This is a genomic window from Pseudonocardia nantongensis (genome assembly GCF_046546495.1).
GTDB classification, from domain to species: domain Bacteria; phylum Actinomycetota; class Actinomycetes; order Mycobacteriales; family Pseudonocardiaceae; genus Pseudonocardia; species Pseudonocardia nantongensis.
This window is the reverse complement of record NZ_JBKGXT010000005.1, coordinates 1-230,686: the sequence shown is the minus strand read 5'-3', so window position 1 is coordinate 230,686 and position 230,686 is coordinate 1. Positions and strand designations below refer to the sequence as shown.

Sequence of the window (230,686 nt, the reverse complement as noted above, 5' to 3'; positions counted from 1 at the left end):
TCCGTGCCGCGCAGGCCGGACGTCATCACCAGCGTCTTCTTGAAGCCCAGGTTGAGGGCCTCGGGCCCGATCATCTCGTGCGCGCCGGGGCCCATCAGCGCCCGGGGGAAGGGGTGGAACTCCTTGATGGGGAACGGCTTGAGCAGCTCGTCTACCTGCATGTCAGCCCTCTCTGCGGCAGGCGGATGGGTCGGGTCCGCACGCTAGGGGTGCTGTGGCCGGGAGCACAGGGGTGATCGCGATTACCCCTCGGGCGTCCGGGCAGGAGACCCCTACGAACGGAGGGGGCGGGGTGAGGTCGCCTCCCCCGGGCACGCCGACCGCCCGAAACTCACGGTCCAGCTACATCCGTCGCCCTACGCTCAGCGCCGTTCGGACGACGGCGGGAGCCGGGATGCGCGATGGCCGGTACAGGACGACGGTCGTCGCGGTCGGGTGTGCGCTGGTAGTTCTCCTCAGCGGATGCGGTGCCGGCCAGCTGGCGCAGACCGCGGCACAGGTGACGATGACCAACGGTGCCGAGGGCCGGGTCGGCGGCATCGCGATCCGTGACGCCCAGTTCGGGGCGGACGACCGCTCGGTGGCCGGGGACGCCCTCTACCGGCCAGGACAGGACGTGTCGTTGCAGCTCACGATCGTCCACGACGCGGCAGGGGCGGTCCCCGGCGTCCCGGAGCCGGACCGGTTGATCGAGGTGCAGAGCCCGATCGCCCGGTCGGCCCGCGTCGCCGGGGATACCCGGGTCGCGGCCGGGGAGGTGCTGGTCGCCGGGTACGACCGGGCGGTCGCCTCGGTGACCGTCCCCGGGGCACGCGCGATCGAGATCTCGCTGCTGGGCCTCACCGAGCCGTTGCGGGCGGCCATGACCTATCCGGTGGAGTTCACCTTCGCCCGGGCCGGATCGTTGGTGCTGGAGCTTCCGGTGGAGAACCCGCAGCTCCTCCCGCCGCGGGCCGAGGAATCGGCGGTCTACCCGCTGCCGGAGGTCGGCGACCTCTCGGGCACTCCGGCGGACCCGCGGGCGCCGCGATGAGCGCGTGGCGCGGCACGGCGGCGGTCGCGGCCGGGCAGTTGCTCGCCGACGGCACCGCCACCCACCCCTATCTCGGCGTCCGCCTGGCTCGTCTGACCCCGGAGATCCGTCGCGGCCTCGGGGTCGCCGCCGAGTCCGGCGCCCTGGTGACCGCGGTCGTCCCCGGCGAGCCGGCAGCCGCTGCCGGCGTCCGCCGGGGATGTCGTGGTCGCGCTCGGGGACCGACCGGTGACCTCGGTGGAGGACCTGATCGGTGCGCTGCGCGAGACCGAACCGCAGCAGGCCACCTCGATCGGCGTGCAGCGCGCCGGGCAGCGGGTCGACCTGCCGATCGCCATCGGTGCCCAAACCGGTCCGTGACGACCGCCCGGGGTCCAGGGGCCGGCACCGGCCGGTGATCACCGCGAACGCGCGAGCGTGTCGGGCCCGCGGGGCGCGATACCGTGGGGTGACGTGCCGGAACGACACCGGAACGGCTCGGGTGGCCTGTCCCGGATCTCTGGCCTAGGGTCGGTCCCGCCGACGGTTCGCCGGCGCGGCCCCGCGAGGGGACGTCGTGGGCGAGGCAAGAGGGAACCCGGTGCGAGTCCGGGACTGCCCCGCAGCGGTGAACGGGAACGACCACCGTCACGAGCACTGGGAGCGCCATCCCCGGGAAGCGACGGCCAGTAGGCATGTGAGTACTTGTCGCGGTCCGGACCGCGATAAGTACTCACGGGCGGCTCCGCCGCCCGTGCCCGTGAGTCCGAAGACCTGCCATCGGTGCGCGCGCCGACCGGCGCGCCGATCCGTGGCCTCGCGGGAGGGCCGAGCGGAGTGATCGGGCACGGCCGTGCCCGCCGGCGCATCGTGTGCCCGGCGGACGGACCGCCCGGCCGCGCCCTCGTCTCCTCCCCGCGCCACGGACCGCCACACGCGCTCGCGAGGAGAGAGGGTTGTGACGATCACATCAGAGTCGGGTACCGCAAGCACCGTTCTGGGATACCCGCGCATCGGGCCGAACCGGGAGCTGAAGCGCGCCACCGAGTCGTTCTGGGCCGGTCGCACCGACGCTTCCGCACTGCACGAGGTCGCGGCCGGGCTGCGCCGGGACACCTGGGCCGGGCTCCGCGACGCCGGGCTGGACCAGATCCCGGGCAACACGTTCTCGTTCTACGACCACGTGCTCGACACCGCGCTCGCCGTCGGGGCGGTGCCGCAGCGGTTCGCCGGGATCACCGAGAGGAGCGGAGCGGGAACGAGCATCGGCGCCGACCCGCTCGAGCGGTTGTTCGCGATGGCCCGGGGCCGGACCGGTGCCCCGGCCTGCGAGATGACCAAGTGGTTCGACACGAACTACCACTACCTGGTTCCCGAGATCGGGCCGGACACCCGGCTCGCCCCGGAGAGCCGCAAGGCGCTCGACGAGTTCACGGAGGCCCTGCGCTCCGACGTGCTCACCCGTCCGGTCCTGGTCGGGCCGGTGACCTTCCTGCTGCTGTCCAAGCCGGCGGAGGGGGCACCGGAGGGCTTCCGCCCGCTGGACCTGCTCGGTCCGCTGGTCGAGGTCTACCGCGACCTGCTGACCGAGCTCGCCGACGCCGGCGCGGAGTGGGTCCAGCTCGACGAGCCGGCCTTCGCCGCGGACCGGACCGACGAGGAGATCGCGGCCCTGCGCAAGGCCTACGACCGCATCGCCGCGGGGCCGCGGCGGCCGAAGGTGCTGGTCGCCTCGTACTTCGGTGAGCTGGGCCGGGCGCTGCCGGTGCTGGCCTCGACCGGCGTCGAGGGCCTGGCCCTGGACCTGGTCGCCGGGCGCTCCGACCTCGACGGCATCGAGTCGGTCGAGGGGATCGGGCGTAAGCGGGTGCTGGCCGGCGTCGTCGACGGGCGCAACGTCTGGCGCACCGACCTGGACGCCGCGCTGGCCACCGCGTCCCGGCTCGTCGATGTCGCGGGCCGGGTGGAGATCTCGACGTCGTGCTCGCTGCTGCACGTCCCCTACGACCTGTCGGTGGAGACCGCGCTGCCCGCGGACGTCGTCGACATGCTGGCCTTCGCCCGGCAGAAGGTCGACGAGGTGGTGCTGCTGGGCCGTGCGCTGCACGAGGGCCGCGCCGCGGTCGCCGCGGAGTTCGATGCGGCGAAGGCCACCCGGGAACGGGTGGCCGCGGCGTCGCGGCGGAACGAGGCCGTGCGGTCCCGGCTCGTGGAGCTGGGCGCCGACCACTACCGGCGCGGCGCGGGCGACGTCCGGGCCAAGGCCCAGCGCGCGGCGCTCGGCCTGCCGGACGTGCCGACGACGACGATCGGCTCCTTCCCGCAGACGTCCGAGATCCGCAAGGACCGGCAGGCGCACCGCACCGGGAAGATCACCGAGGACGAGTACGCCGACCGGATGCGCCGGGAGATCGCCCGCGTGGTGCGGCTCCAGGAGGAGATCGGCCTGGACGTGCTCGTGCACGGCGAGCCCGAGCGCAACGACATGGTCCAGTACTTCGCGGAGAACCTGGACGGGTTCGCGACCACCGAGCTGGGCTGGGTGCAGTCCTACGGCTCGCGCTGCGTGCGCCCGCCGATCCTGCACTCGGACGTGTCCCGCCCGGCGCCGATCACGGTCGGCTGGGCGACGTACGCGCAGTCGCTGTCGACGTCCTACGTCAAGGGCATGCTGACCGGCCCGGTCACCATCCTGGCCTGGTCGTTCGTGCGCGACGACCAGCCGCTCGGCGACACCGCGCGGCAGGTCGGGCTGGCACTGCGCGACGAGGTGGTCGACCTGGAGTCCGCCGGCATCCGGATCATCCAGGTGGACGAGCCGGCGCTGCGCGAGCTGCTGCCGCTGCACGAGCGGGACCGGCAGCCGTACCTGGACTGGGCGGTGGACTCGTTCCGGATGGCGGTCGGCGGAGTCACCGACAGCACCCAGATCCACACCCACCTCTGCTACTCGGAGTTCGGAGAGGTCGTCGGGGCGATCGACGGCCTGGATGCCGACGTCACCACAGTGGAGGCGGCCCGGTCCCGGATGGAGGTGCTCGGCGACCTGGGCCCGGGCGTCCCGCGCGGGCTGGGACCGGGCGTCTACGACGTCCACTCGCCGGAGGTGCCGGACGTCGACGAGCTCGCCGGCCAGCTCACCGCGGCGCTGCGGCACATCGGGTCGGAGCGGCTCTGGGCGAACCCGGACTGCGGGCTCAAGACGAGGGGTGAGCCCGAGACCGTCGAGGCGCTGACCCACCTGGTCGCCGCCGCCCGGCGGGTGCGCGCGACCGCGCAGACCACCGGCTGACGCCGGTGCGTTCCCGCGACGTCCGCCGGACCGGCTGTCACGGCGGACGTCGTGGGGGCATCCCTCACGTTCTATTGCCTGAACAATTGCTCAGATGTAGTTGTATGTCGTGATCGTGACGAGTTCCGGGGCGCGCGTGCTCGCCGCCCTGACGACGGCCGCGGCGTTGCTGCTGGCGGGCTGCGGTACCGGCGGCGGCGGTGCCCCCACCCCGGAGGGCGAGCTGGCGGTGGCGGTGGCGTTCCCGCCGCGCTCCGGCTACGCCTTCGACGCCGACGACGGCGCCCTGCTCAAGACCCTCGGCGTCGCGGAGACCCTGACCACCGTCGACGACCGGGTCCGTCCGGCGCCGGCGCTGGCCACCAGCTGGGAGCAGCAGGGCAACACCTGGCGGTTCACGCTGCGCCCGGATGTCACCTTCCACGACGGCACCCCGCTCACACCGGACGCCGTCGTCACCGCGCTGAGCTACGTCGCGGGTGTCGAGGCGCCGCCGCGGGCGATCCGCGGGATCGGTTTCGCGGTCGCCCCGGACGGCCCCGACGCCGTCCGGATCACCACGGCCGAGCCGGACCCCGTGATGCCGGTGCGCCTGTCCAGCGGGAACCTCGGGATCCTCGCCCCGGCCGCCTACGCCGGCGGCGGCGCCCCGGACGTGCTGCGCTCGGCGACCGGGCCGCTGGTGCTCGAGGAGGTCAACGGCTCCGATTCCGCGGTGCTGGTCCGCAACGACGGCTACTGGGGCGAGCCGGCCGGGTCCGCCCGGGTCACCGTGCGTTACGTCGAGGACCCACAGGCCCGCGCGCTCGCGGTGCAGGCCGGGGACGTCCAGTTCGCCGAGGGGCTGCCGCAGGCCCAGCTGGAGCAGGTCCGCTCGGCCGGCGCCGAGGTCGTCGAGTACCCGGTGGCGCGCACGGTGCCACTGCAGCTCAACCAGTCCGCACCGCCGTTCGACGACGTCCGGGTGCGGCAGGCGGTGACCGCCGCGATCGACCGGCCGGTGCTCGCCGAGCAGGTGCTCGCCGGCGGGGCCGCGCCCGCATCGGACCTGTTCGGGGCCGCGGTGCCGTGGGGCGCGACCACCCCGCCGCCGGGTGCGGACGTCGAGCGGGCGACGCAGCTGCTCGCCGAGGCCGGGTACGGCCCGCAGAACCCGCTGACCGTGCGGTTGTGGACGTTCCCGAACCGCCCCGAGCTGCCCGTGCTGGCGAACGCCATCCAGGCGATGCTCGGCGCGGCCGGGGTCCGGGTCGAGATCACGGTGGGCAACTACGAGGCGCAGGAGCCCGAGGTGCTCGCCGGCCGCTACGACATGTTCCTGAACTCGCGCAGCTACCTCTCCGACTTCCCGGACGCGGCCAGCACGCTCGGGTCGGACTACACCTGCGACGGCAGCTACGCCATCGACCAGTACTGCAACCCCGCCTACGACGCTCTGATCGACCGGCTGGACGGCACCGTCGACCCCGAGCAGCGGCAGCGGCTGTTCACCGAGGCCGCCGAGCTGCTGAGCCGGGGCGCCGTCGGCGTGATGGTGGTGCACCCGCTCAACACGGCGGTGCTGCGCGGGGCGACCGGATTCGTCCCGGACCCGCTGCAGACCGACCCGGTGCTGCCGCAGCTCACGCCGGTGAGCTGAGCCGAGCTGCGTTCGCGAACGACTCGACGGTGGAGCGCCGAGCCCTGACCGCCCTGCTGCTGCGCCGGCTCGTCCCGGTGCCGTTCGTGCTGCTGCTGGCGTCGGTCCCGATCTTCGCACTGCCGCGGCTGGTCGGGACCGACCCGGCGCGGGCGGTGCTGCGCGCCCGGTCCGCCGACGCGGTGCCGGACCCGGCGACCGAGGCCCGGATCCGGGCCTCGGTCGGCCTGGACGCGCCGCTGTCGGAGCAGTACCTGCGCTGGCTCGGCACGCTGCTGCGCGGTGACCTCGGGTTCGGCTACGTGTCCCGGGCGCCGGTCGCCGCACAGGTCGGTGACGCGGCCGCGGTCTCCGGGCTGCTCGCGGTGCTCGCGCTGGCGGTCGCCGCGGCGGTCGGCATCCCGGCCGGGGCGTACGCGGCCCGGCGGCCGGGCGGCCCGCTGGACCGGCTCCTGGGGGCCGGCACGATCGCCGGGGTGGCGGTGCCGGAGTTCGTGCTCGCGCCGTGCCTGGTGCTGCTGTTCGCCGTGTACGCCGGGGCGCTGCCCGCGGTCGGCTGGGGCGGCCCGCAGTACCTGGTGCTGCCGGTGCTGACGCTGGCGGCCTACCCGGGGGCGCTGGCCGCGCAGCTGGTCCGGGCCGAGACGGCGGCCGTGCTGGGCCGCCCGCACGTCGCCGTCGCGCGGGCGAAGGGGCTCGGGTCGCACGCGGTGCTCTGGCGGCACGGCGCCCGGCTGGCGACGACGTCGGTGACCGCGCTGTCCGGGATGTTCGTGGCCGGGCTGCTCGGGGGCTCGGTGGTGGTCGAGGTGGTGTTCGGCATCCCCGGGCTGGGCCGGTTGCTGCACGCCGCGGTGCTGGCCCAGGACCTGCCGGTGCTGCAGGCCGGGACGATGCTGGTCGTCGCGGTGGCGGTGACGGCCGGGGTGCTGGTCGAGGTGCTGGCGGTCGCGACCGACCCGGTGCTGCGTTCCGCGGAACGCGCCCGATGAGGCCCGGAACGTTCCGCGGAACGCGGTCGGCGAGCTCCGGGACTCGTCAGCCGGACCACGCCGGGCGGCGTACGGGTCCACGGGGGCCGGTTGTCGTCGCCGGGCTGGTGGGGTTCGTGCTCCTGGTGGCCCCGGCCGTGCTGCCGGCCCCGGACGAGGTGGACTTCGGCGCGCTGCTGGCCGGGCCGTCGCTCGCCCACCCGCTGGGCACCGACCAGCTCGGCCGGGACCTGCTGTCCCGGCTCGTCGCGGGCGGCCGGCTCACGATCGGGATCAGCGTGCTGACGGTGCTGGTCACCGGCGTGGTCGGGGTCGCGGTCGGGCTGGCCGCCGCGGCGACCGGAGCGCTCGGCCGCGCGGCGATGCGGCTGGTCGACGTGCTCGCCGCGCTGCCCGTCGTGCTGTTCGGGCTGCTCGCCGCCGTCGCGCTCGGCCCCGGCGCCGGGTCGTTGATGATCGCGATCGGGCTGATCGGCTGGACCCCGTTCGCCCGGCAGACCTTCCTGCTGGCGCTCGTCGAGTCCGGTCGCGAGTACGTGGGCGCGGCGGTGGCGCTGGGTGCCGGTCCGGTGCGGGTGCTGGTGGGACACGTCGGTCGCAACGTGGTCCCGCCGCTGCTCGCGCACGCCTGCGTCCGGTTCGCCGGGACGCTGCTGACGGTGTCCGGGCTGTCGTTCCTCGGGCTCGGCGTGCAGCCGCCGACCGCCGAGTGGGGTGCGATGGTGGCCGAGGGCCGGGAGTACCTGTTCGCGGCCCCGCAGGTGGTGCTGGTGCCCTCGGTCGCGGTGGTGCTGACCGCCGGGACGGTGCTGTGGTGGGGACGCCGCTGGGACCGGGTGGGTGCGCGGTGAGGATGCAACCGAGGTCCGGAGGCGTCGACCCCTCCGGCGGGAGAGGCAGGGTGTGGGAATGAACGCCGTCGCGGAGCTGCTGGCCGATCATCTGGCCGACCCGGACGCGGGCTGGAGCATGGGCGCGCCGGGGGCGATCGCGGAGTTCGTCCGGCTCCCGGACGAGCCGGTGCGGACCGGTGGCGGGGCCGTCGTCACCGACCGGGGCGGGATCCGGCTCGACGCGCCGCCGGCGACCCGCGCGCTCGCCTACCGCACCCCGGTCGGCCCGGAGGACCACTGGAACCACGCCGTCGCGCTGTGCCTGCCGGCCGACGCCGCGCAGGGCGCGGCGCGCACCGTGGTGACCGGGCTCGGGCCTGACCGGGGCGCGCTGCGTGCCGCCGACCGCGACGCGGTGCTCGTCGATCTCGGGATGGGCACGCCCACGGTGGACGTCTGCATCCGTACCGCCGATCCGGAGCTGCTCGCCGTCCTGCGCGCGGCCGAGGGGCGCCCGCACGGCGCGGAGGTGAACGCCGCCGTGGTCGCCGCCGGCCCGCACCGGGTGTTCACGACGGCGCTCGGCCGGACCGAGGTGTACGCCCCGATCCCGCCGCCGGACGGGCGCTCGCCGGACGGCCCGCACACCCACCTGCTCCCGCACATCCTGCGGGCCGACCGCACGCACGCGGCGACGGTCCCGGTGCCGGAGGGGTTCCTGCCCTGCGCGCACCTGTACCCGGCGCACCCGCTGACCGACCTGACCGGCCACCCCCGCCCGTTCGACGCCGGGCGCTCGGCCGCCTTCGACCGGCTGCTCGACCGGTTCGGCGACCCGGTGCAGCAGGCGGTGACCGCCGAGGTCGTCCGGGCCGTCGCGGCCGGGGAGGAGCCGGGCCCCCGCCCGGTGGACCCGCCGGACCGGGCCGCCCGGGCGGTGGCGCTGCGGGTGCTGGCACACGCCGGCGCCGACCCCGCGGTACTCGCCCGCTGGCGTGGCCGGGACGCGCCCGACCCGGACCTGCTCGACCCGGACGGTGACCGCAACGCGGGCTGAGTGCACCCGTCGTCCGTCACGCGTACAGGGCAGGCGGATCACTCCGGACAACGACAGGACGACACCCTTCGGCGTGACGTCACGCCACGTGCTCTCCGACGGCTGGTCGGCCCCCCGCGGATCCTCACCGAGCTGTTCGCGCTCTACACCGCCCGGAAGATCGGCGCCTCGGCCAGCCGCCGGGCGTCAGCGCCGCGTTCCGCGGAACGCCGATCCGGTGCGCCTGCCCTCCGCCGTGGCGGCCCGGAGGCCACCGGGCCCGACGACGGCCGGGTGCGGGTCCCGCCGGTAGCCGTGATCGTCTCCCGAGTGCCGATCGGTGCCATCCTCGGCACCGATCGACACCCGTGCGGCGATCACGTGTCGCGCCGTGGCGGACGGGGCGCTACCGGTCGTGCGGTCAGTCCCACTCCAGCGAGCCGCCGCTGCGGTACTCGGTCACCCGCGTCTCGAAGAAGTTCTTCTCCTTGCGCAGGTCCATCGCTTCGCTCATCCACGGGAACGGGTTGTCGGCCTGCCCGAACAGCGGGGCCAGCCCGATCTGCTCGGCCCGGCGGTCGGTGATGAACCGCAGGTACTGCTCGCAGGTCTGCGCGGTCAGGCCGAGCATCCCGCGGGGCATGGTGTCGTGGGCGTAGGCGACCTCCAGCTCGCACGCCTCGTGCAGCATGGCCCGGATCTCGGCGACGAACTCCGCCGTCCACAGGTGTGGATTCTCGATCTTGATCTGGTTGATGCAGTCGATGCCGAAGTTCAGGTGGATCGACTCGTCGCGCAGGATGTACTGGTACTGCTCGGCGACGCCGACCATCTTGTTCCGCCGGCCCAGCGCCAGGATCTGGGCGAACCCGGTGTAGAACCACATGCCCTCGAAGACCACGTAGAACGCGATCAGGTCGCGCAGGAACGCCCGGTCGTTCTCCTGCGTGCCGGTGACGAAGTCCGGATCGGACAGCGCCTGGGTCCAGCGCAGCGCCCAGGAGTCCTTCTCGGTGATCGACGGGACCGTGCGGTACGCGTTGAACAGCTCGCCCTCGTCCAGGCCGAGGCTCTCGCAGACGTACTGGAAGGTGTGCGTGTGCACGGCCTCCTCGAACGACTGGCGCAGGAGGTACTGACGGCACTCGGGGTTGGTGAGGTGCCGGTAGACGGCGAGCACGATGTTGTTGGCGACCAGCGACTCCGCGGTGGCGAAGAAGCCGAGGTTGCGGGTGAGCATCAGCCGCTCGTCGTCGGTCAGGCCGCCCGGGGTGCGCCACAGCGCGATGTCGGCCTGCATCGCGACCTCGGTCGGCATCCAATGGTTGGCGCAGCCGGCCAGGTACTTGTCCCAGGCCCAGTGGTACTTGAGCGGCAGGAGCTGGTTGACGTCCGACCGGGCGTTGATCATGCGCTTGTCGTCGGCGTCGATCGGGGCGGCGCCGCGGTCGATCTCACCCAGGCCGGTGGTGTCGGCGTTGTTCTCCACAGTGGTCACTGGCAGGCCTCGCAGTCGGGGTCGTCGATCGAGCAGGCGGCGGCGGGCACGGACGCGGCCGGGGAGCTCGGCACGCCGGTGAGCCGGCCGTCGGTGCCCTTGAGCGTGGACTTCTCCACCGACGTCGCGGCCCGGGTCCGCAGGTAGTAGGTGGTCTTCAGGCCGCTGCGCCAGGCCAGCCGGTACAGCTCGTCGAGCTTCCGGCCGCTCGGCCCGGCCAGGTACAGGTTCAGCGACTGCGCCTGGTCGAGCCACTTCTGCCGCCGCGACGCGGCGGCGATCAGCCACCGCGGCTCGATCTCGAAGGCGGTCGCGTACAGCTCCTTGAGGTCCGTCGGCACCCGGTCGATCTCGGCCAGGCTGCCGTCGAAGTACTTCAGGTCCGCGACCATCACCTCGTCCCACAGCCCGCGTTCCTTGAGGTCGCGGACCAGGTGCGGGTTCACCACGGTGAAGTCGCCGGACATGTTGGACTTCACGTACAGGTTCAGGTGGATCGGCTCGATCGACTGCCCGACGCCGCAGATGTTGGAGATCGTCGCGGTCGGCGCGATCGCCAGCACGTTGGAGTTGCGCATCCCCTGGGTGCGCACCGTCTCCCGGAGGCCGCCCCAGTCCAGCGTGGACGACCGGTCGAGGGTCAGCTCGCCGTCGCCGCGGGCCTGGGCGAGCAGTTCCAGGGAGTCGATCGGCAGCACCCCGCGGCTCCACAGCGACCCGTCGAAGCTGGCGTAGCGGCCGCGCTCGACCGCGAGGTCCGACGACGCCGCGATCGCGTGGTAGCTCAGCGCCTCGGCACTCGAGTCGGCGAACTCGACGGCCGCGTCGCTGCCCGGGGCGATCCGCTGGGTGAACAGGGCGTCGGAGAAGCCCATCATCCCGAGCCCGACGGGGCGGTGCCGCAGGTTGGACCGGCGGGCCTCCGGGATCGTGTAGAAGTTGATGTCGACGACGTCGTCCAGCATGCGGACCGCGGTGGTCACCGTGCGGCGCAGCTTGCCGGCGTCGAGCCCGTCACGCGTCACGTGCGCGGCCAGGTTCACCGAGCCGAGGTTGCAGACCGCCACCTCACCGTCGTCGTCCCCGGCGCGGGTGTTCAGCGTGATCTCGGTGCACAGGTTCGACGAGTGCACCACCCCGGCGTGCTGCTGCGGGCTGCGCAGGTTGCACGGGTCCTTGAACGTGATCCACGGGTGTCCGGTCTCGAACAGCACGGTCAGCATCCGCCGCCACAGGTCCACCGCACCGACGGTCCGGTGCACCCGGATCTCGCCCCGCAGTGCCGCGGCCTCGTACTCCCGGTACCGCTGCGCGAACGCGGCGCCGTAGAGGTCGTGCAGGTCGGGCACCTCGTCCGGGGAGAACAGCGTCCACTCGCCGTCCGCGTCGACCCGGCGCAGGAACTCGTCCGGCACCCAGTTCGCGGTGTTCATGTCGTGCGTGCGCCGGCGGTCGTCGCCGGTGTTCTTGCGCAGGTCGAGGAACTCCTCGACGTCGATGTGCCAGGTCTCCAGGTACGCGCACGCCGCGCCCTTGCGCTTGCCGCCCTGGTTGACCGCGACCGCGGTGTCCCCGGCGATCTTGAGGAACGGCACGACGCCCTGCGAGACGCCGTTGGTGCCGCGGATGTGCGCGCCGAGGCCGCGGACCGGGGTCCAGTCGTTGCCCAGCCCGCCGGAGTACTTCGCGAGCAGCGCGTTGTTCCGGTAGCCGCCGAAGATCGACTCGAGGTCGTCGTCGACCGTGGTGAGGAAGCACGACGACAGCTGCGCCCGGGTGGTTCCGGAGTTGAACAGGGTCGGGGTGGAGGCCATGAAGTCGAAGCTCGACAGCAGCTCGTAGAACTCGATCGCCCGAGCCTCGCGGTCGTCCTCCCGGATCGCCAGGCCCATCGCGACCCGCAGGAAGAACGCCTGCGGCAGCTCGAACCGGGTGCCGCGCTCGTGCAGCAGGTAGCGGTCGTAGAGGGTCTGCAGCCCGAGGAAGCCGATCTCCAGGTCCCGCTCCGGGCGCAGCGCGGCGGTGACCCGGCCCAGGTCGAACGTCGCGAGCTCGGGGTCGACCAGTCCGATCCCGATGGCGTGTCGCAGGTAGTCCCGGAAGTAGGACGCGTAGTCCCGGGCCATCGTGGCCTGGTCCGGGGTCGCGGGCGAGCCGACCAGGTGCGAGACCGCCTCGGCGCGCAGCCGGTCGGCCAGCAGCCGGGACGCGACCAGCGAGTAGTCCGGCTCCCGCTCCACCAGCGTGCGGGCCGCCATCACCAGCCCCTGGGCGAGTTCGTCGGCGGTGATGCCGTCGTAGACGGTGCGGTCCAGCTCGGCCAGCACCGGTGCGGCCTCGACGTCGTCGATCCCGTCGAGGGCCTCAGCCAGCACGGTCTCGACGCGGTCGCGGTCCAGCGGGGTCCGGGTGCCGTCCGGCTGCGTGACGTGCACGACCGGTGCGGTGGCGGTGGCGGTGGCGGCGTGGGCGGGGGCGTCACTGTCGCTGCCGCCGCGGGCCTGCGCGTGCTGCTCCCGGTAGAGCACGTAGGAGCGCGCGACCTTGTGGTGCCCGCCGCGCATCAGGGCCAGCTCCACCTGGTCCTGGATCTGCTCGACGTGCACGACCGGGGCCGGGTGGCGGTGCAGCGCCGTGACGACCTGGTCGGTCAGCTCACCGACGAGGTGGTGGCGCCGGGACGAGTGCGCGGTGTCCCCCGCGGTGTCCTCGGCGGCGAGGAACGCCTTGGTCATCGCCACCGTGATCTTGGAGGCGTCGAACGTGGTCTCGGTGCCATCGCGCCGGATCACGCGCAGGCCGGTCGCGGCCACGCCGTGCGCCGGCGCGGGGGGAGCGGTGGATGCGGTCACGGGTCTCTCTCCTCGCGAGTCGCCGTCGGTCCGTGACCCGGCGCGCGGGAGGAGGCAGGGGCCGGCGACGCGACCCACCACACCCTGGCGCCCGCCCGCGGGGCCCCGGAGCTGCACGCACCGGTCGGTGCGCGCACCGGTGGCAGGTCTTCGGACTCACGGGCGTGGGCGGCGGAGCCGCCCCGTGAGTGGAAATCGCGGTCAGGACCTCGATAACCACTCACGGGCCTACTGGCCGTCGCTTCCCGGGAGGCGGGCTCCCAGTGCTCGTGACGGCGATCGTTCCCGTTCACCGCTGCGGGGCAGTCCCGGAGTCGCACCGGGTTCCCTCTTGCCTCACCGGCCCGTGCGGACCGGTGAACCACCAGCACGGCGAACACTACATGTTGGGCCACCACACGTTCGATACCCCTATAAGGCGGGCCCCGAGGCACGCCCCCGCCCCGGCGCCGAGGATCCGCACGGTTTTGCTGCGTTCACACGGGACCCGACCTCGTGTGAACGCAGCAAACCCGTGCGGATCGTGGTGGTGCGACCGGTCGGTGGTCGAACGGCGACCGGAGCCAGCCGGGCGCCTCGGCGCGGAACCGCGCGGGATCGAGCCGACCCGCTCCGTCCGGCACGGCGCCGAGCAGGCCGCCGGAGGCGGGGCCGGGCAGATCGCCGGAGACGCGGTCGAGCCCTGCGCCGGAGGCGTGGTCGAGTACCGCCCGGTTCGAGCGCTCGATCTCCGACGGCGCGGCCGGCCAGGAACCGATCACCAGCCCGGCGACCGCGATCTGCCGGCGGGTCAGGGCCTCCACGGTGAGCGCGGTGTGGTTGAGCGTGCCCAACCCGCTGCGGCAGACCACGACCGCCGAGGCCGACAGGGCGGTGGAGAGGTCGGCGAGCGTGCGACCGTGCCCGTCCAGCTCGACGAGCAGCCCGCCCGCGCCCTCGACCAGGACGTGGTCGTGGTCGGCGGCGAGATCCTCGACGGCCGCCACGTGCTCGGCGAGGTCGGGCAGGGTGGTCCCGGCGCGCCGTGCGGCCGCGACCGGGGCCATCGGGTGCGCCAGCCGGATCCCCTCCACCGCGGTCGCGACACCCGCCAGCTCGCGGACCACGTCGACGTCACCCCGGCCGTCCTCGGTCCCGGCCTGGGTGGGCTTGTACACCGCCACCGTCTCCCCGCGCGCGGCCGGGCCGGCCGCCAGTGCCGCTGTGACGATCGTCTTGCCGACCCCGGTGTCGGTGCCGGTCACCGCCAGGATGCTCACCCGGGGGCTCCGGTGAGGGCGGAGGAGGACGCGGCGGCGAGGGTGGCGGCCCGGTGGGCGGTCTCGGCGGCCCGGTCCGGGTCGAGGGTCGCCCGGGCGACGAGCCGCAGCCGGGACACGCCGTCGGGCACGCTCGGCGGCCGGAAGCACCCGACGACCACGCCGTCGTCGAACAGCCGGGCGGCGGCGTCGAGGGCGGCCTCCGGAGCCCCCACCGGCAACGACTGCACCGCTCCCGGGGCGTGCTCGACGCCCGCCGCGCCGGCGATCGCCCGGGCGATCCGGTGCAGTGCCGCGACCCGCTCCGGCTCGCGGCGGACGATCCGGCAGGCCTGTGCGGCCGCCGCAGCGGCGGCCGGGGCCAGCGCGGTGTCGAACAGGAACGTCCGGGCCGTGTCGACCAGGTGCGCGCGCAGCCCCGGCGGGCCCAGCACCGCCCCGCCCTGCGCGCCGAGGGCCTTCGACAGCGTCGCGGTCAGCACGACGTGCTCGGCGCCGGCGAGCCCGGCGGCGTGGACCGCGCCCCGGCCGTGCCCGGCGACGCCCACGCCGTGGGCCTCGTCGACGACCAGCAGCGCGTCGTGCTCGGCGCACAGGGCGGCGATCCGGCCGAGGTCGGCGGCGTCGCCGAGCACCGAGTACAGCGACTCGACCACCACGACGGCGCGCGGCTCAGCGCGCTCGCGCAGCAGCCGCTCGAGTGCGGCGAGGTCGGCGTGCGGGCAGATCGCCACCGGTGACCGCGCGAGCCGGGCGCCGTCGACCAGCGAGGCGTGCGCGTGGGCGTCGGACACGAACAGGGTCTCCGGGTCGCCGAGCGCGGTGAGCAGGCCGACGTTCGCGGTGTACCCGCTGGAGAAGGTCAGGCAGGACGGCTGCCCGGTCAGGCGGGCGAGCTCGTGCTCCAGCTCGGCGTGCCCGGCGGTGGTCCCGGTGACGACCCGTGAGGCCCGGGCGCCGGTGCCGAACCGTCCGACCGCCGCGACGGCGGCCTCCCGCACCCGCGGGTCGTCGGCCAGGCCCAGGTAGTCGTTCGAGGCCAGGTCGAGCAGGCCCGGCCGGGACTGCGGGTTGCGCCGCACGTCGGTGGCCCGGACGACGCCGGCGCGGGCCCGGCCCTGCGCGGCCCGGGTCAGCCAGTCGGTCATGGCGGTCATCGGTGCACCTGCGCGATCGCGCCCGTGACGGCCGCCCCGATCGCGGCGATCTCGTCCGGACCGGTGACGTAGGGCGGCATCGTGTAGACGAGGTTGCGGAACGGGCGCACCCAGACGCTCCGCTCCAGGGCGGCCCGGGTCACCGCGCCGACGTCGACCGGGCCGGCCAGCTCCACCACGCCGACGGCTCCCAGTACCCGGACCTCGCGCACCGCGGGCAGCTCCGCGGCCGGGGCGAGCGCCGCGGACAGCTCGCGGCCGATCTCCGCGACCCGGTCGGTGACCGCCGGGGTGAGCAGCGACAGCGAGGCGGCGGCGACCGCACACGCGAGCGGGTTGGCCATGAACGTCGGGCCGTGCAGCAGGGCCCGCTGCGGGGAGCGGGTGACCGCCTCGGCGACCCGCCCGCTGCACAGCACCGCGGCGAGGGTGAGGTAGCCGCCGGTCAGCGCCTTGCCCAGGCACAGCACGTCCGGTTCGACACCGGCGTGCTCGACCGCGAACCGCGCCCCGGTCCGCCCGAAGCCGGTGGCGATCTCGTCGGCGACCAGCAGCACACCGTGCCGGTCGGCGATGCGGCGCAGCGCCGCGAGGCAGCGCGGCGGGTAGACGTGCATCCCGCCCGCCCCCTGCAGGACCGGTTCGACGACGATCGCCGCCACCGTGTCCGCGTGCGCCGCGACGAGCTCCTCGGCCTCGGCGATCCAGGCGTCGACCGCCGCGTCCGCCTCCGGGAGGAGCTTCCCGTGGTCGGTCCGCGCGGCGGGTGGGCGCGGCAGGAACAGCTGGTCGGAGACGAGCCCGGGGAACAGCGCGTGCATCCCGTCGACCGAGTCGCACACGCCCATCGCGCCGGTGGTGTCGCCGTGATAGCCGCCGCGCACCGCGACGAACCGGCGGCGGCCGGGGTGTCCGGTCGCGGCCTGGTACTGGACGGCGAGCTTCAGCGCGACCTCCACCGACACCGAGCCGGAATCGGCCAGGAACACGTGCTGCAGCCGCGCGGGGGTGACCCGGACCAGCTCCTCGGCGAGCCGGATCGCCGGTTCGTGGGTCAGCCCGCCGAACATGACGTGGCTGAACCGGTCCGCCTGGTCGTGGATCGCGGCGTCGAGGACCGGGTGCCGGTAGCCGTGGACCGCGCACCACCACGAGCTCATCGCGTCGATCGCCGAGAAGCGGGTGCCGTCGGCCGCCTCCAGGTCCAGCCGGGTCCCGGACGCGTCGTGGACGGCGTAGGGGGCGGGGCCGTCGAGCGGGGCGTAGGGGTGCCAGAGCAGGCCGCGGTCGCGCTCGGTGAGCCCGGTCATGCGTTGGGGGCCTGTGCCGTCCCGGCGCCGCGCAACCGGAGCGCGGTCGTGGACCGGTCGGCCGCGGGGGCGGTGCCGGAGCCGTCGGCGGGGGCCGTCCCGGACCCGGCATCGGCGCCGAGCACGGTGAACCCGGCGTCGGCGATCATCTGCAGGTCCTGCTCGGCGGCCTGGCCCTCGCTGGTGAGGTAGTCGCCGAGGAACAGCGAGTTCACCACGTGCAGCGCCAGCGGCTGCAGCGACCGCAGGTGCTGCTCGCGCCCACCGGCCATCCGGACCTCGCTCGCCGGGGCGACCATCCGGGCCAGCGCCAGGATGCGCAGGCAGCGCAGCGGGTCCAGCAGCCAGGTGTCGGCCAGCGGGGTGCCCTCGAACGGCATCAGGAAGTTGACCGGGATCGAGTCGCTGCCCACCTCGCGCAGCGCGAACAGGGCATCGACCAGCTCGTCGTCGGACTCGCCCATGCCCACGATCAGCCCGGAACAGGGTGACAGACCGGCGTTGCGGGCCTTGGCGACCGTGTCGACGCGGTCGTCGAAAGTGTGGGTGGAGCAGATCTCGGCGTAGCGGGACTCGGCGGTGTTCAGGTTGTGGTTGTAGGCGTCGACGCCGGCCGCGTGCAGCCGCTGCGCCTGCCCGTCGCGCAGCAGCCCAAGGCAGGCGCAGACCTCGATCCCGGGGTGCTCGGTCCGCAGCTCCTCGACGATCGTCGCGACCCGCTCCACGTCCCGGTCGCCGGGCCCGCGCCCGCTCGCGACCAGGCAGACCCGCGACGCGCCGCCGCGGATCCCGGCGCTCGCCTCGCGGACGGCGTCGGCGGCCGGCAGCCAGGAGTAGGAGAGGATCTCCGCGGTCGAGCCCAGCCGCTGCGAGCAGTAGCCGCAGTCCTCCGGGCACATGCCCGACCGGAGGTTCACCAGATAGTTGACCTTGACCTGGTCGCCGAAGTTCGCCCGGCGCAGCCGGCTCGCGGCGGCGACCAGGTGCAGGACCTCGGCGTCGGGCGTGGCGAGGACGTCGAGGGCCTCACCGCGGTCGAGCGAGGCGCCGTCGAGCAGCCGGTCCACGAGCACGTCATAGGTTTTGAACACCGTTCAAACGGTAGGCGGGCGACGATCGTCCCGGCAAGCCCCCCGATCGGATCGGCGCTGCCGGGATCGGCGCTGCGACACTGATCGGCGCTGCGACACTGATCGGGTGGGGCTCACCCGGGACCGGATCGTCGACGCCGCCTACACCGTGCTGGACGAGCAGGGTCTGAGCGGGCTCTCGATGCGCCGGGTCGCCCAGGACCTCGACGTCCGGCCGGGTGCGCTCTACTACCACGTGGCGAACAAGCAGGAGCTGCTCGCCGAGGTCGCGACCCGGATCCTCGGCGACGGAGGCGACGGCCCCACCGCGCCCGACGCCCGCAGCGCCGCCGGCGAGCTGCGCGACGCGCTGCGGCGGGTCCGCGACGGCGCGGAGGTCGTCTCCTTCGTGCTGGCGTTCCGGCCGGAGGGGCTGGCGCCGAGCCGGACGTTCCCGGGCCTGTTCGCCGACCGGCTCGGGCCGCGGCAGGCGCGGTGGGCCGCCCGCACCCTGGTGCACTACGTCCTGGGTGCGGTCGCGGAGGAGCAGAACCGGGCCGAGCTGGTCCGCACCGGGATCGTGGCCGACGAGCCGGGGCACGCCGCCGAGGCGGAGGGGGCCTTCCGGTTCGGGCTCGACGCCGTGCTGGGGGGCCTGGAGGGCGTGCCGGCGCTCCGGCACGGCGGTTAGGGTCGCGGCGCAGGTGCACATCGGACGCAGGGGGAATCCGTGGTTGTCGGCTCCGATCTCGATGCCGGGCAGTGGCTGCGCCGCTGGGACGCGCAGCAGGAGCGCTACATCCCGGACCGCGAGGAGCTGTTCGGGCTGGTGCTCGACGTCGTGGCGGGGCTCGACGCCGCCCCCGGACGGCTGCTCGACCTCGCCTGCGGGCCGGGATCGCTGGCGTCGCGCGCCGCGCAGCGGTTCCCCGGCGCCGAGATCGTGGGCGTCGACGTCGACCCGGTGATGCTCGAGCTCGCCCGTCGCACCACCGGGGACCGCGTCCACTGGGTGGACGCCGACCTGTCGCGTCCGGAGTGGACGGCGTCGGTGCCCGGCCCGTTCGACGCCGCGGTGTCGGCGACCGCGCTGCACTGGCTGCAGGAGTCCGCGCTGCCCGCGCTCGCGGAGCAGGTCGCCGCCGTGCTGCGGCCGGGCGGCGTGTTCGTGAACGTCGACACCCTGCTCGCCGACCCGGCCGCGCCGCGCCTGACCGCCCTGACCCGGCGACTGCGCGAGGATCGCACCGCCCGCGGCCTCGCCACCGGCGAGGGTTTCCGCAGCTGGTGGGACGCGCTGGGCGCTGAGCCCGACCTGGCCGACGGGTTCGCCGAGCGGACGCGCCGGTTCGCCGATCACGTGCCCGGCGGGTCGACGCTCCCGGCCTGGGAGGCCGCGCTGCGCGGTGCCGGGTTCAGCGAGGTCGGGACGCTCACCCAGACCTTCGACCGGCGGATGCTGGTGGCGATCCGCTGACGCTGACGCCAGCGACGCACAGCTTCAGATTATCTGAACCCGAGGATCGCTTCCCTCTGCAGGCCGTTCCGGGACTGTGTCGCGGGTGCTCAGCCCAGCCCTGCCCGGGCGAAGTTCGCCCAGGCGAACGTGTTGGGCCGGGCCGGCTCGAGCCCGGACACGCCCGCGGCGACCCCGACGTTCCAGTCCCGCACACCCCAGACGAGCCCGCCGGAGTCGGCGCGCAGGCGCTGCAGGATCTGGCGGAACGACTCCGCGCGGGCCGCCTCGTCGGCGGTGCCGGTGGCGGCGTAGTAGAGCCGGTCGATCTCCGGGTTGCGGTAGCCGGTGAAGTCGTAGGTCGGGGTGGAGGTCAGCATCCGCCGTCCGATGTAGTCCGGGATCGGCAGCGAACCGGTGCTGTTCTGGGAGAACACGCCCTGTTGGCGGATGGCCTTGAAGTAGTTCTCCGACGGCAGTGTCCGCGGGCTCACCCGGATCCCGACCTCGCCGAGCTGCCGGGCGACGACGGTGGTGGCGGCATCGAAGTTCGGGTCGGCCCCGCTGGTCTGCAGCTCGACGGCCACGTCCTGCGCGCCGGCCGCACGGACCAGCTCCCGGGCCCGCCCGACGTCCCGGGTGACCTGGTCGACCTCGGGGTAGTACTGCAGGCCCAGGCCGAACATGTCGTTGCCGACCCGGCCGCGGTCGAGCAGCGCGATCCGCACCAGCTCCTCGCGGTCGATGCCGAGCCGGACGGCCTCACGCAGTCGGGGATCGTCGAACGGCGGGCGGTCCACTCGCATGACGAGGAACTGGTTCGCCGAGGCCGGCGCGGCCATCGCCGCGGCCCGGTCGTCGCCGTCGAGCCGGGCGGCCCCGGCCGGGGTGAGGTCGTGGGCGTAGGCGACCTGGCCGGACAGCAGCGCGCCGATCCGGGCCTCCTCGTCGTCCACCGGCAGGAACTCCAGCTCCCGGACGGCCGGGGGCCCGTCCCAGTGGCCGTCGAAGGCGGTGTAGAGGGCCGGGCCTCCGGGTTCGAAGGAGGTGAAGCGGAACGGTCCGGTGCCGACCGGTCTGGTGAAGTCGGTCGCGTTCTGCGGCACGATCTCGGTCCCGGGCGCGCCCCAGGCCAGCGGGAACAGGAAGTTCGGCCGGTTCAGCACGAGGTCCAGCTCGGTGGCCGAGGTCGCCCGCGACGCGGTGAGGTCCAGATCGCGGAACAGTGCCGCCGCGATCCCGTCGGTGCCCGGGTCGGTGATCCGGCGCAGGGAGTACAGGACGTCGTCGGCGGTCACGTTCCGCCCGTCGTGGAACGGGGCGGCGCGCAGCCGGATCCGCCAGCGCCGGCCGCTGTCGTCGCTCTCCCAGGACTCGGCGAGCCGCGGCTGCGCGGTCATGTCCTGCGACCACCCGGTGAGCGTGTCGAAGCAGGCCTTCGCCCGGGCCTGGTCGACGTAGAGCGGCAGGACGTGCGGGTCGAGCGACTCCCGGGAGCCGCCCGCCGCGAAGGCGACACGCAGCCGGTCGGTGCCGGCTCCGGACCCGGCGCCGCAACCGGTCAGCACCAGCCCGGCGACGCCGAGGCCCGCGGCCAGGAACCCGCGGCGGTTGAGGACGGGGGTCATCCGGCGGGCCGGGACAACAGGGAGCGCGACATGGCGCGACCCTACGTCACATCTGAAGAGGTGTTCAGTCGTATGGCTCGGTGGCGGTGACCACCGGTCACCGTCCGGCCCGGTCGATCATTCCTCGACCTTGAACCCCACCTTGAGGCTGACCTGGAAGTGCTCGATCGCGCCCTCGTCGAGGTGCAGGCGGATGTCGCTCACCTGGGCCCAGTCGAGGTTGCGGAGCGTCCTGGAGGCGTCGTTGATGCCGCTGCGGATGGCCGCGTCGACGCCGTCCGGAGAGGTGCCGACGATCTCGGTCACCCGGTATGTGTTCGTCATGCCGGGGACGTGCCCGGCTACCGGACGGGTGAAACACGCCGGGGTGCGCTGTCGACGTCTGCTCCCGGCCCGCGGGTCGCGGTCGCGGCCCGCCCGTCGACCAGGGTGAGTACCTGGTCGGCCGCGACCACCATCGCCGGGTCGTGGCTGATCAGAACCAGTGCGACACCGTCCTCACGGCGGGCCCGGTGCAGCTCGGCGAGCAGCAACCGCCGGTGCTCGGCGTCCAGCGCCGCGGTCACCTCGTCGGCGACGAGCACCGACGGCCCCGCGAGCAGCGCTCGGGCCGCCGCCGCGCGCTGCAGCTGACCGCCGGACAGGCCGTCCGGCCGTCGCGCCGCGGCTTCCGGGTCCACCCCCAGCCGTCCGAGCAGCGCTCTCGCCGCTTCCGCGGCCTCGGCCGGGGAGTGCCCGCGCAGCAGCACCGCGGGCCGCGCGACCTGATCGAGCACCGGACGGTGGTCGAGGAACGCCGTACGGGAGTCCTGATGCACGTACTGCACGGCGCGCCGGTCCTGCACCCCGCAGCCGTCGACGAGGATCTCGCCGGTGCTCGGCGTCAGCCCGGCGAGCGCCCGGCCGAGCGTGGTCTTGCCCGCGCCGGAGGGCCCGACGACGGCGAGGTGCCCGCCCCGCTCCACCGTCAGGTCCACCTCGGACAGCAGGGGCACGCCCGCCGGGGTGCGGACGCCGAGCCCGGTCACCTCCAGCACCGGCGGCCCGCCGGGCCGGTCGTCCGGGCGGTGCACCGGCGGGGCCGGCCCGAGCAGCTCCGCGGCGGGCCCGCGGCGGGTGACCCGGCCGCCGTCGAGCACGAGCACCCCGGACGAGGGAGTGCCGGCGCCGAGCCGGCGCGCGGTGTCCAGGTCGTGGGTGAGCAGCACCAGGGCGGTCCCGGTGCGCGCCAGCGCGGCCAGCCGGTCGACGACGGCGTCGGTCGTCACCGGGTCGAGGCCGGTGGTCGGTTCGTCGAGTACGACGACGTCCGGCCCCGTGACCAGGGTCTGGGCCAGGGCCATCCGCTGTTGCTGCCCGCCGGAGAGCTGGTGGCCGAACCGGCGGGCGAGCCCCGGTTCGGCGTCCAGGCCGGCTCGTTCCAGCGCCGCGGCGACCGCCGCGGCCCGGGCGGCCCGGTGTGCCCGCCCGCGACCGTGCACGGCGGCGGCGAGCTCGTCGAGCACCGGCCCGGTGCGGCGCACCGGGTCCAGCACGACACCGGGGTGCTGGGGGAGATGCCCCACCCGTCCGGCCCGCGCCCGGCGCAGGGCCGCCGGGTCGAGCCCGAGCAGCTCCGTGTCGCCGACCCGGACCGACCCCGCCAGCCCGCTGCCGGTCGCGCACTCACCAAGCAGGGCGAGCCCGAGGGTGGACTTGCCGGCCCCGGACGGCCCCGTCACCACGAGCACCGTCCCGGCCTCGAGGGTGAGGTCCACGCCGTCGACCAGCACGGTCCCGTCGGCGGCCCGCGCGGTGAGCCCGGACGCGCGCAGCGCCGCGGTCACGACACCGCTCCGGTGCGGTCGGCGACCCGGTCGACCAGCAGGTTCGTCCCCGCCGCGAGGGAGATCAGCAGCGCCGCCGGGACCAGCAGCGCGGCCGGGGCCAGGAACAGCGACGCCGTGTTCTGCTCGATCACCACGGCCCAGTCCACGGTGTCCGGTGCCAGCCCGACCCCCAGGAAGTTCGCGCTCGCCAGCAGGGTCAGCACGAGCACCGCCCGGGTGCCGGCGTCGACCAGGACGGCGCCGGAGACGAACCGGCCGGTCTCGAGCAGGTGGATCCGCCACCACGGTTCGCCGGACAGCGCCATCGTCTCCAGCGCGACCCGTCGCACCGGTGCGGCCGCCGCGCCTCGGACCAGCCGCACCACCGCCGGGAGCTGGACCAGCGCCGCGGCGGCCAGCAGCCAGCCGACGCCCCGGCGTCCGGTCCCGGCCAGCACCATCAGCACGAGCAGCGACGGCAGGATCAGCAGCAGGTCCAGCATCCGCTGGGTCAGCGACGCCAGCCAACGCCGCGGGGTGGCGGCGAGCGCGAGCCCGAGCGGCACCCCGGCCAGGTAGGCCAGGGCGAGGGCGCCGGCGGTCAGCAGGACCACGGTCGTCCCCCCGGTGAGCGCCAGCGTGAGCACGTCCCGGCCGAGCGCGTCGGTGCCCAGCAGGTGCCCGGGACCCGGCGGCAGCAGGGCCGCGGGCCGGGCGTCGGTGCCGAGCAGCGGTGCGACCAGCGGACCGAGCAGCGCAAGCGTCAGTGGGACGCCGACGAGCAGGACGGCGAGCGCGGTCACCGGGTCTCCTCCCGGACCGGGGCCAGCCGGGCGGCGCACAGGTCCACGGCCAGGTTGACCAGGATCGTGGTCGTGGCGAACAGCAGCGCGTAGCCCTGCATCAGCGGCAGGTCGCGCTGCTGGACCGCCTCGACGAATCCGGCACCGAGGCCGGGTAACGCGAACAGCGCCTCCACCACCACGACGCCGCCGAGCAGACCGTCGACGATCCGGCCGAGCTGCTGCAACGACGGCGCGACCCCGCCGGGCAACACGTGCCGGGCCAGCACGACGGACTCGGGGAGGCCGAGCCGGCGCAGGTGCTCCACGGGAGGGGACCGGTCGGCCTGTACGACGCCGAGCCGAACCTGCCGCGACAGCCGCCCCAGCTGCGACGACACCAGCACCAGTACCGGCAGTACCAGCACCGCGGGGGTGAGCAGGCTGCCGCCGCCCGCCGTCGCCGGCAGCCAGCCCAGCTGCAGCGAGAACACCCCGACCAACAGCAGGCCGAGCGCGAACTCCGGCGCCGCCTGCAGCGCCGCGACAATCCCGGTCGACGCCCGGTCCGCCGGCCGTCCGGGACGTCGCCCGGCGAGCACGCCGACCGCGACCGCGAGCGGAATCGTGACCAGCAGTGCGAGACCGCCGAGCAGTACGGTCGAGCCGAGCCGGTCGCCGAGTTCGTCGACCACCGGACGCCCGGTGACCAGGGACGAACCCAGGTTTCCCCGGACGAGTCCGGCGGCCCACTCCCCGAACCGTTCTGACGGCGGGCGGTGCAGCCCGAGCTCGATGCGCAGGCGGTCGACCTGGGCGTCGGTGGCGTCGGGGCCGAGCACGATCTCGGCGGTGTCCCCGGGCAGCAGCGTGCTGAGTGCGAAGACCAGGATCGACGTCGCGGCGAGCTGCACCGCCGCGACCCCGGCCCGGCGCAGCACCGGGTGCCGCCTGCGGATCGGGCTGGACGGGCGGACGCGGGCGAGGGTGCTCACCCGGCGGAGGCCTTGTCGAAACGGGCCCACAGGTGACTGTTCGGCTTGGCCGGCTCGATCCCGGTGATCCCCGCAGCGACGCCGACGTTCCAGTTGCTCGTCGCCCACACCAGTGCCCCGGAGGCCTCCCGCAGCCGGGTCTGGATCTGCTCCAGATCGCGGGCCCGGGCACCGTCGTCCGGGGTCGCGATCGCGGCGGCGAAGAGTCGGTCGATCTCGGAGTCCCGATAGCCGGTGTAGTTGCTGTTGTCCGAGGTGCTGAGCCGGCGGCGACCGATGAAGTCCGGGATCGGCAGGGTTCCGGTGCGGGTGAACGACGAGACCCCGCTCTCCCGGACGGCGGAGAAGTACGTCTGCGAGTCCAGCACCCGGGGGGTGGCACGGAGCCCGATCTCGGCCAGCTGCTCGGCCACCAGCGTCGCGGCCGGCTGGAAGTTCGGATCGCTGCCGGAGGTCTGCAGCTCGAACGCGACGTCCGTCGCTCCGGCCTCGCGGACCAGCGCGCGGGCCCGCTCGACGTCCCGGGGGACCTGCGGGACGTCGGCCGGGTAGTACTGGAGGCCCGGGCCGCCGAACAGGTCGTTGCCGACCTGCCCGGTGCCCAGCAGCACGACCCGCACCAGTGCCTCGCGGTCGATGCCGATCCGCACGGCCTCCCGGACCCGCGGGTCGGCGAACGGCGGCCGGTCGACACGCAGGTTGAGGAACTGCGAGGTCGACTGCGGCGCGGACAGCAGTGTCGTTCGCCCGGCCTGCTGCTCGACCTGCCGGGCGCTCGTCGGGCGCAGGTCGTGGGCGTAGCCGACCTGCCCGGAGAGCAGCGCCCCGAGCCGGGCCTGCTCGTCGTCGATCGGGACGAACTCCAGCTCGGGGGACGGAGGTGCGCCGTCCCAGTATGCGTCGTTGCGGGCGTAGACGGCGGGTCCGCCGGGTTCGAAGGACACGAACCGGAACGGCCCGGTACCGACCGGGCGTGCGTGGTCCGTGCTGCCGGCGGGCACGACCTCGGTGCCCGGGGCGCCGAGCCAGAGCGGGAACAGGAAGTCCGGGGCGGTGAGCGCGACCTCGACGTCACGGCCGTTCGCCCGGCTCGCGGTCAGGTCGACGCCCCCGAACAGCGACGCCGCCGACGCCGACGTGGCCGGGTCGGCGATCCGGCGCAGCGTGAACAGCACGTCGTCGCCGGTCAGCGGCCGTCCGTCGTGCCAGCTCGTCTCGCGCAACCGGATCCGCCAGCGGGTCCCGGTCGCGTCCGGCTCGATCGACTCGGCGAGCCGCGGCTGCGCCGTCATCTCCTGGGTCCAGCCGGTGAGGGCGTCGAAGCACGCCTTCGCGCGGGCCTGGTCGACGAACTGCGGGACGGCGTGCGGGTCCAGCGACTCCCGGGACCCGCCGCCGGGGAACGCGACCCGCAGCCGCTCGCCGCCCCCGCCGGATCCACCACCGCAGGCGGCGAGTGCGGGCACGGCGGCGAGCGCGGCGGCACCGCCCAGGAAGGCACGACGGCTCAGGGGCACGGCAGCTCCTCGGTGTCGGACGGGATCAGGTGGCGGGCACGGGACGCGGATCCAGCCGTCCGGTACGGGCCATCCAGGCGATGACGGCGCCGCCGGCCGCACCGACGGCGGCCAGGACGGCGAAGGGCAGCCAGCGGCCGGAGCCGTCCCCGGCGCGGTCGAGCAGGTCGCCGACGGCGGTGTTGACGATCGCGACGACGACCGCGGAGACCAGGTAGTACCAGCCGTAGTAGGTGCCGGCGAGGCGTTCGCTACCGACCCGCGGCAGCAGCGACAGCGAGAACGGGTTCGTCATCGCCATCCCGACCGTGAACACCGCGGTGCCGAGCAGGACCGGGGTCGTGGCGAGCAGCCCGGCGGCGGTCCACTGGCCGGCGGGCGCGGTCGGCACGAGCGGAGCGGCGACCGCGAGTGGCACGAACCCGGCTCCCATCAGGACCAGGCCGACCGCCATCGAGCGACCCTCGGTCCACCGGGCCCGGCAGAACGCGGTGATCCGGACCTGGCCGACGATGCCGATCACGGTGGACACCACGAACACCGCGCTCACCGCACCCGCCACCCCGGAGACCCGCTGCGCCTCGACCGGGAGCGCCAGGTAGAGCTGGTTGAACAGCGCGAAGTAGCCGGCGCCGCCGAGCGCGAACAGCAGGAACCGCCGGTTGCCGATCACCTCGCCCCAGCTCCGCAGGACGCCGCGGTCCTGCGGCTGCACCGGCCGGGCGGGAAGCACGAACAGCTGCGCGACGGTGAGCACGGTGAACACCGCGCAGGCGACGCCGGCGACCAGCCGGAAGTCGACCGCCAGCAGCGCCGCGCCCAGCAGCGGGCCGAGCAGCGCCCCGGCGTGGCCGAACACGTTGAACACCGAGAACACCTCGGCGCGGCGCTCCCCGGCCTCGTGCATCAGGTACGCCCGCACGGCCGGGTTGAAGAACGCCCCGGCCAGCCCGGTGAGCACCGCGGCGACGATCAGCCCGGGCAGCGCGTCGACCACGGTGAACAGCCCGAACGCGACGATCCGCAGCGCGCAGCCGAGGATGATCATCGGTCGGCAGCCGAGCCGGTCGGCGGCCGAGCCGCCGATCAGGAACATCCCCTGCTGGGAGAGGTTCCGGAGAGCCAGCACCACGCCGACCGTCGCGGCGGCGTACCCGAGGCCGCCCATGTAGGTGGCCAGGAACGGGAGCACGAGGTAGAAGCCCAGGTTGATGCCGAACTGGTTCACCACCAGCATCCGGCTCGGCACCGTCAGCTCGCGGAACGACCGCAGCACTGCCCCACACCCCCGATGTCACCTGACGACCTGAACGGGACCACAGATGCCATGGCCTTTCAAGCGCAACCTGATCGTTGCTGCAGGTGAGTGGCAGCGCGCTCGGCAGGGACCCCGGAGCTCAGCCGAGCCGGGCGCGGTCGAACCGGGCCCAGCGGTCGGTGTCCGGCCTGGCCGCCGTCGCCCCGGTCAGATCCGCCGCGGCCCCGGTGAGCTCGTCCCCGACCGCCCACACCGTCGTCGAGCCGCGCAGGATGACCTGGGCCCGACGCAACGCGTCCGAGCGGACGTCCGGGTCGGCGCTGCGCTTCGCCCCGGCGAGCAGCGCCGCGACCTCGGGCGACGGCGCGGTGGCGGGGGTGCCGGCGGCGGAGACGGCCAGATACAGCGGCACCGGCACCGAGTCCACCCGCCGGAACGCCATCGCGGGCGTGTCGGTCGTCGGGCGCAGCGACATCCCGGCCCCGGCTCCGACGCCGGACGCGGCCCCGCTGCCGGGACCGGTGCGGTCCTTCGCGTCGTCCGGCGGGTTCGGGTCGCGCGGGAGGGCCCGCAGCCCGATCGCGTCCAGCTGCTCCACCAGCAACGGCATCGCCGGCCGGCTCAGCGGGTCCTCGAACCACACCTCGAACTCGGTGTCGCGGGCACCGGCGGCGTCGACCAGCTCGCGCGCCCGTTCCGGGTCCCGCAGCACGGCCGCGCCGCCGACGTGCTCGCGCAGGCCGGGTCCGTAGAAGTCGTCGCCGGGCGAGCCCAGGTCGAGCAGCACCCGGCGGACCAGCTCGTCGCGGTTCACGGTGATCCGGACGGCCTCGCGCAGCCGCGGGTCGTCGAACGGCGGCCGGTCCGTCCGCAGGTCGAGCAGCCGGTTCACCGAGCCGGGCGCCCGCAGCAGCGACACCGCGACCCGCGAGGCGATCCGGCGTGCGCTGTGCGGGAACAGGTCGTGCGCCCAGGCGATCCGGCCCGCGATGAGGTCCTGGTAGCGCTGCTCCTCGTCGTCCTGGGCGACGAACTCCAGCTCCGACGACGGCGGCGGGCCGCCCCGGTACCCGTCGTGCCGGGCCAGCACGTCCGGCGTGCCGGGCACGACCCGGAACGGGCCGGTCCCCACCGGCGCGGCGCCGCGGCCGTCCCGGACGATCCCGGTGCCGGGGGCGCCCAGGGCCAGCGGGAACAGGAAGTCCGGCGCGGTCAGCCCGATCTCCAGCTCGGACGCCGACAGCGCCCGGGTGCGCGCCGGGTCGACCCCGGCCAGGAACGGCGCCGCGGTGCCCCCGGCGACGATCCGGCCCAGCGAGGCCAGCACGTCGTCCGCGGTGATCGGCCGGCCGTCGTGGCAGGTCGCGGGCGCCAGCCGGACCCGCCAGCGGGTGCCGGTGGCGTCCGGCTCGACGGTCTCGGCCAGCCCCGGCCCGACGCCCATCTCCGCGGTCCACACGGTGAGCGTCTCGGCGACCGCGACCGCTCGGGCCCGGTCGATCACCTGCGGGACGACGTGCGCGTCCGGCACGCCGAGCGGCCCGCGGCCCGGGAACGCGACCCGCAGCCGGGGCGCCCCCGCGTCGGCGGGCGCCCCGCACGCGGCGAGCGCCGGGACCGCGGCCAGCGCGGCGGCCGCGCCGGTGGCGCGCAGGAAGGTCCGTCGGCTCGGCGGCACGCGTTCTCCTCTGCGGTGCTCGGGCGGGGGCGGCGTCCAGGGTGCCGCCCGATGTGCGAGGGTCGCCGACCAGGGGTCGGAATCGAGGAAGAGGTGGGCCGGTGGACGTGCTCGGGATCTCGGGCAGCCCGTCGTCGCCGTCGAAGACGGTGCTGGCCGTCGAGATCGCGCTGCGGCGCGCGGCGGAGCACGACGGCGTGACCGCGGAGCTGCTCGACCTGCGCGATCGCGACCTGGTGTTCAGCGACGGACGCGACCCCGGTGACTACACCGGCGACACCCGCGCCGCGATCGACCGGGTGGTCGCGGCGGACGCGCTCGTCGTCGGGACGCCGATGTACCGGGGCGGCTACACCGGACGGCTGAAGAACCTCTTCGACCTGCTCCCGAACGACGCGCTGGCCGGCAAGCCGGTCGGGCTGGTCGCCACCGGCGGTACCGACCACCACTACCTGGCCCTCGAGCACGAGCTCAAGCCGATCGTCGGCTTCTTCCGGGCGTGGGCGGTGCCCGGCGCGGTGTACGCGAACAACACGCACTTCTCGGCCGGCGAGCTGGTCGACGACGGCGTCCGGGCCCGGCTGGTGGACCTGGCCGACACCGTGGTCACCTTCGCCCGCCGGATGCCCCGCGGCGCCGCCGGTGCCGCGGCCCCGGACATCCCGCGCAAGTCCGCCGGCGAGGCCTGACCTGCGCCCCCGGCGCGATGTCCCGAGCGGCACCCTCGTCCCTTCCCGGGCCCCGGGGATGCCACTCGGAGCGCAAGGCCGGGGCACGGGGAATGCGGGTCAGGGGAGCTCGGGACGTCCGAAACCGTCCGGGCCCGGCCGGTACTCGACGACGTCGACGACGGCCGCGGCGGGCACCGCGCCGTAGGCGTGCGGGAAGCGCATCGACTCCGGGTCGCCCGGGACGCCCGGTTCCCACCGGACCTCGACGCCGGCCCGCTCCAGCGCCGCCGGGTCGAGCACGAGCAACTGCATGTCGTCGCGGCCGCCGAACAGCCGCTGCGCGGGCAGCGCCACCTGCTCGGGTGTGGAGAGGTGGACGAACCCCACCTCGTCCAGGGACGCCGGGGCGATCTCGCCGGCGAGCTCGTAGGACACCCGCTCCGGGGGCGTGCACAGGTGCAGCAGCACGTGGTCGGTCGTCATGGGGGCCAGCATGCACGCCCGTCCGAACGGACGGGCGTGCACGGCGATCCTTGCTTTCCGGCACCCGGTGCCAATACCTTCGATGCGCTGCCCACGCCGGCCGGCGGGGGCGGTCACACCTCTCTCGTCGAGAGTGAACCTGCGGAGGTAGCCCATGAGCGAGAACGTGAACGAGGACGCCCTGGTCGAGGAGACCCTCGTCGAGGAGGTCTCCATCGACGGTATGTGCGGTGTCTACTAAGCCGGTCGACACCGCGGTGCCTGCCGCGAGCTCGGACGGGGCTGCGGGGTCGTTCGACCCCGCGGCGCCGTACCGCGTCAGCGAGAGCGTCTCGCTGCGGCCCGAGCCGTTCGGCGCCCTGGTGTACGACTTCACGACCCGCAAGCTGTCGTTCCTCAAGACCCCCGAACTCGTCGAGGTCGTCAAGGGCCTCGAACACCACCCGGACGCGCGGTCCGCGGTCGAGGCCGCCGGTGTGCCCGCGTCCCGGCACGAGGCCTACCTGAAGGCCCTCGCCGGGCTGCTGCAGTCCGGCACGATCACCGCCCGCTAGGGCCGTCACCGCCGACGTCCACCACCACAGTGAGGTGCCCGTGAAGCTGGTCGACCACTTCCAGTACGGCCTGAACTCGCCCATCTGCCTGACCTGGGAGCTCACCTACGCGTGCAACCTCGCGTGCGTGCACTGCCTGTCGAGCTCCGGGCGGCGCGACCCGCGTGAGCTGACCACCGCCGAGGCCAAGGCGGTGATCGACGAGCTGCAGCGGATGCAGGTCTTCTACATCAACATCGGCGGTGGCGAGCCGACCGTGCGCCCGGACTTCTGGGAGCTGCTCGACTACGCCATCGCGCACGACGTCGGGGTCAAGTTCTCCACCAACGGCGTCAAGCTCGACAAGGCCCGCGCGGCGCAGCTCGCGGCGACCGACTACGTCGACATCCAGATCTCGATGGACGGCGCCACGCCCGAGGTCAACGACCACGTCCGCGGCCCCGGTTCGTTCGACACCGCGATCACCGCCCTGGAGAACCTGGCCGAGGCCGGCTTCGGCCAGCCCAAGATCTCGGTCGTCATGACCCGGGAGAACGTCGACCAGCTCGACGAGTTCAAGGCGATCGCCGACAAGTACGGTGCCCAGCTGCGGATCACCCGGCTGCGCCCGTCCGGTCGCGGCGCCGACGTCTGGGACGAGCTGCACCCGACCCAGGCTCAGCAGCGCCAGCTCTACGACTGGCTGGTCGCGCACGGCGACCAGGTGCTGACCGGCGACTCGTTCTTCCACCTGTCGGCCTACGGCGACGCCCTGCCCGGGCTGAACCTGTGCGGCGCGGGCCGGGTGGTCTGCCTGATCGACCCGGTCGGCGACGTCTACGCCTGCCCGTTCGCGATCCACGAGAACTTCCTGGCCGGAAACGTCCGCGACACCGGCGGCTTCAAGGAGGTCTGGGAGCACTCGGAGCTGTTCACCGAGCTGCGCTCGCCACAGACCGGTGGTGCCTGCGCGTCCTGCGACTTCTACGACTCCTGCCAGGGCGGGTGCATGGCGGCGAAGTTCTTCACCGGCCTGCCCCTCGACGGCCCGGACCCGGAGTGTGTGCGGGGCTTCGGCGAGCAGATGCTGGCCGACCGCAACGACGAGACCCTGATCCCGAAGTCGGACGTGGATCACTCGCGGTCGGCGCCGCGGAACTCCCGCACGCCGAAGCAGCCGACGATGCTCTCGCTGGCCCCGCCGCCGCGCCGGCCGGACCGGGCCTGCGACGAGAACCCGCTCGCCGGGTTCGCGCCGGAGCCCGAGGCCGTGCCCGCGTCGGTGCCCGTCGCGGGGAGCTGACACGGACCTGCTGACGGGGCCCGTCGACCTGCGCGGTCGGCGGGCCCCGTCGCGTGTGGTGTTCGGGCCGCACGAGACGAACCTGGGGAACACCGCGCGGGAGATCACGGCCGAACACGTGGCGTACTACGCCGAACGGGCCGCCGGTGGGGCCGGACTGGTCGTCGTCGAGCCGGCCTCGGTGCACCCGTCGGACCACCCCTACGCCTACGCACCCGCCGCCTTCCCCACCACGCCCCTCGCCGCCCCGCACCTCGCTCCGCACCCCGCCCCGCCCCCCGGTCCCGCCGAGATGCAGCACAGCGGGAATTGTGGATCTCCCCGGCCCGCTGGGACGCATCTCGACGAGGTCGGTCCGGGCACGGACGATCGGGCGCCAGCCGGGGTGCCGGCCGCCGCGGGGTGGGCGGCCGTGGCCGGGGCGTGCCGGCCCCACGGGACGCTGGTGCTGGCCGGGCTCGCGCACGCCGGCGGGCAGGGCAGCTCTGCGCACTCCGGGTACCCGCTGTGGGCGCCGTCCGCGGTCCCCGACGTGGTGTCCCGGGAGACCCCGGTCGAGATGGGGCGCGCGGAGGTCGACGCGGTCGTGCACGGCTTCGCCGACGCCGCACGGTCGGCTGTGGACAGCGGTGTGGACGGGGTGGAGATCTCCGCCGGGCAGCACTCGCTGCTGCGGCAGTTCTGTTCCGGGCTGACCAACCACCGCACCGACCGGTACGGCACCGATCGGACGGCGCTGCTGCGCGAGGTGCTCGCCGCGGTCCGGGACGCGATCGGTCCGGACGCGCTGCTGGGCGTGCGGCTCTGCGTGGACGAGCTGGCGCCGTGGGCCGGGATCATCCCGGCCGACGGCATCGCCCTGGCCCGGACGATCGCCGGGGACGTGGATCTGCTCGTCCCGGTCGTCGGCAGCGGGTTGTCGGTGTCGGCGACCCGGCCGGACCTGCACACCCCCGAGGCGTTCCTGCGCGGGCGTTGCGCCGAGGTACGCAGAGCGGTGGCCGGCGCGACCCGCGTCGTGCTGGCCGGCAGCGTCGCCGCGCCGGAACTCGCACAGGCGGCGCTGACCTGCGGTGACGCCGATCTCGTCGAGATGACGAGAGCCCAGATCGCCGACCCGGAGCTGGTCGCGCTGGCCCGTGCCGGGACGCCGGAGCGAATCCGGCCGTGCACGCTGTCGAACGCGCTGGCCGCGGCCCGGGATCCGCGCAACCCCGTCGTGTCCGACGAGCTGGAGCCGCGGGCGGGCCACGAGCGCACCGAGCCGCCGGTCGCCCCGCCGGCCACGGTGATCGACGATCCGGCGGCCGGGGCGGCCACCGATGGCCGGATCCACCGCCCGATCGGTGATCACCGCGAGGAGCCGGGGACGGTGCTCGTCGTCGGCGGGGGACCGGCCGGGCTGGAGGCGGCGCGGACGCACGCCCTGCGCGGGCACGCGGTGGCGGTGCACGAGCGTGCGGACCGGCTCGGCGGGCTGCTGCACGCCGCGGCGGCACTGCCCGGCCGGTCCCGGATGGCGCTGCCGGTCGCCTGGTGGGAACGCGAGCTGGACCGGCTCGGTGTACGGGTCGAGCTGGGATCCGAGCTCGACGCCGAGGCGGTCGCGGCGGCCGAGGCCGACGGTGCGACGGTGGTGCTGGCCACCGGGTCGCGGCCGTCGGCCGTGCCGTACCCGGCGGACGTGCCGGTGTGGCCTGCGGCGGCAGCCGCCCGCCCGGACCGGGAGGTGCGGGAGATGCTCGCCGCGGCCGGCGTGCCGGACGGAGCCCCGGTGCTGGTCCGCGACCCGCTGGGGGACTGGACCGGCCCGGGGCTCGCCGAGCTGCTGGCGTCGGCCGGGTACGCGGTCACCCTCGCCACTCCGGACGCCATCGCCGGTCACCAGCTCGGACGCTGTGGAGACCTGGCCCCGGCCAACGCGCGGCTGGAGCGGGCCGGCGTCGGCCGGGCGCTGTTCAGCGAACTGCGCGGGGTCAGCGGCGGGATCACCGGCGGCGTCGCCGAGCTGCACGACGTGCACACCGGCGCCGTGACCAGGCCGGCGTGCGCCGCGGTCGTCGACTGCGGGCCGCGGCGCCCGGACCGGACGATCCCGGACGGGCCCGGCCGGAGCGTCGCCGGCGACCGGGTGGCCCCGCGCACCATGGCCGACGCCGTCCGGGAGGGCCGCCGTGTCGCCCGACCGTCCCACGACCCCGGCCGTCCCACCTTCCCCGCGGCGGTCCCCGCCCGGCGAGTGTCACGTTCGCGCCCCTCGGAGGACGGAGAGGTGACACCCGGGACACCGCTGCGGCTCGGGCGCCGCGAGCTGCGGAACCGGATCGTGTTCACCGCGCATCTCACCGGGTTCGCCGAGGGCGGCCTGCCCACCGAGCGGCACGCCGCCTACTACGCGGCGCGGGCGGCGGGCGGTGCCGGACTCGTGATCACCGAGGAGCACGCCGTGCACCCGCACGACCGGCCCTACGAACGGCTGATCCGCGGCCACGACCCGGCGGTCCTGCCCGGATACCGGCTGATCACCGAAGCGGTGCGGCGACACGGCGCGGTCGTGCTCGCCCAGCTCAACCACAACGGCGCGCAGGGCTCCGGCCTGTACTCGCGCGAACCCGTCGTCGGGCCGTCGGCCCTGCCCGATCCGATGTTCCGGGAGGTCCCCGCCGAGCTTGACGCCGCCGGGATCGCGGGGATCGTCGCCGGGTTCGCCGACGTCGCCGCCCGCTGTGTCGAGGGCGGGTTCGACGGCGTCGAGCTGCAGTGCTCGCACGCCTCCCTGCTGCGGCTGTTCCTCTCCCCGGCCACCAACCGGCGGACCGACGCCTGGGGCGGCGACCGGGCCCGCCGGGCGAAGCTGGTGCTCGACGTCGTGGCCGCCGTCCGCGAGACGATCGGGCCGGGCCCGGTGCTGGGCCTGCGGATCGGCGCCGACGAGCGGGTTCCCGGCGGCATCACCCCCGACGACGGCGCCGACCTCGCCCGCCGGCTCGCCGGCACCGGCCTGGTCGACCACCTCAACACCTCGATCGGGGTCGCCACGTCGACGCTGCACCTCGTCGAACCGTCGATGCACACCCCCTCCGGGTACGCCGGTCACCTCGCCGCGACGCTGCGCCGGGCCGTGCGGGACGCCGGATCGGACATCCCGGTGATCGGCGTCGGACGGTTCACCACGCCCGGGCAGGCCGCCGCGGCGCTGGGGCGCGAGGAGTGCGACCTGGTCGGCGTCGCCCGCGGGCAGATCGCCGACCCGGACTTCGCGGCGAAGGCCCTGGCCGGACGGCCGGTGCGCCGCTGCGTGGGCTGCAACCAGGACTGCATCGGCCGGGTCGGTCTCAACCTGCCGCTGTGGTGCGCGGTCAACCCCGATGCCGGCCGGGAACGGCTGCTGCTCGCGAGCCCGGACGTTCCGCTGCGCGGGGGCTCTGCTCCGCGTACCCCGGCGCACCTCCGGAGACCGTCGGCCACGAACCGGGACCGGGACCGGATCCTCGTCGTCGGTGCCGGGCCGGCCGGGTTGTCCGCGGCCGCGTCGCTGGCTGCCCGCGGTGACCGGGTGCTGCTCGCCGAGCGTGCCGGAGCCCCCGGCGGTCGGCTCGCCGCGGCGGCGACCGCTCCCGGCCGGGCCGAGCTCGGGTACGTGGTCACCGACCTGCTGCGCGAGGTGCGCGAGGCGGGGGCCGCGATCCGGTACCGGACCACCGTGGACCGAGCCTTCGTCGCCGGGCACCGCCCGGACGCCGTCGTCCTCGCCACCGGATCGGTGCCCGCCCCGCCGCACTGGGACCCGGACCGGCTGACCGTCCCTGTCGACGACGTGCTGGCCGGCGTCCGCCTGCCGGACGGCCCGGTCCTCGTCGTCGACGAGCTCGGGTTCCACCAGGCCACCTCGACCGCGGAGCTGCTCGCCGCCCGCGGGCACGAGGTCGAGATCCTCACCCCGGCCCTGGTCGTCGGCCAGGACCTCGGACTCACCCTGGACCGCGAGGGCTTCCGGCGCCGGGCGCACGCGGCCGGGATCCGGTGCCGCACCGACCGGGCCGTGCTGGAGGTGACGCGTATCGGTACCCAGAGCAGGGCGGTCGAGGTGCTGCACCACCCGACCGGGCGCACCGAGCGGCGTGAGGTCGCGGCGGTCGTCGTGGACGGTCCATCCACAGTGGCCGGGGCGGGGCTGTGGACGGAGCTCTCCGGGGGACCCTGGGCGGTGCACCGGATCGGCGACGCGCTGGCGCCGCGCCGGATGGACTCCGCGATCCGCGAGGGAGCACGGGTGACGCGCGAGGACCCCGTGCGGGGCAGGATGTCCACGTGCTGCTCGCGGACCTGACCTGGACCGACCTCACGGAAGGGCCGTACACGCTGCTCGTACCGGTCGGCTCGACCGAGCAGCACGGCCCGCACCTGCCGCTGGGCACCGACACCGCCGTCGCGACCGCGGTCGCGACCGCGCTGCACGACACCGCGCTGCACGACACCGCGCTGCACGACACGGAGCCGTCGTTCGTGCTGGCCCCGTCGCTGCCCTACGGCGCTGCCGGGGAGCACGAGGGCTTCCCCGGCACCGTGTCGATCGGCGAGGAGGCGCTGCGCACCGTGCTGGTCGAGTACGGCCGGTCGGCCTGCCGGTGGGCGTCCCGGCTGGCGCTGCTCAACGGGCACGGCGGCAACGTCGCGGCACTGTCGTCTGCGGTGACCCGGCTGCGGTACGAGGGCCGCGACGCCGGCTGGCTGCCCTGCGCCGCCACGGTGCCGGGGGTGCCGCTGGACGCCCACGCCGGGCGGTACGAGACCTCGCTGCTCGCCCACCTGGGTCCGGAGCTGGTCCGCACCGACCGGGCGGCCGCGGGCGAGACCCGGCCGCTGCGCGGGATCATCGACGCGATGCGGGCGGGCGGGATCGCGGCCGTCAGCCCGAACGGGGTCCTGGGCGACCCGGCCGGGGCGTCCGCCGAGGAGGGACGGGTCCTGCTCGACGCGATCGTCCGTCGGGCCGCGGCGCGGATCGCCGCCTGGGACCCGGACCCGGAGACCGGACGGCTGCGCGCACCGTCCGAGTGATCAGGTCCGAGTGATCAGGAGTGCACGAGCAGCGGGACGAGCTGCTCGGCCGGCGTCAACGAGCCGTGCTGCCCCGGGAACGACGACAGGTACGGCTCCGCCTCGCGGCGCACCACCGCGGCGCTCCCGCGCAGCGCGACGACGACGTCGCCGATCCGGTCCCGCACCCGGTCCCCGACCGGTCCGAACCAGCCGTCGGCGACCGCCTCGGCGCGGGACACGACCCACGCGTCGTCGCCCAGGGTGGCCCGCCAGGCGGCCAGCACGTCGTCGGTGGCGCCCGGCCGGGTGTAGACGTGCCGGGCCCTGGGGTCGCCGCCGAGCAGCGCGACGCCGTCCTGCAGCGCCGGGTCGGCATCGGCGTCGGTGAGCCGGTCGACCGTGACCATCCCGTGATCGCCGGTGACGGCCAGCAGCGTCCCGGCGGGCAGCGCCTCGAGGAGCATCGCGAGCAGCGCGTCGATCTGCCGCAGCTGCCAGCGCCAGGCCGGCGTGCCGGGGCCGTACATGTGGCCGATCTTGTCCAGGTCGGCGTGGTAGGCGTAGACCAGCCGCGGCCCGGCACCGTCCACCCCGTCCAGGATCTGGACGGCGAGGTCGCCCAGTGCCGCGACCCCGCGGTACTCGCCGCCACGCAGGCCGGACCGGGTGAGACCGGAGGTCCGGAACTCCAGCGGGGACACCGCCCGCACCGCGACGCCGGCGTCGGCGGCCCGCTCCAGCACGGTCGGTTCCGGCTGCACCCGCTCCGGGACGAGCTTGTCCCGCAGGTCCTTGCGCCCGGCCGACCAGCTGAGCGCGTCGAGCAGCTCGCCGTCCACCCGGAACGTCAGCCCCAGCGTGCCGTGCGCGCCCGGCGGCAACCCGGTGCCCAGCGAGGTGAGGCTGATCGGGGTGGTCGAGGGGAACCCGACCGTCAGCGGACCGGCGTCGGCGAGCCCGGCCAGCACCGGGGCGTCCGCGGCGTGCGCGGCCAGCAGCTCGTGGCCGAGGCCGTCGACCAGCAGGAGCACCGCCGCGCGGGCCCGCGGCAGCGCGAACGCGGGCGGGCGGTCGTCGAGCGGGGCGCCGATCGCGTGCAGCAGGGAGGGCAGGACGTCGGCCAGGGTCGCGGTGTCGTACCGGGGGAGGAGATCGGGCACGACGACGAGTGTGCGGGCCCGGGCCGGGGCTCCGCAGCCGCTGTGGCAGCGGCTGCGGCGTGGACCGGGCTCCGCACCGCCCGGTCGGGCGCGGGCGGCCCGGACCACGGTCCCGGCGCGGGAGCAGGCCCGCGGTTGCCGGGCGGAGTCGACCCGCGGCCGCCCCGGATGGAACGCTCGGGCGGTGACCGCCGCCGACACCCGCTCCGACCTCTCGAGCTCCGGCGCGGGCGCGTCCACCGGCCCGTCGGACCGGCGACTCCCGGACGGGTTCCGGGTGCTGCCCGACCGGCGCACCCGGCGGATCGACGGTGGCGCGGCGCTGCTCGGCGGCGCGCCGCCCCGGCTGGTGCACCTCTCGGCGCGGGCCAGGGCGCTGCTGCCTCCGCCCGGCCGGCCGCTGGTCGTCGAGACGCCCACCCACCGGGCGCTGGCCCGCACGCTGCTCGACGCCGGCCTCGTGCACCCCGTCCCGGACCCGCCCGCGGCGCAGGTGCGCCCCGCGGAGGTGACCGTCGTCGTCCCGGTGAAGGACCGGTCGCTGGACCGGCTGCTCGCCGCGCTGGGGCCGGTCGCCGCGCCGGGGCCGGTCGCGGCGCGCCCGCCGGCGGACGCGGGCGGGCCGCGGGATCCGGCCGGCCCGTGCGAGCCGCGGGAGCTGGGCGGGCTGATCGTCGTCGACGACGGGTCGACCGAGCCGGAACCGTTGCGCCGCAGCGTCGAGGCGGCCGGCGGCACGGTGCTGCGGCACGACACCCCGCACGGACCGGCGGCCGCCCGCAACGCGGGACTCGCCGCCGCCGGCACGCCCTACGTCCTGTTCCTCGACTCCGACGTGGTCCCGGAACCCGGCTGGCTGCCGCCCCTGCTCGGGCACCTGGCCGACCCGGCCGTCGGCCTGGTCGCCCCACGGATCGTCGCGCTCGACCCCGGGCACGGGACCGGGCTCCGCGGGGCGGTCGGGCGCTACGAGGCCGTCCGGTCCTCCCTGGACCTCGGCCCGGACCCGGCCCTGATCGTCCCGCGCTCCCGGGTGGCCTACGTGCCCAGCGCGGCGCTGCTGGTGCGGGTGGCCGCTGTCGGCGAGGCCCCGTTCGACCCGGCCATGCACGTCGCCGAGGACGTCGACCTGGTGCTGCGGCTGCACGCGGCCGGCTGGGCGATGCGCTTCGAACCGGTGTCGCGGGTGGCGCACGACCACCGCACGGCACCTGCGGAGTGGTTGCGTCGCAAGGCGTTCTACGGCACCGGGGCGGCCCCGCTCGCGCTCCGGCACCCGGGCGCGGTGCCGCCGGTGGTGCTCTCGCCGTGGACCGCCGCGGTCTGCCTGCTGCTGCTCGCCCAGCGCCGCGGCGCCACCGCCGCCGCGGCCGCGATCACCGTGGCGGCCACCGAGCGGCTCTCCCGCAGGCTGCACCGGCTCGACCACCCCCGGCGCACCGCGGCCCGGCTGACCGCGCTCGGCCTGTCCGGCGCGCTGTGGCAGCTGGCGTCCGCGCTGACCCGGCACTTCTGGCCGGTCGCCGCGCTCGCCCTGCCCTTCTCCGCCCGGGCCCGGCGGGCGGTCGCCGTGGCCGGGGTGGCCGAGGGGCTCGCCGACTGGTGGATCCACCGGGACCGGGACCCGAAGGTGCGGATGGACCCGCTGCGTCACCTGCTCGCGCACCGGTTGGACGATCTGGGCTACGGCGCCGGGCTCTGGTGGGGTGCCCGGGTGCACCGGACGGCGGCACCGCTGCGCCCGGTGGGGCCTGGAAACGCCGGTCACGCAGGTTAGGCTGACCTGTCCGTCCGACCGCTGACCACCCCATCCGGGCTGGTCTGAACGGGTGATTCGTGTTGTGTCACGGATCCGTTTCTGCGGTCTGATGTTCCCAGCTGCTCCGCGGCTGCGGGCAGGAATCCGACGATCCCCCGGTCACTCCCGGCACGGCGCGGCTGTCGCGCGCGTCGTCCCGTCGCGTCGTGCCTTGCCTCCCAGGAAGATCGGGAGTGTGATGTGGGCGCCGCCACACCCATCGTGGCGGCACTCCAGGCGCGCCGGCGCGGTCGCGACCGCGCACGGCGTTCCTCGAACGATGTCCCCGGTAGATCCCGTGCGACTCGAGTGCGTGATCGCGTACGAGGAGTGAGAGTTCATGACAGAGGTCCGGGTCACCGTCGACGGCGTGAACTACGCCGACGACGTCGAGCCCCGCATGTTGCTCGCGCAGTACCTGAGGGAGACGCTGGGCAAGACGGGGACGCTGATCGGCTGCGACACCAGCAACTGCGGTGCCTGCACCGTGCACCTGAACGGGCAGAGCGTGAAGTCCTGTTCGGTCCTCGCGGTCCAGGCCGACGGCAGCGAGGTCACCACCATCGAGGGGCTGGCCCGGGAGGGGAACCTGCACCCGGTGCAGGAGGCCTTCCGCGAGTGCCACGGCCTGCAGTGCGGCTACTGCACGCCGGGAATGATCATGGCCGCGGTCGACCTGCTGGGCGACAACCCCGACCCGAACGAGCAGGAGGTCCGGGAGGGCATCGAGGGCAACCTCTGCCGCTGCACGGGCTACCAGAACATCGTTCGGGCGGTGCAGAGCGCGGCGCAGAACATGAAGCCGGGGCAGTCCGTGTCCCCCGCCCCGGTCGCCGGAGGGAACTGAGTTGACGACGACCGCCGAGCCCACCACGACAGAGATCGGCAGGTCGCGGGTCCGCAAGGAGGACCAGCGCCTGATCACCGGTCGTACCAGCTACACCGACTCGATCGCCTTACCGGGCACCGTGCACGTCGCGGTGGTCCGCTCCACGCTGGCCCGGGCGACGATCAACTCGATCGACAAGGCCGAGGCCGAGAAGGCCCCGGGGGTGTTCGGCGTCTACACCGCCGCCGACCTGGGCGCCGAGGAGGTCGGCCTGCCCAACGCGTGGCCGATCACCCCGGACCAGAAGGCCCCGCAGCGCCCGGTGCTCGCCACCGGCCGGGTCAACTTCTCCGGTGAGGGCGTCGCCGTCGTCGTCGCGCGGTCCGCCGCGGCGGCCCGGGACGCCGCTGACCTGGTCGACGTCGACTACGAGCCGCTCGACCCGATCCTGGACATGGAGGCCGCCGCCCAGGACGGTGCCGACCTGGTGCACCCGGACCTGGGCAGCAACGTCTCGGCGACCTGGGTCTTCGACTCCGGCGCGGCCGGCTCCGGCGGTGACGTCGCCGAGGCGATCAAGACGGCCGAGGCCGACGACGACCAGATCGTCGTCCGCCGCCGGTTCCGCCAGCAGCGGCTGATCCCGGCGTTCATGGAGCCCCGTTCCTGCGTCGTGGACCCGACCGGCGAGCAGCTCACCATCTGGTCCGCCACCCAGGTGCCGCACATCCTGCGCACGATGACCACGGTGACCCTCGGGGTGCCGGAGTCCAAGCTGCGGGTGATCGCCCCGGACGTGGGCGGCGGCTTCGGCGGCAAGCTCGCGGTGCTGCCCGAGGAGATGCTCTGCGTGCTGCTCGCGCAGAAGCTCGGCAAGCCGGTCAAGTGGACCGAGACGCGCAGCGAGTCGATGCTCGCCGCGCACCACGGCCGGGATCAGATCCAGGACCTGGTGATGACCGCCCGCAAGGACGGCACGATCACCGGCTTCGACGTGCACCTCTACGCCGACATGGGCTCGTACCTGGCACTGATCGGCGGGGGCGTGCCGGTACTCGGCGCGTTCATGTTCAACGCCATCTACAAGATCCCCGCGTACAGGTTCACCTGCTCGACCGTCTTCACCAACAAGACGCTCACCGACGCCTACCGCGGCGCGGGCCGCCCCGAGGCCACCTTCGGGATCGAGCGGATGATGGACGAGCTCGCGCACGAGCTCGGCCGGGACCCGATGGAGCTGCGCGAGCAGAACTGGATCGCCCACGACGAGTTCCCGTACACCACGGTCTCCACGCTGACCTACGACTCCGGTAACTACGAGCAGGCCACGCAGCGCGCGATGGAGCTGTTCGACTACGCCGGGCTGCGCCGCGAGCAGGAGGAGCGGCGGCGCTCGGGCGACCCGGTGCAGCTGGGCATCGGCATCTCGACCTTCACCGAGATGTGCGGCCTCGCGCCGTCCCGGGTGCTCGGCTCGCTGGACTACGGCGCAGGCGGCTGGGAGGCCGCGAGCGTGCGGATGCTTGCCACCGGCAAGGTCGAGGTGACCACCGGCATCTCGCCGCACGGCCAGGGCCACGTGACCGGGTTCTCGCAGATCGTCGCGGATCGGCTGGGCGTGCCGTTCGACGACGTCGAGATCCTGCACGGTGACACCCAGGTGGCGCCGAAGGGCCTGGACACCTACGGGTCCCGGTCGCTGGCCGTCGGCGGCATCGCCGTCGTCAACGCGGCCGACAAGGTGATCGAGAAGGCGAGGAAGATCGCCGCGCACCTGCTCGAGGCATCCGAGGACGACCTCGAGTTCTCGGGCGGCGCGTTCACCGTCAAGGGCACCGACAAGGGCAAGTCCATCCAGGAGATCGCGTTCGCCGCGTTCATGGCGCACGACTACCCGGAGGGGATGGAGCCCTCGCTGGACTCGGACGCGGTGTTCGATCCGGAGAACTTCTCCTTCCCGCACGGCACCCACCTGTGTGCCATGGAGGTCGACACCGAGACCGGCCGGGTGAACCTGCGCAACTACGTCTGCGTGGACGACATCGGCACCGTGATCAACCCGCTGCTCGTCGAGGGCCAGGTGCACGGCGGCCTCGCCCAGGGCATCGCGCAGGCACTGTTCGAGGAGGCCAACTACGACGACCAGGGAACCCTGGTCAACGCCACGTTCGTCGACTACACGATCCCGTCCGCGGCCGACCTGCCCGGCTTCACCAGCGAGACGGTGTCGACCCCGTCGACGACGAACCCGCTCGGGGTGAAGGGTGTCGGCGAGGCCGGCACCATCGCCTCCACCCCGGCGATCGTCAACGGCGTGCTGGACGCGGTCCGGCACCTCGGCGTCACCGAGATCGAGATGCCGACGACGTCGCAGCGGGTCTGGCGGGCCCTGCAGAAGGCCCGGGGCCACGCGGCCCAGCAGACGCCGAGCGACGTCCACGCGCCCGGCGCCGGCCTCGGCTCGATCGACCCGAACAACCCCAAGGGAGAGGTCCAGTGATCCCGGCGAAGTTCGACTACGTCCGGCCGTCCTCGGTCGAGGAGGCCGTGCAGGCGCTGCAGCAGGGCGGCGAGGACGCCAAGATCCTCGCCGGCGGCCAGAGCCTGCTCCCGGTGCTGCGGCTGCGGATGGCCGCACCGTCCGTCGTCATCGACCTGGGCGGGATCCCCGAGCTCAAGCGGATCGGCGAGGACGAGAACTACGTCATGGTCGGCGCCATGGCCACCCACCACGACGTGATGCGCAACGACCTGGTGAACTCCCACGTCGAGCTGGTCGCGCAGGCCACCGAGACGGTCGCCGACCCGCAGGTCCGGCACCGCGGCACCCTGGGCGGCGCGCTGGCGCACGCCGACCCGGCCGGTGACCTGGGAGCGGCCGCGCTCGCCCTGGACGCGGAGTTCGTGATCCTGGGCCAGGGCGGGACCCGCCTGGTCACCGCGGCGGACTTCTTCCAGGACTACTTCACGACCGCCATCGGCGAGGGCGAGATCCTCACCATGATCCGGTTCCCGAAGTACACCGGCTGGAAGGTGCACTACGAGAAGTTCAACCGGGTCGCCCAGGCGTGGTCGATGGTGGCCGTCGCCGTCGCGCTGAAGGTGGACGCGGGGAAGATCGCCGAGGCCCGCGTCGGTCTGACCAACATGGGCAACGTGCCGATCCGGGCGACCGGCGTCGAGCGGGCCCTGGTCGGTCAGGCGGCCGGACCGGACGTGGCCAAGGCGGCGGCCGAGCACGCGACCGAGGGCACCTCGGCTCCGAGTGACGCCGACGCCGCGGCCGACTACCGTGAGCACCTGGCGAAGGTGCTCACCGGACGCGCGGTGCTGACCGCGGCCGGCTGAGTGGGCTGAAGCGAGTACGAGGCACGGGGCGCCTGTCCGCCGACCTGCGGGCAGGCGCCCCGTGCTGTTCGCCCCGGACGAGGAGGCAGTGAGAGATGCAGCTGGAGAACAAGTTCACGATCGAGGCGCCGATCGAGGACGCCTGGAAGGCCCTCAACGACCCGGAGCTCATCGCGCCGTGCTTCCCCGGGGCGACCCTGAGCGACTACGAGGACGACTCGTTCACCGGGACGGTGAAGGTCAAGCTCGGCCCGATCTCCCTGACCTACAAGGGCAAGGGCACTTACATCGAGCGCGACGACGCCAACCACAAGGTCGTCATCGACGCCAGCGGCCGGGACGCCCGGGGTAACGGCACCGCCAAGGCCACCGTCACCGGCACGATGGTCGCCGACGGCCCGGACAAGACCTCGGTCACGATGGTCACCGACATGACCGTCACCGGCCGGCCGGCCCAGTTCGGCCGCGGCGTCATCGCCGACGTCGCCGACAAGATCATCGGTCAGTTCTCGTCCTGCGTGGCGGACAAGCTGACCGGGCCGGGCGCTGCCGGGTCCGCCGGGTCGAACGGTGCCGGCCCGAAGCACGCGGCCGACGAGACGAGCCCGATCCCGACCGTCCCGCCGGCTCCGGGCGAGCGCGCCGAGACCGCGACCCCGGCCCCGGCGGCGTCGACACCCCGGCAGCCGCAGAGCAACCCGGTCGAGGCCATCGACCTGCTCGACTCCGCGGGTGCCCCGGTGTTCAAGCGGCTGGCTCCGGTGCTGGGCGGCTTCGGCGCGCTGCTGCTGATCTTCCTCGTGGTGAAGCGCCTGCGCGGCGGCAAGCAGGACGCCCAGGACGCGCAGGACGACTGAACCCGAGTGCGCGGCGTGGAGCCGTGATGCGGTTTCCGGGGCGGCCCAGGCGCATCACGGCTCCACGCCGTGGGTTCCAGGTGGGGGAGGAGACTGGGTGCCGTGCGGGCGGGGCAACGGAACGGGCTGACCGACGTCGCGGGGCTGCGGGTGGGGCACGCCGCGGTGACCGGGGCGGGGGCCCGTAGCGGCAGCACCGTCGTGCTGGCTCCGCCCGGCGGGGCCGTGGCCGGGGCGGACGTCCGGGGCGCCGCGCCGGGGACGCGGGAGACCGACCTGCTGGACCCGCAGGCCACCGTGCAGCGGGTGCACGCGATCACGCTGTCCGGGGGGAGCGCGTTCGGCCTGGACGCGGCGTCCGGGGTGATGTCCCGCCTGGAACGCGACGGCGCGGGCTTCCCGGTGGCGGGCGCGGTCGTGCCGATCGTCCCGGCGGCGGTGGTGTTCGACCTCGGCCGCGGCGGGGACGTGCGTGCCCGGCCGGACGCCGGCACCGGCGCCGCCGCCTACGACGACGCGCACGACGGGCCGGTGGCACAGGGCTCGGTCGGGGCCGGCACCGGCGCCGTCGCAGGCGGGCTGCGCGGCGGGATCGGCTCCGCCTCGGCGGTGCTCGACCGCTCCGGCTCCGCGGCGCCCGGTGGCCCGACGGTGGCCGCGCTGGTGGTGCTCAACGCCGCCGGGTCGACGGTGGACCCGCGCACCGGCGAGGTGCTCGGCACCCGCAGCGGGCTGCCCGGCGAGTTCGGCGACGCGCCCCCGGACACCGCGGCCCGGGAGCGGCTCGCGGCCGCGCACGCCGCGCACACCCGCGCGGTGGGGGCGGCGACGACGCTGGTCCTGGTGGCCACCGACGCGTCCCTGGACAAGGCAGGCAGCGCCCGGCTGGCGGCCCTCGCGCACGACGGGCTGGCCCGCGCGATCTCCCCGGTGCACACCCTGATGGACGGTGACGCCGCGTTCGGCCTGGCCACCGGGACCTGCCCGGCCCCGGATCCGGGGACGCTGTACGCGCTGCAGGCCGCGGTCGCGGAGGTGACCGCGCGGGCGGTCGCGCACGCCCTGCTGGCCGCCGAGCCGGCGCCGGACGTGCCGTCCTACCGGTCGCTGCTGGCCTCCCGGTGAGCGGCCGGACCACGGGCTGCACCGGTCGTGCCCAGGGGCGCCCGGGGCGGGGCTCGGGCCGGCGGGTGCCGATCACCGCTGACGTAGAGTCCCGCGGGTGTCGACCGGGGGCCTGACTGCGGACGAGGGCGTCGCGCGCCGGATGAAGGCGCTGGCCTGCACCGCCCCGCTGCACGACCTGGAGGCCCGCAAGGGCCGTCTCGAGTGGGACGCGACCGGGTACCAGATGGGCGAGATCGGGCTGCAGGCGATCGACCAGGTCACCCTGGCGATGGACTTCGACCACGGGGCCGACCACACCGAGGTCGTGCGCCGGCTGCTGCCCTTCGTCGCGGCCCAGGCGCCGCGGGCCCCGCGTTCCGAGCACGCCAGGGTCGCGCACTGGGTGATCGACAACCTGATCAACGTCGGGAGCATCGACCGCGGGTTCGCCGTCGAGTACGGCAGCACCGACGCGCAGGGGCGCTACCAGCGCCGCCGGTTCGACTTCAAGCTGCTGGTCGAGGTGGCCGCGCCGGACGGCGGGGTGTACCTGCGGGCGTCCGACGAGGCGATCAACGTGCTGGTCGGGGCGCTGGACACCGACGTCGAGTCGGCCCAGGAGGCGGCCGAGACGAAGCTGGAGAACCTGATCGTCCGCGGCCGGCTCGGTGACGCCCGGCTGGCCGCCGAGCAGGCCCGCTACCGCACCGTGCAGTACGCCGAGATGCTGCGCCGGAAGCTGGAGGCCACCCGCCGCGACGTCCGGTCGGTGGACTGGCTGGACGCGGTTCCGCAGCTGCTGAACGAGGCCCTGACCCACATCGAGGCGCGGTACCGGGCGGAGACCGTGATCAAGGCCAACATCGCCGACGCCCGCGACGAGGCGACCGAGCCGGACCGTCGCCGGCAGGCGGCCGACCTGGTGGAGGTCGTCGACGACTGCATCCAGCGGCACACCCAGCTGCAGACCCGGCTGCAGGAGGCCGGGGCCGCGTTCCGCGCCGAGCAGGACCGCCAGCAGTTCTCCGGGCGGCCGAAGCGGGCCTCGGTCGACGTCTTCGGGCAGCTGCTGCGGCCCGCCCTCGGGCTGACGGTCGGGACCGCGCACGACCCGGTGACGGCGTACTTCGCGGCCGGGACCGGGCTCCGGAACCCGTCGGTACCCGGACTCGGCGGGCTGGTCGAGACGCTGCTGACCCCGCCGGCCGACCGCGACCCGTTCGGCGCCGAGATGCCCGAGCCGGAGCTGGCGCCGCAGCCGCCGGAGCGGTTCGGGCAGGACACCTGGACCGCGACCGACGCGGTGCTGCCCGGCGGTGCCGGCGGCCCGGCCCGGCCGGTGCGGCTGTCGAGTGCCCTGGCCCGGGCGCGGGAGGCGGGGACCGGTGTGACGCAGCTGGTCGCGCTGCGCGCCGTGCACGCCGTCGGCACGGCGGTCGGGACCGCCCGCACCCAGGGTGACCCGTCGGTGCTGGTCGCGGTGGACGACGGCACGGTGCTGCACGATCCGGAGTTCGGCGGGGCGGACCTGCTGCTCGCGCTGGCCGAGGTCGAGGGGGAGGCGCGGTGAGCGGGATCGAGTCCGCCGCCCGGCTGGTCGCGTTCGGGATGCGGCCCAAGGCGCTGCCCGGCCGCGACCCGGACTACGCCGAGCTCGTCCAGCGCTATCGCGACGACGACGAGTTCGCCGACGCGGTGCAGCGGGTCGCGTCCGGGCTCGGGCTGGTCGTGCTGGCCGTCGACAGCGGGCCGGGGATCGTGCTGGCCGCGACCGAGGGCTCGGTGTTCGAGATCCGGATGGACTCCTACGCCCGCCGCACGGCGCTGGCGAACCGGCAGGCGGACAAGGTGCTGCACGGGATCGCGCACCTCGCGGTCGCCGCGCTGGCGTTCCCGCGCCCGGACGACCTCGGCGACGACAGCTACGTCGGCCGGGTCTCGATCGAGCTGGTCGACGGGGCGGTGCGGGAGGCCTGCCGGGTGCTGAACGAGCACGCCGAGGGTCCGGCCGATCCCGAGTCGGACGCGCCGCAGCTGGAGGAGGTCTGGCGGGTCTGGCTGCGCCGCCCGGAGACCACCGCGACCAAGGACGGCCGGGCCGGCGAGTCCACCACCCGCGGCATCGTCGGCAAGGCGCTGCGGTTCCTGGCCGACCAGGGGTTCCTGGTCCCGGTCGGGGCCGAGGGCGCCTACCGCACCACCCCGCGCTACCAGGTCCAGGTCCGCGAGCTGGCCGCCCAGCGGGCGTTCGACGAGCTGCTCTCGCTCGGCGTGCTGCCTGCCGGGAGCGCGACCGCGTCGCTCGTGAGTGGTTATCACGGTGGGGACCTCGATAACCGCTCACGAGCCGAAGGCCCCTGATGTATGAGCTGACCCGGGTCCGCCTCTTCTCGGTCGGCCCGACCGCAGCCCGCTACCAGGATGTCTCGCTGGACTTCCGGGGCGTCGGCCGGCCGGTGCAGGTCGCGGTGCAGGAGGATCTGTTCGCCCCGGACGCCGTGGACCGCACGCCGCGGCGGCCCTCGCCGGCGTCGGTGCTGTTCCTGGAGAACGGCGGCGGCAAGTCGGTGCTGCTCAAGCTGATCTTCTCGGTGCTGCTGCCCGGCCGCCGCCAGGTCGTCGGCACCAGCAGCACGACGGTGCTGGAGAACTTCGTGCTCGGCGAGGACGTCGCGCACGTGGTGTGCGAGTGGATGCACGTCCGGACCGGGAGGCTGCTGGTCACCGGCAAGGTGTCCGAGTGGCGCGGGCACGTCGCGTCGTCGGACCCGGAGAAGCTGGCCGACGCCTGGTACGCGTTCCGGCCGGTCCCGGGCCTCGGGCTGGACGACCTGCCGCTCACCCACGAGGGGCGCCGGGTGACGATGGCGTCGTTCAAGGACCGGCTGCTCACCGCGCAGCGCGAGCAGCCGGAGTGCGAGCTGGCCTGGGAGACCGGGCACCGGGACTGGACCCGGCACCTGGTCGACGTCGGGCTGGACCCGGAGCTGTTCCGCTACCAGCGGGCGATGAACGCCGGCGAGGGCGAGGCGGCCGAGGCGTTCTCGTTCCCGACCGACGAGGCGTTCGTCGACTTCCTGCTCCGCGCGGTGCTCGACCCGGCCGAGCCGCAGAACGTCGCCGAGCTGGTGGCCGGCTACGCCGACCGGCTCGCCGAGCGGGAGGAGCTGGAGACCGAGCGGGAGTTCGTCGACGGCACGCTGTCCCGGCTGGAGCCGATGGTGGCCGCCGAGGACGACGCCGCGACCGCGCGGACCGCGGAGACCGGGGCCCGCGAGGCGCTGCGGGACACGGCCGCGTCGGTCGCCGCCCGCCGCGTCTCCGAGACCACCCGTGCCGGGACGACGGCCACGGCCGCCGACGAGGCGCTCGAGGCCGAGCAGGAGGCGGGGCGGGTCGCGCAGCGACTGAAGGACACGGTCGGTGAGCTGCGCCGGGTGACCGCGGGGCTGGCCGTCGAGGAGGCCGAGCAGGTTGCGGGCACGGCCACCCGGGAGCGCGACGAGGCCGCGGCCGTCTCCGCCGCGCGGGACGCGGTCGAGCCGGTGCTGGCCCACCGGGTCGCCGCGGCCGAGGCCGCCCGGCTCCGCGGCCGCGTCGACGAGGAGGAGCAGAAGGCGCGGCCGGCGCTGGCGGCCCGGCAGGACGCCGCCCGCGCGCTGTCCGCGGCACTGCTCACGACCGCCGCCGAGGCCGATGCCGCCGCGGCCACGGCCGAACAGGCCCGGGCCACCGCCGAGGAACGGGCCGCCGCGGCGCACACCGAGCAGGTCGACCGCACCGCCGACGCGGTCCGCGCCGAGAGCGGGGTGTCCCAGGCCACTGACTCGTTGGCGGACCTGGACCGGCGGATCACCGCGGCCGTCACCGCCGGGCACCTGAACGCGGGTTCCGGCCCCGACGACGTCGAGCACGAGGCCCCCGCCGCCGAGCAGGCCGCCGCCGCGACGGCGACCGCGCTGACCGACGCCGACGACGCCGCCGCCGGGATCCGAGAGGCCCGCCGCGCCGCCGAGGATCGCCGGACCGCCGCACAGGACGCGGCCGGCACCGCGCGCGCCGCCGCCGCGACCGCGGAGACGGCGCGGGCCACCGCAGCGGCCGCGAGCGAGGAGCTGGTCGCCGAGACTCGGCCCGCGGAGCTGCTGGGCGTCGAGACGGTCCGCCCGGACGCCGATGCCGGCCTGGTCGTCGAGCGGATCACCGCGGCGATCGGCTCCGCGGAACGGGAACGGACCGGGCTGCTCGGCGACCAGCGCCGGGACGAGCGCGCACTGCACGCCCTCGGCGACGGCGGCCTGCTGCCCGACCCGCCGGAGATCGAGTCGGTGCTGCAGGTGCTGGAGCAGGCGAGGATCACCGCCTGGTCCGGGCGCCGCTACCTGGCGATGCTGCCGGCCGCCGACCGCGGGCCGGTGCTGGAGCGGCTGCCGCACCTCGCGGCCGGGGTGCTGCTCAACGACCCGGTCGACGCGCCCCGCGCCCGCGCCGAGCTCGACGAGGCGCGGCTGCTGCCGGCCTGCCTGGTCGCCGTCGGGTCCACGGCCGCGCTGAGCGCGGAGGGCGATTCCGCGCCCGGCATCGAGCTGGTCGTCCCGCCGAACCCGGCGTTGCACGACGAGGACGCCGCCGAGCAGGTCCGGGTCCGGCTGGTCGCCGAGACCGAGGAGCGGGCGTCCCGGATCGCGGCGCTCGAGTCCGATCTGGAGGCCGACCGCGGGCTGCGGGAACGGTTCGCCGCGGTGCGGGACCGCCGTCCGACCCTGGACGAGCTGACCGCGGCCGCGGCCGATGCGGACCGGGAGCGCGACGAGGCCGTCCGCGCCTACGAGGAGTGCCGGGCCGAGGTCGCGGCGCTCGACGAGCGCGCCGACCGGCTCACCACCGACCGGCCCGGTCTCGAGCGGACCGCCGCCGGGGCCCGCCGGCGCGCCGAGGCGCTCTCCGCGCTGTGCGAGGAGCTGGCCCGCCGGCCCGCCTTGCAGGAGCGGGAACGGACCGGTACCGACGAAGCCGCCCGGCTGCGGGCCGACGCCGACGCGGCCCGGATCTCGGCCGGGGTCGCCGCCCGGGAGGCCGCGGCCGCGCAGCAGACCCGGGACCGGCAGCGGAGCATCGCGGTGACCGTGCGGGACGAGGCGGCGGCGCTGCCCCTGGCGGAGCCACCCGAGCCCGGTGAGGCATCGGCGGGGTCGGAGCCGTCCGGGGCGTCCGGGGCGTCAGAGGTGCCCGAGGCGTCGCTGGCCGAGCTGCGGGACGCGTTCCAGCGGGCCCGGGACGCCTACGCCTCGGCCGCCGTCGACACCGACCTGCGCGGGGCGCTGGACCGCGCCGAGGCCGACGCGGCCGCGAAGCGGGCCCCGGTCGACGGGCTGCCGGCCTCGGTGGTGGAGGCCGCGACCGCGTTCCTGCACACCCCCGACGGGGCCGACGCCGCGAGCCGCCGGGCCGCTGCCGAGCAGGCCAGGGAGGCCTACGAGCGGGCCGAGGAACGCCGGCAGCAGGCGAACACCGAGGTCGAGGTGCTCCGCCGGGAGCTGGCGTCGCTCCCGGAGGGCGGGCACCCGATCGAGGGATACGAGGCCCCCCGCGATGCCGAGCACGGCCGCGGGCTGGTCACACGGGCGTCGGCGGACCGGGACGCGGCCTCCGCGGAGCTGGAACGGGCCCGGCGGGCGCGGCAGACCGCCGAGGAGACGCACCGGACCGCCGAGGAGCTGGCCCGCGGGTTCGCGCGGATCGTCGAGGGCCTGGAGCAGACCCCGGAGCCGGGCGGGATCCCGTTCCCCGGCGACGTCGACGAGGCCGTCGCCGCGCTGAAGCAGCACCAGGCGCGGCTGCGGGACGCGGCCGGGGACCGCTCCCGGGCCGAGCGGAAGGTGCAGGCCGGGGTCGACGCCGTCGCCAAGTTCGCGCAGGACCCGCGGTTCGCGACGCTGAGCTCGCCGGTGCACCGGCACATCGGCGGCGTCGACCGGTCCGAGATGCCGGCGCTGGCGGCGGACTGGATCGAGGCCCTGCGGCCGAGGCTGCGCTCGCTCGACGACGACCTCACCAACATCGAGCGGCACCGGTCCGGGATCGTCACCCGGCTGTCCGGGATGGTAGGCGAGGCGTTGCGGACGCTGCGGCTGGCGCAGCGGCTCTCCCAGCTCCCGGACGGCCTCGGGGACTGGTCCGGCCAGCAGTTCCTGCGGATCCGGTTCGACGAGCACGACGACGCCACGCTGCGCCACGAGCTCGGTGCGGTGGTGGACCGGACCGCGGAGTCGGCGGCGTCGGGGTCGGGCCGGAACCGGGACCGCCGGGACGGGATGGCGATGCTGCTGCGCGGGGTGCGCGCTGCGATGCCGAAGGGCGTCCGGGTGGAGATGCTCAAGCCGGACGCGGTGCTGCGCACTGAGCGGCTGCGGGTCTCGCAGATCAAGGACGTGTTCTCCGGCGGCCAGCAGCTGACCGCGGCGATCGTCCTGTACTGCACGATGGCCGCGTTGCGGGCGCACCAGCGCGGACAGGGCCGCCGCGCGCACGCCGGGGTGCTGTTCCTGGACAACCCGATCGGCCGGGCGTCCGCCGGGTACCTGCTGGAGCTGCAGTTCGGCGTCGCCGCGGCGCTCGGGGTGCAGCTCGTCTACACCACCGGCCTGTTCGACGCCGGCGCGCTGTCCGGGTTCCCGCTGCTCATCCGGCTGCGCAACGACGCCGACCTGCGGGCCGGGCGAAAGTACCTGTCGGTCGACGAGCGGGTCACCGCCTCGCTCGGGCCGGACGCCGGCGACGAGGGCGCCGGGCGGATCAGCGCGACCCGGGTCTACCGGCGGCCGGCGGACGGCGCACCGCAGGACCCGGCCCCGGCCGGCGCCGATCGCGGCGGGGACGGGGAATGATCGGGCCGGTTGCCGGGCGGCTCCTCGAACACCTGCGTGCGGACGGCCGGACGGTGCTTCCCCAGAACGCGCTGCACGGCGCGTTCGCCCAGGCGGATCCCGGCTCGGCGGGAACGGTGCACGCCCGCCGCAGGCTTGCCGAGGCTCTCGAGGAGCTGGTGGCGGCCGGGGAACTCACCGCGACGAAGGTGACCGACGACGGCGCCCCGCCACTGCCCCGGCGGGTCAAGGTGGTCCGCGCTCCGACGCCCGTGCGCCCACCGCGGGACACCCGGCCCTGGCACCCGGAGCTGAACTGGGCGGCCGAGCTGCCGAACCCGTCGCCGGTGCTGCGCCAGGTCAGCGACTGGCTGTTCGGTGGTGGCACGCACGCCGCCGAGGCCCCGCTGCGCGAGCGTGCCCTGGAGATCACCGGCGACGAGAAGGCGTTCGACGGGCGGCTGCCCGGCCGGCTGACTCCGGAGACGCTGCGGGCCCGCCGGGTGCGGCTCCCGCTGCACCGCGAACCGGTCGGTGCCGGACCGGTACTGCTCGTCGTGGAGAACGCCGACACGTTCCATTCGCTGCTCGCCGCCCTCCGCGTCGATCCGGGACCGGTCGGCGCGGTCGGGTGGGGTGCCGGGAACGGCTTCGCGTCGTCGGTGCTCTCGCTCGCCGACGACCCGCCCGGCACGATCCGCTACTTCGGCGACCTGGATCCCGCGGGCCTGCGGATCCCGGCCCGGGCCTCGGCAGCGGCGGAGGCGGAGGGCGTCGGGCCGGTGCGGCCGGCGACCGGCCTGTACCGGGCGCTGCTGGAGCACGGGCGTCCCGCGGCCGTCCCCGTCGTCGACCACTCCGATGTGGACTGGCTGGATCCGGGACTGCGGGGTCCGGTGCGGGACCTGTTCGCCGGTGGCCACCGCCTCGCCCAGGAGGCCGTCGGGCAGCGGGTGCTCGCCGGGGACGACGGCTGGCGGGACGGGCTCGGGCCGGGTTGACCCGCCCGCGCCGCCGGGCTTCGCCCGGCGGCGCTCGGGTTCGCCCGGCGCCCGGTCGCCGTCAGCCGTCGTCGCCGTCAGCCGTCGTCGCCGGTCGTCGTCAGCCGTCGCGGCCAGTCGATGCGGTCAGCCGTCGCGGTCAGTCGTCGTCGCGGTCGTCGTTCCGGTCGTCGCCCTGGTCGTCATCGTGCTGGTCGTCATCGTGCCGGTCGGCACGGTCGATGTCGTGGTCGAGGACCTCACCGGTGGCGGCGTCGACGTCGACGTCGTGCTCGGCGCCGGCGGTACGGACCTCGACCTCCCAGTGGTCGCGGTCGTCCCGGTCGTCGCGGTCGTCGGCGTCGTCGCGGTCGTCGTCGGCGCGGTCGAACTCGGTCTCGGTGACCTGCCCGCCGCCGGCCCGCTCGATCGCGATCCGCTCGGCGACGGCGCGGTCGACGGCCGGTGCGCCCGGCGCGGCACCCGGCAGGGCCGGCGCCTCGGCGGCGGTGGTGGTGACGGCGACGGGCTCGTCGGTCCCGGTGCCGAGGGCCACGGCGGTGCCCCCTCCGACCAGGAGCAGGCCCGTGGCGGCGATGGCGGCGACGGTGATCGGGGTACGCATCGTGGATCTTCCTCCGAGTCTTTCTGCTGGGCCGGGCGGTTGTCCCGGTGACAAGGAGAACGATGCCGCCGCGCGCACCAAGGCCGCGCTGCGTGATCCCTAAGGCGACGTTAGGGAGTGCGTGAACGGTGTGATCGTGGTCTCGTCGTGGTCATGACCAAGGAGATCTTCGTGGCGTTCGGGATCGACGTGGACGCCGTCGGTGGCTGGCTCGGGTCCTACGGCGGGGAGGACTCGCCGGGCGACATCTCGCGCGGCGTGTTCGCGGGGGAGGTGGGGGTGCCGCGGCTGAACCGGATGCTGGCCCGCTACGGCCTGCCGGCGACCTGGTTCTGGCCAGGGCACTCGATCGAGACGTTCCCGGAGCAGTTCGACGAGGTCGTCGCGGCCGGGCACGAGATCGGCGTGCACGGCTACAGCCACGAGAACCCCATCGCGATGACCCGCGAGCAGGAGTCGGACATCCTCGACCGCTGCATCGAGCTGATCACCGACCGGGCCGGCAGCCGGCCGACCGGGTACGTGGCGCCGTGGTGGGAGTTCTCCCGGGTCACCAACGAGCTGCTGCTCGAGCGCGACATCACCTACGACCACTCGCTGATGCACCGCGACTTCGAGCCGTACTACGTGCGCGTCGGCGACTCCTGGACCCCGATCGACTACGACCGACCGGCCCGGGAGTGGATGAAGCCGCTGGTCCGGGGGACGGAGACCGATCTCGTCGAGATCCCGGCCTCCTGGTACCTCGACGACCTCCCGCCGATGATGTTCATCAAGTCCAGTCCGAACTCGCACGGGTTCGTGAACCCGCGGCACATCGAGGAGATGTGGCGTGACCAGTTCGACTGGGTGTACCGCGAGTCCGACTACGCCGTCTTCACCGTCACCGTCCACCCGGACGTCTCCGGACGCCCACAGGTGCTGCTCATGCTGGAGCGGCTGATCGAGCACATCTCCGCGCACGAGGGCGTCCGCTGGTCCACCTTCGACGGCATCGCCCGGGACTACCTGACCCGGCACCCGCGGACCGGGTCGGCCGGCTGATGTGCGGAGCCTGCGGGCGCCCGCACGACCCGGACGGAGCACTCGTCGCGGGCCCGCGCCGGCGGGCCGCGGTGGCCCGGGCGGCGACCCGGCTCGCGGTGTCCGGCGCCCCGGACCGCCGCGCGACGGTCCGGGCGGTGCCGGGAGGCTGGACCGTCGCGGGACCCACCGGCCGGACGGCGGTGGCGCGGACGCTGGCCGAGCTGCTCGACGCCTTGGCCCCATCGGACCCCGGCGCCGCGCGCCGCGCCCTGCTCCTGGCGGCCGACCGAGCGGCCGGCTCCGCGGCCGACCGAGCGGGCGGCCCGGCCCTGGCGCGGCTCAGGCCTCGGGCGCCGCCAGCTCCAGCTCCACCCGCAGCCCACCGGCGGGCGGGCTGAGCAGGGTCAGCCGTCCACCGCCGGAGTCGGCGGCCCGGCGGGCGATGTCCAGGCCCAGCCCGGTGGAGCCGCCGCCGCTCGTCCCGCGGGACGTCGGGTCGGTGCCCGGCGGCAGGCCGGGGCCGTGGTCGGAGACGACCAGGCGCGCACCCCCGCCCGGCCGCGGTGCGAGCTCGACGGCGAACGCGGTGCCGTCCGGGGTGTGTGCGAAGACGTTGCCCAGCAACGCGTCCACGCAGGCCTCGAGGTCGCCGCGAGCGCAGGTCACCGGCAGCGGTCCCTCGGCGAGGTCCAGGGTGACGGCGCGCTCGGTGTCCTCGGCGAGCACCTGCCAGAACTGCACCCGCTCCCGGACGACCGCGGCGGCGTCGGCGGACCGGCCCTCCCCGCCACGCCGGCGGGCCTGCTCGATCGCCCCGGTCACCGCCCGCTGCACACCGTCCACACCGGACGAGATCCGCGCGGCCTCCTGCGGGTCCGGCAACGCCTCGGCGTCCAGCCGCAGCGCGGTCAGCGGCGTGCGCACCCGGTGCGCGAGGTCGGCGACGTTCTCCCGCTCCTCGCGCAGCAGCTCCGAGATCCGACCGGCCAGCCCGTTCAGCGCCCCCGCGACGACGCCGAGCTCGGCCGGCGCGGACGGGTCGGCCCGGGCGGCGAGGTCGCCCCGGGCCAGCCGCTCGGACACCCCGGACAGGTCGGTGCTGGCGTCCACCAGCGAGCGGGCCAGCCGGTCGGCGACCAGCAGGCCACCGGCCAGCAGCAGCACCGACAGCCCGGCCAGCAGCAGCCAGGACCGGGTGACGCCGCGGTAGAGCTCGTCGTCCGGGACGAACACCCGGATCGCGCCGCCGGCCGCGTTCGCGTCCCGCACCGCGAACACGATCTCCCGGCCACCGCCGGTGTCGGTCGACGCGCTGGTCCCGCGCATGCCCAGCTCGACCAGCGGGGACCGCGGCGCGGGCGTGCCGAGCACGGTGCCGTCGGGCAGGAACAGCGAGACGTCCGATGCCGTCGTCGCGTCGACCTGTGCGACGGCCGGTGCCAGGGTGTTCCGGTCGGTGGTGGCGACCAGCGGGGTCAGTGCCTGGGCCTCGGCGGTCGCGGTCGACATCGCGTTGTCCACCGCGACCGTGCGGACCAGGGTGGCGAGCGGGATCGCGAACGCCACCAGCACCAGCAGCACGGTCGCCGCGACCAGGGCGAGGATCCGGCGGCGCATCAGGCGTCCCCGCCCGGCGCGGACAGCCGGATCCCGACGCCGCGCACCGAGTGCAGGTAACGCGGGCTCTGCGCGGTCTCGCCGAGCTTGCGGCGCAGCCAGGACAGGTGGACGTCGACGGTCTTGTCGGCACCGCCGTAGGGCTGCTGCCAGACCTCGGTGACCAGCTCCCGCTTGCTGACGACCTGGTCCGCGCGGGCGGCGAGGTGATGCAGCAGGTCGAACTCGCGCGGGGTCAGCTCCAGCTCGGTCCCGTCCAGCACCGCGCGCCGGCCGCGCGGGTCCACCGACAGCCCACCGACGACGACGGTCGCGTCCGGTTCGCCGTCCCCGATCCGGCGCAGCACCGCCCGGATCCGGGCGTCGAGCTGGGCCGCGGCGAACGGCTTGACCAGGTAGTCGTCGGCGCCGGCGTCGAGCACGGCGACGATCTCCGCCTCGTCGTCCCGGGCGGTCGCGACGATCACCGGGACCGCGCTGGCACCGCGCAGCATCCGCAGCATCGTGGTGCCGTCCATGTCCGGCAGGCCGAGGTCGAGCACCACGAGGTCCGGCCGCTTCCCGACGGCGGCCTCCAGGCCGGCCATCGCGGTCGGGGCGGAGTCGACGGCGTGCCCCCGCTCGCCCAGCCCGCGGATCAGCGCGCCGCGGATGGCGGGGTCGTCCTCGACGATCAGGATCTGGGCCACGGCAGCAGAACCTATCCGCAGCGGCTCCGGCGCGGTGCCGGCCCAACGATCGGTTGAGGGACCGTTAGGGCCGCGTTAACCGTCCGCCCGGGCATCCTGGGGGCGTGAACCGACCGAGCAGCCGCACCACCCGCACCGGCATCCTCGCCGGGTTGTGGATCGCCGCCGCGGCCGGCGCGCTGCTGCTGGGGCTGACCGCGGTCAGCTCGATCGGCAGCGGCCTGTCCGGCGGCTCGCCCGTGCAACCGCTGGCCGCCGAGGACGTCGAGGCCCGGCTCGCCGCCCCCGAGACGGCGCCCCGGCCGGGTGGAACGCAGCCCGGAAAGTCCCAGCCGGCCGCCGCGCAGCCGGCCGGCCCGCAGCAGGCGGAGCAGTCGCCGCCGGCGGTGGTCCCGGCCGGGCCGGCCGGGACGGTCCTCGTCCGCTGCGCGGGCGGCACCCCGACGGTGGTGTCGGTGAACCCGGCCCAGGGCTTCGAGGTCGAGGACGACGCCGGCCCGAACCAGGTGTACCTCGACGGCGACGACGTCGACGTCCGGGTCACCCTGCGCTGCGACGGTCCGACCCCGGCCGGCGACGTCGTCGTCGACCGCGGCGACGACGACTGAGTGGATCCAGGTTGACCGAGTCCCTCAGCCGTGCCGGCTCCGCTCGTGGAAGAAGTCCTCGACGACGGCCAGCCCGCCGGTACGGACGACCTCGTCGTAGACGTAGCGGCCGACGGCGAGGTCGAGTACCCCGAGCCCGAACGGGGAGAACACCACCGTCCGGTCCGCCGGCACGGTGATCCGGCCGGCCATGACGTCGTCCAGCGTCCCGGCCAGGAAGTCCCGGCTGCCGGTCAGCTGCTCGACCAGGTGTGGCGAGGTGTCGGCCTTGAGGCAGTGCTCGACGTCGTCGACGACGTTCGTCGCGGACAGCAGGATCTCCGGTGCGAGGTCGCGCAGCGACACGTTCAGCACCAGCGGGCCGTGCCCGAACCAGGCCGGGTCGTGCAGGTGCGGCCGGGCCGCGACGGTGGCGAGCACGACCAGGTCGCTGGACCGGACCAGCTGCTCGGCCTCGGCGTGCACGGTGATCCGCCCGCCGGTCCCGGACCGCTCCAGGTAGCCGCGGAAACCGTGCGCGCTCTCCGCGGTGAGGTCGTGCACCCCGATCTCGTCGAACTCCCAGCCGGTCCCGGCCAGGAAGGTGTGGATGTAGCGGGCGATCAGGCCGGTCCCGATGAACCCGACCCGCACCGGCCGGCCCCGGTCCCGGCTGAGCCGGTCCGCGGCCAGCGCCGCTGACGCGGCCGTCCGGGTGGCGCTGATGATCGAGCTCTCCAGCACCGCGAACGGGTAGCCGGTGTCGTGGTCGTTGAGGATCAGCACGGCCGACGCCCGGGGCAGCCCGGACTCGATGTTGCCCGGGAAGCTGGAGATCCACTTCAGCCCGTCCACCCCGGACGGCCCGCCGATCGAGGCGGGCAGCGCGATGATCCGGGCCGTCGGCCGGTCCGGGAACCGCAGAAAGTACGACGGCCGGTTCACCGACTCGCCGGCGCCGTGCAGCCGGTAGGTGTCGGCCACCAGGTCGACGACCTCCCGCTCGCGGCCGGCGAGCACCTGCCGGACCTGGCCGCCCGGGATCACCGAGAACGGCGGCGGCGCGAGCGCCGGGCCCCCGGCCGGTGGTGTCGTCGTCGCGGGGTCGGTCACCTCGGTCATCGCTGCTCACCCACCCGGACGGGGTCGCCTAGCCCGACCAGGACCTCGCGCGGGCTGTCGAACGGGTCCCGGCCGTGCGCGGTCCGGATGTTGTCGACGAGCAGCAGGTCACCGGCCTGCCAGGGCTCGCGCAGGGTGTGCTGCTCGTAGGTGCCGGTCAGCAGGTCCACGACGTCGCGGTCGATCGGGTCACCGTTGCCGAACCGGGTGGTGAACGGCAGCCCGTCCGGGCCGTAGACCTCGAGCAGGTACTCCCGCACGTCCGGCTCCATCGTGTGATCGTTCAGGAAGGCGATCTGGTTGAACCAGCAGCGCCGGCCGGTCACCGGGTGGGTGAGCACGGCGTGCCGGCGCTGCCGGGTCCGCAGGCCGCCGTCGGGCTGCCAGGCGAACTCGATCGCGTTCGCCCGGCAGTAGGTCTCCACCGCGGCCCGGTCGTCGGTGCCGAACGAGTCCGCGACGGACGCGCCGATCTCCTCGTTGTAGCTGCGGACCAGCTCCCAGCCCTCCCGGGCGAACCGGTCGACCAGGTCGGGCGGCAGCGCGTCGAGCACGGTGGGGGAGTCGGCGATCCCGGTCGCCCCGCCGGACGCCGGCGCGACCAGGCAGGCGAAGAGCATCAGCCCCGGGAACTCGCAGGCGTAGCTCAGCTCGTGGTGCATGCACATCTGCTGGGCGGCCGGCCACGCCGACGACGAGTAGATGCTGTCGGCGTACACCTCGCGGGCGGCGAAGGCCTCCCGCTCGGTCATCAGACCGTCGGCCAGGCCCCGGAACACGCCCTCGACGTCGGTGGGACTGCCCAGCCCGAACCCGCGGACCAGCACCGCGCCGTGCTCGGTGACCAGGCCGCGCAGCGCGGTCCGGAACTCCTCCCATGCCATCCCGCGGACCGCGTCCGCAGGCAGCAACGGCGGGCGGCCCGGGCGGATCTCGACGTCGAGCCGGGCGGAGGGAACGGAGGAGGTGGACATCAGGAACTCCCGTCGGTCGGTGCTGCTGCCGGCGGGGCGTCGAGCACCGCGGCCAGGTCGGCCAGGACCGGGTTCCGGGCGATGTCGGCCAGCGACACCATCCGGTCCAGCCCGAGCACGACCCGCACCGCGGACAGCGAGGTCCCGCCCAGGTCGAAGAAGTGGTCGTGCCGGCCGATCCGGTCGGCGGGCAGGTCGAGGACCCGGGCGACGACGCCGGCGATGCGCCGCTCGGTCGGGGTGGCGGGCGGTTCGTGACCGCCCTGCGGGGCCGCCGCGTCGGCGGCGTCGCGCTCGGCGAGCGCGGTCAGCGCCTTGGTATCGATCTTGCTGTTCGCGGTGAGCGGCAGCGCGTCCCGGTGCCGGAACGCCGAGGGGACCATGTAGCCGGGCAGCGACGCGGACAGCCGCTCCCGGAGCAGGGCCTCCTCGATCGGCGCGGGCGCGGCGTAGAAGGCCACCAGGTGCCGGTTGCCGCCGGCCCGCTCGGCGACCACCACCGCGGTGTCGCGCACCCCGGGCACCCGGGCCAGGGTGTTCTCGATCTCGCCGATCTCGATCCGGAAGCCGCGGACCTTGATCTGGGTGTCGCGCCGGCCGAGGAACTCCAGGTTGCCGTCCGGCAGCCGGCGTCCGTGGTCGCCGCTGCGGTAGAGCCGCACGCCCGGCCGGTACGGGTCGTCGGTGAACGCCTGCCGGGTGCGCTCGGGGTCGCCGATGTAGCCGCGCCCGACGCACACCCCGGAGCAGACGATCTCGCCGGGCGCGCCGAGCGGCACCGGCACCAGGTCGGCGTCGACCACCCGCACGGCGGTGTTCCGGATCGGGAGCCCGAGCGGGATCCGCCCGTTCGCCGGCATCCGGTCCAGCACGGCGTGCGTGATGTCGTCCGAGGTCTCGGTCAGCCCGTAGGCGTTGGCCAGCCGGATCCCCGGCCGGGCGGCGAACCACCGGGCCGCCGGCTCGGCCTTCAGCGCCTCACCGGTCGTCGACACGGTGTGCAGGTCCGGCAGCTCCCGGGCGTGCGTGTCCAGGTAGGACAGCACGACCTCCAGGTAGGAGGGCACGACCTGCACCACGTTCACCCGCGCGCCGACCAGCCGGTCCACGTAGCGGGCGACGTCGAGGATCACGTCCTGCTCGACCAGGACGGTCCGTCCGCCCACCAGCAGCGTCGACAGCAGTTGCCAGAGCGAGATGTCGAAGCACTGCGGTGCGGTCTGGGCGACCGCCTGCCCCTCGCCGATCCCCAGATCCTCGATCTTGGCGAGCAGGTGGTTGAGCATCCCCGCGTGCTCGCACATCGCGCCCTTGGGCACGCCGGTCGAGCCGGAGGTGAAGTACAGGTAGGCGAGCCGGTCCGGCCCGATCTCGACGCCGAGGTCGCCGGCGGGCAGGTCGTCGAGGCCGGGGTCGTCGACGCCGACGGTGTCGATGCCGGGGAGCGACTCGCAGGCCCGGTCGAGGTTCTCCCGGCTCGCCGGCTCGGTCAGCACCAGCCGGCACCCGGCCCGGTCCAGCGTGGTCGCGATCCGTTCGGCCGGGAAGTGCGGCTCGATCGGCAGGTAGGCGCCGCCCGCCTTGAGGACCGCGAGCACCGCCGCCATCCAGTCCAGGTTCCGCTCCGTCACCACCGCGACCGGGCCCTCGGGGCCCAGGCCCCGGGCCAGCAGCGCCCGGCCCAGCCGGTTGGCGCGGGCGTTGAGCTCCCGATAGGTCCGGCGCCGGTCCCCCAGCTCGGCGGCGACCGCGTCCGGGTGCGCGGCCACCCGCCGCTCGAACAGCTCGTGGAAGCGGACGTCGGGCAGCTCCCGTTCCGGACCGTCGAGCTCGTCGATCTGGTGGCGCAGCTCGGAGTCGGAGAGCAGCGACCGCCGGCGCGGGTCGGCGTCCGGGTCCGCGATCAGCGCGTCCAGCGCGGCCCGGTGGTACCCGCCGATCCGCGCGGCGCAGGCCGCGTCGAGCACGTCGGTCCGGTACCGCAGCCGCAGCGCCGGGCCGGCGGCCTCGTCGGTGCCGCCGGTGAGATCGGCGCCGCCGGCGCGGTCGGTGAGTCCGACGGTCAGCACCAGGTCCCCGGTCGGGTCGCCACCGTCGCGGGCCGGGTCGAGCAGCGTCTCGACGGCGGGGCCGCCCGGCTCCACCGGTTCCGCGCCGGCCCGGGCGGCGGCCGAGAGCAGCTCCCGCCAGGAACCGGCCCCGGCGTCGATCCGTCGGGGTGCCGGATCCGTGCCGGGAGCCGTGCGGTGACCGGCGACGACCTCGGCGTCGCCGGAGAGCACCGCGAGCACGCGGGCGTGCGCCGCCAGCATGGCCGCGGTCACGTCGACGCCCTCCGGCAGCCCCGCCGGGAAACCCGCGGGCAGCGGGGTGTCGTGCACGCCCGTCCCGGGCACCGGGTCCGTGGCCCAGCGGGGGAGCCGGGTGGCGGCGCCCGCCCGGCCGGCGGTCGGGGCCGGCGTCGTGGGCACGCCCGGGGCGGGCACGGCGGACGGCGCGGACGCCGGCGCCGGCGGTGCGGGCGGCGGCACGGTCGGCCCCGGCGGCGGTGTCGGGCCGACCGGGACGGGTGGCGCGGGCGGTGGCGTCGGGACGGGCGGTGCAGGCATCGAGGTGTCCTTCGTGCGGAGCGGTGGGTGCGTGGACGGCCGGGCGGGCTCCGCGGGGCTGGGCGGGACGGGCATCAGGCGGCCCGCCCGGCCGGGCCTGCGGGTGGTGTGGCGGGCGGTGTGGCAGACGCCGTGGCGGTGTGTGCGCTCAGAGCGGCGGCCGCGATGGCGGCGGGGGCGTACCGGTCGCCCCGGATCTCGCCGGCGGGGTTGCCGCCCCAGACCGCGTCCGGCGGCACCTCCTCGCCCTTCATCAGGAACGAGTCGGCGGCCAGCATCGCGCCGTCGCCGACGTGCACGCCGTAGTGCACGAAGGCGCCGACCCCGAGCGTCACCCCGGCGCCGAGCACGGTGCGGTCGGACTTGAACGCGCCGTCCTCCTGCGAGTGGCACTGGACGATGCTCCCGGCGTTGAGCGTGGCGCCGTCGCCGATCGCGGTGAAGGAGCGCTCGGTGAGGAAGCAGCCGTCGTCGAACACCCGGCGGCCGATCCGGACCCCCAGCAGCCGCCAGAGGACGCCCTTGAACGGCGTGCCGTCGAACATCGGGAAGTAGGTCTCGGACGGCACCTTCCAGGCCCGCTCGTGCCGCCAGAACGCGCGGTCGTAGATCGAGCGGCCGTCCGGGGCGAGCGTCTGCAGGTGCTCGGTGGCCCGTTCGACGAGCACGTAGAAGGCGACCGTGAACAGCAGCGTCGCTGCGGGCAGCGGCAGGAACGCCCACACACCAAACGTCCGGGAGAGGTCCCAGGCCCCGGTCGTCAGCAGCAGCATCCCGGTCAGGTGCAGCCAGCGCACCAGCAGCCGCAGCCCGATGCTGCCCGCGTTGTGCACGTCCTTCGCGGCCAGGCCGCGGGCCAGCTCGTCCGGCGGCAGCTCCAGTCCGGTGTCCCGCTCGACCGAGCGGGGGATCTCGAAGCTGGGCGACCCGAGCAGGCCGACGCCGGACCGGACCGGGCCGTCGATCGGGATCAGGACCTTCGTCGCGAGCAGGCAGTCGTCCCCGGTCCGGCCCCGAGCCGGGTAGGCGATGTGGTTGCCGAGGAAGTTGTCCGCACCGATCGACACCGGCGACACCCGGAACGACGACGCCGAGAAGTCGGCGCTGAGCATCGACAGCCCGTCGGCGACGACCGTGCCGCGCCCGACCGAGCACAGGTACGGCGTCTCGTGCTGCACCGCCATCCCGAAGTTCGACCCGGTCTGCACCACCGGGGTGAGCCGGTAGCCCACCCAGCGCAGGTAGCCGACGACGAACGAGGAGTCCCCGAACAGCTCGGTGAAGGACTTCCGGTTCGTGGTGCGGGCGATCACCCGGTGCGCCCAGTAGTGCACCCCGTAGAGCCGGTACACCCGGTCCGGCCGGACCAGAACCCGCAGCACCCGCGGCACGGTGCCCAGCACCAGCAGCCCGGCCAGGTTCCCGGCGACGAACAGCACCGCCGATCCCAGCAGCACCTCGCCGTAGAACGAAGTGCTGGTGAACGTCGGGGCACCGGTGTCGATCAGCCCGCCGAGCTGCCGGACCGTGGTGAGCAGCAGTGAGAGCCCGCCGAGGACCAGCGGCGTCGACACCGCGACCAGCAGCACCAGCTGCACGGCGGAGAACGCGGCCCGGCGCACCGGCGAGCAGGGCACCGCCGGGACGGTGCGGTAGTCGGTGTCGGTCGGCTGTGCCGGCGACCCGTGCCGGCGCGCGCCCGCCGGCACCGCCTGCCCGGCGTGCAACGACGAGCTGTGGCCGAGCTGCGCCCCGTCGCCGATCGAGGTCCCGATGTCGAGCACCGTCTTCTCGCCGACGAGCACGTCCCGGCCGAGCGTGACCGGCCCGGTCTGGAGCACGCCGTCGTGCGCCCGGTAGCCGGACAGGAAGCAGTCCTTGCGGACGATCGTGCCGTCCCCGATCGAGATCAGGTCGGTGCACACCGGCACGTTCCGGGACTGGATCGTGACGCCGCGCCCGATCCGCGCGCCGAGTGCCCGCAGGTAGCCCACGTAGAGCGGCGACCCGGCGAACAGCGCCAGCGGGTTGGCCCGGACCAGCGTCCGGACCGTCCAGAACCGCAGGTAGGCCATGCTCCAGACGCGGATCTGCTGCGGCCGCCACCGGCCGATCAGCAGCCACTTGGCGACGATCGGCAGCGTGCACAGGACCAGGAGGCTCAGCGCGGCGAAGGTGGCCGACCGCAGGTAGAGGTCGAGCAGCCCGGATCCGGCCAGCACCCAGGCGAGGCCCTGGTAGGTGACCAGCGGCGGGACCGCGGAGTACAGCAGGAAGGCGAGCGCCTGCAGGGTGCCGCACAGCGCGTGCCGCGGGGTGCCGACCGGTTCCGGCATCGGCGGCGGCGCGTCGGTGCCGGAGCCCGGCCCGTCCGGCGCGGGCGCCGCGGCGGCACCGGCGAGGCCGAGAGCCGTCGCGAGCTCCCGGATCGTGCTGTGCCGGTAGACGTCCTTGATCGACACCGGCGGCAGGTCCACCCGGTTGCGCAACCGCGCGCAGAACCGGGCCATCGACATCGAGTCTGCGCCGAGGTCGTCGAAGAAGTGCAGGTCCGGCCCGACCTCGGTGCCCAGCACCTCGGCGAGTGCCTCGAGCAGGCTCCGCTCCGCCGGGCTGGACCCGTCGTCGGCGAGCGCGGCGGCCAGCGCCCGCAGCGTCGGGTAGCGGTAGACGTCCTTCATCGACACCGGCGGCAGGTCCGCGCGCCCGCGCAGCCGGGCGCAGAACCGGGCCATGGTCATCGAGTCCGCGCCGAGGTCGTCGAAGAAGTGCCGGTCCGGGCCGGCCTCGGTGCCCAGCACCGCGGACAGGACCTCCGCCAGCGCGGCGGCCGGTCCGGACGTCGCGGCCGCCGCGGGGACCGCCACCAGCCGGGCGGTCTCCTCCGGCGCCGCGGCCGGCGCCGGCGCGATCCGGGGTGCCGCGTCGGCCGCCGGGCCGTACCGGTCCCGGTCCCGCTCGCGTCCGTCGACCCGGCCGAGGTACTCGATCTCGCCGTCGGGGTTCACCCGGCCCAGGTCGCCGGTCCGGTAGATCCGGCCGGACGGGTTGCCGGGGATGTCCAGGAAGTCCCGGATGAACACCTGGTCGGTGAGGTCGTCGTGGTCGAGGTAACCGCAGGCGAGCCCGATCCCGGCGATCCCGATCTCGCCGGCCTGCCCGTGCGGCAGCGCGCGGTACGGGTCCGACACGTCCAGGACGACGGTGCTGTAGGTCGGGAGCGGGATGCCGATCGTGACCGGCCCGACCGTGCGGACCTCGGACCAGGTCGCGGTCACGGTCGCCTCGGTCGGGCCGTACACGTTGAGGAACCGGCGGCCAGGCCGGCACCAGCGCCGCAGCTGCTCCGGCCGGCCGTCCTTCCCGCAGACCAGCAGCAACCGCAGGCCGGGCAGGTCCGCCCACACGGTGTCGAGCACCTCGGGGACCGTGCAGAGCGCGCTCACCCGGTGTGCGGTGAGGAACCCGGCCAGGTCCGCGCCCAGCAGGCCGGGACCCGGCGGCCGGGGCACCAGCGTGGCGCCGCTGACCCAGGGGACCCAGATCTCCTCCACGGCGAAGTCGAACGCGAGCGCCATCCCCTGGTAGACGCGGTCCTCGGGCCGCACCCCGTAGGTCTCGGCCGCGACCTTCACGAAGTTGCAGATGCTCGGGTGGTCGATCGCGACGCCCTCGGGGCGGCCGGAGACCGAGGCGTAGCTGATGTAGGCGAGCGGGTTGTCCAGGGTGCCGCGCTCGGCGTCGATCAACCGGCGCCCGTCCAGCTCCTCGACCAGCGGCGCGATCACGTCGAGGTGCACCAGCTCGGCGCCGGTGGCGGTCAGCAGGTCCATCTGCTCGACCCGTCGTGCCAGGTGCGACATCGAGAGCACGGTCCGGACCCGGGCGTCCTCGACGATGTAGACGAGCCGGCCGGTGCGGGCGGTGACGTCGAGCGCGACGTAGGTGGCGCCGACCTTGAGCACGGCGAGCATTGCGACGTAGGCGTGCGCCGGCACGTCGATCAGCAGCGCGACCCGGTCCCCGCCGCGGACCCCGCGCAGGCGCAGGTACCGGGCGAGCCGGTTGGCGCGGACGTCGAGCTCGTCGTAGGTGAGCGAGAGCTCGGGGGAGTCGACGGCGAGCCGGCCCGCGCGGCCGTACCGGCGGATCCAGTCGCAGGCCTGCTCGAACAGGTGGTCCAGGCGCTCGTCGCGGCGGGTCCGGCGGCCCTGGGCCTGGCTCCGGTCGACCAGCACCAGCTCGGAGACCGGCGGACGGTCCCGGTCGGCGGTGCCGGGAGCAGGGGTGGGCGGTCCGGCGTGCAGCTGCACGGGCCCTCCCCCGGGCGACGGCGGGGCGCCGGGTGACGCCTCCCGGTCGTCGACGCAGGTGGGAAGGCTGGCACCGGCCCCCGGGGCGGTCAACGGCCGTACGGCGCCCACCGGGGCGGAATCGCCAGTTCTGACGACGGGCGGGCCGGCGACCGGCGGGCCGGGGACGGTCGGTGCGGACATGGACGCTCCTCGCCGGTGACCGGGCCGGCTGCCTGCCGGTCGGTCCGTCGAGCATCCGCCGCGCGCAGCTCGCTGTGAGCCGGGCGGACCCCACCCGGTGCCGGTGCGGGCACCCGGGGGTTGCCCCTACCGCGGGACGGGGGCGACCGCGGACGGCCCGGGTGTGCACACGATCGAGCCGGCGGCCCCGGGACGCCACCGTTGTCGTCAGTCGCACCGAGCGAAACGAGGCGGTCCCAATGTCGATCATCACCGGTCCCCAGCAGTTCAACCAGGACGACCTGTTCGTCGATCTGCAGGCCACCGTCGGGCACGCCCTCTACCTCAAGTGCGAGGGCTTCAACTTCGCCGGCTCGGTCAAGCTGAAGGCCGCCGGGGCGATGGTCGCCGACGCCGAGCGGCAGGGGATCCTGGCGCCGGGCTCGTTCCTGGTCGAGTCGTCGTCGGGCAACCTGGGCGTCGCGCTCAGCATGATCGCGGCGAACCGCGGCTACCGGTTCGTCTGCGTCACCGACTCGCGCTGCAACCTTGCGACCCGGCGGCTGATGGAGTCGTTCGGCGCCGAGGTGCACGTGATCACCGAGCCGGACCCGGAGGGTGGCCTGCTCGGCGCCCGGAAGAACCACGTCCGGGAGCTGTGCGAGTCCGACCCGCGCTTCGTGTGCCTGAACCAGTACGAGAACCCGAACGCCTGGAAGGCGCACTACGCCACCACCGGCCCGGCGATCGCGGCCGAGTTCCCGGAGGTCGACGTGGTCTTCGTCGGCGCGGGCACCTGCGGCACCCTGATGGGCGTCGCCCGGTACTTCCGGGAGACGAACCCGGACGTCCGCATCGTGGCCGTGGACAGCGTCGGCTCGGTGACCTTCGGCGGCCCGGCGTCCCGGCGGATGATCCCCGGGCTGGGCAGCGGGGAGCGCCCGGCGCAGCTCGACGAGTCCCACGTCGACGACGTCGTGCTGGTCGAGGAGGCGGACACCGTCCGCACTTGCCACCGGCTGGCCCGCAACGGGTTCCTGTTCGGCGGCTCGACCGGCACCGTGGTCAGCGGGGCGAGCGCCTGGCTGGCCGAGCACGGCACGCCCGGCATGACCTGCGTCGCGCTGGCGCCGGACCTGGGCGAGCGCTACCTCGACACGATCTACCAGAGCCACTGGGTCGAGGACCTCTACGGCGCCGACGTCCTCGCCGACGTCCTCGCCGGCGACGAGCACGTGCTCAGCGCGGCCTGCTGACCCCGGCCGGTCGGGTCATCCCGGCCGGTCGGCGCCCGCCGGGCGTTCGGCGAGCAGGTGCTCGCAGGTCCGGACCAGCACCTGCGCGGCGTCCCGCACGGGGCCGGTGGCCCCCGGGTGCCCGGCCAGCCGCTGCCACCGGTGAAGCTCCCGCTCGGCGGCCCGGCGCACCTCGTCCGACCCGGCGTCGTCGGGGAGTCCCAACCGGGCCCGCGGACCTGCCCCGCACGCGCCCAGCAGCCGGTCGGCGGCCGCCCGGTCGTCGCGCGGCAGTACCGGACCGGCCGTCCGCAGCACGTCCGCGAGCTCGATCTCCACCAGCTCGTGCGCCTCGGCGCGGAGCCGCTCGATCCGGTAGCGCAGGCGCTCGGTCCCCCGCGGCGGCGGCCGTACCGAGCCGACGACGCCCTCGAGCGTCTGCAGCGCGGTCCGCGCCGCGAGCAGGGTGGAACGATCGGCGGTGTACCCGGCGGTGTCCACGGCGGGGGTCGCCGCGGCGGGTGGGGCGTCCAGCCGGGTCACGGCCCGGGCCAGGGTGGCGGCGTGCTCGGTCCCCGCGTACACCTCCGCCCCGGCACACACCAGGTCCCGGACCCGCTCCCGCAGCCCGCCGGACTCCTGGGCCGGTGCTGTGCCGGCCGCCGGACCGGACCCGGGTTCGGGGTCGGGAGACCACCCCTCCGGCAGCGGGAGCGACCACAGCACCGTCGTACCCGCGCCGGGTGCGGACCGGACGGCGACCGTGCCGCCGACCGCCACCAGCCGGACCGTCAGGTTGCGCAACCCGCGTCCCTGCGTCGCCGGGGTGCCCGGGCCGGGGTCCGGGACGAAGCCCGGGCCGTCGTCCCGGACCTCCATCCGCAGCATCCCGTCCCGCTCGGCGACCCGGACCGTCACGGGTGCGCCGCGAGCGTGCTTGCGGGCGTTGTTGACCGCCTCCAGGCAGCAGAAGTAGGCGGTGTCACCGATCTCGTCGGGGTAGCAGCGGGCGGACGGGACACCCTCGTGCTCGATCGTCACCGGCGGGTCCGACGCGGCCAGCGTGTCCCGGAGCACCGCGACCAGCCCGTGGCCGGACAGCATCGCCGACGAGACCCCGCCGGCCGTCTCGGCCAGCACCGACTCGGTGACGTCGACCTCGGTGAGGAGATCGTCCAGCCGGGCCCGGGCCGGTTCCGGCGCGCCGGCCGAGACCTGGTGCTCCACCAGACCCAGACCCAGGCCCAGGCTGACGAGCCGGTGCTGGGCGCCGTCGTGCAGATCCCGCTCGATCCGGCGGCGCTCGGCGTCCATCCGGGCGACGGCGTCCCGCCGGGCCGCCGCGATCCGCTCCCCGTGCGCCAGCGCGGCCCGCAGCTGGCGTTCCAGCTCGATCGCCGACCGGTTCGCCCGCAGCACCACGCCCAGGCTGTCGGCGATGTCGGGCAGCAGGTGCCGACGCTCACCGCGCAGGCCCTGCACCGCCTCCCGGTCGACCGCGATCTCGCCGAGCTCCTCCGCGCGCTGGCGGACGGGTACCCGCACGAGGGCGTCCGGGTCGTCGAGCGGTGCGGCCCGCTCCGCCGTCCACGAGTAGGTGCGGTCGCGCAGCCCGGGCCGGTACACGGTCAGCCGGCAGACGGTCGCGCCCAGGCCGCGACCGACCGCCTCGGCCGCGCGGACGAGATCGGGCCCGTCGGTCGACGCCGAGGTCCCGGACAGTGCGTTCACCCCGGCCAGCACGGTGTAGGGGGTCGGGCGGGTGCCGTAGAGCAACCGGTCGACCAGCCGTTCCACCTGCAGGTACAGCGGCAGGAACAGCACGGCGACCGGTGCGGCGGCCAGCGCGGCGGCCGCCACGGGACCCGTCCCGGCCTCGGCCGCCAGCGTCTGCAGGACGGTGACGACGCCGCCGGCCGGGGCCGCCACCAGCGTCACGGCCAGGCCCCGGCCGAACCACCGATCGGCCGTCCGCAGCCGGGACCCGGTCCCGGCGGCCACCAGCGCCGCCGCGGCGAGCGCGACCGAGCCGACCCGAGCGAACCAGAACAGCAGCGCGACCGGTGGGCCGCCGCCAGGGCCGGGCGCCGCGGGGTCGCCGAGCAGCAGGCCCGGCCGGTGCAGCGCGGCCAGCACGACGGTGACCAGCGTCAGCACGGTCGCGGTCGCCAGCGTCGCCGCCAGCGCGCACAGCAGCAACCGCACCTGGGTACGCCGGCCGGCGACCGTCCCGGCCCGGATCCGGGCTCCCAGCGCGACCAGCCCGGCCACCGGGGCCAGGTACCCGAAGAACAGGATGCCGCCGGTCGCGGTCCCGGCCACCGCGCTCACCCCGACCGCGAGCAGGACGCAGGCGGCGCCGGCCACGGCCGGGACGGCGCCGGCGCCGCCCCAGCGGCCCGGCCCCGGTTCCGGGAACACCAGCAGCGCCCCGGCCGCGGCGCCGCAGGCGACGGCGACCAGCACCAGCGCGACCGGTGGCCCGAGCGGGACCCCGGTCGCGACCTGCAGCAGCACCCCGGTCGTGCGGGCCTGCAGGTTGAACGCCCCGGCCGAGGCGATCATGGCGAGTGCCAGCAGCCGGAGCGGCCGGGCCGGTCCGCCGCCCGCGCGCAGCAGCACCGCGGCGAGCAGCAGGTTCAGCCCGCTGCAGGCATGATCGAGCACCACCTGCACGAGCGGCTCGCTGCGGGGCGCCGCCGCGAGCAGGCCGCGGGCCCAGGCGCCGTCGGGCGCCGGCGCCACCGCGGGCCGGTACCGGACGGCCGCGACGGCCGCTCCCGCCGCCAGCCAGCCGAGCACCGGCAGCGTCAGGACGACCAGGGCGGTGACGTATCCGGGTCCGGTAGCCCGGTCGCGCCGCGCGGCAGCCGCCTCGTCGATCACGGTCCGGCCCCGCGAGCCGCCGCCGGGTCGACCAGCGGTTCGAGCCGCTCCGGGAGCCGGGCGTGCACCACGGTGCCGTGCTCTCCCACGGTCACCTCGACCGTGCCGCCCAGCGCGTCGAGACGTTCGACGTCGATCGCCAGCGCCTCCCGCAGCGCTTCGGTGCCCGCGACGGCCGGGCCCTCGATCCGGACCGACAGCCCGCCGGCGTCCAGCGCCAGCCGTACCAGCAGTTCCGGGCCCGGGCCGGCGGCCAGGTGCTGCACCGCCGACGCGGTCACGTAGTAGACGCCGGACTCGATCTCCCAGGCCGGCCGCCGGTCCACCGCCGCCTCGAGCCGGACCGGTCGCGGCAGGTCGGCCACCAGCTCCTCGAGCGCCGCGACCGGTCCCTGGTCGCGCAGCACCGACGGGTACACGCCCCGGGCGATCGAGCGGAACCGGTCCAGCAGCTCCTCCAGCCCGGTCCGGGTACCGGCCAGGGTCTCCCGGACCTGCCCGGCCGGCGCGCCGGCGGCCAGCTCGTCGCGGGCCCGGCGGAGCCCGTTCCGCAGCGCCACCAGCCGGCCCGCGGTGACGTGCGAGAGCTCCCCGACCAGCCGGCGTCGCTCGACGTCGCGGGCCCGGCCCAGCCGCTCCCGGGACCGCTGGAGCTCGTCGGCCAGCTCGTCGGCGCGGCGCACCCGCCGCTCGAGCTCGATCCCGCGCTGGACCTCGCGCAGCAGCGCGCCGGCCCCGTTCGCCACGTCGCGCAGCAGCCTGCGGTCGCCGGGGGTGACCGCGGCTCCGTCCTTGCCGATCGCCAGGGCCGCCCGCAGGGTCTCCCCGTCCAGCACCGGGACGACGTGGTCGGTGTCCGGCCGGGTGAGCAGCACGGCGAGGCCCGGCACCGAGAGCTCCGCCGCCCCGTCGTCCGCTGCCCCGTCGTCTCCGGTACCGGATCCCCCGGCCGCGCCGGTTCCGGTCCCGGCCGGCGGGTGCACCGCGGCGGCCACCAGCCGGTCCTCGACCGCCAGCCACACGACCGCGCGCCGGGCCCCGGTGCCCTCGGCGGCCACCTCGGCGAGGCCGGGCAGGGCGGCCGGAAGGCTCCCGGCCCGGATCCGCGCGGCCGCGCGGGCGAGTGCCGAGTACGGCGTCGCGGTGCGGTGCGGGCCCAGCTGTCGCGCCCACCGGTCGAGCGGCGGCAGCGCCGCGGCGGTCCCGACCGCCGCGGCCGTGGCGGCCACGAACGGCAGCAGCACGGCGACCGGCCCCGTCCCGGCCCACCGGCCGGCGCCGCACACCACCAGCACGAGCAGCACGAACACGCCGGCCGCGACGGTCACCGGCCGGACGGCCCGCGCGGCGACGGTCCGGACCATCTCCACCACCCGCTCCCGGATCCGAGCAGCGCACGCACACCACGTCCGTGCGGAGTCGGTCGTCGGGGGTCAGCCGTTTCCGTCCTGCGAACGCAGGTAGGTCAGCACCGCGAGCACCCGGCGGTGCTGCTCGGCCGCCTCGGTGGTCAGGCCGAGCTTGCCGAAGATGTTCGCGACGTGCTTCTCGACGGCCTTCGGCGTGACGTAGAGCTGGGCCGCGATGCCGCCGTTCGACCGGCCCTCTGCCATCAGCCGCAGCACGTCGAGCTCGCGCTCGGTCAGCACGCCGAGGGCGTTGCGGCGGTCCCCGCGCGGCCGCTCGACCAGCCGCTTGGCGAGCACCGGCTCGATCACGATCTCGCCCTGGCCGATCCGGGTGAGGGTGTCGGTCAGGACCTCGACGCTGCCCACCTTCTCCTTGAGCCGGTAGCCGATCGCGTCGGTCCCGATGTCGAGGATGCGCATCAGGTAGTGCGCCTCGGCGTAGTGCGACAGGAACAGCAGGCCCATCTCCGGGTGCAGGGCGCGCAGCCGCTCGGCCGTGACCAGCCCGCCGTCCGGTTCCGGCGGCATCCGGATGTCGAGGATCGCGACGTCGGCCCGCTCCCGGGTCAGCACCCCGACCAGCTCGTCCCCGCCTACCGCGCACCCGACGACCTCGTGCCCGGCGGCCCCGAGCAGCATCAGCAGGCCCTCCCGGAAGAGCGCGCCGTCCTCGGCCAGGGCTACCCGCACGGGAACCTCGCAGTGATCGTGGTGCCGCCGGGTCGCTCGCCGCCCGGGGCCTCGCGGGTCGCGCTCCCACCGGCCGCGCTCTCACCGGACGCGACCTCGACATTCCCGCCGAGCGGGCCGGTGCCCTCCCGGAAGGCCACGACGTGCCGGGCGTCGGTGCCGGTCACCCGGACCTGCAGGACGTCACCGACCCGGCGTGCCGTCACCGTGACCCGGCCGGCACCCGCAGGCGCGGCGACGGCCAGGCACGGTACGACCGCGAAGTAGGCGGCCCCCTCGGCCGAGGGCCCGAACCGGTCGTCCGGGACGTCGATCGTGACCGCGGCGCCGCGCCGGTCGGCCTCCTCGCGCAGCGCGGGGCCGAGCCCCGCCTCGTCGAGCAGCGGCGGGTACAGCTCGGCGGCGATCCCGCGCAGCTCCTGCAGCACGGCGTGCAGCTCGTCCTGCACCCCGTCGACGGCCCGGTGCAGCTCGGCGTCGTCGCCCGGCAGGCGGCACCGGACCAGGCCGAGGCGCAGGGTCAGCGCCGAGATCCGCAACGCGGCGCCGTCGTGCAGCCGGCGTTCCAGCCCGCGCCGGTGCGCCCACTGCGACCACCCGACCGCGCGGCCGGTCCCCGATGGAGCAGTCCCGCCCCGGCACGCGGGATCGACCGTCATCGGCCGAGCGTGCTCCCCGACGCCCCGGGAGGGAAGCGTGCGAACCCCACCGGGAGGTAGGGCCTGCACCCTTGCGCGCGTCCCACCGCTCTGGCATGTAACGCCGCGACCGCTGTCGCGAGTCCCGGGAATCGGCGTCACGCCGGATCCGGCCGGGTAGCGGGCCGGCCCGGAGCCGGGCGTGCCCGGACCTGGAGGTGGGTCGGTGGCGTACTGCCTGGGTGTCGATCTCGGGACGACCTTCGTGGCCGCGGCGGTCGCGCACGGGCCGCAGGTGGAGATGTACACGCTCGGTGACCGCAGCGTCGTGTCGCCGGCCGCGGTGCACGCGCGCGAGGACGGCCGCCTGGTCACCGGGGACGCCGCGATCCGCCGGGCCGTCAGCAACCCGGACCGGGTCTGCCGGGAGTTCAAGCGCCGGCTCGGCGACCCCATCCCGGTGATCCTGGGCGGTGCGTCGTTCCCCGTGACGATGCTGCTCGGTGCCGTGCTGCGCGACGTCGTCGAGCGGGTGAGCGACACCGAGGGCCATCCCCCCGATGGCGTCGTGCTCACCCACCCCGCGAACTGGGGCCCGTACCGGCGCGAGCTCTTCGACGAGGTGCCCGACCTCGCCGGCCTGACCGGCAGCGGTACCGGCACCGACAGCGCCGGCCCGGCGCTGCGCGCCGTCACCGAGCCGGAGGCGGCCGCCGCGCACTACGCGGCGTCGCGCCGGCTCGGCGAGGGCGACACGGTCGCGGTGTACGACCTCGGCGGCGGGACGTTCGACGCGACCGTGCTGCGCAAGCGGGCCGACGGCATCGAGATCCTCGGCACGCCGGAGGGCATCGAGCGGCTCGGCGGGGTCGACTTCGACGAGGCGATCCTGGCGTTCGTCAACTACCAGGCCGACGGCGCGCTCACCGAGCTCGACCTCGGCAACCTGCAGACGTCGGTGGCGATGGCCAGGTTGCGCCAGGACTGCGTGCTGGCCAAGGAGGCGCTGTCGATCGACACCGAGACGACGATCCCGGTGTTCCTGCCCCAGCGGCACTTCGACGTCCGGCTCACCCTGTCCGAGTTCGAGGACATGATCCGCGCCCAGGTGGAGTCCACGATCGGTGCGCTGCGCCGCACCCTGCACTCGGCCCGGGTGACCCCCGAGGACCTCAGCGCGGTACTGCTGGTCGGCGGCTCCTCGCGGATCCCGCTGGTCGCCCGGATGCTCTCCGACGAGTTGGACCGGCCGATCGTCGTCGACACCCACCCCAAATACGCGGTCGCGCTCGGTGCCGCCGAGCTGGCCCGGGCCGACGCCGGCGGCGCGGCGCCCCCGGGAACCGGATCGTCCGCGATCGGTCACGCCGCCGCGCCGGCCGCGCCCGGCCTCTCGAGACCCGCCGACCCGCCGCGCCCCGTCGGCACTACCCCGGCGCCGAGCGTTCCGCGGAACGCGGGCGGGCCGCGGCCGACCGTCGCCACCGGCGATACCGGGTCGCCGGGCGTTCCGCGGAACGCGGAGTTGCCGCGGCCCGCCGCCGGCGCCGGTGCTGCCGGGGCCGGGAGCGTTCGGCGGAACGCGGATCTGCCGCGACCTGCCGTCGCCGACGGTGGTGCCACCGGGTCGCCGGGCGTTCCGCGGAACGCCGACCCGTCGTGGCGCGGCGTCGCCACCGGCGGGACCGCCGCCGGTCTCCCGCCCCCCGCCGGCGCGGCGGACCTCCCGCGCCCGGTCGCTGCGTCCGCTGCGGCACCCGCCCCGCCCGTCCCGCCCACCCCACCTGCCTCGATCGCCGGGCCGGGCCCGGCGCCGCAGCCCACCGCCGGGCCGGCGGCGACCGCGGTGACCCCAGCAGCCACCAGCGCGACCAACGGCGCCAGCGCGACCGACGGCACCGGCTCCACCGACGGCACCGGCGGCCTCAGCGGCACCGGCGGCACGGGAGGCCCGCCGGGAACCCCACCGGAGCGGCCGGGCTGGAGCGGCGGCCCGCATCAGCCCTCCCACGGTGGCCGGCGCCGGAGGAGCCGGCTGCTCGCCGCCGCGGTCGTCGCGGTCCTGGCCCTGGCCGCGGGCGTGGCGTACTTCGGCACCCCCTTTGTCGGGGACGGGAACGCGCAGCCGCGAGCGACGGAACCCCCGTCCGCCGGGGGCGTGGCCGTCGCCAAGCCGATCCCGACGCTCGGCGAGGCCGTCCCGGCCGGGGCCTCCTCCGGCTTCGTCGCGATCTCCCCGAACGGTCGGCTCGCGTACGTGGCGAACCGGACGGCCGGCGTCGTCACCGTGATCGACACCTCGGTCAACGCGGTCACCGCCACCATCGAGGTGCCGGCCGGGCCCCCGCAGTACGTCGCGTTCGCCCCGGACGGCGGGCACGTCTACGTCAGCGTGTTCGACGAGGCGCGCACCATCGCCGCGGTCGCGGTGCTCGACACCACCACGAACTCGGTGGTCGCGACGGTCCCGGTGCAGACGCGGCCGTTCGCGCTGGCGGTCGCCCCGGACGGCGGCAAGGTCTACGTGCCCAACCATGACTCGGGCACCGTGTCGGTGATCGACACGGCCACCAACGCGCTGGCGAACGAGATCGTCGTCGCGCCCAACCCGCACTGGGTCGCGATCACGCCGGACGGCAGCCGGTTCTACACCGCGAACCACGAGTCGAACCTGATCACCGCCCTGGACACCGCGAACGACCGGATCGTGGCCGAGATCCCGGTCGGCACGAGCCCGCACAGCGTCGCGGTCAACCCGGTCCGCCCGCTGGTCGCCAACGTCAACTACGACTCGGCGTCGCTGTCGATCACCGATAGGAACAGCGACGAGGTGGTCGCCACGGTGCCGGTGGGACGGAACCCGCAGGCCGTGGCCTGGTCCCCGGACGGGCGCTTCGCCTACACCGCGAACGTCACCGACGACACCGTGTCGGTGGTCAGCGCGGAGAGCTTCTCGGTGACCGCGACGGTGCCGACCGGGGACGGCCCGACCAGCATCGCGGTGCTGCCGAACGGCACGCAGGCCTACGTCAGCAACCTCAACGACGGCACGCTGACCGTGCTCGACCTCGCCGGCTGAGCGGGAGCCGGCGGCTCAGCCGCCGGCGAACGGCGGCAGCACGTCCAGCGCGACCGCGTCGCCGAGGACGGCGGAACGGTCCCGCACGGCCACCTCGTCGAGCAGGAAGCTGCAGCGGTCGAGCACCCGGTGAAGCTCCGGGCCGTGCCCGGCACGGAGCGCATCGACGGCGTCGGCGACGGTCGCGCCGGCCGGCACCGTGACCGTCTCCTCGGGGGTCCCGGCCGCGGCCTTGGCCGCGGCGAAGTAGCGGACCGTGAGGGTCCGGGTCGCGATGCTCGCGGTGGTCACGCTCGCGGTGGTCACGCTCATCCTCCGATTGCGCTCATCGGGCGGTCGGGCTGCAGGAACCCGGGGTCGTCGATGCCGTGGCCCGCCTTCTTGCCCCACATGGCGTCGCGCCAGGTGTCGGCGATCTCGGCGTCGGTCGCGCCGCCGCGCACCATCGCCCGCAGGTCCGTCTCCCCGGTGGCGAACAGGCAGGTGCGCATCTGGCCGTCGGCGGTGAGCCGGGTGCGGTCGCAGGCGCCGCAGAACGGCCGGGTCACCGAGGCGATCACCCCGACGACGGCGGGACCGCCGGCTGTGCTGATGCTCGTCCCGTCAAGCCTGCTCTCGACCAGGAACTTCTCGGCCGGAGCGCCGCCGCGGTCCTCGTCGGACGGGGCGAGTGTGAAGCGCTGCTCCAGCCGCTCCATGATCTCCCCCGCAGTGATCATCTCGGACCGGCGCCAGCCGTGCTGGGCGTCCAGCGGCATCTGCTCGATGAACCGCAGCTGGTAGCCGTGCTCCAGCGCGAACTCGAGCATGTCGGCGGCCTCGTCGTCGTTCACCCCGCGCAGCAGCACGCTGTTGAGCTTCACCGGGTTCAGGCCGGCGTCCCTCGCGGCCGCCAGACCGTCCAGCACGTCCTGCAGCCGGTCCCTGCGGGTGATCTCGGCGAACCGGTCCTGGCGCAGCGTGTCCAGCGAGACGTTGAGCCGGTTCACCCCGGCCGCGGCCAGCGCGCCGGCTCGCCGGGCCAGCCCGATGCCGTTGGTGGTCAGCGAGATGTCCGGCCGCGGCTCCAGCGCCGACGCCGCGGACAGCACGTTCTCCAGGCCCTTCCGGAGCATCGGCTCGCCGCCGGTGAACCGCAGCTCCTCGACACCCAGCCGGTGCACGGCGACCGCGATCAGTCGGTTCAGCTCGTCGTCGGTGAGCTGCTCGTCGCGCGGCATCCAGTCCAGCCCCTCGGCCGGCATGCAGTAGGTGCAGCGCAGGTTGCACCGGTCGGTCAGCGAGATCCGCAGGTCGGTCGCGACCCGGCCGAACCCGTCGACCAGCCGCGGATCGTCGGGCCGGTCCGGGTCCCGGGACGGGCCGCCGCGCAGTGCCGGCAGGCCGAGCTCGGTCGTCATGACGCCGAGGCTAACCGTCCCGGAGCCGACCAGCCCAGGGCGGGTTTTCCCAGCTCAGAGCCACACCCCGCAGCTGCGACGCCAGGTGCGTGGCGCAGGCGCAGCTGCGGAATTAGTCACGCTGTACCTAGCCGAACGGATAGGTACTCCGTGACTACGTCCGGCCCGCCTTGAGCTCCTGGCGGGCCACCGACCGGATGTGCACCTCGTCCGGGCCGTCGGCGAAGCGCAGCGCGCGCGCCCAGGCGTAGAAGTAGGCCAGCGGGGTGTCGTCGCTCATCGCCGCGCCGCCGTGCACCTGCATCGCCCGGTCGATCACCGCGCAGGCCATCCGGGGCACCACGACCTTGATCGAGGCGATCTCGGTGGCCGCGCCCCTGGCACCGTGCGAGTCGATCAGCCAGGCGGTCTTCAGGGTGAGCAGCCGGGCCTGCTCGATCTCCATCCGGGACAGCGCGATCTGCTCCCGGACGACTCCCTGGTCGGCCAGCGGGCGGCCGAAGGCCACCCGGTCCTGGGCCCGCTCGACCATCAGCGACACCGCGCGCTCGGCCATCCCGATCAGCCGCATGCAGTGGTGGATGCGGCCCGGGCCGAGCCGGGCCTGGGCGATCGCGAACCCGCCGCCCTCCTCGCCGAGCAGGTTCGACGCCGGCACCCGGACGCCGTCGAGCACCAGCTCGGAGTGCCCGTGCTGGTCCTGGTAACCGAACGTCGACAGGTGCCGGGTGATCGACAGGCCGGGGGTGTCGCGGGGCACCAGGATCATCGACTGCTGCCGGTGGGGGGAGGCCTCCGGGTCGGTCTTGCCCATCACGATGAAGACCTTGCAGCGCTCGTCGGCCGCGCCGGAGATCCACCACTTGCGGCCGTCGATCACGTAGTCGTCGCCGTCCCGGCGGATCCGGGTCTCGATGTTGGTGGCGTCGGAGGAGGCCACGCCCGGCTCGGTCATCGCGAACGCGGACCGGATCTCGCCCTCGAGCAGCGGGTCCAGCCACTGCTGGCGCTGCTCGGGCGTGGCGAACAGGTGCAGCGTCTCCATGTTGCCGGTGTCCGGCGCCTGACAGTTGATCACCTCGGGGGCGATCACCGGGGACCAGCCGGAGACCTCCGCGACCGGGGCGTACTCCAGGTTCGACAGCCCGGAGATCGCGGGCAGGAACAGGTTCCAGAGCCCGCGCTCGCGAGCCTCCGCCTTGAGGGTCTCGACGACCGGGGGCAGGTCCCACTCCTGCGGCGTCCCGCGCCGCTCGGCGCGGAACGCGTCGTACTCCGTCTCGGCCGGAAGGATCTTCTCGTCGAGGAGGGCGCGCATGCGTGCGGTGTAGTCGGTCGCCACGGCGCTGGGTGCGAAGTCCACGCGGCGATGAGATCACACGGCGCACCGGCCCGGCACTGCGTGATCGACCGGAACTGCGGGCGATCCGACGTGGCGTCTCCGCACGAGCGATCATAGGATCCGCGTCGTGCCGCACTTCAGGATCTCCGAGGCCGCCCGGCTGCTGGGTGTCAGCGACGACACGGTCCGCCGCTGGGTGGACGCCGGCACCCTGCCGGTGCAGGCCGACGCGTCGAACCGCAAGGTCATCGACGGGGCCGCGCTCGCCGGGTTCGCCCGGGAGCACGCCAGCACCCCGCCGGATCCCTCGGTCGTCCAGCGCTCGGCCCGCAACCGGATGGTCGGGCTGGTCACCTCGGTCGTCGCCGACACCGTGATGGCCCAGGTGGAGATGCAGTGCGGACCGCACCGCGTGGTCTCGCTGATGAGCAGCGAGGCCGTGCGCGACCTGGGGCTGGAGCCCGGAGCGCTGGCGGTGGCAGTGATCAAGTCGACGAACGTCGTCGTCGAGACCCCGGGAGGGCACCTGTGAGGACCCGATCCGTCCGCCGCGTCGCGGGCGCCGCGACGACCGTGACCGCGCTGGCGCTGCTGGCCGGATGCGGGGGTGGCGGCGGCCAGGACCCGCAGGCCGGCGGCGGGCAGCCGCAGACGCTGACGGTGTTCGCCGCGGCCTCGCTCACCGACACCTTCGGTGAGCTGGAGAAGCGGTTCGAGCAGGCCAACCCGGGCACCGACGTCACGCTCAACTTCGCCGGCTCCTCGGCACTGGCCCAGCAGATCAACCAGGGGGCGCCGGCGGACGTGTTCGCCTCGGCCAACGAGAGCAACATGACGAAGGTGACCGAGCCGGGCAACGCCCGGGGCGAGCCGGTGGTCTTCGCCACGAACACCCTGCAGATCGCCACCGCGCCGCAGAACCCGAGGCGGATCGCGTCGCTGCAGGACCTGACGAACCCGGACCTGCGCACCGTGGTGTGCGCACCGCAGGTGCCGTGCGGGTCGGCGGCCGAGAAGGTCGAGCAGGCCGCCGGGGTCCAGCTCGCGCCGGTGTCCGAGGAGCAGGACGTCAAGTCGGTGCTGAACAAGGTCACCACCGGCAACGCCGACGCCGGGCTGGTCTACAAGACCGACGTGACGGCGGCCGACGGGCAGGTGCAGGGCGTCGACTTCCCGCAGTCCGGCCAGGCGGTGAACAACTACCCGATCGCGACGCTGACGAACGCGTCGAACGCCGAGCTGGCACAGAAGTGGGTGCAGTTCGTGACCGGTGAGCAGGGCAAGCAGGTCCTCACCGCGGCGGGCTTCGGCACGCCGTGACCACGACGCAGGCCGGCCCCGGCCCGGACGTCGACGCGCCGGCCGCCCGCCGGGACCGCGCCGCCGACCGGCACGGGACCGGGGTCGGCCTGCCCGTGTGGATGTGGGTCCCGGCCGGGATCGGCTTCCTGCTGATCGCGCTGCCGGTCCTCGGCCTGCTCTGGGAGGCCGACTGGTCGGCGATGCCCGCGCTGCTGACCAGCGACGCCGCGCTGGACGCGCTGCGGCTCTCGCTGCTCACCGCGGCCACCTCGACCGTGCTGTGCCTGCTGTTCGGCGGGCCGCTGGCGGTGGTGCTGGCCCGCGGCCGGCTCAACCGGGCGCCGCGGCTGCTGCGGGCGATCCGCTCGGTCGTGCTGCTGCCGCTGGTGCTGCCACCGGTCGTCGGCGGGCTCGCGCTGCTGTTCCTGCTCGGCAGCAACGGGCTCGTCGGGCAGGGGCTGGACCTGGCGTTCGGGATCTTCCTGCCGTTCTCCACGGCCGCGGTGGTCCTGGCCCAGACGTTCGTGGCGATGCCGTTCCTCATCGTGTCCCTGGAGGGGGCCCTGCGTACCGCGGGTGAGCGCTACGAGGCCACCGCCGCCACCCTCGGTGCCTCGCCCGCGCTCGCGTTCCGCCGGGTGACGGTGCCGCTGGTGCTGCCCGGCCTGATGTCCGGGCTGGTGCTGGCCTTCGCCCGCTGCATGGGCGAGTTCGGCGCGACCATCGCGTTCGCCGGGAGCCTGCAGGGCACCACCCGGACCCTGCCGCTGCTGGTCTACCTGCAGGGGGAGACCGACACCGCGGGCGCGGTGGCGCTGTCGTTGCTGCTCGTCGTGGTGGCCCTGATCGTGATCATCGTCGGCCGGCCGCGCGGTGTGGACGGCCGCGGATGAGCCACGACCCCGGCCCCGCCGTCGCCGCTCCGGACGGCGGCGTGCAGCTCACCGCCGCCCTGCACCGCGACGGCTTCGGCCTCGAGCTGGACCTGGCCGTGGCGCCCGGCGAGGTGCTCGCCGTGCTCGGCCCGAACGGGGCCGGCAAGTCCACCCTGCTCGGGATCCTGTCGGGGTTGCTGCGCCCGGACTCCGGACGCCTGACGGTCGGCGGGCGCACCCTGCTCGACACCGGGGCCGGGGCGTTCACCGTTCCGCACCGGCGCGGGGTGGGCCTGCTCGCGCAGGAACCGCTGCTGTTCCCGCACCTGAGCGCGCTGGCCAACGTGGCCTTCGGCCCGCGGGCCCGGGGCACCCCGAGGGCCGCGGCCGAGGACCGCGCCCGCACGCTGCTGGACGAGGTAGGCGTCGGCGCGCTGGCCGGGCGCAGGCCGTCGCAGCTCTCCGGTGGCCAGCAGCAGCGGGTGGCGCTGGCCCGCGCGCTGGCCCCGCAGCCCGGACTGCTGCTGCTCGACGAGCCGCTCGCCGCGCTCGACGTGGACGCCACCCCGGCGATGCGCAGCCTGCTCCGCCGGGTGATCGCCGACGGCAAGCAGACCGCGCTGCTGGTCACCCACGACGCGCTGGACGCCCTCGTGCTCGCCGACCGGGTGATCGTGCTGGAGCGCGGTCGGGTCGTCGAGCAGGGACCGGCACGGGAGGTGCTGGCCCGTCCGCGCAGCGCGTTCTCCGCCCGGATCGCCGGGCTGGACCTGGTCCCCGGCGTCGCCGCCCCCGGCGGCGGGGTGCGCACCGCCGACGGCGTCGAGCTGTACGGGCACGCCGTCGAGGTGGCGCCCGGCGAGCCCGCGGTCGCGGTGTTCCCGCCGTCCGCGGTGTCGGTGCACGCACGCCGTCCCGAGGGCAGCCCGCGCAACGTGTTCCCGGTCCGGGTGGCCGCACTGGAACCGCGCGGCGACACCGTCCGGCTGCGGGCCGGGAAGGCCGACGACGGTCCGGACTGGGTGGAGGGGCTGGCCGCGGACGTCACCCCGGCCGCGATCGCCGAGCTGGCGGTCGAGCCGGGGCACGAGGTGTGGTTCGCGGTGAAGGCGACCGAGGTCGCCGTGCACGGCCGGCTCTCCTGATCCCCCCTCCGTTCGTGCCCGGCGGACAAGGCCCGAAACGCTCTGTCACCCCATCGGTCCCATATGTCACCCGAGCCACCATCGTGTCTCTCGCACCAGGCGTCACACCCGCATACCGTCGCCGTCCGTGAGCCTCCTCCGTTCCCGCGCCGCGATGACGGTTGCCGCCGGTGTCCTGACGCTGGCGCTCGGTGTCCCCCTGGCACCCACCGCGCAGGCGGCGGAGAGCGCGCCCGGCGCGCCCACCGGGTACCTGGTGCAGACCGCGACGGCGGGCCAGACCCGGGCCGCCGCGGAGTCGGTCGGCGCGGAGCCCACGGTCACCTTCGACACCGCGGTACACGGCTTCGCCGCCGAGCTCGCCCCCGGCCAGGCCGCCGCGCTGCGCACCCGGCCCGGCGTCGTCGGGGTGGAGGAGGACCGGACGATCACCCCGCTTGACCCGCAGGCCACCCACCAGGACGCCCGGGACTCGGCGACCGCCGAGCAGGAGCCCGGCAACTGGGGCCTGGACCGGATCGACCAGCCGGACCTGCCGCTCGACGGGCGCTACCGGCACAGCGCGGACGGCGCCGGGGTCGACGTGTTCGTGCTGGACACCGGCATCGACGCGAGCCACCCGGACTTCGGCGGGCGGGCCCGGCTGGAGACGAACACGATCGACGACCGGAACGAGGACTGTGACGGGCACGGCACCGTGGTCGGCGGGATCGCCGCGTCGGCCACCTACGGCGTCGCGCCCGGCGCCCGGGTGCGCGGGGTGAAGGTGCTCGACTGCCAGGGGACCGGGACGCTGTCGTCGCTGCTGGCCGGGATCGACTGGGTGGTCAAGAACAAGCAGGGCCCCGCCGTGTCCGTGATGTCCTGGAGCTACGGCGACTCGCCGATCCTGGAGCAGGCCGTCCAGCGGATGATCGACGCCGGGGTGTTCGCCACGTCGTCGGCGGGCAACACCGGCGGCGACGACTGCACCGCGCTGCCCCGTGCGGTCGGCGGCGTGCTGGTCGTCGCGAACTCCACGATCGAGGACCGGCGCGCCTCGAACTCCTCGACCGGTCGGTGCGTCGCGCTCTACGCGCCCGGGTCCCGGATCGTGTCGACCGTGCCGGGCGGGGGCACCGCGTCCTACAGCGGGACGTCGATGGCGGCCCCGTTCGCGGCCGGGGTGGCCGCGCTCTACAAGCAGGCCCGCGGCGACACCCCGGCCGCGCCCCTGAAGCGGTGGATCCTGGACAACGCGGCCGGCGGGAAGATCGACGGTGGCGGCACCGGCGGTACGCCGAACCGGCTGCTGCAGACCGGCGGGCTGTGACACCGGATACCGTCCGATCATGGCCGGTACCGCCCTGGACGCGCTCACGGACCGCTACCTGGTGCCGGGGACCGCGGACTGCCCGACGTTCCGCGAGGACACCGAGTGGGTCCCGATCGTGGACGGCGTCGCGTACTTCGCGGAGCTGCGCGCGCTGCTGGACCGGGCCGGCCCCGGCGACAGCGTCCTGATCGCCGGCCTGAACCTGGAACCGGACATGGACCTGACCGGACGCGAGCCCGGTGAGGACGGCTACGAGCCGCTCGCGGACCGGCTCGCCCGGCTGGCCGGTGACGGCGTCGACGTGCGGGTGCTGCTCACCGCGGCGGTGTTCTCCGGCTCGGTGCCCGGGGTCGCGATCGGGCCGTTCCGGGCCAACGCGTTCGCCGCGCTGGCGTTGCGGGAGCGTCCGGAGCTGCGTGGCCGGGTGCTGCTCGACTGGTCCGGCTCGGGCATCGGCTGCCACCACCAGAAGATCGTCCTGGCGCACGTGGGGGGTGAGCTGACCGCGTTCGTCGGAGGTCTGGACCTCTCGGCGAACCGCTACGACGCCGAGCCGCACGACCGGCTCGCGGTCGGCGACGAACGCTGGGGCTGGCATGACGGCGCCGTCCGGCTGCGCGGCCCGGCCGCGGCCCGGGTCTGGGAGGTCTACCGCGGACGCTGGGCGGAGGCCGCGTCGCTGCCGCCGCGCAGGTTCCTCGCGGCACCGGTGCCGTGGACGTCCGGGAAGCAGTGGGTGGAGATGAACCCGGAGCCGTACCCGCCGGGGCTGCCGCCCGCCCCGCCGGCGCCGCCGCAGCACGCGCCGGGGACCGCGGTGCAGGTTCTGCGGTCGTTCCGCCCGTGGAAGATCGACCATTTCGGAACGCTCTACCGGCGGCACTGGACGACGTTGCCCCGATACGGCGTCCAGGAGGTGTTCCACGCGCTGACGGCGGCCATCCGGGGTGCCGAGCACTACATCTACCTGGAGGACCAGTACTTCTTCGAGGTCCCGGGCGGGCGCCGGGCGTTCCGGCTCTACGGGCTGCTGCGGGACGCGGCCGCCCGCGGGGTGAAGGTGGTGCTGGTCTGCTCCGGCCGCCGGGACCCGACCGAGGGCGGCGTGAACAAGTTCCGCCGCCGGGTCACCGGAGACGTCCAGCGCGGTGTGATCGACCAGCTGGCCCCCGCCGACCGCGGCAACGTGATCATGCACCGGATCGAGGACCTCACGGTGCACACCAAGCTGACGCTCGTCGACGACGTGTTCGCCGCCGTCGGGTCGGCGAACTTCTTCTCCCGCTCGATGCGCGGCACCGACACCGAGCTGAACACCGTGCTGGTCACCACCGGCACCCGGGTCCGCGACCTGCGGGTGCGGCTGTGGGCCGAGCACCTGCGCACCGCGCCGACCCCCGAGCTGCGGCCCTACCTGGAGGACCTGGCACTGGCGCTCGGGATGTGGCGCCCGGAGTGGCTGCCGCCGGCCGCCCCGGCCGGCACCTGGCGGGTGCCCGGCTACCCGGCCGGTTTCGCCCCCGAGGAACGGGTGCTCGTCCCCGTCGGGCCGTGGCCGGAGCCGTCTCCGCGGCCGCTGCGCCGGGCCGCGGAGGGCGCACGCAAGGGTGCGACCCGAGTCGCGGAGTCGGGGAAGCGGGCGGGCCGGTCGCTGTCGTCGTCCTGACGCGCGTCCTGACCCGCGTCCTGACCCGCGTCCTGACCCGTCCGGGAGGTTGGCAGATCGGGAGCTGCGGGACAGGATGTGACGTCGATCGCCGTCGTACCGCCGAGGAGAACAACGTCGTGACCTCCGCCCCCGCCGCAGGCACCCCAGCCGTTCCGTCGTACGCCTCCGGGGTCTCGGACACCCCGCTGCTCGGGGACACCATCGGGGACAACTTCGACCGGACCGCATCGGCGTTCCCGGACGTCGACGCGCTGGTCGAGGTCGGGACCGGGCGGCGCTGGACCTACAACCAGCTGCGCGAGGCCGTCGACAAGCTGGCCTGCGGGCTGCTCGACGCCGGCGTGCGGACCGGGGACCGGCTCGGGATCTGGGCTCCGAACATGGCCGAGTGGACGCTGACCCAGTACGCGACCGCGAAGCTCGGCGTCATCCTGGTCAACATCAACCCGTCCTACCGGACGCACGAGCTGGAGTTCGTGCTCCGGCAGGCCGGCGTCTCGACGCTGGTCGCGGCGAGTGCGTTCAAGACCTCGGACTACGAGCAGATGATCTCCGAGGTGCGCGGGAACTGCCCGGACCTGGAACGCGTCCTGATCATCGGTTCGGACGACTGGAACGTGGTCGCCGACGGCGGCAAGGCCACCGACCGGATCCGGCTCTCGGAGATCCAGGCCGGGCTCACCGCCGACGACCCGATCAACATCCAGTACACGTCCGGGACGACCGGGTTCCCGAAGGGCGCGACGCTGTCGCACCACAACATCCTCAACAACGGCTACTACGTCGGCCGGCTCTGCGGCTACACCGAGAACGACCGGGTCGCCATCCCGGTGCCCTTCTACCACTGCTTCGGCATGGTCATGGGCAACCTGGGCTGCACCACCAACGGCGCGACGATGGTCATCCCGGCCCAGGGCTTCGACCCGAAGGCGACGTTGCAGGCCGTCGCGCAGGAGCGGTGCACGTCGCTCTACGGCGTCCCGACGATGTTCATCGCCGAGCTCAACGACCCGGAGTTCTCCTCCTACGACCTGTCCAGCCTGCGCACCGGGATCATGGCCGGGTCGCCGTGCCCGGTCGAGGTGATGAAGCAGGTCGTCGAGCGGATGGGGATGGGCGAGGTGACCATCTGCTACGGCATGACCGAGACCTCCCCGGTCTCCACCCAGACCCGCGCCGACGACTCGCTGGACCGCCGCGTCTCCACGGTCGGCCGGGTGCATCCGCACCTGGAGGTCAAGGTCGTCGATCCGGAGGACGGCCGGACCGTCCCGCGCGGCGAGCCCGGTGAGCTGTGCACCCGCGGCTACTCGGTGATGCTCGGGTACTGGGACCAGCCGGAGAAGACCGCCGAGGTGATCGACAGGGCCCGCTGGATGCACACCGGCGACCTGGCCGTGATGGACGACGAGGGCTACGTCAACATCACCGGCCGGATCAAGGACATGGTCATCCGCGGCGGCGAGAACGTGTACCCGCGCGAGATCGAGGAGTTCCTCTACACCCACCCGGACGTCCTCGACGCCCAGGTGGTCGGCGTCCCGGATGCCCGCTACGGCGAGGAGCTGTGCGCCTGGGTGCAGCTGCGCGAGGGCGCCCCGGAGATGACCGCGGAGACGCTGCGAGAGTTCGCCACCGGACGGCTCGCGCACTACAAGATCCCGCGTTACGTGGTGATCGTGGAGGAGTTCCCGATGACGGTCACCGGCAAGGTCCGCAAGGTCGAGATGCGGGAGAAGTCGGTCGACCTGCTGCACCTCGGCGAGGCGGCCGGCGCGCGCAACACCTGATCGGGCCGCCGGGCGCCCCGGCCACCCGGATCGGCAGTGCGCACCGGGGCGCTCCGGCGCTAGTGTGGTGTCGGCGCGCCCGGGTGGTCTCCGGCCAACGGGCGCGTTTGTCGTGCAGCAACGCAGGAATCGAGGAGCACGGTGCCCACCGGCAGGGTGAAGTGGTACGACGCGGAGAAGGGCTTCGGCTTCCTCTCCCAGGACGGCGGCGAGGACGTCTACGTCCGCAAGGCTGCGCTGCCCTCGGGCGTGGAGGCGCTGAAGTCCGGCCAGCGGGTCGAGTTCGGGATGGCCGAGGGCCGGCGCGGCCCGCAGGCGCTGTCCGTCCGCGTGGTCGAGAAGCAGGCCTCCGCCGTGGAGAACACCCGACGGCCCGCCGAGGAGCTGCACGGGCTCATCGAGGACATGATGCGGTTGCTCGACGCCAAGGTGCAGCCGAGCCTGCGCCACGGCCGCTACCCGGACCGCAAGACCTGCAAGCTCGCCGCCGACGTCGTCCGCGCAGTAGCCCGCGACCTGGACGGCTGACACCCCCCGCCCCAGGCCCGGACCCCGTTGTGGCGCCGTGGTGCGAAATGCGGGCGGGGCGCGGGGCGTTGTGCCGGGCGTGCGGGTGTCGTTGCTGGATCGGTCACGGACCCGGGCCGGGGAGCCCGACTCGGCGGCGCTGCGGCACACGCTCGACCGGGCCCGCCGCGCCGAGGCGCTCGGCTACCACCGGTTCTGGGTGGCCGAGCATCACGCCGTGCCGGGGATCGCGGGCGGCAGCCCGCCGGTCCTGATGGCGTCCGTCGCGGGGGCCACCGAGCGGATCCGGGTCGGGTCCGGCGGGGTCATGCTCCCCAACCACCAGCCGCTCGTCGTCGCCGAGCAGGTGGCGATGCTCGCCGCGCTGCACCCGGGCCGGGTCGATCTCGGGATCGGCCGCACGCCCGGCTTCACCGCGCCGGTCCGCCGCGCGCTGCGCGCCGCCGGTACCGACGACGACGCCTTCCGCGCCGACCTCGACGAGCTGCGGTCCTTCCTGGACGGCACCGGCCCGGTCACCGCCCGACCCCGGTTGGACGCTCCGGTGCCGCTGTTCCTGCTGGCCACCGGCGCCGGGCTGGAGATCGCCGGCGAGCTGGGGCTGCCCGCGGTCGTCGGCGGGCGGCTGCTCGACGACCGGGCCGCGCTGGACCGCTACCGCTCCCGGGCCGGGGACGGCGGGTACCTGGTGGTGTCGGCGGACGTCCTGGTCGGCGGCCCGGAGCTGGCGCTGCCCGAGGCGTGGGCACTGGCCGCGGCGCGGACGACCGGCGAGTTCCCGCCGCTGGAGCCCCCGGACCCGGGCCGCTGGATGTCCGGCCGGCAACGCGGGACCGTCGAGGCCGCGCTGGCCCGCACGATCACCGGCGACGCCGACGACGTCGCCGCACGACTGGACGACCTGATCGTCCGCACCGGCGCCGACGAACTGCTGCTCACCTCGTCCACCTGGGACCGCGGCGCCCTGGCGGCCTCCGACGAGCAGCTGGCCCCCACCGGCGCGTTGTGGAGCCGTCGTGCGCAGGCCACCGGCCCGCCGGCGACGTGATGGCCCCCCGGCGCGGGTGGTGGCCGGGGTGCGTGGTGGTAGGGGCGCGGGACTACTCGGCGACGAGGACCCAGGTGGCGCGGACCGGGAACTCGATCTGCTGGCTCTCCGGGTCGATCGCCGGGGCCGGGCCGAACACCTGCACCTGGGCGGTGACCAGGCGGTCCTGCGGGGTGGGCAGGGTGAGGGTGTAGTCGGTGCGGCTGCCGGCGGTGGCGATCTCGCTGCGGGCGTCGACCCGCTTCCCGCCGGCGTCGGTGAACGAGTAGGCCACCTGCCACGGTGCCGAGGAGACCTCCTCCGGCACGGTGATCCGGATCGGGGTGCCGGCCGGCACGGCCGCGGTGACCCGGGCGTTCGGCTCGTCCGAGCAGTCCTCCATCCGGTTGTCGCACAACTGGGTCGGTGCCGCCGTCAGCGAGGCGCCGCCGACGTCGAACGTGACGGTGGGGCGGGACCCGCCGGAACAGCCGGCCAGGAGCACGACGACCACGGCGAGCAGCCCGAGCAGTCCGGGCCGTCGGGAGCGGGTGATCACGTCGGCCAGCCTACGGACCGGTTCCGGTCGCGGCGGCCGCCCCGGTGGGCGCCGACCGCACACCCAGGCCGGGCACCAGCGTGCCGCCCCGGCGGATCGCCCCGGCCTGCGCCGCGAACACCGCGATCACCACGGCGACGATCACGAACCCGGTGCGGAACGTGTCGTGCGGGGCGAGCACCCCGATCGCCCCGCCCAGCACCCACGCCAGCTGCAACACGGTCTCCGAACGCCCGAACGCCGACGCCCGGGCGTGCTCGGGCAGGTCCCGTTGCACGACCGCGTCCAGGCAGACCTTGGCCAGTGCACTCGCCGTGGAGGCCACCAGTGCCGCCACGACGGCCGCCGCGACCAGCGGGAACACCGCCACGGCGGTGGCCGCCAGCAGTGCCGCGACGGCGGCGCCGAGCACCACCCGCTCGGCCCGGCCGAACCGGGCGCGGGCCCCGACGGCGTTGCCCAGGAAGAGCCCGGCCCCGGCGGCCGCGCCGACCAGGCCGATCACGAAGAGCTGGCCCGCCGGGTCGCCGCCGGGGGCCTGATCGGTGCCGGCCTTCACCACGAACGCCACGAACAGGGTCAGGAAGCCGGTCAGCGCGCGGACCGCGCTGGTGCCCCACAGCGCGACCAGCACCGGCCGGCCCGCCGGCGCCTTCGGCCGTCGGCCCCGGGGACGCCCGGCGGGCACCGCGGCCGACACCTCACCCGTCGTCGACTCCACCCAGCGCGGGATCCGCAGGCACAGCACGGTGCCGAGCACGCCGACCGCGGCCACCCACCACAGCGCGCCGGGCGAGCCGAACGCGAAAGCCGCCCCCGCGGCCACCGCCCCGGCGGCCCCGCCCGCGGCCATGCCGAACGTGGTCAGCCGGGAGTTCGTCGTCGCCAGGGTGATCGACGAGGGCAGTACCCGCGGCGTGACGGCCGCCTTGAGCACCAGGAAGGACTTGCTCAGCACCATGATCCCGAGCGCGGCCGGGTAGAGGACCCAGCTGTCGAGGTGGAACACCAGCAGCACGGCCAGCCCCGAACGCCCCACGCAGGACACCGCCATCGCGATCCGCCGACCTCGCTGCAACCGGTCCAGCAGCGGCCCGATCACCGGCGCGACCAGGGCGAACGGCGCCACCGTGATCGCCAGGTAGAGCGCCACGTTGGCCTTCGACTCTGCCGTCGCGGCCGCGAAGAACAGCGTGTTCGCCAGCGCGACCGCGACCGCCGCGTCCAGCGCGTAGGTGGTCATCGTGGCGTAGGTCAGCGCGGTCAGGCCGGAGCGGTCCGCCCCGTCCGCGGTCGCGGCCCGGCGGAACAACGCCACCGCCCGGCCGCTCAGCTCCCGGCTGCGGTGCGCCGCGACCCGGGTGACGGTCAGCTTGCGCGGCCCGGACGGGCGGGCGGTCTCCCCGGCGCCGGGGCGGGGCAGCTCGTCGGTCGCGGTGCCGGCGCCCGGCGACGCCCGCAACGTGGGGTCCGAGGCGACCGGGGTGGTCCGCGGGTCCGGACGTGCGACCGGTTCGGTGTGCTCGTCCCGGAACGCCCGCGAGGCCCTCGTGCGGGCACGACGGCGACGGAACGGGTTGCCGGAGCGGTTCACGGGTCCATTGTGCCGACCGGCACCGACGATCCCGGATTCCCCGGGACGATTCGCGCCGCTGTCACCTGTCCGGCGGCGCCGCGGCCCCGGCCGCCCGCGGCGCGGCGAACGGGAGATCAGGTTCCGGGCACAGGCAGCCGCACCCGGAACATCGCCGGCCACAACTTCCCGGTGAGCAGGTACTCGTCGCCGGCGACGTGCGCGATGCCGTTCAGCACATCCGCATCGCGCCGGCGCTCGTCGTCGAGCAGGCCGGTCGCGTCCACCACCAGGTCGACCACGCCGGTGGCCGGGTCGATCCGCACGATCCGGTCGGTGCGCCAGACGTTCGCCCACACCCGGTCGCCGACGCACTCCAGCTCGTTCAGCTCGGGCACCGGGGTGCCGTTCAGCGTCACCGGCACCGACCCCGTCTCGCGCAGGTCCCGCGGCTCGTGGAACCGCAGCCGGTCGGTGCCGTCGGAGCGGGTGATGCGCCCGTCGCCGAGCAGGCACAGGCCCCAGCCCTCGCCGTCGACCGGGACCTCGCGGCGCAGGCTCAGCGATGCCCGGTCCCATTCAAGCGCGACGCCGTCGGTCCAGGTCAGCTGCCAGATCGCGTCCCCGGCCGCGGACACGGTGAGCCCCTCGCCGAAGTAGGACGGCGGCAGCGGGCTCTCCGCACGCAGCGCGCCGGTCGTCGGGTCCAGTGCCCGGATCCGGGACCTCCCGACCTGGCCGGTGCCCTCGTACAGCACCCCGTCGCGCAGCTCCAGGCCCTGGGTGAAGGCGGTGGCGTCGTGCGGCAGCTCCGCGAGCACCTGCGGACGGATCAGCGGGACGTCGCCGGTGTCGGTCACCGGCGCGGTCGCGGCGGTCCCGCACCCGGTCACGGCCAGCGCGAACGGGAACAGCAGCATGGTGCGCCGGGAGAAGCTCGCGGAACGAGCACGGGCGCTGCGGACGAGCACCGGCCCAGGATGCCCGGGACCGGGTGGCACACTGGTGAGGTGACTGGCGAGGACACCGGCCCCGAGAACAGCGCGGACACCGCTGACGGCGGCGCCGCGGTCGTACCGCCACCGCAGGTCCCGTCCCAGCTGCCCGGAGCGATCGAGCTCGCCATGGCCGCGGCCGTCGAGGAGGCCGCCGGCGAGCTGGGCGAGGCCGCGGCCGCCGGCTCGGTCGGGACGCACCTGGGCGTCACCGGCGAGGACGACGGGTCGCTGACCCACTCGTTCGTCGCGGAGCTGCCCGGATACCGCGGCTGGCGCTGGGCGGTGACGCTGGCCAGTGCCGGCGAGGGCGAGCCGGTCACCGTGTCCGAGACCGTGCTGCTGCCCGGTTCGACCGCGCTCGTCGCACCGGCGTGGCTGCCGTGGGACCAGCGCGTCCGCCCGGAGGACTTCAAGCCCGGCGACCTGCTGCCGACCGCGCCGGACGACCCGCGCCTGGTGCCGGGCTACGTCGACTCCGGCGACCCGGCCGTCGAGGAGGTGGCCTGCGAGGTCGGCCTGGGCCGGGAGCGCGTGCTCTCGGTCGAGGGCCGTGCGGCCGCCGCCGAGCGCTGGCAGGAGGGCGACCGCGGGCCGGGCGCCGAGCTGGCCCGCTCGGCGCCCGGGTCCTGCGGCACCTGCGGGTTCCTCGTCCCGCTGGCCGGTGCGCTGCGCGGGGCGTTCGGCGTCTGCGCGAACGGCTCGTCGCCGGCGGACGGCCAGGTCGTCGCCGTCGGGTTCGGCTGCGGCGCGCACTCGTCGGTGGTCGAGGCGGGCGGCTCTCCGGTCCACGTCTCCGCGCTGGTCTACGACGACGGCGCGGACCTCGAGCCGGTCGGCTCGCACTGAGCGGAGCCGGCGGCGCGCAGATCGGCGCGGACGACCCTTTCGATACCGCCGCGCTGCGCGCCGGTGTCCTCGCGGCATGGTCGTCGTCGCCGACCCGGTTCCGGGAGGACGTCAACACCGAGGACGACCTGCGCCGCGGCGGGTACGCCGACACCTGGGTCGCCGAGCTGCTGCAGAACGCCTCCGATGCCGCTGTCGCGGCCGGGGCGACGGGCGCTGCCGCGGGAGTCCGCGGCCGGGTCCGGGCCGAGGCCCGGGACGGCGAGCTGCGCGTCGCGAACACCGGCGCCCCGCTGGACGCCGCCGGGGTGGCCGCGCTGGCCGCGTTGCGCGCGTCGGCCAAACGTGACGTCGGCGGCGCCACCGGCCGGTTCGGCGTCGGGTTCGCGGCGGTCCTCGCGGTCTGTTCGGCGCCGCGGCTGGTGACCGCGGCCGGTGCCGTCGCCTTCTCGGCGGAGCGCACCGCGGCCGAGGTGGCCGCGCTCGGCGGTGCCGCCGCCGACGAGCTCGCCCGGGACCCGCGGGTGCCCGCGCTGCGGCTGGTCTGGCCGGCCGACGAGGAACCGCCCCCGGACGGCTACGCCACCGAGGTTCGGCTGCTCCCGGACGGTCCCGCTACGGCCCCCGACCTGCTCGCCGAGCTGGTCCGGACGTGCGGGGACCTGCTGCTGGCGCTGCCGGCGCTCGAGCGGGTCGAGACCGGAGGCACCGGGCTTCTCCCCACCGAAACCCGTACCGAGCTGACCCGTACCGAACTGCCCGGCGGGCGGGTCCGGATCACCGGCCCGGACGCGCCGCGGGAGTTCCTGGTCGTCGCACGCGGACCGGTCCGCTGGGCCCTGCCCCTGAGTGCCGGCGCCTCCGGTGCTGCTCCCCATCCCGATCCCGATGCCGGTCCTGGTGCCGGCGCCGGTCCGGGTTCCGGTGACGAACCGGCCGACGGGGTCCGGCCGGCCCCGTACGGCGCCGACGCGGGCGAGGTGCTGCACGCCCCCACCGCGAGCGCGGAGGCGCTGTCGCTGCCCGCCCGGCTGCTCGCCCCGTTCCCGGTGGACCCGGACCGCCGCCGGATCCGCGCCGACGACCCCGCCGCCGACGCCCTGGTCGAGCAGGCCGCGTCGGCGTACGTCGAGCTCGTGCGGGCGGTGCCGCCGGAGCACCGCACCGGCCTGGTCCCCGAGCCCGGCTTCCCGCGCTCCCCGCTGGACGGCCGGCTCCGCGACGCGATCGCGACGGAGCTGGCCCGCACCCCGTGGCTGCCCGCCGCAGCCGGTGCCGATCCCGGTGGCGACCCCGGTGCCGGCGCGTCCCCAGGGGCACCTTCGGGGCTCCCGCTGAGGCGAGGGTGCCCCTCGGGACACGAGGCCGGCGCGGGGCCCCCCACGGCACCCGGCACCGAGCCCGGCACGGAAACCCCGACGGAGCTCGCGCCGGACCGGGCGGAGTCGCTGGATCTCGGCGGCGACGGCGCCGACGGGCTCCCGGAGCTGCTCGCGGCCGCGGACCCGGCGTTCGGCCGGCTCGTCGGGTCCGGGGTGGTGCCGCCCGCCGGTCTGGCCGTCGAGCGGGTCGGCCCGTCCGAGCTGGCGCGGCGGCTGACCGGGGTGAGCGCGCCGCCGCCGTGGTGGCGGGAGCTGTACACGCTGCTCGCGCCCGCGGTGGACACCGTCCCCGGGCTGGCGGCCGAGCTCGGCGCGCTGCCCGTCCCGCTCGCCGACGGCCGCCTCGCCCCCGGCCCGGCCGGTGTCCTGCTGCCGGACGCGGACACGCCGCCGATCCCGGAGCTGCGGATCGCCGACCGGGACGCGGTGCACCCGCTGCTGCGGCGGCTCGGCGCCGCCGACGCCGACCGGGACGCCCTGCTCGCCGCGCCCGCCCTGCACGAGCTCGTCGCCCGCTCGCTGGACGACGCCGAGGCCGGCCTGGACACCGCGCCGCTGGCCGAGGCCGTGCTCGCCCTGCTCGACACCCCCTCGGCGGAGCGGGCGGACTGGGCGGGTGCCCTCGCGCTCACCGACGACGAGGGGCACCCGGCCCGCGCCGACGAGCTGGTCCTGCCCGACGCGGCCGTCGCGCCACTGCTCGACCCGGAGGCCCCGGTCGGCGTGCTGGGCGACGAGTGGCTCGAGTACGGCCGGGACGCCCTGGTCGCGGCCGGGGTCCTGGACCGCTTCGCGGTCGTGCCGTTCGACCCCGAGGTGCTGCACGACGCCGAGGCCTACGACGGCGACGAGGGACCCGCCGTCCGGGACCTGGACCTGGTCGCCGACGACGCCTGGCCCGCCGCGCTCGCGCTGCTGGCGGGGGACCGGGGGACCCGGGCCGCGATGCTCACCGGCTACACCGCGTGGTGGCTGGCCCGCAACGCCCGGATCGGCGGCCGGCTGCCCTCGACCTGGCGGCTGCGCTCGGCGTCCGCGCTGGCCGGGCTCTATGACCCGGTGCCCGAGCTCGACGGCGGCCTGGATGCCGACGAGACCGTGCTCGCCGCGATCGGGGTCCGTGCCGCGCCGGCCGCCGGTGACGCCGACGAGGCCGCCGAGCTGCTGGACCGGCTCGGCGACCCGGACCGCACGGTGACCGGGGAGGTCGCCGGGGCGGCGCACACCGCGCTGGCCGCCGCCGTCGCCGCCGGCGAGCTGGACCTCGACGACCTGGACCCGCCGGACCGGGTGCGCACCCTGACCGGCGCGGTGGTCCCGGTCGGGCGGGCGGTGGTGCTGGACGAGCCGTGGGTGCTACCCGCGCTCGGGGAGTCGCCCGCGGTCCCGGGCGGCGACGACCCGGCGACGCTGGCCGACCTGCTCGACCTCCCGCTCGCGTCCGACCGGCTCGCCGGCACGGTCCGCGGGACCGGGTCCCCGGTGCCGTGGGCGGATCTTCCGGAGGTCGTGCTGGCCTGCCGGGCGCTCGGCGTCCCGGTGCCCGACGGCGATCTCGTCGTGCACGACCGGCTCGTCGTGGACCTCGGGTCCGGGAGCCCGGTAGCCGTCCCGACCTGGCCCGGGGCCGACGGTGGCTGGCACGCCTCGGATCCGGTGCGGGCGCTGGTGGCCGCGCTCGCCGCGACGGCGCGTGCCACGATGATCCCGTGACGGACACGGACCCGGGTGACCTTCCGGCGACCCCGTCGACCCTGCCGCGGCGGGTCGCGGTGCTGTCGGTGCACACCTCGCCGACCGAGCAGCCCGGCACCGGCGACGCCGGCGGGATGAACGTCTACGTGGCGCAGACCGCGATCCGGATGGCCCGTCGCGGGGTCGAGGTGGAGATCTTCACCCGGGCCACGTCGTCCGAGCAGCCGCCCTCCGTGGAGCTGGCGCCGGGCGCGACCGTGCGCTTCGTGGCGGCCGGGCCGTTCGAGGGGCTCGGCAAGGACGACCTGCCCAGCCAGCTGTGCGCCTTCACCGCAGGTGTGCTGCGGGCCGAGGCCCGGCACGATCCGGGCTTCTACGACGTCGTGCACTCGCACTACTGGCTGTCCGGTCAGGTCGGCTGGCTGGCCCGGGACCGCTGGGGGGTACCGCTGGTGCACTCCGCGCACACCCTGGCCAGGGTCAAGAACGCCGCGCTGGCCGCCGGGGACACCCCGGAGCCGCGGGTCCGCGTGATCGGTGAGGACCAGGTCGTCTCCGAGGCCGACCGGCTGGTCGCGAACACCGAGAGCGAGGCCAAGCAGCTGATCGACCTCTACGACGCCGACCCGCGCCGCACCGTCACCATCCCACCCGGGGTGGACACCGACCGCTTCCGGCCCGGCGACCGGGCGGCGGCCCGCGCCGCGCTCGGGCTGCCGGACGACGCCGTCGTGCTCGCCTTCGTCGGCCGGATCCAGCCGCTGAAGGCGCCGGACGTGCTGCTGCGGGCCGCCGCCGAGCTGCTGGGCCGCAGCCCGTCGCTGCGTGAGCGGCTGGTGGTGCTGGTCGCCGGTGGACCGTCCGGCTCCGGGCTGGCCGAGCCGACGTCGTTGCAGGAGCTGGCCGCCGGGCTGGGCATCGCCGACGTGGTCCGGTTCCTGCCACCGCGCGGCGGGGACGAGCTGGTCACCGTCTACCGGGCGGCCGACGTCGTCGCCGTGCCCAGCCACAACGAGTCGTTCGGGCTGGTCGCCCTGGAGGCCCAGGCCTGCGGGACGCCGGTGGTCGCGACCCGGGTCGGCGGCCTGCCGGTCGCCGTCGCCGAGGGCCGGTCCGGACTGCTGGTGACCGGGCACGACATCTCCGACTGGGCCGACGCGCTGGGCGAGCTGGCGTTCGACCCGGCCCGCCGGCAGCGGATGGCCGGCGTCGCGGCGACGCACGCGCAACGGTTCTCCTGGGACCGCACGACCGACGCCCTGCTGGGCGCCTACGACGAGGCCCGGGCGGAGTTCCGCGCACGGGCACGGGAGGCCCGATGACCGCGCAGGATCTGGACGACGTGATCGGTGGCGCACTGCGCGGGGCCGAGGTCGACCACGTCCATCGTGGATCCGGCCAGTGGCTGGTCACGTTGCCCGGCGAGGCCCGGCTGCAGACCCAGACCTGGCTGATCGTGCGCGAGCAGACGATGGCCGTGCAGGCGTTCGTCTGCCGCCGGCCGGACGAGAACCGCGAGGGCGTCTACCGGTTCATGTTGCTGCGCAACGCGAAGCTCTACGGCGTGCACTACGCGCTGGACCGGGTCGGCGACATCCACCTGGTCGGCCGGGTCCCCCGGCACGCGGTCACCGCGGACGAGGTGGACCGGCTGCTCGGCCAGGTCCTGGAGGCCGCCGACGGCGACTTCAACACCTTCCTGGAGCTGGGGTTCGCGTCCTCGATCCGGCGCGAGTACGCGTGGCGGACCGAGCGCGGCGAGTCGACCGCGAACCTGACGGCGTTCGAGCACCTGTTCTCGTGACTCGCGGGTAACTTCTCGCCCCGCAGTGCGGCAACCGGTGCCCGGCTGTGCCTACGATGAACCCGACCCGGGCGGACCCCGAGCCGCCCGGCCCCCCCGATGGACGTCGCGAAGGAGCGAAGCCGTGTCGATGCGCAGCCCGTACCCGGACGTCGAGATCCCCGACGTCTCGCTGACCGAGTTCCTGTTCGCCGACGGGTTCGGTGACCGTGCCGACGCGCCGGCGATCCTGGACGGGACGACCGGCGACCAGTTCACCTACACCGAGCTCCACGGCCTGATCGAGAAGATCGCCGGTGGGCTCGCCGCCCGCGGGATCGGCAAGGGCGACGTCGTCGCCCTGTTCGCGCCGAACATGCCGCAGTGGGCCGCGCTGTTCCACGGCGTCCTGCGCGCGAACGGCATCGTGACCAGTGCGAACTCGATGTACACCGCAGGCGAGCTGGCCCACCAGCTGCGCGACTCCGGCGCGAAGATGCTCATCACCGTCTCGCCGTTCCTGGACCGCGCGTTGCCCGGCGCGAAGGAGGCGGGGCTCTCCGAGGACGTCGTGCTGACCATCGACCGGACCGAGGGACACGACTCGCTGGCCGACCTCGCCTCCTCCGGCGCGCCCGCCCCCGAGCTGACGACGACCGCGACCGACACCGCGGTGCTGCCCTACTCCTCGGGGACCACGGGCCTGGCCAAGGGCGTCATCCTCACCCACCGCAACCTGGTCGCGAACCTGCTCCAGATCGAGGCGATGGGTGACGTCACCGACCAGACCAAGATCATGGCGTTCCTGCCGTTCTTCCACATCTACGGCATGACGGTCATGATGAACCAGGGCCTGCACGCCCGGGCCACGGTCGTCACGATGCCCAAGTTCGATCTCGAGCAGTTCCTGACGATCACGCAGCGCTACGAGGTCGACCGGCTCTACATCGCCCCGCCGGTCGCGGTGGCGCTGGCCAAGCACCCGATGGTCGACCAGTACGACCTGTCCTGCGTCAAGACGGTCTTCTCCGGTGCCGCGCCGCTGGACGGCGAGCTCGGCCGGGCCGTCGCGCAGCGGTTGGACTGCACCGTGCTGCAGGGCTACGGGATGACCGAGTCGTCCCCGGTCAGTCACTGCATGCCCGACGACCGCGGCGACCTCGACCTCAACTCGTCCGGCTTCGCGATCCCGAACATGGAGTGCAAGCTGGTCGATCCGGAGACCGGCCGGGAGGTCGGCGTCGGCGAGCGTGGGGAGCTGTGGATGAAGGGCCCGAACATCATGGTCGGGTACCTGAACAACTCCGACGCCACCGACGCCACCAAGGACGCCGAGGGTTACCTGCACACCGGCGACATCGCCGTGATCGACGACGAGGGCGTCTACTCGATCGTCGACCGGGTCAAGGAACTGATCAAGTACAAGGGCTACCAGGTGCCGCCTGCCGAGCTGGAGGCCCTGCTGCTGACCCACGACAAGATCGCCGACACCGCCGTCATCGGCGTCAAGGACGCCGACGGTGAGGAGGTCCCGAAGGCGTTCGTGGTCACGCAGGCCGCCGGGTCGGACCTGACCGAGGACGAGGTCATGGCGTTCGTCGCCGAGCGTGTCGCCCCGCACAAGAAGGTCCGGGTCGTCGAGTTCATCGACCAGATCCCGAAGTCGGCGTCGGGCAAGATCCTGCGCAAGGACCTGCGGGCCCGGGAGACGGTCTCGCCCTGACCTTCCTGACGAGCCGGGACGGCGTCGTGACCTGCGAATTCGCGGGGACGGCGCCGTCCTTTCGTCGGTGAGGGTGCGGGGCGGTACGGGGTCGTGCGGCGGTGTCTACGGGACATGTACGGAATGATCATGGTCGCTCGACTCCACTCTGGACTGTCGATCGGATCATGAGTCGAGTAGTCCGGAGATCCGCTCGTTGTAGGTGGACTGTTGGTCGGCAAGGCACTTGGCATAGACGGTGAGGAGCACCTTCACCGAGTTGCCCGCCCGGCCCGCGACCTCCGTCGGTGGGACCCCGGCGGCGAGCCAGCTCGACAGCGCAGCGTGGCGCAGGTCGTAGGGGCGGCGCGCGAGCGGTGACGCCTCCTGCACGGGGCTCAGACCAATGGTGCGGGCGTCGGCCCAGATCCGGGAGTACACCGACCACGGGATGCTCCCGCCGCTCTCGGTCGCCACGAACAGCCGGCCGTCCGGCGCCGGCGGGAACTCCGCGACGTGATCACGGAGGATCGTTACGAGGTCCGGCGGGATCGGGACCGGGCGGACCTCCTCGGCGCTGCGACGTTTCAGCGGGCGGTCCTGGTGCCGGGCACCGGGCGGGGCGTAGTAGGAGGCACTGACCTCGGTGCGCGATCCGGCGAGCAGAAGCCGACCCCAACCGTCGGACGGGAGGTCGAGGTCCGTCGTCCGGAGGTTCTGTGCCTCACCGGGGCGCAGGCCGCCGTAGTAGAGGCAGGCGAAGAACGCATGCAGGCGGGCGCCTCGGTTCGAATCGCGCCGGCGCCGGCCCTGCACGTAGGTGACGGCCGCGAGGAGCTGCCGCGCCTGAGCTGGGTTGATTACGACACGCGGGTCCACGACCTGCGGGCCGGTGTGCCGGGCGAGGTGTCGACGGCCGGTGAGCGGGTTCGTGTCGATCCAGCCCGAGGCGCGGGCGAACTCCATGGCCCGATGCAGGACGGCCCGACGCTTGTCCCACGTCGACGTCGTCACGGAGCGGCCGGTGACCGATTTCCCGAGCCCGAGCAGCAGCTCCGATGCCGCGATCTCGTCAGCCAGATCGTTGATCGGTCGGGAAGCGCGGGTCAGCCAGCTCGCGGCGGCCCGATCCGCGGGCGACAGTTCGATCCGGCGTTGCGGAACGGGCAGCAGGCGGGTCGACAGGAGCCGTTGGGCGACGTCGCGGTCCGGGGCGTGGTCGAGTTGCCGAACGAACAGCGGGACGGCGGCCGCGAGGTTCGTAACGGCGCCCTTGCGGGTATTGGGCGGGGCGTCGCTCGTCCACAGCCAGTCCACATACGCCGTCGCGACCTCCAGCAGCGTGCGGGAGTTGCGCTGCCGGGCCAGCGAGACCGGGAGGCCGCTGGCGGTCTCGAATGCCTCTCCGACGCGCTGAGCCCGCAGGAGGTCCGAGCGGAACGACTCGGCGAGACGCTTGGTGGCGTACCACTCCGAGTGTTCGCGGTTATCGGTCTTCCACCGGACTCCGTAGCGACGTCGACCTGCGTGCGTGACGACGGTCCAGATGTTGACCCGGTAGGTAGCCGTCATGCGGCTCGCCCATGCTCACGTAGACCCTCCAACCAGTCGAGCAGGTCACCCCTCCGGATGCGTAGGTGGCCGTTCGGGAGCCGGAAGCAGGGCGGCGCGGCCTTCTTCTCCCGCCACTCGTAGAACGTGTCCCGCGAGACTCCACCGAGCAGTTCGAGGACCTGGCGAACGCTGAGCAGTTCGTCGCGGTCGATCTTCTGCATCATGCCGCTGCTCCCTCGGTTGCCGAACGATCGTCGGGTGGTCCGTCGCTGGTGGCCAGGACGGCGGCGTCGTAGTCGGCGCGCCACCGTGAGCGTTGGTTGATCGCGTGCAGGAGCAGGACCGTGCGGGGTGGGACGTCGGTGTCGCCGGGGCCGGTGGTTTCCCAGGTGAACGGCCCGTCGTCGACGGCGTAGGCGGGCTTGACCCCAGCGCGGTCGAGCAGTTGCCGAACGAATGCCGTCCGCTCGGTGCGGTGGTCGCTGAGGCTCTTGTTGGACCACTTGCGGGAGACCAGGACGCGGCGTCCGGCGATGCCGAGGTGCTCGGGCTTGTGTGCTTTGCCCTTGCAATGCCCGGGCACCGTCCCGGGGCGGGCGCTCTTGGGCTCGATCCCGTAGAGCAGCCAGATCGGGCAGCGCGGCGAGCACGGCGTGACGGCCAGCTCGGCGGCCAGACGGCGGGCGTGCTCGCGCTGGCGGGAGGTCGCTGATTCGTCGAGGCCGGCGGCCTGTCCGACGGACTTGGTGAGGTATTTGGTCAGGTAGCCGATATGTCGTCCGGCTTCCTCGGAGCCGCCGAGGATGCCCTTGACGTGGACCTGCGGCCCGAACACCACCGTGTGCGCGGGCGTGGTGAGTGTGTCGGGGTCGGTGGCCTCGTCCCACGTCGGCAGTGGTGCGCGGGTGTCGGGGTCGACGAAGGCTTTGTGGTGGTTGTCCCAGCGCGGCAGCGCATCACCGGTGTAGACGATCTCGTCGTGGGGCGGCCACCACACCTGGTGATAGGTCGCGGCCGTGATCGCGCGGAGTTCGGAGCGGGGGATGGTGCCGCGGATGGCGGCGTGGAAGTGCGGTGCCCCGCGCTTCTGTGGCTCGACGGTGCCGAAGTACTGCACGTCCCAGCCCACACACCGGCGGGTGTTCTGCCAGAACCGGTCCAGCAGCTTCGGGAAGTGGATCGCGTCCCGCGCTGCCCGGCGGTAGTCGTAGCTGTCCGGGTCGAGGGCGGCACCGTGCTTGTCCACCCGCCCGTAGGTGTCGAGGGTGAGCGTGAGGAACGTCGACGGCCGGTACTTCCCGCCGAACACTCGACCGATGGTGCGATCCTCCACCGGACGACGCGGGAGGTTCGGCGCGTCCTGCCGACGTCGGGTGGACCGTCGGACGGTCTGCGGTCCGGGGTCGAGTGGGGCGAGCCGGCCCCGAACGCCGAGGGCGCGTAGTTCCTGGTCAATCTCGGTGATGGTCTCGCGGATCTCGTCGCACGCTTCCTCGTCGCCGGCGGTGCGGGCGTCGGTGTAGGCGGCATGCAGGTCGGCCCGGGCGGCCATGAGGTCCTTCTGCTCACCGGTCGGATCCGCAGGTCTGCTGATGGGTTCGTCCTCGAGGTGCCAGCCTTCGCGGCACTGGACCATCCGCAGCCGGCGGGCCTTGTCCGCGCACGGGCGGCACTGGGCATCGCGGGTGGAGCCGCAGGGCACGGGGACGACGTCGACGCGGCCGCTGCTCTGGGCGATCCGCCGCATCGCCAGCGGGCGGACGCAGACGCCGTGGTCCTCGGCGAGCTGCGTGGCGACGTCGTTGGACAGCGCCAGCATGGCTTTCTGGGCGCGGGTGAGCTGGTCCTGGTCGATCGGCTCGGATGTGGTCTCCGGCTCGTTCGTGGGGTCGGTCATGCGGCACCTCCGGCGGCCTGCTGGTCGGTGTCGGGTCGGAACGGCAGCACGGGCGCCGGCCGACGGTCCGGGGCGGTGGTCACGAATTGCTCCAGGGCCTTGATGGCCTCGTCGGGGACCCAGGCGGCTCGGATCCGGACGGGTTCGCGGATGCCTTCGCCGAACAGGTAGCCGACGCCGGGTTCGGACTCGCCGATCCGGTTCGCCCACGCACCCCGGTCGTAGGCCTGATCGCCCAGGACCATCCCGACGTGGGTCTTCGACGCCACGCGGAGACAGATCCGGCGGGGGAACAGTTCCCGTACCGGGACGGTGTCCTTCGTGGGTTCCTGCACGTAGCCACGGACCGCGTACCCGAGCGCCCGGCCTTGCGTGGTGAGCAGGGCGATGCGTTCGGTGATGGCTTCGCGGGTCTTGCGGTCGCCGACGTAGCGGATCAGGGCGCCGATCTCGTCGAACTCCACCAGCTCCAGTGGGTTGTCCCGGGTGATCGGGACCAGGCGCACGCTGCCGGCGTGCTCGCGCTTGCGGGCCTCCATCCCGTCGATGAGCTCGTCGAGCAGTTCGAGGGCGTCTTTGGAGGTGACGGCGTAGCGGTGGAACAGCCGGCGCCCGTAGGCCAGCTCCATCCCCTTGGGATCGATCCCGTTCACCCGGACCAGGCCGTCCCGGATCGCGGGTGCGATCGCGAGCAGTGGCGCCCACATCAGCGAGCCCTTCCCGGCCCCGGTCGCGCCGCCGACGAGGGTGTGGCTGCCGCGCAGGGACTGGCGCCACTCGGTGCCGTACTCGGTGGCCCCCGACACAACCCGGTCCAGATCGATCCCCTCGCCGGTGGCGTCGGCCATGGCGTCCAGGTCGGGTGCGGCGACGACACGGGAAAGCAGGTTGCGGCGTTGGAAGTCGATCGACACTTCGTTGGGTGCCAGCTCGCGGACCTGGCAGCGGTTGACCCCACGGGCAACGGCCAGGGTGCGGGCGGCGGCGTCGAAGTCCTCCGGAGTCTGCCCGGGCACGAGCCGCACCTTGACCTCGTCCCAGGACGGGCCAGAGCGAACGCCCAGGATGCGCGGGATCTGATCGCGACGCGGCCGGGCCCGGGGCGCGGTCGCCGCGCGGCGTAGCGGGTTGACCTGGATGACCGTCGCCCCGGCGCGATCGGGGACGGTCAGGTCGCAGGAGCGCAGCCAGCGCGGCATCCGCAGCGCGTAGACGGTCCAGCGCTGCCACCACGACCGCAGCCGGCGACCCGCCCACACGTCGAACGAGGGCAGCGACACCAGCCGCCACACCCCCAGCACCGCAGCCACGACCGCGACAGTCAAGAGCAGCGAGGGCCAGCCCCAGAACCAGCACCAGGCCGCGACCCCGGCGGTGGCGAGAGTTGTTCGCCAGTGCCGGATCATCCATCCGACGGCGATGTAGGCGCCCTTGACCAGGAACCAGGCCGCGACGAACACAACCGCGACGGTGGCGAGTGCTTCCAGGACGCGGGCGAGGTAGTGCCCGACCATGTGCAGCACGTAGAGCCCGACCGCGGCGCCGCCGCCGACGAGCACGAGGGTTCCGGTGGTGGTCATCGCTTGCCTCCCTTCCGGCGCGCGGTGCGGACGGTGGTCAGCGGGACCAGGGCGAGCTGGTCGAGGTGATCGGCGCACCGGCGCCGCCGCGGATCCGGCCGTTCGTGCAGCGGGGCCCGGCAGACCTCGCACCGGGCCGGGCGGTCGGGCTTGGCGGTCATGCGACGTCACCCCCGACCACCGGGCCAGGCAGCTCCGCCGGTGTGCGCGGGGCGGTGATGGTCAGACCCGCGCGGTGCAGGACCCGGCGCTCGCCCGGGGTGGTGCCGCCGACGACACCGAACCGGCGAGCAGGCTCTTCGGTGGCCATGGCGTCGGCCAGGCACTCGGCCCGGACCGGGCAGCCCCGGCACACCCGACGCGGGGTCTCGACCGACTGGGCGCGGTTGTCGACCGGGAAGAACAGCTCGGTGTCCAACCCGAGACATGCAGCGTCGTCACGCCACCGGTGAACGGCGGCCGTAGTGGTGGGGACAAGGTGCAGCAGCGGCAACCGGGCCGCCCGCGGGCTCACCGGGTACTCCCGGTAGCGAGGCCGGGCGCCGGGGGCTCGGTGAGGTCCAGCTCGTGCCAGTTCGACATGGCCCCGGCCACGTCGGAAGTGGGCCGCTGCTCGATCAGTGCCTGCCAATCGTCGACCGTGTCGGCCCAGAACCGGGCCTCCCGGTCGGCGGCGCATCCGGCGTCGACAACGGCCTGGACGTAGACCAGCGGAATGTCGTGCTGGCGGACGGTGTCGCGTTCGAGGACGGCGAACCAACGGGCCCGGCGGGCGTGCAGCCCGGCCAGTCGGCGGGCCCGGGCAGCATGGGCGTGCAGGTCCCCGACCGGGGCGGGCGCGGTGTCTGCGATGGCATCGGTGACCCGGCGCAGGCCGGCCTCCACGAGGCGACTGACCGGGACCACCGTCGCGGCGTTGCCGGGGGTGGGCGGTGTAGAAGGCGTGTTCATCTAGGGTCGGTGTCCTTCCGAACTCTGTGCCTGGCTACGGCGAGGGGTGAGGGAGATCCGGAGGGAAGCCCGTTGCCGCGGGCTTCCCTCCACCTACATGCGGCGGCCGGAAAGTGTGCTGGTCAGGCCGCCTCCTGGTTCTTCTGGCTCGACGCCGGACGCTGATGGGCCGGAGCGCGCATCCCGGCCGCGCGGAAGCTGTAGGCCACCCGCGGCCGGCTCCCGTTCTCCTGCACGTACGGGGTCACGGTCAGTCCGTCGAACTCCACCGGGCGGAACGGCAACCCGGCCGCAGCCTCCGGCGGCACCGGCTGATGAGTGGCGGCGATCTTCACCGTCACCGTCTTGTCCGCCCGCCGCGCCTCCGGATCAGCGTCGAGCACCGACACCGACCACACCGGCAGACCGGACTCCTTGTCGTTCTGCTGCACCGGCCGGCCCGGAGCGGACTTGTCGAAGTCCCGCACCGGCTCGACCTCCGAGACGACGAACGCGCCGTGCGGGAACACGTCGCCCATCGCGACGGGGAACTTGTTCTTGATCGCCATGTTGCTTCTCCTCGGGCTGAGCGGCGGGCCGTCCGGTCCGCCGAGGTCAGTCCGGCAAGGGCGGTCTTATCCGCCCCTACAGGGGACTAACTAGACCTACAATGAGGCGAACTAGTCCGCTTGTCAAGGACTAGCAAGTCCTCCGAGGATGGGCACCGTGGAAATGGGCGAAGTGATCCGCCGACGCCGAGCGGATCTCGGCATGTCGCAGGCCGACCTGGCGCGCGTGGCCGGCGTCGACACCCGGCAGGTCCGCCGCTACGAAGCCGGCGAGCAACAACCCCTGCTGTCGGTCGCCCTGACCATCGCCGACGCACTCGGCGTTTCGGTGACCGAGCTGGCAGGCCGCACCCCGGGGCGGGTCACGCTGACCGGCGACTGGTGGGCGTCCTGGCAGACCACCCGCGAGGGCGTAGAGAAGATCGCGACCCAGCCCGTGCACATGCGCCAAGAGGGCGACCTGGTCCACATCGCCGCCACCCAACGCGGCCTCAGCCAGAACGAGGGCGGCTACCTGTGGACCGGTGAGCTACGCCTGTGGGACAACCAGGTCCTCACAGGTTGGTATGCCGCCGCCGACGGCGCCGTCCGCTCCAAGGGGACGATGTTTCTCGCAATGCATCCGCACGGCATCGAGTTCACCGGCCGGTGGGTCGGGCTCGGCTACGACGACCAGGTCATGACCGGATGGGCCACGATGGGTAAGACCCGAGACGACTCCGAACAGAGCATGACCGGCCTCATCGCCGCACGAGGGATCACACCGTGAGCGCTTCCGACGACGTCGAGCTGTGCGAGGTCGTGATCACCGCACCCGATCCGGACTGGTTGCGCGACTTCACCCGCAGCCTCGTCTCGGAGCGGCTCGCGTCCAACGTGCACAACTTCGCGCCCGTCGAGTCGACCTACCGCTGGGTCGGTGAGGTTCACGATCGGACCGAGGGCCGCGCAGCACTCCACACTCGCCGGAGTCTCATCCCGGCCATCGTCGAGCGGGCGACGGATGCGCATCCCTATGACGTTCCCAGCATAAGCGCCCGCCCGATCCACGACGGAAGCCCAACCTATCTCGCCTGGATCCGTGAGCAGACCGAGCCGCAGTAGGTGGCACTGCCCGGTTCGTCGAGGTTCGGCGCGCAGTCGCAGTCAGGGGCGGCTTGTAGTGTGGTCCAGCGATCAGGCCGGGCGAGAAATCTGTCGCCGAGTGACCGGGACTCAAGGACGATCGCTGCGGAGGTGATCGCAGCGATGTCTGCTCTGAGCGATGACCAGGTCGCTCGCTTTATCCAGGATGGCTTCGTCCACGTACCGGGGGCGTTTCCTCGTCCAGTGGCCGACGAGTGCCGTGCGATTCTGTGGCACAAGATCGGTCTGGACCCCGACGATCCCCGTACGTGGACGCAGCCGGTCGTGCGGATCGACAGCTGCGCCGAGGAACCGTTTGTGCGCGCGGCCAACACAGCGACGCTGCACGGTGCCTACGACCAGCTCGTCGGGACGGGACGTTGGGTCGCCCCACCAGGATTGGGGACCTTTCCCATCCGGTTTCCACACCCGGACGATCCGGGTGACGCGGGTTGGCACCTGGATGCCAGTTTCGCCGGTGCCCAGGACGAGGGGCGAGTGAACCTGCGCTCCCGCGGCCGCGCGCTGTTGATGCTGTTCCTGTTCTCCGACATCGGCCCGGACGATGCCCCGACCCGGATCCGCATCGGCTCGCACCGGGACGTAGTGCCGTTGCTGGCACCGAGCGGCGACGCCGGTCGGGAGTGGATGGCGCTGTGTCAGGAGGCCGTGCGAGCCTCCCAGCACCGACCGGAAACGCTCGCCACAGGACGGGCTGGTGATGTGTACCTGTGCCACCCGTTTCTGATCCACGGTGCCCAGCCTCACCACGGAAGCGGCGTTCGATTCATCGCCCAGCCACCGCTGGAACCGACCGGCGACCTCGACTTCGACCGCGACGAACGGGGCTCTTCCCCGGTCGAGATCGCAGTGCGCCATGGCCTGGACCAGGGCAGCCGCTGATATGAGCCGATCACTTATCGCTATGCCCTGCAACGTGGCGACGATGCTGTCCCCACCAGTGGCCGAATGCTGCGTCTTGAACCAGGGTATTGGCTCAGCGGTCGCTCGACTAGCCGTGGTCCGCGATCGGGCACGGCCCAGGTCAGGTCGTGTGCAGGACGAGTTTCCGGGCGCCGGTCATGTTCGGGTTGGGTTGGAACTCGGGCGGCTGGTCCGGGTCGACGGCGAGTTTCGGGAAGCGGTCCAGCAGCTGGTTCAACGCGACCCGGCCTTCCAGCCGTGCCAGGGGTGCTCCGATGCAGAAGTGGATGCCCCGCCCGAAGCCGAGGTGCGGGTTCGGATCCCGCGTCGGGTCGAACACGTCCGGGCTCGAGAACTGGTGCGGGTCCCGGTTCGCCGCGCCGATCCAGACCATGACCAGCTGATCGGCGGGGATCGGCTGCCCGCCGAGTTCGGTCTCGGTGGTGGTGACCCGCCCGAGGGAGGCGAACGGGCTCAGGAGTCGTAGCGATTCCTCGATCATCGCGGGCACAGTGCTGCGGTCGGCCCGGGCGAGTGCGTGGTGTTGCGGGTGCGCGTCCCAGCACAGCACGGTGTTGCCGATCAGCATCGTCGTGGTGATGTGGCCGGCGATCAACAGCAGCACCGCGAAGTTCGCCACCTCGGTATGGCTGAGCCGTTCGCCGTCCACCTCTGCCTCGACGAGGCGGGTGATCAGGTCTTCTTGCGGGTTCCGTCGCCGGTGCTCGACGTGTTCGCCCAGGTAGTCGGTGAGGTGACGGACCTGGCGCATGGACTCCTCGAGCTGGCGCTGTTGCTGTTCGGCCGACGAGGGGGACAGTTGCTGGTCGCTGTCGAACATGGCGTCGACCCGCTGTTTGAACATCTCCCGGTCGCTGGCGGGTACACCGAGCAGTTCGGCGATGACGATCATCGGCAGCGGGTAGGCGAGGTCGTTGACCAGCTCTAGGCGTGACGGATCGTCGACGGCGTCGAGCAGTTCGCCGGTCACCTGTTCGATGCGCGGTTCCAGCCCGGCGATGGCCTTCGGGGTGAACGCCCGGCTGACAAGCTTGCGCAGCTTGCTGTGATCCGGCGGGTCCACCCGGACAAGGTCGCCGGGGGCGAACTCGTCCGCGTGCGAGAAGATGCGCGTGGTGTCGGACGAGAAGGTCACCGGATCGCCGAGAACGGTCAGCGCCTCGGCGTAGCCGTAGACGTTCCACACCTGGCTGGCGTCGTCGTAGTGGACCGGCGTCGAGGCCGGGCTGTTGTTCAACCAGCCACCGGCCGAGTCCACCCAACTATCAATCGCGGTCATGCGCCCCCAACTCCCTGTCGCCTGCCGAGCAGGCCCGGCCACTCGCCTCCGCTGCCACATCCCAGCCCAGCATCGCAGCGCGGACTCCTCCAAGCCTTTTCGCGGTCCGCGTAACGATGTCCGGATCGAGAACACGCAGAGCATCGGCCACGGTCGATCGGCGGCGTCGCAACGTGTCTGGGTCAACAACAGCTGACCCGACTCTGCATGGTCCCGGCGTGCGGCAGGACCTTCCGCATCGCCTCGTGAGCACGCAGGTCGACGCCGAGTTCGTGGGGGCAACCCGCAATCCGGGTTCGGGGCCATCCCCGAGGTTCCGTACGGCCGCGCCCGTCAGACTTCGTCACGTGAGCGATGGCACTGACATGTCGAGCGCTGCTGAGCAGGTCTGGGAGATCCGTTTCGGGGTGTACTGCAGCCCGGAACAGGCGCGAGAACTCGTCGATCGCATCCAACTGCTCCTCTGCCCCGATCCTCTCCACGCATCGCCGTGCCCGATCCCGTGGAGCTCGGCCCACTGGTCACTCGACGACGACGAGGCTGCCGAGCAGTACCCTGAGCTGCTGGAGCAGGTGCGCATCGAGCGCGGGCCACGCTGAGTCGTCGCGCCGGGCGCCCTACTGCGCGATCTGCTGTCCGCCTCTCCTGCCGGCCCGGCGGTCGCTGCGTGCACGCTCGCCACCGCAGAGCAGCTTACGACGCAAAATGCCGTACCCGGAGTGAGACGAGCGCGGCAGGGCGAGTCCGCGGCATCGGCGAACCCCCGCTCGACTCCGGGTTCGGCCGGATGTCAGCCGGCGATGGTCAGGCGACGATGCGGACATGACCGACCAGCAGATGTTCGTCGCCGTCCTCCTGTTCGAGTCGACATCGCCGGCCGCGAGCTACCGGCCGCTCTACCGCGAGGACGTGGTCGTGCTCTGGGCTCCGTCACTCGTCGACGCCCAGTCCGAAGCGGAACGACACGGCCGCCAAGCGGAGGTCTCCTACGAGAACGCCATGGGCGAGACGATCACGGATCGCCTCCTGCACGTCGTCGACGTCGCTCCTGGGCTCAACGACGACCTGACCACGACGGCCGACCTCTACAGCCGCCACTTCCGCAGCATCACGGCGTACCGGCAGTTCGAGCCCCAGCTCGACGGCGACCCGCTCTGACCGAACGCTCGAGTGCGTGGCCCGTGGCCTCGATCGACGGCAGGGCGAGGGACCACCGAAATGCCCGCCGGGGCCGCCAGGGCGGTGAGCGTGTGTTCCGCCCGTGTCTGCGCCCGGCCATCGTCGAGCGGGCAAGGGACGCGCACCCGTGCGCTCGCTCCCAGTATCAGCGCCCGGCCGATCCACGACGACAGCCCGGCCCATCTCGCCTGGATCCGCGAGCAGACCAAGCGGCAGTAGTCGAGAACGGTATCTTCGCGTCCTCGCCAGCTGAGGGTGCTGTCATCAGGTGTCGTGTGCGCTGAGTTCGTCCAAGCGCGGCGGGTCGAGGAGCGTCCGAAGGTCCTTCAACGCGGCTGGCAGGTCGCGTTTGCCGGCTCCGAGGAGTTCGTGAGCCGCGCCGAGCCCGGCGCCGTCGACGAGGCGCTTCTCGTTGAGGACCCATTCGCCTCGGCCGGCTTCGATCGCGTGCGCAGCCTGCACCGTGGCGCGTGCCATCATCCCCAGCGCCAGGACACGATCTCCGTGTTCGGCGTACTGCTCAGCGAACAGTAGCGAGAACGCGGCGTTCCACCGCCATCTCGCCTCGGCCGCGGTGCGCAGGGCCGCCGGATAGTCGACCGCGGGCAGCTGACCGGCCAGGACACGGTTCACACTGATCTCGCCCAACGATGTGTAGGTGGGTAGACCGGCGAGGTGACCTTCGACGTTGTCGATCTCGAATCGGCCGTGTTCGGCCTCGTCATGCCAGCCGTCGATGACGTCGAGATCGCGGAGCAGCAGGTCGACGGGCTGCCCGTCGACGGAGATCCAGGCGCCGCCGTTGATGATCCGTCCCCAGCCACCGGGCTGTACCACGTGTCCGTCGAAGCCCAGATCGGCGAGTACCTGGGCGTCGAAACTGCCGCGGTAGTAGACGCCGATGTCCCAGTCGCTGTCCGGCCGGTGGGTACCGCGGGCCCGGCTGCCGCCGAGTGCCACGGCGACGACACCGGGAAGATCAGCAAGCTTCGGTACGAGTATGTTGATAACAGACACGTCGCCGATCCTCGGTCGGCTGTCAAACGCGTTCTCTCGGGCTCGTCCCGCCTTCCCGGCCAGGCAGATCGTGTGGGGCAGACGCCGGAACGGCAGTAGCCAGGCGAGCGCGCTGCGCGTGAGCCGCCTTGCCCCCGCGGCATCGGCGAGTAGTGCGGTCACAATGTCGACTGCGGTAAGCGGGCACGACCGAGGGCCAGTGCTGCGATTACTGCACCAGTGGCTGCGCAACCGGCGGCGGCGAGCATGGTCGTCGACTGCGCGGTGAGGAAGGCGGCCGTACCGGCCCGGGCGAGTTCTGGGTCGTCACGCAGCAGGGTGGTGGCGAGCGAGCCGTCGTCGACGCCGGTCCGCGCCCGGAGCCCGCCACGGTAGATCGTGGTCAGGAGGGCGCCGATCACCGCGACGCCGAGCGCGATCCCGAGCTGCTGGTGCGTGTCGTGCAGCGCGGAGCCCATCCCGGCCCGGTGACGCGGGACCGCGCCGAGAACGACGGTGGTTACCGACGGGCTGGAGAACCCGGTGCCGAGGCCGAGCAGAGCCAACCCGACACCGACGTGCAGGTAGGTACTGGCCGGTCCGAGCGCGGCGAGGAGCGCGAACCCGGCGGTCACCGATGCGAACCCGACGACGATGCAGGCACGCAGCCCGATCCGGTCCGGAGCGCGGCCTCCGGCCGTCGAGCCGATCACGATGCCGACGGCGAGCGGGGCCAGTGCCGCTCCGGCCGCCAGTGCCGTCTGGCCCCGGACGAGCTGGAGATATTGGGTCAGCACGAACAGTGCACTCCCGGTGCCGAGCGTCAGGACGGTCGCGGCGACGCTGCCCCCGGCGAACCGCGGGTCGCGGTAGAGGGCGAACTCGACCAGCGGGTCCGGCAGGTGCAGCTGACGTCGAGCGAACCAGCCCAGCCCGAGTACCGCGGCCAGCCCGGCACCGAGGGAGACGACGGGTGGTCCGCTCTCGCCGAGCACGAGCACGGTCAGGACCAGCTCGCCGGTTCCGACGGTGATCAGAGTCGCGGAGGCGGCATCCAGGCGGCCGGCCTGGAGGTCGCGGGACTCGGGAGTCAGGGCGGCGACCACGACCACTGCGCCGAGGGCGAGCGGCACGTTGATCCAGAACACACCGGCCCACGACCAGAGCTCGACCAGCAGGCCACCCAGCACCGGGCCTGCGGCCATCGCCACCGCCGCCACCGCGGCCCACACCGCGAACGCACGGGGTCGCTCCCGCTCCGGGAAAACCTGCACCAGCACCGCCAGCGTCGCGGGCATGACCAACGCCGCACCGATCCCCATCACGGCGCGGGCGGCGATCAGCACGGTCGCCGTTCCGGCCAGCCCGGCGAGCGCCGACGCGACGGCGAAGATCAGCAGCCCGATCATCAGCACACGTTTCCGCCCGAACCGGTCGGCCGCGACTCCGGCTGCGACCAGCAGCCCCGCGAAGACCACCACGTAGGCGTCGACGACTGCCTGCAGCGTGGCGGTGCCGGCGCTGAACGCCTCCGCGATCGCTGGTAGCGCCACCGACAACACGGTGTTGTCCACGACGATGATCAACAGCGATGCGCAGATCGCTACAAGGATCCACCACCGGCGGGGGTGTCCGTCTTCTGCGGCTTCGGCGCCCTGCCTCATACAACCTCCGTAGTCCTGCGTCATAGGACTATCACACCGGGACCTACACTGCAGGGGTGAGTCCAAAGAAGGCCGACTCCGAGCCACCCATGCCGGGGGCGATCTGGCTGCGGTCACGCCCGCCTGCCCGGGCGCGCGGCAGCCTCGACCGAGACGCCATCGCGTGCGCCACGGTGGCGTTGCTCGACGAGGGCGGCCCCGCTGCATTGAGCTTGCGAACGCTCGCGGGCCGGCTGGGCGTGCACGCAACCTCGCTGTACTGGCATGTGGCCAGCCGTGATGACCTGCTCGACCTTGCCGTGGACGCGGTCTTCGGCGAGATCGCCGAACCGGGACCACCGGCACGGGATTGGAGTGACGACGTTGCTGAATTCATGCGCGGCCTTCGCCAGGCGTTGCTGCGTCATCCCTGGTCCGGGGCGCTCGCCGCGTCCCGGCCGCTGCTCGGTCCGCAAGCGCTGGAACGGTCCGAGTTGGTCTACGCCAGCCTGCAGCGTGCCGGATTCGCAGGGCCCGCACTCACCGCAGCCGCGGCCGCCGTCAGCAACCTGGTGATCGGTACCGTCGCCGCCGAGAGCGCCTGGGACCATGACGGCGAGACCGACGCCCGCCGAGCCATGCACCACCACCTGCGTGCCCACGCCGATCGCTATCCGGCCCTTGCCGCGCTCCCGGAATCCGGGGCCGATGGGTGGCCTGAACAGTTCGAGCGAGCGATGGACGCGCTCCTGCGCGGCCTGCAGGCTCAACTGTCGTAGACGATGGCCAGCGACACGACTCGACGCGCCCTCGTTGTCGCCCGACACACCGGCTCCATGCTCGATGAGCCACCTAGAGCCCGCTCATTGGCCTCGCCGAGTGCCGAGGTCGCCTCGTCGAGGAGCAGCAGGTGAGGTCGCGCCCGGGAGGCGATCTCCTGCCGACGCTCTATCGGCTCAGCGCAGCGCGAAGCCCAAGTATGGGTAATCGATCACCGTTCGAGGTGCGCCTTGGCCAACCGAATCTCCTCGCCGACTTCGGTGGGAAGGCGGCGGCGGAACCACGGCTCGAGCAGCCAGCGCACAACCGGGCTGAACCGGAACGTCAGGGTGCGTGTCACTTGGGCGCCCTCGTCGGTTGGGACACACACGAAGTGCGCTGCGAACTCCGCGACGGCGTGGGCGAGACGGTTGCGCGGTGGAGGCGCCAGCGTGATGTCGACCCGGCCAGAAGATCGGCGCACGTGCTGAACCACTGTGGGCTGTCGGAGACCGGCCAACTTCGGCCGGCAGGCGAACTCGACGACGTCGCCGTCGCGCCGGGACCAGAGCACCGGGCTGATCTTCGTGTCCACCTCGGCGTAACGCTCGATGTCCATCACGAAGTCCAGGACGTCCTCGGGACGGCAGGCGATCGTCTCGTGCACCGTCACTGTGACCATGGGTGAAAGAGTACCTCTAAACTAAGGACGCCCTCACCACCCTCGCGCTGGCCAGGGCGCCAGCTGATCTCCTTGCGCACCCGGAGCGGCTCATGTGGTGAGTGAGTACCGCCAACTAGTAGCGTGCAGAAGTTTGAGCCGCGAAAGGGTGAAGGGGCGGCGAACGATGAGCACGTGGATCGATGGACAGCCCGGCGTCATGAGGTTGCCCTCGGGGCGGACCGTACGGGGCCGCGGGCTTCGCAAACCTCGCCCTGGAGGCGATGAGCCGAGTTTCGGGGTATATCTCCTGGGCAAGAAGCCGCCCGCGATGGAGTGGGACAGTCGCTGGGTGAAGTGGCCGGACTTCCGGCTCCCGTCCGACCGAACCGCGTTCGACAACAGCTTGCTCGAAGCCCTGGATCGGGCTGGGGACGAGCGCGTGGAGTTCGCGTGTGGTGGCGGACAGGGCCGGACCGGGACGGCGCTGGCGTGCCTGGCGATCGCCGACGGTCTGTCCAGCAGCGATGCCGTTGCCTATGTCCGGTCGCACTACTCAGCGCGAGCGGTGGAGACGCCGTGGCAGAAGAAGTTCGTCGTGCGGTTCACTGCGCCCCGCCCGTAACCACTCGTGCGCGGTGATCGCGTCGTTGACGAAGCGCGATGCTGTCGGCGTGGGTCGCCAGGCCTACGCGCCGGTTGCGCCGAACGATCGGGACACGGCGACGCCGTAGGTACGGCGTGTAGGTACGGCGCAGCTTGCCGAATCTGCCTCTTGAGGATCAAGCGCGCCGCCTCCGGCGGCGCGGGGCCGGCCACGCCGGCCTCCGGCGGCTCGCTCACTACACCTCCGGCCCGTTCGCGGCCGCCGAAGGCCAGCTACCCGGCCCTCGCTCCCGACCGGATGGCCACGCGCTGCGCCAGTTCGGACAGCACGAGGGCAACAGCGGCGGTGACGGCCGCAATCACACCAAGCCATCCGACGTCCAGCGTAGTGATGACTGCGGCACCGAGGAGCCCGGACAGCGAGATCGCGAGGTACAGCGCCGCACCGTTGAGCGCGACTGACAGCGACGCCTGACCTCCCAAACTCAGGATTCGATACGTCTGGGGAGCGCTCACCCCGAATCCGATCACCCCATACGCGGCTGCGGCCACCAGGGCTGCCGGAAGGCTCATGCTCCAGTACGGAGTCAATAAGAAGACGACAACGAGGCCGATCAGTGAGCCTGCGACGACAGGCCGTCCGCCGACGCGGTCAGCCAGGCGCCCGGCCAGCAGGTTTCCAGCGATTCCCGCGACGCCGAGTACGACGAGGATGCTTGCCAGCTTGAGGCCGTCGCCGCCGGTCGCACCCTCAGTCACTACCGAGATGTAGGTATACGGGATGTAGATGGCGGTGAAGGCCACCAACGTCGTCGCGAGAAGGGCAAGCACGCGACGGTCGATGAGCGGTTTCAGCCGCTCGCGGAGTCCAGCCAGCTCATCGGGTGCGGCCTGAACCGGCGGGATCCACGCGAGGACCGCGACGGCGACGAGGAGGGCGAGTCCAGTCAGCACGAGCATGACGGCCCGCCAACCAGCGATGGCCGCGAGTGCCGTTCCAAGGGGGGCGCCGACAGCGATCGCCACAGTCATACCCGTTGTGACGATGGCGACAGCTCTACCGCGTCGCTCCGGTTCTTCAAGAGTCGCAGCGGTCACGGTAGCCGTCGGCAGAAACAGGCCGGCTCCGCACGCAGCTAGCACTTGCGCGCCGAGCAGGAGACCGAACGTGCCAGCGGCCGCGCTCAGCGCGGTCCCGACGAGGTAAAGACCGAGTGCTAGAAGCAAGACCTGGCGGCGAGCCCAGCGAACGCTGAATGCCGCGAGGACCGGTCCGGCAAGAGCTGCAGTCACCCCGAAAACCGTCACGACCTGACCCGCGGTCGCCACGGATACGCCGAGCGAACTTCCCAGCTCCGGCAACAGCCCTGCGAGCACTAGTTCGCAAGTCCCTACTGCGAAGGCGCCGACTCCCAACAAGTGGGACGCTCTTACCGGGCCCTGCATGGGCCTCCTCGCGATGCGGCGGTTGCGGTCGTCGGAGGCAGTCAAACATCGAAAGGTCGTCGGCGTCGAACCAGTTCCGTGACGCCTGAATCGCCACTCTTCGTGTCTATCGTGAGCAGTCCTGGCCCCCTCGGCCGAGGATTCTCCACGCCGCGGCGCCGGCCGCAAGGGCGCCTGCGGCGTCGCTTCGCGATGGCTACGCCACCCTTGCCCCCGCCACCACGACGAGCAATGCGGCCAGGACGAGGGGACGGGGAGGAGTGGCCACAACCCCCGTCGGTGCGGTCCGCGGACTATACGCGGACGCAGACAGGGGGTCGGTTGCTTCACTGCAGGTCAGCGCCGGTATGACAGCTCACTGTAGATCCGGCACCACACGTGGTCGCCTCGGCCATTGAGCCGGTCGTGCTGCTTCGTGGGTAGCGCGCTCATCAAGTTGGCGGGCTGGGTGCCGCCTCTTCTGCTACACCAGGCGCGACCGCGCAGCTCCCAACTCGTCATCGCTGAGACCACCGTTCCGGAGCAGCTCAGTCACGTCCAGGCCGTGGAGCACGTCCATGATTGCCTCAGATGTCGTTGTCCCGTGTTGACGGAGCATCTCGTCAATCAGATCGGTCTGGTCCGGCATGCCGAGGCTCGCGAAGAGGGGAGTCAGCGCCGGTCCACTCAAGGCGTAGTCGGCCGCGATGGCGGACGGCTCGACACCGGCCAGGCTTAGCATCAACAGCGCAACAATGCCGGTCCTGTCACGCCCAGCCTGGCAGTGGAAGATCACCCCACCGGCCTCGGCGGCCGCGATCGCACGTACAGCCTCTGCGCATTGGCGCGCCTTCCGTCGAATGAAGGGGCCGACGTACAGGGGCGTCCCGTCGAGCCCCGCGGTCCGGATCTCCTGCCAGAACTCGACGTCCTCCGTGTCGTCGATCGGTACCCGAACCCGCTGCAGCTCGGGAGGTGGAGCAGACGGCGGCGGGAACACACCCTTTCGAGATCGAGCGAGGGCCGCATCCCGGATGCGGCCGACCTCGTGATCATTTCGCAGGTCGATGATGGTCCGAACGCCCGCTGACACTGCCGAGCCCCAGCCAGCCTCCGTGACGAAAGCCAGCGTGCCAGACCTGACAACTCGACTCGGAGTCGTGGCGCCACCATCGACCCGTGGAAGGAATCCGAGGTCACGAGCGTTGGCGAAACCTTCCCACGCTACAAACCTGTCCATCAGGCGTCAGCTTCTCAGGCGCAGCCGGGAGGTCAACCGTCCGACTACCGTCGTAGGCTCGGCCAGCACCCGCTGAACGCTTGACAGCAGACTTGGAAAAGCGTGCACGACGGGACCGATACGGAACGGTGCTTGGCTTGACCCGTCGACTTGCACTCGTTTCGCCTGGTGAGAGGTCGTTCGAGGCGCAACGTCAAAGATCCTGCGCAAGGACCTGCGGGCCCGGGAGACGACCTCGGCCTGACCTGATCGACGAGCCGGGACGGCGCCGTGACCTGCGGATCCCGGGGGACGGCGCCGGCCCGTCGTCTGTGAGGGGTGCGGGACGGTACGCGGACGTGGGCGGGTGCGTCCGTGATCCGGGTCGCAGGTCAGGGCCGTCTTGGTAGCTCACTGTGAACCGGTTCATCCGTGCCGGGGGCCGAGCACCCGGTGAACGAAGTCGAACTTGGCCCGGGCGTAGGCCTCCCGGTCGTCCCCATGCCGGGCTGCGGCGCTCGCCTTGAGACGGGCGTACTCGCGAGCAAGCTCTTCCGACGCACGGAGCCTGTCCCGGAACGCGATCTGCTCATGCCACCGGGGCTCACCCACCGTCATCAGGTGTAGGTGTGCGAGCCGATGCTTCGCGCAGTCGTCGGAGCGGACGACGAACCAGCGCCACGGACGCTGATCCAGCTCTCGTGGCACGACATGCCAGTGTGCGGATGACAGCGCCTCCCGTGCTTCGACGATGACCTGTGCGGGCTCCGTCGCGACGGCCTGGAGGTCGATGATCGGTTTCGCTGGAAGGCCGGGGATGGCAGTCGAACCGACATGCAGGACCGGGCCGGCCAGTCGGTCCCCCAGGAGGGCATCCACCTCGCGGGCATAGCGCTGGGCCAGGGCCGGCCAACGAGGGTCCGGCTCGACGACACGGACGGGCTCGTACGCCCACGCCGGCGCAGACTCGTGCCGGCTCGTCACCCTCTCGACGGTGGCACATCGCTGGAGACGGCACGAGCGCTCGCCTTCGCCGGTGTCGAATGCGTGCCGGACGCTCGGACAAGCGATCGCTGCAGCGCTCACGGGACCCGTACGGAACGAGTACGTTCGGTTGCGTGCGGCGGGGCTGGAACACGATGCAGGTGCGCGTGCTGCTCGCCGTGATCGCCGCAGGGATCGCGCTCGCGGGCTGTTCCGGCTCGATCCGGGTCGCGTCGCCCGAGGACCCCGCTCCGGCCATGCCCGGGCGTACCGAACCGGTGAGCCTCCTGACGCACTGCGGGGTGCGTACCGCCAACGTGGACGGTCGAGAGTGGAAGGCCGTGAACCCGGCCCCTGTGCCGCTCTCCACGCCGAACCCGGACGGCACCGGGAGTTACGACGGCTACACGGACGGGACGGCGACCTGGATCGCCACCGATCGGTGGCGTTTCGACGCGCCGGGGCTGGCCGCGCCGGTCACGTTCGTGCCGGCTGCGACCAGCCCTCCGCCGTGCGCGTGATCCGCGGCTGCCGGCAGGCTGGCTCGGAACAGCCCGCCACCGTCGCGTTCCACGGCCGTTGCCGGGGGACGGAGACCGGGGACAGGCCGAGCAGGGTCAGTGCCTCCGGGACGAGCCCGTGGACGTCGGCGACGTAACGGGCCATCGCGGCCTCGTCCCAGCGTGATGATGTCGAACTCGAGCTGGTCGATCAGGTCGGAGTGCTCGCCGGAACGGGGCAGGACGGCCCAGGAACCCGGCCCGGTGTACAGCTCACCGTGGTCCGGGTGGTCCCAGACCATCCCGCCGTCGGGGTTCTGGAACGATTCTGCGACCGGCCCGGGCCCGCGAGCCCTCCGCCCGGGTCAGCCCGCCGAGTTCGGGTGCCTGTCCTCGGGGTGCCGGTTCACATCAACGGGTCTCGTCGGTCAGCCAGGCCAGGTAGTCGGCGCTGCCACCGGCGATCGGCGTCGCGATGATCTCCGGGACGTCGTAGGAGTGCCGTTCGCGCAGGTGCGCGGTCAGCGCCTCGACCCGGTCCGCGGCGGTCTTGAGCTCCACCCGCCACTCCGGTTCGGTCCGGACCGCGCCCTCCCAGCGGAACACGCTGGTGAGCGGCCCGACCACCTGCGCACAGGCGGCGAGCCGGGCATCCACGGCCGCCGCGGCCAGGTCCGCCGCGGCGCGCTCGCTGTCAGTGGTGGTCAGGACGACGACGTGCTCGCTCATGGCCGACACGCTAACCAGCCCGGCGCCGTCGTCGGCCGGGTGCGGGAGTTTTCGTCACCGTGTCCTCCACATGTGGAACGCTTGTGGACAACCGTCCGCTGCCTCAGTCGCCGGCGAGCGCGGCGACGTCGTCCGCGCAGCCCCAGGACAGCGTGACGCCGGAACCCCCGTGGCCGTAGTCGTGGATCACCCGGGGACGGTCCGCGGTCGCCTCCTCGGCCTCCAGCCGTACCTGCGGCCGGGCCGGGCGCAGGCCGGCGAGGTGTTCGAGCACCACGGCGTCGCGCAGGGCCGGGGCGATGTCGAGGCACCGTTCGACGATCGCGGCGCCGGCCACCGTGTCCGGGGTGGTGTCCCAGGCGTCGTCCTCGAGGGTGCCGCCGAGAACGCAGTCGTGCTCGCGCGGATGCACGTACGCCCGCCCGGCCGGATGCGCCTCGTCCCGGACCGACAGCGCCTGCCCGGGGTTGGACACCCGGACGATCCGGCCGCGCACCGGCGTCACGGACAGGTCGCCGACCAGGGTGCGGGCTCCCAGCCCGGAGCAGTTCACCACCAGGTCCGCCCCGGCGCCCGCCTCGGCGAGCGAGGCCACCCGGCGTCGTTCCAGGACGATCCCGCGGCGCTGCGCGTCGGCGGCCAGCCACGGCAGGTGCACCGGCATCTCCACCAGCGGGACCGCGAACCGCAGGCCGTGCGGGTAGCCGGGTGGGAGCTCGTCGGGCCGGGCCGGGCGGACCTCGCCGACGGCGGCGGCCCACCACTGCGGCTCCGGCGGCTCCCGGTGCAGGGCCAGGCTCTCCCGCATGACGACGCCGGGGACCCCGGCCCGGGCCTGCGCGGCCAGCTCGTCGTACGTCCGCCGGCCCCAGTCCAGCACCCGGTCCCGGGGCCCGGCGCGGGTCGGGAACCACACCGCCGCCGCCAGGTGCGAGGTCGACTCCTCGACCGGTGCGGCGGTCAGCACCCGCACCGACCAGTCCCGCTCGTGCAGCCGGATCGCGCAGCTCAGCCCCGCGATCCCGGCTCCCACCACCACGGCCCGGCGATCGACGCTCACGGTGCCGATCGTCCCAGCCGGCACCCGGGTGCTCGCCCGGTGGCGTGGGGCGGGACCTACGGTGATCACGACACGCCGGGAGGGTCGGATGACGGGACGGGCGCTGACCCGCGGGGCGGGGACGCCGCTGTGGCAGCAGCTGCTGGCCGACTTGCGCCGCCGGCTCGACGACGGCGAGTTCGCCACCGCGCTACCCGGCGAGTTCGCGCTCGCGGCCGAGTACGGGGTCAGCCGGCATACCGTGCGCGAGGCGCTGCGCCGGATGCGGGCGGACGGCGCTGTCGTCGCGGGGCGCGGGCGGGTGGCCCGGCCGGTCGGCCGGGCGGAGATCGAGCAGCCGCTCGACGAGCCGTACTCGCTCTACGTCGCCGTCGAGGCGGCCGGGCGGACCCAGCGCAGCGTGGTGCGGATCTTCGAGGTGCGCGCCGACGGGGTGATCGCCGCCCGGCTCGGCCTGGAGGAGTCGACCCCGCTGGTGCACCTGGAACGGCTGCGCCTGGCCGACGCCGAGCCGCTCGCGGTCGACCGGGTCTGGCTCCCGGAGCAGCTCGCGGCGCCGCTGCTCGACGTCGACTTCACGCACACCGGCCTCTACCCGGAGTACCGGCGCCGCTGCGGGATCCGGGTGGACGGCGGGGACGAGAACATCAAGGCCGTGCTGCCCGGTCGCGGTGAGCGGGAGCTGCTCGGCATCGACGACGGCGTCGCGGCCCTGTCCATCGAACGGCTCGGCCTGTCCGGCGGGCGGCCGGTGGAGTGGCGGCACACCCTGGTCCGCGGCGACCGGTTCTCGGTGACCGCGCGGTTCTCGGCCAGCACCGGCTACCAGGTCGACATGGCCGACCCCCCTTCTTCCTGACCCCGGCGCCCACTCCCTCCCTCCCTCCCTCCCTCCTGCATCATGGCTCCACGACGCGGGTCTGGTTCCGGGGTGTTCAAGCAGATCGGTGCACCAGCCGGGAGAGCACGACGGCGGAGCGGGTGTGGTCGACGTTGGCCGCCATCCGCAGCCGCTCCAGGGCGTCCTCCAGGGCGCGGACGTCACGCGAGCGCAGGTGCACGATCGCGTCCGCCTCGCCGGTGATCGTCCCGGCGCTGACGACCTCGGGGACCGCGGAGAGCATCCGCTGCAGCTCGCCGGGGGCCACGGTGCCGCGGCAGAACAGCTCGACGTAGGCCTCCACGCCCGGGCCGGTCTCGGCGTCCGGGTCGACCTGCACGGTGAACCCGGTGATCACCCCGCGGGCGCTCAGCCGGTCCACCCGGCGGCGCACCGCGGACGCCGAGAGACCGACCCGCTCGCCGAGCTCGGCCCAGCCCGCCCGGCCGTCGACGCGCAGCAGGTCCAGCAGCCGTCGGTCGGTCGCGTCGATCCCGTCCACGGCGCATCACGCTAGTACCGGGCGTCGGAACGGTGAAGTACGCGCCGATCGCGCTCCCGGATCCGGGAAACGCACGCTCCCTGCGCGGCACCATGTGCTCGTGAGTGGATACCAGGGCCAGGACCGCGACAGGCACTCACGGGCACCGCAGGTGCTCCTGTGCCGTCCCACCTACTTCACCGTGTCCTACCGGATCAACCCCTGGATGCGGCCGGAGCAGCGCACCGACACCGCGCTGGCGCTGCGGCAGTGGGAGAACCTGTACGACGTCTACCGCGACCTCGGGTTCCGGGTGCGCCTGATCGACCCGGTGTCCGGCCTGCCGGACATGGTCTACGCCGCGAACGGGGGCACCGTCGTCGACGGGATCGCCTACACCGCACGGTTCCGGCACGCCGAGCGTGCCGGCGAGGGCCCGGCCTACGCCGACTGGTTCCGCACCGCCGGGTTCACGGTGCGCGAGGCGCAGGCGGTGAACGAGGGCGAGGGCGACCTGCTGCTCGTCGGGGACACGGTCTACGCCGGATACGGCTTCCGCACCGAACCGGCCGCGCACGCCGAGGCCGCCCGGGTCCTCGGGCGCGAGGTCGTCGGGCTGCGGCTGGTCGACCCGCGCTACTACCACCTGGACACCGCGTTCGCGGTGCTCGACCCGGCCGGCGGTCCCGGCTCGGTCGCCTACCTGCCCGCCGCCTTCGACGACGCCTCGCAGGAGGTGCTGCGCTTCCGCTTCCCGGACGCCGTGATCGCCTCCGAGGCCGACGCCGCGGTACTCGGCCTCAACTGCTTCTCCGACGGCCGCACCGTCGTGCACGCGCCGCAGGCCGAGAAGTTCGCCGCGGACCTGGCCGAGCGCGGGTTCGGCACGGTCGGCGTCGACACCTCCGAGCTCCGCCGCGGCGGCGGCGGGATCAAGTGCTGCACCCTCGAACTCCGGGAGCCGTGATGACCGCAGTCGTCCCCGCCGGGTCCACCGGGCCCACCGCGCGCACCGGCACCGGCGAGCAGATCGCCCTCGCCGAGCGGTACGGGGCCGCCAACTACGCCCCGCTGCCGGTCGTGCTGAGCTCCGGCGAGGGTGCCCGGGTCACCGACGTCGACGGGAACCACTACCTCGACGCCCTGGCCGGCTACTCCGCGCTGAACTTCGGGCACCGGCACCCGGTGCTCACCGAGGTCGCGCACCGCCAGCTGGATGCGCTGACCCTGACGGCGCGGGCGTTCCACAACGACCGGCTGCCCGCCTTCCAGCGCGACCTCGCCGCGCTCACCGGAACCGAGGCCGTGCTGCCGATGAACACCGGCGCCGAGGCCGTCGAGAGTGCGATCAAGGTCGCCCGGGCCTGGGGGTACCGGGTGCGCGGCGTGCCGGACGGCCGGGCGCGGGTGGTCGTGGCCGGCGGCAACTTCCACGGCCGCACCACCACCGTCGTCTCGTTCTCCGACGACCCGTCCGCCCGGGACGGGTTCGGTCCCTTCACGCCCGGCTTCGACCGCGTCCCCTACGGCGACGCCGCCGCGCTGGCAGCCGCGCTCACCGCCGACACCGTCGCGGTGCTGATCGAGCCGGTGCAGGGCGAGGCCGGCGTGGTCGTCCCGCCGGCCGGCTACCTGGCCGAGGTCCGCCGGATCACCGCCGAGCGGGGCGTGCTGCTGGTCTGCGACGAGATCCAGTCCGGGCTCGGCCGCACCGGCGCCACCCTGCGCAGCGACACCGAGGGCGTCCGGGCCGACCTCTACACCCTGGGCAAGGCGCTCGGCGGCGGGATCCTGCCCCTCAGCGCGGTGGTCGGGCGTGCGGACGTGCTCGGCGTGCTGCGCCCCGGTGAGCACGGTTCCGCCTTCGGCGGGAACCCGTTGGCGGCGGCCGTCGGGTCGGCGGTCTGCGGGTTGCTGGCCACCGGCGAGTACCAGGCGGCGGCCCGCCAGCTGGGGGAGCACCTGGGCGAGCGGCTGCGCGCGCTCCCCGGGCTCACCGCGGTCCGCGGGGCCGGGCTGTGGTTCGGCTGCGACGTCGACCCGGCCCTCGGCACCGGACGCGACGTGTGCGTGGAGCTGGCCCGGCGCGGGGTGCTGGCCAAGGAGACCCACGGTGCCACCGTGCGCCTCTCGCCACCGCTGGTGATCACCCGGGACGAGCTGGACGTGCTGGTGGACACGTTCGCGGGAGTACTGGCGGACCTGGCCCGCGGGTAGCTGGCAGGGTGTCGGCCATGCCGACCCTCGTACTGCTGCGCCACGGCCAGAGCGACTGGAACGCGAAGAACCTGTTCACCGGGTGGGTGGACGTCCCGCTCTCCGAACAGGGTGAATGGGAGGCCCGCCGGGGCGGCGAGCTGCTGGCCGAGAGCGGCGTCGCGCCGGACGTCGTGCACACCTCGCTGCTGCGGCGCGCCATCTCCACCGCGAACATCGCGCTGGACGCCGCCGACCGGCACTGGATCCCGGTCAAGCGGGACTGGCGGCTCAACGAGCGGCACTACGGCGCGCTGCAGGGCAAGGACAAGCGTCAGACCATGGAGGCCTACGGCGAGGAGCAGTTCATGCTCTGGCGCCGCTCCTACGACACCCCGCCGCCGCCCATCGAGAAGGGGAGCGAGTTCTCCCAGGACGCGGACCCGCGCTACGCCGGCGTCGACGCCCCGCTGACCGAGTGCCTGGCCGACGTCGTCGCCCGGTTCCTGCCGTACTGGGAGGACGCCGTCGTGCCCGACCTGCGGGACGGGAGGACGGTGCTGCTCGCCGCGCACGGCAACTCGCTGCGCGCGCTGGTCAAGTATCTCGACGGGATCTCCGACGACGACATCGCCGGACTCAACATCCCCACCGGCATCCCGCTGGTCTACGACCTCGACGAGACCCTCACGCCCCTGAACCCGGGCGGCCGCTACCTCGACCCGACCGCCGCCGAGGAGGCCATCGCCGGGGTGGCCAGCCAGGGTCGCTGAGCGAGGCTTGCCGAGCGAACCGTCGATGCTGAGCGAGGCTTGCCGAGCGAACCGTCGATGCTGAGCGAGGCTTGCCGAGCGAACCGTCGATGCTGAGCGAGGCTCGCCGACCCGCCCTCCACCGTGAACCCACGGTGAACGAGGGCCGAACAGTGTCGCGAGAAGGGGTCGCGGGCGTCACCTTCCGGGGTCCGGAGGTGGCGTCGGGACCCCCGGCCTTGCCTACTATGCCGCCGTGACCACGCTCGCGTGGCTGATCACGGCCGTCGCACTGGGCCTGGGCCTGCTGGCCGGGGCCGCGTTCGCGCGACCCCGGTCCCGGCCCGGCACCCGTCCCGCGCGGACCCCGCGCGGATCCCGCGTCCGCGGTGACCGGCCGGACCCGGACACCCCCACCCTGGGCGACCTGCTGCACCGGACGTTCCGGCAGTCCTCCGCCGGGCTGGCCGTGGTCGGCGCCGGCGGCGAGGTGCTGCTGCACAACCCGCGTGCCGCCGCGCTCGGCGCCGTCGTCGACGGCCGGCTGGACCCGCGTGCCTGGTCGGCCTGCCAGCAGGTCTCCCGGCCCGCCCCGCCCGGTGCCGACGGCCGCCTCGAGGTCGACATCTCGCCGCTGGAGCGCCATCCCGGCCGGCCGGCCGAGGTGCAGGCCCGGATCCGCTCGCTCGGCGACGGCTTCACCCTGGTCGAGGCCGTCGACACCTCCGAGGTCGCGCGGCTGGAGGCCACCCGCCGGGACTTCGTCGCGAACGTCTCGCACGAGCTCAAGACGCCGGTCGGCGCGGTCGCGCTGCTGGCCGAGGCGCTGCTCGACACTCTCGACGGCCTGGAGCCCGCCGAGGGCTACGAGGAGGACGCCGCCGAGGTGCGCCGGTTCGGCGAGAAGCTGCTGCGCGAGGCCAGCCGGATGGGCAACCTGGTCTCCGAGCTGATCGCGCTCTCCCGGCTGACCGGCGCCGAGCGGCTGCCCGAGATGGCCGCGGTAGAGGTCGACGACGTCGTCGACGAGGCGCTGGCCCGCAGCCGCAACTCCGCCGAGGCGAACGGCGTGGAGATCACCGCCGACCCGCCGTCCGGGCTGGTGGTGGACGGGGACCGGACGCTGCTGGCGACCGCGCTGACCAACCTGGTCGAGAACGCGATCGCCTACTCGCCCGCCGACTCGTCGGTGTCGGTGAGCCGGCGCGAGACCGAGGGGTCGGTCGAGATCGCCGTCACCGACCGGGGCATCGGCATCGCGCCGGAGCACCAGAAGCGGGTGTTCGAGCGCTTCTTCCGGGTCGACCCCGCCCGGTCCCGGGCCACCGGCGGGACGGGTCTGGGCCTGGCCATCGTCAAGCACGTCTGCGCCAACCACGGCGGGGAGGTGCGGCTGTGGAGCCGGCCCGGTACCGGCTCGACGTTCACCGTTCGGCTGCCCGCCCGGATGGGCCCGGCCTCCGGAACCGCCACAGGGCACGCCGGTGCGACCGGCTCCACCGACCCCGCCGCTACGAGCGGTGGCCGCCCCGAGACCGCCGCCAGAACCGGAGGATGAGATGACCAGGGTGCTGATCGTCGAGGACGAGGAGTCCTTCGCCGACCCGCTCGCGTTCATGCTGCGCAAGGAAGGTTTCACCACGGCCGTCGCGGCGACCGGGAACGACGCGTTGTCCGAGTTCGACCGGAACGGCGCCGACATCGTGCTGCTCGACCTGATGCTGCCCGGGATGAGCGGTACCGACGTGTGCAAGGCGCTGCGCACCCGCTCCGCGGTCCCGGTGATCATGGTGACCGCGCGGGACAGCGAGATCGACAAGGTGGTCGGGCTGGAGCTCGGTGCCGACGACTACATCACCAAGCCCTACTCGGCCCGCGAGCTGATCGCCCGGGTGCGTGCGGTGCTGCGCCGCGGCGGCGAGGGCGTCCCGGAGACCGAGGGCGGTGCCGGGATCCTGGAGGCCGGTCCGGTCCGGATGGACGTCGAGCGGCACGTGGTGTCGGTGAACGGTACCGACGTCGCGCTCCCGCTCAAGGAGTTCGACCTGCTCGAGTACCTGCTGCGCAACGTCGGCCGGGTGCTCACGCGGGCCCAGCTGATCGACCGCGTGTGGGGTGCGGACTACGTGGGGGACACCAAGACCCTCGACGTCCACGTCAAGCGGCTGCGGTCCAAGGTGGAGCACGACCCGTCGACGCCGGCGCACCTGGTCACGGTGCGCGGGCTGGGCTACAAGTTCGACGTCTGAGCCCCGGGCCCACGGCTCGTCACGTGGTGGTTGCCCGAACGTCGATAACGGCTCGGTAACCTGGCCCGGTGCGTCTCGCCGTCCTGGATGTGGGCTCCAACACCGTCCACCTGCTCGTGGTGGACGCGCACCGTGGTGCGCACCCGGAGCCGATGTCCTCGGCCAAGGACCAGCTGCGGCTGGCCGAGCACCTGGACCGCAAGGGCGCGCTGGGCAAGGAGGGCGTCAAGGCGCTCCTGGGGAGCGTGCACTCGGCCCGGGACGCCGCCCGCGAGGCCGGCTGCGACGACCTGATGGCGTTCGCGACGTCGGCCCTGCGGGACGCCACCAACTCGGCCGAGGTGCTGGCGAGGGTGCGGCGCGAGACCGGGGTGACCCTCGAGGTGCTGCCCGGCGAGGACGAGGCCCGCTGGACCTTCCTCGCGGTCCGCCGCTGGTGCGGCTGGTCCGCCGGGCGGCTGCTGGTCCTCGACATCGGGGGCGGCTCGCTGGAGCTGGCCGTCGGGCGGGACGAGACGCCAGAGGAGGCGGCATCGATCCCGCTGGGCGCCGGCCGGCTGACCCGCGACCGGTTCAGCGCCGACCCGCCGCCGCGGGCCGAGGTGGAGACCCTCACCGAGAAGGTCCGGGCCGACCTCGCCCCGGTCGCCGAGCGGTTGTGCGGCGCGGGCCGCCCGGATCGCGTGGTCGGCACCTCGAAGACCTTCCGGACGCTGGCCCGGCTGGCCGGGGCGGCGCCGTCGGGTGCCGGGCCGCGGGCGCACCGCACGCTCAGCACCCAGGGGCTGCGCCAGCTGTCGGCGTTCATCACCCGGATGTCAGGGCCGGATCTCGCCGAGCTCGACGGGGTGAGCCCCAGCCGGGCCCACCAGCTCGTCGCGGGTGCGGTCGTGGCGCAGGCCGCGATGGACGCCCTCGGGGTGGTCGAGCTGGACATCTGCCCGTGGGCGTTGCGCGAGGGGGTCATCCTGCGGCGCCTCGACATGCTCGACGGAGCGAACGGGGACGACCGCTCGGCGCACGATTCCGGGGGCGGACTTGGACCCTTGACAACCGACAGGGCACGGTGGTTGCGATGAGTGTGGACAGCGGAGAGCCCCGCCAGCGGACGGTCGCCGAACTGCTCGCGGCCAACGGCGGTGGGCAGCCCGGGCGCCGGCGCCGCCGGCGTGCGGAGGAGGACGACGGCTCGGCCGGCGCCTCGCCGCCCGGGCCCGGCCGCGCCGCACCGGAGGCCGCCGCCGGACCGGACGCCGGCGGGCCGCGCCACCCGGGCGGCGCCGCCCGGACCAGGCCGCCCGTCCCTCCCGGCCCGGCCGGCGCTCCCGCGCCGCGCGGGGCCGACGGGTCACCCGCCGAGCACCCGTCGTTCCCGCAGGCGCGCCGGGGTGAGCCGGCGGAGGACCCCTTCCTCCCGAACGGCAACGCGCCGTACGGGAACGTCCAGGAGGGCCGCCCGCGGAACGGGTACGCCGCGGACGGCTACCCGCCGAACGGACACGCCAACGGCTACCTGCCGGACGGGTACGCGCCCGACGGGCCGGCCCCGAACGGGCACGCCCCACACGGCTACGCGCCGGACGGGTACGCGCCGAACGGCTACGCCCCGAACGGGCCCGCGCCGAACGGACACGCACCCGACGGACACGCACCCGACGGCTACGCCTATAACGGCTACGCCCGGAACGGGGCCGCCCCGTACGGACACGCGCCCTACGACTGGCCCGACGCCCCGCGCGACGCCCGCCCGCCCGCTCCGCCGAACGGCGTTCCGCAGAGCGGTTCCGGCGCGCAGCGGCCCGGCCCGTACGGCGGGCCGCCACCCCCGAACGGTGTGGCCCCGAACGGTGCGCCCGCGAACGGTGTGGCTCCGAACGGTGTGGCGCCGAACGGGCGGGCCGCCGGCTACGCCCCGAACGGTGCCGACCGCGAGGACGCGGCGACCTACGGCCGGCAGGCTTACGGCGGCGCCCCGGCCCGACCGGGCGTACCGCCGCCGTACGGCGACGAGCCGGAGCGCCCGGACGAGATCCCGACCGGCCGGTTCGGCGCGCGGCCCGCCCCGACCGCGGCCGAGGACGGCGGGCCGCCGACGATGCTCGGCGCGCCCCCGCTGGACGACGAGGGGTACGACGCGCCGACCGGCCGGGCCCCGGCCGACGCCGGCCCGCCGACCGGTGCCTACGACCCGTTCACCGACGACGCGTTCACCGATGACGACGCGTACGACGGTCACGACGACCCCGGCGGCCGTGTCGACGACGGCGGACCCGGTGCCCGTACCGGACTGCTCGCCCCGGCGCGCCCGGACGACCTGGACGAGTACGAGGACCACGGGGAGCCGGACGGCGCGGTCGAGGAGGAGCCGCCGCGGCGCCGGCTCGGCCGCCGGGCCGCCGCCGACAAGGACCCGGACGGCCCGCCGCCGGCCGGCCTGGAGGACGCACCGACCGGTGCTGCCGGCACCGGGCAGGCCTGGGCGGTGGTGATCGCGCAGTGGATCGGCGGCGCCGTCGCCGGGGCGGCGATCTGGGTCGGCTTCCGGTACCTGTGGTTCGCGTTCCCGATCGTCGCGCTGGCGCTGGCCGTGGTGCTCACGGTCGGGCTGGTGCTCGGTGTGCGGGCGCTGCTGCGCAACGACGACCTCAAGACCACCTTGTTCGCGGTCCTGGTCGGGCTGCTGCTGACGGTGTCCCCGGCGATCCTGGTATTGCTGGAGCGGTAACGATGAGCGATGGCCGGACGACTCCACGTCACGTGAGCTCGCCCGGCCTGCCCGCGAACGCCCCCGCGCCCGCACCCGTATCTCCGACCGCCGTCCCGGTCGCGCTGTCCACCGCGTCGGTGTACCCGGAGGGCGTCGCGGCCGGTTTCGAGATCGCCGCCGAGCTGGGGTACGACGGCGTCGAGCTGATGATCTGGACCGACCCGGTCAGCCAGGATCCGCGGGCCGTCGAGCGGCTCGCGCACCGCTACGGGGTCCCGGTGCTGGCCGTGCACGCACCCTGCCTGGCCGTCACCCAGCGGGTCTGGGGCGCGGACCCGGTGCATCGGCTGCGCCGCACCGTGGAGGTCGCCGCCCGGCTCGGCGCCCGCTCGGTCGTGGTGCACCCGCCGTTCCGCTGGCAGCGCCGCTACGCCGCGGTCTTCGCCGACGAGGTCGACCGGGCGAGCGAGTTCCACGGCGTCACGCTGCCGGTGGAGAACATGTTCCCGTTGCAGCGCGGCGCGATCCGCACCGTGCCCTACGCGCTCGGTGACGACCCCACCGAGGTCGGGTTCGGTGCCTACACGCTGGACCTCTCGCACACCGCCGCGGCCGGCGTCGACGCGCTGGATCTGACGCGGAGGATGGGCGACCGGCTCACCCACCTGCACCTGACCGACGGCTCCGGGCTCCCGCGCGACGAGCACCTGGTCCCCGGCCGCGGCCTGCAGCCGTGCGCCGAGGTGTGCCAGACCCTGGCCGACGGCAGCTTCGCGGCGGCCGGCGGCACCGTGGTGCTGGAGGTCTCCACCCGGCGCTGCCGGACCCGGCTGGAACGCACCGGGTTGCTCGCCGAGTCGTTGCTGTTCGCCCGGCTGCACCTGGCCCCGACGATGCGGTCCGCCCGGCGCACGCCGGAGCCGGCCGGCGCGCACCGCTAGATCCGACGGGCACGAGATGCTGGGCACACTCCGGTCCGTGCCACACCGTCCCGGGTGATATGCCTGATCCCATGAGCAGCGCAGCCGTGCACACCGGACGCCCGTTCGCCGACGCGCACGTCCTCGACGACCTCGGCGAGGGCCGGTTCCGCGCGCACCTCGACGACGTGTGGGCGGTCGGTCCGAAGGCCTTCGGCGGGCTGCTGATGGTGCTGATGGCGAAGGCCGGGCTGGCCCGGCTCGCCGCGGACGGGGCCGTGACCGCGGACGGCGCGACGCTCGACCCGCTGGCGGTGTCCGTGGACTTCCTGCGCGCCCCGGACCTGCGCCCGGTCGAGCTGGTGGCCGAGCCCCTGAAGATCGGCCGGACGGTGTCCTCGGTGACGGTGCGGCTGACCCAGGACGGGAAGCTGATGCTGCACGCCACCGTCACCGCCGGTGTCCTGCCCGACGGCGACGCCCGCTGGGAGACCCCGGCCGAGCTCGCTCCCGAGCCCACCCCGGACGCGGTCGACCCGGCCGCGGCGAACGGCGGGGCCCGCGGCCTGGCCGCCGCCTGCGAGCTGCGCTACCCGGCGGGCTCGCCGCCGTTCCTGCGCGGCGAGACCGGGCCGCCCCAGGTGGCGGGCTGGGTGCGCCCGCGCGGCGAGGAACCGGACGTGCTGTTCGCGCTGCTGTCCGGGGACATCCTGCCGCCGACCGTGTTCAACCTGGGCGGGACGCCGGGCTGGGCCCCGACGGTGCAGCTCACGGCGTTGCTGCGCGGCCGCCCGGCACCCGGCTGGTTGCGGGTCGACGGGCGCTCGCGCGCCGTCGTCGGCACCCAGTTCGACGAGGACGTCACCGTCGTCGACGCCACCGGGCGCACCGTCTGCCAGGCCCGCCAGCTCGCGCTGGCGCCGCTCGCCGGCTGAGAGTGGCGTGCGGAACGCATGTCAGCGCTGACCCCGCGGCCGCCGCGCGCCGGACGCACCGGCCGGGCTCCTAGGCTGCCGGGCATGACTCGGATCGCGGTACTGGGCGGCGGACGGATCGGCGAGGCGCTGCTGGGAGGGCTGATCGCCGCCGGGCACGAGCCCGGGAGCCTGGTGTTCACCGAGAAGCTCCCGGCCCGTGCCGAGGAGCTCTCCGGCTCGCTGGGGGTGCCGGCCGAGCCGGTCGCCGACGCGGTCCGTGGCGCCGGCACCGTGGTCGTCGCGGTGAAGCCGCAGGACGTCGTCGCGCTGCTCGGTGCCGTCGCCCCGGCCCTGGAACCGGGCGCCACCGTGGTGTCGCTGTGCGCCGGGCTGCCGACGTCGCTGTTCGAGGGCGCGCTCCCGGCCGGGACGCCGGTCGTGCGGGTCATGCCGAACACCCCGATGCTGCTCGGCGCCGCGATGTGCGCGCTGTCGCCGGGCACGCACGCGACCGGCGAGCACCTGGCGCGGGCGGAGGAGCTGCTCGGCACGGTCGGCGCCACGCTGCGCCTCGACGAGGCCAAGCAGGACGCCGCGACGGCCGTGTCCGGGTCCGGTCCGGCGTACTTCTTCCTCGTCGCCGAGGCGATGATCGAGGCCGGCGTGGCGATCGGGCTCACCCGGCCCGCCGCGACCGAGCTGACCGTGCAGACCGCACTCGGTGCCGCGCGGATGCTGCGCGAGAGCGGCGAGCACCCGGCCGTGCTGCGGGAGAACGTCACCTCGCCTGCCGGGACGACCGCCGCGGCGCTGCGTGAGCTGGAGCGGCACGGCCTGCGGGCCGCGTTCGCGGACGCCGTCGCCGCCGCCCACGACCGGTCGACGGAACTCGGCCGGGGGTGACCGGAGTCGATCATCGCCCAGGGTCGTAGCCCGTTCAGCGCATCGGATGACCAGCGGTCACCCTGACGCGCGACACCGTCGCTCGATCGGGTCACCCGCTCGAGCGCCGATCGTCACATCCGCCCCGGTAGACTGCACCCGCACATCCCCCACCACCGGGGCGTCCGGGGCGTCGGGGAGGAAGGCGGTGCCCGATGGCGGCGGAGCGACCCGAGCCCCTGCGGTCGACCCAGGTCCAGTTCCTGACGGTGGCCGAGGTGGCGTCGATGATGCGGGTCTCCAAGATGACCGTGTACCGGCTCGTGCACTCGGGCGAGCTGCCCGCCGCGCGGGTCGGCCGGTCGTTCCGGGTGCCGCAGCGGGCGGTCGAGGACTACCTGCGCAACGCCTACTTCGACGCGGGCTGACCGCCCGGTCCGGTCGTCCCCCCGGGGCCCCGGTAGAGTGGTCCACCGGCTGTCGACCGCCACCGGTCGCGCGCCCGCGTCGCCGGAGGTCCGGCACGTGCGTGGCCGGCCACCTCGAGGCCACCCGGTGGGCGGTCGCCGGACGATCTGCGTCGACACAGGAGGAGCACCCATGGGCTCGGTCATCAAGAAGCGCCGCAAGCGGATGTCGAAGAAGAAGCACCGCAAGCTGCTGCGCAAGACCCGGGTGCAGCGTCGCAAGCTCGGCAAGTGATCACCGACCGGCCGCGCGTCCCCACCCAGGGGGCGCGGCCGGTCGCGGTCCCCGCGCGCGTCGTGCACATCACGTGTCCGTGTACCTGCACTCCGTGACCGACGGGGACTAGGATCACCTCCGGCCGTCGCCACACCTCCCTCCTCTTGTGAGGTCGCCCCATGCCGCAGCCGACCCCGAGCGTCGTGCTGGTCACCGGCGTGAGCGGGTACCTCGGGGGGCATCTCGCGGCGCGGCTGGCGGCGAACCCGGACATCGACCGGGTGCTGGGTGTGGACACCGTTCCGCCGCCCCGGGACCTGCTGCGCCGGATGGGGCGCGCGGAGTTCGTCCGGGCCGACATCCGGAACCCGCTCATCGCGAAGGTCATCTCCTCGGCGTCGGTGGACACCGTCGTGCACGCATCGCTCTCGGCCAGCCCCGGTACGTCCGGTGGCCGGGCGACGATGAAGGAGATGAACGTCATCGGCACGATGCAGCTGCTCGCGGCGTGCCAGAAGGCACCCAGCGTGCGCCGGGTCGTGCTCAAGTCGACCACCGCGGTGTACGGCGCCAGCTCCCGGGACCCGGCCGTGTTCGACGAGGCCACCGGCCCGAAGGACCTGCCGTCCGGCGGGTACGCCAAGGACGCCGCCGAGATCGAGGGCTACCTGCGCGGGTTCAACCGCCGCCGGCCGGACGTCAGCACCACGGTGCTGCGCTTCGCCAACTTCATCGGGCCGCGGATCGACACCGTGCTGACCCGCTACTTCGCGCTGCCGGTGGTGCCGACCGTGCTCGGCTACGACGCCCGGATGCAGCTGCTGCACGAGGAGGACGCACTCGCCGTCCTCGAACGGGCCGCCACCGAGGAGCTGCCCGGGGTCTTCAACGTCGCGGCGCACGGCGTGCTGATGCTGTCCCAGGCGATCCGGCGCGCCGGGAAGGTCGCGGTGCCGGTGCCCAGCTCGGCGGTGGGCCCGGTCAGCCGGGTGCTGCGCGGTGCCCGGATGGTCGACTTCTCGCCCGACCAGATGCGGTTCCTGAACTTCGGCCGGGTGGTGGACCTGAGCCGGCTCGTCGACGTGTTCGGGTTCGAGCCGCGGTGGACGACCACCCAGGCCTTCGACGACTTCGTCCACGGCAAGGCGCTGCGGCCGGTGCTCGGGGCCGAACGGATCGAGGCCGTCGAGCGGGGCCTGCTCGGGCTGGCCCGGACACTGCGGTGACCGACCGGCCGGTGGGCGGCCACCCGACCAGGACGCACGAGGACGGACCGCGCCGGGGGCGGCGCGACGACACGAGGGGCGGCGGCATGGCGGAGGCGCGGGTGATCCCGATCCGGGGCAACCGGGGCCCGGCCCGGCCCGGGCCGGAGGAGCAGCCGCTGCTACCGGGCCCGTCCGCGGTGGCGCCCGGCGCGCCGTCCGACGACGAGCGTCCCGGCTGGGAGGCCGCGCTGGAGCAGGCGCTGGAGTTCCTCCGCCGCCGGCTCACCGGCGACTACCAGGTCGACGACTTCGGCTTCGACCCCGAACTGGCCGGGGCGGCGCTGCTGCCGGCGCTGCGACCGCTCTACCGGCGCTGGTTCCGGGTGGAGACGATCGGGATGCACAACGTCCCGGACACCGGCGGCGCGCTGCTGGTGGCCAACCACTCCGGCACGCTGCCGCTGGATGCCGCGATGACCACCGTCGCGGTGCACGACGACCACCCGGCACACCGGCACCTGCGGCTGCTCGGCGCGGACCTGATGTTCCGGATGCCGGTCTCCGGATCGCTGGCCCGCAAGTCCGGCGCGACGCTGGCCTGCAGCCCGGACGCGGAGCGACTGATGAGCTCGGGCGAGCTCGTCGGGGTGTACCCGGAGGGCTTCAAGGGCATCGGCAAGCCGTTCCGGGACCGGTACAAGCTGCAGCGCTTCGGCCGCGGCGGCTTCGTCTCGGCCGCGCTGCGCACCGGGGTGCCGATCATCCCGTGCTCGATCGTCGGGGCCGAGGAGATCTACCCGAAGCTCGGCGACATCGCCCCGCTGGCCCGGCTGTTCGGCGCCCCGTACTTCCCGATCACGCCGACCTTCCCGATGCTGGGCCCCGCCGGGCTGGTCCCGCTGCCGTCCAAGTGGTACATCGAGTTCGGCGAGCCGATCCGGACCGACGAGCACACCGCGGCCGACGCCGAGGACCCGATGCTGGTGTTCAACCTGACCGACCAGGTCCGGGAGACCATCCAGCACACGCTGTACCGGCTGCTGTCCCAGCGGCGGAACGTGTTCCTGGGCTGAGCGGGCGCCATGGGCCAGGGCGAGGCGCTCAGCGCTTCCGGTAGGCCATCCCGGCGGCCACCGCACCGGCCACCGCGCCCGCGCCGAGCACCGACGGCACCCCGATCCGGGCCGCCTTGCGCCCGGTCCGGAAGTCGCGGATCTGCCAGCTGCGGGCCTTGGCCACGTCGCGCAGCTCCGAGTCCGGGTTCACCGCGATCGCGGTGCCGACCGCGGAGAGCATCGGCACGTCGTTCACCGAGTCCGAGTAGGCGGTGCAGCGGCGCAGGTCCAGCCCCTCGGACGCGGCCAGCGCGCGGACCGCGTGCGCCTTCGCCGGGCCGTGCAAGATCTCCCCGACCAGCCGGCCGGTGTAGAGCCCGTCCACGCTCTCCGCGACCGTCCCCAGTGCCCCGGTCAGCCCGAGCCGCCGGGCGATGATCCGGGCCAGCTCGACCGGGGTGGCGGTGACCAGCCAGACCCGCTGGCCGGCGTCCAGGTGCATCTGGGCCAGCGCGCGGGTGCCCGCCCAGATCCGGTCGGCCATCAGCTCGTCGTAGATCTCCTCGCCGAGCGAGACGACCTCGTCCACCGGCCGCCCGGCGACGAACGACAGCGCGGTGTCCCGGTGACCGGCGATGCCGCCCTTGTCCTCCCGGCCACCGATCCGGAACTTCACCTGCTGCCAGGCGAACCCGGCCATGTCCGAGGCGGTGAAGAACTTCCGCGCGGCGAGCCCGCGGGCGAAGTGGAAGATCGAGGCGCCGACCATCATCGTGTTGTCGACGTCGAAGAACGCGGCGGCGGTGAGGTCCGGCGGCGGGGCGCCCGCGTCCGGGGGCGGGGCGTCGTCGGCCTCCGCCGCCACCGCGGCGGCGGCCGAGGCCTGCCCGGCCCGCTGCGCGGAGTCGCTCGCGGTCGCCCGGTGGCGCACCTCCGGCTCCTCGGAGAGCCCGGTGTCGACGCCCGGACCGCCCCCGGATACGCGGGCCTCGTCGGCGGGGGACCCGGGATCACTCACCACGACGGCCTTCCTGGTGTGCCACGCCGCCGGCGAACGGCGGAATCTGTCGAGCGGACGCGGTCCACCCTACTGGCGGGAGACGGCCACGGGCCCGGTCCGGAACGTGGCGCTCCGGACCGGGCCCGTGGACACCGACGCCTCAGCCGATCGAGACCGGACCCAGTCCCGGCAGCAACGGCGGGATCGTGACCAGCGGCGCCCGCTCCTCCGGCTCGGGCGTCGACGACGACCCGGTGCTGCTCGGCGAGCTACTGGTCGAGCGGTCCCCGAGCAGCGGCAGGCCGGACTCCGGCTCGGACGAGTCGGTCCCGGTGCTGCTCTCGCGCTCCGAGGTGGAGGTCTCCGGACCGGTGCTGCTGCTCGACTCCGGGCTCGACGACGAGGAGCTCTCCGACCCGGACGGGGCGGGCGGCTCCTCGGGGGCCGGCGTGCCGGACTGCTTCACAGCCTCCGGCCCGGACGTGGCGGTACGGCACTCGCCGGGCAGCGGCCCGAGGTCGTCGACCGAGCCGCCGTCGTCGGTGGCACAGCCGCTGGTCGCGCGGAGCGCCTCGGCCCGGGCGAGCACCCGGTCCAGCAACCGGACCGCCTCGGCGGCCTCCGGCCGGCTCGCGGCGGGCAGGCCGTCCTGGATCGCGGAGAGCCGGTCGGACTGGGCCTCGGCCCAGGTCCGCAGCTCGGCCAGCCGGGACGGGTCGGCACCCTCGGTGTCGGACTCGCTGAGCATCAGCCGGGACCCGGTGCTGGTGGCCCGGTCGAAGTCGTCCAGCGACCCGGTGATCGCGTCCGGCGGCGGCGAGCTCGAGCGCGCCATCAGGTTCTCCACCTCGTCCACCCGGGAGCGGGCGAGATCGAGCTGGCGGGCCGCCTCGGCCTGCCCGCCCATCGTGAAGACACCGCCGACGCCCTCGCTGGCGCGCTTCACGCCGTACATCGCGTCCCCCGGGAGCGCGTTCTGGCTCACCGTCGACGTCACGCCGGTGACCACCGCGAGCGCGGCGAACCCACCGACGACGATCCCGAACCGCTTGCGCACGCTCGGGCGCCTGCGGTCGAGCATGCGCGGGCCCGGACGGCCGTCGCCGTCACCGTCGCGGCCGCTGCGGCCGGCCGCACCATCGGCGCCCCGGTCCTCGGCACGGCCTGCGGCACCGACGGTCTGGCCGGGGTGGTCCGGGTGGTCGGCCGGCAGCACGTGCCGGGCGCGCCGCCCGCGGGACCGGCCGGAGGACGCACCCGGGTCGTCGGACTCCGGGGCGTGCTCGCCGGCCGAGCGCCGGTTGCTGGTGGCGGTGTGGTCGAGGTCCTCGGCGATCGGCGGGCCGATCGGCGCGGTCAGATCACCGGGCGCCATCGCCGGACGGTCGCCGAGCCGGGGGCCGGGCTCCTGCTGCGTGGTCTCTTCCGGCGCGCCGGGCTCGGCGGCACCGCCGACGCCCTCCTGGGCCAGCACCTCGAAGAGCCGGTTGCGCATCCGCGCCGAGGCGTGCGGGTCCGGAGAGAGGTCGCGTCGGCTGCGGTCCAGCGCGGCAGCCAGCGCGATCTCGTGCGCCAGCTCCTCCGCCGCGGGGCCGTCGGCGGGCTCGGCGTCCCACCCGTCGGTGGAGTTCCCGCCCGGCCCGCCGCCGTGCCGCCCGTCGTCCCATGCCCTGGGCATGCCGTCCGTCCTCACTGCAGTCTCGCGCTGCTCGTCGGCGCGTTCGTGCCGCATTCGTCCGTACAACGACGCAGCGGGCGCGAGGTTACGGGGTTTCGACCGTTCACCGCATCGAGTGCTGCGCTCATCGCAGGCCGTCCGGGAGGAGCTGGGCCAGCCGGCGCACCGCGCGGTGCTGGAGCGCCTTCACCGCGCCCTCGTTGCGGTCCATCAGCTCGGCGGTCTCGGCGACCGAGAGCCCGCGCAGGAACCGGAACTGGACGCACTCGCGCTGGTCGGCGTTGAGCTTCTCGATCGCGACCAGCAGCTCGGAGTTCGTCGCCATGTCGAGCACCTGCTGCTCCGGCCCACCGGTGGCGGGGGACAGCTCGATGATCTCCGAGGTCGCCTGCTCCAGCCGGTACCGGCTGGACTTGACGTGGTCGAAGATCAGGTTTCGGGCGATCGTCACGAACCAGGCGCCGATGTCGCGGCCCTGGTAGGTGACCGAGGAGATCCGGCGCAGGGCCCGGACGAAGGTCTCCTGGGTGACGTCCTCGGCGAACGCCCGGTCGCCCATCCGGAACAGCACGTACCGGTAGACGACGTCGTGGTAGCGCTCGTACAGCTCGCCGAACGCCGCCGCGTCCCCGGTCTGGCACCGCTCGACCAGCGCCCACGAGCCGTTCTCCGCCGGCTCCGGCGGGGTGGCCTCGACGGGGTCGGGACGCGGGATGTCCTGCGAGATCTGCGGCGCCTGCCGCGGCATCGGCATCTCCTGCTCTCCCGGGCCGGGCTGGCCCGAACGAGTGGTTCGCGCCGGGGAGGTGTGGGCCGCGCTGCGTGCGGGGTACGAGGACGGAGCCGATGGATCGCCCAGTGGGGCGGCGGCGATCGGCCCCGTCGGTGCGGACGGCGCTGAGGTCGCTGAAGTCACGGACACCTCCCCGTCCGGCTGGGGTCGGACGGCGTCGGGTCGGTCTCGTCCGGGGTCGGGGGCCCGGTCGGGACGGACGGAGTACTCGGGACGGGCGGACTCGGTGCTGCGGTGTTCGGTACTGCGGTTCTCGGTACTGCGAAGTTCGGTGCCGGGGTGCTGTCTACCGGGTGACCCGGAACCGACGGGCGGGCGGGTCAGCCGCTGCGGTCGCATCGGCGGGGTCATGGTCCTCGGGTGGCCGGTGACCGGGGTCCGTCCCGTGGCACGGCGCGCCGTGCTCGGTCGACGAGCTCCATGCCACTCCCATCGGGTGAGTCTCGCGACGAACCGGCGGCTCGCGCGTTGAACCTCATGTAGCGGCGGAGCATAAACGTTGATCCAGTGGCGGATCGCACTCGCCGCCTTTCACCGCGCACTTGTCCGGCAAGCGGCTTGCTGCGAGCGGCCAGCGCACATGTTGCTCAGCGTGTTCATGTGCGTACGGTCCGTGTGCAACGACGAGCGGTGCCGCCGTTCGGTAGCCGTTTGCCAGACTGGGCCGACCCCGTCTCGTGTCCGGAGGAGACCTCCCGTGTCGAGTTCCCGCCCCGACCATCCCGGCGCACCCCCGGTCGGTCACCTGGCCGACCTGGTCTCCCGCGCCGCCGTGGAGCGCCCCGGGCACGATGCGATCCGGGACGTGTCCGGCCCGTCCCCGTCGACGCTGAGCTGGGCGGAGTTCGACGCCGCCGTCACCGCCGAGGCCGGACGGCTGCGCGCGGCCGGGGTGCGGCCCGGCGACCGGGTCGCGATCGCGTTGCCGGACGGTGCCGCGCTCTGCGTCGCGCTGCTCGGTGCGTTGCGGGCGGACGCGGCGGTCGTGCCGCTCGCCCCGGACTCGGTCCCCCGAGAGCTGGAGGCGGTGCTCGGCCAGGCCGCGCCGGCGGCGGTCGTCGCCGACCCGGACGACCGGTTCGCGGCCGCCGCGGCGGCCGCGTGTGGAGCCTGCGTGCTGACCCCGCCGGACCCGGCCGCGGCGCCGTCCGGGGCGGAGCCGGCGCCACCGCGCACCGACGCGGACCCGGAGGCGCTCGCGCTGATCGTGTTCACCTCCGGCACCACCGGCCGCCCGCGCGGGGTGCAGCTGTCGCACCGGGCGCTGCTGGCCAACCGGGAGCAGGCCGCCGCGCTGCGCCCGGCGCCGGTGAACGGCGTCGACCGGGTGCTGCTGGCGCTGCCGCTGTTCCACATCTACGGGCTCGCCGCCGGGCTGCTGCAGGTCTGCCGGGCCGGTGCGACCGTCGTGCTGCCCGGCCGGTTCGACCCCGAGCGGATGCTGGCCTCGGTCGTCGACGAGCGGGTGAGCGTGATCGCCGGCGTGCCGTCGATGTTCCGGATGCTGCTCGACCTCGGCGCCGACCGGCTGCGCCCGGCCCTGGGCGGGGTCCGGCTGTGCACCTCCGGCGGCGCGCCGCTGCCGGCGGACTGGCTGACCGACTTCCGCGAGGCCACCGGCCTGGATCTGCACGAGGGCTACGGGCTCACCGAGGGCGGGCCGGTGATCACCACCAACGACCTGGGCCGGCCGGCCAAGCCGGGCTCGGTCGGGCGGCCGCTGCCCGGCGTCGAGCTGCGGCTGGTGGACCGCGAGGGCCGCCCGCTGTCCGCGACCGAGCCTGTCCCGGACGCCGAGGAGCTCGACGCCGACGACGGTTCGGACCCCACGGAGGACACCGGCCTGATCGCGCTGCGCGGGCCGAACCTGTTCTCCGGGTACTGGCCGGACGGCCGCGACGGCCCGGACCCCGACGGCTGGTTCCGCACCGCCGACGTCGGCTACCTCGACGCCGAGGGCGACCTGCACCTGGTCGACCGGTCGTCGGACCTGGTGATCGTGAACGGGTTCAACGTCTTCCCGCGCGAGGTCGAGCAGGTGATCGCCGAGCTGGACGGGGTGGCCGAGGTGGCCGTCGTGGGGGTGCCGGACGACCGGACCGGTGCCGCGGTGAAGGCGGTCGTGGTCGGCCTGCCCGGTGCCGGGCTGACCGAGGAGGCGGTCCGCGGGCACTGCGCCGCCCGGCTGGCCCGGTTCAAGCGGCCTGCGGTCGTCGCGTTCGCCGAGGAGCTGCCGCGCACCCCCACCGGCAAGATCGCCCGACGCATGCTGGCCCGGCTGTGAGCGCCCGGGTGCGGGTGCTGACCCGGGCCGGCTGTCACCTGTGTGCCGACGCCGAGGCCGCCGTCGCGCGGGTCTGCGCGGAGACCGGCACCGGCTGGGACACCCTGGACGTGGACACCGACGCCGAGCTGCGTGCCGAGTACGGTGACCAGGTCCCGGTCGTCCTGCTGGACGGGCGGGAGCACGCGTCGTTCCGGGTCGACGAGACGCGGCTGCGGGCGGACCTGACCGCCCCGTGAACCGGCCCCCGGACGAGCCCGGACCGGCCGGCGCCTCCGGTTCCTCGATCAACGGCACACCACGTGCGCCGGAACCGGGTGCGCGGACACCCGACGTGCCGCCCGGCAGGAGTGGCGGGGCCGGCGGCGGTGGTACCGACCGACCCGACCGGCCCGGCCGGGCTCGGGCGGTCCCGGCGGCGCTCGCGGCCGCGGCGCTGGGGGTCGGCGCGGGGCAGCTCGGCGCGCTGCTGCCCGGTCCGGACACCGGCCCGCTGAACGTGGTGGCGGGCCGGGTCGTCGCGCTCACCCCGCCCGCGGTCGCCGAGATCAGCACGGTCGGGATCGGGCTGGGCAGCCGGGGAACGGTCGTCGCCGGGGTGGTCGTGGTGCTCGCCCTCGCGGCGGCGCTCGCCGGTGCGGTGTCGGCGCGTTCCGAGCGACCGGGGACGTGGGTGCTCGCCGGGCTGGGCGCGCTCGGTGTGGGCGCCGCCCTCCTCGCGCCGGACGCCGGCCGGCTGGACGTCCTCCCGTCGGCACTGGCGCTTCTCGTCGCCGTGACAACCTTCCGTCGGCTGCACGCGCTGGCCCGCCGGATCCCCGCCGCGACGCGGGGCGCCGACGGCCGGCCGGTCCTGCCGGACGGCCGCCCGCTGCGGGACTCGCTGACCCGGCGCCGGTTCCTGCGGGTCTCGGCGCTGGCCGGCGCGGGCGGGGTGGGTGCCGGGCTCGTGGCCGCGCCGCTGGCCGCCGCGCTGCCGTCCGGGCGGGCGGGGGAGTGGCGGGCCGCGCTGAGCGGCCGGGTCGCCGCGCTCGCCGAGCAGGGCCGGGTCGCCCCGGCCCCGCCGCTGCCGGCCGGGGCCGCGTTCCCGGGCGGCGTCGCGTTCACGACCCCGGTCGCCGACTTCTACCGGATCGACACTGCGCTGCGGGTCCCCGAGGTCGACCCGCGGAGCTGGCGGCTGCGGGTGCACGGGAGGGTCGCCCGGGAGCTGGAACTGACCCTGGACGACCTGCTGGCCCGCCCGCTCGTGGAGCGCTGGGTGACGATGGCCTGCGTCTCCAACGAGGTCGGCGGTGACCTGGTCTCGACCACCCGGTTCACCGGGGTCGAGCTGGCCGGGGTGCTCGGCGAGGCCGGTCCGGACCCGGCGGCCGACCAGGTGCTCTCCACCTCGGCCGACGGCTGGACCGCCGGCAGCCCGTCGGACCTGGTGCTGGACCCGGCTCGGGGTGCCCTGCTCGCGGTGGCGATGGACGGCGCCGCGCTGCCCCCCGAGCACGGCTTCCCGGTCCGGATCGTGGTGCCCGGCCTCTACGGCTACGTCTCGGCCACCAAGTGGGTCACCGGCATCGAGCTGACCACGTTCGCCGGGGCCGCGGACTACTGGCGGGTGCGCGGCTGGGCGCCGCCGGGGCCGATGGAGACCGCGTCCCGGATCGACTCGCCCGCCGCCTACGCGAGCGTCCCGGCAGGGCGGGTGGTCGTCACCGGGACGGCCTGGGCGGTACCGCGCGGGATCTCCCGGGTCGAGGTCGGGGTGGTCGACGGCGACACCTGGACCGACGCCGAGCTGGGCCCGGTCCCGGCCGGCGGCGCGACCTGGCGGATGTGGCGCGCCGAGCTGGACCTGCCCCCGGGCGGTCACCGGCTGACCTGCCGGGCCACCGACGGCGACGGCGTCGTGCAGACCGCCGAGCGCCGCGCGCCGCTCCCCGGCGCCGCCACCGGACGGCCGACCCGCACCGTCACCGTCACCTGATCGTGGGCCGTCCGGACGGTCCCGCGGCCGGCCGTCCCGGGGCCCGAGAGGTGCATCACGCGCGGTCGCGTGGCCCGGCGCCGCGGTGGTGTCCTGGGGTCCTACGGCAGTGCCTCGCACGGTGAGCGGTGCATCCCGATCGATCACCGGTCGGTGCTGCACATCGCGCGCGCCGAACACGTCGGAGGCCGAGATCGCAACTTTGTGCGTGCCTTCACAAGCGGCTACCGTGGGTTTCCGTCGCCGGGCCCGGGGGCTTACGCCGCAGGGCCGGCCCACGCACGTGTCGATCGGCCGTCCCGGCCGGACCGCGGGCGGGCCCTCGGCGTCACGTGGCCGCGTGCCGCGTAGCCAGAAGTCCCCGGCCGTCCGGTGCGTTCCGGTCGTCGGGGACCCGCCGCCGACCGGAGCACGACCAGTTTCGATGACGGACCGCCCGCGGACAAGACCCCGTGTGCCGGCCCCGAGCACGACCGACAACAGCCCGCCGCAGACCGACGCCGGAGGAGGAAGGCCCGTGAGCCTGCCGCCCGAGACCGGCACCGCGGACGCGGGGGAGTCGCTGGTCGCGCCGGGCGCCGGCCCGGCCGCCGACGGCGAGCGCCCCGCCCGCCCGGTGCCCGAGGCCACGGTCAGCAGGCTCGCGGTCTACCTGCGGGTGCTCGGCGAGCTGCGCGATCAGGGTGTGGAGACCGTGTCCAGCGAGGAGCTGGCCGGCGCCTCGGGGGTGAACTCGGCGAAGCTGCGCAAGGATCTGTCGCACCTCGGTTCCTACGGCGTGCGCGGCGTCGGCTACGACGTCACCTCCCTGCAGGGCCGGCTGTCCGCCGAGCTCGGGCTGGACCACCGGCAGTCGGTGGCGCTGGTCGGGGTGGGCAACCTCGGCCACGCGCTCGCCGGCTACGCCGGGTTCGCCGGTCGCGGGTTCCCGGTCAGCGCGCTGTTCGACGTCGACCCGGACCTGGTCGGCATCGAGATCAACGGGATCGTCGTGCGGCACGTCCACGAGATCCCGGAGGCCTGCGCCGAGCACGGCGTGACGATCGGCATGGTCGCGACCCCGGGCCCGGTGGCCCAGAGCGTCTGCGACCTGCTCGTCCGCGGCGGGGTGCAGTCCATCCTCAACTTCGCGCCGGTCCTGTTGCAGGTGCCCGGCGACGTCGAGGTCCGCAAGGTCGACCTGTCGGTCGAGCTGCAGGTCCTCGCGTTCCACGTGGCCCGCCGGCACACCGCCGGCGAGTCGGCGACCGGCCGCGGGGCCGAGGTCGCGGCGGACCCGGCGGGTACCCCCGTCGGGCCGGGTGCTGCCGGTGCGTCCGGCGACGCCCACAGGGAATCGAACGGATCGGTGGTGTCCCGGCGATGAGCGTCCTCGTGGTCGGCCTGTCGCACCGGAGCGCGCCGGTCGAGGTGCTGGAGCGCCTCGCCGTCGCGCCGGGTGGCGTCCCCAAGCTGCTCGAGGAGATGCTCGACCGCACGCACGTCGAGGAGGCCGTCCTCCTCTCCACGTGCAACCGGATCGAGGTCTGCGCGGTCGTGGACGCGTTCCACGGTGGCCTGGGCGACGTCACCGACGTGCTCGGTGCGCACGCCGGGTTCCCGCTCGGCGAGCTCTCCGAGCATCTCTTCGTGCACTACGCCGGCTCGGCGGTGCAGCACCTGTTCCAGCTCGCCGCCGGACTGGACTCGATGGTCGTCGGCGAGTCGCAGATCCTCGGCCAGCTCCGCTCGGCCTACGCCACCGCCGACGAGGCGGGCTCGGTCGGCAAGGTGCTGCACGAGCTGGTCCAGCAGGCGCTGCGGGTCGGCAAGCGGGTACACGCCGGCACCGGCATCGACGAGGCGGGCGCCTCGGTGGTGTCCGAGGCGCTGCGCGACGCCGACCGCGAGCTCGGCGGGACCGGCGGCACGATCGCGGGCGGCCGGGACGGCACCGCGGGCACCGGTCTGGACGGCGCCCGCGCGGTGATCGTCGGGGCCGGGGCGATGGGCGCGCTGGCCGCGGCCCACCTGCGCCGGGCCGGGGCGTCGGAGATCGTGGTGCTGAACCGCTCCGCCGGGCCGGCCGAGCGGCTCGCCGAGAAGGTCCGCGAGCAGGGCACCCCGGCGCGCACGGCCCCGCTGGACGCGATGGCCGACGAGGTGCGCGCGACCGACCTGCTGGTGGCCTGCACCGGGTCGATCGGGCACGTCGTCGGCACCGGCCCGGTCGGCGAGGCGCTGGCCGGCGCCGGTCGGGAGCGCCCGCTGGTGGTCTGCGACCTCGGCCTGCCGCGCGACGTCGACCCGGCCGTGGCCGAGCTGCCCGGCGTCCGGATGGTCGACCTGGTGACGCTGCAGCGCCGGCTGCTCGACGCGGCCGACGGCGGTGCCGTCGCCGTCGCGCAGAAGATGGTCGACGAGGAAGCCCAGCAGTACCTGGCCGGGCAGCGCTCGGCCGAGGTGACGCCGACCGTGACGGCGCTGCGCCGCCGAGCCTCCGAGGTCGTCGACGCCGAGCTGCTGCGGCTGGACTCGCGGCTGCCGGAGCTGGACGACAAGACCCGTGAGGAGCTGTCGCGCACCGTGCGCCGGGTCGTCGACAAGCTGCTGCACACACCGACGGTGCAGGTCAAACGCCTCGCCGGGGGCCCGGACGGGGAGGGGTACGCGGCCGCGCTGCGGACCCTGTTCGAGCTGGACCCGCAGGCCGCCGCGGCGGTCGCGGCCCCGGTCCGCGGCGCCGACGCCACCGTCGACGGCGACGACGTCACCGCGGCGCTGCGCTACGCCAACCCGAACGCGCCGCTGGAGAGCACCCCGACGATCGGGTCCCGTCCCCCGGAGCAGACCTCATGAGCGCGCCGACGACCCCGCCACAGCCGCTCCGGATCGGGACGCGGCCCTCGAAGCTGGCCATGGCCCAGACCTCGACGATCGTGGACCGGCTGGTCGCCGGCGGGCAGCCCGCCGAGCTGGTCACCGTCTCCACCAGCGGTGACCGCTCGATGGCGCCGGTGACCCAGCTCGGTGTCGGGGTGTTCGTCTCGGCGCTGCGGGACGCGCTGAACGCCGGGGACATCGACGTCGCGGTGCACTCGTTCAAGGACCTGCCCACCGCGGCCGCGCCCGGACTGCGGATCGCCGCGGTGCCGACCCGGGAGGACCCGCGGGACGCGCTGGTCACCGGCGGGAAGGTGCTGGGCGAGGTCGGCCGCGGGGCGCGGGTGGGTACCGGCTCGCCGCGGCGGGCCTGCCAGCTGCACGCCCTCGGCCAGGGGCTCGAGGTGCTGCCGATCCGCGGCAACGTGGACACCCGGATCGGGAAGGTCCGTTCCGGCGAGCTGGACGCGGTGGTCGTCGCCGCGGCCGGGCTGCGCCGGCTGGGCCGCATCGACGACGCGGACGAGCTGATCGATCCGCTGCAGATGCTGCCCGCCCCCGCCCAGGGTGCACTCGCGATCGAGTGTCGCGAGCGGGACGCCGAGCTGGTCGCGACACTGCGGGCCGTGCTCGACGATCCGGGGGTGCGCGCGGCCGTCACCGCCGAGCGCGCCGTGCTGGCCACCCTGGAGGCCGGTTGCACCGCTCCGGTCGGTGCGCTGGCCGATGTCGTCTCCGACCTGGACGACGACGGCCGCGCGGTCGACCGGCTGTCGATGCGCGCCGTGCTGGGTACCGGGGACATCGAGGAGGGCGCGGTGCTGCGCGCCTCCGCCACCGGAGAGATGGACGCCGCCGAGAAGCTCGGAGCCGCACTCGCGCACGAGCTGCTCGACCTGGGCGCCGACGACCTGCCCCCCGCAGACGTCGAGCGCTCCGTGAACCGCTGGATCGGGAGTTCGTAATGACAGGACCTGCCAACACCTCGGGGCGGATCGCCTTCGTCGGCAGCGGACCGGGGGACCCGGCGCTGCTGACCGTGCGCGCCCGGGACGTGCTCGCCGGCTCGCCGCTGGTGATCACCGACCCGGACGTGCCCGAGGGCATCCTCGCCCTGGCCGCCGACGGCGCCGAGGTACGCCCGGCCGTCGGCCAGCCCGCCGACATCGCCGGTGACCTGCTCGGCGAGGCCGGGCAGGGCCGCTCGGTCGCCCGGCTGGTCGCCGGCGACCCGCTGACCAACGACGCGGTCGTCGCCGAGGCGATGGCCGTCTCCGCCTCGGGCGTGGCGTTCGACGTCGTCCCGGGCGTGCCGGCCTCCACAGCGGTCCCGGCCTACGCCGGTGTAGCGCTCGGGTCGGCGCACGTCGAGGCCGACGTCCGGGCGGGCGTCGACTGGGCCGCACTGGCCGCGAGCCCGGGCCCGGTCGTGCTGCACGCCAGCGGCGCGCTGCTCGGCGACGTGACCGCGGGGCTGTCCGCACAGGGCGTGCCCGGCGAGACCGCGGTCGCGATCACCTCCGGCGGCACCACCTCCACCCAGCGGACGATCTCGTCGTCGGTGGCCAAGCTGGCCTCCGACGGCGGCGAGCTGGACGGCGCGCTCGTCCTGACCGTGGGCGACGCCGCCGGCCGGCGCGGCGAGCTGTCCTGGTGGGAGTCCCGCGCGCTCTACGGCTGGCGGGTGCTGGTCCCGCGGACCAAGGACCAGGCCGGCGTGATGAGCGAGCGGCTGCGCATGCATGGGGCCATCCCGGAGGAGGTGCCGACGATCGCCGTCGAGCCGCCCCGGTCGCCCGCCCAGATGGAGCGCTCGGTCAAGGGCCTGGTGGACGGCCGCTACCAGTGGGTCGTGTTCACCTCCACGAACGCCGTGAAGGCGGTGTGGGAGAAGTTCGGCGAGTTCGGCCTGGACGCCCGAGCATTCTCCGGTGTGAAGATCGCCTGCGTGGGCCGGTCGACCGCGGACAAGGTGCGCGAGTTCGGCGTCGAGCCGGAGCTGGTGCCGGACGTCGACGAGGCCCAGTCCTCCACCTCGGAGGGCCTGCTGGAGATCTTCCCCCCGCACGACGACGTGCTCGACCCGGTCGACCGGGTGCTGCTCCCACGCGCCGACATCGCCACCGAGACGCTGTCCGCCGGGCTGCAGGAGCGTGGCTGGGAGGTCGACGACGTGACCGCCTACCGGACCGTGCGCGCGGCCCCGCCGCCCGCACCGATCCGCGAGGCGATCAAGACCGGCGGGTTCGACGCGGTGTGCTTCACCTCGTCGTCGACGGTGCGGAACCTGGTCGGCATCGCCGGAAAGCCACACGCCCGAACCCTGGTCGCCTGCATCGGCCCGGCCACCGCGGAGACCGCCCGCGAGTTCGGCCTGCGGGTGGACGTGCAGCCCGAGGAGGCGAGGGTCCCGACCCTGGTCGACGCACTGGCCACGCACACCGCGAAGCTGCGGGCCGAGGGCAACCTGCCCCCGCCCAAGAAGGTCAAGGCGCGGAGGCGCTGACGCGCCCGTGAGTGGTTGTGGCGGTGCGGGCCGCGACAAACACTGACGAGCGCGCAGCGCCTAACCTGGGCGCATGGGATTCCCGGCGCAGCGCCCCCGTCGGTTGCGGACCACCCCCGCGATGCGGCGGCTGGTCTCCGAGACCGAGGTCCGTCCGCGGCAGCTGGTGCTGCCGATGTTCGTGCGCGAGGGGGCGGCCGAACCGGTGCCCATCTCCTCGATGCCCGGGGTCGTCCAGCACACCCGGGACACCCTGCGCAAGGCGGTCGCCGAGGCGGCGTCGGCCGGGATCGGCGGGGTGATGCTGTTCGGTGTCCCCGAGGTGCACGACGCGACCGGCTCCGGCGCCGTCGACCCGGACGGGATCCTCAACGCGGCGCTGCGGGACGTGCGGGCCGAGGTCGGTGACGACCTGGTCGTCATGTCCGACCTGTGCCTGGACGAGTTCACCGACCACGGCCACTGCGGCGTGCTCGACCCCGACGGCGTCGTCGACAACGACGCGACCCTCGAGATCTACGCCCGGATGGGGGTCGAGCAGGCCCGCGCCGGGGCGCACCTGGTCGCCCCGAGCGGGATGATGGACGGCCAGGTCGGTGTCATCCGGTCGGCGCTGGACGACGCCGGCTTCACCGACAGCGGGATCCTCGCCTACACCGCGAAGTACGCCTCGGCGTTCTACGGGCCGTTCCGCGAGGCGGTGAACTCGCAGCTCAAGGGCGACCGCAAGACCTACCAGCAGGACGGCGGCAACGCCCGCGAGGCGCTGCGTGAGCTGGCGCTGGATCTGGACGAGGGCGCCGACATGGTGATGGTCAAGCCGGCGCTGGCCTATCTGGACGTGCTGTCCCGGGTCGCCGACGTCGCCGACGTGCCGGTCGCCGCGTACCAGATCTCCGGGGAGTACGCGATGGTCGAGGCCGCCGTCGAGAAGGGCTGGCTGGAGCGGGAGCGCACGATCCTGGAGACGCTCACCTCGATCCGCCGGGCGGGCGCCGACACGGTCCTCACCTACTGGGCGGTCGAGGCCGCAGCCTGGCTCGACTGACCGGAACGGTTCCGGCGCGCGGGCGGTACCGCCGAACGTGGCAAACCGGACACCTGCCCGGCTACCGTGGACGTCGTGAGCAACGAGCCCGAGGGCACCCGGTACTACCGGCCCGGCCCGTCGTCGGGGCACTACCCGCAGTACCCGCAGAACCCCTACCCGCAGGGCTGGACGCCGGGCGCCGTCCCGGCGCCGCCCCCGCCCTCGGGCCAGGACGCGTCGCCGCAGCAGGGGCAGACCCCGTCCGGGCAGCCCCGGTACGGGCAGCAGCCGTACGGACAGCAGCAGTACGGGCAGGCGCAGTACGGACAGGCGCCGCCGGCCGGGCTCGGGCAGGGTGGCGGCGCCCGGGTGCCCCGTCCGGGCCAGGTGACCACGGCGCTGATCCTGCTGATCGTCGCGACACTGCCGTTCGTCCTGATGGGCGTCACCGCGATGTTCGCGACGGTGGACGACGAGCTGCTGAACCAGGCCGGCATCCCGCGTGCCGAGGTCGACGCGATGATGGCCCAGGCCGGGCTGACCCTCGATCAGCTGACCCAGGCGATCCGGGTGATGGGCGGCATGTTCCTGGTGCTCGCCGCGGTCTACGCCGCGCTGGCGGTGGTGGCCTTCCTCGGCCGGCCCGGCGCCCGGATCGCGCTGGTCGTGCTGACCGCCGTCTACGGGCTGCCGCTGCTGCTGATGATGGCACCGACGCTGCCGCTGTTCGCGGTGGCCGTGCTGGCGCTGGCCGCGGCCGGGCTCTGGCTGCTGTTCTCGCCCCCGGCGAGGACCTGGTACGCGTCCCGCGCGGTGCGCGGCGGGGTCCCGGGACGCACCGCGTGAGGGCTGCGAGACTGGCGGCGTGAGCGCGACTGACGTGAACCCGGAACCGAAGGAGTCGGCCCGCCTGTTCGAGCGGGCCGCGGAGCTGATCCCGGGCGGGGTGAACTCCCCGGTGCGGGCGTTCAACTCGGTCGGCGGCACCCCGCGGTTCATGGTCTCCGGGCAGGGCTGCCGGCTGACCGACGCCGACGGTGCGAGCTACGTCGACCTCGTCTCGTCCTGGGGGCCGATGATCCTGGGGCACGCGCACCCGGCCGTTGTCGAGGCGGTGCGGGCGGCGGCGTCGCAGGGGCTGTCGTTCGGCACGCCGACCCCCGGCGAGCTCGACCTGGCCTCCGAGATCGTCGGCCGGACCCCGGTCGAGCAGGTCCGGCTGGTCAACTCGGGCACCGAGGCGACGATGAGCGCGATCCGGCTGGCCCGCGGGATCACCGGGCGCAGCGTGATCGTCAAGTTCGCCGGCTGCTACCACGGCCACGTCGACGCGCTGCTCGCCGACGCCGGCTCCGGCCTGGCCACGCTCGGACTGCCGACCAGCCCAGGCGTCACCGGCGCGCAGGCCGCGGACACCGTGGTGCTCCCCTACAACGACCTGGACGCCGTCCGGCAGGTGTTCGCCGAGCGCGGCGACGAGATCGCCTGCGTGATCACCGAGGCGGCGGCCGGGAACATGGGCGTCGTCCCGCCGGCCGAGGGCTTCAACGCCGGCCTGCGCGACATCGCGCACGCGCACGGCGCGCTGCTGGTGATCGACGAGGTGATGACCGGCTTCCGCGCGTCGAAGCAGGGCTGGTTCGGCTGCGACGGCGTCGCGGGGGATCTCTACACGTTCGGCAAGGTGATGTCCGGCGGGCTCCCGGCGGCCGCGTTCGGCGGCTCGGTCGAGCACATGTCGTTCCTGGCCCCGGCCGGGCCCGTCTACCAGGCGGGCACGCTGGCCGGGAACCCGGTCGCGGTCGCCGCAGGCGCTACCACGCTGCGGCACGCCGACGACGCCGCATACGCCACCCTGGCCGCGAACGCCGACCGGCTCGGCACCCTGATCACCGAGGCGCTCGGCCGCGAGGGCGTCCCGCACACCGTGCAGTACGCCGGCACCATGCTCTCGCCGTTCTTCTCGGACACCCCGGTGACCGGCTACGCGAGCGCGAAGGCCGCCGAGACCTGGCGCTACCCGGCGTTCTTCCACGCCATGCTGGCGCACGGGGTCTACCCACCGCCGTCGGCGTTCGAGGGCTGGTTCGTCTGCACCGCGCTGGACGACGACGCGTTCGCGCAGATCGAGACCGCCCTGGGGCACGCGGCGAGGGCCGCGGCCGCCGCGACCCGCCCGGACGGGGCGTGAGCGTGACCGGCGACCGCACGAGCCCGCCGGCGTCCGGGCCGGTCACGATGGTGCACCTGCTCCGGCACGGCGAGGTGCACAACCCCGAGCAGGTGCTCTACGGCCGCCGCCCGGGTTTCCGGCTCTCCGACCTCGGCGAGGCCCAGGCCAAGACGGTCGCGGCGTACCTCGGCGACAGCGACGTCGCGGCGGTCGTCGCCTCGCCGCTGCTGCGCGCGCAGCAGACCGCAGGCCCGATCGCCGAGGCGCACGGCCTGGAGATCGGCACCGACGACGGGCTGATCGAGGCCGCGAACCTGTTCGAGGGCGAGGCGTTCGCCGTCGGTGACGGCGCGCTGAAGCGCCCGCGGGCGTGGCGACTGCTGCGCGACCCGCTGACCCCGTCCTGGGGGGAGCCGTACCTGCGGATCGCGCACCGGATGCTGGGTGCGGTGCACGCGGCCCGGGAGCTCGCGCCCGGCCGCGAGGTCGTCTGCGTGTCCCACCAGCTGCCGATCTGGACGCTGCGCCGCTACCTGGCCGGGCAGCGGCTCTGGCACGACCCGCGCCGCAGGCAGTGCGCGCTGGCGTCGCTGACCAGCGTCGAGTTCACCGGCGCCAGCCTGACCGCGCTGCGCTACGCCGAACCGGCCGGTCCGAGCGGCGCGATGGTGACCGGCGCATGAGCCGTCTGGTCCTGCCGCTGCTCGCGGTGCTGGCGCTGCTGGCCGGGTGCGCCGGCGGTGGTGCGGCCGAGTCGTCCGGCGAGTTCCAGTTCGTCGCTCCCGGTGGCGAGACCCGGATCACCTACGACCCGCCGGAGAGCCGCAGCGTGATCGCCGGGCTGCGCGGCGAGAGCCTGCTGCGGCCGGGCAGCGAGGTGGGCATCGCCGACTACCCCGGCCAGATCGTGGTGCTCAACATCTGGGGCTCGTGGTGCGGGCCGTGCCGGACCGAGGCCCCCGAGCTCCAGGCGGTCGCCGAGGCCGCCGCCGGGGACGCGGCGGTGCTCGGCATCGACGTCCGCGACGACCGGCAGGCCGCGACCGACTTCGTCACCAGCCGCGGGCTCACCTACGACTCGATCTACGACTTCCCCGGCCGCACGCTGACCCAGCTCGACGGGTACCCGCGCAACATCGTGCCGTCGACGATCGTCCTCGACCGCCGGCACCGGGTGGCGGCGGTGTTCCTGACCCCGGTCGGCAGCTCGGACCTGCTGCCGCTGGTCGAGCGGCTGACCGCCGAACCCGCCCCGGCTCCGGCTCCGGCCCCGCCGGGCTGACGCCCGGTACCCGGCCGGTTCCGCTCCGCGCGCAAGCACTACACGTTGTAGAACCCGGGCGGCGCGGCGGGGATCGGGCCTTCTACCCTGGGGGTCGATGGACGCGACGACCACCCTGGCGATCTCCGGGCCGCTGCTGCTCGCAGCGCTGGTCTCGGTGCTCGCCGGGCTGGTCAGCTTCGCGTCCCCGTGCGTGGTGCCGCTGGTGCCCGGCTACCTGGCCTACCTGGCCGGGCTGGTCGGCGCGCAGTCCCCGCCGGTGACCCCGGCCGAGGCCCGCGAGCGTGCGCTGACCCGGCAGGCCGGGACCGCGGGCGAGGACACCACGGCGGTCGCCGAACGGATGCGTGACGGTCGCTGGCGGGTCGCCGGGGCGGCCCTGCTGTTCGTCGCGGGCTTCACCGTGGTCTTCGGCGCGATCATGGTCGGCGCGGTGTGGCTGTCCGACGTCCTGGTCGCGAACGAGACGCTGCTGCAGCGGATCGGCGGCGTCGTGATGATCGTGATGGGGCTGGCGTTCGCCGGGCTGATCCCGGCGCTGCAGCGCGAGTACCGGGTGCACTGGACCCCGCGGGCGGGCGTGGCCGGCGCGCCGCTGCTCGGCGCGGTGTTCGGCCTGGGCTGGGTGCCCTGCATCGGCCCGACGCTGGCCGGGGTCGTCGCGGTCGCGGCCGGGACCGGCGGTGGCTCGCTGCGCGGCGTCGTGCTGATCCTGGCCTACTGCGCGGGCCTGGGCATCCCGTTCGTGCTCATCGCGCTCGGCGCCTCCCGCGCCGTCGGCGCGCTGGGCTGGCTGCGCCGGCACACCCGGGCGATCCAGATCGCCGGCGGGATGCTGCTGGTCGCGGTCGGGGTGCTGCTGGTCTCCGGCCTCTGGGGCCAGATGCTGGTGAAGCTGCAGGTCGCCGCCGCCGGATTCACGCCCCCGATCTGATGAGAACCCCCCGATGAGCTCCCCCCCGACCGCCCCACCGCAGCTGCCGGCGACCGTCGAGGGCGGCGGCGAACCGCCGTCCGGCCGGTCCGGCCCGCTGCGGTCGGCCTGGGCGTTCCTGCGCAACACCTGGCGCGGCCTGACCAGCATGCGGACCGCGCTGGTCCTGCTGTTCCTGCTGGCGCTGGCCGCGATGCCGGGTGCGCTGATCCCGCAGCGCTCGCTCAACGAACGGCTGGTCGACGAGTACTTCGCCGCCAACCCGCGGCTGGCCCCGCTGATCGACGCCGTCGGCGGCTTCGAGGTCTTCGCCAGCCCGTGGTTCGCGGCGATCTACCTGCTGCTGATGATCTCGCTGGTGGGCTGCGTGCTGCCGCGCTCGGCCGAGTACTGGCGGGGGATGCGGGCGGCCCCGGTGGCGACGCCGCGCAACCTGTCCCGGCTGCCGCACTCGGCGTCCGGGACGCTCGCCGAGCCGCCCGACCAGGTCGTCGGCCGCAGCAGGCGGCTGCTGCGGGGCTGGCGGAAGGCCGAGACCCTGGGGGACGACGGCGGCCGCACGGTGTCGGCCGAGCGCGGCTACCTGCGCGAGACCGGGAACCTGGTCTTCCACCTCAGCCTGATCGGGATCCTGATCGGGATGGCCGGCGGCAAGCTCTTCGGCTACGACGGCGACGTCATCGTCCGCGCCGACGGCAGCCAGTTCTGCAACAGCTCGATCCTCGGTTACGACTCGTTCCGGGCCGGGCTGCAGGTGGACGGCACCGGGCTGAACGAGTTCTGCGTCAAGGTCGACCGGTTCGACGGCAGCTGGCTGCCCAACGGCCAGCCGTCGTCGTTCGCCGCCCAGATCGGCTACCAGACCGGCGAGGACCTGGAGAACGGCGTCACCTCGTGGCGTCCGTACGAGCTCGCGACGAACCACCCGCTGCGGACCGACTCCGACCGGGTCTACCTCACCGGGTACGGCTACGCGCCGGAGTTCACCGTGACCTGGCCGGACGGGCAGAGCCGGACCGGTGACATCCAGTGGCGGCCGGTCGACCAGAGCGGCAGCCAGCTCTCCGAGGGCGCCACCAAGTTCGAGCGCCCGGGGGTCACCGACCCGGAGCAGCGGCGGACCAGCCAGCTCGCGGTGACCGGGACCTTCGCCCCCACCGGGGCGGTGGACGCGGAGGGCAACCTCGCCTCGGTGCATCCGGACCTGCGGGCACCGACGGCCGATGTGAACATCATGCGCGGCGACCTCGGGATCGACGACGGCCGCGGGCAGTCGATCTTCAGCGTCGACCAGCGGCAGATCGACAACGGCGAGCTGCGCACGGTGGCCGAGAGCCGGCTGGGCATCGGCGACACGGTGCGGCTGGACGACGGGACCGTCGTCCGGTTCGACGGCGTCACACCGTGGGTGAACCTGCTGGTCGGGCACGATCCCACCCAGGTCTGGGTGCTGGTCTCCGCAATGGTGATGCTGGCCGGGCTGACCCTGTCGCTGACGATCAAGCGCCGTCGCTTCTGGGTGCGGGTGCGCCCGGACGGCGCGGGTGGCAGCCGCGTCGAGCTGGGTGGTCTCGCCCGGACCGATCAGGCCGGTTACGGCGAGGAGTTCGACCGTCTCGCGGACGAGCTGCTCGAGGACACGACGAAGAAGGACGGTTGACCCAGGATGCTCGTCGATCCGGTGTTGTCGCTGTGGAGCGATCGGCTGTTCCAGGCCACGCTCGTGGTGCTGCTGCTGGCGATGGTGTTCACCGCGCTGGAGTACTCCGCAGGCCGGGTCGCCCGGGCGGCTCGCCGGCAGCCGGCCGCGGTCGGTGCCGGCAGCGCTTCCGGCGATGCTGCCTCCGGGGACACGCTCTCCGGGGACGCGACCGCCGGTCCGGCGGACACCGCCGTCGCCGATCCCGCCGGACCGGGCCGGACCCGGCCGGACCGCTACGGGCGGGTCGGGGTCGCGCTGATGATCCTGGCGGTGCTGCTGCACCTCGGATCGATCGTGCTGCGCGGTCTCGCGGCCTACCGCTGGCCGCTCGGCAACATGTACGAGTTCTGCTCGGCGCTGAGCATGATGGCCGTCGTGGGCTGGCTGGTGCTGCTGCGCCGGCATCCGGTGCTGCGTCCGGCCGGTGTGTTCGTGCTGACGCCGATCGTGCTGCTGATGTTCCTCACCGGCACGGTGCTCTACCTCGAGGCGGCGCCCGTCGTCCCGGCGCTGCAATCGTACTGGATCATGATCCATGTGACAACGATCACGCTGGCCTCCGGGCTGATGCTGATTCCCGGCGTCGCCAGCGTGCTGTTCATGATCAAGCGCAGTGGGCGGCCCGCGGTGCTCGCGGACAAGCTGCCGACGGTGGAGTCGCTGGATCGGTTGGCCTATCGGGTGACGGTGTTCGCGTTCCCGCTCTACACGTTCGGGATCATCACCGGTGCCGTGTGGGCGGAGGCCGCCTGGAACCGGTTCTGGGGCTGGGACCCCAAGGAGACGGTGGCGTTCGTGGCCTGGGTGCTCTACGCCGCCTACCTGCACGCACGGGCCACCGCCGGATGGCGGACCTCGCGCGCGGCCTGGATCAACATCGCGGCCTTCGCCACGATCGTGTTCAACCTGTTCTTCATCAACATGGTCGTGGCCGGCCTGCATTCGTACGCAGGGTTCTGAGGCCGCTCGACCGTCGGGTTCGGCAGGGCTACCGTCGGATCCCGTGAGCGAGAACGGGACCGGCGGGCAGCCCGATGGATCGGTGGGCCGCTACGTACGGGAACGCTGGGGTCCGGCGGAGACGTCCGGGCGGTCCTTCGGGCGGCGTCGTCGTCCGAACGACGGTGACCCTGCGCGTCCGGCCGACGCCGGCACCGCATCCGGGTCCGAGGACGCCTCGAGCGGCACGACCGGGAGCGGGCCGGCCCGCACGCAGCCGCGCTCCACCGCCGAGCGGATGGCGTCGGCGCCGGCTCCGGGCCGGGCCGGGGTGGGGACCCGCACCCCGCCCGCCGGATCGGCCTGGGGCAGCGAGCTGCCCGACGTCGACGACGACCTGGTCGACGAGATCGACCCCCGCACCCCGCCGCACGGGTTGGACCTGTCCGCGCTGCGGAACGACGCCGAGCCGGGGCCCGCCCCGGCCGCCGACGCCGAGCCGGACCGGGTCCCCGACGACCCGCAGGACGGGCGGCACCGGGTGGACGACGACCCCGGCGCCGACCTTGCCGCGGACCCGGGCGCCGACCCGGCCGCCGCCGGTCTGGGGGCCACGCACCCTGCGGCTCACGACGTCGGGCCGGACGACACCGGCCTCTACCGCCCCGGTGGGGCGGCGGAGCCCGATCCGTGGTGGTCGACGTCCGGCGCCGACGACGACGGTGAGGTGATCTGGCGCCGTCCCGAGGCGGATGAAGCACCCCCGGCGCCGTCGTCCTCGGCGACGCCGACCTCCAGGCCCGCCGAGCAACCCGCCGGCCCCGCCGGGCAGCCGTCGGACCCGGCCGGATCGCCGTCCGCTGCCGCCGAGGAGGCCGAACCCGGCACCGACCATCGGGGCCGGTCGGTCGCACCGGTGAACGGTGCTTCCGCGCCCGCACACCCCGACGCCGAGGAACGGGACCGGCCGGGCGCGGCCGCCGTGAACGGTGCCGCCTCATCCACGGATACCGCCGCATCCACGAATACCGCCGCTCCCGTGGATGCCGCACGCGCGGGGGGCCCTGCCGGGGACGCCGCACCCGCCGGGGACACCGCGCGGCCGTGGGGCGCCGCACCCGAGGCGAGACCGGCACGCCGGGAGAGCCCCGCGCCGTCCGGGGACACCGGCCGTCCGCGCCGCGCCGGCTGGGACCGGGAGACCACCGATGAGGCTCCGACCGGCGGGGACGCGACGCTGCGCCGGCCCCCGCCCGCAGACGCCCCGGCGGCGGCGAACGGGCGGGCCCGCAACGGGCGGCCCCGATGGACCGCACCCGAGGCCGTCGAGGCCCGGACCGCGCAGCACCGGCGCGGCGACAACCCGCACAGCGGTGGCCTGGACCTGGCGCCGTCGCGGACCAGCCACAGCACCCGGCGCCCGCCGAGGAGCGGCTGGCGGCGCGCCGTCCACGTGCTGACCCGTGGACTGGTCAACCCGGGGGAGAGCCCGGCGGAGCTGCACGAGCGGGAGCTGATGTCCCGGCTGAGCCGCCCGCTGCTGACCGCACACAAGATCGCGATGCTGAGCCTCAAGGGCGGCGTCGGGAAGACCACGGTCACCGCCACGCTCGGCGCGACCTTCGCCGCGAACCGCGGCGACCGGGTCGTCGCGGTGGACGCCAACCCGGACCGCGGCACGCTGAGCCAGAAGATCCCGCTGGAGACCACGGCGACGGTCCGGCACCTGCTGCGCGACGGCGACCGGGTGCGCCGCTACACCGACGTCCGTGCCTACACCTCGCAGGGCGCCTCCCGCCTGGAGGTGCTGGCGAGCGAGCAGGACCCGGCCGTGTCCGAGGCGTTCAGCGAGGACGACTACCGGCGCGCGGTGGACCTGCTGGAGCACTTCTACAACCTGGTGCTCACCGACTGCGGCACCGGACTCATGCACTCGGCGATGTACGGGGTGCTGGGGATGGCCGACCAGCTGGTGATCGTGTCGTCCGGCTCGATCGACGGTGCGCGCAGTGCCTCCGCGACGCTGGACTGGCTGGACGCCCACGGCTACACGAGCCTGGTCGGCAACGCCGTCGTCGTCATCAACTCGGTGTTCCGCCGGGCCGGTGGCGGGGTGGACCTGGACCGGGTGGCGGAACACTTCGCCGGCCGCTGCCGGGCGGTCGTGCGGGTGCCGTTCGACCCGCACCTGGAGGAGGGTGCCGAGATCGACCTGGACCGCCTCGAGGGGCCGACCCGGACGGCGCTGCTGGAACTCGCCGCGGCCGTCGCGGACGGCTTCCCGGTCTGACCGGGCTCCCGACACGCCGGAGGCGGTCCACCGTGGTGGACCGCCTCCGGTAAAGCCGTTCCCGGGTCGTCAGCCCCGTTGCTCGGGCGGTTCGTCCTGGTTGCGGACCTTCTCGTCGAGCTCGCGGAGGAAGTCCGGATCATCGTCCGGGCCGGTCGTGCGGGGCTTCTCGGTGCGCTGTCCGGAGGACCAGGGCAGTTCCGGTCGCGAGCCCGGGTCGGACACCATCTGTTCGGCCCGGAGGGTTCGCACGAGCAGGACGGCCACGATCGCCGCACCGAGCAGCAGGATCAGAAACAACATCAGGCCACCTCCGCTGTCCAGCGTAGCGAAGGTGGCCTGACGTACGGGTGAAGTGGCGGTTCGCCCGATCGATCGAGCGGGCGGGTCAGCGGATCCCGGGGCTGGCCTCGCTGGTCAGGTCGGCCAGCAGGCCGCGGACCTCGGACTCGCGGAACCGCCGGTGACCGCCGGGGGTGCGGATCGAACCGATGCGGCCTGCGGACGCCCAGCGGGTCACGGTCTTCGGGTCGACGCGGAACAGCGAAGCCACCTCGCCCGGGGTCAGCAGTCGCTCGGGTGCCTGCGTCGGTGCTGCCATGGAAGTCCTCCCGGAGGGTGCAGCGTGATGCTCGGTCGGCGCGCAACAACGGCGGTGCGCTCCGCGTTCCGGTCCATCGTGACACCTCAGACCCCAGGTACTCGAACGGTTGTCCGGAGGTAAAGGGTTCTTAAAGGGCAAACGCGACGGTCCGGGTCAATCGGACAGCGCGCCCGTCCGGCTCACACCGGTCCGCGAGCCCGGCGGTGTGCTCGGCCGGAGCCTCCACCTCCGCCAGCGTACGTATCCTTGCGGGCATGACCGCTCCGACTCCGCCGCAGGCCGCGGCGCGGGCCCGCGCCGACGAGCCCGGGCTGGCCGCGACCGTGGCGCTGTACACGCTGGCCCGGCTGGCCCTCGTGGCCGTGATCGGACTGGTGCTCGCCGCGGCCGGGGTGCCGCTGCTGATCGCCGCGCTGGTCGCGCTGGTCGTCGCGTTGCCGCTGTCGATGGTGCTGTTCCGGGGGTTGCGGGCCCGTCTGGACCGGGCGATCGCCCGGTCCACCGCCCGGCGTTCGGCCGAGCGGGAGGCGCTGCGCGCCCAGCTGCGTGGCGACGTCGGCCCGCCGCCTGCGCCGGCCGCGGACGGGGAGCCCGCCCCGACCGGCGCGTCCGAGGCTGCCGGTTCGGGCCCAGCGGAGGGCCCAGCGAAGGGCTCGGACTCAGCCGACGGCGAGGCCGACCGCGACCGCGGCTGACCAGGCCAGCAACAGCAGGCCGGTGTCGCGCAGCACCGGGATCAGCGCCGGGCCCTCGGCCCCGCTCAGCACGATCCGCACCGGCCGGACCGCGACGGGCAGCGCCAGCAGCGCGACGAGCAGGCCCGGCCGGTCGAACGCCGCCGCCACCGCCAGGGCGAACGGCAGCACCGCCAGCAGCAGGTAGAGCATCCGGGTGCCCTGCGGGCCCAGCCGCACCGCCAGCGTGCGCTTGCCGGCGATCACGTCGCCGGGGATGTCGCGCAGGTTGTTCGCGACGAGCACGGCGCAGGTCAGCAGGCCCGCGCCGACCGCGGCTCCGGCGGCCACGGCGTCCACCGTCCCGGCCTGGGTGAGCATCGTTCCGAGCACGGCGACCGGGCCGAAGAACACGAACACCGCGATCTCGCCGAGGCCGGCGTAGCCGTACGGGCGGCGGCCGCCGGTGTAGTACCAGGCGCCGACGATGCACAGCGCGCCGACGACGATCAGCCACCACTGCCCGGACACCGCGGTGAGCGCGATCCCCGCCACCGCCGCGATCCCGAAGCAGCCGAACGCCGCGGCCTTCACCGTGCCGGGTTCGGCGGCGCGGGAGCCGACCAGGCGTTGCGGGCCGACCCGGTCGTCGTCGGTGCCGCGGATGCCGTCGGAGTAGTCGTTCGCGAAGTTCACGCCGATCACCAGCGCCACCGCCACGACCAGGGCGAGCAGCGCGGCACCGGGGGCGACGGCGCCGGCGCCGACCGCGGCACCGGTCCCGACGAGGACGGGGGAGATCGCGGTGGGCAGGGTGCGCGGACGCGCCCCCTCGACCCATTCCGCCACTGAAGCCACGCCGGAGAACCTATCCCGCTGCGCCCCGGCAGTCCTCCGCACCCGCCCAGGGGTACGTGAGCGCGATCTGCCGATCTCCGTGGAACCGTGAGGTGCCTCTCGGCGGGTGCGGCGGGGAGGCTTCCGCGCGCCGGCGCCGGGTCCGGCGGCGCGGCCGGCGAGTCAGCGGTGGCCGGACGGTGCGCGCTGGGCCGAGCCCGGGATGACGGCGGCCTGGCTGTCCCCGGTCGGGGTGCCCGGCGTCGCCGGTGCGGATCCGGAGCCCGGCGTGCCGGTGCTGCCCGGGGCCCCTGCCTCGGGCGCGCCGGTGGTGGCGGGAGCGCCGGTGTCCGCGGGCGCGGCCCCCGATGCGGCGGGGGCCTCCGGCTCGCCGGTAGCGGCCTCCGGCCCGCCGGTGGGGTCCCCGGGGCCGGCAGCGTCCCGGCCGTCGGAGCCCGGCCCGCCGGAGTCCGGCCCAGCCGCGGCGGGAGCGCCGGTGGAAGGCTGGGTGGGCGAGGGCTGGGTGGGCGAGGACTGGGTAGGCGAGGACTGGGTGGGCGAGGGCTCGGTCGACGAGGGGGCAGCGGGCGCAGGCTCGGCGGGTGGCTCCCCGCCGGCCGGCGGGGAGCCGGCGTCGCATCCGGGGAGGCCCGCCGGCGCCTCGGCGAACGACGACAGCGGCAGGAACTGCCGCTCACCCAGCTTGACGAAGGCGTCGTCGCCGGTGCCGTGCACGCACTCCACGGGCACGTCGGCGGTGTCCGCCGCGGTCCCGACGACCTCGGCGCCGGCACGCGGCTCGGCCAGGATCTCGACGTCCGGGGCGCCCTCGGCGCTGATCGCGGAGAGCCGCTGGCTGCCGGTCCACAGGTAGTCCACCTGAACCTGCGAGTTGTCCTTCAACCCGAGCACGTCCCAGAAGATCCCGTCCCCGAGGTCGATCCCGGCCGGGTTGGCGGGGCGACGGCCGAACTGGTCGTTGCCGCCGTTGTGCCCGTCCTCGAACGCGGCCGCGGCCTGCGGGCGGCCCTGCGGCAGGTCCTTCCACATCTGCCGCTCGGGGCTCGGGTTCCAGTAGTCGTCCTTGGTGTTCCACGGCCCGATGTCCCAGACCGGGGCGAAGGCGCAGCGGCCGTTCGGCGCGCAGACCTTCACCGAGTAGTCGCTCTTGCCGTCCGGCGAGAGCGCCCGGCGGGACGGCAGCGCCACGAACCGGTCCCGTTCGACGATCTTGTGACCGTTGGCGGTGGTGCCGCCGACCAGGCCCTCCCGGGTGGCGAACACCGAGTAGCTGCGCGGCGCCGACTCGACCTCGGGCAGTGCCTCGGTCGCGCCGGCGGGCGCGGCGCTCAGCGTCACCCCGCGCACCGACGGCGCCGGGCTGCCGGTCGAGGTGAGCACCACCCGGCCCTGCACCTCGCGGGACGCGGCGGGCAGGTCCACGGTGGACGGCCTGCCCGGCGTGATGTCGCCGGCCGGGATCCACTCGGTCCAGGCGCCGTCGGTCCGGCGGCCCCGGATGTCGATGGACGCCGTCGACCCGGCCGGGGTGTCCGCCTCGAGCGTGGCGTCGACCTCGGTGGTGGCGGTGTCCAGCGAGCGCGGCGGCAGGGTCAGCAGCCCGGTCGGCACCACGCCGGTCGGGTCGGCCGAGGCCTCGGTGCCGGAACCGTCGTCGACCGGGGCACCGTGCGCGGTCGCGGCGTCGAACCGGGCCGTGCCGTCGGTGACGACCACCCCGGTCCCGTTGCCCCCACCCAGGTCCGGCTGCCAGGTGGTGCCGGGCTCGGCCGCACCGGCCGGCACCACGGTGGCCGCACAGAGCGCACCGGTCGCGACGAGCAGGCCGATGCCCCGCATCCCGGTCCGCGTGATCCTGCGCATGTCGTTGACCCCCGCCGTGTCGATGTGGCTCGTGTGACGACAGCGAACCGTGTGGACTCTGTGTCGTCAGTGGCGCAAGCACACTCGATGTGCGGGCGGGGCGCAATGCACGCTGTGTGAAGCGACCCCATGGTGTGTACGTCCGTTTCACCGTCCCGGGTGATCACCGGGTCCGGTACCGCCGTCGTTCCCGTCGCGTACCGCGACGGTTCACCCCGCGGGGCGTGTCCGGGCCAGCAGGTCCGCGACGGCGTCCCGGTCCGGCTTGCCGATGCCCCGCTCCGGTACGACGGACGCGCGGTGCAACACCCGCGGCACCGCGGCCCGGCCGCAGGCCCGGTGTACGGCCTCGCGCAACACCGCGTCGCCGGGATCGCCGGGGTCGCCGGTGGGGCCGGTCGAGCCGGGCGAGCCGGCGGGGCTCGATGGGCCGGGCGAGCCGGCGGGGTCGGCGAGCACGATCAGGGCGGCAACGACCTGGCCCCACTCGTCGTCGGGCAGGCCGACCACGCAGGCCGCGCGCACCCCGGGCACCCCGGTCAGCGCCCGTTCCACCGCGGCCGGGGCGACCTTCTCCCCACCGGTGTTGACGACGTCGTCGGCCCGCCCCAGGACGGTCAGCGTCCCGTCCGGGGCCACGTGGCCGAGGTCGGTGGTGCGGAAACCGTCCGGACCGAACGCCTCCGCGGTGGCCGCCGGGGCACCCAGGTAACCGGCGGCCACGACCGGACCTCCGAGCACCACCCGGCCGGACCCGGGCTCGAGGCTGACCCGCACGCCGTCCAGTGGGACGCCGTCGTACACGCAGCCGCCGCACGTCTCGCTCATCCCGTAGGTGGTGACCACCCGGACGCCGGCCTCCTCGGCCCGGCTGCGCAGGCCCGGGTCCAGCGCCGCCCCGCCGACCAGGACGGCCGCGTACCCGGCCAGCGCGCGCAGCGGTGCGCTCCCCTGGTCGAGCACCCTGGCGAGCTGGGTCGGGACCAGGCTGGTGTAGCGGCGGGCGCCGTGCGGCAGCCGCCCGGTGGCCCGGGCGAGTCCGTCCGGCCGGAACCCGTCCCGCACGTCCTGGACCACGGGCTCGGCACCGGCGAGCAGCGCGCGCAGCACCACCTGGACCCCGGCGACGTGCTCGGCGGGGAGCGTGAGCAGCCAGCGGCCCGGCCCACCGAGGCGGTTCTCGGTCGCGGCGGCGGAGGCCCGCAGCGCGCCCGCGGTCAGCCCGACGTGCTTGGGCTCCCCGGTCGACCCCGACGTGGCGACGACGACCGCGAGCCCGTCCGGCAGCCCGTCCCGCGCGGCCCGGGCCACCGGCTCCGGCAGCGGCGGCTCGGCACCCGGGTCGGCGCGCACCGGGAGGACCGCAGGTCCCACACCGTCGAGGGCCGCCCGCAGGGCCATGGTCAGATCGGACACCGACCGCGGGGACCCGTCGACCCCGACCGCACGTACCCCGTCCACGCCCGTCACCCTGCCACCCGGTGCGGCCAGGGCCGGGAGGTGGCCAGCGGGCGACGTTCTCGTCAGATGTGGCGATCCCGGGCCGCCCCCGCAACGAGCCGGTGATCGTCGCCGATGGTCGGGGTGAGAGCGGCGGGCGATCCCGTCCCCGCGCCGCGGAGTAAAGGAGCTCACCGATGAGCACCCGCACCGTCACCGTCCCCGCCGACGCGTCACCGACCGGCGCGCCGCGCTCGCTGCGCTGCCGCCGCGTGGCGGCGGGCACCGGGCACCGGGCCGTCGCCGGGGAGCTCGCGGCACTGGCGTTCCAGCCGGTCGACGCGACCGCACCGGCAGCCCGCGTGACGCCGGTGCCGCGTTCCCGCGCCGCCGCCGACTAGTAGTGCCAGGGGAACGGTGACCAGTCCGGTTCCCGCTTCTGCAGGAACGAGTCGCGTCCCTCGACGGCCTCGTCGGTCATGTAGGCCAGCCGGGTCGCCTCGCCGGCGAAGAGCTGCTGGCCGACCAGGCCGTCGTCGGCGAGGTTGAACGCGTACTTCAGCATCCGCTGCGCGGTCGGCGACTTGCCGTTGATCTCGGTCGCCCACTGCAGCGCCGTGGTCTCCAGCTCGGCGTGCGGGACGACCTCGTTGACCGCGCCCATGTGGTGCATCTGCTCGGCGCTGTAGGTCCGGCCGAGGAAGAAGATCTCCCGGGCGAACTTCTGGCCGACCTGCTTGGCCAGGTAGGCCGAGCCGTAGCCGCCGTCGAAGGAGCCGACGTCGGCGTCGGTCTGCTTGAACCGGGCGTGCTCGGCCGAGGCCAGGGTCAGGTCGGCGACCGCGTGCAGCGAGTGCCCGCCCCCGGCCGCCCACCCGTTGACGACCGCGACGACGACCTTGGGCATGAACCGGATCAGGCGCTGGCACTCCAGGATGTGCAGCCGCCCGGCCCGTCCGGCATCGACCGTCTCCGCGGTGTCGCCGGAGGCGTACTGGTAGCCGGTACGGCCCCGGATGCGCTGGTCGCCACCGGAGCAGAAGGCCCGCTTGCCGTCCTTGGGGGACGGCCCGTTGCCGGTGAGCAGCACGCAGCCGACGTCGGCGGTGGTGCGGGCGTGCTCGAGCGCGGTGAACAGCTCGTCGACGGTGCCGGGGCGGAAGGCGTTGAGGACGTCGGGGCGGTCGAACGCGATCCGGACCGCGCCGGTCGAGACCGCGCGGTGGTAGGTGATGTCGGTGAAGGAGAACCCCTCCACCGGGGTCCAGGCCTCGGGGTCGAACGTTTCGGAGACGGGCATGGCCGGAGCCTAGATTCCGGGTCCGGCCGCAGCGGCACGGCCGGCGCGGTGCCCTCGACCACGATCGTCGACCATGGCCGTCGAGCATGCTGCGATCCGTCCCGCACCGTTCGATCGAGGAGGACACGTGAGCGAGCCCACGCGCACACCGTCGGCGGCCCGCCGGTGGCTGCTGATCATCGCCGTGGCCCTGCCCGGGCTGCTGCTCGCCGGCGCCGGCTGGCACCACCCGACCGGGCTGGACCTGTCCACCGCCCACGACTGGTGGAGCGCCCACGTGCCGCTGGTCCCGGTGTTCCCGCTGCTCGGTGTCGCGCTGTGGGTGCTGCTGCGCGAGGAGACCGGGCCGGTCGCCTGGATCGGGAAGATCGGCGCCTACCTGTTCGGCTGCTTCTACACCGCACTGGACTGCCTGGCCGGGATCGCCGCCGGGCTGGTCCTGGAGACCGAGGGCCGCGGCCAGCAGTCGATCATCGAGCTGATCTCGTTGGGGGACCGGCTGTCCTACGTCGGGACCGTGTCGTACCTGGTCGCGACGGTCTGCGTGGCCGGGCTGCTGTTCCGCCGCGCGGGGTGGGCGGTGCTGCCCGGCGCGGTGCTGCTGATCGGGGCGGCGGTCCCGTTCCAGACCTCGCACATCTTCTGGCCGACCGGTGTGGTCGCGATGGTGCTCACCGGGCTGGGCGCGGGGCTCGTCGAGTGGGCGCGGCCGGTGCGACGAGCGCCTCTCGCCACCGTGTGATCCGTGGCGTACGAGGGTCTGGTGCTACTTTCAGTGATCCGACGCAGTGTCGGTTCCTCAGATGAGGGAGATGGGTCGATGTGGTCGAGTCCGCTCTGCGGCGCGTTCACTCCGCGACGCCCCGGGTCCTGACGCCCTGGTCGGCTTGACGATCGAACCGGAGACGATCAGGCACGGCGTGTACGAGCGCACCGTCCCATCGCTGGACGTCGTGGTGCACACCCTGATCACCGGGGCAGACTCGGGCTCCGGAGACCCACAGCCGTGTCAGATCAGGAGGCCCCATCCCATGACACCCCCGAACGTCGACCTGACCGAAGAGACGATCTTCACCTGGGGCGCCCCGCCGCTGAAGTTCGGCGCCGGCGCCATCGATGAGATCGGCTTCGAGATGACCGGCTACAACGCCAGGCGGGTCCTGATCGTCACCGATCCGGGGGTGCGCGGGCTGGGCATCCCGGAGCGGATCGCCGAGTCCCTGGCCCGCCACGACATCGGCTCCGAGATCTTCGACGGCGTACATGTCGAGCCCACCGACGACTCGATGACCAAGGCCACCGAGTACGCCCGCGCGCAGGGCCCGTGGGACGGCTTCGTCGCCGTCGGCGGCGGGTCCGCGATCGACACCGCCAAGGCGATCAACCTGCTGACCTCCGGGCCCGGCGAGCTGATGGACTTCATCAACAAGCCGATCGGCAACGCCAAGGTCCCGGAGGGCCCGCTCAAGCCGCTCATCGCGGTCCCGACCACGGCCGGCACCGGCTCGGAGTCGACCGCGATGTGCGTGCTGGACATCCTGTCGATGAAGGTCAAGACCGGGATCAGCCACTGGCGGCTGCGCCCGACCCTGGCCGTGATCGACCCGCTGGTCACGATGTCGCTGCCGCCGGAGGTCACCGCGGCGTCTGGGATGGACATCGTCTGTCACGCCCTGGAGTCCTACACCGCCCGCTGGTACACCACGTTCGACCGCAAGCGGCCCGAGGAGCGGGTCACCTACTGCGGCTCGAACCCGGTCTCGGACCTGTGGTGCGAGAAGTCGATGGCACTGCTGGCGCAGTCGTTCCGGACCGCCGTGCACCGCGGCGCCGACGACGTCGAGGCCCGCTCGAACATGATGATGGCCGCGACCTTCGCCGGGATGGGCTTCGGCAACTCCGGCGTGCACATCCCGCACGCCAACGCCTACCCGATCGCCGGGCAGGTCAAGGACTTCCGGCCGGCCGGTTACCCGCAGGACGAGGCGATGGTGCCGCACGGCATGTCGGTGTCGCTGACGGCGCCGGAGGCGTTCCGGTTCTCCTTCTCCTCCGCCCCGGAGCGGCACCTCAAGGCGGCCGAGCTGATGGCCCCGCGTGCGGACAAGCACGACGACCCGCGCGAGCAGCTGCCCTCGATCCTGATCGACCTGATGCGCGACATCGGGATCCCGAACGGCATCGGCGGCGTCGGGTTCACCGAGTCCGACGTCCCGGACCTGGTCCCGGGGACGATGCAGCAGCAGCGGCTGCTGGCCACCTGCCCGAAGCCGCCGACCGAGGACGACATCGCCGACATCCTCACGAAGTCGATCGAGAACTGGTGACGGCCGCCCGCGCGCCCGGGTCCCCCCGCCCGGGCGCGCGGGGTCGCCGGTCCGCGGTGGCGAGCGCGACGCGCCGCCGGCGGCCGGCAGTCCGCTCGTAGGCGAAGCCGAAGGTCGCGAACGCGAACACCCCGGCCTGCAACGCGCTCGGCCGTCGTTCCGCGGTCAGCTGGTCCGTCGCTTGCCAGCGGCCGGTTCGACCGGAGGCGCTCGGCCGGGTCCGGACGAGCGGGCCGAGGGGTTCCTGGCCGCGCACCCGCACGCCCGACCGGTCGATGGAGAAGATCACGATGGAGCCGGACATCGGTCGTCGTCGGGCACGGGCGGTAGCGTCGTTGCTGCCCCGAACCGCCGAGAGGAGTGCCAGTGAGCACCGCGAGTAGCGCCAGCGGATCGCGCATGAGCACGGACAGCGCTGCGCGCCCCACCACCACGAGCAGCACCACCGCCTATCGCGCCCTGCAGGAGGATCTGCGGGCCGCCATCGGTGGTGCGGTCCGGTTCGATGCCGGTAGTCGCGCGATGTGGTCCGCGGACGCCTCGAACTACCGGGGCGTCCCGATCGGCGTGATCGCCCCGCGGGACGCCGCCGACGTCGAGGCCGCGATGGCCGTCTGCCGCTCGTACGACGTCCCGGTGATGCCGGTCGGGTCACGCACCTCGATCGCCGGCCAGGCGGTGAACACCGCGGTCGCGTTCGACATGAAGACTCACATGGACGGGATCGTCGAGGTCGACCCGGACGCCCGCACCGCCCGCGTCCAGCCCGGGGCGGTGTGCGACGCGGTCCGCGACGCCGGCCGCCCGCACGGGCTGACGTTCGGCCCGGACCCCTCGACGCACAACCGCTGCTCGATCGGCGGGATGATCGGCAACAACGCCTGCGGGTCGCACTCGGTGGCGTGGGGCAAGACCGTCGACAACGTCCGCTCGCTGGACGTGCTGACCTACCGCGGCGAGCGGATCACCCTCGGCCCGGACGGCACCGAGACCGGCGAGATCCCGGACCTGCTCCGCAAGCTCGGTGCCGGGCTGGCCCCCGAGGTCGACCGGCACGTCCCGGAGCTGACCCGCCGGGTGTCGGGCTACAACCTCGACCAGATCGTGCCCGGGAACGTGAACCTGGCCAAGGCGCTGGTGGGGACCGAGGGCACCTGCGCGACGATCCTGGAGGCGACCGTCGACCTGGTCGAGTCGCCGCCCGCGCGGGCGCTGGCCGTGCTCGGCTTCCCGGACGCCTACCGTGCCGCCGACCACGTGATGGTCGTGCGCGAGCACTCCCCGCTGACCATCGAGGGGATGGACGCCGGCCTGATCGCGTCGCTGCGCGCGCTGCGGCCGGACGAGACCACCTCCCGGATGCTGCCCGAGGGCAAGGGCTGGCTCTACGTCGAGACCGGTGGCATCGACCGGGCGGAGGCCGAGGCCGCCGCGCAGGCCGTCGCGACCGCGATGACGCCCTACACCACCGGCGCGGTCGTCGTCTCCGAGCCGAAGCAGATGGCCGCGCTGTGGCGGGTCCGCGAGGAGGGGGCCGGCCTGGTCACGCGTTCCCCGGACGGCGGCGAGGCATGGCCCGGCTGGGAGGACGCGGCCGTCCCGCCGGAGAAGTTCGGGTCCTACCTGCGCGAGTTCGACAAGGTCCTGGAGCGGCACGGTCGCAAGGGCATCTACTACGGCCACTTCGGTGACGGCTGCCTGCACGTCCGGATCGACTTCGACCTGCTGACCAAGGCCGGTGTCGCGAACTTCCGGGCGTTCATGACCGACGCCGCTGACTGCGTGGTCTCCCACGGCGGATCGCTGTCCGGCGAGCACGGCGACGGCCAGGCCCGCGCCGAGCTGCTGCCCCGGATGTACCCGCCGCAGATCATCGCCGGGTTCGAGCGGTTCAAGGAGATCTGGGACCCGGACGACCGGATGAACCCGGGCCGGGTCGTCCGGCCGGTCACGATGGACGAGAACCTGCGCGTCCAGCTCGGCATGCCGACGATGCCGGACGAGCCGAAGCTGGCCTTCGGGCACGATCGCGGGTCGTTCCACCGCGCCACCCGCCGCTGCCTGGGGGTCGGCAAGTGCGCGGTGGACACCGGCGGCGGCGTGATGTGCCCGAGCTGGAACGTCACCGGCGAGGAGAAGCACTCCACCCGCGGCCGGGCCCGGCTGCTGTTCGAGATGGCCAACGGCGAGGTCATCACCGACGGCTGGCAGTCCGACGAGGTCGCCGAGTCGCTGGATCTGTGCCTGTCCTGCAAGGGCTGCAAGTCCGACTGCCCGGTCGGCGTGGACATGGCCACCTACAAGACCGAGTTCCTGGCCAACCGCTACCACCGCAGGATCCGGCCGCGCACGCACTACTCGATGGGGGCGCTGCCGCGCTGGCTGCGTGCGGTCGGGGTGCTGCCGGCCGCCGCCGTCGACGGGCTGAACCGGCTCGCGCAGGTGCCGGCGCTCGCGGCGATCGCGAAGAAGGCCGGCGGGATCGACGCCCGCCGCCCCATCCCGCCGATCGCCCGCGAGACCTACACCGCCCGCGCGGCGAAGGGGGCGCCGATGACGCGGGTCCCGGACCTGGGGGTCACGCCGGGCAGCCGCGGCCCGCTGCTGCTGTGGACCGACACCTTCACCGACCACTTCGACCCGGACATCGCCGCGGACGCGGTCGCCGTGCTCACCGGGCTCGGGTACCGGGTCGAGCTGCCCCCGCGGAACGTCTGCTGCGGGCTGACCTGGACCTCGACCGGGCAGGTGACCGCCGCCCGACGGGTGCTGGGCCGGAGCCTGCGGGCGATCGGCCCGGCCCTGGACGCCGGCATCCCGGTCGTCGGGCTGGAACCGTCCTGCACCGCCGCCCTGCGGTCCGACGCGGCCGAGCTGCTCCCGGACGAGCCGCGGGTGAAGCTGCTGGCCACCCAGGTCTCGACGTTCGCCGAGCTGCTCGCCCGGCACGCCGACGAGCTGTCCGCGGCGTCCGAGGACACCGGCCGCGAGGTGCTGGTGCAGGTGCACTGCCACCAGCACGCCGAGCTCGGCAGCGAGCCGGACCGCGCGGTGCTGGCCGCGCTCGGGGTGAGTGCGGACGTGCTGGACGCCGGGTGCTGCGGGCTGGCCGGCAACTTCGGCTTCGAGGACGGGCACTACGACGTCTCGATGGCCTGCGCCGAGCGCAAGCTGCTGCCCGAGCTGCGCGCCGCCGCGCCGTCGGTGGAGCTGCTCGCCGACGGCTACTCCTGCCGGACCCAGGTCCGGCAGGCCGGCGAGCGCGAGCCGGTGCACCTCGCCCAGATCGCGGCCCGGGCGCTGCGCCGCGAGTGACCCGGCGTGGTGATCGCCGGTCGTGGAGCGGAGCGTTCGCGTGGCGGACGCTGCGCTCCACGACCGGCGATCGTGGCAGGGTGCGGGCGTGACGTGTGGTGAGCGGCGGGCGCTGGTACTGGGCGGTGGCGGGCAGACCGGGATCGCCTGGATGTACGGCCTGGTCGCGGGCCTGACCGCGCACGGCGTCGACCTGACCGGCGCCGACCTGGTGGTCGGAACGTCGGCCGGCTCGGTGGTCGGGACGAACCTGGCCTGCGGCCGGGGTCCGCAGGCACTGCTGGAGGCCCAGCTCGCTCCGCCGGTCGGGGAGATCGCGGCGTCGCTGGGCGTGCGCCAGGCGTTCCGGATCGGGGCCGCCGCGCTGCTCGGCCCGCGCGGTGCGGCCCGGGCCCGGGGCCGGGTCGGCCGGATGGCCCTGGCCGCGGACACGATGCCCGAACACCGGCGGCTGCGGGCGATCGAGAGCCGGCTGGACGGCGCGACGTGGCCGGCCGCGGCGGATCTGCGGATCACCGCGGTGGACGCGTACACCGGCGGGTTCCGGGTGTTCGACCGGAACGCCGGGGTCGGGCTGCCCACTGCGGTCGCGGCCAGCTGCGCGGTCCCCGGCGTGTGGCCCCCGGTGAGCGCCGAGGGCACCCGCTACATCGACGGCGGGATCCGGTCGACGGCCAACGCCGACCTCGCCGCCGGGTACGGCCGCGTCGTGATCCTGGCCCCACTCACCGGCGGATTCGGGGCCGCGGCCGCGCCGGCGGTGCAGGCCGAAGCGCTGGCCGCGACCACCCGGGTCGCGCTCGTCACCCCGGACCGGCGGGCGAAGCAGGCGTTCGGCCGCAACGTCCTGGACCCGGCCCGGCGCCCGCCGTCGGCGCGGGCCGGGCGGGCCCAGGCCGCCGACGTCGCCGCTGAGATCGCCCGCGTCTGGAACGGCCGAGCGGGCGCATGACGGCCGCCGGGTGCGGGTAACCGCGGTACATGACTGTTCCCACGACCAAGTTGAACGACGGCCGGGAGATCCCGCAGCTCGGCTTCGGGGTCTTCCAGGTCGATCCCGACACCACCGCCGACAAGGTGCAGGCCGCGCTGGACGTCGGGTACCGGCACATCGACACCGCGCAGATGTACGGCAACGAGGAGGGCGTCGGGAAGGCGCTCGCGAGTTCCGGCATCCCGCGCGACCAGCTCTGGATCACCACCAAGCTGGACAACGACGGGCACGGCCGCGGCACGGCGGCCGAGCGCCTCGACCAGAGCCTCACCCGGCTCGGCCTCGACCACGTGGACCTCTACCTGATCCACTGGCCACGCCCGGCCGAGGACCGCTACGTCGAGACCTGGCAGGGCTTCGAGGACGCCCGGGACGCGGGGAAGGCCCGCTCGATCGGCGTCTCGAACTTCCAGGTCCCGCACCTGGAGCGCCTCGCGAAGGAGACGTCCACGGTGCCGGCGGTGAACCAGGTCGAGTTCCACCCGCAGCTGGTGCAGCGGGAGCTGCGCGAGTACCACCAGCAGCACGACATCGCGACCGAGGCGTGGAGCCCGATCGGCCAGGGCAAGGGTCTGCTCGAGGCGCCGGAGCTGGCCGAGCTCGCGGGGCGGACCGGGAAGTCCCCGGCCCAGGTCGTGCTGCGCTGGCACATCCAGCTCGGCAACATCGTCTTCCCGAAGTCGAACAACCCGGACCGGATGAAGGAGAACTTCGAGATCCTCGACTTCACCCTGTCCGACGACGACCTCGCGAAGATCGAGCAACTGCACACCGGTGAGCGGATCGGTCCGGACCCGGACACGTTCGGCTGACACCGGGTGTACCGGCGGGCCCGGCCCGCCGGCCACCACCGGACCCGGAGGCCCGGTGACCGCCCCCGCCGGCGGGTCACCGGGCCGCCGTCGTGTCAGGGCGAGTGACGTAGGTCACTCCCGATGTTCCGGGAGGGTACGGCGTCACCCGTCCTCGCGCGCCCGACCCGCCGGGACGGGGCCTCCACGGCCGCGGGCCACCGTCCGTACGGTGGGGACGATGTTGGCCATCACGGAGAACGCCGCCGAGGCGATCAAAACCCTGAGCACCGACGCCGAGCTGCCCGACGACGGCGGCCTGCGGATCACCGCGCCGGACCCGGCCCAGGGCCTGGAGCTCTCGCTGGCCCAGGGCGCGGACGAGCAGGACACCGTGCTCCGCGGCGAGGGTGTCGCGGTCTTCCTGGAGCCCGGTGCCGCGGAGATGCTCGACGACAAGGTGCTCGACGTGCAGCCGGTCCGGACCGAGGAGGGCGAGGAGGAGCTGCGCTTCGCCATCGTCGCCCAGGACGACGCCGTCGAGCCCGAGCAGGCCTGACCAGCACCCCGAACCCGCACCGACCCGGGAGCCCCGGTCCGCCACGGCGGGCCGGGGCTCCGGTCGTCTCCGGCCCGTTCCGCGCGGGGCGGGTTCAGCTCTCGGTGAGGACGCCGTCGCGCACGGTCCAGCGCCGGGTGGCGCGGACGCCGTCGAGCATCCGCCGGTCGTGGGTGACCAGCAGGACGGTGCCCGCGAACGTGTCGAGGGCGGACTCGAGCTGCTCGATCGCGGGCAGGTCCAGGTGGTTCGTCGGCTCGTCGAGTACCAGCAGGTTCACCCCGCGGGCCTGCAGCAGCGCCAGCGCCGCCCGGGTCCGCTCACCCGGCGACAGTGACGACGCGGTCCGCAGCACCTGGTCGGCGCCCAGCGCGAACTTCGCCAACAGCGTCCGGACCTCCGACTCCGGCCAGTCCGGGACCTGCTCGCCGAACGCCCGCAGCAGGATGGCGTCGCCGAGGAACGCGCCGCGGGCCTGGTCGATCTCCCCGACCAGCACCCCCGAGCCGGGGCCGGCCTCGCCGGTGTCCGGGGCGAGCCGGCCCAGCAACAGGCCGAGCAGGGTGGACTTCCCGGCCCCGTTGGCCCCGGTGACCACCACCCGGTCGGCCCATTCGACCTGCGCGGTGACCGGCCCGAGGACGAAGTCCCCGCGGCGGACGGTGGCCGCGTCGGCCCGCGCGGCGACCGTACCCGAGCGGGGCGCCTCGGCGATCGTCATCCGCAGCGCCCACTCCTTGCGAGGTTCCTCGACGACGTCGAGCCGCTCGATCGCCCGCTCGGTCTGCCGGGCCTTCGCGGCCTGCTTCTCGCTGGACTCGGCCCGCAGCGCCCGCACGTTCTTGTCCGGGTCCTTCGTCTTCCGCCGGGCGTTGCGCACGCCCTGGGCCATCCAGTTCCGCTGCATGACCGCCCGGTCCTTGAGCGACGACAGCTTGTCGGCGTACTCCTCGTAGTCCTCGCGGGCGTGCCGGCGGGCGACGGCGCGCTCGGCCAGGTAGGCCTCGTAGCCGCCGTCGTAGACACCGACCTGCTGCTGGGCCAGGTCGAGCTCGACGATCCGGTTCACCGTGCGGGCCAGGAACTCGCGGTCGTGGCTGACCAGCACGGTCGGGGTGCCGCCGCGCCGCCCGAGCCCGGCGACGAACCGTTCCAGCCGCTCCAGGCCGTCCAGGTCGAGATCGTTGGTCGGCTCGTCGAGCAGCAGCACGTCGTAGCGCGACAGCAGCAGCGCCGCGAGGTTGGCCCGGGCCGCCTGCCCGCCGGACAGCGCGGTCATCGCGGTGCCGGCGTCGACCCCCAGCCCGACCTCGCGCAGCGCGTCGCCCGCGCGCTCGTCCAGGTCCGCGCTGCCGAGGGCGAGCCAGCGGTCCAGCGCGGCGGCGTACCGGTCGTCCGCGCCGGCGGTCCCGGCGGCCAGCCCGTCCGCCTCGGCGTCCATCGTGGACTGCGCGGCGGCGACGCCGGTCCGCCGGGCCAGGAACGCCGCGACGGTCTCGCCGGTGCGCCGGTCCGGTTCCTGGGGCAGGTGCCCGACGGTCGCGTCCGGCGGCGCGAGCACGACCCGGCCCTCCCGGGCCGCGTCACCGGGGCCCGCACCGGCGCCGCCGGGCCGGTGTCCGCCGGAGCCGGCGAGCATCGAGAGCAGGGTGGACTTGCCGGCGCCGTTCGCGCCGACCAGCCCGATCACGTCACCGGGCGCGACGACCAGGTCCAGCCCGGAGAACAGCGGGCGGTCGCCGTGCCCGGCGGCCAGCCCGGTCGCATGCAGGGTCGCGCTCATCGTGCGGTGAACGCTACCCGGCCGGTCACAGGGCAGACGGTCACAGGGCAGGCGGTCACAGGGCAGGCGGTCACAGGGCGGCGGCGAACAGGCGGTGCAGCGCCTCCCAGTGCCGCCGCTCGGCCGCGTCGTCGTGCGCGGGGGTGTCCGGCACGGCGAACCCGTGCGCCGCCGGGTAGGTCTCCAGCGTGTACCCGACGCCGGCGCCGGACAGCGCCTCCTCCAGGCGCTGCCGCTGCTCATCGGGGAAGGACCGGTCGTCGGTGGCGCCCGCGACGTAGACCGTGGCCCGGATCCGGTCGGCGAGCCGGTGCACGCTGGCCTGGTCGTCGGTGGCGAGGTTGCCGCCGTGGAACGACGCCGCCGCACCGACCCGCTCCGGCTGGGTGCCCGCGGTGCGCAGGCTCATCACCCCGCCCATGCAGTAGCCGGTGGTGCCGATCCGGTCGCCGCGGACCTCCGGCCGCGCGGTGAGCGCGTCGATCCAGGCCTCGGCGTCGATCGCGACCATCTCCGGGGTCAGCGAGCCGACCATGCCCATCAGCCGGGCCCGCTCGTCCTCGTCGCCGAACGCGGTGTCCATGTCGAACGGGGTCCACTTGCCGTGCCGGTAGTAGACGTCGGGCAGCAGGACCGCGTAGCCCAGCGAGGCCAGGTGCGCGGCCATGTCGTGCATCGCCGGGCGGACGCCGCCGGCGTCGACGTAGAGCAGCACGCCGGGCCACGGTCCCGTGCCGTCCGGGGTGTGCAGGAAGGCCGGGGCGTCGCCGTCCGGGGTGGCGATCGTCAGGTCGGTACGGGGCATGGTGCGGCTCCCTGTGATCGCGGTGGGGTCGTGTCCGTTCTACAACCCCGGATGCCGCGGCGATGCAGCGGGAGCCGTCCGGCACCGCCGCGGCCGGCCCGCGCTACCCGCGCGGGGCCACGCCGGAACCCTCGCCGACGTCGTCGAGCCGCCGGGTGCGGGTCTCGCCGTAGCCGGCAACGGCGATGATCGTCAGCACCGCGCTGGCCGCGATGTAGACCGCGATCGAGTAGCCGGTGCCGGTCGCGGTCAGCAGTGCTACCGCGATCAGCGGGGCGAGCCCACCGGCGAACACCGAGGCGAGCTGGTAGCCGATCGAGACGCCCGAGTAGCGCACCTTGGTACCGAACAGCTCGGACAGGAACGCGGCCTGCGGGCCGTACATCGCCCCGTGCAGCACCAGGCCGACGCTCACCGCGATCGCGGTCAGCGCGAAGCTCCGGGTGTCGAGCAGGAAGAAGAACGCGAACGCCCAGACGCCGACGCCTACCGCGCCGAACAGGTAGACCGGCTTGCGGCCGACCCGGTCCGAGACCGCACCCCACATCGGGATCGTCACCAGGTGCACCGCGGCCCCGATCAGCACCGCGCCCAGCACGAACGACGACGGCAGGTCGAGCTGGGTCGTCACGTACGTCGTGATGACGATCGTGAAGATGTAGTACGAGACGTTCTCGGCGAACCGGGCGCCCATCGCGGTCAGCACCTCGCGCGGGTACTGCCGGAAGACGTCGAGGATCGGCATCGTCTCCTTCCCGCCCGCCGCCGTGCGTTCGGCCGCCTTGGCCTGGGCGTCCCGGAACACCGGGGACTCCTCGACGGCGAGCCGGACGTAGAGGCCGATCAGCACCAGCACCGCGGAGAGCAGGAACGGGATCCGCCAGCCCCAGGCCATGAACGCCTCTTCGGACTGCACCAGCGCCATGATCGCGAGCATCGCCTGCGCGATGAGCTGTCCGGCCGGGGCGCCGGCCTGAGGCCAGCTGGCCCAGAATCCGCGGTGTTCGGGTTTGCCGTGCTCGGACACGATGAGTACCGCGCCGCCCCACTCACCGCCGAGCGCGAAGCCCTGGATCAGCCGCAGCACCACGAGCAGGATCGGGGCGAAGGCGCCGATCGTCGCGTAGCCGGGGAGCAGGCCGATCGCGAACGTCGCGATGCCCATCATCAGTAGCGACAGCACCAGCAGTTTCTTGCGGCCGATCTTGTCGCCGTAGTGGCCGAAGACCAGGCCGCCCACCGGGCGGGCGATGAAGCCGACCGCGAACGTCCCCAGTGACAGCAGGGTGCCGACAGCGCCCTCGGTGTTCGGAAAGAACACCTGCGGGAAGACCAGCGCCGCGGCGACGCCGTAGAGGAAGTAGTCGTACCACTCGACGGTCGTGCCGAGCATGCTCGCCGCGACGACCCGGGCGATCGGTGTGTGTGGCCGGCCGGACGGGCCCGGCTCGCCGGACCCTCCGGAACCCGGCGCGGTGGCGCCGGTGTGCGTGTCGGACACGGTCTCTCCCCATTGTGAGACTGGCGGTCGGTGGCGCCACCGTAATGCGAACGGGTGATGCGAGCACCGGTTCCGGGCACATCCGTGAGCCGACCGTGACGTGCCGGGGCCACATGCGGCCGGGCCGGGACGCCAGACTGACGCGCATGACCTCCGACGAGCTGTCACCGCTGCCCGAGGATGTCGACCGGGTGCTGGTCGTGGTCGCGCACCCGGACGACATGGAGTACGGCGGATCCGGCGCGGTGGCGCGCTGGACCGCGCAGGGCACGCAGGTCGGCTACCTGCTGGCGACCCACGGCGAGGCGGGGATCGACGTGCTGCCGCCGGGGGAGTGCGCCCGGGTCCGGGAGGCCGAGCAGCGGGCGGCGTGCGCGGCCGTCGGGGTGGAGGTGTGCGAGTTCCTGGACCACCCGGACGGGCTGGTCGAGTACTCGGTCGCGCTGCGCCGCGACATCGCCGCGGCGATCCGGCGGTACCGGCCGCAGCTCGTCGTCACCGGGAACTTCCGGGAGACCTGGGGCGACGAGCACGGTCCGCTCAACCAGGCCGACCACATCGCCGTCGGCCGGGCCACCGTGGACGCGGTCAGGGACGCCGCGAACCGGTGGCTGTTCGCCGAGGTCGGGGAGCGGTGGGACGGCGTCCGCGGGATCGCCGCGGTGTCGTCGCCACGGTCCCGGCACGCCGTCGACATCTCCGGGCACCTGGACGCGGCCATCGCCTCGCTGAGCGCGCACCGGGAGTACCTGGCCGCGCTCGGCACGCCCGGCGACGACCCGACCGCGTTCCTGCGCGACGCCGCCCGGGCGACCGCGGCACGGCTGCCCGGGTCCACCGCGGCCGTCCCGTTCGAGTACTTCGCGCTGTAGTTCCGGGCCCCCGGGGTGCCCCTCGGGTGAGACGAAGGCCCCGTCCGCGGGCGCGGCGCGGGTCGGCGGGGCGACCATGGGCGGGCAGTGGCGTGCGTCCCGCCCGCCTGCCGGATCCGATCGATGGACTTGCCTATGGTCGTGCACGTGAACGGTTCCACCGCCCAGGCCCGGGTGATCGTCGACGAGCTGGTGCGCGCCGGCGTGACCGACGCCGTGTTGTGCCCGGGCTCCCGGAACGCGCCGCCGGCGTTCGCGCTGGCCCGCGCCGACGCCGACGGGCTGCTCCGGCTGCACGTGCGCATCGACGAACGCACCGCCGGGTTCCTCGCGCTCGGCCTGGCGCTGGCGTCCGGGCGTCCGGTGCCGGTGGTGGTGACGTCCGGGACGGCGGCGGCGAACCTGCACCCGGCGGTGCTGGAGGCGTCGCACGCCGGGGTGCCGGTGCTCGCGGTCACCGCGGACCGGCCGCCGGAGCTGGTCGGGACCGGGGCCAGCCAGACGATCTCCCAGACCGGGCTGTTCGGGGCCACCGTGCGCTGGTCCGGTGCGTTCGCGGTGCCGGACGACGTGACGCCCGCGGCGGCCGGGCGGTGGCGCTCGGCGGTGGCCCGCGCGCTCGCCGCCGCGACGGGGGCCGGCGGGAACGCCCCCGGCCCGGTGCACCTGGACCTGCCCTACACCGACCCGCTGGTCCCCGAGGACTCCGCGGCGCCCACCTCGCTGTCCCCGGCCGGCCGGGAGGGCGGTGGCGCCTGGACGGTGGCGCCGCCGATGACGCGCTCGCTCCCGCCGCTGCCGCTGGACCCGGCCGCGCGCACCCTGGTGGTCGCCGGGTCGGGCGGTCCGGGCGCGGACCCGGCGCTGCTCGGCGGGCCGGACGGTCGCGCGCCGCTGGTGGCCGAGCCGTCGTCACCGTGGTGGCCGCACGCACTGCGCGCCGGGCCCTGGCTACTGGACGGCCCGGAACGCAAGCCGGACCAGATCGTGGTGCTCGGGCGGCCGACGCTGCACCGCGCGGTCGCGCGGCTGATCGCCGACCCGGACGTGGCCGTGTACGCCGACCCGGGGCTCGACGGCGGCCCGTGGACCGACGTCCCGGGCACCGTGCGCGCGGTCGGGGCGCTGCCCGCGCTGCAGCCGCCCGCCGGCTTCGCCCGGGCCTGGGCCGACGCGGACCGCCGGGTCTCCGACGCCCTGGACACCGCCCTGCGCGACGGCACCACCGCCGGTGCCCCCGGCCTGCGGCTGGCCCGGGACCTGGTCGCGGCCCAGCCGGACGGCGGGCAGCTGATCCTCGGCTCGTCCAACCCGGTCCGCGACGTGGCCCTCGCCGCGGAGCCCCGGCACGGCCTCGCGATCCGCTCGAACCGCGGGGTCGCGGGGATCGACGGCACCGTGTCCACCGCCGTCGGCGCGGCACTGGCGCACGCCGGGCCGACCGCGTTGCTGCTCGGCGACCTGACGCTGCTGCACGACGCGACCGGGCTGGTCACCGGCCCGTCCGAGCCGCTCCCGGACCTGACCGCGGTCGTGCTCGACGACGACGGCGGCGGCATCTTCCACCTGCTCGAACAGGGCGGGCCGGAGCACGCGCACGCGTTCGAGCGGGTCTTCGGCACGCCCACCGGGGTCGACCTGCTCGGCATGGCCCGGTCGGCCGGGTGGCGGGCCGGGGACTGGTCGGGCGATCCGGCCGACCTCACCGCCCGCCCCGGCTCGGGGCGGCGCCTGGTCCGGGTGGCCGCCGCCCGCAAGGACCTGCGGGACACCCACGCCGCGCTCCGGGCGGCGCTCGCCGCCGCCCTCGGCTGAGCGGGGGCGGGTCAGCCCTCCAGGGCCTCACGGACGGCGCGCATCTTGGCCGCGGCCTCACGCACCTCGGCGTCCGGGTCGGAGTCGGCGACGATCCCGCAGCCGGCGAACAGCCGTGCGGTCCGGCCGGTCAGCTCGGCGCAGCGCAGCGCGATGCCCACCTCGCCGCCGCCCTCGGCGTCGACGTAGCCGACCGGGCCGGCGTAGCGGCCGCGGTCCAGGCCCTCGATCTCGGAGATCAGGGCGGTCGCGTCCGGCGTCGGGGTGCCGCCGACGGCCGCGGTCGGGTGCACCGCCCCGAGCAGTGTGAGCAGCGACGCCGGCCGGTCCGCGTCCAGCCGGGCCCGGACGTCGCTGGCCAGGTGCGAGACGTTCGGCAGGGTCAGCACCCGCGGCGCGTCCGGGACCTGCAGCTCGCCCACCAGCGGTCGCAGCGACGCGGCCAGCGAGTCCACCGCGTAGGCGTGCTCGCGACGGTCCTTCGCCGACCCGGCCAGCGCTCCGGCGACGTCGGCGCCGTCGCCGGAGGGCCACATCGTCCCGGCCAGCACCCGGGACTCCACGGTCCGCCCGTGCAGCCGCAGCAGCAGCTCCGGGGTCGCGCCGATCAACCCGTCGACCGCGAAGCACCAGCACGTCGGGTACCGGCCGGCGAGGTTGCGCAGCAGGAACCGCGGGTCCAGCGGGGCGTCGGCGTGGGCCAGCAGGTCGTGCGCCAGCACCGCCTTGTCCAGCTCCCCGGCCCGCAGCCTGCGGACGGCCTCGGCCACCGTGCTCCGGTAGCGGTGCGCGGGGACGTCGCCGTCGGCATAGCGCAGCCGCCCGCCCGGGCGGACGGGCGCGGTGTCCGGCAGCGTGCCGCCGGTGTCCGCGGTGCTGTCGGCCGGGGTGATCTCGGTGATCCAGGTCCGGTCCCCCCGCCTGCCGACGACGACCCGCGGCACCACCAGCACCGAGCCGGGGGACCCGCCGTCGAAGGTGAAGGAGGCGAACGCGACGGCGCCGGTGCCGGGCAGCCGGACCTCGTCGTGGGAGCCGGCGTCCAGGCCGTCCACCACCGAGCGCCACCAGCGGTCGGCCTCGGCGAAGCGCTCCGGCCCCGAACCGGTGAACCGGGCGACCTCGCCCCAGCCCACCAGGCCCTCGTCGCCGCGCACCCAGGACAGCTCGCCTGCGCCCCCGGGCAGCACGTCCAGCAGCGGTCCGCGGTACCGCAGCGGGCGGGTGCGGGCGCGCAGCGCGGTGGTGGCCGGTGCGACTGTCACGACATCGAGGGTAGGCAACCCCGCGGGCCGGTGCGCGGACGGCCGGGGAGGCACCGGCCACACCCGGATGCCCCGGCGCTCCCTAGAATCGGTCGGGTGACCAGCCCGACGACCAGTCCGACCGAGGACGTGCTGACCGAGTCCAGAGCCGCCGCGGGCCGGATCCTCGCCGCCCTCCGGCGCCGGGTCCCGGAGATCGTGCTGGGGGTCGGCGTCGTGTGGACGCTGCTCGCGCTGATCGCACTCGGCGGTGCCGCGCTGGACGACGCGCGGATCTCGGCCAACCAGGCCACCACCGCCGCGACCGTGCTCGACGGCTCGGACTACTGGCGCACCGTCGTCCGGTACGTCGACGGCGAGGGGCGCCTGCAGACCCCCGGGGCCGGCATCTCCTACCCGGTCGGGCTGACCCCGGGCCAGAACCTCTACGTCGAGTACGACAGCACCGAGCCGACCCGGGTTCGGGTGGCCGGGCGCAACGCCGTCGACGGGATCCTGCCGACGCTCGGTGGCATCGCGGCCGGCTGGGTGCTCGTCGCACCGGTGTACCTCGTGCTGCGCCGCCGGCGGGAGCGCACGCAGCAGGGCTAACCGCGCCAGAGGGCGCACACCTCGGCCGCCACCGCCGGGGCGACGACGAGCATCCCGCCCTCGGGCATCGCCCGCTCCCGGCCGTCCCGGCCCAGCACCAGGGCACCCGCCTCGGCGGCCAGGCAGAGTGCACCCGCCACGTCCCACTCGTGATAGCGCTCCAGCACCGCGGCCACCGCGTGCCCGAGCGCCACCTGGGTGATCGCCAGCGCGGCCGAGCCGAGCACCCGCACGCCGGCGTGTGCCGCCCGGGCACGGGCCACGACCCCGTCCGCCGGGTCCTCCGCGCAGACCAGCGACCCGGCCAGCCGGGACGCCCGCACCGGCGGCACCGGCACCCCGTTGGCCCGGAACCCGCGGCCCCGGGCGGCCGCGTAGATCTGCCCGCGCCCCGGGTCGGCCACCACCCCGACGGCCGGCCCGGCGGCGTCGACGAGGGCCAGGCTGTAGGCACACCAGGGCAGCCCGGCGACGTAGTTCGCGGTGCCGTCCACCGGGTCCACCACCCAGCGCATCGGCGTCCGGTCGGCGCCGGCGTCCGCCCCGTACTCCTCACCGACCACCGGGTGGCCGGGGAACTCGGCGGCCAGCACCCGGCGGGTGTGCCGCTCCAGCGTGCGATCGGTGTCGGTGACCCAGTCGAACGGGTTCGCCTTCGCCTCGCCGGTGACGTCCCCGCCGCCGGGACCGAGCGTCGCGGTGATCACCTCGGCGGCGTCGTTGGCGAGCCGCCCGGCCGTGTCCAGGGCGCGGGACAGCAGCGCCGGGTCCACCGGGGGCGCGGGGTGTGCGGTGTACGGGGCGGCCGTCATACGGACCGAGTCTCCGGACCGCACGTGACCCGGCCGCGACCCCGAGGTGACGGCCGCGCGCCGGTCGGACCAACTCGCGCCACCCCGTCCGTCCGGGTACCCGATGTTCGCGAGGCGTTGGGCGAGTGATCACGCCGCCGACCCGGTCCGGCGTCGCGCGGGGACCACTGTGCTCACCGTGCGCGTCGCAATCGTCTCGGAATGTTTCCTGCCGGTGGTCAACGGCGTCACCAACTCGGCGCTGCGGGTGTGCGAGCACCTGCGCGCCGCCGGGCACGACGTGCTCGTCGTGGCACCCGGCTCCGGCGAGCCCGAGGTGTACGACGGCATCCCGGTCGTCCGGATCCCGGCGGTCGAGCTGCCGGTGGTGAACTCGATGCCGGTCGGCGTGCCGAGTCGGCGGATCGTGCGGGCGCTGCGCGCGTTCCGGCCCGACGTCGTGCACCTCGCGGCTCCGTTCGTGGTCGGCGCCCGGGGCCTGGCCGCCGCCCGCCGGCTCGGCATTCCGACGGTCGCGATCTACCAGACCGACGTCGCCGGGTTCGCCGCCTCGTACGGCCTCGGGCTGACCGCCCGCGCCGCGTGGCGCTGGACCTGCCGGCTGCACTCGATGGCCGACCGGACGCTTGCCCCGTCCAGCTGGGCGACCGGGGCGCTGCGCGAGCGCGGCGTGCCGCGGGTGCACCAGTGGGCGCGCGGGGTCGACACCCGGCGGTTCACCCCGTCCCGGCGGAGCCCCGGCCGGCGCGCCGAGCTGGCCCCGCACGGCGAGCGGCTCGTCGGGTTCGTGGGCCGGCTCGCCCCGGAGAAGCAGGTGGAACGCCTCGCCGTGCTCGGGAACGTGCCGGGGACCCGGCTCGTCGTCGTCGGGGACGGGCCGAGCAGCGGGTACCTGCGCGAGCGGCTGCCCTCGGCGGTGTTCCTCGGGCACCGCGGTGGCGACGAGCTGGCCGAGATCTACGCGAGCCTGGACGTGTTCGTACACACCGGGCAGGCCGAGACCTTCTGCCAGGCGGTGCAGGAGGCGCTCGCATCCGGGGTGCCGGTGGTCGCGCCGGACGCGGGCGGCCCGCGCGACCTGGTGCTGCCCGGGCGGACCGGCTACCTGGTCGCGCCGCGCCCGGACGGCGGTACCTCCGCCGCCCGTACGGCCGGTGCGGTTCCCGGTGAGCCGCCGGGCGACCCGGCCACCGACGCCGCCGACGCCGAGCTGATCGCGGCGGTACAGGCGCTCTGCGAGCCGGCCCGCAACCGGGCGTTCGGTCTCGCGGCCCGGCAGTCGGTGCTGCGCCGCACCTGGACCGCGGTCGGCGACGAGCTGGTCGCGCACTACAACCGGGTGCTCGACGAGGCCGTCCCCGATCGCCTCGCCGCCTGAACCCGGGTTCCGGCCCCGCCCCGAGCCGGGTCCGTCGGGCCGCGATCCGCGCGGTCGCCCGGGACCGCTCGCGTCCGCACGACTACGACCACCGGTGGATCGTGCTGCACGGCACGGGTGCCGTCACCGGCGCCGGCGGCACCGGCGCCCTCAGCATCCCGGCCGACGCGGGGCCCGCCACCGCGGCCCGGGCCCGCGCCGAGTACCTGGCCGGGCTGCGCGAGGTGCTGCGCGAGCACCTCGGCTGAACGCCGTACTGTCGACCCCGTGTCCCGTGCCGACCTCGAGAAGGACCCGCAGGACGTCGCGCGCATGTTCGACGGCGTCGCCCGCCGCTACGACCTGACCAACACCGCGCTGTCCGGCGGCCAGGACCGGTACTGGCGGGTGCAGACCCGGCGCGCGCTGGGCCCGCGCCGCGGCGAGCGGGTCCTGGACCTGGCCGCGGGCACAGCGGTGTCCACCGTCGAGCTCGCCAGGGACGGCGCCTGGTGCGTCGCCGCGGACTTCTCGCAGGGCATGCTCCGGGCCGGCGCGCACCGGGACGTCCCCAAGACCGCCGCCGACGCGGTGGCACTGCCCTTCGCCGATGGCGTGTTCGACGCCGTGACGATCTCCTTCGGCCTGCGCAACGTCGCCGACCCGGACGCCGGGCTGCGCGAGCTGGCCCGGGTCACCCGTCCGGGCGGGCGGCTGGTCGTCTGCGAGTTCTCGACGCCGACCTGGGCCCCGTTCCGGCTCCTGTACCAGGGCGTCGTGCTCGGGCACGTGCTCCCGACGGTCGCCCGGCGGCTGTCGTCGAACCCGGAGGCCTACACCTACCTCGCCGAGTCGATCCGGGACTGGCCGGCGCAGCCGGAGCTGGCCGCCCGGATCGGTGCCGCCGGCTGGGAGCGGGTCGCCTGGCGCGACCTGACCTTCGGTGCGGTCGCCCTGCACCGGGCCGTCAAGCCGGCCTGACCCCCGCCCGCAGCGGCGCCGGCCCCGCGCGGCGACCCGTCCCCTCCCCCCACCGTCGGCTGCAGCGGGCGCTGCAGGGGGCGACGGTGCGCTGCGAGCGGTGCAGGGGTGTGTCGGTGGTGCTCCGGGGGCTTGTGCGGCAACGGGATCGGGATCCGACGGAGCGGACGCGGAGTGCACGTCCTACACTCTCCCCGGAGTTCGTGAAGTTTTTCACAAGGGTGGTGCTCGACACGGCGTCCGTACCGGCTCGACCAGGGTCGATATGGATCACACGTGACGTATACCCAGGTGGAGGTAAGGCTCGCCTGGGTCGTTCGTCACAGCGTGCCGGACATAGGGTCTGCGCGACCGGCTGTCGATCACCACCAACGGCGGTGGCCGCGCGACTACGAAGGTGTACGGATGCTCGATCCCTATCTCCCGCTCGTCCTGCTGGCCGCGTTGGCGGCGGGGTTCGCGGTGTTCTCCGTCGCCGCCGCGCCGCTGATCGGACCGCGCCGGTTCAACCGGGCGAAGCTGGACTCCTACGAGTGCGGCATCGAACCGTCGCCGCAGCCGATCGTCGGTGGCGGCCGCGTCCCGGTCGCCTTCTACCTCACGGCGATGCTGTTCATCCTGTTCGACATCGAGCTGGTGTTCATGTACCCGTACGCCGTCGTCGCGGACGCCGTCGGCATCTTCGGGTTCGTGGCCATCACGCTCTACATCGCCACGATCGCCTTCGCGTACGCCTACGAATGGCGGCGCGGCGGGCTCGAGTGGAACTGAGGCAGTCATGGGAGTCGAGGAGAACCTGCCGTCCGGCGTCCTGTTGACCAGCGTCGAGAAGCTGGTCAACTGGACCCACAAGTCGTCGCTCTGGCCGGCCACGTTCGGCCTGGCCTGCTGCGCGATCGAGATGATGACGTCCGGTGCCCCGCGCTACGACCTGGGCCGGTTCGGCATGGAGGTCTTCCGGGCCTCCCCCCGCCAGGCCGACCTGATGATCGTCGCGGGCCGGGTGAGCAACAAGATGGCGCCGGTCCTGCGCCAGATCTACGACCAGATGCCGGAGCCGCGCTGGGTGCTCGCGATGGGCGTGTGCGCCAGCTCCGGCGGCATGTTCAACAACTACGCGATCGTCCAGGGCGTCGACCACGTGGTGCCGGTGGACATGTACCTGCCGGGCTGCCCGCCGCGGCCGGAGATGCTGATCGACGCGATCCTCAAGATCCACGCGAAGATCCAGGACGAGCCGCTCGGCCAGAAGCGGGCCGCGGAGCTGGCCGAGTCCGGGTACCGGACGCCGATGGTGCCGTCGTCGGTGAAGTACGCGCCGAAGCACAAGCGGCTCGGGGCGCTCAAGAACACCCCCACGCCGGACGTCCCGAACTACCTGGAGCCGGGTGCGCAGCCGAAGGACACCACGAACGCGCTGGTGACCGGCGAGCGCGCGGAGCTCCCCACGCTGGCCGAGGCCGCCGGCCTCACCGGAGGTGAGCAGAAGTGAGCGAGCCGAAGGACACCTCGAAGGACGAGACCTCCGCGCCGGAGTCCGCGGGCGTCGGTGCCGAGCCCACCGGCGGTGCGCACTCGTCGGCGCAGGAGAGCGGCGCCGCGCTGGAGGAGCAGCGAACCCGCGGCGGGGGTGACGCGCTGTCCGGCGACCGTCCCGCCGCGGGGATCACCGAGACGCGGACCCGGTCCGGCATGTTCGGCGTCCGGGACACCGGCGACACCTCCGGCTACGGCGGGCTGCGCCTGCCCGGACACAGCCCGGCCCCGGCCGAGCGGCCGTTCGGGGGCTGGTTCGACGAGTTCGCCGACGAGCTGGGCGCCGCGCTGGACGAGCGGAGCATCCCGCGCGATGCCGTCGAGCAGGTCACCATCGACCGGGACGAGATGACCCTCTACGTCGTGCCGGACCGGCTGAACGCGGTCGCCCGCACCCTGCGCGACGACCCGGGGCTGCGTTTCGAGTTCTGCTCGACGGTGTCCGGTGTGGACTACTCGGCGCCGGACGGCCAGCCGGTCGACCGCCCGGTGCACGTCGTCTACCACCTGCTGTCGATGACCTACCGGCGCCGGATCCGGCTCGAGGTAGGGCTGGACCTGGAGAACCTGCACGTGGACAGCGTCGTCGACGTGTTCCCGACGGCGGACTGGCACGAGCGCGAGACCTGGGACATGTTCGGGATCGTCTTCGACGGCCACCCCGCGCTGACCCGGATCCTCATGCCGGACGACTGGGAGGGCTACCCCCAGCGCAAGAGCTACCCGCTGGGTGGCATCCCCGTGGAGTACAAGGGCGCGGAGATTCCGCCGCCGGACGAGCGGAGGGCCTACTCATGACCGACACCCGGGCCGACGCCACCCCGCAGCAGGACCCGTACGCCGCCCCCGGCCGGGAGACCACCGAGGGCACCGTCTACACCGTCACCGGCGGCGACTGGGACACCCTGCTCGACGCCGAGCACGACGACCGCATCGTCATCAACATGGGGCCGCAGCACCCGTCCACGCACGGGGTGCTGCGCCTGGTCCTGGAGCTGGAGGGCGAGACCGTCACCCAGGGCCGCCCGGTGATCGGGTACCTGCACACCGGCATCGAGAAGAACTGCGAGTACCGGACCTGGACCCAGGGGGTCACCTTCGTGACCCGCGCGGACTACCTGTCCCCGCTGTTCAACGAGGCCGCGTACTGCATGGCCGTCGAGCGGCTGCTCGGGGTCGAGGTCCCGCGCCGCGCCGAGCACATCCGGGTGCTGCTCATGGAGCTGAACCGGATCGGCTCGCACCTGGTCGCGCTGGCCACCGGCGGCATGGAGCTCGGCGCGCTGACCGGCATGACCTCCGGCTTCCGCGAGCGCGAGGAGGTCCTGCACCTGCTGGAGTTCCTGACCGGGCTGCGGATGAACCACGCGTTCATCCGGCCCGGCGGGCTCGCCCAGGACCTGCCCGCCGACTACGCGGAGAAGGTCCGCGAGTTCCTGAAGGTCATGAAGACCCGGATGCCGGACTACGACCGGCTGCTCACCGGGCAGCCGATCTGGCGGCAACGGCTGGAGGGCGTGGGCTACCTGCCGGTCGACGGCTGCCTGGCGCTCGGCGCGTCCGGCCCGATCCTGCGCGCCGCTGGCCTGGCCTGGGACCTGCGCAAGCACATGCCGTACTCGGTCTACGACGAGTACGACTTCGAGGTCCCGACGGCCACCGAGGCCGACTGCTACGCCCGCTACAAGCTGCGCGTCGCCGAGATCCACGAGTCGCTGGGACTCATGGAGCAGGCGCTGGCCAAGCTCGACGAGATCGGCCCGGGCCCGGTCATGGTCGACGACCCGAAGGTCGCCTGGCCGGCGCAGCTCTCGATCGGCAGCGACGGGATGGGCAACACCCTCGAGTACGTCCGCAAGATCATGGGTCAGTCGATGGAGTCGCTGATCCACCACTTCAAGCTGGTGACCGAGGGCTTCTCCGTGCCGCCGGGCCAGGCCTACGCGGCCGTGGAGTCCCCGCGCGGCGAGCTCGGCGCGCACCTGGTGTCCGACGGCGGCACCCGCCCGGTCCGGGTGCACCTGCGCGACCCCAGCTTCGTGAACCTGCAGTCGATGCCGGCGATGAGCGAGGGCGGCCAGATCGCCGACGTGATCGCCTCCGTCGCCTCGATCGACCCCGTGATGGGAGGTTGCGACCGATGACACCGTGGACGCAGCGGAGCGGAGTCGCGCGATGACACTGCCCGAGGGAAACCCGGAGGCGAACGCCCCGGCGCACGCCACGCCGACCGAGCGCGAGTTCCCGGCCCCGCCCGAGCCGTCGCCGGTCTCGCCGGTCTTCGACGAGCTCACTAGGGAGCGGACCAGGGAGGTCATCGCCCGGTACCCGCATTCCCGCTCGGCCCTGCTGCCGCTGCTGCACCTGGTGCAGTCGGTCGAGGGGTACGTCAGCCAGGACGGGATCCGGTACTGCGCCGAGGCCCTGGAGCTGACCACCGCCGAGGTCTCGGCGGTGTCGACGTTCTACACGATGTACAAGCGCAGCCCGAGCGGTGAGCACCTGGTCAGCGTGTGCACCAACACGCTGTGCGCGGCGCTCGGCGGCGACGACATCTTCGCCCGGCTCCGCACCCACCTCGGGTCGGAGGACCGGCCGCTGGGCCAGGAGGACACCGCCGGCGAGCCCGGCAGCCCGGGCTCGATCACCCTCGAGCACGCCGAGTGCCTGGCGGCGTGCGACCTCGCCCCGGTACTGCAGGTCAACTACGAGTACTTCGACAACCAGACGGTCGACTCCGCGGTCGAGCTGGTGGACGCCCTGCGTCGCGGCGAGCGTCCGCAGCCGACCCGCGGGGCGCCGCTGACCGACCTGCGCACGATCGAGCTGGAGCTGGCCGGGTTCACCGACGACGCCGCCCCGATCGACCAGACGGCCCGGGTCGAGGGCCCGTCCGGCGCGGTGGAGTCGGTCCGCGGTGCCCGGCTGGCCGAGGACCGCGGCTGGACCGCCCCGGCGATGCCGGACGAGGCCCCGGCGATGCCCGCGCTACCGGAGAAGAAGTGATCCCATGACCTCTCCTCACGACGAGCCCGTGCGCAAGCCGGACCCGATCACCCCGGTACTGACCCGGCGGTGGCTGTCCCCGCGCTCCTGGTCGATCGACACCTACTCCCAGCTCGAGGGCTACCGCTCGCTGCGCCCCGCCTTCGCGGCGCACCCGGACCAGCTGATCCAGCTGATCAAGGACTCCGGGCTGCGCGGCCGCGGCGGCGCGGGGTTCCCCGCCGGCATGAAGTGGGGGTTCATCCCGCAGGACGACGGCTCCGGCACCGGGCCCGGCGCCAAGCCGAAGTACCTGGTCATCAACGCCGACGAGGGCGAGCCGGGGACCTGCAAGGACATCCCGACGATGATGGCCGACCCGCACGCGCTGATCGAGGGCTGCATCGTCACCAGCTACGCGATCCGGGCCAACTACTGCGCGATCTACGTGCGCGGCGAGGCGGTGCACTGCATCCGTCGGCTGCGGGCCGCGGTCCGCGAGGCGACCGAGGCGGGCTATCTCGGCACCGACATCCTCGGCACCGGGTTCGACCTGGAGATCGTGGTGCACGCCGGGGCGGGCGCCTACATCTGCGGCGAGGAGACCGCGCTGCTGGACTCGCTGGAGGGCCGGCGTGGGCAACCGCGGCTCAAGCCGCCGTTCCCGGCCACCTCGGGCCTCTACGCGTGCCCCACCGTGGTGAACAACGTCGAGACGATCGCCTCGGTGCCGGCCATCGTGAACGGCGGCTCGGACTGGTTCCGCTCGATGGGCCGGGAGAAGTCCCCGGGCCCGAAGATCTACTCGATCTCCGGGCACGTCGAGTTCCCGGGCCAGTACGAGGCCCCGCTCGGGATCACGCTGCGTGAGCTCCTCGAGCTGGCCGGCGGGATGAAGGACGGGGTCCGGCTCAAGTTCTGGACGCCGGGCGGGTCGTCGACGCCGCTGCTCACCGCCGAACACCTGGACGTCCCGCTGGACTTCGAGGGCGCCGCCGAGGCCGGGTCGATGCTGGGCACCACCGCGGTCCAGGTGTTCAACGAGACCGTCTCGGTGCCGTGGGCGGTGATGAAGTGGACCGAGTTCTACAAGCACGAGAGCTGCGGCAAGTGCACCCCGTGCCGGGAGGGCACCTACTGGCTGGAGCTGGTGCTGCAGCGGATGGTGCGCGGCGAGGGCACGAGCTCCGACATCGACACCATGGTCGACGTCTGCGACAACGTCCTGGGTCGCGCCTTCTGCGCGCTCGGGGACGGCGCGACCAGCCCGATCACCAGCGCGATCCAGTACTTCCGCCAGGAGTTCCTGGACCTGATCGCCGAGCAGCCCGCGGTCGACCGCCCGGAGCAGCTGGCGGACGTGGAGCTGGCGGAACGGACCGACGGCACAGCACTCACGGGAGCCTCCGTATGACTCTCACTCCGGAGCGGGACACCACCGAGGAGACGCCGGTGCCCGAGGGGCACGTCCGGCTCACCATCGACGACCGGGTCGTCGACGCGCCCAAGGGCGAGCTGCTCATCCGCACCTGCGAGCAGCTCGGCATCGTGATCCCGCGGTTCTGCGACCACCCGCTGCTCGACCCGGCCGGTGCCTGCCGGCAGTGCCTGGTCGAGGTGGAGATGGGCGGCCGGCCGATGCCCAAGCCGCAGGCCAGCTGCACCATGTCGGTCGCCGACGGCATGGTCGTGCGGACCCAGAAGACGTCCGAGCGGGCGGACAAGGCGCAGCAGGGTGTGATGGAGCTGCTGCTCATCAACCACCCGCTGGACTGCCCGGTCTGCGACAAGGGCGGCGAGTGCCCGCTGCAGAACCAGGCCATGGCCAACGGGCGCGCCGACTCCCGGTTCGTGGAGACGAAGCGGACGTTCCCGAAGCCGCTGCCGATCTCGTCGCAGGTCCTGCTGGACCGCGAGCGCTGCATCATGTGCCAGCGCTGCACCCGGTTCTCCGACGAGATCGCCGGTGACCCGTTCATCGATCTGATGGACCGCGGCGCGGACCAGCAGATCGGGATCGCCGAGGACCAGCCGTTCCAGTCCTACTTCTCCGGCAACACCATCCAGATCTGCCCGGTCGGCGCGCTGACCAGCGCGGCGTACCGGTTCCGGTCCCGGCCGTTCGACCTGCGCTCCACCAAGGGCGTCTGCGAGCACTGCAGCTCCGGCTGCGACATGCGCACCGACTCCCGGCGCGGCACGGTGCTGCGCCGGATGGCCGGCAACGACCCGGAGGTCAACGAGGAGTGGCTCTGCGACAAGGGCCGCTTCGCCTTCCGCTACCTGGGCAGCGGCGCCCGGATCACCCGGCCGATGGTGCGCCGGGCCGGCGGTGAGCTGGTCGAGACCTCCTGGACCGAGGCGTTGCAGGTCGCGGCCGATGGCCTGCTCGCGGCCCGGGACGGGGCCGGGATCGGCGTGCTGCCCGGCGGGCGCCTCACGCTCGAGGACGCCTACGCCTACGCCAAGTTCGCCCGGGTCGTCGCCCGCACCAACGACGTCGACTTCCGCGCCCGGCCGCACTCGGACGAGGAGCTGCAGTTCGTCGCCGCACACGTCGTGGGGACCACCCCCGAGGACGGCCTCACGTTCACCGGGATCGAGAACGCGCCGGCGGTGCTCACCGTCGGGACCGACCCGGAGGACGAGTCCGGGATGGTCTTCCTGCGGCTGCGCAAGGCGTGGCGGAAGAAGGGCCTGCGGCACTTCCAGGTCGCGCCGTTCACCTCGGAGGGCGCACGCAAGACCGGCACCACCGTGCTGCACGCGGTACCCGGCTCCGAGGCCGCCGTGGTCGCCGATCCCGGTCACGACGTCGTGGCGGCACTGTCGGAGCCCGGTGCGGTCGTCCTGGTCGGTGACCGGGCGGCGGAGTCGCCCGGGCTGTACTCGGCGGTGTCCGCGCTCGCGGCCCGCACCGGGGCGGCGTTGGGCTGGCTGCCGCGCCGGGCCGGTGACCGTGGCGCGGTCGAGGCCGGCGCGCTGCCGACCCTGCTGCCCGGCGGCCGTCCGGTCGCCGACGCTGCGGCCCGCGCCGAGATCGAGGCGGCCTGGGGCGCCGGGCCGCTGCCCGCGACGCCCGGCCGGGACGCCGCCGGGATCCTCGCCGCCGCGGCGGGCGGGGAGCTGGCCGCACTGGTCGTCGGCGGGGTGGACCCGCAGGACATGGCCGACCCGGCGGCCGCGATCACCGCGCTGCGGGAGGTCGGGTTCCTGGTCAGCCTGGAGATCTCCGAGAGTGCGGTCACCGAGCTCGCCGACGTCGTGCTGCCGGTGGCGCCGGACGCGCAGCGCTCCGGCACCTACCTGAACTGGGAGGGCCGGAGCCGCGAGTTCGGGGTCGCGCTGGACGCGACCGGCGTGCTGCCGGACTGCCGGGTGCTGGACACCCTCGGCGTCGAGATGGACGCCGACCTGTTCACCCAGACCCCGGCGGCCGCGGCCGGCGAGATCGCCCGGCTCGGTACCCGCCGGGCAGGCACCGCCGCCCCGACCGCCACGGCCGGCGAGCCCAGGCGCCCCGGCTACGGGCAGGCGGTGCTCGCCACCTCGCGTCAGCTGGTCGACGACGGGTCGCTGGCGGTCGACGAGCCGGCCCTGGCCGGCACCGCGCGGCGGCCCTACGTGAAGGTCAACGCGGCCACCGCGGAGCGGCTCGGCCTGACCGAGGGCGCGGACGCGGCGGTGCGCACCGACCGCGGGACGGTCACCCTGCCGGTGTCGCTGGCCGACCTGCCGGACGGCGTCGTCTGGCTGCCGACCTGCTCACCCGGCTCGCACGTCCGGCCGACCCTCGGGGCCGGCCACGGAGACCTGGTCGGCGTCGTGCCGGCCGGAACCAGCGGGAGCGCCTCGTGAACCTCCTGGCCCTGCTCCCCGCGCAGGTCCCGCCCCCGGCGGACGGGATGACCCGCACCCAGCAACTGCTGGCCGACGACCCGATCTGGCTGATCCTGATCAAGGTCGTCGGGCTGTTCGCGCTCGGTGTCGTGCTCACCCTTTTCATGATCAACTGGGAGCGCAAGGTCGTCGGCCGGATGCAGCACCGGCCGGGCCCGAACCGGACCGGCCCCGGCGGCTGGTTGCAGAGCCTCGCCGATGGGCTGAAGCTGGCGTTCAAGGAAGACATCGTGCCGGCGCTGGCCGACAAGAAGGTCTACTTCATCGCCCCGGTCATCTCGACCGTGCCGGCGTTCGTGGCGTTCTCGGTGATCCCGTTCGGCGGCGAGGTCACGATCTTCGGCGAGGAGACCGTGCTGCAGCTGGTCGACCTGCCGATCGGCGTGTTCGTGGTGCTGGCCTGCTCCTCGATCGGGGTGTACGGGATCGTGCTCGGCGGCTGGGCGTCCGGCTCGCCGTACTCGCTGCTCGGCGCGCTGCGCTCGGCCGCGCAGGTGATCTCCTACGAGATCGCGCTCGGCCTGACCCTGGTCGGCGTGGTGCTCTACGCCGGGTCCGGGTCCACTGCCGGGATCGTCGCCGCGCAGGCGTCGGGCTGGTACTTCTGGCTGCTGATCCCGAGCTTCGTGGTCTTCGTGATCTCGATGGTGGGCGAGACCAACCGGGCCCCGTTCGACCTCCCGGAGGCCGAGTCGGAGCTGGTCGGCGGGTTCCACACCGAGTACTCGTCGCTGAAGTTCGCGCTGTTCTTCCTGGCCGAGTACGTGAACATGGTGACCGTCTCGGCGATGGCGGTGACGCTGTTCCTCGGCGGCGGGATGTGGCCGTGGCCGCTGAGCTTCCTCAACGCCTACGGCTGGCTGCAGTTCGTGGCCTTCATCATCAAGGTCCTGCTGTTCCTGTTCGTGTTCATCTGGCTGCGCGGCACGCTGCCCCGGTTCCGCTACGACCAGTTCATGAAGCTGGGCTGGAAGGTCCTGATCCCGGTGATGCTGGTCTGGATCGTGGCGATCTTCGGCATCCGCACCTACGTGTCCACCGGCGGCGACAACTACCTGCTGCTGCTGGTGCTGATCGGCTTCGGCCTGGCCGTCGTGCTGACGGTGGCGCTGCTGCTGCCGGACCGCCAGACCGAGCCCGCACCGGTGGAGCCGGCGTCGGACTACCCGGTGCCACCCCTGGACCTCACGGTCCCCGATGCACCCCCGAAGCGCCGCAAGGCCGTGGGCGCCGGAAGGGAGAGCGAGTAGATGTTCGACTTCTTCAAGGGCTTCGGCGTCACCTTCTCGACGATGTTCAAGAAGGTGGTCACCGAGGAGTACCCCGAGGACTTCCCGCCCGCCGCTCCGCGCTACCACGGGCGGCACCAGCTCAACCGGCACCCGGACGGGCTGGAGAAGTGCGTGGGCTGCGAGCTGTGCGCCTGGGCCTGCCCGGCCGACGCGATCTACGTCGAGGGCGGGGACAACACCGAGGAGGCCCGGTACTCGCCGGGTGAGCGCTACGGCGCGATCTACCAGATCAACTACCTGCGGTGCATCGGCTGCGGCCTGTGCATCGAGGCCTGCCCGACCCGGTCGCTGACGATGACCAACTTCTACGAGCTGGCCGACGACAACCGGCAGGACCTCATCTACACCAAGGAGCAGCTGATGGCGCCGCTGCTGCCCGGCATGGAGCAGCCGCCGCACCCGATGCGCCTCGGGGACGACGAGCAGGACTACTACGTCCAGGGCCCGAGCCTGGCCAAGGCCTCCCCGCAGGACCCGACCGGGGACCAGGTCCGGTGAGCGTGCTCGCGGAGCAGACCTCGACCCTGGGCACGCTCACCGTGCTCGCCCAGGCCGGCGGCGAGGTCACCACCGGCGAGGCGGTCGCGTTCTGGATCCTCGGCCCGGTCGCGCTGGCCGGGGCGCTCGGCCTGGTCTTCGCCCGGCACGCGGTACACGCCGCGCTGATGCTGGTGCTGACGATGTTCTCGATCGCCGTGCTCTACATCCTGCAAGCGGCGCCGTTCCTCGGGGTCGCGCAGATCATCGTCTACACCGGCGCGGTGATGATGTTGTTCCTGTTCGTGCTGATGCTGGTCGGGCGCGACTCCAGGGACTCGGTGATCGAGGTGCTGCGCGGGCAGCGAGTCGCGGCGCTGCTGTTCGGCCTCGCGCTGGCGGCACTGCTGGTCGGCGGCGTCGCCCGCGGGCTGACCGAGGTGACCCCGGCCGGGCTCGCAGCAGGCGGGCAGGGGTCGAGCGCCAACGTCGCGGGGCTCGGCCGGCTGATCTTCACCGACTACCTGCTGGCGTTCGAGCTCTCGGCGGCGCTGCTGATGGTGGCGGCGCTCGGCGGGATGGTGCTCACCGCGGCCCAGGCCCCGCTGCACACCAAGATCGGGCAGCGGGCCACCGTGCTGCGCCGGCTGCGCGGCGAGCACGCGCGGGTCTCCCCGCTGCCGGGCCCGGGCGTCTACGCCACCGCGAACTCGGTGGCCGTGCCCGCGCTGCTGCCGGACGGCTCGGTCGCACCGGAGTCGCTCGCCGAGATCATCGAGTCGGTCTCGGTGGACGTCCCGGACACCACCACCCCGGATGCGCACGCGCTCACCGGGCGACCGGCCCCGGACCGGACGATCGAGGCCGGCGAGGCCAGCGACACGGGGGAGCACGAGAAGTGAGGCCCGAGTACTACCTGCTCCTGTCGGCGCTGCTGTTCGCGATCGGCGCGGTCGGCGTGCTGGTGCGCCGCAACGCGGTCGTGGTGTTCATGTGCATCGAGCTGATGCTGAACGCGGTCAACCTGACGCTGGTCACCTTCTCGCGGATCAACGGCGATCTGAACGGCCAGGTCATGGCGCTGTTCGTGATGGTCGTCGCGGCGTGCGAGGTCGTCGTCGGCCTGGCCATCATCACCGCGGTCTTCCGCGCCCGGCAGTCGTCCTCCGTGGACGACGCGAACCTGCTGAAGTACTAGGAGCCCGCGCGTGTACCAGCTCCCCGTCACCCTCGCGCAGGCCGCCGAACCGGCGACCGGAGCGGCCTCGCTGGCCTGGCTCCTGGTCGCCCTGCCCGCGGCCGGCGCGCTGGTCCTGTTCCTCGCCGGCCGCCGCGCGGACGCCTGGGGCCACTGGCTCGGCGTCGGCACCGTGGTCGGCGCGTTCGCGGTCGGCCTCGCGATCTTCCTCGAGACCACCGGGCTGTCCCCCGAGCAGCGCACCCGCGAGCTGTCGGTCTACTCCTGGATGTCCTCGGGCGCGCTGGACGTCGACTTCGGGCTCCGGCTCGACCCGCTGTCGCTGACGTTCGTCCTGCTGATCACCGGTGTCGGTGCGCTCATCCACCTGTACTCGGTCGGGTACATGAGCCACGACCCGAACAGGCGCCGGTTCTTCGCCCAGCTGAACCTGTTCGTCGCGGCGATGCTGGTGCTGGTCCTGGCCAACAACTTCGTGCTGCTCTATCTGGGCTGGGAGGGCGTCGGCCTGGCGTCCTACCTGCTGATCGGCTTCTACCAGGACCGCCCGTCCGCGGCGACCGCGGCGAAGAAGGCGTTCCTGATGAACCGGGTCGGTGACGTCGGCCTGGCCATCGCGATCTTCCTGCTCTGGCTGGAGCTCGGCACGCTGCAGTACTCCGAGGTCTTCGCCCGGATCGGCGAGGTGCCCGGCGGCGCCGTCCTGGCGATCACGCTGCTGCTCCTGCTCGGCGCCTGCGGCAAGTCCGGCCAGTTCCCGCTGCAGTCATGGCTCCCGGACGCGATGGAGGGCCCGACCCCGGTCTCGGCCCTGATCCACGCCGCGACGATGGTCACCGCGGGTGTCTACCTGATCGCCCGGGCCGCGCCGATCTACAACCTGTCCGACACCGGACGGCTGGTCGTCTGCCTGATCGGCGCGATCACGCTGATGATCGGCGCGATCGTCGGCTGCGCCTACGACGACATCAAGAAGGTGCTCGCCTACTCCACGGTCAGCCAGATCGGCTACATGATCCTGGCCGTCGGGCTCGGGCCGGTCGGCTACGCGCTGGGCATCCTGCACCTGCTCACGCACGGCTTCTTCAAGGCCGGGTTGTTCCTCGGGGCCGGCTCGGTGATGCACGCGATGAACGACGACGTCGACATGCGCCGGTTCGGCGGGCTCTGGCGCAAGCTGCCCGTCACCTTCGTGACCTTCGGCCTCGGCTACCTGGCGCTGATCGGGTTCCCGTTCCTGTCCGGCTACTTCTCCAAGGACGCGATCATCGAGGCCGCGTTCGCCCAGGAGGGCTGGCAGGGCTGGGTGTTCGGCGGGCTGGCGACGCTGGCCGCCGGGCTCACCGGCTTCTACATGACCCGGCTGATGCTGATGACCTTCTTCGGCCGGGCCCGCTGGAAGGACCTGACCTCGGCCGACGGCCGCGACTACCACCCGCACGAGTCCCCGGTGACGATGACCGCGCCGATGATCGTCCTGGCGCTCGGCTCGATCGGGGCCGGTGCGCTGCTCTACCCGGTGCTGCCGGGCTGGCTGTCCCCGTCGGTCGGGGAGCGGGTCGAGCTCTCCGGCGGTGCGCTGCCGCACGCGGTGATCCCGTGGCTGGTCGTCGGCGTCTCGTTGCTCGGCGTGCTGCTGGCCTACCTGTTCGTCGGCCGCCGGGCGGTGCCGGTGCAGCGGCCGCAGCGGGTCTCCCCGGTGGTGGCCGCGGCGCGCGCCGACCTGGGGGCGAACGCGTTCAACGAGGCGTTCGTCGAACGACCCGGAATCTGGCTCACCCGGATCCTGGTCTTCTTCGACAACCGCGGGGTCGACGGCCTGGTCAACGGCGTGGCCGCCGGGTTCGGCGGCAGCTCCGGCCGGCTGCGCCGGCTGCAGACCGGGTTCGTCCGGTCCTACGCACTCTCGATGCTCGGCGGCGGTGTCCTCATCGTCGCCGCGATGCTGGCAGTGAGGTTCGTCTGATGCTGCTGTTGAATGTCGCCGCCCCGTTGAATGTCGCCGCCCCGATCGTCCCGGACTCCGGGGGCAACCCGCTGCTGGTCCTCCTGCTGCTGCTGCCGGTCGTGGGTGCCCTGGTGATGTACCCGCTGCGGCACAACACCGCCGCCGCCAAGGGCGTCGCGATGGCGACTGCACTGCTCGAGCTCGTGCTCGTCGTCGTCGCGTGGTCGGTCTACTCGATCCCGGCCGCGGAGGCCGGGACCCGCTTCCAGCTCGAGTTCTCGATCCCGTGGATCCCGGCGTTCGGGACGCACATCGCGTTCGGCGTGGACGGCATCGCGCTGGCGATGATCGGCCTGACGGCGTTCCTGGTGCCCGGCCTGATGCTCTTCGCCTGGGCGGAGAAGCTGCCCGAGGGCCGGTCGGCCGCGGGGTACTTCGCGCTGCTGCTGGCGACCGAGGCGACGCTGGTCGGCGTCTTCGCCGCCACCGACGTCTTCCTGTTCTACGTGTTCTTCGAGGCCATGCTGGTCCCGATGTACTTCCTGATCGGCCGCTTCGGCGGGCCGAGGCGGCAGTACGCGGCGGTCAAGTTCTTCCTCTACTCACTGCTCGGCGGCCTGATCATGCTCGCGTCGCTGATCGGGCTGTTCGTGGTCAGCGAGGAGCAGCTGGGGCAGGGCACGTTCACCTGGGCCGACCTGCAGGCGATGGCGTCGAGCGTCCCGGCCTCCACCCAGGTGTGGCTGTTCCTCGGCTTCTTCGCCGCGTTCGCGATCAAGGCGCCGCTGGTGCCGTTCCACACCTGGCTGCCCGACGCCGGCGCCGAGGCCCCGATCGTCGGTGCGGTGCTGCTCGTCGGCGTGCTGGACAAGGTCGGCACGTTCGGCTTCCTGCGCTACCTGCTGCCGCTGTTCCCGCAGGCCAGCCAGATCATGGCGCCGCTGGTGCTGGTGCTGGCCGTCGCCGGGATCATCTACGCCGCGCTGCTCGCGGTCGGTCAGGACGACATGGGCCGGTTCGTCGCCTACACCTCGGTGGCGCACTTCGGTTTCATCGCCCTGGGCGTGTTCGCGTTCTCCTCGCAGGCCTTCGCCGGGGCGACGCTCTACATGGTCAACCACGGGCTCTCGACCGGCATGCTGTTCGTGATGGTCGGCGTGCTGATCAGCCGCGGCGGATCGCGGCTGATCTCCGACTACGGCGGCGTCGCGAAGCTGGCCCCGGTGATGGCGGGGTGCCTGCTGCTGGCCGGGATGAGTTCGCTGGCGTTGCCCGGGACGAATGCGTTCGTCTCCGAGTTCCTGGTGCTGGTCGGCTCGTTCCCGACCCGGCCGGTGTTCACGATCATCGCGACGATCGGGATCATCTTCGCCGCGCTCTACGTGCTCTGGTTCTACCAGCGCACCATGCAGGGCCCGGTCCGCGGCACCGCGGTGATCGCGGCGCTGGAACGCGGCGGCGCGGGCGGGCCCGGTTCGATGATCGACCCCGGGGTGGCGGCGGCCCGCAAGGGCACCGGCTTCCCGGACCTGACCGGTCGCGAGATCGGGGTGCTCGCGCCGCTGATCGTCGCCATCGTGGTGCTCGGCTTCTACCCGGCGCCGGTACTCGACCTGATCAACCCGTCGGTGACGGCGACCATGCAGGAGGTCGGCCTGGCCGACCCGGTGCAGGTGGGAGGGATCCCCCGATGAGCAGCTCCCTGGCAGGCCTCGTACCGGCGCAGCCGCCGTCCGTGATCGAGATGCCGGCGATCGACTGGGCGGCGTCGGCGCCGCTGTGGATCGTGTTCGCCGGCGCGTGCGTGTCGGTGCTGCTGGAGGCGTTCCTGCCCCGGCACCAGCGCTGGCCGGTGCAGGTGCTGTGGACGGTGCTCACCATGGTCGCGGCGCTGATCGCGCTGGCCGGCTACGCGCTGTCCGGGCCCGACCCGGTGCTCACCTTCGGGGCCGCGCTGGCCGTCGACGTCCCGACGCTGTTCCTGTGGGGGACGCTGCTGGTGCTGGCCATCCCGAGCCTGCTGATGCTGGCCGACCGGTCGGTGGAGCCGGGCGGCGTGTTCGTCGCCTCGTCCGCCGAGCGGGCCGCCGTCCGCAACGGCGGCGGCTCCGCCGGGGCAGGCTCCCCGCCGTCCGACGACGCCCCGGAGCACGTCGACCGGTCCTACGGCCTGCCCGGCCAGGCCCCGACGATGCAGACCGAGCCGTTCCCGTTCGCGCTGTTCGCGCTCGGCGGGATGATGGCCTTCGTCGCCGCCAACGACCTGCTGACGATGTTCATCGCACTCGAGGTGCTGTCGCTGCCGCTGTACCTGATGTGCGGGCTGGCCCGGCGCAGGCGGTTGCTGTCGCACGAGGCGGCCGTCAAGTACTTCCTGCTCGGCGCGTTCGCCTCGGCGTTCTTCCTGTACGGCATCGCACTGCTCTACGGCTACGCCGGCTCGGTCCGGCTCTCCGAGATCTCGCAGGCGGCCGCGGGCAGCCTCGCCTCGGACACGCTGCTGTTCGCCGGACTCGCGTTGCTGCTGGTCGGGCTGCTGTTCAAGGGTTCGGTGGGCCCGTTCCACACCTGGACCCCGGACGTCTACCAGGGCGCCCCGACACCGGTCACGGCGTTCATGGCGGCCTGCACGAAGGTGGCGGCGTTCGGTGCCATCGCCCGGGTGCTGTACGTGGCGTTCGGCAGCACCCGCTGGGAGTGGCGCGGCGTGCTCTGGGCGGTCGCGATCGTGTCGATGGCGATCGGCGCGGTGCTCGGCCTCACCCAGACCGACGTCAAGCGGATGATCGCCTACTCGTCGATCGCGCACGCCGGGTTCCTGCTGCTCGGGGCGATGGCGATCACGCCGCAGGGCACCGCCGGGATGCTGTTCTACCTGGTGGCCTACGGGTTCACCACGATCGCGGTGTTCGGCATCGTCTCGCTTGTCCGCGGACCGGACGGCGAGGCGGGGCACCTGTCGGCGTGGGCCGGGCTGGCCAAGCGCTCGCCGCTGGTCGCAGGCGTCATGACGTTCCTGCTGCTCGCGCTCGCCGGGATCCCGCTGACCAGCGGGTTCACCGCCAAGTTCGCGGTGTTCTCGGCCGCCTCGGCGGACGGCATGGTCCCGCTGGTGGTGATCGCCCTGATCGCCAGCGCGGTGGCGGCGTTCTTCTACCTGCGGGTGGTCGTGCTGATGTACTTCAGCGAGCCGGCCGAGGACGGGCCGACCGTCGTCGTACCGGGCGCGTTCACCACCGTGGCGATCACCCTGGGCACGCTGGCGACGCTGCTCCTCGGGATTCTTCCCACACCCGTCCTCGAATGGGCCGCCAGCGGCGCGTTCGCGGGCTGACGTTCGTACGCTGTGGGGGTGGAGACACAGAGTGTGGCCGGGGTCCGGATGGCCGATCCGGGCTTGGCCGAGGCCACGGCGGACGGGCTGAAGCGGGTCGAGGACCTGCTGCACCGCGAGGTGCACAGCGACTACGAGTTCGTCACCGCGACCTCGCTGCACCTCATCGACGCAGGCGGGAAGCGGTTCCGGCCGCTGTTCACGGTGCTCGCGGCGCAGGTCGGACCGCATCCGGAACGGGACGACGTGATCACCGCGGCGGCCGTGGTGGAGCTCATCCACCTGGCCACGCTGTACCACGACGACGTGATGGACGAGGCCGCGATGCGCCGTGGTGCGCAGAGCGCGAACTCCCGCTGGGACAACTCGGTCGCGATCCTGACCGGGGACTTCCTGTTCGCGCACGCGTCCCGGTTGGTGGCCGACCTCGGTCCGAACGCGGTGCGGATCGTGGCCGAGACGTTCGCCCAGCTCGTCACCGGGCAGATGCGTGAGACCCGGGGCCCGAAGGAGTCGGACGACCCGGTCGAGCACTACCTGCGGGTGGTCGCCGAGAAGACCGGCTCGCTGATCGCGACCTCCGGCCGGTACGGCGGGATGTTCTCCGGCGCCCCGGCCGAGCACGTCGAGGCGTTGCGCCGGTTCGGTGACCTGATCGGCACGGCGTTCCAGATCTCGGACGACATCATCGACATCGCGTCCCCCGCGGACGACTCGGGCAAGACGCCGGGCACCGACCTGCGCGAGGGCGTGCACACGCTGCCGATGCTCTACGCGCTGCGCGACGGCGACGACTCGCCGGACGCCCGGCGGCTGCGTGAGCTGCTGGCCGCCCCGATCACCGATGACGCCGAGGTCGCCGAGGCGCTGGAGCTGCTGCGGTCGGGGAACGGGCTGGTGGCCGCCCGGGGGACCGTGGCCGGCTACGCCGACCGGGCCCGCGCCGAGCTGGACGCGCTTCCGGCCTGCCCGGCGATCGACGCCCTGCGCACCCTGACCGACTACACGGTCGAGCGCACCGGCTGAGCACCTGCGGCCGGTCTCCCGCCCGGACCCGGATCAGGGCCCGCCGGTCGCGAGCACCGCCGGCGCCCGGCGGGCCCGTCGCACCAGGTCCACGGTGAAGACGACCAGGGCCACCCAGACCAGCGCGAAGCCGGCCCAGCGGCTCGGCGGCATCTCCTCGCCCACGACGAGGACGCCCCACAGGAACTGCAGCGTCGGGTTCAGGTACATCAGCACGCCCAGCGTGGACAGCGGGATCCGGCGGGCGGACGCGCCGTAGAGCAGCAACGGTAGCGCGGTCGCCGGTCCGGCCGCGAGCATCAGCAGCAGGTGCCCCGGCCCGAGCTCGGCGAACGTCGCGGCGCCCAGCAGCTGCAGCGCCAGCACGAACCCGGCGGCGGGGACGACCAGGACCAGCCCCTCGGCCGTGAGACTGGCCGCCGCCGGCAGCGGGACGGTGGCCTTGAGCAGCCCGTAGCAGCCGAACGAGGCGGCCAGCGCCAGCGACAGCCAGGGGGTCGCGCCGCCCCCGATCGCGATCACCAGCACCGCGGCGGCCGCCAGGGCCAGCGCGGCCCACTGGGCGCCCCGGAGCCGCTCGCCCAGCACGAGCACGCCGAGCAGCACGCTGACCAGCGGGCTGACGTAGTAGCCGAGTGCGGCCTCGACGACCAGGTCGACCGAGACGCCCCAGATGTACAGCCCCCAGTTCACCGCGATGACCACCGAGGCCGCGGTGACCGCGAGCCAGCCGCGGGTCCCGAGGCCGCGCAGGTGCCGCCAGCCGCGGAGCGCGAAGAGCACGCCGGACATGAGCACCGCTGTCCAGAGGATGCGGTGGGCGAGCACCTCCAGCGGGGTGGCCGGATCGAGCAGCGGCCAGAAGGCCGGAAACAGTCCCCACACGGTGTACGCGCCGATGCCGAGCAGCAGACCGGTGCGGTCACGCTCGTCCCGTTCGTGGGTGGTTCGTTCGGGCGAATGGATGGTCATCGGGTTACCGCGCACCGTCGTGTCACGGGCACCATGATCGGTGCCGGCCGCACGGTCGTGCGAGTGTTCGTGACATCTGCACGATCCGTGATATCAAGCACGGCCGGTCGAAGACGGCTGTCGAGGGCGGACGGGGGTCCGGTCATGGGCTGGATGTGGGGACTGCTCGCGGTCCTGGTGGTGCTCGTGGTGGTGGTGGGCCTGTTGGTCGCCCGACGACGCCGTGGGGCGGCGCCCGGTGCGCCGTCCGGGGGTGACGCGGACACGGTCACCGGTGGCGCGCAGGCTGCGCCCCATGGCGATGCCGGGGCGTCGCACACCGAACCGGGCGTGGCGGGCACGGCGGTGCCAGAGGGCTCCGGTCCCGCGAGGCCCGCGCAGGGTCGCGGACCGGCACCCGACGCCGCGCGGGCCGAGGATGCCCCGGGCGCCTGGGACGACGGGGACCGGCCGGCCCGCCCGGCGGCCCCGTCCGCCTCGTCCGCCGCCGCGGCACCGGGGGAGGCCCCCCGCGCGGCGGCCGCACCGAGCGAGACGGTCACGGGCTCGGGTGGCGCCGCGGCCGATGCCGGTCCGGGCGACACCGCTCCGGCTGACACCGCTCCGGCTGACACCGCTCCGGCCGACACCGCCGCGGGCGACGCGGCAAGGGGCGGAGGCCCGGCGGGGCACGGTGTGTCGGCTGCCGAGGCCGCTGCTGCCGAGCCCGCTGCTGTCGGCACCAGGGCGCCAGGCGCCGGGGCAGCGGGGACCGGGACAGCGGACGACCCGTCTCGCGGCACGGGCGGCGCCGCGCCCGCGGGTGCGGTCCCGGAGCAGGCCCGTCCGGCGGACCGGCCCGCGGCCGGGGCCCCGGCTTCGCATGTCGAGGACGACCCGGAGCCCGGCCCGACCGGGCGACACGCGCTGCGCGACGACGTCGAGCCGCAGGCGCTGCCGGGGGTCGGGCCGGCCGAGCAGGCGGGCCCACCCGAGCCGATGCCGGTCCCACCGCGGTCCGGCGGCGCCGCGACGGCCCCCGGCGGTGCCGCGGCGGCGGCCGGTGGGACCGCGGCGGCCGGCGGTTCGGCCCTGGCCGCGCTGGACTCCGGGCTGATCAGCCCGGCAGCGACGTCCGATCCGGTCCCGCAGGGCACCCGTCCGGGTCCGTTCCCCGGCTCGATCCTCGCTCCCGAGGACGGTTCCGACCCGCCCGAGACGCATCGGGTGAAGGCGCACAGCGGGTCGCGCCGGTTCCACACCCCGGAGTCGCCCTACTACGTCCGTACCCGCGCCGACCTGTACTTCACCGGTGACAGCGCGGCCCGAGCCGCCGGGTTCACCGCCTGGAACGAGCGCCCGGGCGCCGGCTGACGGCGCTGCCCCGAGAGGTACACCACGGTCGTCCGGGCCTCGGCGGATTCTCGCGCTCAGGTACCTCTCGGCGAGGGCCGGGCGCGGGTCCGCTCCTCGGGATGTCCCGGGGGACCTCGCCTCCGCCGGGGCCCGAGGGTGCCCCTCGGAGCCGGGCGTGACCGTCGTGCCGCCGCGGACGGTGCGCACCCCGAACGGCCCGAGCAAGCGAACGGCCCCCGGTGCGGTGTGTGCACCGGGGGCCGTCGCGCCGGGTCGCTCTAGAGGATCGTCCAGGTGTCCTGTCCGTTGAGCAGGGCCTGCAGGTCGGCGTCCGGCTTGGCCTCGCGGGCCGCCTGCACCTGGGCGCGGGCGGCGTCGTCGTAGGTGGTCCGCGGGGCGTTGCGGAAGATGCCGGTGACGGTGTGGGTGAGATCCTGGTCCGACAGCCGGGACAGCGCGAAGGCCAGCTCGTGGTCGGTCGCGTCGTGGGTGACGATCTCCGACGGATCCACGGAAGCGGCCTCGACGACCTTGAGCCCGAACCCGTCCTGGACGACGGCGTGGCTGCCCAGGCCGTCGGAGCCCTCGGTGCCGAACCGGATCGGCTCACCGTGGGTGACCGGGATCAGCCGGTTGTCGTTCTCGCCCTTGCGCAGCACGTCGAAGCTGCCGTCGTTGAAGATCGGGCAGTCCTGGAAGATCTCGACCAGGGCCGAGCCGCGGTGCGCGGCGGCGGCGCCGAGCACGGACTGCAGGCTCTTGCGATCCGAGTCCAGCGCCCGCCCGACGAACGACGCCTCGGCGCCCAGCGCCAGCGAGATCGGGTTGAACGGGTGGTCCAGCGACCCCATCGGCGTCGACTTGGTGACCTTGCCGACCTCGGAGGTCGGCGAGTACTGGCCCTTGGTCAGCCCGTAGATCCGGTTGTTGAACAGCAGGATCTTGAGGTTGACGTTGCGGCGCAGCGCGTGGATCAGGTGGTTGCCGCCGATCGACAGCGCGTCGCCGTCGCCGGTGACGACCCACACCGACAGGTCCGGCCGGGTGGTGGCCAGGCCGGTCGCGATCGTCGGGGCGCGGCCGTGGATCGAGTGCATCCCGTAGGTGTTGAGGTAGTACGGGAACCGCGAGCTGCAGCCGATACCGGAGACGAACACGGTGTTCTCGCGCTTGATGCCCAGCGTGGGCAGGAACTGGCGGACCGCGGCGAGCACGGCGTAGTCACCGCAGCCGGGGCACCAGCGGACCTCCTGGTCGGAGGTGTAGTCCTTGGCGGTCTGCTTGTCGTCGGTGGTCGGGACCCCGTCGAGCCCGCCGATCGTCGGCAGGCCCAGGTCGGTGGCGCTCATGCCTGCGCTCCAGTGGTCGCTGAGGTGGTGTCGGCGGCCGACTCGGGGTGCTTGCCCGTCAGGTAGTCGAGGAACACGTCCTGCAGCTCCTCGGCGCCGAACGGGAGCCCGGCGACCTTCGTGTAGCTCTTGACGTCGACCAGGTGCCGCGCCCGCAGCAGCATCGCCAGCTGCCCGAGGTTCATCTCGGGGCAGAGCACGGTGCGGTAGGAGCCGAGGACCTCGCCGAGGTTGGCCGGCATCGGGTTGAGGTTGCGCAGGTGCGTGGTCGCGACCTTGTGGCCGAGGTTGCGCACCCGCCGGGCCGCGGCGTTGACCGGGCCGTAGGTCGATCCCCAGCCGATGACGAGCATGTCCGAGTCACCGTGCGGGTCGTCCACGGTGAGGTCCGGCACCTCGATGCCGTCGATCTTGGCCTGGCGCAGCCGCACCATCCGGTCGTGGTTGTCCGGGTCGTAGGAGATCGAGCCGCGCCCGTCGGCCTTCTCCAGCCCGCCGACGCGGTGCTCCAGGCCGGCGGTGCCGGGGATCGCCCAGGGCCGGGCCAGGGTGTCGGTGTCGCGCAGGTAGGGCCAGAACTCGCCGGACCCGTCCGGGGCGTTCGGCTCGGTGGCGAAGCCCGGGTCGATGACCGGCAGCGTCCCGACGTCCGGGATCTTCCACGGCTCCGAGCCGTTGGCCAGCGCCCCGTCGGACAGCAGCATCACCGGCGTCCGGTATCTGACCGCGATCGCGGCGGCCTCGACCGCCGCCGAGAAGCAGTCGCCCGGCGTGCACGGGGCGACGATCGGCAGCGGCGCCTCGCCGTTGCGCCCGTACATCGCCTGCAGCAGGTCGGCCTGCTCGGTCTTGGTCGGCAGCCCGGTCGACGGTCCGCCGCGCTGCACGTCGATCACCAGCAGCGGCAGCTCCAGCGCCACCCCGAGACCGACGGTCTCGGCCTTGAGCGCGACACCCGGCCCGGATGTCGTAGTCACCCCCAGCGCCCCGCCGAACGCCGCACCGAGCGCGGCACCGACGCCGGAGATCTCGTCCTCGGCCTGGAACGTGGTCACCCCGAACGACTTGTGCTTGGACAGCTCGTGCAGCACGTCCGAGGCCGGCGTGATCGGGTAGGTGCCCAGGAAGACCGGCAGCCCTGTGGTCCGCCCGGCCGCGACGATGCCGTAGGCCAGCGCGGCGTTGCCGGTGATCTGGCGGTAGGTGCCCGGGTCCAGCTGCGCCGGGGCGACCTCGTAGGTGACCGCGAACGCCTCGGTGGTCTCGCCGTAGGCATGCCCGGCGCGGAACGCCAGCACGTTGGCCTCGGCCAGGTCCGGGCGCTTGGCGAACTTCTCCCGCAGGAACCGCTCGGTCGAGTCGCTGGGCCGGTGATACATCCAGGACAGCAACCCGAGCGCGAACATGTTCTTCGCCCGCCCGGCGTCCTTCTTCGACAGCCCGGTCTCCTCCAGCGCCCCGCGGGTCAGCGTCGCCATCGCGACGCCGTGCACCGCGTAGGGCTCCAGCGAGTCGTCCTCGAGCGGGTTCGCCTCGTAGCCGACCTTGGTCAGGTTCCGCTTGGTGAACTCGTCGGTGTTGACGATCAGGACACCGCCGTGCGGCAGGTCGCCGATGTTCGCCTTCAGCGCCGCCGGGTTCATCGCGACCAGCACGTCCGGCCGGTCGCCCGGGGTCAGGATGTCGTAGTTCGCGAAGTGCAGCTGGAACGACGAGACACCGGGAAGCGTGCCGGCAGGAGCTCGGATCTCGGCCGGGAAGTTCGGCAGCGTCGACAGGTCGTTGCCGAAGTTCGCCGTCTCCGAGGTGAACCGGTCACCGGTGAGCTGCATGCCGTCACCGGAGTCACCCGCGAACCGGATCACGACACGATCGCGCTTGACGACCTCGGGCTCCCGGGCGTCGGCTGAGGTGTCGCTGGTGGTCATGGGCAGATCGGCCCCCGGTTCCGTAGGACGTTCGGTGCTCAGTCGAGGTTAACTCGCGGTTCGGGACAGCGTCCCCCGCCCCGGGTCCACGTCACAGGTCGATATCGGTACCCGTGAGTGAGTCCGGTCACTTCTTGCCGATCTTCTGCTGGAGCGCGGCGACCCGCTCGGCGAACGCGTCGGAGTGCACGGACTCGGCCTGGGCGCGGACCTCGACGTCGGTCGCGTCGGTGTGCGCGTCCAGCCGGGAGGCGATCCGCATCGTCGCCTTCGTCGTGGTGATGAGGTCCCGCGGTGCGGCCGCGGCCCGGCCGGCGAGCTCGCGGGCGCCGGCCATCAGGTCGTCGTCGGTGTCGTAGGCGCGCCAGGCCAGACCCACCCGTTCGGCCTCCCGGGCGTTCAGGACGTCGCCGAACAGCGTCATCGCGGCCGTGCCCTGAGCACCGAGCGCGCGGTGCGCCATCCAGGTGTAGCCACCGCCGGGGTGCAGGCCGAGCTGCATGAACCGGACGTCGAACTTCGCGGTCGGCCCGGCCAGGCGGACATCACAGGCCAGCGCCAGGTTGATCCCGGCACCGACCGCGGCACCGTTCACCGCGGCGAGCGTGGGCAGCGGGCAGGAGGCGATGGCGAGGAACCCGGAGTAGACGCGCTTGAGCGTGGCCGGGTCGGCCTCCTGCAGCTCGCCGAGGTCACCGCCGGCACAGAACGCCGGCGGCTCGCCTGTCACCACGATCGCGCCGACGCCGTCGTCCGCCGCGGCCGAGTCGACGGCCTCGACGAGCCTCTGGGACAGCTCCAGGTTCAGCGCGTTGCGTCGTGCCGGGTTCGCCACGGTGAGCACCGCGACGCCGTCGGTGATCTCGGTCCGGACCTCGATGTCGCTCATGCCCCGGATCATCCACGCCGGGTTAGCCTCGCGCACGTGACGGGTGCCCTGGGGACGAACAGTACGACCGATCCGCGACCGCTCCCGCGGCACTACGCCGGCTGCGTGGCCTGCGGCGACGGGCCCGGTGGCCTGCGGCTGCGGTTCGCCGACCCCGGACCCGACGACCAGGGCCGGCCCACCGTCGTCGGGGAGTTCGTGGCCGGCTCCGCGCACCAGGGCGCGCCCGGGCTGGCGCACGGCGGGGTCCTGGCCACGGCCATGGACGAGCTGTTCGGCGCGCTGCAGCACCACCTCGACGAGACCTACGTCACCGGCGAGCTCGGGACCCGGTACCGGGCGCCGGTCCCGCTGGGCACGCCCCTGCACCTCGCCGCACGGATCGACCGCCGGGACGGCCGGAAGTTGTTCGTCAGCGGCGAGGGCCGGCTCGGCGGCCGGGTCGCGGTGACGGCGACCGCCTTGTTCCTGGCGGTGCCGCGGAGCCACTTCGTCACGCACGCGCCGGAGGGGACCGACGTCCGCGGGGAGCGGTTCGCCGGGCCGGACGCGCCGGCGTGAGCACCGCTGCCGACCTCGGTCACACCCGGGAACGTGCTGCCCGGTTCGTCCGTTCACCGGGGGAACACCCGCAGGACCGCACGGGAAGGTGAGGGCGGCGTGCACGGCCACATGAACGGACTGAAGACCGCCGTACTGCTCGGCGGTATGAGTGCGTTGATCCTCGCGCTCGGCGGGCTCGTCGCCGGCCGGGTCGGACTGGTGATCGCGCTGGTGATCGCCTTCGGGATGAACGGCTGGGCCTACTTCAACTCGGCGAAGCTGGCGCTGCGCTCGATGCACGCGCAGCCGGTCACCGAGGCCGAGTACCCGCAGCTGTTCCGGATCGTGCGCGAGCTCAGCCAGCGTGCGCGCCAGCCCATGCCCTCGCTGCACATCAGCCCGACCGACGCCCCCAACGCGTTCGCCACCGGCCGCAACCCGCGCAACGCGGCGGTCTGCGTGACCACCGGGCTGATGCACCTGCTGGACGAGCGCGAGCTGCGCGCGGTGATCGGGCACGAGCTCAGCCACGTCTACAACCGGGACATCCTGATCTCGTCGGTGGCCGGGGCGATGGCCTCGGCGGTCAGCTTCATCGCCAACTTCGCGATGTTCGCGAACCTGTTCGGCGGGGGCGACGAGGACCGCCCGAACCCGATCGCGATCATCCTGGTCGCGATGCTCGGGCCGATCGCGGCCGGCGTCGTGCAGATGGCCGTGAGCCGGTCCCGCGAGTACCAGGCCGACGCCTCGGGGGCCGAGCTGACCGGGGACCCGCTGGCACTGGCGTCAGCGCTGCACAAGCTGAAGTACGGGACGGCCGCGGCGCCGCTGCCGCCGGACCCGCGCCTGACCTCGCAGTCGCACCTGATGATCGCGAACCCGTTCCGTCCCGGCGAGAAGATGGCGAAGTGGTTCTCCACCCACCCGCCGATGGAGGACCGGATCGCGCGCCTGCAGGCGATGGCCCGCTGACTGGCGCTCCGGTCTCCGATTCGTAACGGCCGCGGGGTGCCGGCGCGATGGACAGGGGAGCAGAGCTCCCCCTGCGGAAGAGGACCCCGATGAGCGAGACCCCGTCCAGCAAGCCCCGGCACGCGCTATCCGACACCGGTGTATCCGTGCCCGTCCAGGGCGGCCCCCGGGACGACCCGTTCGGCGAGGCCCCCACCCAGGCGCTGCCGGTCATCCCGCGTCCCCGCGACGACCGCGACGGTGCCGGCCACCCGGCGGTCGCGACCCTCGCCCGGCTCCCGGAGCCGTTCCGGCCCGCACCGGTGCACGCCGTCCCGGCGGCGGCGCCGGCCGGCAGCGGCCGGTTCCGGCTGCCGGAGCTGCCGTGGGCTGCCCGGCCAGTGCTGGCCGCGGCGACGGCGCTGGTCCTCGCCCTCGGCGTCGTCGCCGGGGTGAGCGGCGCGCCGGACCCGGCGGCCGCGCCGCCGGAGGCGCCGGTCTCGGGCCCCTGACCGGTCTGCTTCGATCACCACGTGGGCATCGGCTGGGAGGACTACCGCACGCACGACGCCGTCGGACTGGCCGGGCTGGTCGCGGCCGGTGCGGTGCGCCCGGCCGACCTGCTGGAGGTCGCGCTGGCCCGGGCCGCGGCCGTCCAGCCGACGATCAACGCGATCCGCCACCCGATGCCCGACGCCGCGCGGGCCCGCGCCCGCGGCCCGCTGTCCGGCCCGTTCGCCGGGGTGCCGTTTCTGGTCAAGGACCTGGCCCAGCACATCGCCGGGGTACCGACGGGGAGCGGGACGCACCCGCTGGCGACCGTGCCCCGTCCGGAACACTCGACCGTCGTCCGCCGCTGGCTGGACGCGGGCCTGGTCGTGTTCGGCCGGACCGCGACGCCCGAGTTCGGCGCCCGCGCGGTCACCGAACCGGTCGCCGGCGGGCCGACTCGCAACCCGTGGGACCCGTCCCGCACCCCCGGCGGGAGCTCCGGTGGCGCGGCCGCGGCCGTCGCCGCCGGCATCGTCCCGGTGGCCGGCGCGAGCGACGGCGGCGGCTCGATCCGGATCCCGGCCGCGGCCTGCGGGCTGTTCGGGCTCAAACCCGGCCGCGGGGTCGTCCCGTCCGGCCCGGACGTCGACGAGGGCTTCCACGGCGCCGCCGTGCAGGGCGTCGTGTCCCGGACGGTGCGGGACTCCGCCGCCATGCTCGACGTCCTGGCCGGCCCGGAACCGGCCGGGCCGTACCGGGTGGCGGGCCCGGAGCGCCCGTACGCCGACGCCGTGCTCGCCGACCCGCCGCCGCTGCGGATCGGGCTGACGACCGCCTCCCCGCTCGGTGGCGAGGTGACGCCGGAGGCCGTCGCGGCCGCCCGGGACGCCGCCGGGTTGCTGACCTCGCTCGGGCACGTCGTCGAGGAGTCCGCGCCGGCCGTCGACGGGCGGGCGCTCGCGACCGACTTCCTCACCACCTGGTTCGGAATGATCGCCGCCCAGGTCGACGCGGCCCGGGCGCTGACCGGCTGCGCGGACACCGCGTTCGAGACCGAGACGCGGGTGATGGCCGCGATCGGGCGGGCGACGCCGGCCCCGGACTACCTCGCGGCCCGGTCCCGCTGGCAGCGTTACACCCGCGCGCTGGCCCGCTTCCACGAGCGCTACGACCTGCTGCTCACCCCGACGCTGGCCCGGCCACCATGGCCGATCGGGGCGCTGGACATCGCGCCGCCGATGCGGCTGGCGGCGCGGGCGCTGCTGGCGACCGGCGCGGGCGGTTTGCTCGGGCGCCTCGACCTGGTGGAGAGCCTGGTCGACGCCAACTTCGACCCGGTGCCCTTCACCCAGCTGGCCAACGTGACCGGGCGCCCGGCGGCGTCGGTGCCGCTGTACCGGACGCCCGAGGGGCTGCCGCTGGGGGTGCAGTTCGTCGGGCGGCCGGGGTCGGAACCGGAGCTGCTGGCGCTGGCCGGGCAGCTGGAGCGGGCCCGCCCCTGGGCGCACCTCGAGGCGCCGCTGCGCTGAAGCCGGACCCTGCGCCGCACCCGGTCACGTGAGCAGGCGTGCGGCCAGCTCGCGGACGCGCTCGTACTGGCGGGACGCCGGTGCCGGGGCGTGGTGCAGCCAGGCGTCGACGGTGAGCACCAGGGTGCGGGCGAGCTCGTCCACGGGATCGCTGCCGGGGCGCCGGCCGAGATGGAAGGCGACCTCGCGCACGCAGGCCTCGCGCAGCGCGTCCACGGCGGCGACACCGGCCGGGGTGCGGGTGGCGAAGCCCTCGAACACCGCGTGCAGGTGCGGATGGTCGGCGTGCAGGTCGACGGCGGCGTCCGCGATCCGCAGCACCGCCGTCACCGGCTCGGGCGGGTCCGCGCGCAGGGCCGCGAACTCGGCGTCCAACCGGGCGCGGGCGGCCCCGACGTGCCGGGTCACGAGGGCGTCGAGCAGGGACTGCTTGTCGGGGAAGTACTGGTAGAGCGAGCCGATCGAGACACCGGCCCGCTCGGCGATCCGGTTGGTGGTCGCGGCCGGTCCCTCGCGCCGGAAAACCTGAGCAGCCGCCGTCAGCAGGATCTCGACGGTCTCCCGGGAGCGGGCCTGACGTGGGGTTCTGCGCGGCACCGGGACCTTCCACGACGGCGTCGGATGCGAGTTGTCGCGGCCCATCCGACCACGAACGCTGGTGCCGTGACCAGCGTGTTCGTGCTCGACTACCCGCTACGACTGCTGCCCGGCCTGATCGTGACGGCGGCGGCGTTCCTGCTGCTCGGCCGGTCCGCCCCTGTGCCGCGGGCGGTGCTGCTCGTCCTGGGGTTCGTCCTGGTCCGGGACACGATGACCCCGCTCGGGCTGTGGACGCTCGGCACGGCGCCGCACGGGGCGCTGTGGCTGCGGTTCGTCCCGGACGCCGGCGTCCTGGTCGGGCTCGGTGTCGTCGGCGCCGCAGGGGCGGTCGCGGTGGCGTACGGGCCGCGCGACCTGCGCGGGCTGGTGGTGTGGGGCCGGCTCGGGCCCCGCGCGCTCGCGACGGCGCTGGGTGCGGCCGCGGTGGTCGCCGGGCCGGTACTCGCTCTGCTGTGGACGGTGCCGGCGGACACCCGCGGAGGTGCCGTGCCGATCGCGCTGCTGCCCGCGCTGGCGGTGCTCGCGTTCGGCGGGAACCTCCTCGAGGAGGTGCTCTTCCGGGGAGTGCTGCAGGGCCTGCTCGCCGGACGGAGCGGGGTCGGCCCGGTCCGGACGGTGCTGCTGTCCGGACTGTTCTTCGCCGCCGGGCACATGTTCCTGGCCACGACGGTGACGGACCTGGGGTGGCCGGTGCCGGCCTTCACCCTCGTGGAGGGCCTCGCCTGTGCCTGGGTGCGGATCCGGTGCGGGGTGTTGGCGAGCACCGTCACGCACGGCACGGTGATCTTCGTGCTGGCGTCCGGCCTCTGAGCGCCTGCTACGAGGTCAGCTTCTCCAGCGCATCCGCGCCGGTCGCCGGGCCGTCCGACGCCTGCAGCTCGCGGGACAGGCGCTCACAGCTCGCGCGGACCCCCGCGTCGTTCACGACGGCCTCGACTGCCTCGAGGAGCGTGTGGGTGTCGAGCGCGTCCGGGTCGAGCCGGCGCCCGCAGCCGAGCTCCTGCACCCGCCGGGCGTTCATGTCCTGTTCGGGCATCTGCGGGACGCCGACCTGCGGCACCCCGAAGTACAGGGCCTCCATCGTCGAGTTCATGCCGTTGTGGGTGACGAATGCGTCCGCCCGGGGCAGGACCTGCACCTGGGGGACGTGTGCGCGCACCTCGACGTTGTCCGGGAGCGGCCCGATCCCGGCCGGGTCGACCCGGTCGCCGACCGCCATGAGGACGTGCCAGCGGCTGCCGCCGAACGCGTCGGCGCAGAGCCGGAAGAAGTCGGGGCGAGCGTTGAACACGGTCCCCAGCGAGATCAGCAGCAGCGGGGCGTCCGGATCGCGTGGCACCCGGTCGACGTCGTCACGGCGGCCGTCGACGGACGGCCCGAGGAACACGAACGAGTCGTCGAACGTGTCGCCTGCCACCTGGAACTCGCGGGGGATGAACACCAGGTTCAGCACGCCCGGCACCCCGAACGTCGTCGGGTCGTGGTGCAGCCCGTGGTGACCGGCGAACGTGGCGATCCGCTCACCGAACGCGGTGAACGCCTTCCCGGCGGCGACCGCGACGGGCGAACGGTCCACGACGTCGCGGCGCAGGTCGAAGTGCTCGTTGCCGGCGAACGTCGGGTGGAGCGCGACGTGGGGCACGTCCAGCTGCTGCCCGACGAGACCGGTCACCGGGCTCATCGCGTCCCCGCACAGGGCGTCCGGGCGGTCGCGCCCGTAGAACCCGGTCAGGACCGGGAACGTCTCCTCGACCGAGGTGGCGAAGGCCTGCATCCGTCGGGTCAGGTCCTGCGGGTCCGGAGGGGTGCTGTCGGTCATCGGGGGCGGCCCGTCCGGCATCCGCAGCGGGACCTCGATCGGCTCCGCCCCGGCGGCACGCACGGTCTCGAGCATGCCCGCCCCGGTGGCGTAGCTGACCCGGTGCCCACGCCGGACCAGCTCGGCGACCAGCGGCAGCGTCGGATTGATATGGCCGTGCGCGGGCACGCTGACGAACGCGAAGTGCCTGCTCATGATCTCCGTCCTCCGGATGCCGGCCCTGCGGGCCCGTGAGTGGTTATCGCGGTCCAGGCCGCGATAACCACTCACGGGTGCGTCAGCGCAGTACCCCTGACGGCGCCGGCGGTCAAACCGGCGAGCGTCCGCCGCACGTGCTCGATCGTCGTGCGCTCGGTCGTCCGGGCCTCCGGTGTGTCCACGCGAATGGTGTTGACATGAATGCCCGTGTTATTGCGGTGAAACCAGTGACAGATCCCGTTGCTGCCGGACGACCAGACGTGCATCGTTGCTCCGGCAACGGTCGGATCGTCGCCGCCCGCGGCCTTGCGGAAGTCCATGTACGAGAAGAAGTTCACCGCGTACGGCCAGGCCGGCAGCTCTGCGAGCTCCGGAGCCAGTGCGTACCAGGCCTTGACGAACGGCACCTCGATATCGGCCAGCATTCCGGTCATCGCATTGTTGGCGGCGGCGATGATGTCGTCGACATCGAGGTCGGCGGCGACCGTGAACTCCACGGGCATCGTGTTCACGTACCAGCCCACGGAATCCGTGAGGTCGCCCCGGCCGCGTTCGTTCACCGGGAGGAATCCCCGGTACTGCTCCGGGCCGCCACCGTCGCGGAGCGCGATTCCGGTGGCGGCCAGGAGCGCTGCGGACATGCGGACGCCCTGCTCCTTGCAGCGTGCCGCCAGCGTCTCCGCGTCGTCCGGTCCGAGGAGCCGGTCGGTTCGATTGGTCGCCGGGTGCATGGTGGTGCCGTCCTCGATGCCGAGATCGAGTGGGAAGCGCGGGAAGAAGCCGCCGTTGCGGTCCATGAAGGCGCGCCAGGACGCGAGCCGCGGGTCCTCGGCGTCGACCTCGTCGAACTCCTTCCGCTGCTGCTCGGTGAAGGCGACATAGCTTCCGACCTGCGGAAGGTCGGCCGTGCCGCCGTCGGTCTCAGCCCGGTAGGCGGCCGCGAGGTCGCGGGCGATGACGGGCACCGAACCGCCGTCCGACACGAGGTGATCGCAGGCGACGAACACCGTTGTCGATCGGGTGCGTTCGACCGTGCCGACGGCGATGAGGGGCCACGAACCGACGTCGATCCGATCGTAGAAGTACGCGAACAGGTAGTCGCGCAGGGCCTCCGTGGTGTCGACGGGTCCGATGTCGTGGGGGCTCGTGGAGACCGTGTCCGGATCGATCACCGCACAGGTGAGATCGCCGTCCGAGCCGACGCGTTCGAAATCGCAGCGAAGGATCTCGTGGCGTGTCAGGAGCTCGCGCAGTGCCGCCCGGAAGGCCGGCCGGTCCGGCGCTCCGGGGAGCTCGAGGACCAGCGCGATCCATGATCTCAACGGTGCGGACCCGGCGGATTCCTCGAGTCCGGACGTGTAATGCTTGAACTGGTTGTACGAGGTGGGGCGGTGTGATCCGTGCTGCGTTCCGGATCGCGTCAGGGACCATTCGACGACGTGGCCGGGTTCGATGTCCACGTCGGTCAAGGGCTGCTGCAGCACATGCGCTCCACGTCGTCGTTATGCAGGCTATATCGGTGGGATCATGTCATCCTCTTCGGCGTCGAATCGCCAGGGGGGAATCAGCCCGGGGAGATCGGGCCGATAAATCTACCATTCGGGGACAAATTCCCTGGTCGCCCCCGCCACCGGCTGCCGGTGACCGTCCGGGCTCACCGGACGTCGCGCCCAGGGGCACACCACTGCTGCGCGCTGGTGATCGAACAGCGCTCCCGTGCCCTTCGACGTGTCCTGGCGCGCCGGCGAGGGCGAGATCGGCTACCGGTAGTTGTCGAACTGCAGCGCGATCCCGAAGTCCTTCGACTCCAGCAGGGCGATGACGGCCTGCAGATCGTCCTTCTTCTTGCCCGAGACGCGCAGCTGGTCGCCCTGGATCTGGGCCTGGACGCCCTTGAGCTTCTCGTCCCGGATCGCCTTGCTGATCTCCTTGGCCTTGTCCTGCGCGATGCCCTGCAGGATCTTCCCGGAGGCCCGGTAGGTCTTCCCGGAGATCGCCGGCTCATCGACCTCCAGCGCCTTCAACGAGATGCCGCGCTTGATCAGCTTCTCCTTGAAGACCTCGATGCCGGCCCGGAGTCGCTCCTCGGTCTCCGACTCGAACGTCACGGCCTCCTCGCCGGCCCAGGAGACCGTCGTGTTCGTGCCGCGGAAGTCGAACCGCTGGGACAGCTCCTTCGCGGCCTGGTTCAGCGCGTTGTCGACCTCCTGGCGGTCGACCTTGCTCACGACGTCGAACGACGGGTCTGCCATCTCGGTCCTCCTCGGGTCGGGCCCCCTCGTCGAGGCCCGGTCGGTCGTGTCGTATCCTCGTCCACGCACTCAGCGAGATCGACGTGCACCCCGGCTGGTTGCCCGAGCGGCCAAAGGGAACGGACTGTAAATCCGTCGGCATTGCCTTCCAAGGTTCGAATCCTTGACCAGCCACAGCAGGTGAAAGAGGCCCCCGAGCAGCGGAAACGCTGGTACCGGGGGCCTCTTCCGTCGTCCGGGCAGCGACTCGCCCTGCCTCGGTCCGCCGCCCGGGCCCGCGTTCCGCGGTTGATTGCCGGGAGCGTCCCTCCCGGCGTCGAGCACCCGAGATCCATTCTGGACAGCGGCCACCGCACCGCCGTCCACGAGCAGGTCGGACCCGGTGACGAAGGTCGAGTCCGGCCCGAGGAGGAACGCCGCCGCGTTCGCGATGTCGGCCGGCGTGCCGAGTCGTTTCGTCCCCGAGCTGCGCACCATCGCCTGCATCGAACCCCCGGAACCACCGGTGAGCTCCTGATGACCCATCGGCGTCGAGATGACGCCCGGGCTGATGCTGTTGATGCGAGCGCCGCGCTCGCCCCACGCGACGCTCGCCGCCTGCACCCGCAGCTGACATCCGCGCTTCGCCATCGCGTAGGCCGCCCCCGGGTCCGGGACGGCATCGGGCCGGAGGAAGGGCAACGTGAGCAGATCGTCGGACGGCGTGCGGGCCAGGGCGCCGGCCATGTCACCGGGGAACCGGCTCGCCGTCAGGGCCGCCGCCATGCTCGAGATGACGACGCCGGAGCCTCCCGGGGCGATGACGCGGGCGAACTCCTCGAGGCTGTAGGCGACACCCGCGAGATCGACGCGGAGGATGGCCTCGATCGACGCCTGCTCCGGGGACAGCCCGGCGGTGTGCGCCACCTGCGTGACCGCACCCATGCCGGACGCGGTGCGAGCGAGCGCGGCGAGGGAGTCGCGGGAGGAGACATCGACCTCCTGCGTAGCCACCGTGTACCCGTCGGCACGCAACGAGCCCGCCACGCGGTCCAGCGTTTCCTGGTCGAAGTCCGCCAGCAGGACGTGCCGCCCTGATCCGAGGCGCCGGGCGATGGCGTCACCCATCCCGCCGACACCGATTACCACCAGGACGTCGGTCATGGTGCTCCTTCTGTCGTGAGGTGCCGGCTGCGCTCAGCCTCCGTTGGACTGGCGCACTCCCCCGGCCAGCGCGTCGAACCGGTAGACGAAGCCCCCCGCGGGGCCGCTCACCGTGACGTAGGCGTCCGTCGTGCCCCGAGGTGACCGCCGTGGCGTCTGCGCTCAGGGTGAGACGGTCGATGCGGTTGGCGTCGAGCCGGCTCACCCACAGGGCGCCGCCGTCGAGGTCGAACGAGATCCCGTTCGGGTTGGGCTGGTGATCCGCCAGCACGGAGGCCTCGGCGGTCTCGCGGTCGAACCGCAGGACCCGGCCGGACGGCGCGGCCGCCGGGTAGGCCGTGGGGGACGAGTCGGACACGAAGAGGTTCCCCTCGTCGTCGAACGCGATGTCGTCGGGGTGCATCGGTCGCCCCTCGATCCCGCCCTCGGCGAACACCCGCGGGCCGTCCCCGTCCGGGGTGATGCTCACGATCCGGCCGCCGGCGTGACGCGCACCGCTCAGCCCTCCGCAAGCTCGCGCTGCTCGGTGTCCGGGGCAACCAGGACGTCGTCCATGCCACCCTCCCGCCACTCGGCGAGGAGCCGGTGGAAGGCGACCGGTCCCGGGCTGTACGAGGTGGGCGCGGCCCGCCTCTTCCCCTCGCCGTTGTAGTAGCCCGGGGTGCACCCGGCCAGGAACTCGGAGTTGTCGACCGCGACCTCCCGCAGCGTGGCGATCCAGGCGTCCTCGGCCTCGCGCGTGGGCTCGACGTAGCGCGCACCGGCCTTTCCCGCGGCGGCGACGACGGCGGCGATGTGGCCGGCCTGCTCCTGCAGGATGTGCACGAAGTTCACGGAGTTCGCGTTCTGCATCGCGCCGAGGTGGAACAGGTTCGGGAAGCCGTGGGAGTAGAAGCCGTGCAGGGTCCGCGGGCCGCGGGCCCAGGCCTCGCCCAGCGGCGTCCCGCCCCGGCCGTAGACCGGCAGGGTCCCGGAGACCACGCCCGAGACGCCAGTCTCGAACCCGGTGGCGAAGATGATGCAGTCCACCGGGTACTCGTCCTCGCCGACGACGACCCCGGTCTCGGTCATCCGCGTGATGCCGCCGTGGTCGGCGGTGTCCACGAGCGTGACGTTCGCCCGGTTGAAGGCCTGCAGGTACTGGTCGCTGAACCCGGGCCGCTTGCACATGTACCGGTACCAGGGCTTGAGGGCCTCGGCCGTGGCCGGATCGGTGACGAGGTCGTCCACCCGGGCCCGGATCTCGTTCATCGTGGTGAAGTCGGCGAGCTCGTCGAGCCGCTCCCGCTCGGCCGGGTCCAGCGTCGTGTCGACGGCGCCGGTGATCATCTTGCGCTGCAGGCGGGCGGTGGAGGTCCACCGGTCCTGCGTGAGGTCCTCGTCCACCTCCTCGCCCGAGAGGATCGCGAGGAAGTTCTCCATCCGCTCGCGCTGCCAGCCGGGCTCCAGCGACGCCGCCCACTCCGGGTCGGTGGGCCGGTTGTCCCGCACGTCGACCGTCGACGGCGTGCGCTGGAAGACGTACAGGTGCTGCGCGTCGCGTGCCACGTGCGGGACCGCCTGCAGGCCGGTGGCACCGGTGCCGACGACCGCCACCCGCTTGTCCACCAGCCCGGTCAGGCCACCGTCGGCGTCACCGCCGGTGTAGCCGTAGTCCCACCGGCTGGTGTGGAAGGTGTGCCCGCGGTAGTCCTCGATGCCCGGGATGCCCGGGAGCTTGGGCTGGGTCAGCGTGCCGGAGGAGACGACGACGTAGCGGGCCCGCATCACGTCCCCGCGGTCGGTGCGCACGATCCACTCGGCGCCGTCCTCGTCCCACCGCAGCTCGGTCGCCCGGGTCTGGAAGACGGCGTCGCGGTACAGCCCGTAGTGCTCGGCGATCGCCACCGCGTGCCGGCGGATCTCCTCGCCGGGGGCGTAGCGCCACTGCGGGACGTAGCCGACCTCCTCGAGCAACGGCATGTACACGTAGGACTCGATGTCGCAGTGGATGCCCGGGTACCGGTCCCAGTACCAGGTGCCGCCGAAGTCCCCGGCCTCGTCCATCATCCGGACCGACTCGACGCCGGCCTCGCGCAGCCGGGCCCCGGTGAGCAGGCCGCCGAAACCGCCGCCCACCACCAGGGCCTCGACGCGGTCGGTCAGCGGCTCGCGCTCGACCCGCGCCGCGTGGGGATCCTTCGCGTAGTAGCCGAACTCTCCCGCGGCGCGCCGGTACTGGCCGTTGCCGTCCGGGCGCAGTCGCCGGTCGCGTTCCCGCCGGTACCGCTCGCGCAGGGCGGCCGGGTCGAAGCCGGGACCGGAGGCCGGGTCGAGGGGGGAGGGGGTGGACGTCGTGGCGTCGTCCAAGGCAGGGCCTTCCGTCGTGTCGTCGCGGTGACACGATGAAACGTACACCCATGTACGTTTTACTCGCCATCCGGGAGCGTGCGACCCGTGGTCGCTACCCTCGCTCCATGTCCGAGGCACCCACGCGGCGCGACGCGACGCGCAACCGCGAGCGTCTCGTCTCGGCAGCGGCACGCGTCTTCGCGGCGCGTGGACCGGACGTCCCGCTCGAGGAGATCGCCGGCGCGGCCGGGGTCAGCCGCACCACGCTGCATCGCCACTTCGCCGACCGCGCGGCGCTCGCCGCGGCCGTGCTGCAGGAGAACGTCTCGAGGATCGAGGCGCGGTCGGCGGCGCTGGCCGAGGTGGACGATGGTGCGGAGCAGCTGTACCACTACCTGCTCGACGTCCAGCTCGAGGCGCCCTGGCTCGCCCGGATGGTCGCGGGCGAGGACACCCTGGAGGTGGGCGATCTGGCCGACCGCACGGCGGCGGCACTCGAGCCGCTGGTGCTGCGCGCCCACGCCCTCGGTGTGCTGCGCCCGTCGGTCACGACCCGGGACGTCCTCCTCACACTGCCGATGGCGATGGCCGTTCAGCTGGCCGATGCGCACAGCGGCCGCCAGGCCCGCACCGCCAGGACCCGCGCCATCCTCCACTGCGGACTCTTCACCACGGACCCGCCGGATCGCGGGCTGCCGAGCCCCCGCGGAGAGTGAACACTGCCCGGCGGGTCGCCCGCCCCGTGACGGGCCTCCACAGCGTCCGCGCGACGAGCAGCACACGACCCCGGCTGCTGGAGTCCGGCGCTCGACTGGAACACCAGGTCGACCGGCGCGCCGCGCTGGTCGAGGGCGTCGCCGGGCTCGGCGTCCGGACCCTGCGGGACCCGGCCGTCGGTGGCCGGTGCCCTGGCGGCTGTGATCTCCGGACATTCTCGGAACTGTCGAGAAAGGGGTACGGCCCGATTCAGGGATGGTGCGGCAGCACCACGTGCGAGGGATGCTCGGGTCCGTGCAGCACCTCGTAGCGGATCGGCTGCCCGGACACCGCCGCGGACATGCGTTCGCCGGTGCCGTGGTTGCGGGCGAACCGCGGGAACGCGGCCCCGGCGATCTGCACCCGCAGCCGGTGCCCGGCGCGGACCCGGTAGCCGGTGGGCCCCAGTGCCATCCGGACCACCGTGGTCCCGTCCGGCGAGGTGGCCTCCCGCTCCGGGGCGAGCCGGTGCATCGCGTCGGTGATGTTGAGCGAGGCACCGTCCGGGCCGACGTCGCACAGCCGGACGAACACGTCCCCCTGCTGGCCCGCGGTCCGCACGTAGACCACCGCCGAGACCTGGCCCAGCAGGTCGAGGTCGTTCTCGAGTACCTCGCCCGTGTAGACCAGCACGTCGTCCCGGGCCTCGACGGGCCGGTTGTCGTGCTGCTTGGACGGCGGCTGCAGCATCGGCCCGCCGACGCTCGGCGTCGGGTCGGCCGGGTCGTAGACGAACGTGTCCAGCTCCCGGGAGGTCGCCGGCTCGGCGCGCAGCCGCCCGCCGGGGGCGAGGTACCACTCGGTCGGTGACGCGTCCGGCGGCGGCCAGCACGGCAGGTCGGTCCAGCGGTCGGCGTGCTGCACGTACACCCGCACCGGGGCGCGGTCGTCACCCGGCTCGCCGTGCAGGTGCCGACCCAGCCAGTGCACCATCTCGTGCGCGATCGTGGACAGCGAGCCGCGGTCGCCGTGGGTCCACGGCCCGATCGTGATCCGGGCGGTCGCCCCGCCCCGCTGCAGCGCGGTGAAGTCGACCAGCTGCCGGTCCAGGAACAGGTCCCACCAGCCGGTGACCATGCAGACCGGCGGCATCGCGGCGGCGTCGAACCCGTCGTGCTCGGCCGGCGCCCAGAACTCCCGCGGGCGCTCGGCGTGCTCGACGAAGTCCCGCCAGAACACCACCGGCCCGCCGGTCAGCGCGACGTCCGCGGCCTGCAGCGGTAGCGCGGCCACGGCGCGGCGCTTGCGGCGGCTGAACACCGGCGTCGCCAGGAAGCCGGTGACCGCGCCGCTCCGCTCCTGACGGCCGATCTGGTTCACCCAGCTCGCCAGGTTCAGCAGCCCGGGGGCCCCGCCGGGGTAGAAGGTGCTGGTGAACTCGGAGGCGGTGATGTCGGCGTTCATCGAGCACAGGCCGGGCTCGGCGTACGGGGCGATCGCCCACTGGGTGTGCCCGACGTAGCTGGGCCCCACCATGGACACCCGCCCGTCGCACCACTCCTGCGCGCGCACCCAGTCCAGGGTGTCCAGCCCGTCCGGGCTCTCGTGCAGGAACGGGCGGAACTGCCCGCCCGAGCCGAACGTGCCGCGGGTGCTCTGCACCAGCACCTGGAACCCGCGCCGGGCCAGCAGCGACCCGATCAGCGAGCCCAGGCCGTCCCGACCGTACGGGGTGCGCATCAGCACGGTCGGGCGCGGCTCGAGCGGTCCGGGCCGGCGGTAGAGATCGGCCAGCAGGACGACGCCGTCGGACACCGGGATCCGCAGCTCCCGCTCGCGCACGTACGGCACCGCGGGGCCGATCATCCCCAGCTGCCGGTCCACCAGGCGTTCCGCGAACGCGGACATCGCCACCTCCCCCCGGCCCGCCCCCTGCGTGCCGCGGTGCGATCGTAGGAGAGGGGCGCCCCGTTGCCGCCGTCCGGCCGTGCCCGGTAGCCAGACCGGGTGACTCCGACGCCGCCGGCCCCGCCGTCCCGCCCCTCCTGGCCGACGGCACGGTCACCCCGCGCGCCCTGCGCGACACCGATGTGGACGACCTGGTGACCATCCACCGGGACCCGCTCGCCCACCGCTGGACGCGGAACGCCGACGGCCCCGGACGCGGGCCGGCGGCCGTGGTGTGACGCGCGCTCCGCACTGCGGAGATCCGCCGGGGGGCGGGCGTAGCCTGCCCCGCGTGCAGATCGTGCGGATGTCGTGCTGCGGGTACGACTGGGTCGGGCCGGACCGGGCGCACTGCTGTACCCGGACCGGCGGCTGCGGCGCCGTCTTCGACGACGCGCAGCTGTGGGACGAGCACCGCCCCGGCGGCCGGTGTACCGATCCGCGGACGATGGGCCTGGTCGCCACCCGGAACGGGATCTGGCTGCGCACCCTGGACGCCACCGGCTGAGGTGCTTCAGCCGGACCGGTCCCGGGTGATGGCGCGGAACACCGCGTCGACCGGGCCGGGGTTGCGGACCGCGGCCAGGTTCAGGCCGGTGAACCACAGCACCGAGCCGGTGCCGAACCCCCGGCGGCCACCGGCCCGGCAGCAGAGCTCGATCTCCCCGGCGTCGACGATGATCAGCGCGCCGCGCCACTCGTCCTCGTCGTGCGGTCGGGAGCCGCCGGGCGGGAGGGTGACCCGGCGGGTCCTGAACGAGCACGGCCCGGGCACGCCCACCCCCCTGCGTCCCGCGACCGCCCGGCGGCGGTCACTGTTGTCAGGGGATGACCGGCCGGACGCGCCCGACTCATCGGTGCCACGCTCGCCCGATCGCCGGTGTGCTGTAGGACCGGTCAGGCGACGGCCCGCTCGTCCAGGACGTCGCGGACGGTCTCGAAGCCGATCCGGGCCGCATCGGCGACCCGGGCCCGGTCGGTGGTCAGCCCGCGCACCCCGGCCGAGGTGTGCGGGGCGAGGGTGAGCAGGTGCGCCCCCGCCCGGTCGGGATGCGCGGCGTCGGCGAGCAGCGAGAGGGTCTCGCCGTGCCGCGCCGAGTCCTGCGCCATCCGGCCCAGCCCCGGGGCCAGCCGGTCCAGCGAACGGGCCCACAACGGCGCCCGGACGTCCGATCCGGCCGGGGTGACCAGCTCGTCGACGGTGCGGGTCATCAGTGCGAGCACGTGGGTCGCGCCGCCGCGCAGTGCCCGGGTGACCGGCAGCGGGTCGCCGACCGAGCCGTCGATCCAGTCGTCGTCGCCGATCCGCACCGGCGGCCCGGCCAGCAGCGGGATCGCCGCGGTCGCCCGCATCGCGGACTTCCAGGTCGGCCCGTCCGGCAGGTCGGTGAGCACGTGCGGGGTCAGGTCGCCGGCCCGGGTGACCAGCACCCGCAGCGGGACCGGGCTGTGCACCAGCGACGACCACTCGGTCGGCCGGGAGTCGACCAGGATCCGGTCGAGCAGGTGGTCCAGCGACACCATCGGCCGCCGGCTGCCCATCCGCCGCGGGTCGATGAACTCCCGGCACGCCATGTCCTCCGGGAAGATCCGGGCGGCGTCCGCGCCGTGCCCGAGCACCAGGGCGGTGCCCACGAACGCGCCGGCCGAGCTGCCCCAGACCTCGTCCACGCAGCCGGCCAGGCCGGCCTCGTCCAGCGCGTGCACCATGCCGCCGGCATAGGCGCCGCGCATCCCGCCACCCCCGACGACCAGGGCCAGCCGCTGCCCGTCGGCGTGCCGTCGTGGTCCGCGGCCGGTGTCCCGGCGGCGTCGCAGCAGGCGCAGCACCTCGTCGTCGCCGTGCACACCGGGCGCGACGGATCGGGTTCGCATCACCCCATCATCTCCGGTGCCGTCCCGTCGCCGGTGCCGCCGGTCCGATGGCCGTTCAGCTGCCGCCAGCCGATCGCGGTACACCGCCGGGCGCCCGGACGACCCCGGCCACGGTGGCGCTAGTAGGTTGCGGCGCCCAGGGGGTGGGGTCGTGACGGGACGACGGGAGATCCGGCTGGGGGCGATGGAACGGACGTCGCTGCCGCCGCTGCACGCACGCGCCCGGGACGCCCGGCGGCGACGCCCGGTGGTCGGCGACGCCGCCGCGGCCGGCACGGCCGACGGGCTCGACCTGGGTGCGGTCCCCGGCCGCGCCGACGCGCTGTGCACGCTGCTGCGCGGGGCGGTCCTGGACCACTGGGTGCGCGAGTTCGCCGCCGCACATCCGGAGGGCACCGTCGTCGAACTCGGGCCCGGACTCGACGCGCGGGCCGGGCGGATCGGGGACGGCACGCCGGCGAACTGGGTGGACGTCGAGCTGCCCGAGGTGGCCGAGCTGCGCCGGGAGCTGCTCCCCGGCCCCGCGCACCTGGTGTCCGGTTCGGTGCTCGACGAGGACTGGCTGGAGGTGGCCCGCGACCTGCCGGGGCCCTACCTGCTGGTGTCCGACCAGGTGCTGGCCCTGCTCCCGGAACAGGGCGTGCAGCGGATCGTGTTCACGGCCGCCCGGATGCTGCCCGGCGCGACGCTGGCCACCGACGTGCTGTCCCGGGCCGCGGCCGCCCGGCTCGGCGCCCGTGCCCTGCGGGACCTCGACGTCGACTGGACCTGCGAGGACCCGCGGGAGCTGGAGCCCTGGGGGATGCGGCTCACCGACTCCTGCGCCGCGGGTGACCCGCCGGCCGCGGTGGCCGGCCGGTTGCCGCGGGCGACCCGGGCACTGGCCGCGGCGCTGCGTGCGGTCCCGGCGCTGCACGGGCACCGGCTGGCCCGCTACGAGATCCTTCCGGGCTGACCCGCCCGGAGCTTCCCGGCCGCCCGTGGCCGGACCCTGCTCCCCAGCGGGTCAGGCCACGAACGGATCGGCGTCCGCCCGCAGCTCAGGCACCGGCCCCACCGGTCCCGCGCGCCACCCGACCGGGCGGCACGACCGGTACGGCGAGCGGGCCGGCCCGCGGTGACGCGGCGGCGCCGCGGATCATCACAACTGACGAGTGGCCACGAGTAGGGTCGGCGGTGTGACCGCCCCGAAGATCGAGGCCGACCCGGCGGAGGTCGGCCTGGACCCCGACCGGCTGGCCCGAGTGGACACCCACTTCCAGCGCTACGTCGACGACGGCAGGCTCGCCGGCTGGACGATCGCGCTGGCCCGGCACGACAAGCTCGTGCACCTGTCGCACTACGGCCTGCGCGACGTCGACACCGACCGGCCCGTCACCGACGACACGATCTGGCGCATCTACTCGATGACCAAGCCGATCACCTCGGTGGCCGCGCTGATGCTCTGGGAGCGCGGGCTGCTGGAGCTGACCGACCCGGTCTCGCGCTACATCCCCGCGTTCGCCGACCAGCGGGTCTACCGGGGCGGCTCGGCGCAGAACCCGGGGACCGACGCCGCGCTCGGGCCGGTACGGGTGCACCACCTGCTCACCCACACCGCGGGCCTGACCTACGGCTTCCACCACGCGCACCCGGTGGACGAGATGTACCGGTCGAAGGGCTACGAGTTCGGCGCCCCCGCCGGCGTCGACCTGGAGACGGCCGCGAACACCTTCGCCGGGTTCCCGCTGCTGTTCCAGCCGGGCACCGAGTGGAACTACTCGGTCGCCACCGACGTCCTGGGCCGGGTCGTCGAGGTCGCCTCCGGGCAGCGGCTCGACGAGTTCTTCCGGACCGAGATCCTGGACCCGCTGGGCATGGCCGACACCGGCTTCCACGTCCCGGCCGGGGACGACCGGCTGGCCACGCTCTACAACGCCCGCCCCGGCGGCGGTCTGGTCGAGAACAAGGCGCTCGGCGCGTCGATCACCCGCGAACCGGTCTACCTGTCCGGCGGCGGCGGGCTGGCCTCCACCGTCGGGGACTACCTGCGCTTCGCCCGGATGCTGGCCCGCGGCGGTGAGCTCGACGGCGTCCGGATCCTGGGGCCGCGCACGCTCGCCCACGCCACCCGCAACCACCTGCCCGGCGACGCCGACCTGGACACGATCGGCCGCCCGATCTTCTCCGAGTCCGCGTTCGGCGGCGTCGGTTTCGGGCTGGGCTTCTCGGTGGTGATCGACCCGGCCACCACCAAGCAGCTGGCCAACCCCGGCACCTACGCCTGGGGCGGCCTGGCCTCGACCGCGTTCTGGGTGGACCCGGTCGACGACGTCGTGGCCACCTTCTTCACCCAGCTCGTCCCGTCCAGCACGTACCCGATCCGTTCCCAGCTGCAGACGCTGGTCGGCCAGGCGGTGATCTCCTGATGCAAGCCTCTCCCGGGCTGGCGTTCGTCGTCCGGACGCTCGTGGTCGCGGCGGCGCTGTGGGTCGCGACGGTCCTGGTGGACGGCATCGAGCTGAGCGGCTCGTCCACCGGCACCCGGATCGGCACGCTGCTCGTCGTCGCGCTGATCTTCGGCCTGGTCAACGCGGTGGTGAAGCCGGTCGTGGCGACGATCGGCTGCCCGCTCTACATCCTGACCCTCGGCCTGTTCGGCCTGGTGGTGAACGCCCTGCTCTTCATGCTGACCGGCTGGCTGTCGGACACGGTCGGGCTGCCGTTCGGCGTCGACGGGTTCTGGTCCGGGTTCTGGGGCGCGATCATCGTGGCGATCGTGTCGTTCTTCCTGCACCTGGTGATCCCGGACCGGGTGGATGGGCGCTAGCGCCCGTGAGTGGTTATCGCGGTCCGGACCGCGTGTCTGTGCTCAGGACATCCGAGACAGTTGATGTCTCACCACATCGCGGACACTGATCAAGCCCAGCGGGGTGGGCGGGCCGGTCGGATCCGGTCAGCCTGCCCCGTGTGGGCAGAACAGGG

General features: G+C 74.1%; 201 protein-coding genes, 1 tRNA gene, 2 pseudogenes and 2 riboswitches (1 of these 206 cut by a window edge). Of the genes and pseudogenes, 123 read left to right on the top strand and 81 right to left on the bottom strand.

The features are described from left to right. Window positions 1-161 carry the start of an NDMA-dependent methanol dehydrogenase gene (gene mdo / locus ACLFMI_RS07860; protein ID WP_410947068.1) on the bottom strand. Its footprint begins 1,132 nt before the window's first position, so only the first 161 of its 1,293 coding nucleotides appear in the window; the start codon lies at window positions 159-161; the stop codon falls past the left edge of the window. Between the two features lie 344 nt (window positions 162-505). Between mdo and ACLFMI_RS07855 the strand changes: the two genes are divergently transcribed. The 7 genes and pseudogenes from ACLFMI_RS07855 (at window position 506) to ACLFMI_RS07825 (ending at window position 8,825) form a co-directional block, all read left to right on the top strand. After that, window positions 506-1,033: a copper chaperone PCu(A)C gene (locus ACLFMI_RS07855; RefSeq protein WP_410947067.1), complete on the top strand. Its 528-nt coding sequence runs from the start codon at window positions 506-508 to the stop codon at window positions 1,031-1,033. A 171-nt stretch (window positions 1,034-1,204) separates the two neighbouring features. Continuing rightward, window positions 1,205-1,393, top strand: a pseudogene (locus tag ACLFMI_RS07850) (PDZ domain-containing protein); the annotation flags it as partial. Between the two features lie 210 nt (window positions 1,394-1,603). Beyond that, a riboswitch (cobalamin riboswitch) is annotated at window positions 1,604-1,788 on the top strand. A 182-nt stretch (window positions 1,789-1,970) separates the two neighbouring features. Next, the gene (gene metE, locus ACLFMI_RS07845) at window positions 1,971-4,304 is read left to right on the top strand and encodes a 5-methyltetrahydropteroyltriglutamate--homocysteine S-methyltransferase (RefSeq protein ID WP_410947066.1); all 2,334 of its coding nucleotides are present in this window, start codon (window positions 1,971-1,973) and stop codon (window positions 4,302-4,304) included. A 115-nt stretch (window positions 4,305-4,419) separates the two neighbouring features. After that, window positions 4,420-5,943 (top strand): ABC transporter substrate-binding protein, encoded by a 1,524-nt coding sequence (locus ACLFMI_RS07840; RefSeq protein ID WP_410947065.1) that lies wholly within the window; start codon window positions 4,420-4,422, stop codon window positions 5,941-5,943. Between the two features lie 29 nt (window positions 5,944-5,972). Further along, the gene (locus tag ACLFMI_RS07835) at window positions 5,973-6,935 is read left to right on the top strand and encodes an ABC transporter permease (RefSeq protein ID WP_410947064.1); all 963 of its coding nucleotides are present in this window, start codon (window positions 5,973-5,975) and stop codon (window positions 6,933-6,935) included. Between the two features lie 107 nt (window positions 6,936-7,042). Beyond that, entirely contained in the window at window positions 7,043-7,786 is a 744-nt protein-coding gene (locus ACLFMI_RS07830) for an ABC transporter permease (protein ID WP_410947063.1), read from the top strand. A gap of 58 nt (window positions 7,787-7,844) precedes the next feature. Beyond that, entirely contained in the window at window positions 7,845-8,825 is a 981-nt protein-coding gene (locus tag ACLFMI_RS07825) for a DUF6925 family protein (RefSeq protein WP_410947062.1), read from the top strand. A 400-nt stretch (window positions 8,826-9,225) separates the two neighbouring features. On the opposite strand, the gene ACLFMI_RS07820 is transcribed toward ACLFMI_RS07825, so the two are convergent. The 6 genes from ACLFMI_RS07820 to bioB all read right to left on the bottom strand — a co-directional run bounded on the left by ACLFMI_RS07820 (window position 9,226) and on the right by bioB (window position 17,971). Then, complete coding sequence (locus tag ACLFMI_RS07820) at window positions 9,226-10,302, bottom strand: ribonucleotide-diphosphate reductase subunit beta (RefSeq protein WP_410947061.1); 1,077 nt, start codon at window positions 10,300-10,302, stop codon at window positions 9,226-9,228. Then, the gene (locus tag ACLFMI_RS07815) at window positions 10,299-13,154 is read right to left on the bottom strand and encodes a ribonucleoside-diphosphate reductase subunit alpha (RefSeq protein WP_410947060.1); all 2,856 of its coding nucleotides are present in this window, start codon (window positions 13,152-13,154) and stop codon (window positions 10,299-10,301) included. The genes ACLFMI_RS07820 and ACLFMI_RS07815 overlap by 4 nt, the downstream gene beginning before the upstream one ends. A gap of 124 nt (window positions 13,155-13,278) precedes the next feature. Then, window positions 13,279-13,535: riboswitch (cobalamin riboswitch) on the bottom strand. Between the two features lie 95 nt (window positions 13,536-13,630). Further along, window positions 13,631-14,413, bottom strand: coding sequence for a dethiobiotin synthase (bioD, locus tag ACLFMI_RS07810; protein WP_410947059.1), 783 nt, complete (start codon window positions 14,411-14,413; stop codon window positions 13,631-13,633). After that, window positions 14,410-15,570, bottom strand: a complete 1,161-nt coding sequence (locus ACLFMI_RS07805; RefSeq protein ID WP_410947058.1) for an 8-amino-7-oxononanoate synthase — start codon at window positions 15,568-15,570, stop codon at window positions 14,410-14,412. Before ACLFMI_RS07805 ends, bioD begins: the two co-directional genes overlap by 4 nt. Next, complete coding sequence (gene bioA / locus ACLFMI_RS07800; RefSeq protein WP_410947057.1) at window positions 15,567-16,880, bottom strand: adenosylmethionine--8-amino-7-oxononanoate transaminase; 1,314 nt, start codon at window positions 16,878-16,880, stop codon at window positions 15,567-15,569. Before bioA ends, ACLFMI_RS07805 begins: the two co-directional genes overlap by 4 nt. Then, on the bottom strand, window positions 16,877-17,971 hold the full coding sequence (gene bioB, locus ACLFMI_RS07795; RefSeq protein WP_410947056.1) for a biotin synthase BioB: 1,095 nt from the start codon (window positions 17,969-17,971) through the stop codon (window positions 16,877-16,879). Before bioB ends, bioA begins: the two co-directional genes overlap by 4 nt. Before the next feature lie 106 nt (window positions 17,972-18,077). Here bioB and ACLFMI_RS07790 point away from each other — a divergent pair, with 106 nt between their 5' ends. Next, window positions 18,078-18,641, top strand: a complete 564-nt coding sequence (locus ACLFMI_RS07790) for a TetR family transcriptional regulator (protein WP_410947055.1) — start codon at window positions 18,078-18,080, stop codon at window positions 18,639-18,641. Between the two features lie 39 nt (window positions 18,642-18,680). Further along, a complete protein-coding gene (locus ACLFMI_RS07785; RefSeq protein ID WP_410947054.1) occupies window positions 18,681-19,427 on the top strand; it encodes a class I SAM-dependent methyltransferase in 747 nt (248 codons plus the stop codon). 89 nt (window positions 19,428-19,516) lie between these two features. Here ACLFMI_RS07785 and ACLFMI_RS07780 read toward each other — a convergent pair whose 3' ends face one another. The 8 genes from ACLFMI_RS07780 to ACLFMI_RS07745 form a co-directional block, all read right to left on the bottom strand. Further along, a complete protein-coding gene (locus ACLFMI_RS07780; protein ID WP_410947053.1) occupies window positions 19,517-21,034 on the bottom strand; it encodes an ABC transporter substrate-binding protein in 1,518 nt (505 codons plus the stop codon). Window positions 21,035-21,151: 117 nt separating this feature from the next. After that, window positions 21,152-21,358, bottom strand: coding sequence for a dodecin (locus tag ACLFMI_RS07775; RefSeq protein WP_410947052.1), 207 nt, complete (start codon window positions 21,356-21,358; stop codon window positions 21,152-21,154). Between the two features lie 17 nt (window positions 21,359-21,375). Continuing rightward, entirely contained in the window at window positions 21,376-22,860 is a 1,485-nt protein-coding gene (locus tag ACLFMI_RS07770) for an ABC transporter ATP-binding protein (RefSeq protein ID WP_410947051.1), read from the bottom strand. After that, window positions 22,857-23,645 carry an ABC transporter permease subunit gene (locus ACLFMI_RS07765; protein WP_410947050.1) on the bottom strand — a complete coding sequence of 263 codons (789 nt, stop codon included), beginning with the start codon at window positions 23,643-23,645 and terminating at the stop codon, window positions 22,857-22,859. Before ACLFMI_RS07765 ends, ACLFMI_RS07770 begins: the two co-directional genes overlap by 4 nt. Then, window positions 23,642-24,619, bottom strand: a complete 978-nt coding sequence (locus ACLFMI_RS07760; protein ID WP_410947049.1) for an ABC transporter permease — start codon at window positions 24,617-24,619, stop codon at window positions 23,642-23,644. The genes ACLFMI_RS07765 and ACLFMI_RS07760 overlap by 4 nt, the downstream gene beginning before the upstream one ends. Next, entirely contained in the window at window positions 24,616-26,136 is a 1,521-nt protein-coding gene (locus ACLFMI_RS07755) for an ABC transporter substrate-binding protein (protein WP_410947048.1), read from the bottom strand. Before ACLFMI_RS07755 ends, ACLFMI_RS07760 begins: the two co-directional genes overlap by 4 nt. 25 nt (window positions 26,137-26,161) lie before the next feature. Beyond that, window positions 26,162-27,412 (bottom strand): MFS transporter, encoded by a 1,251-nt coding sequence (locus ACLFMI_RS07750; protein ID WP_410947047.1) that lies wholly within the window; start codon window positions 27,410-27,412, stop codon window positions 26,162-26,164. 121 nt (window positions 27,413-27,533) lie between these two features. Next, window positions 27,534-29,072: an ABC transporter substrate-binding protein gene (locus ACLFMI_RS07745; RefSeq protein WP_410947046.1), complete on the bottom strand. Its 1,539-nt coding sequence runs from the start codon at window positions 29,070-29,072 to the stop codon at window positions 27,534-27,536. 101 nt (window positions 29,073-29,173) lie between these two features. Between ACLFMI_RS07745 and ACLFMI_RS07740 the strand changes: the two genes are divergently transcribed. Next, window positions 29,174-29,761, top strand: coding sequence for an NADPH-dependent FMN reductase (locus ACLFMI_RS07740; RefSeq protein WP_410947045.1), 588 nt, complete (start codon window positions 29,174-29,176; stop codon window positions 29,759-29,761). A gap of 99 nt (window positions 29,762-29,860) precedes the next feature. Here ACLFMI_RS07740 and ACLFMI_RS07735 read toward each other — a convergent pair whose 3' ends face one another. Beyond that, window positions 29,861-30,226, bottom strand: coding sequence for a DUF952 domain-containing protein (locus tag ACLFMI_RS07735; protein WP_410947044.1), 366 nt, complete (start codon window positions 30,224-30,226; stop codon window positions 29,861-29,863). Window positions 30,227-30,380: 154 nt separating this feature from the next. Between ACLFMI_RS07735 and mftA the strand changes: the two genes are divergently transcribed. Genes mftA through mftE form a run of 5 tightly spaced genes read left to right on the top strand, consistent with a single transcriptional unit; the run spans window position 30,381 to window position 37,123 of the window. Beyond that, entirely contained in the window at window positions 30,381-30,467 is an 87-nt protein-coding gene (gene mftA, locus ACLFMI_RS07730) for a mycofactocin precursor MftA (protein WP_410947111.1), read from the top strand. Then, the gene (gene mftB / locus ACLFMI_RS07725; RefSeq protein WP_410947043.1) at window positions 30,457-30,780 is read left to right on the top strand and encodes a mycofactocin biosynthesis chaperone MftB; all 324 of its coding nucleotides are present in this window, start codon (window positions 30,457-30,459) and stop codon (window positions 30,778-30,780) included. The genes mftA and mftB overlap by 11 nt, the downstream gene beginning before the upstream one ends. Window positions 30,781-30,820: 40 nt before the next feature. Then, entirely contained in the window at window positions 30,821-32,062 is a 1,242-nt protein-coding gene (gene mftC / locus ACLFMI_RS07720; protein WP_410947042.1) for a mycofactocin radical SAM maturase, read from the top strand. A 58-nt stretch (window positions 32,063-32,120) separates the two neighbouring features. After that, the gene (locus tag ACLFMI_RS07715) at window positions 32,121-36,392 is read left to right on the top strand and encodes an oxidoreductase (protein ID WP_410947041.1); all 4,272 of its coding nucleotides are present in this window, start codon (window positions 32,121-32,123) and stop codon (window positions 36,390-36,392) included. Further along, window positions 36,374-37,123, top strand: coding sequence for a mycofactocin biosynthesis peptidyl-dipeptidase MftE (gene mftE / locus ACLFMI_RS07710; protein ID WP_410947040.1), 750 nt, complete (start codon window positions 36,374-36,376; stop codon window positions 37,121-37,123). Before ACLFMI_RS07715 ends, mftE begins: the two co-directional genes overlap by 19 nt. A gap of 14 nt (window positions 37,124-37,137) precedes the next feature. Here the strand turns inward: mftE and ACLFMI_RS07705 are convergent, their stop codons facing one another. Next, window positions 37,138-38,265 carry an alkaline phosphatase family protein gene (locus tag ACLFMI_RS07705; protein WP_410947039.1) on the bottom strand — a complete coding sequence of 376 codons (1,128 nt, stop codon included), beginning with the start codon at window positions 38,263-38,265 and terminating at the stop codon, window positions 37,138-37,140. A 184-nt stretch (window positions 38,266-38,449) separates the two neighbouring features. Between ACLFMI_RS07705 and mftF the strand changes: the two genes are divergently transcribed. From mftF to ACLFMI_RS07655, 10 genes are all read left to right on the top strand, one after another. Next, window positions 38,450-40,042, top strand: coding sequence for a mycofactocin biosynthesis glycosyltransferase MftF (gene mftF / locus ACLFMI_RS07700; RefSeq protein ID WP_410947038.1), 1,593 nt, complete (start codon window positions 38,450-38,452; stop codon window positions 40,040-40,042). A gap of 361 nt (window positions 40,043-40,403) precedes the next feature. Beyond that, entirely contained in the window at window positions 40,404-40,910 is a 507-nt protein-coding gene (locus ACLFMI_RS07695; RefSeq protein WP_410947037.1) for a (2Fe-2S)-binding protein, read from the top strand. A gap of 1 nt (window position 40,911) precedes the next feature. Continuing rightward, a complete protein-coding gene (locus ACLFMI_RS07690; RefSeq protein WP_410947036.1) occupies window positions 40,912-43,392 on the top strand; it encodes a xanthine dehydrogenase family protein molybdopterin-binding subunit in 2,481 nt (826 codons plus the stop codon). Beyond that, window positions 43,389-44,240 carry an FAD binding domain-containing protein gene (locus ACLFMI_RS07685; protein ID WP_410947035.1) on the top strand — a complete coding sequence of 284 codons (852 nt, stop codon included), beginning with the start codon at window positions 43,389-43,391 and terminating at the stop codon, window positions 44,238-44,240. Before ACLFMI_RS07690 ends, ACLFMI_RS07685 begins: the two co-directional genes overlap by 4 nt. A 95-nt stretch (window positions 44,241-44,335) precedes the next feature. After that, window positions 44,336-45,097, top strand: coding sequence for an SRPBCC family protein (locus ACLFMI_RS07680; RefSeq protein WP_410947034.1), 762 nt, complete (start codon window positions 44,336-44,338; stop codon window positions 45,095-45,097). Window positions 45,098-45,199: 102 nt separating this feature from the next. After that, window positions 45,200-46,222, top strand: a complete 1,023-nt coding sequence (locus ACLFMI_RS07675; protein WP_410947033.1) for a P1 family peptidase — start codon at window positions 45,200-45,202, stop codon at window positions 46,220-46,222. A 142-nt stretch (window positions 46,223-46,364) separates the two neighbouring features. Then, complete coding sequence (locus tag ACLFMI_RS07670) at window positions 46,365-47,774, top strand: hypothetical protein (RefSeq protein ID WP_410947110.1); 1,410 nt, start codon at window positions 46,365-46,367, stop codon at window positions 47,772-47,774. 38 nt (window positions 47,775-47,812) lie between these two features. Beyond that, the gene (locus ACLFMI_RS07665) at window positions 47,813-48,565 is read left to right on the top strand and encodes a hypothetical protein (protein ID WP_410947109.1); all 753 of its coding nucleotides are present in this window, start codon (window positions 47,813-47,815) and stop codon (window positions 48,563-48,565) included. Next, the gene (locus ACLFMI_RS07660) at window positions 48,565-53,091 is read left to right on the top strand and encodes a hypothetical protein (RefSeq protein ID WP_410947032.1); all 4,527 of its coding nucleotides are present in this window, start codon (window positions 48,565-48,567) and stop codon (window positions 53,089-53,091) included. Before ACLFMI_RS07665 ends, ACLFMI_RS07660 begins: the two co-directional genes overlap by 1 nt. Further along, complete coding sequence (locus ACLFMI_RS07655; protein WP_410947031.1) at window positions 53,088-54,071, top strand: hypothetical protein; 984 nt, start codon at window positions 53,088-53,090, stop codon at window positions 54,069-54,071. The genes ACLFMI_RS07660 and ACLFMI_RS07655 overlap by 4 nt, the downstream gene beginning before the upstream one ends. A gap of 139 nt (window positions 54,072-54,210) precedes the next feature. Here ACLFMI_RS07655 and ACLFMI_RS07650 read toward each other — a convergent pair whose 3' ends face one another. Beyond that, window positions 54,211-54,675: a PepSY domain-containing protein gene (locus tag ACLFMI_RS07650; RefSeq protein WP_410947030.1), complete on the bottom strand. Its 465-nt coding sequence runs from the start codon at window positions 54,673-54,675 to the stop codon at window positions 54,211-54,213. A gap of 153 nt (window positions 54,676-54,828) precedes the next feature. Between ACLFMI_RS07650 and ACLFMI_RS07645 the strand changes: the two genes are divergently transcribed. Continuing rightward, the gene (locus ACLFMI_RS07645) at window positions 54,829-55,719 is read left to right on the top strand and encodes a polysaccharide deacetylase family protein (RefSeq protein ID WP_410947029.1); all 891 of its coding nucleotides are present in this window, start codon (window positions 54,829-54,831) and stop codon (window positions 55,717-55,719) included. A gap of 321 nt (window positions 55,720-56,040) precedes the next feature. On the opposite strand, the gene ACLFMI_RS07640 is transcribed toward ACLFMI_RS07645, so the two are convergent. Together ACLFMI_RS07640 and ACLFMI_RS07635 are read right to left on the bottom strand one after the other, a co-directional pair. After that, window positions 56,041-57,318, bottom strand: coding sequence for a sensor histidine kinase (locus tag ACLFMI_RS07640; RefSeq protein ID WP_410947028.1), 1,278 nt, complete (start codon window positions 57,316-57,318; stop codon window positions 56,041-56,043). Next, window positions 57,318-58,007, bottom strand: a complete 690-nt coding sequence (locus ACLFMI_RS07635) for a response regulator transcription factor (protein WP_410947027.1) — start codon at window positions 58,005-58,007, stop codon at window positions 57,318-57,320. The genes ACLFMI_RS07640 and ACLFMI_RS07635 overlap by 1 nt, the downstream gene beginning before the upstream one ends. Window positions 58,008-58,111: 104 nt before the next feature. Between ACLFMI_RS07635 and ACLFMI_RS07630 the strand changes: the two genes are divergently transcribed. Continuing rightward, complete coding sequence (locus tag ACLFMI_RS07630) at window positions 58,112-58,615, top strand: hypothetical protein (RefSeq protein WP_410947026.1); 504 nt, start codon at window positions 58,112-58,114, stop codon at window positions 58,613-58,615. A gap of 24 nt (window positions 58,616-58,639) precedes the next feature. Here ACLFMI_RS07630 and sbnB read toward each other — a convergent pair whose 3' ends face one another. From sbnB to ACLFMI_RS07610, 4 genes are all read right to left on the bottom strand, one after another. Next, on the bottom strand, window positions 58,640-59,716 hold the full coding sequence (gene sbnB, locus ACLFMI_RS07625) for a 2,3-diaminopropionate biosynthesis protein SbnB (protein ID WP_410947025.1): 1,077 nt from the start codon (window positions 59,714-59,716) through the stop codon (window positions 58,640-58,642). Further along, complete coding sequence (locus ACLFMI_RS07620; RefSeq protein WP_410947024.1) at window positions 59,713-60,690, bottom strand: TauD/TfdA family dioxygenase; 978 nt, start codon at window positions 60,688-60,690, stop codon at window positions 59,713-59,715. Before ACLFMI_RS07620 ends, sbnB begins: the two co-directional genes overlap by 4 nt. After that, window positions 60,690-63,299, bottom strand: coding sequence for a non-ribosomal peptide synthetase (locus ACLFMI_RS07615; protein WP_410947023.1), 2,610 nt, complete (start codon window positions 63,297-63,299; stop codon window positions 60,690-60,692). The genes ACLFMI_RS07620 and ACLFMI_RS07615 overlap by 1 nt, the downstream gene beginning before the upstream one ends. Before the next feature lie 74 nt (window positions 63,300-63,373). Beyond that, window positions 63,374-67,612 (bottom strand): Pls/PosA family non-ribosomal peptide synthetase, encoded by a 4,239-nt coding sequence (locus tag ACLFMI_RS07610; RefSeq protein ID WP_410947022.1) that lies wholly within the window; start codon window positions 67,610-67,612, stop codon window positions 63,374-63,376. Between the two features lie 422 nt (window positions 67,613-68,034). Here ACLFMI_RS07610 and sbnA point away from each other — a divergent pair, with 422 nt between their 5' ends. Continuing rightward, window positions 68,035-69,030, top strand: a complete 996-nt coding sequence (gene sbnA, locus ACLFMI_RS07605) for a 2,3-diaminopropionate biosynthesis protein SbnA (RefSeq protein ID WP_410947021.1) — start codon at window positions 68,035-68,037, stop codon at window positions 69,028-69,030. Window positions 69,031-69,045: 15 nt separating this feature from the next. Here the strand turns inward: sbnA and ACLFMI_RS07600 are convergent, their stop codons facing one another. The 4 genes from ACLFMI_RS07600 to ACLFMI_RS07585 form a co-directional block, all read right to left on the bottom strand. Further along, window positions 69,046-71,895 carry a sensor histidine kinase gene (locus tag ACLFMI_RS07600; RefSeq protein ID WP_410947020.1) on the bottom strand — a complete coding sequence of 950 codons (2,850 nt, stop codon included), beginning with the start codon at window positions 71,893-71,895 and terminating at the stop codon, window positions 69,046-69,048. Next, the gene (locus tag ACLFMI_RS07595) at window positions 71,892-73,265 is read right to left on the bottom strand and encodes a sensor histidine kinase (RefSeq protein WP_410947019.1); all 1,374 of its coding nucleotides are present in this window, start codon (window positions 73,263-73,265) and stop codon (window positions 71,892-71,894) included. The genes ACLFMI_RS07600 and ACLFMI_RS07595 overlap by 4 nt, the downstream gene beginning before the upstream one ends. Window positions 73,266-73,328: 63 nt before the next feature. Further along, window positions 73,329-73,994, bottom strand: coding sequence for a response regulator transcription factor (locus ACLFMI_RS07590; protein WP_410947018.1), 666 nt, complete (start codon window positions 73,992-73,994; stop codon window positions 73,329-73,331). Then, window positions 73,985-74,653: a sensor histidine kinase gene (locus ACLFMI_RS07585; protein ID WP_410947017.1), complete on the bottom strand. Its 669-nt coding sequence runs from the start codon at window positions 74,651-74,653 to the stop codon at window positions 73,985-73,987. The genes ACLFMI_RS07590 and ACLFMI_RS07585 overlap by 10 nt, the downstream gene beginning before the upstream one ends. A gap of 181 nt (window positions 74,654-74,834) precedes the next feature. Between ACLFMI_RS07585 and ACLFMI_RS07580 the strand changes: the two genes are divergently transcribed. Further along, window positions 74,835-77,711: an Hsp70 family protein gene (locus ACLFMI_RS07580; RefSeq protein WP_410947016.1), complete on the top strand. Its 2,877-nt coding sequence runs from the start codon at window positions 74,835-74,837 to the stop codon at window positions 77,709-77,711. Window positions 77,712-77,726: 15 nt separating this feature from the next. Here the strand turns inward: ACLFMI_RS07580 and ACLFMI_RS07575 are convergent, their stop codons facing one another. The 3 genes from ACLFMI_RS07575 to ACLFMI_RS07565 all read right to left on the bottom strand — a co-directional run bounded on the left by ACLFMI_RS07575 (window position 77,727) and on the right by ACLFMI_RS07565 (window position 80,474). Further along, window positions 77,727-78,017, bottom strand: coding sequence for a MoaD/ThiS family protein (locus tag ACLFMI_RS07575; RefSeq protein WP_458788577.1), 291 nt, complete (start codon window positions 78,015-78,017; stop codon window positions 77,727-77,729). Window positions 78,018-78,019: 2 nt separating this feature from the next. Next, the gene (gene moaA, locus ACLFMI_RS07570) at window positions 78,020-79,111 is read right to left on the bottom strand and encodes a GTP 3',8-cyclase MoaA (RefSeq protein ID WP_410947014.1); all 1,092 of its coding nucleotides are present in this window, start codon (window positions 79,109-79,111) and stop codon (window positions 78,020-78,022) included. Window positions 79,112-79,265: 154 nt separating this feature from the next. After that, window positions 79,266-80,474, bottom strand: coding sequence for an acyl-CoA dehydrogenase family protein (locus tag ACLFMI_RS07565; RefSeq protein ID WP_410947013.1), 1,209 nt, complete (start codon window positions 80,472-80,474; stop codon window positions 79,266-79,268). Between the two features lie 106 nt (window positions 80,475-80,580). Between ACLFMI_RS07565 and ACLFMI_RS07560 the strand changes: the two genes are divergently transcribed. The 9 genes from ACLFMI_RS07560 (at window position 80,581) to ACLFMI_RS07520 (ending at window position 90,125) form a co-directional block, all read left to right on the top strand. Next, window positions 80,581-80,985: a TOBE domain-containing protein gene (locus ACLFMI_RS07560; protein ID WP_410947012.1), complete on the top strand. Its 405-nt coding sequence runs from the start codon at window positions 80,581-80,583 to the stop codon at window positions 80,983-80,985. Further along, the gene (gene modA, locus ACLFMI_RS07555) at window positions 80,982-81,773 is read left to right on the top strand and encodes a molybdate ABC transporter substrate-binding protein (protein WP_410947011.1); all 792 of its coding nucleotides are present in this window, start codon (window positions 80,982-80,984) and stop codon (window positions 81,771-81,773) included. Before ACLFMI_RS07560 ends, modA begins: the two co-directional genes overlap by 4 nt. Window positions 81,774-81,874: 101 nt before the next feature. Further along, window positions 81,875-82,648 carry an ABC transporter permease gene (locus ACLFMI_RS07550; RefSeq protein WP_410947108.1) on the top strand — a complete coding sequence of 258 codons (774 nt, stop codon included), beginning with the start codon at window positions 81,875-81,877 and terminating at the stop codon, window positions 82,646-82,648. Beyond that, on the top strand, window positions 82,645-83,775 hold the full coding sequence (locus tag ACLFMI_RS07545; protein ID WP_410947010.1) for a sulfate/molybdate ABC transporter ATP-binding protein: 1,131 nt from the start codon (window positions 82,645-82,647) through the stop codon (window positions 83,773-83,775). Before ACLFMI_RS07550 ends, ACLFMI_RS07545 begins: the two co-directional genes overlap by 4 nt. A 127-nt stretch (window positions 83,776-83,902) precedes the next feature. Then, entirely contained in the window at window positions 83,903-85,087 is a 1,185-nt protein-coding gene (locus ACLFMI_RS07540) for a S8 family peptidase (RefSeq protein WP_410947009.1), read from the top strand. A 19-nt stretch (window positions 85,088-85,106) separates the two neighbouring features. Beyond that, window positions 85,107-86,756: a phospholipase D-like domain-containing protein gene (locus ACLFMI_RS07535; protein WP_410947008.1), complete on the top strand. Its 1,650-nt coding sequence runs from the start codon at window positions 85,107-85,109 to the stop codon at window positions 86,754-86,756. 119 nt (window positions 86,757-86,875) lie between these two features. After that, complete coding sequence (locus tag ACLFMI_RS07530) at window positions 86,876-88,549, top strand: AMP-binding protein (RefSeq protein ID WP_410947007.1); 1,674 nt, start codon at window positions 86,876-86,878, stop codon at window positions 88,547-88,549. A gap of 141 nt (window positions 88,550-88,690) precedes the next feature. Next, window positions 88,691-89,077, top strand: coding sequence for a cold-shock protein (locus ACLFMI_RS07525; RefSeq protein ID WP_410947006.1), 387 nt, complete (start codon window positions 88,691-88,693; stop codon window positions 89,075-89,077). A gap of 79 nt (window positions 89,078-89,156) precedes the next feature. Then, window positions 89,157-90,125, top strand: coding sequence for an MsnO8 family LLM class oxidoreductase (locus ACLFMI_RS07520; RefSeq protein ID WP_410947005.1), 969 nt, complete (start codon window positions 89,157-89,159; stop codon window positions 90,123-90,125). 52 nt (window positions 90,126-90,177) lie between these two features. Here ACLFMI_RS07520 and ACLFMI_RS07515 read toward each other — a convergent pair whose 3' ends face one another. From ACLFMI_RS07515 to ACLFMI_RS07505, 3 genes are all read right to left on the bottom strand, one after another. Next, on the bottom strand, window positions 90,178-90,663 hold the full coding sequence (locus ACLFMI_RS07515) for a DUF2771 family protein (protein WP_410947004.1): 486 nt from the start codon (window positions 90,661-90,663) through the stop codon (window positions 90,178-90,180). Window positions 90,664-90,673: 10 nt separating this feature from the next. Next, the gene (locus tag ACLFMI_RS07510) at window positions 90,674-92,257 is read right to left on the bottom strand and encodes an MFS transporter (RefSeq protein WP_410947003.1); all 1,584 of its coding nucleotides are present in this window, start codon (window positions 92,255-92,257) and stop codon (window positions 90,674-90,676) included. Between the two features lie 116 nt (window positions 92,258-92,373). Then, window positions 92,374-93,207, bottom strand: coding sequence for a glutaminyl-peptide cyclotransferase (locus tag ACLFMI_RS07505; RefSeq protein WP_410947002.1), 834 nt, complete (start codon window positions 93,205-93,207; stop codon window positions 92,374-92,376). A 39-nt stretch (window positions 93,208-93,246) separates the two neighbouring features. Here ACLFMI_RS07505 and ACLFMI_RS07500 point away from each other — a divergent pair, with 39 nt between their 5' ends. The 5 genes from ACLFMI_RS07500 (at window position 93,247) to ACLFMI_RS07480 (ending at window position 100,663) form a co-directional block, all read left to right on the top strand. Then, a complete protein-coding gene (locus ACLFMI_RS07500) occupies window positions 93,247-94,080 on the top strand; it encodes a DUF3027 domain-containing protein (RefSeq protein WP_410947001.1) in 834 nt (277 codons plus the stop codon). Beyond that, window positions 94,077-97,175 carry a sacsin N-terminal ATP-binding-like domain-containing protein gene (locus ACLFMI_RS07495; protein WP_410947107.1) on the top strand — a complete coding sequence of 1,033 codons (3,099 nt, stop codon included), beginning with the start codon at window positions 94,077-94,079 and terminating at the stop codon, window positions 97,173-97,175. Before ACLFMI_RS07500 ends, ACLFMI_RS07495 begins: the two co-directional genes overlap by 4 nt. After that, window positions 97,172-98,479: a D-inositol-3-phosphate glycosyltransferase gene (gene mshA / locus ACLFMI_RS07490; protein ID WP_410947000.1), complete on the top strand. Its 1,308-nt coding sequence runs from the start codon at window positions 97,172-97,174 to the stop codon at window positions 98,477-98,479. Before ACLFMI_RS07495 ends, mshA begins: the two co-directional genes overlap by 4 nt. Then, on the top strand, window positions 98,476-98,961 hold the full coding sequence (locus ACLFMI_RS07485) for a type III secretion system chaperone family protein (protein WP_410946999.1): 486 nt from the start codon (window positions 98,476-98,478) through the stop codon (window positions 98,959-98,961). Before mshA ends, ACLFMI_RS07485 begins: the two co-directional genes overlap by 4 nt. Window positions 98,962-99,091: 130 nt before the next feature. Then, a complete protein-coding gene (locus tag ACLFMI_RS07480) occupies window positions 99,092-100,663 on the top strand; it encodes an AMP-binding protein (protein ID WP_410947106.1) in 1,572 nt (523 codons plus the stop codon). A gap of 165 nt (window positions 100,664-100,828) precedes the next feature. On the opposite strand, the gene ACLFMI_RS07475 is transcribed toward ACLFMI_RS07480, so the two are convergent. The 8 genes from ACLFMI_RS07475 to ACLFMI_RS07440 form a co-directional block, all read right to left on the bottom strand. Continuing rightward, window positions 100,829-102,214 (bottom strand): tyrosine-type recombinase/integrase, encoded by a 1,386-nt coding sequence (locus ACLFMI_RS07475; protein WP_410946998.1) that lies wholly within the window; start codon window positions 102,212-102,214, stop codon window positions 100,829-100,831. After that, window positions 102,211-102,420 (bottom strand): helix-turn-helix transcriptional regulator, encoded by a 210-nt coding sequence (locus tag ACLFMI_RS07470; RefSeq protein ID WP_410946997.1) that lies wholly within the window; start codon window positions 102,418-102,420, stop codon window positions 102,211-102,213. Before ACLFMI_RS07470 ends, ACLFMI_RS07475 begins: the two co-directional genes overlap by 4 nt. Continuing rightward, window positions 102,417-104,093, bottom strand: coding sequence for a replication initiator (locus ACLFMI_RS07465; protein ID WP_410946996.1), 1,677 nt, complete (start codon window positions 104,091-104,093; stop codon window positions 102,417-102,419). Before ACLFMI_RS07465 ends, ACLFMI_RS07470 begins: the two co-directional genes overlap by 4 nt. After that, on the bottom strand, window positions 104,090-105,673 hold the full coding sequence (locus ACLFMI_RS07460) for an FtsK/SpoIIIE domain-containing protein (RefSeq protein WP_410946995.1): 1,584 nt from the start codon (window positions 105,671-105,673) through the stop codon (window positions 104,090-104,092). Before ACLFMI_RS07460 ends, ACLFMI_RS07465 begins: the two co-directional genes overlap by 4 nt. Then, window positions 105,670-105,834 carry a hypothetical protein gene (locus ACLFMI_RS07455; protein WP_410946994.1) on the bottom strand — a complete coding sequence of 55 codons (165 nt, stop codon included), beginning with the start codon at window positions 105,832-105,834 and terminating at the stop codon, window positions 105,670-105,672. The genes ACLFMI_RS07460 and ACLFMI_RS07455 overlap by 4 nt, the downstream gene beginning before the upstream one ends. Next, complete coding sequence (locus ACLFMI_RS07450) at window positions 105,831-106,187, bottom strand: WhiB family transcriptional regulator (protein WP_410946993.1); 357 nt, start codon at window positions 106,185-106,187, stop codon at window positions 105,831-105,833. The genes ACLFMI_RS07455 and ACLFMI_RS07450 overlap by 4 nt, the downstream gene beginning before the upstream one ends. Further along, window positions 106,184-106,624, bottom strand: coding sequence for a hypothetical protein (locus tag ACLFMI_RS07445; RefSeq protein WP_410946992.1), 441 nt, complete (start codon window positions 106,622-106,624; stop codon window positions 106,184-106,186). Before ACLFMI_RS07445 ends, ACLFMI_RS07450 begins: the two co-directional genes overlap by 4 nt. A 122-nt stretch (window positions 106,625-106,746) precedes the next feature. After that, a complete protein-coding gene (locus ACLFMI_RS07440) occupies window positions 106,747-107,172 on the bottom strand; it encodes a plasmid replication, integration and excision activator (protein ID WP_410946991.1) in 426 nt (141 codons plus the stop codon). Between the two features lie 148 nt (window positions 107,173-107,320). Between ACLFMI_RS07440 and ACLFMI_RS07435 the strand changes: the two genes are divergently transcribed. The 3 genes from ACLFMI_RS07435 to ACLFMI_RS07425 all read left to right on the top strand — a co-directional run bounded on the left by ACLFMI_RS07435 (window position 107,321) and on the right by ACLFMI_RS07425 (window position 109,200). Beyond that, the gene (locus tag ACLFMI_RS07435; RefSeq protein ID WP_410946990.1) at window positions 107,321-107,941 is read left to right on the top strand and encodes a helix-turn-helix transcriptional regulator; all 621 of its coding nucleotides are present in this window, start codon (window positions 107,321-107,323) and stop codon (window positions 107,939-107,941) included. After that, the gene (gene cutA, locus ACLFMI_RS07430; RefSeq protein ID WP_410946989.1) at window positions 107,938-108,276 is read left to right on the top strand and encodes a divalent-cation tolerance protein CutA; all 339 of its coding nucleotides are present in this window, start codon (window positions 107,938-107,940) and stop codon (window positions 108,274-108,276) included. Before ACLFMI_RS07435 ends, cutA (ACLFMI_RS07430) begins: the two co-directional genes overlap by 4 nt. Before the next feature lie 132 nt (window positions 108,277-108,408). Continuing rightward, complete coding sequence (locus ACLFMI_RS07425; protein WP_410946988.1) at window positions 108,409-109,200, top strand: phytanoyl-CoA dioxygenase family protein; 792 nt, start codon at window positions 108,409-108,411, stop codon at window positions 109,198-109,200. Window positions 109,201-109,342: 142 nt separating this feature from the next. Here ACLFMI_RS07425 and ACLFMI_RS07420 read toward each other — a convergent pair whose 3' ends face one another. After that, the gene (locus ACLFMI_RS07420) at window positions 109,343-110,521 is read right to left on the bottom strand and encodes a cytochrome P450 (RefSeq protein WP_410947105.1); all 1,179 of its coding nucleotides are present in this window, start codon (window positions 110,519-110,521) and stop codon (window positions 109,343-109,345) included. Window positions 110,522-110,868: 347 nt separating this feature from the next. Between ACLFMI_RS07420 and ACLFMI_RS07415 the strand changes: the two genes are divergently transcribed. Continuing rightward, window positions 110,869-111,120 (top strand): hypothetical protein, encoded by a 252-nt coding sequence (locus ACLFMI_RS07415; protein WP_410946987.1) that lies wholly within the window; start codon window positions 110,869-110,871, stop codon window positions 111,118-111,120. A gap of 223 nt (window positions 111,121-111,343) precedes the next feature. Beyond that, window positions 111,344-111,679: a DUF4288 domain-containing protein gene (locus tag ACLFMI_RS07410; protein WP_410946986.1), complete on the top strand. Its 336-nt coding sequence runs from the start codon at window positions 111,344-111,346 to the stop codon at window positions 111,677-111,679. 285 nt (window positions 111,680-111,964) lie between these two features. On the opposite strand, the gene ACLFMI_RS07405 is transcribed toward ACLFMI_RS07410, so the two are convergent. After that, entirely contained in the window at window positions 111,965-112,879 is a 915-nt protein-coding gene (locus tag ACLFMI_RS07405) for a nucleotidyltransferase domain-containing protein (protein ID WP_410946985.1), read from the bottom strand. Beyond that, window positions 112,876-114,360, bottom strand: a complete 1,485-nt coding sequence (locus ACLFMI_RS07400; RefSeq protein WP_410946984.1) for an MFS transporter — start codon at window positions 114,358-114,360, stop codon at window positions 112,876-112,878. The genes ACLFMI_RS07405 and ACLFMI_RS07400 overlap by 4 nt, the downstream gene beginning before the upstream one ends. Before the next feature lie 56 nt (window positions 114,361-114,416). Between ACLFMI_RS07400 and ACLFMI_RS07395 the strand changes: the two genes are divergently transcribed. Continuing rightward, the gene (locus ACLFMI_RS07395; protein WP_410946983.1) at window positions 114,417-115,118 is read left to right on the top strand and encodes a TetR/AcrR family transcriptional regulator; all 702 of its coding nucleotides are present in this window, start codon (window positions 114,417-114,419) and stop codon (window positions 115,116-115,118) included. A 212-nt stretch (window positions 115,119-115,330) separates the two neighbouring features. Here ACLFMI_RS07395 and ACLFMI_RS07390 read toward each other — a convergent pair whose 3' ends face one another. Next, entirely contained in the window at window positions 115,331-115,780 is a 450-nt protein-coding gene (locus tag ACLFMI_RS07390; protein WP_410946982.1) for an SRPBCC family protein, read from the bottom strand. A gap of 310 nt (window positions 115,781-116,090) precedes the next feature. On the opposite strand from ACLFMI_RS07390, the gene ACLFMI_RS07385 reads away from it, so the two are divergent. Continuing rightward, window positions 116,091-116,384, top strand: coding sequence for a protein-tyrosine phosphatase family protein (locus tag ACLFMI_RS07385; RefSeq protein ID WP_410946981.1), 294 nt, complete (start codon window positions 116,091-116,093; stop codon window positions 116,382-116,384). A 254-nt stretch (window positions 116,385-116,638) separates the two neighbouring features. On the opposite strand, the gene ACLFMI_RS07380 is transcribed toward ACLFMI_RS07385, so the two are convergent. From ACLFMI_RS07380 to ACLFMI_RS07370, 3 genes are all read right to left on the bottom strand, one after another. Continuing rightward, complete coding sequence (locus ACLFMI_RS07380; protein ID WP_410946980.1) at window positions 116,639-117,856, bottom strand: MFS transporter; 1,218 nt, start codon at window positions 117,854-117,856, stop codon at window positions 116,639-116,641. Window positions 117,857-118,274: 418 nt separating this feature from the next. Continuing rightward, window positions 118,275-119,030 (bottom strand): tyrosine-protein phosphatase, encoded by a 756-nt coding sequence (locus tag ACLFMI_RS07375; RefSeq protein WP_410946979.1) that lies wholly within the window; start codon window positions 119,028-119,030, stop codon window positions 118,275-118,277. Between the two features lie 405 nt (window positions 119,031-119,435). Continuing rightward, window positions 119,436-119,993 (bottom strand): GrpB family protein, encoded by a 558-nt coding sequence (locus tag ACLFMI_RS07370; protein WP_410946978.1) that lies wholly within the window; start codon window positions 119,991-119,993, stop codon window positions 119,436-119,438. Window positions 119,994-120,127: 134 nt separating this feature from the next. On the opposite strand from ACLFMI_RS07370, the gene ACLFMI_RS07365 reads away from it, so the two are divergent. Further along, window positions 120,128-120,514 carry a hypothetical protein gene (locus tag ACLFMI_RS07365; RefSeq protein ID WP_410946977.1) on the top strand — a complete coding sequence of 129 codons (387 nt, stop codon included), beginning with the start codon at window positions 120,128-120,130 and terminating at the stop codon, window positions 120,512-120,514. A 390-nt stretch (window positions 120,515-120,904) separates the two neighbouring features. On the opposite strand, the gene cutA (ACLFMI_RS07360) is transcribed toward ACLFMI_RS07365, so the two are convergent. Together cutA (ACLFMI_RS07360) and ACLFMI_RS07355 are read right to left on the bottom strand one after the other, a co-directional pair. Further along, window positions 120,905-121,222 (bottom strand): divalent-cation tolerance protein CutA, encoded by a 318-nt coding sequence (gene cutA / locus ACLFMI_RS07360; protein WP_410946976.1) that lies wholly within the window; start codon window positions 121,220-121,222, stop codon window positions 120,905-120,907. Window positions 121,223-121,325: 103 nt separating this feature from the next. Next, a complete protein-coding gene (locus ACLFMI_RS07355) occupies window positions 121,326-122,282 on the bottom strand; it encodes an NAD(P)/FAD-dependent oxidoreductase (protein WP_410946975.1) in 957 nt (318 codons plus the stop codon). An 88-nt stretch (window positions 122,283-122,370) separates the two neighbouring features. On the opposite strand from ACLFMI_RS07355, the gene ACLFMI_RS07350 reads away from it, so the two are divergent. Next, window positions 122,371-123,141, top strand: coding sequence for a GntR family transcriptional regulator (locus ACLFMI_RS07350; protein WP_410946974.1), 771 nt, complete (start codon window positions 122,371-122,373; stop codon window positions 123,139-123,141). 76 nt (window positions 123,142-123,217) lie between these two features. Here ACLFMI_RS07350 and ACLFMI_RS07345 read toward each other — a convergent pair whose 3' ends face one another. After that, window positions 123,218-123,655 (bottom strand): Lrp/AsnC family transcriptional regulator, encoded by a 438-nt coding sequence (locus ACLFMI_RS07345; protein WP_410947104.1) that lies wholly within the window; start codon window positions 123,653-123,655, stop codon window positions 123,218-123,220. Window positions 123,656-123,764: 109 nt separating this feature from the next. Here ACLFMI_RS07345 and ddaH point away from each other — a divergent pair, with 109 nt between their 5' ends. From ddaH to ACLFMI_RS07275, 14 genes are all read left to right on the top strand, one after another. Next, window positions 123,765-124,610, top strand: a complete 846-nt coding sequence (gene ddaH / locus ACLFMI_RS07340; protein WP_410946973.1) for a dimethylargininase — start codon at window positions 123,765-123,767, stop codon at window positions 124,608-124,610. After that, complete coding sequence (rocD, locus tag ACLFMI_RS07335; RefSeq protein ID WP_410946972.1) at window positions 124,610-125,860, top strand: ornithine--oxo-acid transaminase; 1,251 nt, start codon at window positions 124,610-124,612, stop codon at window positions 125,858-125,860. The genes ddaH and rocD overlap by 1 nt, the downstream gene beginning before the upstream one ends. Window positions 125,861-125,877: 17 nt before the next feature. Next, window positions 125,878-126,612 carry a phosphoglyceromutase gene (locus ACLFMI_RS07330; protein WP_410946971.1) on the top strand — a complete coding sequence of 245 codons (735 nt, stop codon included), beginning with the start codon at window positions 125,878-125,880 and terminating at the stop codon, window positions 126,610-126,612. A 235-nt stretch (window positions 126,613-126,847) separates the two neighbouring features. Continuing rightward, window positions 126,848-128,149, top strand: a complete 1,302-nt coding sequence (locus tag ACLFMI_RS07325; RefSeq protein WP_410946970.1) for a sensor histidine kinase — start codon at window positions 126,848-126,850, stop codon at window positions 128,147-128,149. A gap of 1 nt (window position 128,150) precedes the next feature. Further along, the gene (locus ACLFMI_RS07320; RefSeq protein WP_410946969.1) at window positions 128,151-128,840 is read left to right on the top strand and encodes a response regulator; all 690 of its coding nucleotides are present in this window, start codon (window positions 128,151-128,153) and stop codon (window positions 128,838-128,840) included. A 68-nt stretch (window positions 128,841-128,908) separates the two neighbouring features. Continuing rightward, window positions 128,909-129,919 (top strand): Ppx/GppA family phosphatase, encoded by a 1,011-nt coding sequence (locus ACLFMI_RS07315; RefSeq protein ID WP_410946968.1) that lies wholly within the window; start codon window positions 128,909-128,911, stop codon window positions 129,917-129,919. Further along, window positions 129,916-131,565 (top strand): hypothetical protein, encoded by a 1,650-nt coding sequence (locus tag ACLFMI_RS07310; protein WP_410946967.1) that lies wholly within the window; start codon window positions 129,916-129,918, stop codon window positions 131,563-131,565. Before ACLFMI_RS07315 ends, ACLFMI_RS07310 begins: the two co-directional genes overlap by 4 nt. Before the next feature lie 32 nt (window positions 131,566-131,597). Then, window positions 131,598-132,488: a sugar phosphate isomerase/epimerase family protein gene (locus ACLFMI_RS07305; RefSeq protein ID WP_410946966.1), complete on the top strand. Its 891-nt coding sequence runs from the start codon at window positions 131,598-131,600 to the stop codon at window positions 132,486-132,488. 71 nt (window positions 132,489-132,559) lie between these two features. Beyond that, window positions 132,560-133,402, top strand: a complete 843-nt coding sequence (locus tag ACLFMI_RS07300; protein ID WP_410946965.1) for a thioesterase family protein — start codon at window positions 132,560-132,562, stop codon at window positions 133,400-133,402. Between the two features lie 84 nt (window positions 133,403-133,486). Continuing rightward, complete coding sequence (gene proC, locus ACLFMI_RS07295; protein ID WP_410946964.1) at window positions 133,487-134,287, top strand: pyrroline-5-carboxylate reductase; 801 nt, start codon at window positions 133,487-133,489, stop codon at window positions 134,285-134,287. A gap of 194 nt (window positions 134,288-134,481) precedes the next feature. Then, window positions 134,482-134,694, top strand: coding sequence for a helix-turn-helix domain-containing protein (locus ACLFMI_RS07290; RefSeq protein WP_410946963.1), 213 nt, complete (start codon window positions 134,482-134,484; stop codon window positions 134,692-134,694). 172 nt (window positions 134,695-134,866) lie between these two features. Beyond that, a complete protein-coding gene (locus tag ACLFMI_RS07285; RefSeq protein ID WP_010241351.1) occupies window positions 134,867-134,968 on the top strand; it encodes a 30S ribosomal protein bS22 in 102 nt (33 codons plus the stop codon). 161 nt (window positions 134,969-135,129) lie between these two features. Continuing rightward, window positions 135,130-136,176: an NAD-dependent epimerase/dehydratase family protein gene (locus ACLFMI_RS07280; protein ID WP_410946962.1), complete on the top strand. Its 1,047-nt coding sequence runs from the start codon at window positions 135,130-135,132 to the stop codon at window positions 136,174-136,176. An 86-nt stretch (window positions 136,177-136,262) separates the two neighbouring features. Next, window positions 136,263-137,231, top strand: coding sequence for a lysophospholipid acyltransferase family protein (locus tag ACLFMI_RS07275; protein ID WP_410946961.1), 969 nt, complete (start codon window positions 136,263-136,265; stop codon window positions 137,229-137,231). A 28-nt stretch (window positions 137,232-137,259) separates the two neighbouring features. Here ACLFMI_RS07275 and ACLFMI_RS07270 read toward each other — a convergent pair whose 3' ends face one another. The 3 genes from ACLFMI_RS07270 to ACLFMI_RS07260 all read right to left on the bottom strand — a co-directional run bounded on the left by ACLFMI_RS07270 (window position 137,260) and on the right by ACLFMI_RS07260 (window position 140,645). Further along, a complete protein-coding gene (locus ACLFMI_RS07270) occupies window positions 137,260-138,144 on the bottom strand; it encodes an HAD family hydrolase (protein WP_410947103.1) in 885 nt (294 codons plus the stop codon). Window positions 138,145-138,373: 229 nt separating this feature from the next. Then, window positions 138,374-139,891: a DUF5667 domain-containing protein gene (locus tag ACLFMI_RS07265; protein ID WP_410946960.1), complete on the bottom strand. Its 1,518-nt coding sequence runs from the start codon at window positions 139,889-139,891 to the stop codon at window positions 138,374-138,376. Between the two features lie 124 nt (window positions 139,892-140,015). Continuing rightward, the gene (locus tag ACLFMI_RS07260) at window positions 140,016-140,645 is read right to left on the bottom strand and encodes a sigma-70 family RNA polymerase sigma factor (RefSeq protein ID WP_410946959.1); all 630 of its coding nucleotides are present in this window, start codon (window positions 140,643-140,645) and stop codon (window positions 140,016-140,018) included. 736 nt (window positions 140,646-141,381) lie between these two features. Here ACLFMI_RS07260 and ACLFMI_RS07255 point away from each other — a divergent pair. From ACLFMI_RS07255 to ACLFMI_RS07180, 16 genes are all read left to right on the top strand, one after another. Next, entirely contained in the window at window positions 141,382-142,968 is a 1,587-nt protein-coding gene (locus ACLFMI_RS07255; RefSeq protein WP_410946958.1) for an AMP-binding protein, read from the top strand. Next, window positions 142,965-143,207 (top strand): glutaredoxin family protein, encoded by a 243-nt coding sequence (locus ACLFMI_RS07250; RefSeq protein ID WP_410946957.1) that lies wholly within the window; start codon window positions 142,965-142,967, stop codon window positions 143,205-143,207. Before ACLFMI_RS07255 ends, ACLFMI_RS07250 begins: the two co-directional genes overlap by 4 nt. Further along, window positions 143,204-144,949, top strand: coding sequence for a molybdopterin-dependent oxidoreductase (locus tag ACLFMI_RS07245; protein WP_410946956.1), 1,746 nt, complete (start codon window positions 143,204-143,206; stop codon window positions 144,947-144,949). Before ACLFMI_RS07250 ends, ACLFMI_RS07245 begins: the two co-directional genes overlap by 4 nt. A 517-nt stretch (window positions 144,950-145,466) precedes the next feature. Then, a complete protein-coding gene (locus ACLFMI_RS07240; RefSeq protein WP_410946955.1) occupies window positions 145,467-146,315 on the top strand; it encodes a redox-sensing transcriptional repressor Rex in 849 nt (282 codons plus the stop codon). Then, on the top strand, window positions 146,312-147,787 hold the full coding sequence (locus tag ACLFMI_RS07235) for a glutamyl-tRNA reductase (protein WP_410946954.1): 1,476 nt from the start codon (window positions 146,312-146,314) through the stop codon (window positions 147,785-147,787). The genes ACLFMI_RS07240 and ACLFMI_RS07235 overlap by 4 nt, the downstream gene beginning before the upstream one ends. Then, the gene (gene hemC / locus ACLFMI_RS07230; protein ID WP_410946953.1) at window positions 147,784-148,776 is read left to right on the top strand and encodes a hydroxymethylbilane synthase; all 993 of its coding nucleotides are present in this window, start codon (window positions 147,784-147,786) and stop codon (window positions 148,774-148,776) included. Before ACLFMI_RS07235 ends, hemC begins: the two co-directional genes overlap by 4 nt. Beyond that, window positions 148,776-150,317, top strand: coding sequence for a bifunctional uroporphyrinogen-III C-methyltransferase/uroporphyrinogen-III synthase (locus ACLFMI_RS07225; protein ID WP_410946952.1), 1,542 nt, complete (start codon window positions 148,776-148,778; stop codon window positions 150,315-150,317). The genes hemC and ACLFMI_RS07225 overlap by 1 nt, the downstream gene beginning before the upstream one ends. Before the next feature lie 73 nt (window positions 150,318-150,390). Beyond that, window positions 150,391-151,365 (top strand): porphobilinogen synthase, encoded by a 975-nt coding sequence (gene hemB / locus ACLFMI_RS07220; RefSeq protein WP_410946951.1) that lies wholly within the window; start codon window positions 150,391-150,393, stop codon window positions 151,363-151,365. A gap of 75 nt (window positions 151,366-151,440) precedes the next feature. Further along, window positions 151,441-152,193, top strand: a complete 753-nt coding sequence (locus ACLFMI_RS07215) for a SurA N-terminal domain-containing protein (protein WP_410946950.1) — start codon at window positions 151,441-151,443, stop codon at window positions 152,191-152,193. Window positions 152,194-152,212: 19 nt separating this feature from the next. Next, complete coding sequence (hemL, locus tag ACLFMI_RS07210) at window positions 152,213-153,538, top strand: glutamate-1-semialdehyde 2,1-aminomutase (RefSeq protein ID WP_410946949.1); 1,326 nt, start codon at window positions 152,213-152,215, stop codon at window positions 153,536-153,538. Between the two features lie 47 nt (window positions 153,539-153,585). Continuing rightward, window positions 153,586-154,203, top strand: coding sequence for a histidine phosphatase family protein (locus ACLFMI_RS07205; RefSeq protein ID WP_410947102.1), 618 nt, complete (start codon window positions 153,586-153,588; stop codon window positions 154,201-154,203). Further along, entirely contained in the window at window positions 154,200-154,802 is a 603-nt protein-coding gene (locus ACLFMI_RS07200) for a TlpA family protein disulfide reductase (RefSeq protein WP_410946948.1), read from the top strand. The genes ACLFMI_RS07205 and ACLFMI_RS07200 overlap by 4 nt, the downstream gene beginning before the upstream one ends. Window positions 154,803-154,899: 97 nt before the next feature. Next, window positions 154,900-155,736 (top strand): cytochrome c biogenesis CcdA family protein, encoded by an 837-nt coding sequence (locus ACLFMI_RS07195; RefSeq protein WP_410946947.1) that lies wholly within the window; start codon window positions 154,900-154,902, stop codon window positions 155,734-155,736. 13 nt (window positions 155,737-155,749) lie between these two features. Next, window positions 155,750-157,396 carry a cytochrome c biogenesis protein ResB gene (gene resB, locus ACLFMI_RS07190; RefSeq protein ID WP_410946946.1) on the top strand — a complete coding sequence of 549 codons (1,647 nt, stop codon included), beginning with the start codon at window positions 155,750-155,752 and terminating at the stop codon, window positions 157,394-157,396. A 6-nt stretch (window positions 157,397-157,402) separates the two neighbouring features. Then, window positions 157,403-158,398: a c-type cytochrome biogenesis protein CcsB gene (ccsB, locus tag ACLFMI_RS07185; protein ID WP_410946945.1), complete on the top strand. Its 996-nt coding sequence runs from the start codon at window positions 157,403-157,405 to the stop codon at window positions 158,396-158,398. 895 nt (window positions 158,399-159,293) lie between these two features. After that, the gene (locus ACLFMI_RS07180; protein ID WP_410947101.1) at window positions 159,294-160,667 is read left to right on the top strand and encodes a MinD/ParA family ATP-binding protein; all 1,374 of its coding nucleotides are present in this window, start codon (window positions 159,294-159,296) and stop codon (window positions 160,665-160,667) included. 69 nt (window positions 160,668-160,736) lie between these two features. Here ACLFMI_RS07180 and ACLFMI_RS07175 read toward each other — a convergent pair whose 3' ends face one another. Both ACLFMI_RS07175 and ACLFMI_RS07170 read right to left on the bottom strand, forming a co-directional pair. Next, window positions 160,737-160,970 (bottom strand): hypothetical protein, encoded by a 234-nt coding sequence (locus ACLFMI_RS07175; protein WP_410946944.1) that lies wholly within the window; start codon window positions 160,968-160,970, stop codon window positions 160,737-160,739. 85 nt (window positions 160,971-161,055) lie between these two features. Further along, complete coding sequence (locus tag ACLFMI_RS07170; RefSeq protein WP_410946943.1) at window positions 161,056-161,268, bottom strand: BldC family transcriptional regulator; 213 nt, start codon at window positions 161,266-161,268, stop codon at window positions 161,056-161,058. A gap of 257 nt (window positions 161,269-161,525) precedes the next feature. Here ACLFMI_RS07170 and ACLFMI_RS07165 point away from each other — a divergent pair, with 257 nt between their 5' ends. Beyond that, window positions 161,526-161,966: a DUF4229 domain-containing protein gene (locus ACLFMI_RS07165; protein WP_410946942.1), complete on the top strand. Its 441-nt coding sequence runs from the start codon at window positions 161,526-161,528 to the stop codon at window positions 161,964-161,966. Here the strand turns inward: ACLFMI_RS07165 and ACLFMI_RS07160 are convergent. From ACLFMI_RS07160 to ACLFMI_RS07150, 3 genes are all read right to left on the bottom strand, one after another. Then, complete coding sequence (locus ACLFMI_RS07160) at window positions 161,931-162,803, bottom strand: 1,4-dihydroxy-2-naphthoate polyprenyltransferase (RefSeq protein WP_410946941.1); 873 nt, start codon at window positions 162,801-162,803, stop codon at window positions 161,931-161,933. The two genes, ACLFMI_RS07165 and ACLFMI_RS07160, sit on opposite strands and share 36 nt — an antisense overlap. Before the next feature lie 162 nt (window positions 162,804-162,965). Continuing rightward, window positions 162,966-164,666 carry a hypothetical protein gene (locus ACLFMI_RS07155; protein ID WP_410946940.1) on the bottom strand — a complete coding sequence of 567 codons (1,701 nt, stop codon included), beginning with the start codon at window positions 164,664-164,666 and terminating at the stop codon, window positions 162,966-162,968. A 210-nt stretch (window positions 164,667-164,876) separates the two neighbouring features. Next, a complete protein-coding gene (locus ACLFMI_RS07150; protein ID WP_410947100.1) occupies window positions 164,877-166,067 on the bottom strand; it encodes an AMP-binding protein in 1,191 nt (396 codons plus the stop codon). 236 nt (window positions 166,068-166,303) lie between these two features. Here ACLFMI_RS07150 and ACLFMI_RS07145 point away from each other — a divergent pair, with 236 nt between their 5' ends. Then, a complete protein-coding gene (locus ACLFMI_RS07145) occupies window positions 166,304-166,507 on the top strand; it encodes a hypothetical protein (RefSeq protein WP_410946939.1) in 204 nt (67 codons plus the stop codon). Here the strand turns inward: ACLFMI_RS07145 and ACLFMI_RS07140 are convergent. Then, complete coding sequence (locus ACLFMI_RS07140) at window positions 166,504-167,406, bottom strand: 1,4-dihydroxy-2-naphthoyl-CoA synthase (RefSeq protein ID WP_410946938.1); 903 nt, start codon at window positions 167,404-167,406, stop codon at window positions 166,504-166,506. The genes ACLFMI_RS07145 and ACLFMI_RS07140 overlap by 4 nt on opposite strands. A gap of 127 nt (window positions 167,407-167,533) precedes the next feature. Between ACLFMI_RS07140 and ACLFMI_RS07135 the strand changes: the two genes are divergently transcribed. Further along, window positions 167,534-168,148, top strand: coding sequence for a hypothetical protein (locus tag ACLFMI_RS07135; protein WP_410946937.1), 615 nt, complete (start codon window positions 167,534-167,536; stop codon window positions 168,146-168,148). 289 nt (window positions 168,149-168,437) lie between these two features. After that, window positions 168,438-169,733: a hydroxyacid-oxoacid transhydrogenase gene (locus ACLFMI_RS07130; protein ID WP_410946936.1), complete on the top strand. Its 1,296-nt coding sequence runs from the start codon at window positions 168,438-168,440 to the stop codon at window positions 169,731-169,733. Here the strand turns inward: ACLFMI_RS07130 and ACLFMI_RS07125 are convergent. Next, window positions 169,708-170,037, bottom strand: coding sequence for a hypothetical protein (locus ACLFMI_RS07125; protein ID WP_410946935.1), 330 nt, complete (start codon window positions 170,035-170,037; stop codon window positions 169,708-169,710). The two genes, ACLFMI_RS07130 and ACLFMI_RS07125, sit on opposite strands and share 26 nt — an antisense overlap. 95 nt (window positions 170,038-170,132) lie before the next feature. On the opposite strand from ACLFMI_RS07125, the gene ACLFMI_RS07120 reads away from it, so the two are divergent. The 4 genes from ACLFMI_RS07120 to ACLFMI_RS07105 all read left to right on the top strand — a co-directional run bounded on the left by ACLFMI_RS07120 (window position 170,133) and on the right by ACLFMI_RS07105 (window position 175,392). Beyond that, window positions 170,133-173,048 (top strand): FAD-binding and (Fe-S)-binding domain-containing protein, encoded by a 2,916-nt coding sequence (locus ACLFMI_RS07120; RefSeq protein ID WP_410946934.1) that lies wholly within the window; start codon window positions 170,133-170,135, stop codon window positions 173,046-173,048. An 88-nt stretch (window positions 173,049-173,136) separates the two neighbouring features. After that, on the top strand, window positions 173,137-174,000 hold the full coding sequence (locus ACLFMI_RS07115) for a patatin-like phospholipase family protein (protein ID WP_410946933.1): 864 nt from the start codon (window positions 173,137-173,139) through the stop codon (window positions 173,998-174,000). 29 nt (window positions 174,001-174,029) lie between these two features. Then, window positions 174,030-174,854 (top strand): aldo/keto reductase, encoded by an 825-nt coding sequence (locus ACLFMI_RS07110; RefSeq protein WP_410946932.1) that lies wholly within the window; start codon window positions 174,030-174,032, stop codon window positions 174,852-174,854. A 220-nt stretch (window positions 174,855-175,074) separates the two neighbouring features. Continuing rightward, window positions 175,075-175,392, top strand: coding sequence for an adhesin (locus ACLFMI_RS07105; protein ID WP_410946931.1), 318 nt, complete (start codon window positions 175,075-175,077; stop codon window positions 175,390-175,392). A gap of 94 nt (window positions 175,393-175,486) precedes the next feature. Here ACLFMI_RS07105 and ACLFMI_RS07100 read toward each other — a convergent pair whose 3' ends face one another. The 3 genes from ACLFMI_RS07100 to ACLFMI_RS07090 all read right to left on the bottom strand — a co-directional run bounded on the left by ACLFMI_RS07100 (window position 175,487) and on the right by ACLFMI_RS07090 (window position 179,373). Further along, a complete protein-coding gene (locus tag ACLFMI_RS07100) occupies window positions 175,487-177,175 on the bottom strand; it encodes an ABC-F family ATP-binding cassette domain-containing protein (RefSeq protein ID WP_410946930.1) in 1,689 nt (562 codons plus the stop codon). 70 nt (window positions 177,176-177,245) lie between these two features. Beyond that, window positions 177,246-177,980 (bottom strand): dienelactone hydrolase family protein, encoded by a 735-nt coding sequence (locus ACLFMI_RS07095; RefSeq protein ID WP_410946929.1) that lies wholly within the window; start codon window positions 177,978-177,980, stop codon window positions 177,246-177,248. 103 nt (window positions 177,981-178,083) lie between these two features. Continuing rightward, window positions 178,084-179,373, bottom strand: coding sequence for an MFS transporter (locus ACLFMI_RS07090; protein WP_410947099.1), 1,290 nt, complete (start codon window positions 179,371-179,373; stop codon window positions 178,084-178,086). Window positions 179,374-179,627: 254 nt separating this feature from the next. On the opposite strand from ACLFMI_RS07090, the gene ACLFMI_RS07085 reads away from it, so the two are divergent. Together ACLFMI_RS07085 and menD are read left to right on the top strand one after the other, a co-directional pair. Continuing rightward, window positions 179,628-180,353: a PIG-L deacetylase family protein gene (locus ACLFMI_RS07085; RefSeq protein ID WP_410946928.1), complete on the top strand. Its 726-nt coding sequence runs from the start codon at window positions 179,628-179,630 to the stop codon at window positions 180,351-180,353. Between the two features lie 147 nt (window positions 180,354-180,500). Then, a complete protein-coding gene (menD, locus tag ACLFMI_RS07080; RefSeq protein WP_410946927.1) occupies window positions 180,501-182,168 on the top strand; it encodes a 2-succinyl-5-enolpyruvyl-6-hydroxy-3-cyclohexene-1-carboxylic-acid synthase in 1,668 nt (555 codons plus the stop codon). Between the two features lie 11 nt (window positions 182,169-182,179). On the opposite strand, the gene ACLFMI_RS07075 is transcribed toward menD, so the two are convergent. Further along, window positions 182,180-183,433 (bottom strand): isochorismate synthase, encoded by a 1,254-nt coding sequence (locus tag ACLFMI_RS07075; RefSeq protein ID WP_410946926.1) that lies wholly within the window; start codon window positions 183,431-183,433, stop codon window positions 182,180-182,182. A gap of 96 nt (window positions 183,434-183,529) precedes the next feature. On the opposite strand from ACLFMI_RS07075, the gene ACLFMI_RS07070 reads away from it, so the two are divergent. Further along, window positions 183,530-184,024: a DUF3592 domain-containing protein gene (locus tag ACLFMI_RS07070; RefSeq protein WP_410946925.1), complete on the top strand. Its 495-nt coding sequence runs from the start codon at window positions 183,530-183,532 to the stop codon at window positions 184,022-184,024. Here ACLFMI_RS07070 and ACLFMI_RS07065 read toward each other — a convergent pair. Then, window positions 184,021-184,836, bottom strand: coding sequence for an inositol monophosphatase family protein (locus ACLFMI_RS07065; RefSeq protein WP_410946924.1), 816 nt, complete (start codon window positions 184,834-184,836; stop codon window positions 184,021-184,023). The two genes, ACLFMI_RS07070 and ACLFMI_RS07065, sit on opposite strands and share 4 nt — an antisense overlap. A 178-nt stretch (window positions 184,837-185,014) precedes the next feature. On the opposite strand from ACLFMI_RS07065, the gene ACLFMI_RS07060 reads away from it, so the two are divergent. From ACLFMI_RS07060 to ACLFMI_RS06975, 18 genes are all read left to right on the top strand, one after another. Continuing rightward, the gene (locus ACLFMI_RS07060) at window positions 185,015-186,214 is read left to right on the top strand and encodes a glycosyltransferase family 4 protein (RefSeq protein WP_410946923.1); all 1,200 of its coding nucleotides are present in this window, start codon (window positions 185,015-185,017) and stop codon (window positions 186,212-186,214) included. Window positions 186,215-186,315: 101 nt separating this feature from the next. Next, complete coding sequence (locus ACLFMI_RS07055) at window positions 186,316-186,462, top strand: hypothetical protein (protein ID WP_410946922.1); 147 nt, start codon at window positions 186,316-186,318, stop codon at window positions 186,460-186,462. 19 nt (window positions 186,463-186,481) lie between these two features. After that, entirely contained in the window at window positions 186,482-187,174 is a 693-nt protein-coding gene (locus ACLFMI_RS07050; protein WP_410946921.1) for a demethylmenaquinone methyltransferase, read from the top strand. Window positions 187,175-187,579: 405 nt separating this feature from the next. After that, window positions 187,580-187,945 carry an NADH-quinone oxidoreductase subunit A gene (locus ACLFMI_RS07045; RefSeq protein WP_410946920.1) on the top strand — a complete coding sequence of 122 codons (366 nt, stop codon included), beginning with the start codon at window positions 187,580-187,582 and terminating at the stop codon, window positions 187,943-187,945. 7 nt (window positions 187,946-187,952) lie between these two features. Beyond that, entirely contained in the window at window positions 187,953-188,666 is a 714-nt protein-coding gene (locus ACLFMI_RS07040; RefSeq protein WP_410946919.1) for a NuoB/complex I 20 kDa subunit family protein, read from the top strand. Next, window positions 188,663-189,508, top strand: a complete 846-nt coding sequence (locus tag ACLFMI_RS07035; RefSeq protein WP_410946918.1) for an NADH-quinone oxidoreductase subunit C — start codon at window positions 188,663-188,665, stop codon at window positions 189,506-189,508. The genes ACLFMI_RS07040 and ACLFMI_RS07035 overlap by 4 nt, the downstream gene beginning before the upstream one ends. Beyond that, window positions 189,505-190,854 (top strand): NADH-quinone oxidoreductase subunit D, encoded by a 1,350-nt coding sequence (locus ACLFMI_RS07030; protein ID WP_410946917.1) that lies wholly within the window; start codon window positions 189,505-189,507, stop codon window positions 190,852-190,854. The genes ACLFMI_RS07035 and ACLFMI_RS07030 overlap by 4 nt, the downstream gene beginning before the upstream one ends. 31 nt (window positions 190,855-190,885) lie before the next feature. After that, window positions 190,886-191,716 carry an NADH-quinone oxidoreductase subunit NuoE gene (nuoE, locus tag ACLFMI_RS07025; protein WP_410946916.1) on the top strand — a complete coding sequence of 277 codons (831 nt, stop codon included), beginning with the start codon at window positions 190,886-190,888 and terminating at the stop codon, window positions 191,714-191,716. 4 nt (window positions 191,717-191,720) lie between these two features. Then, window positions 191,721-193,109, top strand: a complete 1,389-nt coding sequence (nuoF, locus tag ACLFMI_RS07020; protein WP_410946915.1) for an NADH-quinone oxidoreductase subunit NuoF — start codon at window positions 191,721-191,723, stop codon at window positions 193,107-193,109. Beyond that, a complete protein-coding gene (locus tag ACLFMI_RS07015; protein ID WP_410946914.1) occupies window positions 193,106-195,553 on the top strand; it encodes an NADH-quinone oxidoreductase subunit G in 2,448 nt (815 codons plus the stop codon). Before nuoF ends, ACLFMI_RS07015 begins: the two co-directional genes overlap by 4 nt. 47 nt (window positions 195,554-195,600) lie before the next feature. Continuing rightward, window positions 195,601-196,845: an NADH-quinone oxidoreductase subunit NuoH gene (gene nuoH / locus ACLFMI_RS07010; RefSeq protein ID WP_410947098.1), complete on the top strand. Its 1,245-nt coding sequence runs from the start codon at window positions 195,601-195,603 to the stop codon at window positions 196,843-196,845. Beyond that, a complete protein-coding gene (nuoI, locus tag ACLFMI_RS07005) occupies window positions 196,846-197,385 on the top strand; it encodes an NADH-quinone oxidoreductase subunit NuoI (RefSeq protein WP_410946913.1) in 540 nt (179 codons plus the stop codon). Continuing rightward, the gene (locus ACLFMI_RS07000; protein WP_410946912.1) at window positions 197,382-198,266 is read left to right on the top strand and encodes an NADH-quinone oxidoreductase subunit J; all 885 of its coding nucleotides are present in this window, start codon (window positions 197,382-197,384) and stop codon (window positions 198,264-198,266) included. The genes nuoI and ACLFMI_RS07000 overlap by 4 nt, the downstream gene beginning before the upstream one ends. Next, entirely contained in the window at window positions 198,263-198,562 is a 300-nt protein-coding gene (gene nuoK, locus ACLFMI_RS06995) for an NADH-quinone oxidoreductase subunit NuoK (protein ID WP_410946911.1), read from the top strand. Before ACLFMI_RS07000 ends, nuoK begins: the two co-directional genes overlap by 4 nt. Before the next feature lie 70 nt (window positions 198,563-198,632). Next, on the top strand, window positions 198,633-200,528 hold the full coding sequence (gene nuoL, locus ACLFMI_RS06990) for an NADH-quinone oxidoreductase subunit L (protein WP_410947097.1): 1,896 nt from the start codon (window positions 198,633-198,635) through the stop codon (window positions 200,526-200,528). Continuing rightward, complete coding sequence (locus ACLFMI_RS06985; protein WP_410946910.1) at window positions 200,528-202,204, top strand: NADH-quinone oxidoreductase subunit M; 1,677 nt, start codon at window positions 200,528-200,530, stop codon at window positions 202,202-202,204. Before nuoL ends, ACLFMI_RS06985 begins: the two co-directional genes overlap by 1 nt. Further along, a complete protein-coding gene (gene nuoN / locus ACLFMI_RS06980) occupies window positions 202,201-203,844 on the top strand; it encodes an NADH-quinone oxidoreductase subunit NuoN (protein ID WP_410946909.1) in 1,644 nt (547 codons plus the stop codon). Before ACLFMI_RS06985 ends, nuoN begins: the two co-directional genes overlap by 4 nt. A 48-nt stretch (window positions 203,845-203,892) precedes the next feature. Beyond that, on the top strand, window positions 203,893-204,870 hold the full coding sequence (locus ACLFMI_RS06975) for a polyprenyl synthetase family protein (RefSeq protein ID WP_410947096.1): 978 nt from the start codon (window positions 203,893-203,895) through the stop codon (window positions 204,868-204,870). A 33-nt stretch (window positions 204,871-204,903) separates the two neighbouring features. On the opposite strand, the gene rarD is transcribed toward ACLFMI_RS06975, so the two are convergent. Next, on the bottom strand, window positions 204,904-205,842 hold the full coding sequence (gene rarD / locus ACLFMI_RS06970) for an EamA family transporter RarD (RefSeq protein WP_410946908.1): 939 nt from the start codon (window positions 205,840-205,842) through the stop codon (window positions 204,904-204,906). 675 nt (window positions 205,843-206,517) lie between these two features. On the opposite strand from rarD, the gene ACLFMI_RS06965 reads away from it, so the two are divergent. Further along, a complete protein-coding gene (locus tag ACLFMI_RS06965; protein ID WP_410946907.1) occupies window positions 206,518-207,195 on the top strand; it encodes a sunset domain-containing protein in 678 nt (225 codons plus the stop codon). A 260-nt stretch (window positions 207,196-207,455) separates the two neighbouring features. On the opposite strand, the gene ACLFMI_RS06960 is transcribed toward ACLFMI_RS06965, so the two are convergent. The 3 genes from ACLFMI_RS06960 to ACLFMI_RS06950 form a co-directional block, all read right to left on the bottom strand. Then, the gene (locus ACLFMI_RS06960; protein WP_410946906.1) at window positions 207,456-208,526 is read right to left on the bottom strand and encodes a 2-oxoacid:ferredoxin oxidoreductase subunit beta; all 1,071 of its coding nucleotides are present in this window, start codon (window positions 208,524-208,526) and stop codon (window positions 207,456-207,458) included. Then, the gene (locus tag ACLFMI_RS06955; protein ID WP_410946905.1) at window positions 208,523-210,454 is read right to left on the bottom strand and encodes a 2-oxoacid:acceptor oxidoreductase subunit alpha; all 1,932 of its coding nucleotides are present in this window, start codon (window positions 210,452-210,454) and stop codon (window positions 208,523-208,525) included. The genes ACLFMI_RS06960 and ACLFMI_RS06955 overlap by 4 nt, the downstream gene beginning before the upstream one ends. 127 nt (window positions 210,455-210,581) lie before the next feature. Then, window positions 210,582-211,343 carry an enoyl-CoA hydratase gene (locus tag ACLFMI_RS06950; protein WP_410946904.1) on the bottom strand — a complete coding sequence of 254 codons (762 nt, stop codon included), beginning with the start codon at window positions 211,341-211,343 and terminating at the stop codon, window positions 210,582-210,584. A 36-nt stretch (window positions 211,344-211,379) separates the two neighbouring features. Between ACLFMI_RS06950 and ACLFMI_RS06945 the strand changes: the two genes are divergently transcribed. From ACLFMI_RS06945 to ACLFMI_RS06930, 4 genes are all read left to right on the top strand, one after another. Next, the gene (locus ACLFMI_RS06945) at window positions 211,380-211,904 is read left to right on the top strand and encodes a PaaI family thioesterase (RefSeq protein WP_410946903.1); all 525 of its coding nucleotides are present in this window, start codon (window positions 211,380-211,382) and stop codon (window positions 211,902-211,904) included. A gap of 99 nt (window positions 211,905-212,003) precedes the next feature. Further along, window positions 212,004-212,861: a zinc metalloprotease HtpX gene (htpX, locus tag ACLFMI_RS06940; protein WP_410946902.1), complete on the top strand. Its 858-nt coding sequence runs from the start codon at window positions 212,004-212,006 to the stop codon at window positions 212,859-212,861. A gap of 89 nt (window positions 212,862-212,950) precedes the next feature. Further along, entirely contained in the window at window positions 212,951-213,352 is a 402-nt protein-coding gene (locus tag ACLFMI_RS06935; RefSeq protein WP_410946901.1) for a hypothetical protein, read from the top strand. 27 nt (window positions 213,353-213,379) lie between these two features. Continuing rightward, window positions 213,380-214,861, top strand: coding sequence for an amidase (locus ACLFMI_RS06930; protein WP_410947095.1), 1,482 nt, complete (start codon window positions 213,380-213,382; stop codon window positions 214,859-214,861). 24 nt (window positions 214,862-214,885) lie between these two features. Here ACLFMI_RS06930 and ACLFMI_RS06925 read toward each other — a convergent pair whose 3' ends face one another. Then, entirely contained in the window at window positions 214,886-215,458 is a 573-nt protein-coding gene (locus ACLFMI_RS06925) for a TetR/AcrR family transcriptional regulator (protein WP_410946900.1), read from the bottom strand. Window positions 215,459-215,524: 66 nt separating this feature from the next. On the opposite strand from ACLFMI_RS06925, the gene ACLFMI_RS06920 reads away from it, so the two are divergent. After that, window positions 215,525-216,271, top strand: a complete 747-nt coding sequence (locus tag ACLFMI_RS06920) for a CPBP family glutamic-type intramembrane protease (protein WP_410946899.1) — start codon at window positions 215,525-215,527, stop codon at window positions 216,269-216,271. Between the two features lie 7 nt (window positions 216,272-216,278). On the opposite strand, the gene ACLFMI_RS06915 is transcribed toward ACLFMI_RS06920, so the two are convergent. The 3 genes from ACLFMI_RS06915 to ACLFMI_RS06905 form a co-directional block, all read right to left on the bottom strand. After that, on the bottom strand, window positions 216,279-217,475 hold the full coding sequence (locus tag ACLFMI_RS06915; protein WP_410946898.1) for a macrolide family glycosyltransferase: 1,197 nt from the start codon (window positions 217,473-217,475) through the stop codon (window positions 216,279-216,281). A 71-nt stretch (window positions 217,476-217,546) separates the two neighbouring features. After that, window positions 217,547-218,962 carry a condensation domain-containing protein gene (locus ACLFMI_RS06910; RefSeq protein ID WP_410946897.1) on the bottom strand — a complete coding sequence of 472 codons (1,416 nt, stop codon included), beginning with the start codon at window positions 218,960-218,962 and terminating at the stop codon, window positions 217,547-217,549. Window positions 218,963-219,238: 276 nt separating this feature from the next. After that, complete coding sequence (locus tag ACLFMI_RS06905; RefSeq protein WP_410946896.1) at window positions 219,239-219,730, bottom strand: YajQ family cyclic di-GMP-binding protein; 492 nt, start codon at window positions 219,728-219,730, stop codon at window positions 219,239-219,241. 92 nt (window positions 219,731-219,822) lie between these two features. On the opposite strand from ACLFMI_RS06905, the gene ACLFMI_RS06900 reads away from it, so the two are divergent. Continuing rightward, window positions 219,823-219,904 (top strand) — tRNA-Tyr (locus tag ACLFMI_RS06900). A gap of 213 nt (window positions 219,905-220,117) precedes the next feature. On the opposite strand, the pseudogene ACLFMI_RS06895 reads toward ACLFMI_RS06900, so the two are convergent. From ACLFMI_RS06895 to ACLFMI_RS06885, 3 genes and pseudogenes are all read right to left on the bottom strand, one after another. Then, window positions 220,118-220,837 (bottom strand): annotated as a pseudogene (locus tag ACLFMI_RS06895) (SDR family oxidoreductase); the annotation flags it as partial. Continuing rightward, window positions 220,830-221,342 (bottom strand): SMP-30/gluconolactonase/LRE family protein, encoded by a 513-nt coding sequence (locus ACLFMI_RS06890; protein WP_410946895.1) that lies wholly within the window; start codon window positions 221,340-221,342, stop codon window positions 220,830-220,832. The gene ACLFMI_RS06890 and the pseudogene ACLFMI_RS06895, both read right to left, overlap by 8 nt. Window positions 221,343-221,371: 29 nt before the next feature. Beyond that, window positions 221,372-223,222: a flavin-containing monooxygenase gene (locus ACLFMI_RS06885; protein ID WP_410946894.1), complete on the bottom strand. Its 1,851-nt coding sequence runs from the start codon at window positions 223,220-223,222 to the stop codon at window positions 221,372-221,374. Between the two features lie 107 nt (window positions 223,223-223,329). Here ACLFMI_RS06885 and ACLFMI_RS06880 point away from each other — a divergent pair, with 107 nt between their 5' ends. After that, entirely contained in the window at window positions 223,330-223,920 is a 591-nt protein-coding gene (locus tag ACLFMI_RS06880; RefSeq protein ID WP_410946893.1) for a TetR/AcrR family transcriptional regulator, read from the top strand. A gap of 250 nt (window positions 223,921-224,170) precedes the next feature. Here ACLFMI_RS06880 and ACLFMI_RS06875 read toward each other — a convergent pair whose 3' ends face one another. Beyond that, window positions 224,171-225,808 carry a CocE/NonD family hydrolase gene (locus ACLFMI_RS06875; protein ID WP_410946892.1) on the bottom strand — a complete coding sequence of 546 codons (1,638 nt, stop codon included), beginning with the start codon at window positions 225,806-225,808 and terminating at the stop codon, window positions 224,171-224,173. A 331-nt stretch (window positions 225,809-226,139) separates the two neighbouring features. Between ACLFMI_RS06875 and ACLFMI_RS06870 the strand changes: the two genes are divergently transcribed. Then, window positions 226,140-226,355, top strand: a complete 216-nt coding sequence (locus ACLFMI_RS06870) for an FDXHR family putative zinc-binding protein (RefSeq protein WP_410946891.1) — start codon at window positions 226,140-226,142, stop codon at window positions 226,353-226,355. A 6-nt stretch (window positions 226,356-226,361) separates the two neighbouring features. Here the strand turns inward: ACLFMI_RS06870 and ACLFMI_RS06865 are convergent, their stop codons facing one another. Both ACLFMI_RS06865 and ACLFMI_RS06860 read right to left on the bottom strand, forming a co-directional pair. Beyond that, window positions 226,362-226,622, bottom strand: coding sequence for a hypothetical protein (locus ACLFMI_RS06865; protein WP_410946890.1), 261 nt, complete (start codon window positions 226,620-226,622; stop codon window positions 226,362-226,364). Between the two features lie 122 nt (window positions 226,623-226,744). Next, window positions 226,745-227,722 (bottom strand): patatin-like phospholipase family protein, encoded by a 978-nt coding sequence (locus tag ACLFMI_RS06860; RefSeq protein ID WP_410946889.1) that lies wholly within the window; start codon window positions 227,720-227,722, stop codon window positions 226,745-226,747. 151 nt (window positions 227,723-227,873) lie between these two features. On the opposite strand from ACLFMI_RS06860, the gene ACLFMI_RS06855 reads away from it, so the two are divergent. The 3 genes from ACLFMI_RS06855 (at window position 227,874) to ACLFMI_RS06845 (ending at window position 230,531) form a co-directional block, all read left to right on the top strand. Next, complete coding sequence (locus ACLFMI_RS06855) at window positions 227,874-228,677, top strand: class I SAM-dependent methyltransferase (protein ID WP_410946888.1); 804 nt, start codon at window positions 227,874-227,876, stop codon at window positions 228,675-228,677. 223 nt (window positions 228,678-228,900) lie between these two features. Then, entirely contained in the window at window positions 228,901-230,130 is a 1,230-nt protein-coding gene (locus ACLFMI_RS06850) for a serine hydrolase domain-containing protein (protein ID WP_410946887.1), read from the top strand. Further along, the gene (locus ACLFMI_RS06845; RefSeq protein WP_410946886.1) at window positions 230,130-230,531 is read left to right on the top strand and encodes a phage holin family protein; all 402 of its coding nucleotides are present in this window, start codon (window positions 230,130-230,132) and stop codon (window positions 230,529-230,531) included. Before ACLFMI_RS06850 ends, ACLFMI_RS06845 begins: the two co-directional genes overlap by 1 nt. Window positions 230,532-230,686: the final 155 nt, after the last annotated feature.

Coding starts and splice junctions, on each gene's coding strand:
- ACLFMI_RS07855 (WP_410947067.1), top strand. CDS start 506: ATGACCAACGGTGCCGAGGGCCGGGTCGGCGGCATCGCGATCCGTGAC.
- ACLFMI_RS07825 (WP_410947062.1), top strand. CDS start 7,845: ATGAACGCCGTCGCGGAGCTGCTGGCCGATCATCTGGCCGACCCGGAC.
- ACLFMI_RS07805 (WP_410947058.1), bottom strand. CDS start 15,570: ATGACCGCCATGACCGACTGGCTGACCCGGGCCGCGCAGGGCCGGGCC.
- bioA (WP_410947057.1), bottom strand. CDS start 16,880: ATGACCGGGCTCACCGAGCGCGACCGCGGCCTGCTCTGGCACCCCTAC.
- ACLFMI_RS07780 (WP_410947053.1), bottom strand. CDS start 21,034: ATGACCCCCGTCCTCAACCGCCGCGGGTTCCTGGCCGCGGGCCTCGGC.
- ACLFMI_RS07775 (WP_410947052.1), bottom strand. CDS start 21,358: ATGACGAACACATACCGGGTGACCGAGATCGTCGGCACCTCTCCGGAC.
- ACLFMI_RS07735 (WP_410947044.1), bottom strand. CDS start 30,226: ATGACGACCGACCACGTGCTGCTGCACCTGTGCACGCCCCCGGAGCGG.
- mftA (WP_410947111.1), top strand. CDS start 30,381: ATGAGCGAGAACGTGAACGAGGACGCCCTGGTCGAGGAGACCCTCGTC.
- ACLFMI_RS07695 (WP_410947037.1), top strand. CDS start 40,404: ATGACAGAGGTCCGGGTCACCGTCGACGGCGTGAACTACGCCGACGAC.
- ACLFMI_RS07680 (WP_410947034.1), top strand. CDS start 44,336: ATGCAGCTGGAGAACAAGTTCACGATCGAGGCGCCGATCGAGGACGCC.
- ACLFMI_RS07670 (WP_410947110.1), top strand. CDS start 46,365: ATGAAGGCGCTGGCCTGCACCGCCCCGCTGCACGACCTGGAGGCCCGC.
- ACLFMI_RS07665 (WP_410947109.1), top strand. CDS start 47,813: ATGCGGCCCAAGGCGCTGCCCGGCCGCGACCCGGACTACGCCGAGCTC.
- ACLFMI_RS07660 (WP_410947032.1), top strand. CDS start 48,565: ATGTATGAGCTGACCCGGGTCCGCCTCTTCTCGGTCGGCCCGACCGCA.
- ACLFMI_RS07655 (WP_410947031.1), top strand. CDS start 53,088: ATGATCGGGCCGGTTGCCGGGCGGCTCCTCGAACACCTGCGTGCGGAC.
- ACLFMI_RS07650 (WP_410947030.1), bottom strand. CDS start 54,675: ATGCGTACCCCGATCACCGTCGCCGCCATCGCCGCCACGGGCCTGCTC.
- ACLFMI_RS07645 (WP_410947029.1), top strand. CDS start 54,829: ATGACCAAGGAGATCTTCGTGGCGTTCGGGATCGACGTGGACGCCGTC.
- ACLFMI_RS07640 (WP_410947028.1), bottom strand. CDS start 57,318: ATGCGCCGCCGGATCCTCGCCCTGGTCGCGGCGACCGTGCTGCTGGTG.
- sbnB (WP_410947025.1), bottom strand. CDS start 59,716: ATGACCGAGGTGACCGACCCCGCGACGACGACACCACCGGCCGGGGGC.
- ACLFMI_RS07620 (WP_410947024.1), bottom strand. CDS start 60,690: ATGTCCACCTCCTCCGTTCCCTCCGCCCGGCTCGACGTCGAGATCCGC.
- ACLFMI_RS07615 (WP_410947023.1), bottom strand. CDS start 63,299: ATGCCTGCACCGCCCGTCCCGACGCCACCGCCCGCGCCACCCGTCCCG.
- sbnA (WP_410947021.1), top strand. CDS start 68,035: ATGTCGATCATCACCGGTCCCCAGCAGTTCAACCAGGACGACCTGTTC.
- ACLFMI_RS07585 (WP_410947017.1), bottom strand. CDS start 74,653: ATGACGGTCGATCCCGCGTGCCGGGGCGGGACTGCTCCATCGGGGACC.
- moaA (WP_410947014.1), bottom strand. CDS start 79,111: ATGACGACCGAGCTCGGCCTGCCGGCACTGCGCGGCGGCCCGTCCCGG.
- ACLFMI_RS07550 (WP_410947108.1), top strand. CDS start 81,875: ATGTGGGTCCCGGCCGGGATCGGCTTCCTGCTGATCGCGCTGCCGGTC.
- ACLFMI_RS07545 (WP_410947010.1), top strand. CDS start 82,645: ATGAGCCACGACCCCGGCCCCGCCGTCGCCGCTCCGGACGGCGGCGTG.
- ACLFMI_RS07535 (WP_410947008.1), top strand. CDS start 85,107: ATGGCCGGTACCGCCCTGGACGCGCTCACGGACCGCTACCTGGTGCCG.
- ACLFMI_RS07485 (WP_410946999.1), top strand. CDS start 98,476: ATGACCGCGCAGGATCTGGACGACGTGATCGGTGGCGCACTGCGCGGG.
- ACLFMI_RS07480 (WP_410947106.1), top strand. CDS start 99,092: ATGCGCAGCCCGTACCCGGACGTCGAGATCCCCGACGTCTCGCTGACC.
- ACLFMI_RS07475 (WP_410946998.1), bottom strand. CDS start 102,214: ATGACGGCTACCTACCGGGTCAACATCTGGACCGTCGTCACGCACGCA.
- ACLFMI_RS07470 (WP_410946997.1), bottom strand. CDS start 102,420: ATGATGCAGAAGATCGACCGCGACGAACTGCTCAGCGTTCGCCAGGTC.
- ACLFMI_RS07465 (WP_410946996.1), bottom strand. CDS start 104,093: ATGACCGACCCCACGAACGAGCCGGAGACCACATCCGAGCCGATCGAC.
- ACLFMI_RS07460 (WP_410946995.1), bottom strand. CDS start 105,673: ATGACCACCACCGGAACCCTCGTGCTCGTCGGCGGCGGCGCCGCGGTC.
- ACLFMI_RS07455 (WP_410946994.1), bottom strand. CDS start 105,834: ATGACCGCCAAGCCCGACCGCCCGGCCCGGTGCGAGGTCTGCCGGGCC.
- ACLFMI_RS07445 (WP_410946992.1), bottom strand. CDS start 106,624: ATGAACACGCCTTCTACACCGCCCACCCCCGGCAACGCCGCGACGGTG.
- ACLFMI_RS07440 (WP_410946991.1), bottom strand. CDS start 107,172: ATGGCGATCAAGAACAAGTTCCCCGTCGCGATGGGCGACGTGTTCCCG.
- ACLFMI_RS07435 (WP_410946990.1), top strand. CDS start 107,321: ATGGGCACCGTGGAAATGGGCGAAGTGATCCGCCGACGCCGAGCGGAT.
- ACLFMI_RS07420 (WP_410947105.1), bottom strand. CDS start 110,521: ATGACCGCGATTGATAGTTGGGTGGACTCGGCCGGTGGCTGGTTGAAC.
- ACLFMI_RS07410 (WP_410946986.1), top strand. CDS start 111,344: ATGACCGACCAGCAGATGTTCGTCGCCGTCCTCCTGTTCGAGTCGACA.
- ACLFMI_RS07400 (WP_410946984.1), bottom strand. CDS start 114,360: ATGAGGCAGGGCGCCGAAGCCGCAGAAGACGGACACCCCCGCCGGTGG.
- ACLFMI_RS07390 (WP_410946982.1), bottom strand. CDS start 115,780: ATGGTCACAGTGACGGTGCACGAGACGATCGCCTGCCGTCCCGAGGAC.
- ACLFMI_RS07385 (WP_410946981.1), top strand. CDS start 116,091: ATGGAGTGGGACAGTCGCTGGGTGAAGTGGCCGGACTTCCGGCTCCCG.
- ACLFMI_RS07375 (WP_410946979.1), bottom strand. CDS start 119,030: ATGGACAGGTTTGTAGCGTGGGAAGGTTTCGCCAACGCTCGTGACCTC.
- cutA (WP_410946976.1), bottom strand. CDS start 121,222: ATGAGCGAGCACGTCGTCGTCCTGACCACCACTGACAGCGAGCGCGCC.
- ACLFMI_RS07350 (WP_410946974.1), top strand. CDS start 122,371: ATGACGGGACGGGCGCTGACCCGCGGGGCGGGGACGCCGCTGTGGCAG.
- rocD (WP_410946972.1), top strand. CDS start 124,610: ATGACCGCAGTCGTCCCCGCCGGGTCCACCGGGCCCACCGCGCGCACC.
- ACLFMI_RS07330 (WP_410946971.1), top strand. CDS start 125,878: ATGCCGACCCTCGTACTGCTGCGCCACGGCCAGAGCGACTGGAACGCG.
- ACLFMI_RS07320 (WP_410946969.1), top strand. CDS start 128,151: ATGACCAGGGTGCTGATCGTCGAGGACGAGGAGTCCTTCGCCGACCCG.
- ACLFMI_RS07310 (WP_410946967.1), top strand. CDS start 129,916: ATGAGTGTGGACAGCGGAGAGCCCCGCCAGCGGACGGTCGCCGAACTG.
- ACLFMI_RS07300 (WP_410946965.1), top strand. CDS start 132,560: ATGAGCAGCGCAGCCGTGCACACCGGACGCCCGTTCGCCGACGCGCAC.
- proC (WP_410946964.1), top strand. CDS start 133,487: ATGACTCGGATCGCGGTACTGGGCGGCGGACGGATCGGCGAGGCGCTG.
- ACLFMI_RS07290 (WP_410946963.1), top strand. CDS start 134,482: ATGGCGGCGGAGCGACCCGAGCCCCTGCGGTCGACCCAGGTCCAGTTC.
- ACLFMI_RS07285 (WP_010241351.1), top strand. CDS start 134,867: ATGGGCTCGGTCATCAAGAAGCGCCGCAAGCGGATGTCGAAGAAGAAG.
- ACLFMI_RS07280 (WP_410946962.1), top strand. CDS start 135,130: ATGCCGCAGCCGACCCCGAGCGTCGTGCTGGTCACCGGCGTGAGCGGG.
- ACLFMI_RS07275 (WP_410946961.1), top strand. CDS start 136,263: ATGGCGGAGGCGCGGGTGATCCCGATCCGGGGCAACCGGGGCCCGGCC.
- ACLFMI_RS07265 (WP_410946960.1), bottom strand. CDS start 139,891: ATGCCCAGGGCATGGGACGACGGGCGGCACGGCGGCGGGCCGGGCGGG.
- ACLFMI_RS07260 (WP_410946959.1), bottom strand. CDS start 140,645: ATGCCGATGCCGCGGCAGGCGCCGCAGATCTCGCAGGACATCCCGCGT.
- ACLFMI_RS07235 (WP_410946954.1), top strand. CDS start 146,312: ATGAGCGTCCTCGTGGTCGGCCTGTCGCACCGGAGCGCGCCGGTCGAG.
- hemC (WP_410946953.1), top strand. CDS start 147,784: ATGAGCGCGCCGACGACCCCGCCACAGCCGCTCCGGATCGGGACGCGG.
- ACLFMI_RS07225 (WP_410946952.1), top strand. CDS start 148,776: ATGACAGGACCTGCCAACACCTCGGGGCGGATCGCCTTCGTCGGCAGC.
- hemB (WP_410946951.1), top strand. CDS start 150,391: ATGGGATTCCCGGCGCAGCGCCCCCGTCGGTTGCGGACCACCCCCGCG.
- ACLFMI_RS07205 (WP_410947102.1), top strand. CDS start 153,586: ATGGTGCACCTGCTCCGGCACGGCGAGGTGCACAACCCCGAGCAGGTG.
- ACLFMI_RS07200 (WP_410946948.1), top strand. CDS start 154,200: ATGAGCCGTCTGGTCCTGCCGCTGCTCGCGGTGCTGGCGCTGCTGGCC.
- ACLFMI_RS07195 (WP_410946947.1), top strand. CDS start 154,900: ATGGACGCGACGACCACCCTGGCGATCTCCGGGCCGCTGCTGCTCGCA.
- resB (WP_410946946.1), top strand. CDS start 155,750: ATGAGCTCCCCCCCGACCGCCCCACCGCAGCTGCCGGCGACCGTCGAG.
- ccsB (WP_410946945.1), top strand. CDS start 157,403: ATGCTCGTCGATCCGGTGTTGTCGCTGTGGAGCGATCGGCTGTTCCAG.
- ACLFMI_RS07175 (WP_410946944.1), bottom strand. CDS start 160,970: ATGTTGTTTCTGATCCTGCTGCTCGGTGCGGCGATCGTGGCCGTCCTG.
- ACLFMI_RS07170 (WP_410946943.1), bottom strand. CDS start 161,268: ATGGCAGCACCGACGCAGGCACCCGAGCGACTGCTGACCCCGGGCGAG.
- ACLFMI_RS07165 (WP_410946942.1), top strand. CDS start 161,526: ATGACCGCTCCGACTCCGCCGCAGGCCGCGGCGCGGGCCCGCGCCGAC.
- ACLFMI_RS07155 (WP_410946940.1), bottom strand. CDS start 164,666: ATGCGCAGGATCACGCGGACCGGGATGCGGGGCATCGGCCTGCTCGTC.
- ACLFMI_RS07150 (WP_410947100.1), bottom strand. CDS start 166,067: ATGGCCCTGCGGGCGGCCCTCGACGGTGTGGGACCTGCGGTCCTCCCG.
- ACLFMI_RS07145 (WP_410946939.1), top strand. CDS start 166,304: ATGAGCACCCGCACCGTCACCGTCCCCGCCGACGCGTCACCGACCGGC.
- ACLFMI_RS07140 (WP_410946938.1), bottom strand. CDS start 167,406: ATGCCCGTCTCCGAAACGTTCGACCCCGAGGCCTGGACCCCGGTGGAG.
- ACLFMI_RS07130 (WP_410946936.1), top strand. CDS start 168,438: ATGACACCCCCGAACGTCGACCTGACCGAAGAGACGATCTTCACCTGG.
- ACLFMI_RS07125 (WP_410946935.1), bottom strand. CDS start 170,037: ATGTCCGGCTCCATCGTGATCTTCTCCATCGACCGGTCGGGCGTGCGG.
- ACLFMI_RS07120 (WP_410946934.1), top strand. CDS start 170,133: ATGAGCACGGACAGCGCTGCGCGCCCCACCACCACGAGCAGCACCACC.
- ACLFMI_RS07110 (WP_410946932.1), top strand. CDS start 174,030: ATGACTGTTCCCACGACCAAGTTGAACGACGGCCGGGAGATCCCGCAG.
- ACLFMI_RS07105 (WP_410946931.1), top strand. CDS start 175,075: ATGTTGGCCATCACGGAGAACGCCGCCGAGGCGATCAAAACCCTGAGC.
- ACLFMI_RS07100 (WP_410946930.1), bottom strand. CDS start 177,175: ATGAGCGCGACCCTGCATGCGACCGGGCTGGCCGCCGGGCACGGCGAC.
- ACLFMI_RS07095 (WP_410946929.1), bottom strand. CDS start 177,980: ATGCCCCGTACCGACCTGACGATCGCCACCCCGGACGGCGACGCCCCG.
- ACLFMI_RS07090 (WP_410947099.1), bottom strand. CDS start 179,373: ATGCTCGGCACGACCGTCGAGTGGTACGACTACTTCCTCTACGGCGTC.
- ACLFMI_RS07085 (WP_410946928.1), top strand. CDS start 179,628: ATGACCTCCGACGAGCTGTCACCGCTGCCCGAGGATGTCGACCGGGTG.
- ACLFMI_RS07065 (WP_410946924.1), bottom strand. CDS start 184,836: ATGACGGCCGCCCCGTACACCGCACACCCCGCGCCCCCGGTGGACCCG.
- ACLFMI_RS07045 (WP_410946920.1), top strand. CDS start 187,580: ATGCTCGATCCCTATCTCCCGCTCGTCCTGCTGGCCGCGTTGGCGGCG.
- ACLFMI_RS07040 (WP_410946919.1), top strand. CDS start 187,953: ATGGGAGTCGAGGAGAACCTGCCGTCCGGCGTCCTGTTGACCAGCGTC.
- ACLFMI_RS07030 (WP_410946917.1), top strand. CDS start 189,505: ATGACCGACACCCGGGCCGACGCCACCCCGCAGCAGGACCCGTACGCC.
- nuoE (WP_410946916.1), top strand. CDS start 190,886: ATGACACTGCCCGAGGGAAACCCGGAGGCGAACGCCCCGGCGCACGCC.
- nuoF (WP_410946915.1), top strand. CDS start 191,721: ATGACCTCTCCTCACGACGAGCCCGTGCGCAAGCCGGACCCGATCACC.
- ACLFMI_RS07015 (WP_410946914.1), top strand. CDS start 193,106: ATGACTCTCACTCCGGAGCGGGACACCACCGAGGAGACGCCGGTGCCC.
- nuoH (WP_410947098.1), top strand. CDS start 195,601: ATGACCCGCACCCAGCAACTGCTGGCCGACGACCCGATCTGGCTGATC.
- nuoI (WP_410946913.1), top strand. CDS start 196,846: ATGTTCGACTTCTTCAAGGGCTTCGGCGTCACCTTCTCGACGATGTTC.
- ACLFMI_RS06985 (WP_410946910.1), top strand. CDS start 200,528: ATGCTGCTGTTGAATGTCGCCGCCCCGTTGAATGTCGCCGCCCCGATC.
- nuoN (WP_410946909.1), top strand. CDS start 202,201: ATGAGCAGCTCCCTGGCAGGCCTCGTACCGGCGCAGCCGCCGTCCGTG.
- ACLFMI_RS06975 (WP_410947096.1), top strand. CDS start 203,893: ATGGCCGATCCGGGCTTGGCCGAGGCCACGGCGGACGGGCTGAAGCGG.
- rarD (WP_410946908.1), bottom strand. CDS start 205,842: ATGACCATCCATTCGCCCGAACGAACCACCCACGAACGGGACGAGCGT.
- ACLFMI_RS06960 (WP_410946906.1), bottom strand. CDS start 208,526: ATGAGCGCCACCGACCTGGGCCTGCCGACGATCGGCGGGCTCGACGGG.
- ACLFMI_RS06955 (WP_410946905.1), bottom strand. CDS start 210,454: ATGACCACCAGCGACACCTCAGCCGACGCCCGGGAGCCCGAGGTCGTC.
- ACLFMI_RS06950 (WP_410946904.1), bottom strand. CDS start 211,343: ATGAGCGACATCGAGGTCCGGACCGAGATCACCGACGGCGTCGCGGTG.
- ACLFMI_RS06935 (WP_410946901.1), top strand. CDS start 212,951: ATGAGCGAGACCCCGTCCAGCAAGCCCCGGCACGCGCTATCCGACACC.
- ACLFMI_RS06915 (WP_410946898.1), bottom strand. CDS start 217,475: ATGAGCAGGCACTTCGCGTTCGTCAGCGTGCCCGCGCACGGCCATATC.
- ACLFMI_RS06905 (WP_410946896.1), bottom strand. CDS start 219,730: ATGGCAGACCCGTCGTTCGACGTCGTGAGCAAGGTCGACCGCCAGGAG.
- ACLFMI_RS06880 (WP_410946893.1), top strand. CDS start 223,330: ATGTCCGAGGCACCCACGCGGCGCGACGCGACGCGCAACCGCGAGCGT.
- ACLFMI_RS06875 (WP_410946892.1), bottom strand. CDS start 225,808: ATGTCCGCGTTCGCGGAACGCCTGGTGGACCGGCAGCTGGGGATGATC.
- ACLFMI_RS06860 (WP_410946889.1), bottom strand. CDS start 227,722: ATGCGAACCCGATCCGTCGCGCCCGGTGTGCACGGCGACGACGAGGTG.
- ACLFMI_RS06845 (WP_410946886.1), top strand. CDS start 230,130: ATGCAAGCCTCTCCCGGGCTGGCGTTCGTCGTCCGGACGCTCGTGGTC.